The sequence below is a fragment of the Lentzea sp. NPDC042327 genome (assembly GCF_040647275.1).
Taxonomy (GTDB): Bacteria; Actinomycetota; Actinomycetes; order Mycobacteriales; family Pseudonocardiaceae; genus Lentzea.
Genome location: NZ_JBEZBX010000004.1, coordinates 402,965 through 633,650, shown reverse-complemented (window position 1 = coordinate 633,650; position 230,686 = coordinate 402,965). Strand labels below are relative to the sequence as shown.

Sequence of the window (230,686 nt, the reverse complement as noted above, 5' to 3'; positions counted from 1 at the left end):
GACGAACACCGTGCGCTGGTGGAAGCCTTGCGGGCCGGGGACGTCGAGGGTGCTCTGCAGCTCTTCGCGGTGCACCGCAAGCACGCGTTCGACGTGCTGACGTCGAACTAGAGCCAGCCGTGTTCCTGCGCCAGCTGGAACGCCTCACCCCGGCCGGCCACGCCCAGCTTGGCCACCGCGGCCGACAGGTGGTTGCGGACCGTGCCCGGTGACAGCGACGTGCGGGCCGCGATCTGCGCCACCGGGGTGCCGAACCCGCTGAGCCGCACCACCTCCAGCTCGCGCTGCGTCAGCGGGCACGGGGGAGCGGCGAGCGCGTCGGCCGCGAGCGCCGGGTCGACCCAGCGGGACCCGGAGTGCACGCGGCGGATGACGTCGGCGAGCGTGCCGCCGGGGGAGCCCTTGGGCAGGAAGCCCTTCGCACCCGCCCGCAGGGCCTGCTGCAGGTGCGGCGGGCGGCCGCGGCCGGTCAGGACCACGACGGCGCACGACGGCAGCACGCGGGCGAGCTCCGCGGTGACCTCCAAGCCGTCCAGGGCGGGCATCTGGAGGTCCACCACGGCGACGTCGGGGCGGTGGGCCAGCGCCGCGTCGACGGCGGCCCGGCCGTCACCGGCGCTGGCCACCACCGACAGGTCCGGTTCGAGGTCGAGCAGCGCGGCGAGGGCGTCGCGGATGAGCTCCTCGTCGTCGGCCAGCAGCACCCTGATCACGCGAGCACCACGACCCGCAGCGTGAAGGTGCCGGCCGAGCGCTCGCCGGAGATCCGGCCGCCGTGCGCGGCCAGCCGTTCGCCCAGGCCGCGCAGGCCGTTGCCCCCGCGTTCGGGCGCGTCCGGGGCGACGCCGTCGTTCGTGACCGTCATCAGCACCTCCCCGTCCCGCTCGGCGAGGTCGATGATGCACCACGTCGCCCTGCTGTGGCGCAGCACGTTGGTGCAGGCCTCCCGCACCGCCAGCGCGAGCTGGGTGGCGCTGTCACCGGTGAGGCCGCCACTGTCGGGGACCGTGCACCGGATGCCGGCCTCCCGCAGCACGCCGCGCACCGCCGCCAGCTGCTCGGCCAGGTCGACCGCCCGGTAGCCGTCCACGGCGGCGCGCACCTCGCTCAGCGCCGAGGACGCCAGCCGCTGCGCCTCGAACGCCTCGGCCGCCGCCCGCTGCGGGTCCGTGCCGGCGAGCCGCCCGGCCAGCTCGGCCTTCAGCGCGATCACGGTCAGCCGGTGCCCGAGCAGGTCGTGCACGTCGCGGGCGAACCGCAGCCGTTCCTCGCTCACCGCCAGCGCCGCCCGCGCCTCCCGGCCCGCCCGCGCCTGCTCCAGCAGCCCGGCGTACCACGTCGGCAGCCCGGCCATCGCGATCACCGTGGCCGCGACCGAGGCGGCGATCAGCAGGTGGGTCGCGGGCATGCCACCGACGGCGAACCCCACCACCCCCGCCAGCGCCACCCCGGCGACTGCCGCCGCCCACCGCCACACGCCGGTGAGCAGCAGCGGCGCGAACCCCGCCGCGACCCCGCCGACCCACGCCCACGGGTGCAGACCGGCCGGTCCGACCGGCGCCACGAGCGGGATCGACACCAGTGCGGCCGCACCCAGGACCCAGAACGTCCCGGAGCGCACCGCCACCACGCACGCCGCCGCGAGCAGCACCAGGCCCAGCCCGCCGAGCCAGCGCGTGGCCGTCGGCTCGCGCAGCACCGCGACGAGCGGCACGACCAGCGAGCCCGCCCACAGCGAGTGCAGCGTCCAGCGCAACGCGGCCCGTGCCGGATCGGTCCGGGGCAGCTCGGTCCGGGAAAGCTCGGTCACCGCCACCACCCTAGAGCCACGCGATCATGATGGTGACCGCCACGACCAGGTCGAACACCCCGCAGAACTCCGACCACCAGCGCGGCACGACGGCGTTGCGGACGTGGTGCACGAGGTCCCAGACGGCGTGCGCGCCCCACCCGGCGGCGATCAGCACCACGCCGAGGTCGGCCGACGAGGTGGTGACCACGGCCGCGAGCGCCGCGTAGGCCCCGAACACGGCCAGCTGCACGCGCGGTGCCCGCCGGCCCCACATCAGGTAGACGGCCTGGCACACCAGCAGCGTCCACACCGGGGGCACCAGCGCCGCCTGCCAGAAGTCGAACGTCAGCGCCAGCGCGACCATCGTCGGCCAACGGTCGCCCAGGAACCGGATGGCCGGGTTGGTGGACGCGACGCCATGCTCGTGGCGGTAGCGGACCAGCACGAAGATCATCGCGGGCACCATCAGCAGGTGACCGCCTATGAGCACGGCATCGCGATCCACCGCACCCGACCAGTAGGGCACCAACAGCACGAGGTACGGCACCGCCATCGCGGCGCACATCTCCACCACGCGCCCATGACCGCGATAGCGCATCCACAGCGCCAACGGCACGGACATCGACACAGCCATCCACAGGACGGTGAGCTCGATCGAGTCCGGCGTCCACAGGGGTCCCAGCAGGGACATTCCCAGGAGCATCGCCACGAGCATCTCGACGCCGTGGCGCACCAGCGGCCGGACCGCGGAAGTTGTCGTCGTTGTCATGCACTGAGCGTCGAACCGACGCCCGGCAACATCCATCCGCGCGATGTCATGTCTTCACCGTGCGAAACGCACAGCCGAACCGTGCGCCTGAGCTCAGACGCTGATCTCCGCCCAGACGGTCTTGCCGTCGGCGGCCTCACGCGTACCCCAGCAACGAGAGAGATGGGCGACCAACACCAAGCCACGCCCGCGGGAGTCGGCGATGCGCGACTCGCCCAGCTGCGGCAGTTCGGCGGGTGTCCCGTCCTCGACCTCGACGCGAATGACCTCATTGGTGCGTGACATGCGCACCACCCGTGGAGCGGCCGCGTGCTCATAAGCGTTGCTGGCCAGTTCGGTGCACACCAGTTGCACGTCCAGCAGCACGTCCTCGGACAGGTCGGCAAGCAACGTCGAAGCCCACGAGCGCAGGTCCGCCAGATCCGGGTCGGAGTCGGGCAGGGGATATCGCGCTGAGGTGCGGAGCACCTCGGGAGCGTCCATCTCGATCCACCCCGTTCACGTTCTGGCTGCCCTGGCTGCTCAAGACGGCCGTCAGGTCGCGAAATACCACCGCGGGTGCTAACCCAAACGCATGGACGGCTTCGGGTTCGACCTTGCGCTGGTCGGAGTGCTGGTGTTGTTGAACGCTGCGTTCGCGGGCAGCGAGATGGCGTTGGTGTCGCTGCGTGAGGGGCAGCTGCGCGCGCTGGAACGGGATGGGCACCGCACGCTCGTGCGACTGGCACGGGATCCGAACAGGTTTTTCGCAACCATCCAGATCGGCATCACGCTGTCCGGGTTCCTCGCCTCCGCGACCGCGGCGGTGTCGCTCGCGCAGCCGCTGGTGCCCGCACTGGAGTTCCTCGGCAGCGCGGCGAACGGCGTGGCGATCGCGCTGGTGACGATTCTGCTGACGTTCGTCACGCTGGTGTTCGGCGAGCTCGCGCCCAAGCGGCTCGCGATGCAGTACGCGGTGCGCTGGTCGAAGATCATCGCCCGGCCGCTGGACGTGCTGTCGACCGTCTCCCGCCCGGTCGTGTGGCTGCTCAGCAAGGCGACCGACCTCGTGGTGCGCGTGTTCGGCGGTGACCCGAACGCCGACGAGGAGCAGATGTCACCCGACGAGCTGCGCGAGCTGGTGGCCGTGCAGAAGCACCTGAACGCCGAGCAGCGGGAGATCATGACCGGTGCGCTGGAGATCCACGAACGGCGGCTGCGCGAGGTGCTGGTGCCCCGTCGGCAGGTGGTTGTGCTCGACGCGAGTTTGACCATCCCCGTGGCGAGGGAAACCCTGGCCCAGTCCGGGCACTCACGGGCGCCGGTGGTGCGGGACGGCCACTTGGACGACGTGATCGGCGTCGTGCACCTGCGCGACGTGCTGGACGACACGGCGGCGTTGAAGGACGTGGCCCGGCCCGCACTGATGCTGCCGGACTCGTTGCGCGTGACCGACGCGTTGCGCCGCATGAAGGCCGAGCGCGAACAGCTCGCGCTCGTGGTGGACGAGCACGGCGCGGTCGACGGCATCGTCGCGCTGGAGGACCTGCTCGAGGAGGTCGTCGGTGAGATCTACGACGAGACGGACCGCGATGTCGCGAACGTCCGCACCGAAGCGGACGGTTCGCTGATCCTGCCGGGAACTTTTCCGGTGCACGACCTCGTTGACATCGGGGTCGAGCTGCCGGAGGCACCGGAGGGGGACTACGCGACGATCGCGGGTCTGGTCCTGGTGGTCCTCGGGAGAATCCCGGAAGGACCCGGAGACGTGGTGCACGTCTCCGGCTGGGAGATCACCGTGCAACGCGTGGAACACCACGCGATCACACGGGTGAGGCTGAGGTCACAACCGAAAACGCGGAATGACCAAGAGGTCTGAACCGTTACACCAGAGGCGGCCAGCTCGCCCGCACCACCTGCCAATCGGAAACGGGGGATCTGTCATGCCTGCAGAACTGAAGAACCGCGCGTCCGGACAGCAGGACGCGGACCTGGTCGGCCAGTACCTGCGCGACGTGGGCAGCACGCCGCTGCTCACCGCCGCGGAGGAGGTCGTGCTCGCGAAGGCGATCGAGGTCGGCCTGTACGCACAGCAGCTGCTCGACTCCGGCGACACCACGCGGGACCGGCGCACACTGCGCCGGCTGGTCGCCGAGGGCGAGCGCGCGAAGGACCACATGATCCGCGCGAACCTGCGCCTGGTCGTGTCGGTCGCGAAGAAGCACTCGTTCCGCGGCCTGCCGTTCCTGGACGTGGTGCAGGAGGGCAACCTGGGCCTGATCCGCGCGGTCGAGAAGTTCGACTACGCCAAGGGTTACAAGTTCTCCACCTACGCCATGTGGTGGATCCGCCAGGCCATCGAACGCGGTCTGGCCGACCAGACCCGCACCGTGCGCCTGCCGGTGCACGTCGTGGAAGAGGTCAACAAGCTCAACCGGATCGGGCAGAAGCTCTCCGCCGAGTTCGGTCGCGAGGCCACCGTGGAGGAGATCGCCGCGCACGCCAAGGTGTCCGCGCAGCGCGTGCATGACCTGCGCGACGCGGCCCGCACGTGCGTGTCGCTGGAAACGCCGGTCGGCGACGAGGGTGACTCGGTGCTGGGCGACCTGATCCAGGACGGTGACGGCGTGTCGGCGCCGGACCTGGTGGAGCAGCAGGAGTTCGTCGAGGGCGTGCGGTCGCTGCTGGAGGTCCTGCCCGAGCGCCAGGGGCGGATCATGCGGCTGCGCTTCGGCCTGGAGGACGGCCGGGAGCGGACGCTGCAGGAGGTCGCCGACGAGCTCGGCCTGACCCGTGAACGGATCCGCCAGCTGGAGAAGCAGTCGCTGGCCGTCCTGAAGTCCACCGGCCGCCCGGAGGAGCTCTTCGCTCTCGCCGGCTAAAACCGCCTGTGCTGTCTCACAACCGCGCACGAACGCCCCACAGGCCCATCGGCCCGCCCCCGCTGCCCAGGCATCTGCAAGTACTTGCAGATGCCTGGGCAGCGATGAGGCGGCGAGTGGTCAGCGGCGGTGTTTGTACAACGGCACGGACGCCGCCGAACCGGGCAGGTGCGGATTCGGGTTGGCCGCGCACACCGTGCCCGCCGCAGGCAGCTTCACGTCGAGCAGGTACGCGTTCATGTGGTCCGTGATGCACGCACTGACCCCATAAGCCGTGTGACCCCATCCCGCGTAGGTGAGCAACCGGCTGTTGGGCAGCTGACGGGCCACGGCCTGCGCACCGCGGTAGTCGGTCGCACCGTCGAAGTAGTTGCCCACCACCAGTACCGGTGCGGAGGTGCGGGCGTTCCACGGGCCCGTGTAGCGGTCGGGGTTCGTGGGCCAGTTCGCGCACGCGGCGTTGCCCCACCACCAGTACGGGCCGAACTCCGAACCCGCCTCGGCATAACGCCCGATGGCGCGGTAGGTCTCGAAGTTGCGCGGGTACTCGATGTCGGCGCACGCGTTGCCGTTGTAGGCGTCGAAGAAGTTGTCGTAGTCCGGTTCCGCGGCGGTCAGCACGGTGCCGGTGGAGGCGTCGGAGAGCCTGTCGAGCAGGGCGGCGATGGCGGGCCAGGCGTCAGGGGCGTAGCCGGTGCCGATGGCCGTGCCGATGATGGCGTCGTAGGTGTAGGTCTGGTCGCCCAGCTGGATCGGCTTGGCCTTCGCCGCGGCGAGCAAGGCCTTCCAGCGCTGGGCTGAGTTCGGGGCGAGGGGGCACGCCGCCTCGTCGCACAGGCGCAGGAACTCGTCGAACACCTCCTTGCCGGCGATGCGGTCCGACTCGATCTGGCGGCCGCCCGACCACAGCACGGGGTTGAGCACGCCGTCGATCGCGAGCGCGCGGACGTTGCGGGGGAACAGGTTCGCGTACGTCGTGCCGAGGAACGAGCCGTAGGAGAAGCCGAGGTAGGTGAGCTTGCGGTCACCGACGGCGCTGCGGAGCAGGTCCAGGTCGCGGGCCACGTCGGCGGTGCTCATGTGGCGGGCGATGGGCTCGCCGGAGCGGCACTTCGGGCCGAGGGTGCGGTAGCGGTCGAAGAACGGGCGCTCCTGCGCCGCCCGGTACGGGAAGCCGGGCAGGCCCTCGAAGAACTCGTCCAGGGCCTCCTCACTCGGGAAGCAGTGCAGCGGGTCGGAGCGGCCGACGCCGCGCGGGTCGAAGCCGACCACGTCGAAGCGGCCCCGCAGTGCGGCCGAGAGCTGGTCGCCGATCGAGTGGGCCAGGTCGACGCCGGACCCGCCGGGACCACCGGGGTTGAGGAACAGCGACCCGATGCGGCGGGCCTTGTCGGTGGCGGGCTTGCGGGTCAGCGCCACGGTGGTCGTGGCGCCGCGCGGGTCGTCGTGGTCGAGCGGCACGCGGACCGTGCCGCACTCGAAGCCGGGGTGCTCCGGTCCGCAGGCCTGCCAGTCGATCCTGGGCGCGCCCTGCTCGGCGTGCGCCACCGGGGTGAGCGTGACCATGAGCGCTGCGAGCGCGACGAGCGCGGTTGTTCGCATGGGCGAGTCCCCTCGTGTCAGCCAGGAGCGCTCTTCCTATCTCGCTGCGGCGGGGTGCGTGTAGCGACGAAAGTCGTCTTCGACCGACTGGGACGGCGCAGCGCTGAACGGGTTGGGGTTCGCCGGGCACACCGTGCCAGGCGCGGGCAGCGTCACGTCCAGCAGGTACGCGTAGATGTGGTCGGCCGCGCACTGGCTGCGCCGCCACGACACGTGTCCCCAGCCCGCGTACGACAGCAGCCGGCTGTTGGGCAGTTGCCGGGCCACGGCCTGTGCGCCGCGGTAGTCCGTTCCTCCGTCGAAGTAGCCACCCACCACCAGTACCGGTGCGGACGTGTGCGCGGTCCACGGGCCCGTGTAACGGTCTTCGTTTGCCGGCCAGTCGGCGCACGCTGAGTTCGTCCACCACCAGTACGGGCCGAACTCGGAACCTGCCTCCGCATAACGCCCGATGGCGCGGTAGGTCTCGAAGTTGCGCGGGAACTCGATGTCCGCGCACATGTTGCCGAGGTTGGCGTCGAACATGTTGTCGTAAGGCGGAGTCACGAGTGCGGTGACGCCAGGTTCAGCCGCGGCATCGGCGAGTTGGGCGAGCGTGGTCGCGATGACCGTCCACAGCTCCGATGCGTACCCGGTGAGTCGTGCGTGGCCCACGACCTGGTCGTAGGTCCACAGCTCGTCGCCGAGCTGGATCGGGTTGGCCCGCGCGGCGGCGAGCAGCGCGTCGTAACGCTGCCGCGAGGCGGGTGCGAGCGGGCAGGCGGCCTCGTCGCAGAGCCGGAAGAACTCGTCGAGCACTTCCTCGCCGGCGACGCGGTCCGACTCGATCTGACGGCCGCTCGAGTACCGCTCGGGGTCCAGCACGCCGTCGATTGCGAGCGCGCGGACGTTGCCGGGGAACAGGTTCGCGTACGTCGTGCCGAGGTACGAGCCGTAGGAGTGGCCGAAGTACGTGAGCTTGCGATCACCCAGCGCGCGGCGCAGCAGGTCCATGTCGCGTGCGACGTCGGCGGTGCTCATGTGCCGTGCGATCGGCTGGTCGCACTTGGCGGCGAGGGCGCGGTACCGGTCGAAGAACGGCCGTTGCATCGACGGCCGGTAGGGGAACAGCGGCAGGTCGGCCAGGTACTCGGCGCGCTCCTGCTCGGAGGCGAAGCAGCGCAACGGGTCCGACCGGCCGATGCCGCGCGGGTCGAAGCCGACCACGTCGAACCGGCCCTGCGTCCCCGCCGACATCCGGGCGCCCCACGCCCACGTGTAGTCGAGGCCGGAGGCACCGGGGCCGCCGGGGTTGAACAGCAGCGACCCGATCCGCCGCGCCGGGTCCGCGGCGGGCAGGCGGGTCAGCGCGAGCGTCGTCGTGGCGCCGCGCGGGTGGTCGTGGTCGAGCGGCACCACGAGCTGCGCGCACTCGAAGCCCGGGTGGTCGGGGCCGCACGCCTGCCAGGCGATCGGCGGCACCGCGGCCCACGCGGGTGGTGCGGGCGCGAGGGTGGACACCGCGACCGCGACCGCCGCGACCAACCTGGGCACGAACGCGCGCATGGCTCCCCTTCCAGCGGGCTGAGGAGCCATTCATAGCCGTGATCAGTCGGGCCGTCGATGCTTTTGACGAACTCCCAGCTGAGCGGCGATCTGATCGTGGATCGGCGTGCTCATGACGACCGGTCCCGCCGGTGCGGCGGGAGGTGTCGGACCAGCCTTGTCGGTTTCCTCCGGCATGCGAGGAGCGTAGGCATGGTCGTTGACCCCCCAACGACGCCGACCGGGATTTCACCTTCCTTGTACCCCAGTAGGTGATACCCGATCGAGCGATTTGCGCCCCGCGCCGAGGGCGGGCCGCGGAACAGCCGCCGATCGCGTCTTGTTGTGCCGGTACATGGACAACGAGCAGCGTGGCCGCGTGCGCGTGGAGCACTCGGCGAAGCGGGTCCGCACGTACTCCGGTGGCGAGCTGGTCGCGGACACGACCGCGCCGCGGCTGGTCTGGGAGATCCCGCACTACCCGGCGTACTACCTGCCGCTGGCGTCCGTGCGCGCCGAGCTGAGGCCGACGGGGGAGACGCGGCACTCGCCGAGCCGGGGCGAAGGCGTGCTGCACGACGTGGTCACCAGGGGCGGAGTGGCCGAAGGAGCCGCGCTCACCTACCCCGGCTCGCCGGTCGAGGAGCTGAGGAGCCTCGTGCGGTTCGAGTTCGCGGCGATGGACGAGTGGCTGGAGGAGGACGAGCCGGTCTACGTCCACCCGCGCGACCCGTACACGCGCGTGGACGTGCTGAACAGCTCGCGGCACGTGCGGGTGGCGTTGAACGGCGTCACGCTGGCCGCCTCGGCCCAGCCGCGCGTCCTCTTCGAAACCGGCTTGCCACCGAGGTACTACCTGCCGTTGAGTGATGTCCGGTTCGACCTGCTCCGCCCCTCCGCCACGCAGACGCGGTGCCCGTACAAGGGCACGGCGACGTACTGGTCGGTCGAGGTCGGAGGGGTCCTGCACGAGGACCTCGCGTGGATCTACCGCACCCCGCTGCCGGAGAGCCAGAAGGTCGCCGGGCTGGTGTGCTTCTACAGCGAGAAGGTCGACCTGCACCTGGACGGGGAGCTGCAGGAACGGCCGAAGTCGCCCTGGTCGTGACCGGCACGCGCCGACGAGATCCTTCACACACTGCAAACTTGCAGTGACTGCAAAAATATCCTGTACTGTCGACCCGTGAACCAGTCGGGGGAGAGCCTGCGCGACCGCAAGAAGCGCCGCACGCGTGCCGCGCTGGAGCGGGCGACGCTGCGCCTCTCCGCCGAGAGGGGCTTCGACCACGTCACCGTGGAGGAGATCGCCGCCGAGGCCGACGTCTCGGTGCGCACCTTCTTCAACTACTTCGCGAGCAAGGACGACGCGCTGATCGGCGCGGACCCGGAGACGGGCCCGCGCATGGCCGAGCGCGTCCTCGCCGCGGACGGGGTCACGCCCTTCGAGGCGTTCCGCGCCGCCGTGCTGGCGGAGATCGACGACGAGCTGAACAACGCGCGTGACCTGTGGCTGCTGCGCAAGGACGTGCTGATGCAACGCCCCGACCTGCTGGTCCGCGCGTTCGCGTCGAGCGCGGAGGCCGAGCAGCTGATCGGCGCGGCGGTGGCGCAGCGCAGCGGGCTGCCCGCCGACCACCTGTACCCGCGGCTGCTGGTGGCCGCGGGCACCGTCGCGTTCCGCTGCGCGGTCACCCGCTGGGCGCTCGACGACGAGGTCGCGCTGGGCGACCTGATCTCCGAGGCGCTCGACCTGCTCGGTGCCGGACTGGCTCACGCACCGCACCACCACGAAGGGGGACCCTCATGAGCACCGGAACCGAAGCGCCAAGACCCGCCCACAGCAGACGCGACGTCCTGCAGGCCATGTCCGGCCTGATGATGGGCATGTTCGTGTCCATCCTGGCGAGCACCATCGTCTCGAACGCCCTGCCGCGCATCGTCGCCGACCTCAAGGGCTCGCAGTCGATCTTCGCCTGGATCGTCACCGTCGAGCTGCTCGCGATGACCGCGACCGTGCCGCTGTGGGGCAAGCTCGCCGACCTCTACAGCCGCAAGCTGCTGATCCAGGCCTCGCTGAGCCTGTTCGTCGTCGGCTCGCTGATCGCGGGCTTCTCGCAGAACATCGAGATGCTGATCGTCAGCCGCGTCGTGCAGGGCCTCGGCGCCGGTGGTGTCACCGCGCTCGCCACGATCGTGATGGCGGCGATGATCCCGCCGCGCGAGCTCGGCCGCTACTCCGGTCTGTTCGGCGCCGTGTTCGGCGTCGGCACTGTGGCCGGCCCGCTGATCGGCGGCCTGCTGGTCGACACCTCCTGGCTGGGCTGGCGCTGGTGCTTCTTCATCGGCGTCCCGTTCACGCTGGCCGCGATCTGGCTGCTGCAGCGCACCCTGCACCTCCCGATCGTGCGCAACGAGAACACGAAGATCGACTTCCTGGGCGCGTTCCTCATCGTGTCCGGTGTGTCGACGCTGCTGGTGTGGTCCTCGCTGGCCGGCCAGAAGTTCGAGTGGGCCTCCGGCTGGACCGCGCTGCTCGTGTCGCTCGGCGTGGTGCTGCTCGTCGCCGCGGTGTGGGTCGAGTCCCGCGCCCACGACCCGATCATCCCGCTGTCGATCTTCCGCAACCGCACGGTCTCGCTGGCCACCCTCGCGAGCGCGCTCGTCGGCGTGGCGATGTTCGGCGGCACGGTCTTCCTGTCGCAGTACTTCCAGCTCTCGCTCGGCAAGACCCCGACCCAGGCCGGTCTGCTCGGCCTGCCGCTGATCTTCGGCCTGCTGGTGTCGTCCACCGTCGCGGGCCAGCTGATCACGAAGTACGGCCGGTGGAAGGCGTTCCTGGTCGCCGGTGGCGTCGTCATGGTCGCGGGCATGCTGCTGCTGTCCACGATCACCGCGCAGACCACGGTGTTCATGGTGGGCGTCGACATGTTCGTGCTCGGCGTGGGCGTCGGCATGCTGATGCAGAACCTCGTGCTGGCGGCGCAGAACGACGTGCCCGCCCGCGACCTCGGCGCCACGACCTCGACGCTGACGTTCTTCCGCTCGCTGGGCGGCGCGATCGGCGTCTCGGCGCTGGGCGCGGTGCTGGCCAGCAAGGTCTCGTCGCTGACCGAGGAGAAGTTCGGCCCGATCGCGACCGCCGGCGGCGAGAACGCGGTACCGGACATCACGAAGCTGCCGCCGGAGGTCAAGGCCGTCATCGCCGACATCTACGCCACGGCGACGGCGGAGATCTTCCTGGTGGGGGCGCCGTTCGCGGTGCTCGCGTTCCTCGCGGTGGTGTTCATCAAGGAGAAGCCGCTCAAGGAGCAGAGCGGGGACGAGCGACTGGCGGCGGAGATGGCCGCGGGGCACTGATCCTCGTAGTTCGGCACCGGCGCGGACCCCTGACTTTCGTCGGGGGTCCGCCCCGTCTTCCGGGTCGGGTGCCGCGGGCCCGCGCTCCCTACGGTCACGACCATGAACAGCATCTGGGCGATCGGCCTGGTCGCCGCACTGGTCTCCCCACCCGATCTGTCCGCAGTGGACGGTCACGTGGCCGCGTACCTCGCAGAGGCCTCCTACCCCGGAGTCGCGGTCGCGATCACGAAGGGGGACAGGGTGATCGCGACCAAGGGCTACGGCCGCGACTCGACCGGCGCGCCGCTCACCGAGCACTCGAAGATGGCGATCGCCTCGGTCAGCAAGTCGTTCACCGCCTTGGCCGTCCGCCAGCTCGCCGACGCGGGCAAGCTCGACCTGGACCGGCCGGTGCGCACCTACCTGCCCGAGTTCGAGGTCGCCGACCCGCGGGGCGGGCGGATCACCGTGCGGCACCTGCTGGAGCACACCTCGGGCATCACCGACCGGACGTTTGCGGAGAAGAGCCTGCCGCAGCCGGACACCCTCGACGGGGCGGTCCGGCGGGCGAAGCAGGCGACGCTCGCCGCCGATCCCGGTGCCGAACACCGGTACACCAACACGAACTACCACCTCGCCGCGCGGGTGGTGGAGGTCGTGTCGGGTGAGAACTTCGACGACCACCTCAGGAAGCACGTCTTCGAGCCGTTGGACATGCGCGAAACGGTCGCGATCGACGTGACGCCGCGCGACCTGCCGGCCGGCTACCGCACGGGACACGGGTACGCGTACGGGTTCTCGGTCGCGGTGACCGAGCCGCACCGGTTCGTCGCCGGGTCCGACGGGGTGGTCACCACCGCCGCGGACATGGGCAAGTGGCTGGCGGCGCAGGGGCGGCTGCGGCCGCAGGAGGGGCTGGGCTGGGTGCGCGACGGGCGCGGCCTGCGGCACAACGGCATCTGGTTCACGGCGACGGCCGGGCAGTTGCTGACGTCGTCCGGGTACGGCGTCGCGGTCATGGCCAACAGCGGTGTGGGACTGGGCAACGAGGGCACCTCGCAGCTGGAGGACGGGATCGCGGACCTCCTCGACGGGAAGGTGCCCGCGCAGCCGTCGTCGTTCCGGTTGCTCACGGACCTCGTGCTGGCGGCGCTGACCCTGCTGTCGGTGGCGCTCGGCGTGCGGGCGCTGCGGCGGCCGCGGCGGTGGCCCAGGCCGTGGCAGGTGCTGCGGTTCGTGCCGGTGGGGCTGCTGGTGGCGGCGCCGTGGTTGCTGGGGCTCCTGTACGGCGGCGGGCGCGACATCACGTTCTTCCAACTGGCGCACTATTCGCTGCCGCTCGTGGTGTGGTTGGGCGTGTCCAGCGTGATGAACATCAGCGTCGCGGTCGTGCGGTGGCGGCGGTGAAGGCGGCGGCGCTCGCGGCGTGCGTCGCGGTGGCGGCGGCCGTGTCGTTCGCGATCGACGACTCCGTGCCGCCGTGGACGGCTGCGGTGTGCGTGCCGTTGTTCGCGGTGTCCTTCCTGCTCGGGCGGCGCACGGCGGTGCTGTGGCCGGCCGTGCTGTTCCCGCTGGGGGCGCTCGCGGGAGGCGTAGCGGCCGGGATCGTGGCGGTCGCGGTGGCGCTGCCGTGGTTCCTCGGCCGGGTGGTCCACCAGCAGGCCGCACTGGCCGCCGCTGCCGTCGAGGCCGCGCACCTGCGGGAACGCACCCGGATCGCGCACGAGGTGCACGACAGCCTCGGCCACGAGCTGAGCCTGCTGGCGCTGCAGGCCGGGGCGCTGGAGATGAAGCTGCCGCCGGAGCACCGCGAGTCCGCCGCACAGCTGCGGCGCACGGCGGCCGGTGCCACGGAACGGCTGGCGGACCTGGTGTTCCTGCTGCGCGATGGTGAGCCGGTTGCGGTCGAGGGCGTGCGGGACCTCGTGGACCGGGCCGTGCGGGCGGGCCTGGACGTCCGGTTCACCGCGGATGGACCTGTGCCGTCCACAGTGGAGCCGACCGTGCGCAGGGTCGTGCAGGAGGCGCTGACGAACGCCGCGAAGCACGCGCCGCACTCGGTGCTGCACCTGACCGTCACGACCGCCGACGCCACGACCGTCGTGGAGGCGAGCAACGCGCTGGGCGGACGGCGGGCCGCCGGGTCGCGGCTCGGCCTGGTGGCGTTGCGCGAACGGGTGCGGCTGGCCGGCGGTACGCTGCGGACCACTCGTGGCGACGGCAGGTTCGAGCTGGTCGCGACGCTGCCACAGCCGGGGGACCAGTGATCCGCGTACTGCTCGCCGACGACGAGGCCATGGTGCGGGCCGGCGTGCGCGCCATCCTGAGCGCCGACCCGGCTGTCGAGGTCGTCGCCGAGGCCGCCGACGGTCACGAGGCCGTCGACCTCGCGTTGAGGCACCGCCCCGACGTCGTGCTGCTGGACGTCCGCATGCCCCGCCTGGACGGCCTGCGGGCGGCGGAGGAACTGGCGCGCCACGGGTTCGGCGTCGCGATGCTGACGACGTTCAACGACGACGGCTACCTCGAACAGGCCCTCGACGGCGGCGCGCGCGGGTTCCTGCTCAAGTCGGGCGACCCGCGCGAGCTGATCGCGGGCGTCCACGCGCTGGCCGCCGGCGGCGCCTACCTCGCCCCGAAGGTCGCCGCCCGGATGATCACCCGGTTCCGCGGCACCCGGACCGGCGCCGCCCGCGCGCGGGTCGAGGAGCTGACCGCCCGCGAACGCGACGTGCTCGCGTTGCTCGGCGAGGGCCTGTCGAACGCGCAGATCGCCCGGCGGCTGGACCTGGTCGAGGGCACGGTGAAGGGGCACGTGAGCGCCATCTTGACCCGGCTGGGGGTGCAGAACCGGGTGCAGGCGGCCATCGTGGCCCACGAGGCCGGTCTGCCCCCTCACACCTAGCCACCCTGCCTCTGCCGGCATCTGCAAGTACCACCAACTCAACATCAACAAGCACTTTTCCACTACCAACAGCGCCTGCGGCTGACCTGCGCACGCAGCCTGGTTCGGCGAGTGGCGACCATGTTGGTGGTGGTCAGCGGCGATTCGATCATGGGTTGGCAGTACTTGCAGATGCCGGCAGCAGCAAGGGGGAGGTCAGTACGGGAAGTGGCCGTGGGAACCGGCGACGGTGACCCAGCGGGTCGCGGAGAACGCCTCCACGCCCCACCGGCCGCCGAACCGGCCGTAGCCGCTCGACTTCACCCCGCCGAACGGTGCCTGCGGCTCGTCGGCCACGGTCTGGTTGCCGACGTGCACGATGCCGGTGCGGATGCGGCGGGCCAGCGCGAGGCCGCGGCGGGTGTCCTCGGTGAGGATGCCCGCGGTGAGGCCGTGCTCGGTGTCGTTGGCGATGGCGACGGCCTCGTCGTCGTCGGCGACCGGCACGATGACGACGGCCGGGCCGAAGATCTCCTGGCGGAAGATCCGCATGTCCGGGGTGACCCGGTCGAGCACGATCGGTCCGGTGCCCTCGGTGCGCCGTCGGGCGCCCGCGGAGACCGCCTCCTCGACCAGCGCGGACACCCGGTCCGCGGAACGCCGGTTGATCACCGGGCCGAAGACGGTGCCGGGGTCGCCCGGGTCGCCGTGGGGGAGCGCGGCGAGCTTGGCGACGAAGCGGGTGGTGAACTCCTCGGCGATCGAGCGGTGCACGAGGACGCGGTCGGTCGACATGCAGATCTGCCCGGAGTTGTGGAACGAGCCGAACACGGCCGCGTTCACGGCGTGGTCGAGGTCGGCGTCCTCCAGCACCAGCAGGGCGTTCTTGCCGCCGAGTTCCAGCACCGCCGGCTTGAGGTGCTGGGCGGCCAGGGTGCCGACGGTGCGGCCGACCTCGGTGGAGCCGGTGAAGTTCACGGCGCGCACCCGCGGGTCGGTGATCAGCGCGGCGGCCACGTCGGCGGCGTCGGCGGGGTCGTTGGTGACGACGTTCAGCGCACCGGCGGGCAGCCCCGCCTCGTGCAGCACCTCGGCGATGAGCAGACCGGCGGTGATCGGGGCGTCCTCGCTGGGCTTGAGCACCACGGTGTTGCCGGCGGCGAGCGGGGCGGCGACGGCGCGGGTGCTGAGGATGACCGGCGCGTTCCACGGTGCGAAAGCGGCGACGACGCCGAGCGGTTCGCGCACCGCGAGCGACAGCTGGCCCGCGGTCTCGGTCGTGAGGACCTCGCCGACGGGCTGGGTGACGGCGGCCGCAGACTCGCGCAGCACGTTCGTCGCGAGCGCCACGTTGAAGCCGGCCCACCCGGCGACACCGCCGACCTCGGCGGCCATGACCCGCACGACGTCCGGTGCCCTGGCCTCCAGCAGGTCGGCCGCGCGCAGCAGGATCGCGCGCCGCGTGGCCGGGGAGGTCGCCGACCACTGCTCGAACGCCGCCTGGGCCGCGTCCACGGCACGGGTCACGTCGGCGGTGCCAGCCGCGGCCACCACGGCGAAGACGTCGCCGGTGTAGGGGTTGAGGTCCTCGGTCGTGCGGCCGTCCAGTGCCGGAACGTTCTCGCCGCCGATGAAGAGTTCACGCTTTTCGCTCGCCACAGCGCAGAGTAGAGCCGCAGGCGAGCTGATCATCCAACCCCGCTTTCCGGTGGGTGGAAACCGGACTCCATCGTCCGGGCGATGCCGCGGGCCGCGACCTGCAACGCCGCCACCAGCCGCCCCCGCACGCTGCGCAGATCCGGCACCACGATCCCGAGCGCGGCCACGACCCCGCCGCGCACCTCGACCGGCACCCCCACCGAGCACGCGCCGAGCGTCATCTCCTCGAACGTCTGCGCGTACCCGTCCCGCCGGATGCGGTGCAGCTGCGCGCGCAACCGGGCCGGATCGACGATCGTGAACGCCGTGCACCGCGTCAGCCGATGCGCCAGCACCTCCTCCTGCACCTCCGCCGGCGCGTGCGCGAGCAACACCTTCCCGACGCCCGTGGCGTGCAACGGCAACCTGCTGCCCGTCGTGCTCACGATCGGCACCGACGCGTGCCCGGACACCCGGTCCAGGTACAGCACCTCCGCACCCTCGCGCACCGCCAGGTGCACCACGGCCCGCGTGGCCGCGTGGATGTCGTGCAGGAACGGCTCCGCGACCCGGCTCAGGTCCACCTCGCCCGCCGCCAGCAGGCCGAGCCGCCAGATCCGGCGCCCGATGACGTACTCCCCGGACGCGAGCCGCCGGACCGCGCCCCAGCCCTCCAGCTCGGCGAGCAGGCGGTGGGTGGTGCTGACCGGCAGGCCGCTGCGGCGCGCGATGCCGCTGAGGGTCTGGGCGCGGTGGCGGGTGTCGAAGGTGCCGAGCAGCGAGAGCAGCTTGGCGGAGACGGTGGCGCTCACGCCGGAATTCTGCCCCCTCCCCGCGACGGGCGCTCCGGGCTCAGGCGCCCACGCTCACCCGCACCGTGAACCCGTCGTCACCGCGTCCCATCGACACGTAGTTGCACGTCCGATGCAGGATCCACAGCCCCAGGCCCGCCGTCTGCGTGGCCTCCGTCGGCATCAGCCCCACGAGCGGGTCGGACGGCCCCGTACCGTGGTCGGTCGTCGCGACCACCACCCGTGCCGCGTCCGCCCACAGCCGGAACCGGACCGGGCCGACGCCGTGGGTCAGTCCGTTCGTGATGATCTCACTGGCCGCGTAGACCGCGTCGTGCGCGCTGTCCTCGTCGAGCCGGACGCCGGCGATGGCCGCGAGGACGGCACCGCGCACGGCGGACGGGGTCGGGTCGACGAGCTCGACCAGCGGCGGCGCCTGTTCGAGGACGTCGGGGCGTGGTGCGCTCAGCGGAGCGCCGTAGTGCGGGTTCGGCGTGCCCTGACCGGCGACGTTGGGGTGGGTGCTGGCGACGTCGGCCAGCACGTAGTCCGGGGTGGTCCTGGTGTCGTAGGGGCACAGGCCGTGGAGCGGGAACTCGGCGTAGGCCCGGTTGACGGCGGCCTCGTAGCGGGCCCACCAGTCCCAGGGGGCGCCGACGCCGGGGTGGGGGACGTCGCCGACCACGTGGATGCCGGTGGCACCGGCGGACACGAGCTTCGCGCAGATCTCGCGGTAGCTCGCTATCGCGTCCGCGGGACGGGCGTACTGGTCGGCGGCGGGGAGGTAGGTCACGGCGTCGTCGCGGCCCAGTGCTCCGCGCAGCAGGGCCGTGTTGTCCTCCGCGCAGGCGACGAAGGTCGGGTGGCCCGCCCGCAGCCCGTCCTCCACGAACGGCACGGCGAGCGCCAGGAAGGTGTCTTCCGAGTCGTAGAGCGCGCACTCGTGGAAGAACCCCGCCGTCATCGGACGCACTCCACGTCTTCCAGCCCGAGGATGGACACCAGGCGTGCGAGGGCGGACTTCTCCGAGCGCAGCACGAGCGTCGCGGCGTGGGAGCGCGCGCAGTCGTGCAGGGCCAGCAGGCCGTGGTGGTCGATGAAGCGCAAGCCGGTCGCGTCGACGCGGAGCTCGCTGCGGTCCACCGGCGGTTCCGCGCGCAGCAGGGCCAGCGGCAGCAGCTCGCGGCTCGCGCGGTCGATCTCGCCGACGAGGGCCAGGCCGTCGGCGGTGGCGTGCAGGCGGAACGGGGCGCCGCGGGCGTTGCTGACCGGGTGCATCGACGCGAGCTGCTCGACGGTGCCGTCGGCGAGCTCCGGGCGGTGGTAGGCGCACATCGCGGAGAACGGCGAGCCGGTCATGTACCGGTCGATGAGGTGCTCGTAGCGGCAGAACGCGTCGAGCGAGGCCGGTGAGCTCACCAGCGCGGTGGCGTCCGCGGCCACCCGCAGGCCGGTGAAGCCGTCGGCCAGTGCGGCGCTGGTGGCCTCCGCATAGGCGGCGACCTGGTCGTTCGGTGACACCGTGGCACCGGAGCGGTACCGCGACTCGAGCGGGATCACCTCGGCGGAACCGTCGCGCAACGCGGCGGCCAGCACGGGGGACGACGCGAGGTGCCCGGCCAGCTCGCGGGCGTCGCCGCGGGCCACGTAGCAGGCGCGCTGGCCCCTGACGAGGCCGTCCACGAGGAACTCGGCCGCCCGTGCGCGGAAGTCGGTGAAGTCGTCGAACGACCAGCAGAGGTGGTCGCTCGTGCTCATCCCGACGACGACGTCGGTAACACCGGACGTGCGCATGGCGCCTGATCCTACGCGCAGCACGATCCTCCACCCTGGCGATCCTCCGGCCGGCCGGTCCGTGCGTGACGGCGCGCGCGGACCGGTCCTGCGCTACCGTCGTGAACCGGGTCCAGCAGACAGGCCGCGCTGCCCATCTGGAGGTTGCCACGTGCACACCGACGACCAAGCCCCCTGCAGCATCACGAGCGAGAGCGTGGGAGCCGCGGTCGTCGTGCACGTCGCGGGCGAGGTCGACCAGGTCACCGCCGACGACCTCTCCGACCGGCTGGGCGAGGTGGTGCGGCCGTCCGCGCCGGTGGTGCTCGACCTGACGGGGCTGCACTTCCTCGGGGCGTGCGGGATCAGGGTGCTGCTGGAACAGCACGAGCGGTGCGTGCGCGACGGCGGCTCGTTCGCCGTGGTCGCGACCAGTGCCGTGGTGCTGCGGCCGTTGCGGGTGCTGGAGCTGGAGGACGTGCTGAACGTGCGGCCCTCCGTGCCGGAGGCGTTGCGCCGCCAGGAAGTCCCGCTGGCCTGACAACGTCCACCGAGGAGGGTGCGGTGCCAGGCCCGGCGTGCGCGATGCCGCGGCGATGAGCCCTACAACATGGGCGGCATCAGCCGGTAGGACTCGGAGTAGTACTCGCCGCTGCGCCTGCGGTGGTCCTCGGGGTCGGCGTCCGCGTCGTACTCCGGCGCGTCCTTGATCTGCTGCCTGGTGCGGTCGACCCACACCTTGCGCTCGTCGTGGTCGACGCGCCGGACCGTGCCGACGGGCAGCACGACCTTGTGCCCGAAGATCCACGGCCCGGTGTCGACGAGCAGGCAGTCGCCGGGCACCTCCGCGTTGTCGTCGTGGACCTTGCCGATGCTGCCGTCGGTCGCCTCGACCTCGTAGCCGATCAGGCCGGTGTCCGGGCGGTGGGCCAGGTCGGTCGCGTCGTCGTCCTGCCCGAACCAGGACTGGTCGCGCCACACGAACGGGACGAACGGAATCGGTTGCATGTGGACCCTCCATCTCGTTGACGGGCTTCGGGTACCCGTTCGTGCTTAGGTGGTGAACATGACCGATGAGAACGTGCTGGGCCGCATCGACGAGCTGGTCGAGGAAGAGCACCGGCTGCGGGAGGCGCTGGCGGCCGGCGAGATCTCCTCCGAGGAGGAGCGCGCCCGGCTGCGCGCGCTGGAGGAGTCGCTCGACCAGTGCTGGGACCTGCTGCGCCGGCGCCGGACCGCGCGGTCGGCCGGTGGTGACCCCGACGACGTGCGGGCGCGGTCGGTGGGCGAGGTCGAGGGCTACCTGCAGTAGTCCCCGCGCTCACGGTGCGCGGTCGAGGACCGCCGCACCATCGCGACCTGCTCGACGCGGGACCCGGGGGTGCGGCGCGCCCCACGCGGCGCGCGGGGAGATCACTAGGCTCGGGAGCGTGCCGGACCGCCCCAGACCAGAGCAGGTGCAGACGCTCGACGAGCTGATCGCCGCGTTGCGCCTGTTGAAGGTGTGGGCGGGCAACCCGTCGCTGCGCCAGGTCGAGAAGCTGTCCGGGCTGGCGCGCAGCACGCTCGCGGACGCGTTGAGCCCCAAACGGAGGACAGCGCCCGCCGTCGACGTCTTCCGCGGCCTGCTCAGGGCGTTCGGCGTCACGGACACCGAGGGCTGGCTGGCCGCGTGGCGCCGGGTGCAGACCGGACCGGCCCCGCAACCGGTGGCCCGGGCCGTGGTGCCGCGGCAGCTGCCCGCGGTGGTGCCGGGGTTCACCGGGCGCGCCAAGGCGTTGAAGGAGCTGTCGGCGCTGCTGGAGGACGGCAGCCGGCTCGCGGTCGTGTGCGGCATCCCCGGCGTGGGCAAGACGGCGCTGGCCGTGCAGTGGGCGCACCAGGTGGCGAACCGCTTCCCGGACGGCCAGGTGCACCTGGACCTGCGCGGGTACTCGTCCGGGCCGCCGGTGACGCCGGACCAGGCGCTGGCGCTCGCGATCCGCGCGTTCGGCGTGCCCGGTGAGGACATCCCGTTGCAGCAGGACGCGATGGTCGGCATGTACCGGTCCATCACGTCCGACAAGCGCGCTCTGCTCGTCGTGGACAACGCGCCGAGTGCCGCGCACGTGCGTCCGCTGGTGCCGGGCGGGTCCGGGTGCATGACGCTCGTGACGAGCCGGGACCGGATGGCCGGGCTCGTGGCGCGGGAGGGCGCGCACCGGCTGGAGCTGGGCGTGCTCACACCCGAGGAGGCCCCGGCGGTCGTGATCGGCGTGCTGGGCCCGGAACGGGTGCTGCGCGAGGAGGACGCGGTCGAGGAGCTGGTCCGGTTGTGCGGGCACCTGCCGCTCGCGTTGCGGATCGCGGCGGCGAACCTGGCCGACCGTCCACACCAGACGATCGCGGACCACGTCGCCGAGCTGCTGGCCGGTGACCGGCTCGGCGCGTTCGAGATCGAGGGCGACACGGACGCGGCGGTGCGCACGGCGTTCGGGCACTCGTACGCGGCGCTGGACCCGCTCGCCAGGACGTTGTTCCGCCGCGCGGGTTTCGTGCCCGGCCCCGAGCTGTCCACGCGGGCGTGCTCGGTGCTGCTCGACCGGTCGGAGGCGGAGACGGCGCCCGTGCTGCGTGCGCTCGTCGGCGCGCACCTGGTGGAGGCCAGGACAGCGGACCGGTACGGGTTGCACGACCTGCTGCGGTTGTACGGCCGTGACCGGTGCGCCGCCGAGGAGACCGCGGACGCCACCGCGGCGGCGGTCGAGCGGTTCTACGCGCACCTGCTGGACGCGGCGGTCGCGGCCGCCCGCGCGGTGCGGCCGGACTTCCTGGTGCTGTCCGACGTGGAGCCGCGGCAGGCGTTCGCCACGGCGGCCGACGCGCTGCGCTGGTTCGACGCCGAACGCGCCACGCTCGTGACCGCCGTCGAGAAGGCCGTCGAGCTCGGGCAGGCGCCGATGGCGTGGTTGCTCACCGACGCGCTGCGCGGCTGCTACTGGCTGCGCCGGCACACCGCGGAGTGGCTGGCCGTGGCACGGGCCGGGTTCGCCGCCGCCGACCGGCTCGGCGACGCGCAGGCGACCGCGGCGATGCAGCTGTCGCTCGGCACCGCCCAGTGGAGCGCGGGCGAGCTGCGCGTGGCCGCGGAGCACTTCGAGCGGGCCGTCGCGGCGAGCCGGGTGGCGGGCGACCGGTACCGCGAGCTCAGCACGCTCGGCAACCTCGGCGGCGTGCACTCCGAGCTGGGCGCGCTCACCGAGGCGGCCGACTGCTACACCCGCGAGCTGGCCTTCTACACCGAGATCGGCGACTCGGCCCGGCGGGCCCGCGCGCTGGGCAACCTGGGCCTCGCCCAGCTGCGCCTGGGCGCGCTCGCCGACGCGGCCGCCCACCTGCGCGCGGCCGTGGAGCTGCGCGAGTCGATCGGCGAGACCCGGTCGGCGGCGAACTCGCTGGGAGCGCTCGGCATCGTGCACCGGTACCTGGGCGAGACCGGCCAGGCCGCGGTCCACCTGTGCCGTGCCCGGCAGCTCAACCACGACCACCAGGACCGCGTCGGCGAGGCGGCGGCCCTCGACGACCTGGCCCGCGTGCACCGCGACGCCGGCCGTCCCGAGGAAGCCCTGCGGTGCGCGGAACAGGCGCTCTCGCTGGCGTCGGGCCGGGTGGAGATCGACGCGCGGATCACCGTCGCCGCCATCCGCGGCCGCCGCGACGACCTGCTGCGCGCGTCCCGGCAGGCGGCGGCCGCCGGCCACGGCATGGCGGACGCACTCGTCGAGCTGGCCTGGCTGGAGCTCGCGGCCGGTGACCGCCCGGCCGCCGCGACCGCCGCCGCGCAGGCCCGCGACCACGCCGCCGCGACCGGCCAGCGAATCCTGGAGGGGCTGGCGCTGACCGCGGTGTGCGCGGCGGAGGGGTCGGTCGAGGCCGGCGAGGCCGCCGTGGCGGTGCTGGAGGGCGCCGGGTACCGGCTGGGCCTGGCGCGAGCACTGCTGCACCTGGGACTCGCATCGGACGACGGCGTGGCGGCGTGGCAGCGCGCGTTGGACATCTTCGAGTCCGTCGGCAGCGACGAAGCCGCACGCGTGCGATCACTGCTCGGTGTCCGGGATCGTCCGAACGGCTTGTGAGCGCGGCACGGCGCTTGGTAGATCAACACGCACAAGGGGGAACCATGATGAAGCTGAGTGTGTCCGTGGCCGCCGCGGTGGTGGCCGGACTGTGCTCCACAGCGCCCGCGCAGGCCGGTTGCGATCCCGTGCACGACCCGGGAACCGGTTGTTCGACCACGTTCCAGATCGACCTGTACCACGTCCTGCCCGGCGCCAGCGCCGTGGCGAAGGGCACGTTCATCGACAAGACGCCGCACATCAAGGCGCCGTCGTACATCGAGGACACCGCGGACGACGGCATGGCCGCCCACCTGTGGGTCCGGTACTTCAAGATCGTTCCGGGTGGCACGCAGGAGGTGGTGAAGTCGATCGCGAGCGCGTCGGGCATGGGCACCTCCACCACCGTCGAGTGGCTCTCGGCCGACCAGATGCACCGGTTCTGGTTGCGGGTCTGCGTCGGCGAGGGCGAGGCCGGCTGCACGCCCTGGTACCTGTGACGGTTGTCCGGATCCGTCCGGTGTCGTCCGCGGCCCTTCCGGGGTGAGGGCGCCGGGCGAGGATCGGGGAGCACGACCTGGTGCCGGTCGCCGCTGGGGGTGGCGACCGGCGCCTCGACGGGCGACCGGCGCTTCGACCGGTGCGGTTCGCCGCCCGTGGCATCGCGCCCAAGCCTCTGCCGGCATCTGCGAGTACCACCAACTCAAGGTCAACAGGCACTTTTCCACTACCAACAGCGCCTCCGGCCACCTGTGCGCCCGAGGTCTGGTTCGTGGGACGGCGAACAGGTTGGTGGTAGTGAGCGGCGGTTTGATCAAGGGTTGGTGGTACTTGCAGATGCCATGGCAGCAGCAAGGGGAGAGGGTTAGCGGGGGCGGAAGATGAGCCACCGCATGGCGCTGTACATGAACGCTGCTTCGCAGATCCCGGCGACGATTCGGGAGAGGTGGTACTGGACGCCGAGAGCGGTCAGCGCGGTGCCGGCGCCGAGGATGAACGCCAGGTAGTTGACGAGGACCGCCACCGCGTAGAGACCGGCCTGCGGGCCGACCGAGGCGTGCGAGCGGAAGTTCAGCGCTCGGTTGAGCACGAAGCTCAGGCCGAACGCGATGACGTAGGCGACGGTGAACGCCACCGGTACCGGCCAGCCCAGGCCGGAGCGGAACAGGGTGAGCAGCAGCAGGTCGACGCCGAACGTGCAGCCGTTGATGAGCGCGAACCCGAGGAGGCTGGGCGGGACGAGCCGGGACAGGCCGAACGGCAGGTGGCGGACCACCGCGGCCGTCCAGGCGTGGAACCGCTGTCCCGGGTCGGTGCGCTGGTCGTTCAGGATGTGCCCGCCGGTCATGGCACGACGGTGCCACGACCGGGAGCGCGGAGACCGGCGAAACGCCGGTGTGTTCAGCCGGTGTTCGGGCGATCTTCACGTGACCGATCGCGTGAGAGCGACCCCAGGTCCATTGTCGATGATGAGAACGCGGCTGTGTCGGCCCAACCGTTTCCGAGTTCGACGGCACACCGCAGGCGAACATCGCGCACTGTCAAGGACCTCGGTCCGCCCGCGCCCATTCTTCCTTGCGCTCCAACGATCCTGACCAGCATCGACAGCGGTCCCACCGATCAGCGGCCGTGGTCCGCGCCGCCGCGCCCGCTATCCGCAGTGGACCCGGATGTGCATGATGGGAACCATGGTTGAGCTGCTCGAAGGAGGTACGCCTGTCCTGACGACAGGACAACGGCTGCGCGACGTGCAGCGCGCGATGTTCGACTGCCTGGCGGAGCGGGGCATCGACGGTCTGCTGGCCCTCTTCACCGGGGCGACCGGCGAACCCTGTGCCCTCATCAGGCTTCCCGACCAGGTGATCGCGAGCTCGCCACCGGGGTTCCGGTGGCCACCCGACGACGCGGACGGCGCACAACTGCTGCCCATCAACGCCGACGTGCCGCACGCGTTGTTCGCCACCGGCCGCACGTCGTTCGCCGACGACCTCGCGGGCCACGTCGCCGGACTGGTCCGGCTCGAGCTCGCCCGCGTGCAGGCGCTGCGGGCCGGCCGGCGCGAGCTGACCGGGCAGGTGATCGAGGACCTGGTGCGGTCCGCCATCTCCTCCAGCGAGGCGGCGCGCAGGCTCACCGCGGCGGGCGTCGACCCGGCCGCGACGCACAGCGTGCTGCTGGTGACCGACGCACCGGTCGAGCTCGACGACCTCACCGACGTCGTGGTCGCCCGCGTCGGACCGTACGAAGCCGTTGTGCTGGAAGGGAACCGGTCACCGCACGAGCTCACCCGGCTGCTGGCCAAGAGCGCCACGTCGGTCGGTGTCGGCGGGCCCTACCGCGGTGTGCACGGGCTGCGCTGGGCGTTCCTGGAGGCGCAGGAGGCCGTCAGCAGGGGACCGGGCGTGCACGAGGGTCGGGTGATCGACATGCCGCGCCTGCTCATGTCGAACCCCGACCTCCCCGTGCGCGAGGTGGCCCGCAAGGTGCTCCAGCCGCTGCTCGCGTTCGACGCCGACCACGGCGGGCAGCTGATGCGGACCCTGGAGGTGTTCCTCACCACCGGCGGCTCACCGCAGCTGGCCGCCAAGGAGTTGTTCGTGCACCGCAACACCGTGCGCTACCGGCTGGAGCAGATCGAGCGCGTCACGGGCCTCTCCCTCAGCTCGGTCGAGGCCCGTGTCAACCTCTGGCTCGCGATGCGCGCTGTCACCTGACGGGCGTCACCGGCGGCTCAGCGGCCGCATGTCGGTCCACAGCTCGTCGATGCGCGCGAGGCACTCGGCCCGCGTGCCCGGCTCACCGACCACGCGCCACCCGGCGGGCGGCTGGGCGGTGGCAGGCCACACCGAGTACTGCTCCTCGGCGTTCACCACAACGGTCGTGTCCATTGCGCAATCCCTTCTCAGACCAAGACACCCAGCTCGTCCGACACCGCCGTCAGCACGTCGCGCCACCCGTCGTCGGAGAACAGGTGCGCGCCCTGGACCTGCCGCAGCAGGAACGGACCCGTCGTGCCGACGGCCCACTGCGCCATGTCCTCGGCGCTGACCATCGGGTCCCGCCGGCCGTGGAACGCCGTCAGCGGGCACGTGAGCGGCTCGCCGTCGCGGTCCAGGTAGCCGTCCGCGATGCGCAGGTCGGCGCGCACCAACGGGAGCAGCATCTCCATCAGGTCCTCGTCGGCCATGACCTCCTCCGCGAGCCCGAGGTCGGCGAGCGTCGCCCGCAGCGCAGGCTCGTCCAGCGTGCCCAGCACCGGCATCGGCACGTCCGGCAGCGGCGGGTTGCAGCTCGCCGCGAACACGTGCACCGGCTCCGTCCCGAGCTCGCGCCGCATCCGCCGCGCCAGCTCGAACGCGAGCACCGCGCCCATGCTGTGCCCGAAGAACGCGAACGGCCGGTCCGCGACCGCCTTCACCGGTTCGGTCAGCGCGTCCACGAGCAGGTCGAGTGACGTGAAGGGCTCCTCACGCCACCGTTCCGCGCGGCCGGGGAGCCGGGCCGCCAGCACCTCGACCCCCGGCGGCACCGACCGTTCCCAGCCGCGGAACACCGACGCCGACCCGCCCGCGTACGGGAAGCAGATCAGCCGGACCGCGCCGTCTCCTGGTTCCGGGAACCAGGTCACGACGCCCAGACCTCGAGCGGGAGGTGCCGGATGCCGAGGGCGAAGTTGGAGTGCAGCTTCTCGACCTCGCCTGCGAGCCGGAACCGCAGGCCCCGCTTGACCATCTCGCCCAGCAGCAGCTCCATCTCCAGCCTGGCCACCACGGCGCCGATGCAGTGGTGCCGGCCGAGACCGAACGTGAGGTGCTTGTTGGGGTTGCGGGTGATGTCGAAGACGTCGCCGTCGGGGAAGACGTCCTCGTCGCGGTTGGCCGAGGAGTTCCACAGCGTGACCGCGTCGCCCTCCTTGACCTCCTGGCCGCGGATCACGATGTCCCGTGTGATGTGCCGCTGCACGTACGTGTTCGTCGCGGTCCAGCGGAACAGCTCCTCCATCGCCGTCGGCAGCAGCTCCGGGTGCGCGAGCAGCTGCTCGTAGGCGTCGGGGTGCTCCAGGAACGTCATGACGCTGTACGACGAGGTGTGCGCGGTGGTCTCGTTGCCGCCGACCGCGACGTTCATGCAGTTGTAGAGGATCTCCGACTCGCTCATCGGCTCGCCGTTGACCTCCGCCTGCGTGAGCAGGCTGATGAGGTCCTCGCCCGGGTTCTCCCTGCGTTCCTCGATCAGGTCGTAGAAGAACTCGAAGATGTCGACCTGCGCGCGGATCAGCGTCTGCGCGGCGGTCGCGTCACCGCGGTACTCGCTGTCGCGGAACCCGATCATCGTGCGGGTCAGGCGCTGCAGCATGGACGCCTTGTCCAGCGGCAGCTCCATCGTGCCCAGCAGCACGCCGGTGGGCAGCGCCAGCGAGATCTCGGTGGCCCAGTCGCCACCGCCGTCCGCGACCATCTTGTCCAGCGCGGCGTTGACCGTCGCCGTGACGCCCTCGCGGGCCTTGTCCATCTTCAACGGGTTGAAGCCCGCGTTGTGCACGGACCGGCGCAGGTGCTGGTGGCGCGGCGGGTCGGTGGCGATCAGCATCTGCCCGCTGGCCGTGTCGGTCTGGCTGCGGTACGAGCCGCCGAGCATGGTGCCCTTGGACGAGCTGTAGACCTCGGTGTTCAGGTAGGCCTCTGCCACGTCGTCGTACTTCGTCAGCGCCCAGAAACCGCCGTCGGCCGTCGGGTTCCAGTAGACGGGTGCGTTGTGCCGCAACCACTTGTACGCCTCGATCGGGTCACCGTCGGCGAACAGCTCGGTGCCGCCGAGGTCGATCTGGGTCGTCGTCACTTGGCCTCCTCGATCACGCGGGCCAGGCCGCGCAGGGTGCTGTGCTCGAACAGGACGCCGGCGTCGACCTTGATGCCGTACTCGCGCGAGATGGCGCTGCGTGCGCGGAACGCGAGCAGCGAGTGGCCGCCCAGGTCGAAGAAGTCGTCCTCCGCACCCACGTCCTCGATGTTGAGCAGGCGTTCCCACAACGCGACCAGCCACCGCTCGGTGTCGGTCTCCGGCTCGACGCGGCGCGCGAGGCGTTGCACGGCCTTGCCGCGCAGCTCGGCCAGTGCGTCCCGGTCGCGCTTGCCGTTCGACGTCAGCGGCATCTGCTGGATCACCGTGAACGACGCCGGGACCATGTGCGGCGGGAGCTTGGCGGTGACGAACTCCTTAAGCTCCACCGTGGACAGGTCGTCGCTGGCCGGGACCACGAACGCGGCCAGCCTGCGGTCGCCGTCGAACTCCTCGACCAGCACGGCGGCCTGCCGCACCTGCGGGTGCGCGAAGATCCCCTGCTCCACCTCGGCCGGCTCGACCCGGTGGCCGCGGATCTTGTGCTGCCCGTCGAGGCGGCCCAGGAACTCCAGCTGCCCCTGCTCGTTCTCCCTGACCCGGTCGCCGGTCGTGTAGACGCGGGTGCCGGCGGCGCCGAACGGGTTGGGCACGAACCGCTCCGCGGTCAGCCGCGGCGGCCCGAAGTAGCCCCTGGCCACGCCGACGCCGCCGACGAGCAGCTCGCCCGCCTCACCGCGCTGGACCGGCTGCCTGTTCTCGTCGACCACGTAGGTCTCGTAGCCGTCGATCGCGGTGCCGATCGGGATGGAACCGGTGTCGTCGGGGACCTCGGTGATCCGGAACGCCGTCGCCGCCGTCGTGATCTCGCTGGGCCCGTAGAGGTTGTAGAAGTCGCCCTTGAACTTGCCGCCCAGGATCGCCCGGCAGGTCGCGGGCAGGATCACGTCGCCGCCGCTGCACAGGTGCTTGAGCGAGGCGAACGTGTTGCGGTCGACCCGGCAGACCTCGTTCAGCACGGTCGCCGGCACCAGCATCATGGACACCTTGCGGCGCTTGAGCTCCCGCTGCAGGTCCGTGGGCAGCAGCGAGCCCATCCGCGGCAGCACGACGACCTCGGCGCCGACCGCGAGCGCGGACCACACCTCCAGCGTGATGCCGTCGAAGGACACGCTGGAGATCTGCCCGACCTTGTCGTCCTGGGTGAGCTTGGGCAGGCTGGGGTTGACCGCGAGCGCCGCGATGTTGCGGTGCTCGAACACGATCCCCTTCGGCTCGCCCGTCGACCCGGACGTGTACAGCACGCACGCCGCGTCCTCGGGGATGAGCCGGGTGCCGGTCGGTTCCGCGTCGCCGGTCCGGTCGATGCTCCACTCGACGGCCTCGACGCCGTCGGGGAGCCGGGTGCCGGACTGGGTGATGACGAGCTTCACGCCGCCGTCGCGCAGCATGACGTCCCGCCGCTGCGCCGGGTAGTTGGAGTCGATCGACAGGTACGCGCCGCCCGCCTTCGCGACCGCCAGCATGGCGACGACGACCAGCGCGCCCCTGTCGAGCAGGATGCCGACGTTGTCGCCGACCTGGACCCCTTTGCCGGCCAACACGTCCGCCAGCAGGTCCGAGCGCGCGTCCAGTTCGGCGTAGGTGAGGGTGGTGTCGTCGTCGCTCACCGCGGGCCGGTCGCCGTGGCGGGCGCGGCTGGCCGCGAAGAGCTCGGGGAGAGTGAGGGTGGAGTCCATCGCATCCTTCCAAGCCTGTTCGTCCAAACAGGACAGCTGGTGGTGCTGGTCCTACCCTCTCGACGCTATTGGGGCCCGTGGCGGCGGGCCATGGACGTTCGCACAACGATCGACCCGGGTTTCTGTGCGTTCACCCGGTTTCCCGCACGGTCAGACGAGCGCCCTCGTCACCGCCGTCGCCGCGACCGCGACCAGCACGACGACCAGCAGCGGTGCCTTGAGCAGCAGGGCGACCAGCGCGGCACCCAGTCCCGCGGCCCGTTCGTCGAGCTGGAAGTGCTGCCCGCTCGTGAACACCTGCACGGCGATCAGCGCCGACAGCACGACCGGTGACACGAGTGCCAGCACCCGTTTCGCCTTGTCCGAGGGCGTCCAGTTGCCCAGTGCGACCGGCCCGGCCGCCTTGATCACGACGGTGATCACACCCAGGACGACCACGACCCACCACACCGCGCTCATTTGACGAGTCCCATCAGGCAGACGAGGCTGGCGACCGCGATCGGCACGCCGGCCGGGGTGAACGGAACGAGCACCAGGGCCACCGCGACCGCCGTGAGCGCGGCGACGCGCGTGCGCGGTGAGTCGAGCTGGTTCCACAGCAGTGCGAAGAAGATCGCGGGACTGACCATGTCGAGCCCCCAGGCCTCGACGCTGACGTCCTTGAACGCCACGACCCCGATCGCCGTGCCCGCGAGCCACACGACGAAGACCGTCGCACCGGCCTGCAACAGCAACCGCGCGTCGTGCCCGCCGTCGGGCGTCCGGCTCAGCGCCCACGTCTCGTCGCCGAGGAGCTGCGCCTGCGCGGCCCGCGAGTACCAGGGGCCCCGGTAGGCCGTGGACGCCGTGACGCCCATCGGCAGGTACCGCAGGTTGAGCAGGACACCCGCGAGGATGGCGCTGAGCGCCCCACCCCCCGCCGCGAGCACCGCCGCGCTCCCGACCTGCGCCGCACCGCCGAACGTCGTCGCCGACATGACCAGCGCGGACTCGATGCCGAACCCGGCCGTCGTCGCCACGGCGCCGAAGGAGATCCCGAACAGGAACGCGGCCGTGGCCACCGGCGCGATGGCCTGCAGTCTGATCGTCCGCGCGCTCGTGTAATTAGCATCAGCCATAATGACTACTTACGCTAGGATGGCCGGGGAAAGGGGTCAAGATGCGCTTCGGTGATTACGCGGATCCGGTGGTGACGCTGGCCGAGGACGTCGTGAACTCCTACCGCCACAGCGTCGGCGTGGACGACCTCTCACCTGCTGTTTTGACTTCTCTCGCGCGTGCTCGCGGCTGGACCGGCGCTGACGCTTCTCCTGCGGACGTTGTGGCTGTCCGGTCGCTGCGGTCGCCGCTGCGGGCGGTGTTCGAGGCGCACTCGGTGGCCGCGGCGAACGAGCTGGTGGCGTCGTCGGGGCTGGTGCCGGAGCTGGTGGAGCACGACGGGCTGTCGTGGCACCTGCACCTGACGGGGGCCGTGGCGTTGCCGGCCTGGGTTGCCGGGCAGGCGGCGTTCGCGTTGCTGGCCGTGGTCGAGCAGGGCGGGGTGTCGCGGTTGCACCGGTGTGCGGGGCCGGACTGCCACGCGGTGTTCGTGGACCTGTCGCGGAACCAGTCGCGGGTGTTCTGCAGTCCGGCGGTGTGCGGGAACCGGGTGCACGTGAAGGCTCACCGGGCGCGGAAGGTCGTCAGCCCGCGTAGTCGGGGTTCGGCCTGAGCTCCAGCTTGATGTGGGTGAAGTCGACTCCGGCTTTATGGGCCACTGACGAGTAGTAAGCGGGATCGGAGAGCCGTCCGAAGTCGACGATCACCATCGCAGGCTTGCCGTGCGGCGTGTTGCCCTCACGCGCCACTGCGTCCAGCAGGGTGTTGAAGTCACCCTCATCACCCCAACACACGTATCGGGTGCTCGTGCCATTGGTGGCGACGCAGTGCCCTGATATGTCACCGCGCGTTGTGCCGGGCTCCGGGTACCAGCCTGGTCCGCAAGCGGTAATGACTATGTCGTCGATCGTCTGATAGCGGACTGGGACCAGATCGGCGAAAGGCCCCCGCCCGTAGAGCGCGTGCAGGGTGTGCTCGGATCGCCTGGCGTCGATCCACTTCCAGGCGTCCTCTGCGGTCATGTAGTTCAACAGCAGCCCGCCGATCGCCGGGTCCTCGATCCACTCGCTGATCACACGGTGCTTGTTCGACGAAACGAGCATCGAGTCGTGCTGCTCCGCGATCCTTCGATAGATGTCGGCGACCAGACTTCTCACCACTTCCGGTGGCATGAGCTCCGCGGTGGTGTTCTCGACGCGTTCGATCTCTTCGGCCGACTCCGGATTCACGTGCACGTCCGTCAGCGAGTCAGCCCGTCTGATCAGCTCTGACGCCGTGATCATGAACAGTCGGTGCCCAGTCGACCGCCGGAACTCCGCCATCAACTCCCACCGCGGCCCGCGCAGTTGCCCCTTGGCACGTCGCCACCAGTCGTCCTTCCCGTCACTGGTCACCAGCAGCACGTCACGGGGTCGTTGCGCAGCCTCCACCAGGATCTGTTTCCAGACCAGGTAGTCGCCCGCCCGTCCCTCCGCGTCGGGCTTGTCCTTGTCCAGGTACCCCGGCGGTTCCTTCGCCGCGATCCGGCGTTCGGCCTCCGCCACCGCGGCGTCGTGGTCGTCGACAGGCAGTGCGGCACCTGTCCGGCCCGCGACGATCGGTTCCAGCGTCGACACGATCGAATCGGCGTTCGTGTCGTGCGGGTGCGCGTTGGTCGCCGCCTGCTCGCTGATCGCGTGCCGGACCGCCTGGAAAGCGCCGTTCAACCGCGTGAGCAGCCCGTCCCGCTCGCCCTCCGGCAGGTAGATCCGGTTGCTCCACGCCCGCACTGCCTCCTCGGCGTCTTGGCGGGCCTTGTCCAACCTGGTGAGCGACTCCTTGGGCGTCTCGCCAAGCTGGTCGATGACGGACTCGCGGTTGCGCCAGAACTCGCGCATGACCTGGTGCGGGACCCAAAGGCTGTCACCGAGGGACTGCATGACCTTGATGAGGTCGGCGCGCGTGGTGCTGTTGAAGCGGTAGAGGTTCAAGAGCACGTTGGCGTCGAACACCACCAGGCCGCCGGTCAGCGTCCGACGGTAGTCGTCCTCGGTAGCGGTCCGGTAGTCCTCGAAACCGTTGAAGATCCCACCCGTCACGGCCGGGAAGCGTACCGAAACGGAGCTTCCCGCATAGTGGATCAACGAGCGGGCTCACCCGATTGGCCTCTACGCTCCGTGCATGCGACACGTGCTCAAGGGCGCGGTGCTGTTCCTCCTGCTGGTGGCGACCGGGGCCGCGCCGGCGAGCGCGAGCCAGGAGCAGACCGTGGTCCGCGTCGGTACCGAGGGGACGTATCCGCCGTTCTCCTTCCACGACCTGGGCTCGCAGGAGCTCACCGGCTACGACATCGAGGTCGTCGAGGCGGTCGCGGCGAAGGCCGGGTGGCGGGTCGAGTTCGTGGAGACGCAGTGGGACGCGATCTTCCCCGCGCTCGACGCCGGCCGCATCGACGTCATCGCCAACCAGGTGTCGCGCAACGCCGAGCGGGACGCCAGGTACGGGTTGTCCGACACCTACACGTACTCGCGCGGGGTGGTCGTGCGCCGCAAGGGCGACGACCGGATCAAGTCGCTCGCGGACGTCAAGGGCAGGACGACCGCGCAGTCGAGCACCAGCAACTGGGCGAAGGTCGCCAAGGACGCCGGGGCGAACGTCGAGGCCGTCGAGGGGTTCGCGCAGGCCGCCGCGCTGCTCGTGCAGGGGCGGGTCGACGCGATCGTCAACGACAACATCGCGGTGCTCGACTACCTGGCGTCGACCGGGTCCAGTGACATCGAGATCGCCGGCGACGCCGGGGACGCGGGCAGCGAGCAGGTGCTCGCCTTCCGCAAGGCCGACGAGCAGCTCAGGGCGCAGGCGAACCAGGCGGTCCAGGCGTTGAAGGCCGACGGCACGCTCGGCACGATCTCGCAGAAGTACTTCAGGGCCAACGTGTCCGTGCCCGACGGCGGCGAGGCCGACCTCAGCCAGAACCGCGGGCCGCGCAGCACCTGGGAGGTCGTCCGGAGCACGGCGTGGCCGATGTTCGTGGGGCTGATGAAGGTCACGGTGCCGTTGACGGCGCTGAGCTTCGCGATCGGCCTCGCGCTCGCCCTGCTCGTCGCGCTCGCCCGGATCTCCGGCTACCGGGTGCTGAGCGGGCTGGCGCGGGCGTTCATCTCGGTCATCCGCGGGACGCCGTTGCTGCTGCAGCTGTTCATCGTGTTCTACGGGCTGCCGCAGGTGGGGCTGAAGTTCCCGCCGTTCACCGCGGCGGTGATCGCGTTCAGCCTGAACGTCGCCGGCTACGCGGCCGAGGTGATCAGGTCGGCGATCCTGGCGGTGCCCAAGGGGCAGTTCGAGGCGGCGCAGACGATCGGGCTGGACTACCCGCAGACGTTGCGGCGCATCGTCCTGCCGCAGGCGGCGCGGACCGCGGTGCCGCCGCTGTCGAACACGTTGCTGTCGCTGCTGAAGGACACGTCGCTGGGGTCCGTGGTGCTGTTGACGGAGCTGTTCCGCGAGTCGCAGCTGGCCGCGGCGGAGAGCAACGAGTTCCTGGTGCTGTACTCGTTCGCCGGCCTCTACTACTGGGTGGTGTGCGTGGCGCTGTCCGGTGCCCAGAAACGTCTCGAAACCCGACTGAGCAGGTACGTGATCGCATGACCGAGCCCCGCATCCGAGTGCACGGCCTGGAGAAGTCCTTCGGCGACAACCAGGTGCTGCGCGGCGTCGACCTCACCGCGGAGCAGGGCACCGCGACCGTGCTCATCGGACCGTCCGGCTCCGGCAAGACGACGGTCCTGCGTTCGCTCAACGCGCTGGAGACCCCGGAACGCGGCGTCGTCGGCATCGACGACGTGGAGGTCGACTTCGCCGCCCTGCCCGCGGGCAAGGCCGGCCGTGTGCAGAAGGAGCGGCTGCGCGCGCAGAGCGGCATGGTGTTCCAGTCGCACAACCTGTTCCCGCACCGCACGGTCCTCGAGAACATCATCGAGGGCCCTGTCGTCGCCCAGCGCCGCCCGCGCGAGGAGGCCGTGGCCGACGCTCGCCGGCTCCTGGACCAGGTCGGCCTCGCCGACCGCGCGGACGCCTACCCGTCCCAGCTCTCCGGTGGTCAGCAGCAACGCGTCGGCATCGCGCGGGCACTGGCGCTCAAGCCGCGGGTCGTGCTGTTCGACGAACCGACCTCGGCACTGGACCCCGAGCTGGTGGGGGAGGTGCTCGCGGTCATCAGGGACCTGGCCGCGCAGGGCTGGACGCTGGTGGTCGTCACGCACGAGATCCGGTTCGCCGAGCACGTCGCGGACCAGGTGCTGTTCCTCGACGGCGGGCTGATCGTGGAGCACGGGCCCAGCGCGCAGGTCATCGGCGACCCGCGGGAGGAGCGGACGCGGCGGTTCCTCAAACGGGTCCTCGACCCGGGCTGACGTCCAACCGGCACGGCGGCGCCGGCGGACCTCAGCGCCTGATCCCGGACAGCACGCTCGCCACCATCGCCATCACCACCGCGCTGATGATCGCCGCCACCCCGCCGACCACCGGTTTCGGCATCGGCTGCACGTCCGCGACCGGCTCCGGCGCGGCCGGGACCGGCTCGGCGGGCGCCGGCTGGGCCACCGGCGGCTGGGGCGCGGGTGGCTGGACCGCAGGCGGCTGGACCACCGGCGCCGGCACGGGCTCGGACAGGGAGGCGACCCGCACGTCCGCCGAGGCGCTGATCGCCGTCCCGGTGGCGGCGCTGGACACGAGCAGCCGGGTGTTCAGCGGTGCGGCGGCGACGCAGGTGTAGGTGAGGCGTTCGCCGGGTGCGAGGACGGGGATGTTCCGGCGACAGGACACCGGTTCGCCGGTGACGCGCACGTCGGTGATGGGCATCGCCGACGGGTTGCCGACGGTCACGGTGATCGTCACCAGTTCGCCCTCGCGTGCGCTGTCGGTGGACCAGACGGCGGTGATGGTCAGCCTCGGGTAGACCACGGTGTACTTCGCCGACGCCTCGGTGCGGACCGTGCCGCCCAGCTGGTCCGCGGCCGTCACGGTCACCACCGCGCTGCCGCTCTCCTCGCCCGCGACGACCGTGCACTCCACGGTGGACGAAGCGCCGGGGTCGAGCCGCGGGACCGTGCCGCAGTCCGCGGAGGCCCGTGCCGAGACGCTGGACAGCACCGCGTCACCGGTGTTGGTGACGACGGTCGTGAGCGTCAGCTGCCCACCGGGCAACACCGTCGAGGGTGATGCCGTGGCCGACGCCTTCAGCGCCGGGTGCAGCACGTCCACCGGGGTCGTGGCGCGGGCGGTCAGCGGGTCGCCGGCGAGCGACCGGCCGGACACGTCGGTGACCGCGGTGAAGTCGTCCTGCCCGGCCTTCGACACGCAGGTCCGCGACACCGAGGCGTGCGGTGCCAGCTCTCCCGCGTCCTGACCGCACACCACGACCGCCGCGGCGGGCGCGTCACCGGCGTTGGTCACCACGGCGGTCCGGCTGACCTCGCCGCCGGGGTACGCGGCCAGCGCGCCGGGGGTGACGGTCACGGTCAGGGCCGGCAGCGGGAACGACCACGCCAGGCTCTGCACCAGGAACGCGTCCTCGTCGCGGGCGAGGGTCAGCTCGGCGGTGCGCGCACCCGGTGGGAGCTGCTCGCTCGACACGGACAGGGTGCGCGCGTCGACGCTCATGTTGTTCAGCGCGGCCGGTGCCACCGCGCCGTCCGCCGCCGAGACGAAGAAGTTGTCGCGGTCGCCCAGCGCGGAGCCGTTGACCAGCAGGCGGTCGCCGCCGGTGCCCCAGTCGCCCTCGTAGCCGACGACGCCGAACCGGGTCACGCCACCGGCCGCGCGGGTGGGGGAGACCTGGGTGCGGATGGTGTTCACGGCGGTGGTGAGGCGGACGTGACCGCCGTGCACCACGACCCGGCGCTGCGCCGGAGCCGCGGGGACAGCGGTGGCGAAGCGCCACACGACCGTCACCGACCAGCCGCCGAAGCAGTCGGGGCCCTGCGGTGTCCAGATGTTGCCGGCGGTGAGCTCGGCGCTGCCGTGGACGGCGGCGAAGCGGGCCGTCACGTCGGCCTCCGCGCTGTAGAACCGGTTGTCGGTGTGCTCGATCGAGCCGGGGTCGTCGACCACCGCGGTGAACCGGTCGACCACGCCCGAGGTCCCGTTCACCACCAGGGTGACCGGCTGGGTGCGCGGGTCACCGGGCGGCGCCTCGCCGTTCAGGCAGCGGGCGTTGCCCGCCCAGCCGAGCTTGGCGTAGGCGACCTCGGCGCCGTCCGGGATCGTCACGCGGGCACGCGAGGAGTTGAACGTGGCCGGGTCGGCGTCGACGTCGGCCCACACCATCCGGTGGTTGTTGTTGAGGGTGCCGCGGCCCTGGCCGACCCGGCGCTGCGCGTCCACGCAGGCCTGCGGCGGGTACCTGGGGTGCGGCCCCGCCTGCTCGGGCGTCGGGCACGTCACCACCGCGTTGCCGACGACCGCCATGTCGCCGTAGACCGCCGCGTCGAACTGCGTGTGCCAGGTCTCCGCCGCTCTGGAGGGCGGCGCCGGCGCGAACAGGGCGAGGAACACCCCGATTGCGGACAGGACGACGACAACGCGCACGCGACCACTCCTCACCGGACGGGCGCGGGCCAGGATGGCACATCCGCCGGGAACGCGAGCACCGCGAACCTCACCGTCCGTAGAGGACTGAACGGCCTCGGTTCCCTGGTTCAGGTGGACAACCGCGTGCCGTCGCCCAGACGGTTGACCCCGGAAGGCACCCAAACCGGCTCCCACCACTCGACCGGGTCGCAACCACCACCGCAAAGCGTGATTCGCGGGCCCCGTCCTGGCGGGCCGCCACCGGACTGTGCCCATGATGGACACCGCACTCCCGACAGCGAAGGACCCGGCCGCATGCTGATGATCCTCGCCATCACCGGCGTGGCGGTGGTGGTCACCGTGGTCGTGACCGTCCTGGTCGGACGGTCGAGGGACCACGAGCAGGCCGACGACCGCGACGCCGACTCGCGCGGCTTCCTCGGCGCGGTGCTGAGCGGGCTCTTCATCGTCGCCCTCGCCTTCTACACGGTGATCGTGTGGGAGGACGCGTCGTCGGTCGAGGACACCTCGTCCGCGGAGGCCGCCGCCGTCGTCGACTCCTACTGGCAGACCGCGGTTCTCCCGCAGCCGCAGCGCGACCGCGTCCGCACACTGCTGCGCGACTACGCCAAGTCCGTTGTGGACAACGAGTGGCCGCGGCTGGCCGAGGGAGCCACCGACGAGCGCACCGACCGCGTGCTCGACGCGCTGCACCTGGAGGTCGTCAGCCTCCCCGCGACGCCGGAGCAGGTGAAGAGCGCCAGGGACAGGATGGTCGAACGCGTCCGCGACATCCGCGACCAGCGCCGCGAACGGGTCGACGCCGCCCAGGGCCTGAGCACGACCGGACAGATCATGCTCGCCGCCACCCTGGTCGGTGCCGTCGCCATGATCGTGTTCCCGCTGCTCATGGGTTTCACGGCGCGGGCACGGCACGTCGTGCAGATCGCGATCACCGCGGGTGTCCTCGCCGCGGTGTGCGCGGTGTGCGTCGGCATGTCGCACCCGTACAAGGGGTGGCTGCAGGTCGGACCGGACGCGTTCGTGAGCGTCTTCGAAGAGCTGGACAAGATCCCGGCCGACAAGAACCCCTGAGCACCGGCGTAAATGCGTCGACAGCGCCCACGGTGCTCGGCAGAGTGGTTGCCCGTGACGAGCAGCGAACTGTGGAGCCGGGCCACCGCCGACCGCTACGACGCCGAGGAGACCGAAGCGTTCTCGGCTGCCGTCCTCGGGCCGACGCTCGACTTCCTCGCCGGCCTCGCCGGGGACGGCCGGGCACTGGAGTTCGCCATCGGCACCGGACGGGTGGGCGTCCCGCTGCGGGAACGCGGCGTGCCGGTCGCGGGCATCGAGCTGTCCGAGCACATGGCGGCGGTGCTGCGGCGCAAGGTCGACGAGGACGTGCTCCCGGTGGTCATCGGGGACATGGCCACCACCGTCGTCCCCGGTGAGTTCAGCCTGGTCTACCTGGTCTACAACACCATCACGAACCTGCTCACCCAGGACGAGCAGGTCGAGTGCTTCCGCAACGCCGCACGGCACCTGGGGCCCGGCGGCCGGTTCGTCATCGAGCTGGGGGTGCCGCCGCTGCGCTTCCTGCCGCCCGGTCAGGTCGCGGTGCCGTTCGACGTCTCCGAGCAGCACCTCGGCTTCGACACCTTCGACCTGGTCGAGCAGGTCCTCGTCTCGCACCACCTCACCCGCGACGGCGACGACGGCCGCTACCGCCGCGGCAGCTCCCGGCACCGGTACGCCTGGCCGGCGGAGCTCGACCTGATGGCCCGGATCGCCGGCCTCGAGCTGGAACGCCGGGTCGCGGACTGGGACGGGACCCCGTTCACCCAGGACTCCGCGAAGCACATCTCCGTGTGGCGCAAGCCGGTCTGAGACCGCGACAGCACCCTCCCGGGGGTGCTCAGAACGTCAGGCGCGACACGATCCGGTACCGGTCGCCCCGGTAGATCGAGTGCACGTACTCGACGTTCCGGCTCTGGGCGTCCGTCGTCAGGCGTTCGAACAGCAGCGCGGGCGCCAGCACCGGCACGGCCAGCAGCGCGGCCTCGGTGTCGTTCGTGACGGTCGGCTCGATCGACTGCACGGCCTCGGTCACGTGCACGTCGTGCTCGCGCAGCCGTTCGTAGAAGTCACCGGACTCCATGTCGTGCAACGTCAGGCCCGGTGCGACCGCGACCGGCACGTGCAGGTGCTCGATCGCCATGGGCTCGCCGTCGACCAGCCGCAGCCGGGCGATGTAGTGGATCTCGGCGGCCGGGGAGACGTGCAGCCGGCGGCCGACGCGGGCGCCGGCGGGGATCTTGGCGTGCTCCAGCACGCGGCTCGACCACGTGCCGGAGGCGGCGGGCGCGGTCATGGCGTGCGAGTCGGACACCAGCTCCTGGGTGATCTTGGCGCGGGCCACGAACGTGCCGCGGCCGTGCTGGCGGACCAGCAGGCCGAGGTTGACGAGCTCCTCGACGGCGCTGCGGACCGTCGGCCGCGACACCGAGAGCTGCTGGCACAGCACGCGTTCGGCCGGGATCGGGGCGCCGGTCGGGTGCGTCTCGATGAGCTCCAGCAGGTGGTCGCGGACCCGCTCGCGCTTGAGGATCGGCTCTCCCATGGCACCTCCGCTGGCTGGGCGGCCAGTATTGCATACCACTGGTAAGTACCTGGTCCGTCGAAGATCGAGAGCGCTCTCACGCGTCTAACCAGGCTATTGACGTGCGAAGTGGTCTATGCCACTTTCTACCTCACCCATCGGACCTGACCAATTGGTCACATCACTCCGGAGAGGTGAGCCGTGCCGCGTCGCTCTGCCGCCCTGCTCGTGCTGGCTCTCGCGCTGTCCGCCTGCGGAACCTCCGGCGGGGGAGGTGGGGGCAGGGAGGAGATCACCGTCTGGCTGATGAGGGACACCGCGACCGACGAGTTCGTGCAGCGGTTCGAGACCGAGTTCGAACGCGAGCACACCGGGTTCGACGTCAAGGTCCAGATCCAGGAGTGGAACGGCATCACGCAGAAGGTGACCAGCGCGCTGGCCAGCACCGACCCGCCCGACGTGATCGAGGTCGGCAACACCCAGGTCGCGCAGTACGTGGCCAGCAAGGGCGTCACCGACCTGAGCGACAAGAAGGCCGAGCTGGGCGGTGACGACTGGGTCCCGGGTCTCGCCGAACCCGGCGCGGTGGACGGCAAGCAGTTCGGCGTCCCGTTCTACGCGGCCAACCGGGTGGTGATCTACCGCAAGGACCTCTTCGCCGCCGCGAACGTCACGCCGCCCACGACCCGCGCGGAGTGGCTGGAGACCACGCGCAAGCTCGACCAGGGCGACCAGCAGGGCATCTACCTGCCCGGCCAGAACTGGTACACCCTCGCCGGCTTCGTCTGGGACGAGGGCGGCGACCTCGCGCAGGAGTCGGGCGGCAGCTGGAAGGGCGCGCTCAACACCCCGCAGGCGTTGGCGGGCATGGACTTCTACAAGCAGCTCCAAGCACTCGGCGACGGTCCCAGGGACTCCGACGAGGCCAAGCCGCAGCAGACCGACGTCGTCGCCACCGGCAAGGTCGCCCAGTACATCGCGGCGCCCGGCTCGGCGAAGCTCGTCGCCAAGGCCAACCCGGCGCTCGCCGACCAGCTCGGCTTCTTCCCGGTCCCCGGCAAGACCGCCGACCGGCCGGGCGCGGTGTTCACCGGCGGCTCCGACCTGATCATCCCGCTCGCGTCGAGCCGGCAGAGCGGTGCCTACGAGGTCGTCAAGGCGCTCGCGGGCGAGCAGTGGCAGGTCGAGCTCGCCAAGACGATGAACTACGTGCCGAACCGCAGGTCGCTCGCCACGAAGATCGGTGACGACCCCGGCACGACCGCCATGGCCAAGGGTGCGGCCAACGGGCACGCCACCCCCAACTCACCGAACTGGGCCGCCGTCGAGGCGCGCAACCCGATCAAGGAGTTCCAGACCGCCGTGCTGACCGGCACCGACCCGGCCACCGCCGCGGCGCGGGCCGACACGGTGATCACCCAAGCCCTCAACTCGGGCAAGTAGTGGCGACGCTCGTGGCGGAACGGCCGGTGACAGCGGCCGCTCCACCCTCCCCGAAGCGCCGCAAGCGCGTGGTGCTGCCGTACCTGCTGATCGCGCCGACCGTGCTCACCACCGCGTACCTGCTGGTGTACCCGTTGGTGCGCAACGTGGTCATCTCGTTCCAGCGGTTCGGGCTGCCCGAGCTGGTGCGCGGCGACGCGCAGTTCGTCGGGTTCGCCAACTACGCCGAGGTGCTGGCCGACCCGGAGTTCTGGGCCGTGGTGCGCAGGACGCTGTGGTTCACCGCGGTCAACGTCGTGCTGATCATGGTGCTGTCCACGCTGGTCGCGCTGCTGCTGATGCGGCTGGGGAGGTGGTTGCGGCTGCTGGTGATGGGCGGGCTGGTGCTCACCTGGGCCACGCCGGTCATCGCGGCCACCACGGTGTTCCAGTGGCTCTTCCAGTCCCGGCTGGGCGTGGTCAACTGGCTGCTCGTCGCGCTCGGGTTCGAGCAGTACCGCGACTACACGTGGTTCGCCGACGGCGAGGCCACGTTCGGCATCCTCGTCGGCCTGGTCGTCTGGCAGTCCGTGCCGTTCGCCGCCTTGTCGTTGTACGCCGCGATGGTCACAGTGCCGACTGAACTGTACGAGTCGGCGCGGATCGACGGCGCCGGCGCGTGGCGGGTGTTCACCACGATCACCTTCCCGCTGCTGAGGGCGATGTTCGGCCTGGTCACGTGCCTGGAGGTGATCTGGGTGGCCAAGGCGTTCGTGCAGATCTGGGTGGTCAGCCAGGGCGGGCCCGGCCAGTCGACGACGACGCTGCCGGTGTACGCCTTCCAGGTCGCGCAGTCGTTGCAGCGCTACGACCTCGGCGCCGCGGTGTCGATGCTCATGGTGCTGCTGCTGGTGATCGCGCTGCTCGCGTACTTCCGCGTGCTCTACCGGCAGGAGCGGGAAGCATGACCGGGCGGGTGCTCAGGACGGTCGCGGCGCTCGTCGTGTTCGCCGTGGCGGTGTTCCCGGTGTACTGGATGGTGCTGACCGCGATCAAGCCGACGCGGGACATCCAGAGCGCGACACCGACGTTCCTGCCGGTGTCGGTCACGTTCGAGCACTTCGGCACCGCGGTCTCGGCGCAGGGCTTCTCCTCGTTCTGGCGCAACAGCCTGCTCGTGGCGGGCGGCGCGGTGCTGCTGGCGCTGCTGGTGGCCCTGCTCGCGGCCTACGCCGTGGCGCGGCTGCGGTGGCGGGGGCGGCGGGCGTTCGTTCTGATGGTGTTCATCGCGCAGATGACGCCGTGGGAGGCGTTGCTGATCCCGATCTACGTGATCGCGCGCGACACCGGCATGCTCGACACGCTCTGGATGCTCACGCTGGTCTACTTCATGATCACGCTGCCGTTCACGATCGTCACGCTGCGCGGGTTCCTCGCGGCCATCCCGCCGGACCTGGAGGAGGCGGCGCTGGTCGACGGCTGCTCGCGCGGGCAGGCGTTCCGGCGGGTGGTCTTCCCGCTGCTCGCACCGGGGTTGCTGGCGACCTCGCTGTTCGGGTTCATCACGGCCTGGAACGAGTTCGCGTTCGCCAACGTGCTGATCATCAAGGACCAGGACGACCGCACGCTGCCGGTGTGGCTGTCGTCGTTCCAGAACACCTTCGGCACCGACTGGGGCGCCACGATGGCCGCCTCGACGCTGTTCATGCTGCCGGTGCTGCTGATCTTCGTCGTGCTGCAGGGCCGGGTCACGACCGGCATCGTCGGGGGAGCGGTGAAGGGATGACACCAGTGCTCGTGCCACAGCCCATGCGCGTGGTCGCCAGGGGCAAGGGGTTCACGCTCACCGCGGAGACCGGGATCAGGCCCGCCCCCGGTGCGGAGGGCGCCGCGCGGCTGCTGCGCGCGGTGCTGCGACCGGCCACCGGGCTGCCGCTGCCCTCGACCGCCGACGGGCGGATCGTCGTGGCGCTGGACGAACGGCTCGTCGGGCTCGGCGCAGAGGGCTACGCGCTGACCGTCAACGAGCACGGCGTCCTGCTGCGCGCCGGCACGACCGCCGGCCTGGGGCACGGCGTCCAGACGATCCGGCAGCTGCTGCCACCGCAGGTCTACCGGTCCACGCGGGTGTCCGATGTGGACTGGGTGCTGCCGGGTGTGGACGTGCGGGACGTGCCGCGGCTGCCGTGGCGCGGGCTGATGCTCGACGTCGCACGGCACTTCCAGCCGGTGCACGTGCTGCGCCGGTTCGTCGACCTGATGGCCGTGCACAAGCTGAACGTCCTGCACCTGCACCTGACCGACGACCAGGGCTGGCGGCTGCCGGTGCCCGGCTACCCGCGGCTGACCGAGGTCGGCGGGTGGCGGCCGGAGACGAACGGCGACGGCGTCCCGCACGGCGGCAGCTACACGCGCGCCGAGCTGGAGGGGCTGGTGGCGCACGCGGCCGACCGCGGGGTGCGGATCGTGCCGGAGGTCGAGATGCCCGGTCACGCCCGTGCTGCCATCGCCGCCTACCCCGAGCTGGGTGACGGGCGGAACCTGCCGGTCTGGACGGGCTGGGGCATCAGCGACTCGGCGTTCAACCGGGACGCGGTGCGGTTCTGCCGGGACGTGCTCGCCGAGGTCGTTGACATCTTCCCCGGTCAGCACGTCCACATCGGCGGTGACGAGTGCCCGCTGCCGGAGGAGGAACGGGGCTGGTTCCTCCGCCAGGCCGTGGAGTTCCTGCTGGACAACGGCCGCACACCGGTCGCGTGGGAACCGACCGGCGACCCGCGGTCGGTCGTGATGCCGTGGCGCGACGCCGACCAGGCCGTGGCGGCGCTGCGGCGCGGCCAGGACGTCGTGATGGCGCCGCACACCTCGACCTACCTGGACTACCCGCAGTCCGACTCGCCCGGCGAACCACCGGGCCAGCCCGGTTTCGTGGTGACCGCGCAGGACGTCTACCACGTGCCGCTGCCCGAGGGCGTGCTCGGCGCCCAGTGCCAGCTCTGGACCGAGCACGTCCGCACCCGCCACCACCTGGAACACCAGGCCTTCCCCCGCCTGGCCGCCCTCGCCGACACGCTCTGGGCCGCCACACCGTCGTGGGAGGGCTTCGTGACCCGCATGCGGCCGCACAACGCCCGGCTCGCCGAGCTGGGCCTCCGTCCACTCCAGACCAGAGAGGAGCTCGTCTCCCGGTCCACCCCTGCCGTACCCAGGAGAGACTCGTGAAGAAACGCACCCTGACCGCACTCACCGCAGCCGCGCTGACGGTCGCGGGCCTCGCGACCGAGCCGTCGGCGTTCGCCGCCGACGCCCTCACCGCGCACCACCGCACCAGCGCCGCCGCCGCGTCCGTCGACCAGGTCGAACCGTGGCTGAAGGTCGTCAACACCGGCACCACCACCGTTCCGCTGTCCGAGGTGAAGGTCCGCTACTACTTCCAGTCCGACATCCCGGACGTCGGCTACCGGTTCGCCTGCTCGTGGGCCGTGCGCGGCTGCGGCAACGTCACCGGCCAGTTCGGCACCCTGTCCGGCGGCCCCGCCGACCGCTACCTGGAGGTCGGCTTCACCGCGGGCGCCGGCACGCTGAGCCCCGGCACCGACACCGGTGACCTGCAACTGCGGTTCTACCGCAGCAACTGGAGCCGGATCGTCCAGAGCGACGACTACTCCTACCGCGCCGACTCGACCTACTCGGCGTGGAACCGGGTGACCGTGCACCGCGGCGGCACCCTGCTGTGGGGCACCCCGCCCGGCGGCACCGGCCCGACGACGAGCACGACGACCACCACGCCGTCCAACCCCGGCAGCGGTCCCGCGCTCTTCGACGACTTCAACTACGCGAGCTCCGGCGACAGCCGCATCGCCCAGCGCGGCTGGACCGTGCGCTCCGGCGGTGGCGGTCCCGGCGTGCCGGGTGCCACCTGGGACCCGTCGCGGGTCACGTTCCCGACCGTGGGCGGCCAGAAGGTCATGCGCCTGGACTCGTGGAACAACGGCTCGGCCGCCGCGCAGACCGAGGTGTTCCACCAGCGCAAGTTCTTCGAGGGCACCTACGCCGCGCGCGTGAAGTTCTCCGACGCCCCCGTGTTCGGCCCGGACGGCGACCACGTGGTGCAGACGTTCTTCACCATCACGCCGCTGAACGCGCCGATGGACCCGAACTACGGCGAGCTCGACTTCGAGTACCTGCCCAACGGCGGCTGGGGCGAACCGGCCAACATCATGTACGAGACGACCTGGGAGACCTACCAGAACGAGCCGTGGGTGGCCGACAACGTCCACACCGAGCAGCGGCAGAGCTGGGCGGGCTGGCACGACCTCGTGATCCAGGTCGGCGGCGGCCGGGTGAAGTACTTCATCGACGGCACGCAGGTCGCCGACCACGGTGACAGGTACTACCCGGAGACGCCGATGTCGATCAACTTCAACCTGTGGTTCATCTCCGGCGGCCTGGTCGGCAGCGGTGCGGAGCGGGCCTACCAGCAGGAGGTCGACTGGGTGTACTTCGCGAAGGACCGCGTTCTCTCGCCCGCGCAGGTGACGTCCGCGGTGAACGGCTACCGCGGCTCCGGCGTGGACCACGTCGACAACGTGTGAGTGCCACCGGGCCCGGAGATCCGCGCTGTCAGCGCGGGCTCCGGGCCCTTCGCCGTCTCCACGTCGGCTTGCAGCGCGCGCAGCTGCGGGGTGATGTCGTCGGGGTGTTCGACGTGGAAGTGCCGCAGCTCCAGGCCTTGCGGAGCGGTGGTCGCGGGGGACGGGGTGGTGCCCCAGCTGATCAGGAACGGGATCACACCGCCCCGCAGCGCGTTCGTGGTGAGGCGCCAGGTGACCAGGCCGCCCTCCGGAGTGCGCCGCTGGCCGTCGATGACGGGTCCGGGGTCGTGGCCGTTCGCCGCCGCGTGGTCCCGCGCCGCGTCGATGTCGTCGGTGGCGAGGGCCCAGCCGACGAGACCGGGCCCGGTCATGCCGTCCACGCCGAACGGCCGGGGCAGGGCCGGCTCGGGTTGCGCCGGGTCGGGGGCGATGAGCTCCAGGTAGGTGTGCGGGCCGAGGGCGAGCAACCGGTTGTGGGTGCCCATGCCGACGTGCTGTCCGCCGCCGGCGGCGCGGACGCCGAAGAGCCGCTCGAACTCGTCGACCCCGGCCTCCAGGTCCGGGACCGCGTACACCAGGTGGTCGATCCGCACGAGCGCCTCCTTCAGTCCGTCTTGGCGAGGTATACCCACGCGGGGCCGGAACCGAGCGCCACGAGCACGCGCCGGTAGTCGTCGACCTCGTACACGTCCGCCGCGGCCAGCTCTTCGGCGGTGACGGTCAGGACGGTGCCCTTGGTGGTGTCGGCGGGGTCGCCGGTGCGGCGGACGATCGGGTGCCGGTCGGTGCCGCTGATCGCGACCACGTCCGGGTCGGTGATCGTGACCCAGTCCTGCCGGTGGCCGGGCAGCAGGTCCGGCTCGCCCGCGAGCACGCGGCCGAAGCGTTCGCGTTGCACCGCCTCCAGCTGCAGGGTGCCGTAGGAGAACAGCCGGGCGGTGGCGCCGGCCGGGCCGCCGATGCGGCGCAGCACGGGGTGCGCGACGTCGTCGTTGCCGACCACGACGGTGGCCCTGCCGACGGGGTTCGCCTCGGCGAGGTACCGGCGGCTCGCGGCGTGGTAGCGGTGCTCGAACGTGTGCGCCGCCTCCGCCGCGCCGCCCAGCAGTTCGGCGTCCCGCCGGGTGCCGCGGGTCTTGGCGACCTCGAACGCCGTGTCGACGAAGACGACCTCGTCCCAGGTCAGGTCGCGTTGCAGGAAGCTGCCGTCCACGACGAGGACGAGGTCGTCGGCGGCGGTCAGCGGCGGTTCGTCGACCGGGGTGTCGGCGCGCAGGTCGAGGATGCGCTCGCGGTAGCGGCGGTCACCACCGGGACCGAGCGGGCCGAGGACCTCGCGGGCGACCGCGGCGAAGTCGTAGGCGTCGGCGTAGTAGCCGTCCGCGGAGTCGCGGCCCCGCCGGTGGCGGTGGGCGCGCGGGTGGTGGAAGCCGTCCATGGACAGGTGGGCGGCGGGACGGCCCCGCTCGGCGACGGCGGCGGTGAGCTCGCGGGCCAGGGTGGTCTTGCCGGCCGCGGTGACGCCGTCGACGGCGACGCGCAGCGGGTGTCCGGGGTCCCGGCTCGCGAGGTGGTCGGCGATCCGGGCCACGACCCTGGCCCGCGCCGTGGAAGTGATCATGGGATCAGGGTACGGGCGGGGGGGTGAGCGGGACGCGGGGTGCCAGGGGTGCGCCTGGGAGCGGGACGCGGGCGCGCTGGGGCGGGCGGGATTGCGGGACGCGGGCGCGCTGGGGGTGTGCGGGGGTGCGGGCGCGCTGGGCTGAGCGAGACGCGGGGTGCGCGGGGTGCGGGCGCGCTGGGGCGCGCGGGATTGCGGGACGCGGGTGCACCGGCACGCGGGTGCGGTGGCTGGCGGGGGCAGGACGCGCGGTGGTGCGCCGGACGGGCGAGCACCCGGCGGTGTGTTCCGCAGAAGCCGCAATCGGATGGCTCTTGTGTCCGCAGGCGCGGGACATAGGATGCGCATCATGCCGAATCTGCGGATCACCGAGGCCGCCGCCCTCCTGGGTGTCAGCGACGACACCGTGCGCCGGTGGGTCGACCAGGGGCGGCTCGCGGCCACCGTGGCCGAGAACGGGCGCAAGGCGATCGACGGCAAGGAGCTCGCGGCGTTCGCGCAGCGGGTGGCCGAGGGCACCGAGGCGGGGACGACGGTGGCGGCGTCGGCGCGCAACCGGATGCGGGGAATCGTGACGCGCGTGCTCAAGGACGGTGTGATGGCGCAGGTCGAGATGCAGGCGGGGCCGTTCCGGGTCGTGTCGCTCATGAGCAGGGAGGCCGCGGACGAGCTCGGCCTCGAGGCCGGGAGCGTCGCGGTCGCGTCGATCAAGTCCACCCACGTCGTCGTCGAGATCCCGGAGGCCTGACCGTGCGTCGTCCGCTCGTGGCACTCATCGCACTGGGGCTCGCGGGGTGCGGGTCCGCCGAGCCGGCGGCCGGGGGGATCGGCGGGGACGTCACGGTGTTCGCCGCCGCGTCGCTCACCGAGACGTTCACGGCGCTGGGCAGGGACTTCGAGGCCGCCCACCCCGGCACGAGGGTCAGGTTCAACTTCGGCGGCAGCTCGGCGCTCGCCCAGCAGCTCACCAACGGCGCGCCCGCCGACGTGTTCGCCAGCGCCGCGCCCGCGAACCTCCAGCAGGTCGCCGACACCGGGGCGATCACCGAGGCGCCGCGCACGTTCGCGAGGAACAGGCTGCGGATCGTGGTGCCCAAGGGCAACCCGGGGAAGGTCACCGGGCTGGCCGACTTCGCCGATCGGGACCGCAAGATCGCCCTGTGCGCGGAGCAGGTGCCGTGCGGTGCCGCCGCCAAGAAGGTCTTCGGCCTCGCCGGGGTGACCCCGCAGCCGGACACGCTGGAGCAGGACGTCAAGGCGGTGCTCACCAAGGTCTCGCTCGGTGAGGTCGACGCGGCCCTGGTCTACAAGACCGACGTCCAGGCCGCGGGGGACAGGGTCGAGGGCATCGCTTTCAGCGAAGCCGACCAGGCCGTCAACGACTACCCGATCGCGCCGCTCGCCAAGGCCCCCAACGCCGCCGCTGCCCGTGCCTTCGTCGAGCTCGTGCTGTCGGAGAAGGGCCGGTCCGCGCTGAGCGCCGCCGGGTTCGACGGGCCGTGACCAGGCGTCACCGGCTGCCGGTCGTCCTCCTGCTGCCCGCGCTGCTCGGGCTGGCGTTCCTGCTGGTGCCGCTGGCCGGGTTGCTGGTGAAGGCGCCGTGGACCGAGCTGCCGGGGCTGCTCAGCGCCGAGGTCGGGGAGGCGTTGCGGCTCAGCCTGGTCTGCGCGTCGCTGGCCACCGCGCTGTGCCTGGTGCTCGGCATCCCGCTGGCCTGGCTGCTCGCGCGCTCGGGGCTGCCGGGGCGGGGGTTCCTGCGTGCGCTCGTCACCGTGCCGCTGGTGCTGCCGCCGGTGGTGGGCGGTGTGGCGTTGCTGCTGGTGCTGGGGCGGCGCGGGCTGGTCGGGCAGCACCTGGACGCGTGGTTCGGGATCTCGCTGCCGTTCACGACGGCCGGGGTGGTGCTCGCGGAGGCGTTCGTGGCGATGCCGTTCCTCGTGATCTCCGTCGAGGGGGCGCTGCGGGCCGCCGACCCGCGGTTCGAGGAGGCCGCCGCCACGCTCGGGGCGTCGCGGTGGCTCACGTTCCGGCGGGTCACCCTGCCGTCGGTGCTGCCCGGTGTGGTCGCGGGCGCGGTGCTGTGCTGGGCGCGGGCGCTGGGCGAGTTCGGTGCCACGATCACGTTCGCGGGCAACTTCCCCGGCGAGACCACGACCATGCCGCTGGCCGTCTACCTCGCCCTGGAGACGGACCCGGACGCCGCTGTCGTGCTGAGCGTGGTGCTGCTGGTGGTGTCCGTGGGCGTGCTGGCCGGTCTGCGCGACCGGTGGATCAGCGGGCCGTCATGACCCTGACCGCTTCTCTGCGGGTCACCCGCGCGCACTTCGACCTGGACCTCGACCTCACCATCGCCCCCGGCGAGGTGGTGGCGCTGCTCGGCCCGAACGGCGCGGGCAAGACGACCGCGTTGCGCGCACTGGCCGGGCTGCAGCAGCTGACCGGCGGGCGGATCGCGGTGGGGGAGTCGGTCTGGGACGGTCCCGGCCGGTACCTGCCGGCCGAGGAACGCCCGATCGGCGTGGTGTTCCAGGACTACCTGCTCTTCGCGCACATGTCGGCGCTGGAGAACGTCGCGTTCGGCCTGCGCGCACGGGGCACCCGCAGGGCCGAGGCCCGTGCGGTGGCCGCGACCTGGCTCGACCGCGTCGGCCTCGCGGGCCACGCCGGGGCGAAGCCGCGCGCGTTGTCCGGCGGCCAGGCCCAGCGGGTGGCGCTGGCCCGTGCCCTCGCCACCGGCCCGAGCCTGCTCCTGCTCGACGAACCGCTGGCCGCCCTCGACGCGAGCACCCGCCTCCAGGTGCGTGCCGAGCTCGGCCGGGTGCTCACCGGCTTCACCGGTCACACCCTGCTCGTCACGCACGACCCGCTCGACGCCATGGTGCTGGCCGACCGCCTGGTGATCCTGGAGGACGGCCGCGCCGTCCAGGAGGGACCGCCCGCGGAGGTCGCCCGCCGCCCGCGCACCGACTACGTGGCGAACCTCGTCGGCCTCAACCTCTACCGCGGCACCGCCGACGGCACCGCGGTGGCGCTGGACGAGGGCGGCACCCTGGTCGTCGCCACGCCCGCGCACGGCGCGGTGCACGTGGCGTTCCCGCCCACCGCCGTGGGCCTGCACCTCGACCGGCCCACCGGCAGCCCGCGCAACACGTGGCCGGTGACCGTGGCCGCCGTCGAACAGCACGCCCACACCACGCGGGTGCGGCTGGACGGGGCGCCGTCGGTGCTCGCCGACATCACGACGGCGACCCTCGCCGAGCTGCGGCTGCGGCCGGGGGACGAGGTGTGGGCGGCGGTGAAGGCGACCGAGACGCACACGTACCCGGTCTGACCCCCACCGCCGTCACGACCTCCCCGCCGCTCAGCGGTGGTCGTGCCCGCACAGCAGCGCCGACCCGAGCGCCGTCCGCCGGTGCAGCACGGACAGTCCCCGCCGGACCGTCGTGAGCAGACCCGCCTCCCGCAGCACGGTCGTGTGCCGGCTGACCGCGGACGGCGACGCCCCGAGCCGCGACGCCAGCTCCGTGGTCGTCGCGCCCGTGCCCACCGCCGCCAGCACCGACGAGCGGGTGGTGCCCAGCAGCGCGGCCAGCGCGCCCTCCGGCCGGCTGCCGGAGGAGAGCTGGCGGCGCCACGTCCAGTCGTGGTGCACCGGGTAGACGAGCGTGGGCGGCAGACCGGGGTCGGCCAGCGCGACCGGTGTGCGGCGGCAGAAGTACGACGGCACCAGCCGCAGGCCGCGGCCGCCGAGGTGCAGGTCGCGGTCGTAGGAGTACTGCACCTCCAGCACGGGTGGGCGCCAGTTCATCAACGGCCACATGCCGCGCAGCAGGCCCTCGACACCGTCGAAGCCCGCGCGGTGCACGCGGTCGGTCTCCACCGCGTCCTCGACCAGGTCGGTGTACGGCTCGATCACGGCGCAGTGGTAGCGGGCGAGGGTGCCGGTGAGGTCCTCCAGTGCCGCGCCGTCGCCCTCCACGAGCGGACGCGTCCACTCCGGAGTCGGGCGGATCGCGGCCAGCAGCGAGAACTCCGCGCGCAGGCGGGCGCGCGGAGTCGACCTGATCGCGGCGAGCGCGCTGGACAGCCCGTGCGCACCCTCGGGCGGTGTGAGGAAGTCCGGGAAGTAGGGGCCCAGCGGTGCCAGCACGGACAGCACGCCCACGCCGGCGCGGACCGCCTCCCGCGCGGGGCCGCGCCGGACCGCGCGCAACCACGGCTCGAACAGCAGGCCGCTGTCCCGCTCGGTCAGCCGCAACCAGCTGAACACCATCTCCCACAACGGATCGACGTGATCCGCGACCTGCGTCCGCTCCAGATCTCCTGCCGAGAAATGGATACGCAGCAAAAGCAACCTCCCCCTGAACAGGTCACCGCCAGCAACCGTACCGGGGGAGTCAATCCCTTGTGCCGCACTCGTCTGCGGGTCGTGGTCTCCCGGCGCCGCACCGGCGCTCAGGCGCTCAGGCGCCGAACCAGCGGGGCAGCACCTCCTCCAGGTCGTCCTGGTCGTCACCGGCCCACGCGACGTGCCCGTCCGGCCGCAGCAGCACGGCGGGCACGTCCAGCTCCTCGCTCACGTCGACCACGTGGTCGACCCGGTCAGCCCAGCCCCGCGCCGAGAGCCTGCCGGTCTGGTCGAGCAGCAGGCCGCGGGCGGTGCGTTGCAGCTCGAACAGGCGGCCGTCCTTGAGCCGCACGTCCTTCAGCCGCCGCCCGACCAGCGGGTGGTCGCTGCCGAAGTCGTAGCGGATGCCGACCGCGGTGATCTTCTCGATCAGGTGGCGGGTGACGCCCTCCAGGTCCATCAGCTCGCCGAGCAGCCTGCGCACCGCCTGCGGACCCGGTTCCGGTGTCATCAGCTGCACCTGCGCGCGGGTGTTGTCCAGCACGGCGGCGCCCACCGGGTGCCGTTCGGCGTGGTAGCTGTCGAGCAGGTCGGCGGGCGCCCAGCCGCGGACCGCCGCGGCGAGCTTCCAGCCGAGGTTCACCGCGTCCTGCACACCGAGGTTGAGGCCCTGGCCACCGGCCGGCGGGTGGACGTGGGCCGCGTCGCCCGCCAGGAACGCCCGGCCGGACCGGTAGCGCTCGGCCTGCCGGGTCGCGTCGCTGAACCGGGACGTCCAGCGCGGCGAGTGCACGCCGAAGTCCGTGCCCGCGACGGCGACCAGGCGGCGCCGGAAGTCGTCCAGGGTCGGCGGCGTGCGGTCCTGCCGGACGTCATCGGCCGAGACGACAACGCGGAACGTGTCGCCCATCGGGCCCACGCCGAACCACGGGTTGGTCCTGCGGATCTCCGCCACCCGCGCCGTGAGCTCGTCGAGCGGCATCGTCACCTGCATCTCGCCCAGCAACGTCTCCAGCCGGGCGGGTTCGCCGGGGAAGCCGATGCCGAGCAGCTTGCGGACCGCGCTGCGGCCGCCGTCGCAGCCCACCAGGTAGCGGCCGCGCACCGTGCTCCCGTCGGCCAGCGCGGCCGTCACGCCCTCGTCGTCCTGCGTCAGGCCCACGACCTCGCTGCCGCGCCGGACCTCGGCGCCCAGCCCGACGGCGTGCTCGGTGAGCAGCCGGTCGGTCAGCGGCTGCGGGATGCCGAGGATGTAGCCGTGCGCGGTGTCCATGTCCGCGGGCCACGGCTTGAGGATGCCGGCGAAGAACCCGCCCGCCTCGTGCTTCGTCCCCAGCTCCAGGAACTTCTCCAGCAACCCCCGCTGGTCCATCAGCTCGATGCTGCGCACGTGCAGGCCGAGCGCCCGCACCACCGGCGTCGGCTGCTGCTCCCGTTCCAGCACGACCACGCGCACACCGTGCAGGCGCAGCTCCCCGGCCAGCATGAAGCCGGTGGGCCCGCCGCCGACGATGATCACGTCATACATGTGTTGCTCCCCCGTTCACCAAGCAATGCGCGGTGAAGTGTGGGGCAGGCACGGGGTCTTGTGGCAAGGCCCCCTGTGCGCTATATGTTGAAGTGGGAGGAAGCGCGCTTCCTCCCTTTGTCGTGTGTGGACCCGCTCAGCCGGCGTCGTCCGTGCGGATCGTCTGGATGTGCACCGAGCGTGTGCCGGTGTGCGCGTCGCGGCCGTGCCAGCAGCGGTAGTTGTCGAGCACCAGCACGTCGCCCTCGTCGAGCCGGAACCTCGGCAGTGCCGGCTGCACGCGGGCCACCTCCTCGTCGAGGCGCCGCAGCATCGCCGTGACGTGGTCGCTCCGGGGGTCGCGGTGCAGGGGAGCGGCACCGTCGGTGCGGCGGGTGATGCGCCGCCCGGTGCGCGTGTGCTCGACGTGCCGCGCGACCCGCGGTGTGGCGGGCAGGCCGCGGACGCCGGCCCACCGCCCGTACAGGTCGACGTCGACGTCGGTGAGGAACGCCCGCAGGTCCGCCGGCAGCGAGTCGGTGAACGCGTGCGCGTCGACGACGAACGACTCACCGCCCGACGGCGCCTGCTCGACCAGTTGCAGGAGCACGAAGTCCTCGTCGGGGTGCCGCCGCCGCACCTGCCTGCCGCCGACGTCCACGACGACGTCGAAGCTGTCGGCGTGCAACGGCAGCGGGCCGCCGTCCACGGACCTGCGCGTGCGGTGCGGGTACAGCTCGCGCACCCCGCTGCCGAACAACACCGCCGCCGCCACCGCGAGCGAGCCGGGCTCGACCGGCAGCCCGGTGAGGACCACCGCGCCGGTGCCGGTCAGCGCGGCACGGGCCTGGGGCGAGGTGGCCGACAGCCGGGCCGGGATCACGACCTGGCCCGGAAGTCGCGCGCCGACGGGACCAGCGCGGCCACCGCGGGAGCGGCGAAGCAGACCACGGCGCACCCGGCGAGCACCGCGGTGGCACCGAAGTGCGCGATGGCGGGGGCGATCAGCGCCAGGCCGACGGGCGCGAGGCCGTACGACATCAGGAAGTCCAAAGAGGACACGCGGGCGAGCTTGGACGGTTCGACCTCGCGCTGGGTGGCGGTGAACCACGGCACGTTGAACAGCTCGATGCCGACACCGGCCACCGCGTAGGCGGCGAGCACGACCGCCGGGTGCACCGGCAGCAGCAGGCTCAGCGGCGCGAACCCGTACAGCGCCAGGCCCGCGAACGCCGTCCAGCCCGCGTGCTTCGGCCGCCAGCGCGCGATCAGCAGGGCGCCGGCGAGCGCGCCGAGCGTGTAGGCGGTGAGGGCGCCGGCGAGCACGGCCTCCGTGCCGTAGCGGTCGCGGCTGACCAGCGGCAGCACCACGCCGGTCGCGGAGTAGCCGGTGGCGATCACAGCCGTCAGCGCGCCCAGGCCGGCCAGGAACCACGGGTGCCGGCGGGCCTCCCGCACGCCCTCGGCGAACTCGGCGAAGAACCGCGGCCTGCCCGCCGTGCCCGCGAAGTCGTTGCCGCGCGGCGGAACCAGCGCCGCCACCAGCCACAGCGCGCCGATGCCGAGCAGCAGCGCCTCGGTGGTCGCGACGAGCGCGAGCAACGCGGTGAGGCCGGGTGCGACGAGCGTCGTGACGCGGACCGAGAGCGTCATCGCGGCGTTGGCCCGCTGGCGCTGGTCCTCGTGCACCACCTCGGCGGTCAGCGCCTGGAACGCCGGGCGGCACGCGCCCTGGCCCGCGCCCATCGCCACCGCGGCAACCGCCATGAGCGGCAGGGAGCTCCCGACGAAGAACGCGAGCACCGGTGCCGCGACGGCCGCCGTGAGCCCCGACCAGAGCACCACGCGGCGACGGGCGTAGCGGTCGGCCAGCACGCCGCTGATCGGCACCGCGGCGAGGAACCCGGCGGTGCGTGCGGCCAGCAGCACGCCCAGCTCCACCGCGGTGAGGGTGCGGTCGAGCACGGCCAGGCCGAGCACGAACGGCAGCGCCCAGGTGGCGATGCCGGACGCGGTGGTCGCCGTCCAGAGCCGCAGGAACGCCACGTTCCTGAGCACGGGGGCGGGTGGGGGCAGTGTGTCGTGAACCACGCGGCCGACCTTCCGGATTGGGGCTTGTGTTGAAAATGGTTGTCGTTACAGTAACGGACACCGCTGTCGTCTCGCACTGGAGGATCCGATGTCACACGCCGCCCGGCTCGGCCTGGCGCTCACCGCCGCGGCGTTCGTCGCCGGCTGCGCCGCACCGGGAGGAGGGGCCGCGCCGACGTCGTCGGTCGTGGTCGACAGCTGCGGCAAGCAGCTGACCTTCACCGGCACGCCGCAGCGGGTCGTCACGCTGGACCAGAACTCCACGGAAACCCTGCTGGCACTGGGGGTCGCCGACCGCATGGCGGGCACGGCCAACCTCAAGACCAAGGTGTCGCCCAGGTTCGCCGAGGCCTACGCGAAGATCCCGGTGCTCTCACCGAAGGTGCTGACCTCCGAACCGTTGCGCGCGGCGAACCCGGACGTCGTGGTGTCGTCGTTCGAGGAGCACTTCACCACCGACCGCGCCGGCACCCGCGACGAGCTCGCGGAGCTGGGCGTGCCGAGCTACGTCAGCGCGGTGAACTGCCCGGACGGCACCACGCCGCCGTTCGAACGGCTGTTCCGCGACTACGAGAACTTCGGCAAGTTCCTCGGGGTGGCCGACAAGGCGAACGCGCTTGCCGCCGAACAACGCGCCGCGGTGGCCGAAGTGCAGGCCGCGGGCGCGAAACGACCCAGGGCGCCCAAGGTCGTGTGGATCTACTCGGTGTTCAAGGACGTGCCGTACGTGGCCGGCCGCGACGGCATGCCGAGCCAGATGAGCAAGATCGCGGGCGCGGTCAACGTGTTCGACGACGTCGCGCAGGAGTGGCCGGAGGTGTCGTGGGAGGAGATCGCGCGGCGCAACCCCGACGTGATCGTGGTCGGTGACCTGTCCGAACGCGGCAACCCCGGTGACAAGGCGAGCGAGAAGCTCGCAATGATGCGCGAGCACCCGGCGGTCGCGCAGCTGGACGCGCTGAAGGGCGGCAGGGTCATCGAGCTGCCCGGCATCGAGATGGACCCGTCGGTGCGCACGGTCGACGCGCTGCGCGCGTTCAGCAAGGGCCTCGACGAGGTCGCGGGTGGCTGACACCGCTGTGCTCGCTGAACCACCCGCACCACCGGAACCGGTCAGGCGCACGCTGACCACGGTGCTGTGCCTCGCTTTCCTGGTCCTCTCGCTCGTGCTCGCCGTCCGCATCGGCGCAGGCACGGGCTGGGCGGAGATCGGCAGGGCCGTCGGTGGGCGCCTCGGGGTGCCGGTCGTGCCGCTGTCCCGGTTGCAGGACTCGCTGATCTGGGACCTGAGGGTGCCGCGGGTGCTGCTCGCCGCGCTGGTGGGCGCCGCGCTCGCCGTGTGCGGTGCCGCGCTGCAGAGCGTCACCCGCAACTCGCTCGCCGACCCCTACCTGCTCGGGGTGTCCTCGGGTGCCTCGACCGGCGCCGTCGTCGTGGTGGTGCTCGGGTTCGGCGGGTCGCGGCTCGGGGTCACGGGAGGTGCGCTGATCGGTGCGCTCGTCGCGTTCTCCGTGCTGATGCTGCTGTTGCGGCGCACCGGGTTGGACTCGGTGCGGGTCGTGCTCACCGGTGTCGTGGTCGGGCAGTTGTTCGCGGCGCTGACGTCGTTGATCCTGCTGTCCTCCGGTGACGCCGACAGCATCCGCGCGGTGACCCACTGGCTGCTCGGGTCGCTGGCGTCGGCGCGCTGGTCATCGGTCGCCGTGTGCGCGGTCGTGCTCGCACTGGGGTTGCTGGTCGTGTGGCTGTGCTCGGCGGCGCTGGACGGGTTCGCGTTCGGCACCGACACCGCCGCCTCGCTCGGTGTGGACGTGCGGACCACCCGGATCGTGCTGCTGGTGACGACGTCGGTGCTGACCGCCGTCGCCGTGGCGGCCGTCGGGGCGGTCGGGTTCGTCGGGCTGATCGTGCCGCACGGCGTGCGGTTCCTGGTCGGGCCGCTGCACCGGCGGCTGCTGCCGTTGTCGGCGGTGGTCGGCGCGGTGTTCCTGGTGTGGACCGACGCGGTGACGCGCGTGGTGTTCGCGCCGCTGGAGGTGCCGGTCGGCGTGTTCACCGCGCTGCTGGGCGTGCCGCTGTTCCTGCTGGTGCTGCGCAGGAGGGGAGAGCTGTGAGGATCTCCGCGGAGCACCTGGACTGGGGCGTGCCGGGCAAGGCGATCGTGCGGGACGTCGAGCTGGTCGTCGAGCCCGGTGAGACGGTGGGGCTGATCGGCCCCAACGGGTCCGGCAAGTCGTCGCTGCTGCGGTGCCTGGCCGGACTGCGCACACCGGTCGCCGGAGCCGTGCGCTGGGACGGTGCGGACGCGGCGTCGCTGGGTCCCCGCGACCGCGCGCTGCGGCTGGCCTTCGTCGAGCAGACCGCCGACACCGACAGCGACCTGCGCGTCGCCGAGGTCGTGATGCTCGGCCGCACCGCGCACCGGTCGCGCTGGCGCGGACCGGACGCGCACGACCGGGAGGTGGTCGCGGCCGCGCTGGACCGGCTCGACCTGGCCGACCTCGCGGACCGGCCGTGGAAGCAGCTCTCCGGTGGCGAACGCCAGCGCACGCACCTGGCGCGCGCGCTCGCCCAGGAGACGCGGGCGTTGCTGCTGGACGAGCCGACCAACCACCTGGACGTGCGGCACCAGCTGGAGCTGATGGAGCTCGTCAGCGGCACACCGCAGACCGTCGTGGTGGCGCTGCACGACCTCGCGCAGGCCGCCCGCTACTGCGACCGGCTGGTCCTGCTGCACCGCGGTGCCCTGGTGGCGCAGGGCGGCGCCACCGAGGTGCTGACGGCGCCGTTGTTGCGTGAAGTGTTCGAAGTGGACGCCGAGATCGGTCGCGACGGCCTGGGCCACCTGGCCGTCGGCTACCGCGAACCGGCTCGTTGAAGGGGGAGTTGTGACCACAGTGGATGGTTTGGTCGCCGAGGTGCTCGCGAACAGGCACGGGCCTGATCCGGGAGCCGTGGTGGCGACCAGTGTGTTCTGGGTGCACCACGGCACCCGGCTGGCCGGCGGTGACACCACCTACCGCAACCAGTACGTGCTCGTGCGGATCGGGTCGGCGTTCGGCGCCTGCGCGTTCGCCGAGGGCGAGACCGACCCGGCGGTGTGCGCGGACTACAGCGGCGCGCCGGTCTCCGCGCTGCTGACCGAGGCGCCGGCGCCGGTGCGGGTCGCGGCGCTGGACGCGTACCTCGCCTCGGTCCGTCCACACCGGACCTCGGGCGCCGAACGGGTCGTGCTCCCCGTTGGCACGCCGGAGGAACGGGCTCGTGCCCGTGACGCGGCGGTCGCGGGGCTGCTGGACGTCGAGCCGGGTGCCAAGGTCGCGTTGATCGGTGTGGTGAACCCGTTGGTGGCGGCGATCAGGGACCGCGGGGCCGAGTGCCTGCCGTGCGACCTGTCGTTGCGCACCACCCAGTGGGGCGACCCGGTGACACCGGACATGAGGGACGTCCTCGGTGTCGCCGACGCGGTCGTGGCCACCGGCATGACGATCGGCAACGGCACGTTCGACGAGATCCTGCGCACCTGCCGGTCGCGAGACATACCGCTGGTCGTCTACGCGCAGACCGCCAGTGCCGTCGCCCGGCAGTTCCTGGGCAACGGGGTGACCGCGCTGTCCGCGGAACCGTTCCCGTTCTCCCAGTTCAGCGCCGACGAGACAGTCCTGCACCGCTACCGGACCCGGACGTGAGCCCCGTCGTGGACCACCACATCGCCGACACCCTCAGCCGACCCGCCCTGGTGCGCCTCGACGACCGCACCACCTGCCTGCGGTTCGAGACCATGAAGGTCGCCTCCGCGCTGGCCGCCGTGCGCCACCTGCTGGAGTGCGGCACGGTCTGCGCGGGCGACACGCTCGTGGACAGCTCCAGCGGCATCTACGCCCACGCACTGGCGCTGGCCTGCCACCGGCACGGCCTGCACTGCCACATCGTCGCCTCCACCACCGTGGACAAGACGTTGCGGGCACAGCTGGAGATCCTGGGCGCGACGGTCGAACCCATGCCCGCCACCGCGAGCCTGAAGCTCGACCAGAGCCGCCGGGTCGCGCGGGTGCACGAGATCCTGCGCGACAACCCGCGCCACCACTGGATGCGCCAGTACCACGACGACGTGCACTACCTCGGCTACCGCCCGATCGCCGACGTCGTCCGCGCGGAGCTCGGCCCGGTGCCGCTGACCGTCGTCGGCGGCGTGGGCACGGGCGCGTCGACCGGTGCGCTGGCGAAGTTCCTGCGGGAGTCCGATCCGAGCGTGGAACTGGTCGGCGTGCAACCGTTCGACAGCGTCACGTTCGGCAGCGAGCACGTGCACGACCCGGAGATCATCATCGCCGGTATCGGCAGCTCGATCCCGTTCGCCAACGTCGACCACACCCTGTACGACACCGTGCACTGGGTCGGTTTCGACGCGGCGCTGGCGGGCGCGGTGGCGTTGCTGCGCGAGCACGCGATCTTCGCCGGGCTCTCCGCCGGCGCGGCCTACCTCGCGGCGCGGTGGGAACAGCAGCTCGACCCGGACCGGCACGTCGTGCTGCTGGCACCGGACACCGGTCACCGCTACGTGGACGCGGCCTACTCGCGCCACTCCGAGGCGTTGCCGTTGACGGAGCTGGAGCCGCACGACATCACGGCACTGGCCGACATGGACCTGCCGTGGTCGCGGATGCACTGGAACCGCGCCGAGGCACCACCCGCGGCCTCGGCCCGGCAGCCCATCCCCGTCGCATCCTGAGGGGCTCCTTGCTGCCAAGGCGTCTGCAAGTACCACCAACACATGATCGAATCGCCGCTGACCACCACCAACACGTTCGCCGCTCGCCGAAGCAGGCTCCCCTGTCCCCGGGGAACGGGGGAGCTGTTGGTAGTAGGAAGGTGCGTGTTGATGTTGAGTTGGTGGTACTTGCAGATGCTGGGGAGGTGGTCAGTTCAGGTCGAACGTCGGTGTGAACACCCGGTCGAAACCGACCTCGCGGCGCGGACCGGTCATCGTCAGGCCGATCGCCGTGTCGATGTCACCGCTCGACCGGCCCACCCGCAGCTCGACGGCACCGGGGTCGACCTGGCGCCGACCGGCACGGCCGGTGTAGGAGGTCTGGTCGGCGTGCACCACCGCGGTGACGGTGCGGGTCTCGCCCGGTTCGAGGTCGACCTTCACCGCACCGACGAGTGCCTGCACGGGACGGGCGACCTCGGCGACCGGGTCGTGCAGGTACAGCTGCACGACCTCGGTGGTGGGCAGCTCGGTGTCGTTGCGCAGGGTGGTGACCACGCGGCACGTGCCGTCGGTCGGCCACTCCGCCGCGTCGGCCGTCACGGACACCCAGGTGACCGGGGCGTAGGTGAGGCCGTGGCCGAACGGGAACAGCGGGGTCGGGTCGACCGTGCTCACGTCGCTGCGCGCGCCCAGGGGTGCGGTCAGGTAGGTCGACGGCTGGGTGGCACCGGCGCCGGGGAAGCTGACCGGGAGGCGCCCGGACGGGTTCACCCGTCCGCTGAGGACCGCGGCCAGTGCCGCCGCGCCCTCCTCGCCGGGGTAGAAGCCGCACACGGCGGCGGCGAGGCGGTCGATCTGGCGGGACAGCTCGTACGGGCGGCCCGAGAGCAGCACCAGGACGACCGGGGTGCCGGTGGCGATGAGGGCTTCGAGGAGCTCCTCCTGCCGGCCGGGCAGGCGCAGGTCGCTCGCGTCGCAGCCCTCGCCGGAGGACCCGCCGCCGAACAGGCCCGCCTCGTCGCCGAGGACCGCGACGCAGACCTCCGCGCCGGCCGCCGCCTCGACGGCCGCGCGCAGGTCGGCGTCGGTGCCGCCGAACACGGTGCAGCCGGCGGCGTGCACCACGTCGTGGTCGTCGCCGAGCGCGTCCAGGACGGTCGGCACGTCGATGCCCATCGGCACCTCGGGGTGGTGCTTGCCGACGTGCAGCGGGAACGAGTAGCAGCCCAGCATCGCGCCGGGGTCGTTCGCCCGCGGGCCCACCACGGCGACGCGGCGGCGGGAGGTCAGCGGGAGCACGCCCTCGTTGCGCAGCAGCACGATCGAGCGCTCGGCGAGCTGACGGGCGACGGCACGGGAGTCGGCGTCGTCGAGGTCGATGCCCGCGGCACCGTTGTCGGGCTCGGGGGAGAAGTCCGGGTCGAGCAGGCCGAGCTCGCACTTCTGCGCCAGCACGCGGGTCAGCGCCCGGTCCACCAGCGCCTCGTCGACCCGGCCCTCCTGCACGGCGGTCAGCAGCGGGTCGCCGTAGCAGTCCACAGTGGGCAGTTCGACGTCGATGCCGGCGGCGAGCGCCTGTGCCGCGGCGTCCTCCCTGTCGGTCGCCACGGCGTGCAGGCGGTAGAGGAACGGCACGGCGAAGTAGTCGGCCACCACGGTGCCGGTGAAGCCGTAGCCGTCGCGCAGCAGGTCGGTGAGCATCGCGGGGTCGGCCGCGACCGGCACGCCGTCGTTGTCGGTGTAGGAGTTCATCACCGACCGGGCACCCGCGTGCAGGGCCATCTCGAACGGCGGCAGGAGCACGTCGGCCAGCTCGCGCGGGCCGATCGACACCGGCGCGAGGTTGCGGCCGCCCCTAGAGGCCGAGTAACCGGCGAAGTGCTTGAGCGTGGCCACGATCCCCGCGGACTCCAGGCCCGCCACGTAGGCGGCGCCGATGGTGCCGACCAGGTGCGGGTCCTCGGCGATGGTCTCCTCGACCCGGCCCCACCGCAGGTCGCGCGCCACGTCCAGCACCGGCGCGAGACCCTGGTGCACGCCGAGGCGGCGCATCGAGCCGCCGATCAGGGACGTCATGCGGCGCACCAGGTCCGGCTCGAACGAGGCGCCCCAGCACAGCGGTGACGGGAAGGCGGTCGCCTGCCACGCGGCCAGGCCGGTGAGGCACTCCTCGTGCACCATCGCGGGAATCCCGAACCGGGTGCTCGCGATGATCTGCCGCTGGCTGCGGGCGAGGCTGTGCGCGCCCACCTCCGGCGCGATCGGCCGGGTGCCGAACACGCGGGTGAGCTGGCCGATGCCGTGGCGGGTCAGCTCGTCGAAGTCCGGCGGCTCCACGATCAGGTCGTGCTGGTGCGGCGCCATCTCGCCCGCCGAGTCGATGCCGACCCAGATGCCCTGCAGCTGCGCGATCTTCTCGGGCAGGGTCATCCTGGCCATCAGGTCGCGGACGCGGTCCGCCGCGGCGGCGTGCGGGTCGCGCCAGAGTTCTGCCGAGGTGGTGGCTTCGGTCGTCACATGATCTCCAGGGGTCAGGAGGACAGCGCTCGGGTCGAGTGCCGGGCGATCAGCTCGGTTCCGAGCGTGATGTGAGTGCCGTCCGGCGTCTCTCCGTTGATGAGCCGGACGAGCAACGAGACCGCGCGGCGCCCCATCTCGCGGATGGGCTGCTCCACGGTCGTCAGCGCGGGGGCGCACAGCGCCGACTCGGGGATGTTGTCGAAGCCGACCACCGACAGGTCCTCCGGCACGCGCAACCCCATTGCCACAGCGGTTTCGATGGCCGCGATGCCGGTGACGTCGTTCGCGGCGAAGATGGCGGTCGGCCGGTCGGGCAGGCTGAGCAGCTCCCGCGCGGACGCGGCCGCCACGTCGCGGTCGTAGTCACCCGGCCGGACCAGGTCCTCGTCCACCTCGACGCCCGCACCCGCGAGCGCCCTGCGGTACCCGGTTTCGCGCTGCTGGGCGGACTTCAGGTCCGCGCGGCCGGTGAGCAGCGCGATCCTGCGGTGGCCCAGTGCCAGCAGGTGCTCGGTGGCGATCCGGCCACCGGTCAGGTTGTCGGAGTCGACGGTCGGCAGCGCCGCCCGCCCGGTGTGCGGGTCGACCGCCACGACCGGGGTGCCCGGCACCTCCTCCAGGTCCACGGCGGGCGTGACGAGCACGGCGCCGTCGACCAGGGTGCCGCTCAACCGGCTCAGGTACCGGCGTTCCCAGCCCTGCGGGTCACCGGTCCGGCCGCCCGCCGAGTAGACGACGAGCTCGAAACCGGTGCCGCGGATGGCATCCGCCGCTCCCTTGAGCAGTTCGGTGCTGAACGGCTCGATGTCGGCGACCAGGATGCCGATGACGTTCGTGCGGTGGTTGCGCAGGCTCTGCGCGACCAGGCTCGCCTCGTAGCCGAGTTCCTTGATCACCGCCGTCACCCGCGCGAACGTGTCGGCGGAGACGCCGTAGCGCTGGTTGAGGACCTTGGACACGGTGGCCACCGAGACGCCGGCCTGAGCGGCGACGTCACGGATGGTGACACGAGAGCGAGGGGGCACGGGGCTGAGACTAGCCGTGTAAAACGTTATCGACAACGATTGACACAGCGACTTCGAAGCGGAATTCTCTCTAGCCACCGCAGGGCATGTGTTCGATCCCGCCCCGTCCTACTCGGCCGAAGTCGTCAGGAGTGGACCCCAATGCGTTCTGTGCACAAGTTGTCCGTCGCTCTCGCCGCAGCCGCGACGCTCGTGCTTGCCGCGTGCAGCGGCTCCAGCGGTGGCGACGCCTCCGCTGACGGTCCGGTCACGCTCACCTGGTGGCACAACCGGACCACTGAACCGATGAAGTCGATCTGGCAGCAGATCGCGGACGACTTCCACAAGACCCACCAGGACGTCTCGTTCACGATCGAGCCGATCCAGAACGAGCAGTTCCAGACCAAGGTGCCCCTGGCCCTGCAGGGCAACACCCCGCCGGACATCTTCCAGCAGTGGGGCGGTGGCGGGCTCGCCTCACAGCTCAGCTCCGGCAAGATCGCGGACATCACGCAGGGCGCCTCCGGTTGGATCGGCCCGCTGGGCCAGGCGGCGCAGGGCTGGCAGGTCAAGGGCAAGCAGTACGGTGTGCCGTACCAGATGCACGCCGTGGGCTTCTGGTACCGCAAGGACCTCTTCGCCACCGCGGGCGTCACCGCGCCACCGTCCACTCTGGACGAGCTGAACGCCGCGGTCGCGAAGCTGAAGACCGCGGGCCTGGTGCCGATCGCGGTCGGCGGCAAGGACCGCTGGCCGGACGCCTTCTACTACAACTACTTCGCGATCCGGCAGTGCTCGGTCGACGCGCTGAAGAAGGCCGTGGAGAAGACCGAGTTCGCCGACCCGTGCTTCACCAAGGCGGGCGAGAACCTCAAGGCGTTCATCGACACCAAGCCGTTCCAGGACGGCTTCGTCGGCACCCCGGCCCAGCAGGGCGCCGGCAGCTCGGCCGGCATGCTCGCCAACGGCAAGGCCGCCATGGAGCTGCAGGGCGACTGGAACCCGGACGTGATGCAGGCCCTGTCGGAGGACAAGGAGCTGGACTCGAAGATCGGCTGGTTCCCGTTCCCGTCGGTGCCCGGCGGCGAGGGTGCCCCGGACGCCGTGCTCGGCGGCGGTGACGGCTTCTCGTGCACCTCGCGTGCGGCCAAGGCCTGCACGGACTTCCTGGGCTACCTGGTGGGCGAAGAGGTGCAGAAGAAGCTCGCGGCGACCGGTTCCGGCCTGCCCGTGCACCCGGCTGCCGTGGCGTCGCTGAAGACCGAGACGCACAAGCAGATCTCCGAGTACGTCACGAAGGCACCGCACCTGCAGTTCTACTTCGACATCGCCTTCCCGACCAACGTCGGCCAGGCGCTGAACGACTCGATCGCCAACTTCTTCGCCGGCCAGGGCGGTCCCGACACGATCGTCCAGTCGGTCTCCAAGGCAGCCGCCGGGAACAAGTGATGAGCACCGCGACCAGTTCGCGGCCGTTGACCGCCCCCAGCTCGCCCGCGCCAGCGGCTGGGGGCACCCGGCGGCGGCGGTCCCGCACCCGCACACGTCTCGAGCTCGCCCTCCTGCTCACACCGGCCCTGGTGCTGTTCGCCGGGTTCGTGCTGGTGCCGATCGGGGTGGCCGCGGTCTACAGCCTGTACTCCTGGAACGGGTTCGGCCCGCTGACCGACTTCGTCGGCCTGAAGAACTACGTCGACGCCTTCTCCGGTGACGTCTTCCAGGGCGCCATCGGGCACAACCTGATCATCGCGTCGTTGTCGATCGTCGTGCAGCTCCCGCTCAGCATCGGCCTCGCGCTGCTGCTCAACCGGAAGCTGCGCGGGCGGACGTTCCTGCGCATGGTGGTCTTCGCGCCGTACGTGCTGTCGGAGGCCGTCACCGCCGTCATCTGGCTGCTGATGCTGCAACCGGGCGGGTTCGTCGACGAGGTCCTGCGGTCGGCGGGCCTCGGCTCGCTGGTCCAGCAGTGGCTGGCCGACCCGTCGATCGTGCTCTACACGCTGTTCGTCGTGATCACGTGGAAGTACATCGGGTTCGGCGTGATCCTGCTGCTGGCCGGGCTCCAGGGAGTGCCGCCCGAGCTGCGGGAGGCCGCCGCCCTCGACGGGGCGACCGCGTGGCAGACCACCCGGCACGTCGTGCTCCCGTTGCTGGGGCCCACGATCCGCGTGTGGATCTTCCTGTCGGTGATCGGCTCGCTGCAGCTGTTCGACCTCGTGTGGATCATGACGCTCGGCGGTCCCGCCAACGCGTCCTCGACCATGGCGACCTACCTGATTGACCACGGCTTCAAGCGCTACGAGTTCGGCTTCGGCAGCGCCGTCGCGGTGATCCTCTTCATCATCTGCTTCACGTTCGCGTTGTTCTACCAGCGGTTCGCGCTGCGCAGGGACACCGAGGGCGCCTTGACCAGGGCGGTGGGCTGAGTTGTCACGTCGCAACACCGCGGGCTACCTCGCCGCGTTCGCCGTCGTGGGCGTCACGGTGGTGCCGCTGCTCTTCGTGCTGCTGGGCGGGTTCCGCACTACGGCGCAGATCAACTCCGCACCGGCGGGCCTCCCCGGCCCGTGGGTGTGGGAGAACTACGCCGAGGTCGCGACCTCACCGGTGTTCTGGCGGTTGCTGGGCAACAGCGCGCTGATCGCCGTGATCGCGACGACCCTGGCGGTCGTGCTGGGGGCGATGGCGGCGTTCGCGTTGTCCCGCTACGCCTTCCGCGGCAGGGAGGCGTTCTACACGCTGTTCACGCTCGGCCTGCTGTTCCCGCTGGGAGTGGCGACCCTGCCGCTGTACCTGTGGCTGCGCCAGCTCGGTCTGCTGGAGAACCCGCTCGGTGTCGCGATCCCGGAGGCGGCGTTCTCGCTGCCGATCACGATCGTGATCCTGCGGCCGTTCATGCACGCCATCCCGGCCGAGCTGGAGGACGCCGCGCTGCTCGACGGCGCGGCCAAGCTCGGGTTCTTCTGGCGGATCCTGCTGCCGCTGTCGGGGCCCGCGCTGTCGACCGTGTCCGTGCTCGCGTTCGTCAGCAGCTGGAACTTCTTCCTGCTGCCGTTGCTCGTGTTCAACGACTCCAGCAACTTCACCCTGCCGCTGGGCGTTGCCATGTTCCAGTCGGAGCACACCCAGGACACCGCGAAGGTGCTCGCCTTCACCGCGTTGTCCATGATCCCGGCGCTCACGTTCTTCGTGCTCGCCGAACGACGGATGGTCGGTGGCCTGACCGGTTCGGTGAAGGGCTGACACCTCGGAGGAGCTCGACGATGAACTCGTCCTTCGCCCGGCGTCACTTCCTGCAACTGCTCGCCGCGCTCACGGCGACCGCGAGCGCGACCGGAACCGCTGCTGCCGCCGAGCTCGTCTCGGCGCAGGGCGGGTCCGGCCGGTTCCCGCTCGTGTCCAGGGGGAGGTCGGCGGTGCTGGTCGTCAGCACCGCCGACCACCCCGGCGTCGTCCGGGTCGCCGGTGACCTGCAGGCCGACGTGGAACGGGTCACCGGCGTCAAGCCGGCGCTCGTGCACTCCCTGCCCGACAAGGGCGACGTCGTGCTCATCGGCACGGTCGGCAGCCCGCTCGTCGACCGGCTCGTGGCGGCGGGCGCGCTCGACGTCACCGGCATCGCCGGCAGGTGGGAGACCTCGCTGACGCAGGAGGTCCGCACCGGCGGACGGCGCGTGCTGGTGATCACGGGCAGCGACCAGCGCGGCACCGTCTACGGCACCTACGACCTCTCCCGCGCCATCGGCGTCTCGCCCTGGTACTGGTGGGACGACGTGCCCGTCGAGCACCGCGACGAGCTGCACGTGCGCTCCGAGCGGCACAGCCCCGGCCCGCCGTTCGTGAAGTACCGCGGCATCTTCATCAACGACGAGAACCCGGCGCTGGGCACCTGGGCGCCGCGCTACTTCGGCCCCGGTCACGCACCCGGTCACCCCGGCGGCTTCAACCACCTGTTCTGGGAGAAGGTCTTCGAGACCCTCCTGCGGCTGAAGGGCAACTACGTCTGGCCCGCGGTGTGGGGACGGGCGTTCGCCGAGGACGACCCGCTCAACCACGCCACCGCCACGCGCTACGGCATCGTCATGGGCACCTCGCACGAGGCGCCGATGATGCGCGGCATCGAGGAGTGGAACCGCCACGCCGTGCCCGCGGTGCGCGACGCGAACGGCGTCATCACCAAGCCGGGTCACGACCCGTACGGCGGCACGGGGGAGTGGAGCTTCCGCCGCAACGCCGACGCGATCAAGGCGTACTGGACCGACGGCATCCGCCGCATGGTGGACGAGGACATCGAGGGCGTCGTCACCGTCGGCATGCGCGGCAACGGCGACACCCAGCTGCCCGACGGCGACAGCATCGAGCTCATGCAGTCGATCATCGCGGCCGAGCAGGAGGTCCTCGCCCAGGTCACCGGGCGCGACCCGGCGCAGTTCCCACAGGTGTGGACCCTCTACAAGGAGGTCCTGCGGTACTGGGACAAGGGCCTGCGCCCGCCCGACCACGTCACCGTCGTCTTCCCCGACGACAACTGGGGCAACCTGTGCAAGCTGCCGGACCGCTCGCTGCCGGACCGCGCCGGCGGGTACGGCCTCTACTACCACTTCGACTACGTCGGCGTGGGGCGCAACTACAAGTGGGTCGACACCTGCGCGATCGCGAACCTGTGGGAGCAGCTGCACCAGGCGGCCGAGTACGGCATCTCCCGGCTGTGGGTCGCGAACGTCGGCGACTTCAAGGGCAACGAGCTGCCCACGCAGTTCTTCCTCGACTACGCCTGGAACCCGCAGGCGCTGCCGCTGGAACGGCTGTCCACCTGGGAGCGCGAGTACGCCGAGCAGAACTTCGGCAGGCGCGAGGCCGCGGCCATCGCCGAGGTGCTGAACGAGTACGGCCGGCTGCAGGCGCGGCGCAAGCCCGAGCTGCTCAACCGCCGCATCACCGTCGAGGGCACCACGATCGTCAACGACGACAGGGCCACGCCGTTCAGCCTGGTCAACTACCGCGAGCTCGACCGCGTCACCGAGGAGTGGAAGCGGCTGGGCCAGAAGGCCGAGCAGGTCGGCGCACGTCTGCCCGCCGCCTACCGCGACGCCTACTTCGAACTGGTGCTGTACCAGGTGAAGGCCACCGCGAACCTCTACGAGCTGCGGCACGCGGAGTTCACGAACCTCTTCTACGCCGCGCAGGGCCGGGCGCTGGCCAACGACCTCGCCGCGACCACCGAGGCGCGGTTCGCCGACGACCTGGCGCTCGCGGACCGGTTCAACAACGTCGTCGCGGGCGGCAAGTGGCGTGGTTTCCAGACGCAGCCGCACATCGGGTACGGCGACGTCGAACGCTACGGGCCGAACGCGCCGTGGCAGCAGCCGGAGAAGGACAACGTGGCGCTGCCCGACGAGGTCTTCCCGCCGGTGCGCCGGATCACCCCGGCCGGTCCGGCCGAGATGGGTGTCGCGATCGACGGGTCCGAGCAGTGGTGGCCGTCCTCGCAGGAGCCGCCGGTGCTGCCGGAGCTCAGCCCGTTCCAGAGCGCGCCCGCGCCGTTCGTCGACGTCTTCAACCGCGGCACCGAGCCGTTCGACTGCACGATCACCTCCGGTGCGCCGTGGCTGGTCGTGCGGCCGGCGTCGGGCCGGGTGGACAAGCAGCTGCGCGCCACCCTCTCCGTGGACTGGTCACGGGCACCGAAGGGCACGACCAGCGTGCCGGTCGTGGTGTCCGGTGCGGGGCGCACGGTGACCGTGCGGGCCCCGATCGGCAACCCGGCGCTGCCGCACTCGTGGCGCGAGGGGTTCGTGGAGGCCGGCGGGTGCGTGTCGATCGAGGCCGAGCACCACAGCGCGAACGTCGCCGCCGGTGGCGTGCGGTGGCGGCGCATCCCCGGTCTCGGCCGCACGGGTGCGGGCATGAAGCCGTTCCCGGTCACCGCACCGAGCCAGGAACCCGGTCGCGGACCGCGGCTGGAGTACCGGCTCACGCTCCTCGCCCCCGGTGAGGTCACGGTGTGGGCGCACCTCTCGCCCCGCGCCGGGGTGCTGCCCACACCGGGCCTGCGCTACGCGGTGTCGTTCGACGACGAGGTGCCCCAGGTCGTGGACGCGATCAAGGTGCACGGCGCGGACCACTCGCTGATGAACCGGCCGTGGGAGCGCATGACCTCCGACAACGTCAACCGCACCGCCACCAGGCACACGATCACCAGGCCCGGCCCGCACGTGCTCCGGTTCTGGATGGTCGACCCCACGCTCGTGGTGCAGAAGCTGGTCGTGGACACCGGCGGCCTGCGCGCGAGCTACCTCGGACCGCCGGAGAGCAAGCGCATGTAGTCAATCCAAGGGAGCGACGATGAAGTTGCACTCAACCAGGACCACGCGGTTACTCGCGATCACGGCGGCGGCGGCCGCGATCGCGGCGGGCCAGGTGGTCCCGGCATCGGCCGCGGGGCCGTTGAAGGACATCACGAACAGGTGGGTCGGCAGCGCTGTGGCGGCGGGGCCGCTGGGCAGCCAGGCCGACTACCGCTCGGTGCTGACCCGCGAGTTCGACAGCGTGACGCCCGAGAACGAGATGAAGTGGGCGGTGGTCGAGCCCAACCGCGGCCAGTTCAACTGGTCCGGTGCGGACGCGATCGTCAACTACGCGCAGCAGAACGGCAAGACCGTGCGCGGGCACACCCTGGTGTGGCACAGCCAGTACCCCGGCTGGCTCAACAACCTCGGTGGCTCCGAGCTGCGCAGCGTGACCCAGCAGCACATCAACACCGAGATGGGCCGGTACCGCGGCAAGATCCGCGCGTGGGACGTCGTCAACGAGATCTTCGAGGAGAACGGCTCGCGCAGGCAGTCGATCTTCCAGACGCGCATGGGTGACGGGTTCGTCGCCGACGCGTTCCGCTGGGCGCGTGCCGCCGACCCGTCGGCCAAGCTCTACATCAACGACTACAACACCGAGGGGATCAACGCCAAGAGCGACGCCGTCTACAACCTGGTCCGCACGCTGAAGCAGCAGGGCGTGCCGATCGACGGCGTCGGCATCCAAACGCACCTCGCCACCCGGTACGGCTTCCCGTCGAGCTTCCGGCAGAACATCGAACGGCTGGCCGCGCTCGGCGTCGACATCGCGATCACCGAGGCCGACGTCCGCGTCCAGCTGCCGGTCGACTCGAACAAGCTGAACCAGCAGGCCAACTACTACAAGCAGATCTGGGACGCCTGCCACGCCGTCTCGCGGTGCGTGGAGTTCACGACGTGGGGGTACACGGACCGCCACTCGTGGGTGCCGGGGACGTTCCCCGGTGAGGGTGCTGCCTGCCTCTTCGACTCGAACCTGAGGCCGAAACCCGCCTACACCCGGATCAACCCGTAACGACCGACCCCCCGTCGGCCACGTCCTGCCCGGCACCCGAGCGGTGCCGGGCAGGACCGGCGGACCGCACCCAGAACCACGTCAAGGAGAGAGCGACGATGATGTTGCGCTTACCCCGGGTCCTCGTGATCACCGCGGCGGCGGCCGTGCTGGTGGCGAGCCAGGCGGTGCCCGCGTCGGCGGCGGGACCGCTGAAGAACAGCACGAACAGGTGGGTCGGCAGTGCCGTGGCCGCCGGCCCGCTGGCCGATGAGGCTGACTACCGCGCGGTGCTGACCCGCGAGTTCGACAGCGTCACCCCGGAGAACGAGATGAAGTGGGGCGTCGTCGAGGCCACCCGCGGCCAGTACGACTGGTCCGGCGCCGACGCGATCGTGAGCTACGCCAAGCGGACCGGCAAGTCCGTGCGCGGGCACACCCTGGTGTGGCACAGCCAGCTGCCCGACTGGGTCGCCGGGCTGGAGGCACCCGAGCTGCGCAAGGTGGTCAAGGAGCACATCAAGACCACCGCAGGGCGGTTCAAGGGCAAGATCCGCGCGTGGGACGTCGTGAACGAGGCGTTCAACGAGGACGGCACCCGCCGGCCGACGGTGTTCCAGGAGAAACTCGGCGACGGCTACATCGCCGAGGCGTTCCGGCACGCGCACGCCGCGGACCCGAAGGCCGAGCTGTACATCAACGACTACAACATCGAGGGCCTCAACCCCAAGAGCGACGCGGTGTACGAGCTGGTGCGCAAGCTGAAGAGGCAGGGCGTGCCGATCGAGGGCGTCGGCATCCAGACGCACCTCGCGCTGCAGTACGGCTTCCCGACGACGATGAAGCAGAACATCGAGCGGTTCGCGAAGCTCGGCGTCGACGTCGCCATCACCGAGGCCGACGTGCGCATCCCGCAGCCGACCGACGCGGCGAAGCTGGAGGCCCAGGCCGACTTCTTCGAACAGGCCTGGGACGCCTGCCACGCCGTCAAGCGGTGTGTGGAGTTCACGACGTGGGGCTTCACCGACCGGCACTCGTGGGTGCCCGGTGTGTTCCCCGGCGAGGACGACGCGTGCCTGTTCGACGACGACCTGCGGCCCAAGCCCGCCTACCAGCGCATCAACCCCTAGCGGGAGCCCCCACTTGGCACAGTTCTCGAACCCGGTCCTGCCCGGCTCGCACCCCGACCCGTCGGTGTGCCGGGTGGGACCGGACCACTACCTGGTGACCTCGACCTTCGAGTACTTCCCCGGCCTGCCGGTCTACCACAGCCTGGACCTCGTGCACTGGCGGCTGCTCGGCCACGTGCTCGACCGGCCGTCGCAGCTGCCGCTGCAGGGCGTGCCGGCCTCCGGTGGCCTGTACGCGCCGACGATCCGGCACCACGACGGCGTGTTCTACGTGGTCTGCACGCTGGTGCACGGCAAGAGCGAGTCCGGCAACTTCGTCGTGACCGCGACCGACCCGGCCGGTCCGTGGTCGGAACCGAAGTGGCTGCCGGAGGCCGACGGCTTCGACCCGTCGCTGTTCTTCGACGACGACGGCCGGGCGTGGTGGACCGCGACCCGGCTGGTGCGCCCGCCCGGTGAGACCGAGGTCTGGCTGCGCGAGTTCGACCCGGCCACCCTCGACCTGGTCGGGGACGAGCACGTGGTGTGGCGCGGCGCGATGAGGGACGCGGTCTGGCCCGAAGCACCGCACGTGTACAAGGTGGACGGCCGGTACGTGCTGCTGACCGCGGAGGGCGGCACGGACTTCGAGCACTCGGTCGTCGTGGCGACGGCGGACCACGTCACCGGCCCGTACCGCGGGTCGCTGCTCAACCCGGTGCTGACCCACCGCCACCTCGGCCGCGACCACCCGATCGCGGCGGCCGGGCACGCGGACCTGGTGTGCACGCAGAACGGCCAGTGGTACGCCGTGCTGCTCGCGACCAGGCCGTACGGCGGCTACTACTACAACCTCGGCCGCGAGACGTTCCTCGTGCCGGTGAGGTGGGAGGCGGGTGGCCCGGTGTTCAGCCCCGGCACCGGCAGGGTCGAGGCGTCCTACGACGTGCCCGACCTGCCGCCGCACCCGTGGCCGGAACCGGACAGGACCGACGACTTCGACGGGCCGGGGCTCGACCCGGTGTGGATGTTCCTGCGCACGCCGGAGGAGCCGTTCTGGTCGCTGGCTGACCGGCCGGGGCACCTGCGGCTGCGGGTCCGGCCGGAGTCGGTCACCGAGGCGGTCACGCCGAGCATCGTGCTGCGGCGCCAGCAGCACGCCAGCTTCCACGCGTCCTGCGTGCTCGACTTCGCCCCGGCGGGACCGTCAGAGGTGGCGGGGCTGGTGCTGCTGCAGAACGACGAGCACCACGTGCGGCTGCTGCTCGGCGCCGACCGGGAGGTCGTCCTCGTGCGCCGCTTCGGCGGCAAGGACGAGGAGCTCGCGCGGACGGCGGTCGGCGAGGGCGCGGTGCGGCTGTGCCTGGAGGCGGTCGGCCAGGACGTGCAGGCGCTGGTCGCCGCGGGCACCGAGGGCTGGCAGCTGCTCGGCGACCCGTTCGACGGGCGGGTGCTGAGCACCCCGGTCGCCGGCGGGTTCACCGGGGTCCACATCGGACTGTACGCGTCCTCCGAGGGCGTGCCGAGCGAGTCGTGGGCCGACTTCGACAGCTTCACCTACCGCGGCCTGGAGTAGCCGGTGCCCTCGCGGCACCGGCTGTCCGGAGGAGCTGATCAGTGGAACAGGCGCAGGGGGACCGCCTCCGCCAGAGCCCGGTACCCGGCCGGGTTCAGGTGCAGGTGGTCTCCCACGTCGAACGCGGTCAGCAGCTGCCGCGGTGCGGCCGGGTCGCGCACGGCGGCGTCGAGGTCGACCACGGCGTCGAAACGGCGGCTGGTGCGGATCCACCGGTTCACCGCCTGCCGCGCCGTCTCGCGGAACCCGCCCGCGTCGTCGTAGAAGCTGCCGCCGAACGGCAGCAGCGTCGCGCCGTACACGGCCAGGTCGTGCGCATGGGCCCGGTCGAGGACCTGCTGGTAGCCCGCGATGAGGCGCTCGGCGACCCGCTGCTGCGACGCCTGGTCCGCGGCGGCCGTGCCGATGTCGTTGATCCCCTCGAACAGCAGCAGCCACTCGACCCGGCTCTGCGCCAGCAGGTCGCGGTCGAGCCGCGCCAGCACGCTCGGGCCCAGGCCGTTGTCCAGCACCCGGTTGCCGCCCGCGGCCTGGTTCAGCACCGCCACCCCGGCGGTGCGTCGGTCCGCGCGCAACCGGTCGGCGAGCCGGTCGGGCCAGCGGTCGTTGCCGTTGGTGGTCGAACCGCGGCCGTCGGTCAGCGAGTCGCCGATCACGACGAGGGCCGACGTGCCCGCACCCGCGACCACCTCGACACCGCTGAGGAAGTACCAGTGGTCGGTGGGGGTCGCGCCGGGCAGGTCGGCCGCCTCGACGTGGTTGCCCGCCAGGAGGTGGGACGTGGTGCGCGAACCGGGGTGCGAGGTGATGTCGTTCGACGCCTGCCCGGTGGCGAGGTACGTGGTGACGGTGAGGATCGAGCCCGCGGCCAGCGGGAAGTCCAGCGGGTCGGACACCACGAGCATGCCGGGCGTGAGGTCCGCCGACGGCGAGCCGTTGAACGTCACCCGGCGCGTGCTGCCGGGTTCGACGGCGCTCACACCGGCCCGGCCGCCCGCGGGGAGTGCGACGGTGACCGCGGTGATCGGCAGCGTCGCGCCACCGAACGCGTTCGAGAACCGCAACCGCAGCCGCCGCCCGCCGATCGTGACCCGGACGGTCTGCCGCAGGGTCGCGTCGGCCAGCACGAGCCCGTCCTGGGTGAACGGCGCCGGCGGCATGTTGTGCGGCTCGGTCAGCTGGGGCATCGACGCCCACGTGCCGACCCAGCGTTCCCGGCCCCGCGGTGGCGTGGCGGCCACCGCGGTGGTGGTGGATCCGGCGACGACCGTGGCGGCCGCGGCGCCGAGGAAGGAGCGTCTGCGCATTGTCCCAACCCTTCGGGAGGAAGGCGTCCGTGATCGAACCTAGGAGGGCCGCGGCAACGCCGTCAATGAAGTGACACAAGGGAAATCGGCAGAACACCTGTGCGCCGGGCGGGGGCCGGAGGTGTGCCTCGCGCTGCCCTGCGCACGCCGCGGGAATGGCCTGCACCTGCCACCTCGGCCGGTTGACCGCGGGTGTCGGCGGTCCTACCGTGGGAGCTGTTCTGCCGAAGACCGATGTAGTCCTTTGTGGACACAACTCTCCGGGTGCCACCGGCGCCCTCGCCGTGGAACCGCCGTGTCCGCAGTCGCTGACGACGAGGAGTGCGCATGGCACGAGTGCTGATGCTGGTGGGTGACGCCGCGGAGGAGCTCGACTCGATGTACCCGCTGTTCCGCCTGCGGGAGGACGACCACGAGGTGGTGGTCGCCGCACCGACCACCCGCCCGGTGCAGCTGGTGGTGCACGACTTCGAGCCGGGCTGCGACGCCTACACGGAGAAACCCGGCCGGCGGCTGCCGGTGGACCTGGCGTTCGCCGACGTGCGGCCGGAGGAGTTCGACGCGCTGGTGATCCCGGGCGGCCGGGCACCGGAGTACATCCGCGTCGACCCGGACGTGGCGCGCATCGTCGAGCACTTCTTCACCCACGACCGCCCGGTCGGGACGATCTGCCACGGACCGCAGGTCCCGGCGGCGCTCGGGCTGCTGCGCGGCCGGACCACGGCGGCCTACCCGCCGCTGCGCGCCGACGTGGAGCAGGCCGGCGGGACGTTCGCCGACGGACCGGACGTGGTGGACGGCGTGATGGTCTCCTGCCGCGGCTGGCCGGACCTGCCGGAGTGGTCGCGCGCGTTCCTGCGGGTGCTGGCGAAGACGAACGGCAGCTGATCCTCCACAGTGGAAGACCGCACGTCCGGCGCGGGCCGGGACGACTCCCGGCCCGCGTCGCCATCGCTCCCGAACGGCCCCTGGTCAAGGGAAAAATTGGCCGATATGTGCCACCTCCACCACCTTGTCCCCGGGCTCGGCCGAACCTAGGTTGACGGTTCACAAGGCCGGATTTCCCTGCTGGCACAGCGGTTGCCGGGGCTCGGAGGACTTCGATGGTGGGCTCACCCGTGCGCGGTCGCGCGCCTGGTCGGCTGTGGACGGGAGTGACCGGATGACGGTCCCGGCGGCGGCACTGCTGTCGGTCAGGGGCCTGGTCAAGCGGTTCCCCGGCGTGACGGCCCTGGGCGGGGTGGACTTCGACGTCCGCGCGGGGGAGGTGCACTGCCTGCTCGGGCAGAACGGGGCCGGCAAGTCGACGCTGATCAAGGTGCTGTCCGGTGCGCACCGCCCCGACGAGGGCGAGATCCGCTGGCGCGGCGAGGTCGTGTCGTTCGGCCACCCCACCGCCGCGATGCGCAGCGGGGTGGCCGCCATCTACCAGGAGCTGGACCTCGTCGCGGGCCTCTCGGTGGCCGACAACGTCTTCCTCGGGCACGAACTGTCCACTGCGGGCTTCAGCCGGCGCGCGGAGGCGCACCGCAGGACCCGTGCGCTGCTCGACCGGCTGGGCCACCCCGACATCGCGCCGGACCGGGATGTCGGCCGGTTGTCCGTGGCCCACCAGCAGGTCGTCAGCATGGCGCGGGCGCTGTCGCTGGACGGACAGCTGCTCATCATGGACGAGCCGTCGGCCGTGCTGGACCCGGACGAGGTGCGGGTGCTGTTCGACGTCATCCGCGAGCTGACCGCCCAGGGCGTGGCCGTCATCTACATCTCGCACCGGCTGGCCGAGATCAGGGAGATCGGCGACCGGGTGACCGTGCTCAAGGACGGCCGCACCGTCGCGACGGGCCTGTCCGCGCGCGAGGTGCGGACCGCGGACCTGATCGCGTTGATGACCGGGCGCGACCTCGACAACGTCTACCCCGACCGGCCGCCGCTCGACCCGGCCGCGCCGGAGGTGCTGGTGGTGCGCGGGCTGACCGACGGCGACCGCTTCCGCGACGTGGACCTGACCGTCCGCGCCGGTGAGGTGGTCGGGCTCGCCGGTCTGGTCGGGTCGGGCCGCTCGGAGATCCTGGAGACCGTCTACGGCGCACGCAAACGGGCCGGTGGCACGGTCGAGGTGGACGGCAGGCCGTTGCGGCGCGGTGGTGTCGGGGCGGCGGTGCGCGCGGGCATGGGGCTGTGCCCGGAGGAGCGCAAGAGCCAGGGGCTGCTGCTGGACCAGGCCGTCTACCGCAACATCACCGTGTCGTCGATGTCGGCCTTCGCCCGGTTCGGGTTCCTCGACGACCGCGCCGAACGCGCCCGCTCGACCGCGCTGACCGAGGCGCTGGACGTGCGCCCGGCCGGGGTCGACCGCGTGGTGCGCGGCCTGTCCGGCGGCAACCAGCAGAAGGTGGTGCTCGCGCGGTGGCTGCTGCGGGAGTGCCGGGTGCTGCTGCTCGACGAACCCACGCGCGGGGTCGACGTGGGCGCGCGCAACGAGATCTACGAGCTGATCCGCGACCTGGCGGCCAGGGGGGTGGCCGTCGTCGTCGTGTCGAGCGACGTGGAGGAGGTCCTCGGGCTGGCCGACCGGGTGCTGGTCGTGCGCGAGGGCCGGGTGGTCCACGACGGGCCGGCCGGCGAGATCGACGAGTCCCGGGTCCTCGACCTGGTCATGGAAGGACACGCCGCATGAGCGAGGACACCGCCGTGCCCGCGCGAACACAGGGCAGAGCGCCCGCAGCCAAGGAGACCGGCATCGCGGGCCTGCTGGGCTCCGCCGCCGGGCGCAACACCGGACTCGTGGTCGCACTGGTCCTGCTGTGCGCAGGTGGTGTGGTCACCGCCGGGGACCGGTTCGCCGACATCGACAACGTGCTCACGATCCTGCGGCTCGCGGCCGTGATCGGCGTGGTGAGCATCGGCATGACGTTCGTGATCACCGGCGGCGGCATCGACCTGTCCGTGGGCGCGATCGTCGCGCTGTCGTCGGTGTGGGCGACCACGCTGGCCACGCAGGGCCTGGCCGGCGACACCCACTGGATCGTCATGGTGTTCACGGCCCTGCTGGTGGGCGGGGCCTGCGGGCTGGTCAACGGGGTGCTGATCGCGTACGGCCGGGTCGTGGCGTTCATCGCGACCCTGGCGAGCCTGGCCGCCGCACGCGGCCTGGCCGAGATCATCTCCAACCGCAAGACGCAGATCGTGAATGTACCGGGCTTCGCCGCGTTCTTCGACGCGTCGGTGCTGGGCGTCCCGGTGCTGGTGGTGATCTTCGCGCTGGTCGCGGTCGGCGGGTGGGTGCTGCTCAACCGCACGACGTTCGGGCGCAGGACGTTCGCCGTCGGCGGCAACCCGGAGGCGGCCCGGCTCGCCGGCATCGACGTGCGGCGGCACACCGTGATGCTGTACTCGCTGCTGGGCCTGTGCTGCGGGCTGGCCGCGGTCATGCTCATCGCCCGCACCACCACCGGCAGCGCCACCCACGGCGGCCTGTACGAGCTCGACGCCATCGCCGCGGTCGTCATCGGCGGCACGCTGCTCTCCGGCGGCCGCGGCACGATCGCGGGCACCGTCTTCGGCGTCCTGATCTTCACGACGCTGTCGAACGTCTTCACCCTCAACAACCTCTCCATCTCCGCCCAGGCCGTCGCGAAGGGCGCGATCATCGTGGTCGCCGTCCTCCTGCAGCAGCGGCTCGCCCGACGCAGCGGCGCTTGACGCCGCCCCTCCAGACCGCTGCCACCCGAGGAGACAAGAAAGTCATGCCGCACAAGAGAACCACCCGCATCGCCGCAGCGGCGGCGACACTCGCGCTCGGAGCCGCGCTGACCGCGTGCACCGGCAACTCGCCGCAGGACACCGGAGGTGGCGGCAACCAGGGCGGGGTGCGGGTCGCCAACGACGAGCCGGGCAAGAAGGTCGTCATCGGCTTCTCGGCACCGGCCGCCGACCACGGCTGGATGGCCGCGATCACCGACGCCGCGAAGAAGGAGGCCGGCAAGTACTCCGACGTCGAGCTGCGCGTCGTCGAGGGCACCAACGACCCCAACCTCCAGATCAGCCAGGTCGAGACGTTCATCAACGACAAGGTCGACGCGATCGTCCTGCTGCCGTTCGACGGCGCCGCGCTCACCCCGGTCGCGCTCAAGGCCATGAAGGCCGGCATCACCGTGATCAACGTCGACCGCCGGTTCGACAGCCCGTTCGCGGCGCGGTCCACGGTGCTGGGCGACAACTACGGCATGGGCGTGTCCGCGGGCACCTACGTCTGCGAGCGGCTCAAGGGCAAGGGCGACGCCGTGGTCGCTGAGATCGCCGGCATCGACTCGCTGCCGCTGACCCAGGACCGCAGCAAGGGCTTCGCCGAGGCGCTCGCGGGCTGCGGCCTGAAGGTGACCAACCGGGTGGCCGCCGAGTTCACCGTCGAGAGCGGTGAGCGGGCAGCGGCGAACCTGCTGCAGGCCGCGCGCAAGATCGACGCCATCTGGAACCACGACGACGACCAGGGCGTCGGCGTCGCGGCCGCGGTCAAGAACTCCGGCCGCGGCGAGTTCTTCATGGTCGGCGGCGCGGGCTCGGCGAACGTGATGCGCGAGATCAAGGCCGACAACGGGCCGCACAAGGCGACGGTCGTCTACCCGTCGACCCAGGGTGCGGACGGCATCCGGCTGGCCCGGCTCGCGGTGCAGGGCAAGAGCCTCGGCGACCTGGTCGAGGTGGAGGTCCCCCGCGAGGTCCAGCTGTACGCGCCGGTCGTGACGAAGGACAACGTCGACCGCTACCTGCCGACCGCCTTCGAGTCCTGAGAGGGAACGCACTGTGACGACGCTGGGCATCGCAATGGTCGGCCACGCGTTCATGGGAGCCGCTCACTCCCAGGCGTGGCGGGTCGCCCCCCGCTTCTTCGACCTGCCGGTGCGGCCGGTGATGGCGGTGCTGTGCGGCCGGGACCCCGGCCGCACGCGCGCCGCCGCCGACCGGCTCGGCTGGGCCGACGCCGCGACCGACTGGAAGTCCGTGCTGGACCGCGACGACGTGCACGTGGTGGACATCTGCACACCGGGTGACACGCACGCCGAGATCGCGGTCGCCGCCCTGGAGGCGGGCAAGCACGTGCTGTGCGAGAAGCCGCTGGCCAACAGCGTCGCCGAGGCGGTCGCCATGGCGGAAGCGGCCGCACGCGCCGCCGAACGCGGGGTGCGGGCGATGGTGGGCTTCAGCTACCGGCGGGTGCCCGCGCTCGCCCTGGCCCGCGACCTCGTCGCGCAGGGCAGGCTCGGCCGCGTCCACCACGTGCGCGCCCAGTACCTGCAGGACTGGATCGTCGACCCGGCCGCACCGCTGTCGTGGCGGCTGGACAAGGAGAAGGCCGGTTCCGGCGCGCTCGGCGACATCGGCGCGCACATCGTGGACGCCACCCAGTTCATCCTCGGCGACACCGTCGCCGAGGTGACCGGGACCATGGAGACGTTCGTGCCGGAGCGGCCCGTCGCGGCCGCCCACTCCGGGCTGTCGGGCACCGCCGCGGGCAGTGAGACCGGCCCGGTCACCGTGGACGACGCCGCGCTGTTCCTGGCCCGCTTCACCGGCGGCGCGCTCGCCTCGTTCGAGGCGACCCGCTTCGCCAACGGCCGCAAGAACGCGCTGCGCATCGAGGTCAACGGCTCGGCGGGCAGCCTGGCGTTCGACTTCGAGGACATGAACGTCCTGCAGTTCTTCGACGGCACCGAGGACGCGTCCGTCGCCGGGTTCCGCCGGATCGTGGTCACCGAGCCGGAGCACCCGTACGTGTCCGCGTGGTGGCCTGCCGGGCACGGCCTCGGCTACGAGCACGCGTTCACCCACCAGGCCGTGGACTTCGTGCGGGCCGTGGCCGCGGGCACCGACCCGGCGCCGTCGTTCGCCGACGGCCTCCAGGTGCAGCGGGTGCTCGCGGCGGTCGAGACGAGCGCCGAGTCCCGCACGTGGCAACAGGTCTGAGGAGGCAGAACAGATGGCACGCCCGATCACGTTGTTCACCGGCCAGTGGGCCGACCTGCCGTTCGAGGAGGTCTGCCGGCTGGCCTCCGGCTGGGGCTACGACGGCCTGGAGATCGCCTGCTGGGGCGACCACCTCGACCCGTGGCGGGCCGCGGAGGACGACGACTACGTCGCCGACCGGCTGGAGGTCCTCGCCAAGCACGACCTGAAGGTGTGGACGATCTCCAACCACCTCACCGGCCAGGCCGTCTGCGACGACCCGATCGACGAGCGGCACCAGGGCATCCTGTCCGCCCGCAACTGGGGCGACGGCGACCCCGAGGGCGTGCGGCAGCGCGCGGCCGAGGAGATGAAGATGACCGCGCGGGCCGCGGCCAAGCTCGGCGTCGACACCGTCGTGGGCTTCACCGGCTCGTCGATCTGGAAGACCGTCGCGATGTTCCCGCCGGCACCGCAGTCGATGATCGACGCCGGGTACCAGGACTTCGCCGACCGCTGGAACCCGATCCTCGACGTGTTCGACGAGGTCGGCGTCCGGTTCGCGCACGAGGTCCACCCGTCCGAGATCGCCTACGACTACTGGACGACCGTCCGGGCGCTGGAGGCGATCGGGCACCGGCCCGCGTTCGGCCTCAACTGGGACCCGTCGCACTTCGTGTGGCAGGACCTGGACCCGGTCGGGTTCCTGTGGGACTTCCGCGACCGGATCTACCACGTCGACTGCAAGGACGCCCGGCGCCAGGTCGGCAACGGCCGCAACGGCCGGATGGGCTCGCACCTGGCGTGGGCGGACCCGCGGCGCGGCTGGGACTTCGTCTCGACCGGACGCGGCGACGTGCCGTGGGAGCAGTCGTTCCGGATGCTCAACACCATCGGGTACTCCGGTCCGATCAGCGTCGAGTGGGAGGACGCCGGCATGGACCGCCTCGTCGGCGCGCCCGAGGCGCTGGAGTTCATCCGCCGCAACGCCTTCGACCCGCCGTCGGCTTCCTTCGACGCCGCGTTCAGCTCGGGCGGGTGACGCGCGGGCGAGGGCCCGCTGACGAGAGGAGACGGTCGTGACCGAACGAATCGGCCTGTGGCTGAACGGTGCCAGGGGGTCGGTGGCGACGACAGCGGTCAGCGGGCTGCTCGCCCTGCGCGAGGGGCTCGTGCCGCCCACGGGCTGCGCCTCGGAACTGCTGGACGCCGACCTGCCGCCGTGGGAGGCGTTCGTGGTCGGCGGGCACGACGTCGTGGACACCCCGCTGGTCAAGCGGGTGGAGGGCCTCGTGCGCGACGGGGTGCTGCCGCACGACCTGGCGGGGTGGGTGGCGGACGGGCTGGACGCCGTGGACGCGGAGATCCGGCCCGGCCACGACCCCGCCGCGTTCGCCGGCAGCCAGGCCGAGGCCGCCCGGCGGCTGGCGGCCGACATCACCGGCTTCCGCGAACGGCACGGGCTCGCCCGCGTCGTCGTGGTGAACGTGGCGTCGACCGAACCGCCCGTGCACGTGCCGCACGAGTCGCTGGCGGAGCTGGAGGAAGCGCTCGCCGTGCCGGGGAACGCCGTGCTGCCGCCGAGCTCCCTCGTCGCCTACGCGGCGTTCCAGGCCGGGTGCGCCTTCGTGGACTTCACCCCGTCCACCGGTGTGGCGCTGCCCGCGCTGGACGAGCTGGCGCGGGCGCGGTCGCTGCCCTACGCCGGCCGTGACGGCAAGACGGGGGAGACGTTGCTGCGCGCGGCGATCGCGCCGATGTTCACCTCGCGGGCGCTGAAGGTCCTGTCCTGGACCGGCACCAACCTGCTCGGCGGCGGTGACGGTGCGACGCTGGAGGACCCGGCGCACGCCGACAGCAAGCTCGCGTCCAAGGCCAGGGGACTGGCCGCCCTGCTCGGCGCGGAGGTCACCGCGCCGTTGCACATTGACCACGTGCCCGACCTCGGTGAACGCAAGACCGCGTGGGACCACGTGTCCTTCGAGGGGTTCCTGGGCGCGCGGATGTCGTTGCAGCTCACCTGGAGCGGCCTGGACTCGTCCCTGGCCGCCCCGCTCGTGCTCGACCTCGCCCGCCTGCTCGCCGCCGCCCACGCGGCCGGCCGCAGCGGTGCGCAGGGCGCGCTCGCGTTCTTCTTCAAGGACCCGCTGGGCAGCGACGAGCACCGGCTCGCCGAACAGGCCCGCGAACTGCACGAGTGGGCGCGGGGACTGGATGACCCGCGCTCGCGCCAGACCGACTGACCCACCGACCGTTCCGGTTCGCTTCCGCTGCGCGACCCTTTCCCTGCGAAGGAGCCAAGCGTGAACAGAACGTCATGGCGGCGCGTCCGCCCCCGAGGAGTCGTCCCGCTCTCCGGCACCTCCTCGGCCCGCGCGTAACCCCTCCCGGCCCGCGTTCCCCCGGCGGTGAACAGGGCCGTTCCGGCCGCCCTCTTCTGGGAGCGCTCCCAGAAGAGGGCTTCCCCTGGCGAACGCGCCCGCACACCGACCGACTCGACGCGCCGACGCCCTGACCGTCCACAGCGGACCGCGCGCTGCCCGCGCGCGAACGAGATCGAAGGTTGTCACCTGTCATGAGAAAACGATTCTCCGCGGCGTTCTCCGCCGCACTGCTGACCGTGGCCGGAGCGGTGGCCGTCACGGCCGCCTCGGTCGCCACCGCCCCACCGGCCGCCGCGCATGTCGTCAACCCGGCGGACTTCCAGCAGGTGGAACTCGCCAAGGGCGTCGCCGAGATGGGCGAGCCGATGTCGATGGCCGTGCTGCCGGACCGCTCCGTCCTGCACACCTCCCGCAACGGCACGCTGCGCCGCACCACGGCGACCGGCACCACGAGCGTGATCGCGAACATCCCCGTCTACACCCACGACGAGGAGGGGTTGCAGGGCGTCGCGGCGGACCCGAACTTCGCCACCAACCGGCAGATCTTCCTCTTCTACGCGCCACCGCTGTCGACACCGTCCGGTGACGCTCCGGCCACCGGCACGAACTTCTCGGCGTGGAACGGCGTGAACCGGCTGTCCCGCTTCACCCTCAACACCGACTTCACGGTCAACATGGCGAGCCAGGTGACCGTGCTCGACGTGCCGACCAGCCGGGGCATGTGCTGCCACGTCGGCGGTGACATGGACTTCGACGCGGCCGGCAACCTGTACCTGTCCACCGGTGACGACACCAACCCGTTCGACTCGGGCGGCTACACCCCGATCGACGAGCGCTCCGGCCGCAACCCCGTCTACGACGCGCAGCGCAGCGCCGGCAACACCAACGACCTGCGCGGCAAGGTCCTGCGGATCAAGGTGAACGCCGACGGGTCGTACTCGATCCCGGCCGGCAACCTGTTCGCGCCGGGAACGGCCCGCACCCGCCCGGAGATCTACGCGATGGGCCTGCGCAACCCGTTCCGCTTCAACGTGGACAAGGCCACCGGCACGATCTACCTCGGCGACTACGGCCCGGACGCCGGGTCGACGACGTCCACCCGCGGTCCCGCCGGTCAGGTCGAGTTCAACCGGATCACCTCAGCGGGCAACTACGGCTGGCCGTACTGCACCGGCGGCAACACCACCAACGAGACCTATGTGGACTACACGTTCCCGTCGGGTCCGTCGGGCAGCCGGTTCAACTGCGCGGCACCGGTGAACAACTCGCCCAACAACACCGGACTGACGAACCTGCCGCCCGCGCGCGCGGCGTGGATCAAGTACGACAACTGCTCGTTCGCCGCGTTCGGCTGCGGCTCGGAGTCGCCGATGGCGGCGCCGGTGTACCGCTACGACTCGACGAACCCGTCGACGGTCAAGTTCCCGGCCTCCTTGGACGGGCACGTGTTCGCCACCGAGTTCGGCCGCCGCTGGATCAAGACGATCGACGTCAACTCCGACGGCACGCCCGGCACGGTCGGCGACTTCCCGTGGCGCGGCACGCAGGTCATGGACGCCGCGTTCGGCCCGGACGGCGCGCTCTACGTGCTCGACTACGGCACGGGCTGGGGCAGCGGTGACGCGAGCTCCGCGCTCTACCGCATCGAGTACGTGCCGTCGGGCAACCGGGCGCCGGTCGCGAAGGCGAGCGCGGATCGCTCGTCCGGTGCCGCTCCGCTGACCGTGAACTTCTCGTCCGCGGGCTCCTCCGACCCGGAGAACGGCGCGCTGACCTACTCGTGGAACTTCGGCAACGGCGCCACCTCCACGGCGGCCAACCCGAGCTACACCTTCACCGCCAACGGCCAGTACACGGTCACGCTGACGGTGACGGACCCCGCCGGGGCGACGGCCAACACCAGCGTGGTGGTCACAGTGGGCAACACCGCACCGGTCGTCACTCTGAACGCACCGCTGAACGGCAGCCTGTTCAGCTACGGCGACACCATCCCGTACACGATCACGGTCACCGACGCCGAGGACGGCACGATCGACTGCACGCGGGTCAAGCTGTCCTACATCCTCGGCCACGACAGCCACGGCCACCCGATCACGTCGAACACCGGCTGTTCGGGCACCCTGACGATCCCGGTCGACGGTGAGCACGACACGGCGGCGAACATCTACGCGGTCTTCGACGCCGAGTACACCGACAACGGCGCGAACGGCGTCCCGGCGGCGACCACGCACACCCAGCACGTGCTGCAGCCGCGCCACCGCCAGGCCGAGCACTACGCGGCGCAGTCGGGTGTCGCCCTGTACGACAAGACCCCGGCCGAGGGCGGCCGGACCGTCGGCGACGTCCACAACGGCGACTGGATCGCGTTCGACAACTACAACCTCACCGGCGCCAACCGGTTCACCGCACGGGTGTCCTCGGCCGGCGCGGGTGGCACGATCACGGTGCGCGCCGGTTCCCCGACCGGCACGGCCATCGCCACGCTGACGGCGCCGGTGACGGGCGGCTGGGAGACCTTCACCGAGGTCTCGACCGCTCTCAGCTCGGTGCCCGCGACCACCGGCAGGCTGTACCTGACCTTCACCGGCAGCGGCACGGGCTACCTGTTCGACCTGGACGCCTTCACGTTCGACACCTCCACCGGCGGCGGTGGCCGCACCGGGCCGATCACCGGCCCCGCGAGCAAGTGCGCCGACGTGACCGGCGGCAGCACCGCCGACGGCACCCGCATCCAGCTCTACACCTGCAACAACGGCACGAACCAGCGGTGGACCGTCCAGGGCACGACGCTGCGGGCGTTGTCGAAGTGCATGGACACCGCCGGTGGCGCGACCGCCGACGGCACGGCCGTGCAGCTGACGACCTGCAACGGTGCCACGAGCCAGAACTGGTCCGCCGGCGCCAACGGTTCCGTGGTGAACACGAAGTCGGGCAAGTGCCTGGACGCCAACGGGGCGAGCACGGCCGACGGCACCGCGCTGATCATCTGGAACTGCCACGGCGGCACGAACCAGCGCTGGACCCTGCCGTGACGACTCCGCCGCCTGCTTCACCATCAAGGAGGATGAGATGAGGTACCAGGCACTCCGGCGGGCGCTCAGCGCGACCGCCGCGGCACTGGTCGCCGGGGCGGTCGTCACCGCGCCACCGGCGGCGGCTGCCGACGCACCGTACGACGTGCTGGTGTTCTCCAAGACCGCGGGCTTCCGGCACGACGCCATCCCCACCGGCATCCAGCTGGTCCGCGACCTGGGCGCCGGCAACAACTTCACCGTGACCGCCACCGAGGACTCCGCGGTGTTCACGACCTCGAACCTCGCGCAGTACGAGGCCGTGGTCTTCCTCAACACCACCGGGGACGTGCTCAACGCGACCCAGCAGACCGCGTTCGAGTCCTACGTCCGCGGCGGGGGCGGCTACGTCGGCGTCCACTCCGCGGCCGACACCGAGTACGACTGGCCGTTCTACGGCGAGCTGGTGGGCGCGTACTTCTCCTCGCACCCGGCGATCCAGCAGGCCGCGGTCCGCACGGAGAACCGGGCGCACGCGGCCACCGCGCACCTGAGCCCGGCCTGGTCGCGCACCGACGAGTGGTACAACTACCGCAGCAACCCCCGCTCCACGGCCCGCGTCCTGTCCACTTTGGACGAGTCGACCTACTCCGGCGGGTCGATGGGCGGCGACCACCCGATCACCTGGTGCAAGAACCTGAGCAGCGGCCGGTCGTTCTACACCGGCACCGGCCACACCAGGGAGAGCTACGCCGACCCGGCGTTCCGCTCGATGATCCTCGGCGGCATCCGCTACGCGGCGAACCGGACGAAGGCCGACTGCCGGCCCGAGACCGGGTACACCACCCTCTACAACGGCTCGACGAGCGGGTGGACGCAGGCGGGCCCCGGCGGTTTCACCAACACCAACGGCACGCTCACGTCGTACGACGGCATGGGCATGCTCTGGTACAGCGCGAAGGAGCTGCGGTCCTACTCGCTGAAGCTGGACTGGCAGGTGCCCGGTGACGACAACTCCGGTGTCGTGCTCGGGTTCCCGGCCGGCAGCACCCCGGACTCGGCGCTGACCAGCGGTTACGAAGTCCAGATCGACGCCACCGACACCGCGGACAAGACCACGGGCGCGATCTACGGGGTCAAGGGCGCGGACATCGCGGCCAGGGACGCGGCGCTGAACCCGCCGGGCGAGTGGAACACCTACGAGCTGCTCGTCGAGGGCGAACGGCTGCAGGTGTTCCTGAACGGCGTGAAGATCAACGACTTCACCAACGCCGACCCGGCCCGCTCGCTCACGTCGGGGTACATCGGCCTGCAGAACCACGGCACGGGCGACGACGTGTCGTTCCGCAACGTCCGGATCAAGGAGCTCGGCGGGACGACGCCGCGCACCGGCCGGATCACCGGTGGTTCCGGCAAGTGCGTGGACGTGGCGGGCGGCAGCAGCGCCGACGGCACCCGCATCCAGCTCTACACCTGCAACTCCAACGCCGCCCAGCAGTGGACGGTCAACGGGAACACGTTGCGCGCGTTCAACAAGTGCATGACCACCGCCGGCGGCAACGGTGCGCAGGTGCAGCTGCAGACGTGCAACGGCAGCGGCACGCAGAACTGGGCGCCGGGCGCGAACGGGTCGCTGGTGCACCAGCAGTCCGGCCGGTGCCTGGACGCCAACGGCGGCAGCTCGGCCGACGGCACGTCGCTGATCGTCTGGACCTGCCACGGCGGGACCAACCAGCGCTGGACCCTGCCGTGAGGCGGGTGAGCGCCGCGGTGGCGGCACTCGTCGTGGCCGGGACGGTGGTCGCGGCTGGCCCACCGGCGTCGGCGGCGACCATCGACACCACCGCCTGGTACGTCCTCGTCGACCGCAACAGCGGCAAGGCGCTGGACGTGTCCGGTGCCTCGGCCGCCGACGGCACGCGGATCATCCAGTGGAGCCGCACGGACGCGGCGAACCAGCAGTGGCAGTTCGTCGACTCCGGCGGCGGCTACTACCGGATCAGGTCCCGCAGCTCGGGCAAGGTCCTCGACGTGTCCGGCGCGTCGGCGGCCGACGGTGCCGCGGTCGTGCAGTGGTCCGACAACAACGGGTCCAACCAGCAGTTCCGGGCCGCGGACTCGGACGGCGGCCACGTGCGGCTGATCGCCAGGCACAGCGCCAAGGCGGTGGACGTGCGCGGCGGGTCGACCGCCGACAACGCCGACGTCGTGCAGAACACCGACACCGGTGCCGCGAGCCAGCAGTGGCAGCTCGTCAAGCTGTCCGGTGGCGGTGATCCGGGAACCGGTGGCGGCTGCGGCAAGGCACCGACCCTGCGCAACGGCACGCACACGATCCAGAGCGGCGGCAAGACCCGCAGCTTCATCCTCCGCATCCCCGACAACTACAACAACACCAACCGCTACAAGCTGATCATCGGTCTGCACTGGCGCGGCGGCACGGCCAACGACGTCGCGTCCGGTGGCAGCAGCGGTGCCGCCTGGGCCTACTACGGCCAGCAGGAGCAGTCGAACAACACCGCCGTCCTCGTCGCACCGCAGGGCCAGGGCAACGGGTGGGCGAACTCCGGCGGTGAGGACGTCACGTTCATCGACGATCTCGTCAAACGCGTCGAGGGCGACCTGTGCGTCAACCCGGCGCAGCGGTTCGCCCTCGGGTTCAGCTGGGGCGGTGGCATGAGCTACGCGCTGGCCTGCGCGCGGCCGACCGCGATCCGCGCGGTCGCCGTGATCTCCGGTGGCGAGATCAGCGGGTGCAGCGGCGGCACGCAGCCCGTCGCGTACTTCGGTCTGCACGGCGTCAGCGACAACGTGCTGGGCATCGGCCAGGGCCGGTCGTTGCGCGACCGGTTCGTGCGCAACAACGGCTGTGCCGCGCAAAGCCCGCGGGAACCGGCGGTGGGCAGCCGGACGCACGTCACGACCACCTACTCGTGCCGGGCCGGGTACCCGGTGCAGTGGGCCGCCTACGACGGGGGCCACGCGCCCGCGCCGGTGGAGGGCTGCGGCTGTGACGACGGTGCACGGACGTGGACGAAGGCCGAGATCTGGAGGTTCTTCGCGCAGTTCCAGTGACAGTTCCGGTGACAGTTCCGGTTGACAGTCGAACTGTCGAACAACGCGGTGCCAGTCGTGCCTTCCGTGGTACGACTGGCACCGTTCCACACGCCGCGCACAGCCATGACCACCCATCACTGACGAAGGAGTCGTGTGATGCGCACCTCCGTGGACCGCGAGCGCGGCCGGCACGACACGAGCCCGGCCGTGTCCAGGACCGACGGCTTCCGCACCGACAACGACGAGTGCGGCGCCCTGCTGTACGGGATGCCCGCGATGGAGAAGGTCGTCTTCGACCACCCCGGCTGCGACCCGGCCTACGAGTTCCGCATCTCCAGCCCCGGCATGACCGCCGTCGACGGCTACGGCCGGATCACCGACTACCGCACCGGCGAGGTCATCTCGACGTGGATCGACAGGTACGGCATCTGGGCCCGCCGGGCGTTCGCGTCCAGGGTGGACCGGGTGATCGTGCACGAGCTGCTGCCCGCGCCCGGCCGCACGGTCGACACCACGCTGAGCGTCGACACCGCGCTCGACGGCCTTCCCGGTGGCCTGAGCTTCACCACCAGGGCCACGGTCAGCGGCGGCTCCGGCTACCTCAACCTGCGCGGCTCGGCCCCGGTCCGCGACGGCGTCCCCGGCTGCGAGGGCGTCACGCGCGTGGTCGCGTTCGACGGCACGATCTCCGCCAGCGGCGCCACGCTGGTCGTCATCGGCGCGACCCGGCTGCTGCTGCTCACCAAGCTCGACCGGTACGCGTCGCCGACGGCGTGGGTGACCCAGGCGCTGCGCACGGCGCTGGCCGGACTGGAGGCGGACTACACGGCGTTGTTCGCGCGCCACCGCGACGCCACCGGTTCGGGCGGCGGTGACACGCGGCCGTGACAGCTGCACCCCGTACTTTCGGTGGCGATGTGACAATTGGCTGATGGAGAGCACCCAGGGCATCGAGGCGGGTTCGCCGGCCGCTGTGCTGCGCATGCTGATGGACGGCAGGCCGCGCACCCGAGCGGAGATCGTGGCGGCGACCGGCCTGGCCCGTTCCACGGTGCGGGCGCGGCTGGACCTGCTCGTGGCCGCGGGACTGGTGACCGGCAACGGCACGGGTGAGTCCACCGGCGGGCGCCCGGCGAGCCGGTTCGGGTTCAACCCCGGTGCGCACCTCGTGCTGGCGGCGGAGGTGGGGGCCACGCACGCCACCGTGGCCGTGGCGGACCTGGCGTGCCGGCTGCTGGCCGTCGAGCAGGTGGGCCTCGACGTCGCCGACGGGCCCGCGGTGATCCTGCCGCTGCTCGTGGCGACCTGGCGGGAGCTCCTGCGGACGGTGGACCCCGCCGAGATCGCCGGTGTCGGCATCGGGCTGCCCGGACCGGTCGAGCACTCCACCGGGCGCCCGAACAACCCGCCGATCATGCCCGGCTGGGACGGCTACGACGTGCCCGCGGCGATCGAGGCGGAGTTCGGTGCCCCGGTGCTCGTCGACAACGAGGTCAACCTGATGGCGCTGGGCGAGCACGCGGCGTCCCACCCGGACGTGCAGCACATGATCGTGGTGAAGGCGGCGACCGGCATCGGTGCCGGGCTGATCAGCAACGGCGTGCTGCACCGGGGTGCGGCGGGCGCGGCGGGGGACCTCGGGCACATCCGGGTGCCGCAGGGCGGCGAGGTGCTGTGCCGGTGCGGCAACACCGAGTGCCTGGAGGCGGTCGCCGGTGGGCCCGCGCTGGCGGCGAAGCTGCGGGGACTGGGCCTGCCCGCGCACTCCACCGCCGACGTGGTGCACCTGGTGCGGTCGGGCAACCTCGAGGCCGGCCGGGTCGTGCGGCAGGCCGGCCGCGACATCGGCGAGGTGCTCGCCGGGTGCGTGAGCATGTTCAACCCCGCGCTCGTGGTGATCGGCGGGCTGCTCGCCGAGGCGGGGGAGATGCTGCTGGCCGGGGTGCGCGAGTCGATCTACCGGCGTTCGCTGCCGCTGGCCACGGAGAACCTGCGGATCGTCGCGTCGGGTGCCGGGGTGACCGCGGGTGCGCTGGGCGCGGCGGCGATGGTCGTGCGGCACGTGCTGTCGCCGGAGGTGCTGGACGCGCGGCTGGGTGCCGTCGCGGCGGGGGTCGCCGGGGTGGCCACCGCGGAGGTCCACGGCACTTTTGGCGGATAGTCGTCATAAGTTACGCCAGAAGCGACGCTCTTCTGCATTGACCCGATCATATGTCCGGGCCTACGTTCAGGCTCATGTGGGACATTGGCGTCAGCACATGGGTTTGGACGTCGCCGCTCACCGACGACGGGTTGGCCGCCCTCGCACCGAAGGTCCGCGAGCAGGGCTTCGACGTCATCGAGCTGCCGGTCGAGCAGCCGGGTGACTGGGACCCGCACCGCGCGGCCGACCTGCTCGCCGCACTCGGCCTGCGCGCCACCGTCTGCCTGGTCATGCCACCGGGCCGCGAGCTGGTCGCCGCGGACACCGTGCGGGAGACGCAGGACTACCTGCGGCACGTGGTCGACGTGGCGGCGGTCGTGGGCAGCCCGGTCATCGCCGGTCCCGCCTACAGCTCCGTCGGCCGCACCTGGCGGATCGACGACCGGCCGCGGGTGTACGCGGAGCTGCGCGCGAACCTGGCCCCGGTCGTCGAGCACGCCGCCGCACGTGGCGTCCGCGTCGCCGTGGAACCGCTGAACCGCTACGAGACCAGCCTGCTCAACACCGTGGACCAGGCGCTGGAGGCGCTGGCCGGGCTCCCGGACGAGGGCTGCGGACTGGCGCTCGACACCTACCACCTCAACATCGAGGAAGCGGCACCGGTGAAGGCGGTCCACGCCGCCGGGTCGCGGATCGCGCACGTCCAGGTGTGCGCCAACGACCGCGGCACACCGGGCCGCGACCACCAGGACTGGCCGGCCCTGCTGGGCGCCCTCTCCGGGGCCGGCTACCGGGGACCGCTGTGCATCGAGTCGTTCACCCCGGACAACGCCGCCATCGCGACCGCCGCCTCGATCTGGCGGCCGCTCGCCGACTCACCCGACGCCCTCGCCGCCGAGGGGCTCGCCTTCCTGCGTTCCGCCGCCGCCGCTCTGACCTGACCGCCGACCGCCTCACCACCACGGAGGAGTGGCAATGCAACGCAGACTCACGCGATTACTGTCAGTGCTGGCCGGTGTCCTGGTGGTGATGGGGCTCGTCGTTCCGGTCACCCCCGCCCAGGCGCACGGCCTGCACGTCCTGCTGTTCTCCAAGACCGCCTCGGGCGCCTACCGGCACGACTCCATCCCCGCGGGCATCACGATGTTCGAGCAGCTGGCCGCCGAACGCGGCTGGGAGCTCACCAAGAGCGAGGACGCGTCGGTCTTCAACGACACCACGCTCGCCACGTTCAACGTCGTCGTCATGCTGCAAACGTCGGGCATGGTGTGGGACACCGCGGCGCAGCGCACCGCGATGCAGAACTACATGCGCAGGGGCGGTGGTGTGGTCGCGATCCACAACGCCACCGACATGAACATCGAGGCGCAGTTCCCGTGGTGGGACCAGATGCTCGGCATGACGATGACGCAGCACTCGGCGGTCGTGTCCGGCACCGCGAAGGTCGCCGACCGCAAGCACCCGTCCGGCGCGGGTCTGCCGGACCGCTGGACGCGCACCGAGGAGTGGTACAACTTCAACCGCTCCGCGCGCGGTGACGTGCACGTCCTGGTCACCGCCGACGAGTCGACCTACGACGCGGGCTCGTCGAAGATGGGCGTCGACCACCCGATCTCCTGGTGCCGCAACTACGAGGGCGGCCGGCTGTGGGCCACCGGCATGGGCCACCAGGCGTCGAGCTACTCCGAACCCCTGTTCCGCCAGCACATCACCGGCGGCGTGGAGTCCGCGGGCGGCGTCGTCTCCGCCGACTGCGGGGCCACGGTGTGGAGCAGCTTCCAGAAGGTGCAGCTCGACAGCTCCACGATCGCGCCGAGCACCCTCGACGTCGCACCGGACGGCCGGGTGTTCTTCACCGAGTACAACGGCAACCTCAAGATCTACAAGCCGGACACCAGGACCACGGTCGTCGCGGGCACGCTCAGCGTCTACGGCGGCGGGCAGACCTCGGAGGACGGTCTCGTCGGCCTCGCGCTCGACCCGGCGTTCGCCACGAACCGGTGGGTGTACCTGAACTACTCGCCGACCGGGTCGCAGGAGATCGCGCGCATCTCCCGGTTCACGATGAACGGCGACCGGCTCGACACCTCGACCGAGAAGGTCCTGCTCACCCTGCCCGCGTCGCGGCGGGAGGAACCGGGCCACACCGGCGGCCAGCTCGCGTTCGGGCCGAACGGCAACCTCTACATCAGCGTCGGCGACGACACGAACCCCAACGGCGACTCGGCCGGCTACGCGCCGATCGACGAGCGCTCCGGCCGTTCGCTCTACGACGCGCAGGGCACCGCGGCCAACACCAACGACCTGCGCGGCAAGATCCTGCGCATCCACCCGGAGGCCGACGGCACCTACACCGTCCCGGCGGGCAACATGTTCGCGCCCGGCACGGCCAAGACCCGGCCCGAGATCTACGCGATGGGCTTCCGCAACGCGTTCCGCTTCAGCGTGCACCCCACCACGGGCGTGGTCTACGCGGCCGACTACGGCCCGGACGCGGGCTCGGACAACCCCAACCGCGGACCGGCAGGCCTGGTGGAGTGGAACGTCATCAAGTCGCCCGGCAACTACGGCTGGCCGTACTGCGTGGCGAACAACATCGCCTACAACGACTGGAACTTCGCCAACAACACCTCCGGCGCGAAGTTCAACTGCGCCGCACCGGTGAACAACTCGCCCAACAACACCGGTCTCACCACGCTGCCCGCCGCCCGTGCCGCGGACATGTGGTACGGCAACGGGGCCAACGGCAACGTGTGGCCGGAGATGGGCACCGGCGGCGAGGCGCCGATGGCGTTCCCCGCCTACCAGTACAACGCGAACAACCCGTCCACCACGAAGTTCCCGGCCTACTTCGACCAGACGCCGTTCTTCGGCGAGTGGTCGCGCAACCGGATGTGGGAGTTCCGGCTCGACTCGTCCGGAAACCTGTTGAAAATCAACAACTTCCTGTCGAACATGTCCTTCGCCTCGCCGATGGACGCGAAGTTCGGGCCGGACGGGTCGATGTACCTGCTGACCTGGGGCACCGGCTGGGACGACAACAAACCGCTGCCGGGCGCGGGTCTGTGGCGCATCGACTACACCGCCTCCGGTGAGCAGAGCCCGGTCGCCCAGGCCTCCGGCACCCCGCTGTCGGGCGGCTCGCCGCTGACGGTGCGCTTCTCCAGCGCCGGATCGGCCGACCCCGGTGGTTCCGCGCTGACCTACCGCTGGGTGTTCGGCGACGGCAGCACCTCCACCGAGGCGAACCCGACGCACACCTACACCGGCCGCGGCCGGTTCACCGCCCAGCTCACCGTGACCAACGCGAAGGGCAAGACGGGCACCGCGAACGTGACCGTGACGGCGGGCAACACCGAACCGGTCGTGCGCTTCACCGGCCCCGCCGACGGCGGCATGGTCAACTTCGGTGACACCGTCCCGTACACCGTGTCGGTGACCGACGCGGAGGACGGCACGATCGACTGCTCCAGGGTGACCGTGCAGTCGAACATGGGCCACGACACGCACAAGCACCCGATCGGCTCACCGGCGACCGGCTGCACGGGAACGCTGCAGACGGGCATCGACTCCGGGCACCAGGGCCTCAACGTGCACGTCATCGGGTCCGCCGAGTACACCGACGGCGGCGCGAGCGGGGTGCCGGCGCTGACCGGTGGCGCCCAGGTCGTGTTGCAGCCCAAGCAGAAGCAGGCCGAGTTCTTCACCGGCTCGTCCGGTGTGCGGGTGGTGTCGCAGTCCGGTGCCGAGTCCGGTGCGCGGATCGGTGACATCGGCAACGGCGACTGGATCTCGTTCAAACCGGTCAACTTCACCGGCATCAACCAGGTGTCGTTCCGGGTGTCCGCGCCCTCCGGCGGTGGCGGGACCATCGAGCTGCGGTCGGGTTCCCCGACGGGTTCCCTGGTCGCGTCGGCGGCGGTGTCGAGCACCGGCGGCTGGGACAACTACGTGAACCTGCCCGCGGTGAACGTGACCGCGCCGTCCGGTTCCGTTGAGCTGTTCGCGGTGTTCCGCACGTCCTCGTCGACCAGCTTCGACCTCGACTCGATCACCTATGTCGGGCCGGGTGTCGGGACGGGCGGCGGTGGCGGTGGCGCGAAGGAGATCGTCGGCGCCTCCGGCAAGTGCGTCGACGTGAACGGCGCCAGCTCGACCGACGGTGCCAAGGTGCAGCTGTGGACGTGCAACGGCGGCGCCAACCAGAAGTGGACGCAGAACGGCACCACGTTGCGCGCGCTGGACAAGTGCCTGGAGGTCACCGGCAACAGCCAGACCGACGGCACCGCTGTGCGGCTGTGGTCGTGCAACGGCGGGTCGGGCCAGAACTGGACCGCGCAGTCCGACGGCACGATCCGCAACGGCTCGAAGTGCCTGGACGCCAACGGGGCCGGCTCGGCGGACGGGACCCAGCTGATCATCTGGACCTGTCACGGCGGGACCAACCAGAGGTGGACCTTCCGCTAGCGGGAGGGCGGCCGGCGGCTCGCCGCCGGCCGCCCTTGTTCCCGGAGGAGGACTCGATGGTCAAAACCGTGCGGAGCCGTGCGGTCAAACCGGCCGCGCGGCCCGTTCCCGCCGCACGGCCGTTCTGGGCGGGGCTCGTGACCGCGTTCCTGCTCGGCCTGGCGGTGGCGTTCCTGGTGGGGTCGTGGACCGGCCCGGACGCGACCGAGCAGCGGATCGCGGAGCTCGAACGCGAGGAGGCCGACCGCGACGCCGCCCAGCTCGGCCCGCTGTCCGACCAGGCCCGGCAGACCCGCGACCGGCTGGCCCCGGTGCTCGCGGCGATGGCCCAGGCCCCCACCGCGGAGGCGGTGAACGGCTGGCGGGACGTCGTGGCGGAGGTGGCCGCGACGTACGAGCAGTCGCCGTCGGCGGGCAACGGGATCAACATCGCGCGCACCGGCATGCGCACGGCGGTGCAGCAGCTGGCGGCAGCGGTGAAGACCTGCGAGCTGGCGTTCGGCGGGGCCGAGGCGGACCGGGCCGCGCTGCTGGCACTGGCGCAGGAGCAGCGGATGCTGGCGGTCCGCACGTGGTCGGTGGCGGCGGTGCAGCTCGACGTCCTCAACATCGAGGCCGGGCGCGGGCACGTGCACGTGCAGCTGTCCGGCGACGGGGACACCGGCGGGCTCACGGTCGACGGTGCGCCGGAGGGGCGGTGACGGCTGACCCGGTGCGGCTGCTGGACGAGGCACGGGCGGCGGTCGAGCCGGTGCGGCGGGCGGCGGTCGACGGGCTGGGACCCGCGTTGCGACGGGTCGCCGGCTACCACATCGGGTGGTGGGACGCGGACGGCCGACCCGCGCGGGCCACGGGGAAGGCGCTGCGTCCGGCGCTGGCACTGGCGAGCGCTCGTGCGGCCGGCGGTGAGGTCTCGTCCGGGGTGGTCGCGGTGGCCACGGCGGTCGAGCTGCTGCACGACTTCTCGCTGCTGCACGACGACGTGATGGACGGCGACGAGACCCGGCGGCACCGGCCGTCGGCGTGGATGGCATTCGGGACCACGGCCGCGATCCTCGCCGGTGACGCGTTGATCGGGCTCGCGGTGCGCCAGGTGCCGCCCGCGCTGGCCCCGGTGCTGGCCGACGTGCTGGTCGAGCTGTGCGAGGGGCAGTCGGTGGACGTCGCGGCGGAGCCGATGTCCGTGCATCAGTGCCTCACGACGGCGGAACGCAAGACGGGTGCGTTGCTCGGTGCCGCCTGCCGGCTCGGTGCCGTGGCGGCCGGTGCCGACGAGACCACGGCCGAGCACTACCGCGGGTTCGGCGTGCACCTGGGTGTCGCGTTCCAGGCCGTCGACGACCTGCTCGGCATCTGGGGCGACCCCGCCAAGACCGGCAAACCGGCCCACGCCGACCTCCGCGCACGCCGCCGGTCCCTGCCCGTTGTGGCGGCGCTGACCACGGACACCCCGGCGGCCCGGCGGTTGGCGCGGTGCTACGAGAACGCCGTGCGGCCGAGTGGTCCCGAGGAGATCGCGCACCTCGTCGCCGAGGCGGGTGGCCGGGCCTGGACCGAGGCCGAGGCGGACCGGCGGGTGCGGCTCGCGTTCGACTGCCTGCGGCAGGCCTGCCCGACCTCCGCCGGCGCGGCGGAGCTGCGCGCGTTGGCGGGGCTCGTCGTGGCCAGGGACCGGTGAGGCCACCCGCCGCAAGCGTCAGCCCAGCTGCTGGTCCACGACGGCGGGGGACAGGACGTGGTGGATGACCATGGCCGCCGCCCCGAGCACACCGGCCACCTCGCCGGCCCGTGACGGCACGATCCGCAGGTTCTCCGTGGCCAGCGGCAGCGAGCGCCGGTAGACCGCCTCCCGCACCCCGGCCAGCAGCATCTCACCGGCCGCGGCGAGGTCTCCGCCGACCACGATGAGCGAGGGGTTGACCATGCTGACGCACGCGGCGAGCACCTCGCCGATGGTGCGGCCGGCCTGCCGGATCGCCTGGCCCGCCTCGACGTTGCCCGCGCGGACCAGCGCGACCACGTCGGCGCTCGTGTGCGCCTCGACGCCCCTGGAGCGCAGCCGGGCCGCGACCGCGGAGCCGCTCGCGACGGCCTCCAGGCAGCCGGAGTTGCCGCAGCCGCAGTCGGCGCCGTCGCCGTCGGGCACCCGGATGTGGCCGAGGTCCCCCGCCGCGCCGGCCGCGCCGCGGTGCAGGACGCCGTTGCTGATGAAGCCGGAGCCGATGCCGGTCGCGACCTTCACGACGATCATGTGGTCGGTGCCGGGGAACGAGTGCGCGTGCTCGCCCAGCGCCATCAGGTTGACCTCGTTGTCCACCAGCACCGGCACGCCGAACTCGGCGCGCAGGTGGCCGGGCACGTCGAAGCCGTTCCAGGCCGGCATGATCGGCGGGTGGTTCGGGCGGCCGGACGAGTGCTCGACCGGGCCGGGCAGGCCGATGCCGACACCGGCCAGCGACACCGCGGACAGCCCCGCGTCGCGCACCATCTCCCGCCACGTCCCGGCCAGCGCCGCCAGGACGCGCTCTGGGCCGGTCGCGACGTCCAGGGCGAGGCGCCGGGAGGCCAGCAGCCCGCCCACGAGGTCGGTGACGGCGATCGTGGCGTGGCTGGCACCGACGTCGGCGGCCAGCACCGTGCGCGCGCCCGCGTTGAACGCGAACCGCCCGGCCGGACGGCCGCCGGTCGCCACCGTGATCACGCGGTCGGTGAGGAACCCCGCTCCCTGCAGGGCGTCGAGCCGGGTCCGGACCGCGGCGCGGGTCAGGCCCGTCTGGGTGGCCAGCTCGGCGCGGGTGCGTGGCACTCCGTCGAGCAGCAGCCGCAGCAGCTGTCCAGGCGATGCTGCGGGGGCCCAAGGTACGTCCGGCACCGGATCAGTGAACCAAATAGACCGAGTAATGGCGATATTCATCCCGAAGACATGTGTCCTTTGGCAGAGAAGCGCCAACTTTTGATTGACAGTCGCCAATAGTCCACTCTACGTTCGCCTCATGACTGTGACCCGCGTAACACCGGGGGTGGCGGCGTGACGGACGTCGTCCGGTTGGAGGGGATCGGCAAGGCCTTCCTGGGCGTGCCGGTGCTGCGCGGCGTCGACCTCGCACTGCGGGGCGGCGAGGTCCACGCGCTGGTGGGCGAGAACGGCGCGGGCAAGTCCACCCTGCTCAAGGTGCTGGCGGGCGTGCACCGGCCGGACACGGGCCGGGTCGTCGTGCGCGGCGAGGAGGTCTCGTTCGCCGCGCCGCGGGACGCGCAGGCGGCGGGCATCGCGATCATCCACCAGGAGCTCACGCTGCTGGAGCACCGCACGGTGGCCGAGAACGTCTTCCTGGGCCGCGAACCCGTGCGCCGCGGCCAGGTCGACCGGCGGGCGATGGAGGCGGAGACCCGGCGGCTGCTCGGCTCGCTCGGCGAGGACGGGATCGACCCCGGCACCGAGGTGGCGCGGCTCTCCGTGGCGCGCAAGCAGGTCGTGGAGATCGTCAAGGCGCTGTCGGCCGACGCGACCGTCCTCGCGATGGACGAGCCGACCGCCGCGCTCGCCGACGGCGAGGTCGAGCTGCTGTACCGGCTGGTGCGCAGGCTGCGCGACCGCGGCATCGCGATCCTCTACGTGTCGCACCGGATGCGCGAGGTGTTCGACCTCAGCACCCGCATCACGGTGCTCAAGGACGGCGCGTTCGTCACCTCCGCGCCCACCGCCGAGCTGACCACCGAACAGGTCGTGCGGCACATGGTCGGCCGTCCACTCGACACGCTCTACCCCGAGCGCGCCACCGCGCCCGGCGAGGTGCGGCTGGCGCTGCGCGGCGCGGGGAACGACCGGGTGCGGGACCTGACGTTCGAGGTGCGGTCGGGCGAGGTCGTCGGCGTCGCAGGGCTGCAGGGCTCCGGCCGGTCCGCGCTCCTGCGGGCGATCTGGGGCGTCGAGCCGTTCACCACCGGGACGCTGGAGCTCGACGGGACCCCGGCCCGCGTCACCGGTCCGCGCACGGCGGTGCGCAAGGGCATCGGGTACGTCACCGAGGACCGCAAGGGCGAAGGGCTCGCGTTGCGGCAGTCGGTGCGCGACAACACCCTGCTCGTCCGCCGGGCGACCTCGCGCGGTGCGCGCGCCCGCCGCGAGACCGACCTGCGGGAGCTGCTGGCCTCGGTCGCCGTCGTCGCACGCGGCCCGCACCAGGAGGTGCGCTATCTCTCCGGCGGCAACCAGCAGAAGGTCGTGCTGGCCAGGTGGCTCGCCGTGCGGCCGCGCGTGCTGCTCGTGGACGAACCGACCCGCGGTGTCGACGTCGGCGCCAAGCAGGCGCTGTACCGGCTGCTGCGCGACCTGGCGGCCGACGGCCTCGCGATCCTGCTGGTCTCCTCCGAGCTGCCGGAGCTGATCGGGCTGAGCGACCGGGTCCTCGTGCTGCGCGAGGGCACCCTCGCGGGCGAGCTGCCCGCCGGTGCCGACGAGGAGACCGTGATGGGCCTGGCCACCGGACACCTGGTCGGAGAACCCGCGTGAGCGCCGTGGGCGTGGCGGCCGGCCGGCTGCCCGCGCGGCACCGCGCGGTCGCGTTCACCCCGGTCGTGGTCGTCTACCTGGCACTGGCGGCGTTGCTCGTCGTCGGCAGCGTGCTGGTGGCGCTCGACGGCGGCGTGCTCCTCGACCACGGCGGCGTCCTCAACATCCTGACCCGCAGCACGGTGCTCGGCCTCGTCGCGATCGGGCAGACGCTGGTGATCGTCACCGGCTCGCTCGACCTGTCCGTGGCCTACCTCGCCGGGCTGTGCTCGCTGATCGCCGCCGAGACCATGGCGGGCAGCACCGCCATGGTCGTGCCGGGCGTGCTGGCGGCGCTGGCCGTCGCCGCGGTCGTGGGGCTGGTCAACGGCCTGGTGATCACCGTGCTGAAGGCCAACGCGTTCATCGCCACGCTGGGCGTCGCGCTCGTCCTGCGCGGCTACCTGGAGCACAGCTACACCGGACCGGCCGGCAGCGTGCCGCGCGCGTTCCAGCACCTCGGCTACGACCGCATCGGCCCGGTGCCGGTGTCCGCGCTGCTGATGCTGGCGCTCGCCGCGGCGGCGTGGTGGTACCTGCGCCGCACCCGCACCGGCTACCACATGTACGCCGTCGGCGGCGACGTCGACGTGGCGCGGCTGTCCGGGGTGCGCACCGGGCGGACGATCGTCACCGCGCACGTCGTGTGCGCCGTCATGGCGGGGCTCGCCGGGGTGTTCCTGGCCTCGCGGCTGGGGTCCGGCGCACCGTACGTCGGCACCGACGCCGGGTACGACCTGGAGTCCATCGCGGCGGTCGTGCTGGGCGGTACGGCGCTGGCGGGTGGTCGCGGCGGAGTGGCCGGGACCATCGGCGGGGTGCTGATCCTGGCCACCCTGGACACGATCTTCGACGACCTCGGCGTGAACTCGTTCTTCAAGGACGTCGTCCGCGGTGTCGTGCTCGTCGTGGCGGTGGCGCTGTACGCGCGCCGCCGGCACACGGGGAGGTCGTCGTGACCCGGCTGCGGCTCGCCGACGGCACGGCACCCGTGCTGGTCGTGCTCGTGGTCCTGCTGGTGGCACTGGCGTTCGCCGGTCCCGCCTACTCCGAACCCAGCGGCTACCTCGCGCTGCTCAAGCGGGCGGCGCCGCTCGTGGTGCTCGCGGTGGGGCAGTACTTCGTGGTCGTGTCCGGCGGGTTCGACCTCTCGGTCGGCTCGCTGGTGACCGCCGAGGTGGTGATCGCGGCCCGGCTGGTGGACGGCGACGACGCCGACACCGCGTGGGTCGTCGCGCTGCTGCTCGGCTTCGGGCTGCTGGTCGGCCTGGTCAACGGGCTGGTCACGACGAAGCTGCTGGTGCCGTCGTTCATCGTGACGCTGGGGATGCTGCTGGTCCTCGACGGCGCGGTGTTCCTGTGGACCGGTGGCGCACCGCGCGGTGCGCTGTCGCCGTCGTTCCGCGTGGCCGGCCGGGGCGGTGCGGACGTGCCGCTGCTCGGGCAGGTGCCGTGGTCGGTGGTGGTCCTGCTGGTCGTGGTCGGCGCGGCGGTGTGGTTCATGCGCGGCCCGACCGGACGCCTGCTGGTCGCGGTGGGCGACAACGAGAAGGCCGTCCACCTCGCCGGTGGCCGGGTGGACCGGTTGCGGCTGCTCGCGTTCGTGCTGTCGGCGCTGCTCGCCACGGTCGCCGCGATCCTGCTCGCCGGGTTCGCCGGGGTCTCCGCCCAGGTCGGCCAGGGCCTGGAGTTCCGCGCCATCACCGCGGTGGTGCTCGGCGGGGTCCTGCTCGGCGGCGGCCGGGGTTCGGTGGTCGCCGCCGCCGCCGGTGCCGTGACGCTCGAAGCGCTCTTCTCCCTGCTGAACCTGCTCGGCGTCTCCGGTGCGCTGGAGTCCGCCGTGCAGGGCGTGATCATCATCGCCGCCGTGGCCTACGCCGCCCGCGGCACCGCGCTGCGCCACCTGCTGCCGCACCGCAAGACCACTGTGGACAGCACGTGACCGCACCGCCGCACCACCTCTCCTGACCACACCGCCTGAGCCCCCGCCGAAGAAGCCGAGGAGCAAGCACATGCACAGGAATTGGTCCGTCGTGGCCCTGGCCGGCGCGCTGGTGGTGGCCGGGTGCTCCAGCGACCTGCCCGCCACCTCGGGCGCCGACGGCACCTCCGGACCGGCGAAGGCCACCGCGAAGTCGGAGTTCTACGACCAGGCGGAGCTCGCGCGCCAGCTGCGGTTCCGCACCGCGAAGGCGACCGGGCTCGACGGCCAGGACGGCACGGCGGGGCCCTGGGAGCAGGCGCTCGATCCGGAGCTGACCGACACGGCCAAGTACGCCAAGCCCGGTGGCGGCTACCACCTCTGCTTCTCCAACGCCTCGGTGGACAACCCGTGGCGGCAGGTCGGGTTCAAGACCATGCAGCAGGAGGTGAAGCTGCACCCGGAGATCACCAAGTTCACCGTCCTGGACGCCGAGGCCAAGGACGACAAGCAGATCAGCGACATCCAGTCGCTCGCCTCCCAGGGGTGCAGCGCGCTGGTCGTCTCGCCCAACACCACCGCCACGCTCACTCCGGCGGTCGAGGCCGCGTGCGCGACCGGCGTCCCGGTGATCGTGTTCGACCGCGGTGTGAAGACGAGCTGCCCGGTCACGTTCATCCACCCGATCGGCGGGTTCGCCTTCGGTGCCGACGGCGCCGAGTTCCTCAAGGAGAAGGTGGCGCCCGGAGGCAAGGTCCTCGCCCTGCGCATCCTGCCCGGTGTCGACGTGCTGGAGCAGCGCTGGGCCGCGGCCGACGAGGTGTTCGCGGGCAGCCAGGTGAAGGTCGTGGGCGTCGAGTTCACCGACGGCGACGCCGCCAAGACCAAGAGCATCGTCAACGAGTACATCCAGCGCGAGGGCAAGATCGACGGCGTCTGGATGGACGCCGGTGCCACCGCAGTGGCCGCGGTCGAGGCGTTCCAGGACGCCGGGGTGGCCATCCCGCCGTTCGTGGGCGAGGACCAGCAGGACTTCCTGCGCATCTGGGCCGACGAGAAGATGACCGCAGTCGCCCCCACCTACCCGACCTACCAGTGGCGCACGCCGGTGATCGCAGCGCTGCGCGTGCTCGGCGGCAAGCAGGTGCCGCGCGAGTGGGTGCTGCCGCAGCCCAAGGTCACCCAGGACACGCTGAAGGACTTCATCAAGCAGGACATGCCGCCGCTGCACTACGCGATGTGCGGCTGCGAGCAGATGCCCGGCTACCCCGCGCCGTGGAAGTGACCCGGTGATGAAGGCGTACGTGGAGCTGGTGCGCGCACCGGCCGCGCTCACCGTGCTGGGGGACACCCTGGTCGGCGCGCGAAAACCGTTGCGCGGCAGGGGACTGCTGCTGCCGCTGGCATCGGTGTCGCTGTACTGGGCGGGCATGGCGCTCAACGACTGGGCCGACCGGGACCTGGACGCGGCCGAACGGCCGGAGCGCCCGATCCCGTCCGGCCGGGTCGCACCGGACGCGGCGCTGGCGACGGCGGCGGGCCTGACCGCGCTCGGCGTCGGGCTCGCTGCGGCCGCCGGGCGCAACGCACTGCCGCTCGCCGCCGCCGTGTGGGCCTACGACACCGCGTTGAAGGCCACGCCCGCCGGGCCGTTCGCGATGGCCGCGTGCCGTGCGCTGGACGTCCTGCTGGGCGGCCGGGCCGTGCTGCCCGCGGGCCTGATGGCCGCGCACACCCTGGGCGTCACGGCGTTGTCGCGTGGCGAGGTGCACGGCACGTCGCCCGCCACGGCGAAGGCGGTGCTGGCGGGCACGGTCCTCACCGCCGTCGCCACGGCCGTGTCGTCCCGGCGCATCTCCGGGATCGCGGGGGCGCTGGGCTACGCGGTCACGGTCGGGCGCGCGCAGTGGAACGTGGTCCAGGACCCGAACGCGCGGAACGTCCGCACCGCCACGAAGGAAGGCATCCACGGCATGGTGCTGCTGCAGTCCGCGCTCGCCGAGCACGGTGCCGCACTGCCGGTCGTGCTGCCGCTGGCGCAGGCGCTGAGCAGGAAGGTGAGCCCGACATGACGTTCCACCTGGGCTACGGCACCAACGGTTTCAGCAACCACCGCCTCGGCGACGCGCTCGCCGTGATCGCCGACCTCGGCTACACCGCCGTGGCGCTGACCCTCGACCACCACCACCTCGACCCGTTCGCCGACGACGTCGCCCGGCAGACCGACCGGCTCGCCGCCCGCCTGCACGAGCTGGGCCTGCGGGCCGTGGTGGAGACCGGCGCGCGGTACCTGCTCGACCCGCGTCGCAAGCACCACCCGACCCTGGTCAGCTCCGACCAGGACCGCCGGGTCGACTTCCTGGTGCGCGCCAAGCGGATCGCGGCCGACCTCGGCGCGGACTGCGTGTCGTTCTGGTCGGGCGTCGGCTCGCCGGACGACTGGGACCACCTGCGCTCGGGGGTGGCCGCCGTGCTGGAGAACGGCCCGTCCGTCCCCATCGGACTCGAACCTGAACCGGGCATGGTCGTGCAGTGGCTGGAGCAGGCGCTGCGGCTGCGCACCGAGCTCGGCGACCCCGAACAGCTGCGGATCACCCTCGACGTCGGGCACTGCGTCGCCGTCGAGCCGCAGGACGCGGCCGCGTGCATCCGGCAGGCCGGTGAGCTGCTGGTCAACGTGCAGCTCGACGACATGCTGCCGGGCGTGCACGAGCACCTGGAGTTCGGTGACGGGCACCTGGACCTGCCCGCCACCCTCGCCGCGCTGACCGACATCGGCTACACCGGTGTCGCCGCGGTCGAGCTGCCCCGGCACAGCCACGCGGCACCGGACGTGGCGGCACGGGCGCTGCGGGCGTTGCGCGCGGCCCGGTGGCTGGCCGACGCCGAACGGGCGGTGCGGACCGACCCGAACGCGATCGACACCCTGTTCCCGGCCGTGGGCAGAGCGGTCGGAACGGGTGAGGACGCCGCCAGGGTCCGGCTGCTCACCGCGTTCGCCGACGCGACCGGCGACCCGGTCGACGGCCTCACCCGGCTCTACCGGTACGGCACCTCCGCGGAACGGCGCGGCGTCCTGCGCGGCCTCGCCGAGCTGGGCGACCGGGCTCCCGCCGCCGGTGTCGCGCTGGTCGAGGACGCGTTGCGCAGCAACGAGACCGGCCTCGTGGCGGCGGCGCTCGGCCCGTTCGCCACCCGGCACCTGGGCCGGCACGCGTGGCGCCACGGCGTGCTCAAGTGCCTGTTCATGGGCATCCCGCTGACCGCGGTCGACGGCCTGGACCGGCACTCGGACCCGGAGCTGCTGCGCATGGTGGCCGCGTTCGCGGAGGAACGCCGTGCCGCCGGCCGTCCCGTGCCCGCCGACGCCCTCGCCCTGCTCGGAAAGGCTTCGTGATGCGCATCTTCGACCCGCACATCCACATGACGTCCCGCACGACCGACGACTACGAGGCCATGCGCGACGCCGGGGTGGAGGCGCTCGTCGAGCCCGCGTTCTGGCTCGGGCAGCCGCGCACGAGCGTCGGGTCGTTCGTCGACTACTTCGACGCCCTGCTCGGGTGGGAGCGCTTCCGCGCCGCCCAGTTCGGCATCGCCCACCACTGCGCGCTCGCGCTGAACCCCAAGGAGGCCAACGACCCGCGCTGCGCCGAGGTGCTCGACGTGCTGCCGCGCTACCTCGCCAAGGACGGCGTGGTCGCGGTCGGCGAGGTCGGCTACGACTCGATGACGCCCGAGGAGGACGACGCGTTCGCCCGCCAGCTGGAACTGGCGCAGCGGCACGACCTCCCGGTCCTCGTGCACACCCCGCACCGCGACAAGCAGGCCGGTACCCGGCGCACGCTTGACGTCGTCCGCGAGTCCGGGCTGGCACCGGAACGGGTGCTGGTCGACCACCTCAACGAGACCACCGTGCGGATGGTCGCGGACGCGGGCTGCTGGATGGGGTTCTCCGTCTACCCGGACACCAAGATGGACGAGAAGCGGACGGTCGCGCTGCTCACCGAGCACGGCACGGACCGGATGCTGGTCAACTCCGCCGCCGACTGGGGCCGCTCCGACCCGTTGAAGACGTACAAGACCGGGCAGGCCATGCTGGACGCCGGGTTCTCCGCCGAGGACGTCGAGAAGGTGTTGTGGCACAACCCGGTCGAGTTCTACGGCCAGAGCGGCCGGCTCGTGCTCGACCCGGTGGCGGCGGGTGCGGTCGACGCGGCCACCGGCAGCTCGGTGCTGCGGGGTGAGCGGTGATCGCCTACTGCACCAACGTCCATCCGGCACCCGACCTGCCCGGCGTCCTCGCCCAGCTCGACCGGCACGCCGTGCGCGTGCGGGAGGCGCTGGGCGCGGACACGCTCCCGCTGGGGCTGTGGCTGCCCGCACCGGTCGCCCACGGCCTCGCCGAGGACGTGTCCGCGCGGCGGGCGTTCGGGGCGGAGCTGGCGGCGCGCGGCCTGACGGTGTCGACGCTGAACGCGTTCCCGTACGGCGACTTCCACGAGGAGGTCGTCAAGCACAAGGTGTACTTCCCGACGTGGACCGACCCGCGGCGGCTCGAGTACACGAAGGACTGCGCGACCGTACTGGCCGACCTGCTGCCCGACTCCGCCGCGTACGGCAGCATCTCCACCCTGCCGCTGGCGTGGCGGGAGCCGTGGACGTTGATGGACGACGGCGCCGCGACGGCCGCGCTCGCCGAGCTCACCCGGTTCCTGCGCGAGCTGCCCGGCCGGCCGGTCAAGCTCGCCGTCGAACCGGAACCGGGCTGCGTGCTCGACACCGTCGCCGACGCGGTCGGCTGGCTCGCCGGCCGGGCCGACCCCGAGCTCGTCGGGCTGTGCCTGGACACCTGCCACCTCGCGGTGTCGTTCGCCGACCCGGTGGCGGCGGTCGAGTCGATCCGGCGGGCGGGGCTGTCGATCGTCAAGGTGCAGGCGTCGGCGGCGCTCGAAGTCGCGGAACCCGGCACCGAGGAGGGCAGGCTGGCGGTCGCGGCCTACGGCGAACCCCGGTACCTGCACCAGGTCCGGGAGAACGCGCCGGGCGGCGTGCTGGCCGCGGACGACCTGCCGGAGGCGTTCCACACCCTGCCCGCCGAGCACCCGTGGCGGGTGCACTTCCACGTGCCGCTGCACGCCGTGCCACCCGCACCGCTCACGTCCACCACCGACGTGCTCGTGGCCGCGGTCGCCGCGGTGGACCCCGGTACCCACGTCGAGGTCGAGACCTACACCTGGACGGTGCTGCCGGGGGCGGGCGACCTGGCCGACGGCATCGCGGCGGAGCTGCGGTGGGCGCACCAGCACCTGGCGGCGGGGGTGGCGGCGTGAAACCACTGGTGGTGCTGAACGTCGTCGGCATGACCCCGGCGCTGCTGGCCCACATGCCGAACCTCGCGCGGCTGGGCTGGCAGGCGGAGCTGGGCACGGTGCTGCCGGCCGTGACGTGCAGCGCACAGGCCACGCTGCTCACCGGCCTCACCCCGGCACGGCACGGGATCGTCGGCAACGGCTGGTACTTCCGCGACCTCGGCGAGGTCCACCTGTGGCGCCAGCACAACCGGCTCGTCGGCGGCGAGAAGCTGTGGGAGACCGCCCGCCGCGCCCACCCCGGTTACACCGCCGCCAACATCTGCTGGTGGTACGCGATGGGCGCGTCCACCGACATCACCGTCACGCCCCGGCCGATCTACCACGCGGACGGCCGCAAGTCGCCGGACTGCTACGTCCGCCCACCCGGCCTGCACGACGAGCTGGTGGGTGCACTGGGGGAGTTCCCGCTGTTCCAGTACTGGGGTCCCACGGCGGCGCTGGCGTCCAGCGAGTGGATCATCGGCGCTGCCAGGAAGGTGTTCACCGAGCAGCGGCCCGACCTGCTGCTGGTCTACGTGCCGCACCTGGACTACGACCTCCAGCGGTTCGGCCCGTCGTCCCCGCAGGCGGTGAAGGCGGCGGCGGACGTGGACCGCGCGCTGGCGCCGTTGCTGGCCGATGTCGCGGACGCCACCGTGGTCGCGTTGTCGGAGTACGGCATCACGGACGCGCGCCGGCCGGTGGACGTCAACCGCGCACTGCGCGCCGCCGGTCTGCTGGAGGTCCACACGCAGGCCGGGATGGAGTACCTGGACCCGTGGACGTCCCGGGCGTTCGCGGTGGCCGACCACCAGGTCGCGCACGTGTACGTCGCCGACCCGGCCGACGTGCCGCGCACCAGGGCCGTGCTCGCCGAACTGCCCGGCGTCGACGTGCTGTACGACCGCGAGGGGCAGGCGGCCGTCGGACTGGACCACGAACGGTCCGGCGAACTGGTCGCGGTCGCCGAGCCGGACGCGTGGTTCACCTACTACTACTGGACCGACGACAACCGTGCGCCGGACTTCGCCCGTGGCGTGGACATCCACCGCAAGCCCGGCTACGACCCGGCGGAACTTTTCTTCGACCCGGCCGACCCGCTCGCGAAGGCCAAGGCGGGGCTCAACCTGGCCCGCAAGAAGCTCGGCCTGCGGTACGCGATGAACGTCGTGCCGCTGGACCCGTCGTGCGTGCGCGGCACGCACGGCAGATCGCCCGACCGCGCGGCCGACGGCCCGGTGCTGCTCTGCTCGGACCCGGCGGTGCCGCCGTCGGTCGAGCGCACCGGGCGCGTCGCCGCGACCGAAGTACGGAACCTGTTGCTAGCGCTGCAGGGCATGCCCGCAGAGGAGTTCAGCCGATGACCAGACCGCTCACGTCACGCCCCACCCGGCGGGAAAGCCACCTGACGGCGGTCCCCGCGGTGCGCCAGGACCACACCGTGGCCGTCGGCAAGGAACCCACGGCCGCCACCCGCCGCCTGCTGCGGCTCATGGGCACCGGCGCCACCGACCGGGCGATCGCCCGCGAGCTCGACGTCAGCCTGCGCACCCTGCACCGGCGGATCGCGCGGCTGCAGTCGTTGCTCGGCGTGCAGTCCCGGTTCCAGCTCGGCGTGCTCGCCGCGGAGCTGGAGTGGCTCGTGGTGTCCCCGCCGCGGCAGGCCGTGGGCGAGTGAGAACGGGCCCGCCGGCCGCTGTGGGACGCGGCAGCGGCAGGCGGGCCTCCCTCCTGCTCGCCACGCAGATGCCGGAGAGGTGCGGAGCGAGGGGGTCAGCGGCGGTTGGCCACCGCCTCCTGCAACAACGACAGCGCCTGCTTCGCCACCACGTTGAACATGCCCATCGTCGTGTCACGCGTGCCGAGCACGACCAGCAACGTGTCGGCGTCGACACCGAACACACCGGCCTGACCGGAGTCGCCCTCGAAGAACACCGCCCGCGGGCTGCCGACACCGGCCTGCGCGGTGAACTGGTTCGCGAGACCCGCCGCCGCCGCGGCCATCGCCGCCACGCCGTCGTCCTGGACGCCGCGGGTGACGGCGCACAGCACCAGGCCGTCCCTGGTGGCGACCAGCACACCGTTGATCGCGATCGAGTCGATCGACCCGTGGACCTCCGCCAGCGCCTCGGTCATGACCTTCGCGTCGGTGCCCGGCAGGGGAGTGGTGACCGGGCCGTGGCTCGGTGTCGTCGCCCCGCGCCGGCGCGTCGGCAGGGCTTCCGGGGACGACGACGGGTGGATGAACATCTCGTTCACACCGTCAGGTCGGCTTCGATGGCCCTCAGGCTGTGCCTGGCGAGGGCCAGGTTGGCCCGCTCCCGGTCCAGCACGAGGTACAGGAAGAGCATCGACGAGCCCCGCTTGCCCGGGGAGAGCAGCCGGATCAGGTGGTACTGGCGCTGCAGGGTGATCAGGATGTCCTCGATCTCGTCGTTCAGCTTGAGCGCCGAGATGACCCGCTGCTTGGACCGCACGACCTCGGTGTTCCCGGCCGCCGCCACCTCCAGGTCGAGCCAGTCGCCACCGCCGATCGACCCCAGCGACATCCCGCTGTCGTAGTCGACGAGCGCGGCCCCCACCGCGCCGGTGATGGTCATGGCTTCTTTCAGCGCGGTATCGATGTTCATCCCGGCGATTTCCCCTCGTGCGCGAACGGTCACACGCGGCGACATCTCCCGTGGGCCGCGTGGTGGATCACCTTACGTCGCACCGGGTCGCCGGGCCATGGCCGTTTGGAGCAACGTGTGGACGGTCCGTGCTCCTATGAGGACCGCGCCCAGGACGGCCCAGATCGTCGTCTGAACCCAAACGTTCTGCGGGAGCGGTGCTAAACGTCCTGTGTGGACTTTAGCTGCCGAACGGGGTGTGGCGGTGTTCTGTCATCCCCCGGCCGCCGTCTTGACGCTCGTCCGAAACCGCTGCTCTCATGGGCCGATGAGACCTTGGAAAGCGCTTACCACATTACGCCTGTTGACCTCCGTCCTCCTCGTGGCCGGGCTGCTGACCGCGGGCACGACCGCCGCGCAGGCGTCCACCGCCGGGTTCCGGGGCGTCAACTGGGCCGACCAGCGCGACAACTTCGTGAACGGCGTGCTCTACCCCTCGGGGCTCAGCGCCTCGGACACCTACTCCTCGGCCGCCACCGTCGCCGACCGCGTCGTCGGCGGGCTCTACGCCGTCACCGGCGCGAACACCGTGCGGTTGCCGGTGAACGAGCCGACGGTGTCGACCTACTGGGGCACCTACACCGGTGCGATCGACACGGCGCTCACCAAGGGCAACGTGATCCTCGCGTACTGGGCGCACACCGGTGGCCGGCCGCAGAACCAGGCGGCGTTCCAGCAGATGTGGGACCGGGTGGTCGCCAAGTACGGCTCGCACCCCAACGCCTACTTCGAGGTCATCAACGAACCGCACGGGTACAGCACGGGCGACCTCAACAACATGTACAACGACTGGCTGAACAGGTACTCGTCCGTCCCGCGCGGCCGGGTCGTCCTCGACGGCGCCGGCCTCGCCCAGAACGTCCCCGCGGTCGGCGGCGACAGCCGGCTCAACGGCACCCTGCTCGCCGTGCACGACTACTCGTTCTTCGCCGGCTTCGAGAGCGAGACCGAGTGGGCCGACCACATCGGCAGCTACATCGGCGCCTACGCGAGCCGCACCATCGCCACCGAGTGGGGCGGCGCGATGGGCCCCGGCACCAAGAACGGCGTGTACTTCGACGCGGTTGACTACAGCGTCCCCAGCGGTTCCTACATGGCCGACTACGTCCGCGGTGTCGCCGCGAAGCTGCGCAGCCTCGGCATGGGCAGCGTCTACTGGCCCGGTCTGCGCGACGGCGACTGGTACAGCATGACCACCCGCAGCGGCACCGGCCAGAACACCGCGCTGACGCTGACGAACCCGTCCGGCCTCCAGCAGCTGCGGCACTCCTGGGGCCTCGGCGACAACGGCTCCACCACCGTCGAGATCCGCAACGTCGCGACCGGTTGGTACGTCGACGGCCTCGGCCGCAGCACCGACGCCGCGGCCGGTCAGGGCACCGGCGGCACCAGCGCCAGCCAGCGCTGGGTGGTCGAGAACACCGGTTCGTTCGTGCGCTTCCGCAACACCGTGACCGGCCTGTACCTCGACGGCGCCGGCCGCACCGGCAACGGTTCCGACACCGGCCAGCGCGCGAGCAGCACCGCCACGAGCCAGCAGTGGGCCGTGGTGACCGGCAAGGCCAGGGGCAACGACGTCCGCATCCGCAACCGCGCCACGGGGCTCTACCTCGACGGCATGGGACGCACGGCGACGGCGGCGAACCTCGGCCAGTGGGCCGACAGCAACAGCACGAACCAGCAGTGGCGGATCCTCCCGGCGGGCTGAGCCGGTCACCGCGGAATTCGCCTCGGGCCGATTCCTTGACGCTGGGGAAGGTGGCGTGGTCACCTTTCCCACGTGTATCGAAGCGCTTCGATTTCGGATTCGGCGCTGTGGTTTCGCACGCCGGCAGCGGTGTGGGAGGAAGCCCTGCCGCTGGGCACGGGCCGGCTGGGCGCTATGGCGTTCGGCGGTGTGCGCACGGAGCTGTTCCAGCTGAACGACGACCGGTTGTGGACCGGTGGGCCGGTCGCCGCGGTGGCGGGTGATCCGGCGGTGGTGGAACGGGCCCGGCGGCTCGCGCTGGCGGGGGATGCCGTCGGGGCGGAGGAACTGCTCAAGGCGGTGCAGGGCCCGGACACGGCCCGGTACCTGCCGCTCGCGGACCTGCGGTTGGAGCTGCGGGTCGGGGACGCTGCCGTGGAGGACGCGGCGGCGGAGGGGTACGAGCGGCGGCTGGACCTCGCGACCGGGGTCTACTCGGTGCGCTGCCGGGCCGGTGGCGCCGGGGTGGTGCGGGAGGCGGTGTGCCACCCCGGGTTGCACGTGCTGGCGTGGCGGGTGCGGGTGGACCGGCCGGTCGAGGTCGGGGTGCGGCTCGACAGCGCGCTGGCCGCGGAGGAGTTCGCGGACGGGGACGTGGTGGGGCTCGCCGGTGCGGTGGGCATGGCCTACGCCGCCGCAGTCCTCGTCGACCGGACCGACCACGCTGACCGGACCGACCGCGCTGACCGGACCGACCACGACGGCCCGCACATCGTCACCGTCTACGTGGCCACCGAAGCCGGCCACCGCGGTCCCGCCGCCGACCCCGAACGCGACCCCGCCGTGTGCGCCCGGCTCGCCACCGACCGCGTGCGGCGGGCCCGTGCGCTCGGCTGGTCCCGGTTGCGCGAGGAAACCGTTGCCGCGCACCGGGAGCTGTTCGACCGGGCCGAGCTCGACCTCGGGCCTGCGCCGGACCTGCCCACCGACGAACGGATCGCGGCGCCCGACCCCGCGCTGGCCGCGCTGCTGTTCCGGTTCGGCCGGTACCTGCTGATCACGAGCTCACGGCCGGGCACGCTGCCCGCCAACCTCCAGGGCGTCTGGAACCCGCACGTCGACCCGCCGTGGCGCGGCAACTACACGCTCAACATCAACCTGCAGATGAACTACTGGCCCGCCGAGGTCACCGGTCTGCCCGAGTGCCACGAGCCGTTGCTGGAGTTCGTCGAAAGGCTTGCCGTCCGGGGCGAACAGGTCGCACGTGAGCTGTACGGCCTGCCCGGCTGGACGGCGCACCACAACAGCGACCCGTGGTGCCCCGCCACGCCGGTCGGTGCGGGCACGGGGGACCCGGCGTGGGCGAACTGGCCGTTGGCCGGGGCGTGGCTCGCGCTGCACCTGTGGGAGCACTACGAGTTCGGCGGGGACGAGGGGTGGTTGCGCGAGCGGGCGTGGCCGGTGGTGCGCGGGGCCGCCGAGTTCTGCGCCGGCTGGCTCGTCGAGCACGACGGCGGGCTCACCACCGCGCCCTCGACGTCGCCGGAGAACCACTACCTCGACAGCGCTGGCCGCCCGGTCGCGGTGGGTGTCGGGTCCACAATGGACCTCACGCTCACCGCTGAGCTCCTCGCCCGTCTCGTCGAGGCCGCCGAGGTGCTCGGGGTCGAGGACGAGATCGTGCGACGGTCGAGGGAGCTCCTGCCACGGCTGCCTTCCCCGCCGATCGGCAGCCGCGGGCAGCTGCTGGAGTGGGCCACCGAGCTGCCGGACGCCGAACCGGGTCACCGGCACGTGTCGCACCTCGTCGGCCTGTACCCCGGCAACCGGATCGACCCGCACCGCACACCGGAGCTCGCGGCGGCGGCACGAGAGGCGTTGCTGGAACGCGGTGACGCGGGCACGGGGTGGTCGCTCGCCTGGAAGACGGCGCTGTGGGCCCGGCTCGGCGACGGTGACCGCGCCGGGGAGCTGCTGGCGCTCTTCCTCACCGACGTCACCGCGGAGGGCGCGCACGGCGGTGGTGTCTACCGCAACCTGTTCTGCGCCCACCCGCCGTTCCAGATCGACGGCAACCTCGGCATCACGGCCGCGATCGCCGAGATGCTGCTGCAGAGCCACACCGGCGAGCTGCGCGTGCTGCCCGCACTGCCACCGGCCTGGCGGCGCGGCTCGGTGCGCGGGCTGCGGGCCCGCGGCGGGCTCACCGTCGACATCGCCTGGGACGACGGGGAGCTGACCGGCGTGGTCGTGCGCGGTGGTGAGGCGCGGACGGTCGCGGTGCGGTACCGCGACCGCCTCTTCCACCTGGACGTGACCTGATCACACCACCGTGCAGGCGAACCCGTTGAGGCTGAACGCACGCGGCGCGGTGTTGGTGCTGCCACCGCTGGCGGTGAACCCGGCCGGCACCGTCCCGCCGCGCGGGATCGCCTGGTTGTAGGACACGGCGGTCGCGGACACGTCGGCGCCCGTCTGCCGGTGCGTCGCGTTCCACATCTCCGTCACCGTCTGGCCGTTGGCGAACTTCCACCGCAACGTCCAGCCGGTGACGTCGGTCGTGCCGGTGTTGCGGATGGTGACGTCGGTGCGGAACCCGCCGGGCCACGAGTTCGTGACGCGGTACTCGACCGAGCAGCCGGTCACCGGCTGCGGCGCGGCCGGCGTGGTCGTGGCCGGCGTCGGGACGACCGGGTCTGGGGCCGGCGGCGGGACCGGGGTGCTCGGCCGGACGCACGGCGGCCCCCACCGGCCGAGGCCCTTCGCCGACGCGGACGCCTCGGCCTCGCGCAGCACGCGGTCGTCGCCCGCCTCGCTGCGCACCATGCCGAGCTCGACGGCCAGCACCGCGTAGTCCGTGCCGTCGGCCAGCCGCAGCGACCCGGTCGACGTCGACTCGACCGGCTTCTCCAGCAGCACCGTCCGCGCGAACGCCGTGGCGGCGTCCGACCAGCACGCGTCGGGCTCGGCCAGGCCCTCGACCTCGACCTGCTCGCCGTCGGAGAGCTGCACGGTCCGCACGTCCAGGACCCGTTGCACGGTCGTGGTCAGCGCCTCCTTGCGCGGCGGCCCGATGGTGGGGACCTCGGCCTGCACCGGCTGGGCCGGTGGTGCCGGCGGCTCGTCGTCGCCGCAGGCGCTCGCCGCGCCGGCGACCAGGACGGCCACGACCAACAGCGATGCGACGGGTCTTGTCCTGACGGCGCCCAGTAGTTTTCTCATCGTCCCTCTGCGGCAAGGAGCCGTCGGCGCTCGTACCACAACCGGTTCGGCCGAACGGCTGATCTCGTCACGGCAGGCTACGTCGCACGTCCAAGGCGCGGAAGAACTTTCACGTAATTGGAATGCGCGTTGTCGTTCGACGCATTCGAGTCGAATCGCGTCGAACACGGACGGGAAATCGTTGTCAGAGAACGGCGGTGCTGCCGCGGTCGGTGAGCCGGGGTTGCAGCAGCCGCACCTCCGGCGCGTGGTCGTGCGCGAGGCGGGTCATCACCATCTCGACCGCGATGGCGCCCAGCTCCTGCGCGGGCACGGAGATCGACGTGAGCGGCACGGGCAGGTCCTGCGCGAGGTCGTCAGGGCACAGCGTGATCACCGACAGGTCGCCGGGCACGTCCAGCGAGCGGCGCCGCAGCTCGAGCAGCAGCTGGCCGAGGACCGCCTCGTTGTGCACGACCAGGCCGGTGGTGCCGCGGTCGGGGTGCAGCACCTCGTCCAGGCAGGCCGCGACCGAGTCGTAGCCGGGAGCGCAGGAGTGCACCGACGCGGGCAGGGCACGCCTGGTGGTCTCGCTCTGGAACCCGGCCAGCAGCCGGGCGGCGTAGCTGGTGCCGCGCTCGTAGACCGACGGGTGCGAGCCGATCAACGCGATCGACCGGTGGCCGCGGTCGGCCAGGTGCGCCGCCATCTGCCTGCCCGCGCTGGTGAAGTCGAGGTCGACGCAGCTCAGGCCGCTGTGGTCGTCGGGCATGCCGATCAGCACCACCGGGGCGTCGACCGCGCGCAGCTCGGGCACCCGCGGGTCCGCGCTCTCGACGTCCATCATGATGATCGCGTCCGCCATGGACCGCGCCGTGACCCGGTGGGCCTCGCCGGGACCCGCCTCCTTGGTCAGCAGCAGCACGTCGTAGTCGTGGCCGCGGGCGGACGCCACGATCGACGACACGAACTGCATGATCACCGGCATGTTCTGGTCCGACCGCAGCGGGACGACCAGGCCGAGCACCTGCGAGCGGTTCGACGCGAGTGCGCGCGCACCGGCGTTCGGGTGGTAGCCCAGCGCCACGATGCTCTGCTCGACGCGGCGCTTGGTCTCCTCCGAGATGCTCCGCTTCCCGCTGAGCACGTACGACACCGTGCTCATCGAGACGCCGGCGTGGCGGGCGACCTCTTTGATGGTGATCATGCCCGCCCTTCGGGTTCGCCACGAGTGGTGGCGATCATCGTAGTGCGCGCGAAACGGCGTCGCGCAGACGTCCGGCGGCTCCGGCGCGGCCCTCGCGGCACCACCCGGCGGTCGAACAGCGGTGGGCATTCGTCGAAATCGTCGAACGGAAGTCGTTCTCTTGACGCCCGCGTTTCGACTGTGTCACGGTACTGAACCACGTTCGAAGCGCTTCGATTTGCGGAGGTGTCGACGTGGTCACCATTGTTGACGTGGCGAGGCACGCGGGAGTCGCGCCCAGCACCGTTTCCTACGTGCTCACCGGCAACCGCCCGGTCTCGGCCGACACGAGGGTCCGGGTGCGGGAGAGCATCCAGCTGCTGGGCTACCACCCGCACGCGGGCGCACGGGCATTGGCGAGCAGCCGCTCGAACGTGATCGGCCTGGTCCTGCCGCTGCGTGAGGGCGTGCAGCTGCCGGTGGTCATGCGCTTCGTCACCTCCGTCGTCACCGCCGCCCGCCAGCACGACATGGACGTGCTGCTGGTGACCGCCGACCAGGGCGCCGCGGGACTGCGGCGGCTGGCGAACGGCGCCAGGGTCGACGGGTGCGTGGTGATGGACGTCGGCCTGGACGACGAGCGCCTCCCGGTGCTGCGCGAGCTGGGCCGCCCGGCCGTCCTGCTCGGGCACCCGGCCGCGGTCAAGGGCCTGACCTGCGTCGACCTGGACTTCGAGGCGGCGGGCGCGCGGTGCGTCGACCACCTCGCCGAGCTCGGTCACCGCAGCATCGGGTTCCTCGGCGCGCCGAGCGTGGTCTACGCGCGCAACACCGGCTTTGCCCAGCGGACGCTGGCGGGGTTCAGCTCCGCGGCCATGCGGCGCGGTGTCGCGTCCACCGCGCTGCCCGCCGAACCGCGGTACGACTCGGTGCACGCCGTCGTGGGCACGCTGCTGCGGGAGCTGCCGCGGATGACGGCGCTGGTCGTGCACAACGAGGCCGTGCTCGGCTGGGTGCTGGAGTGCCTGCGCGCTGAAGGCAGGCGGGTGCCCGACGACGTGGCCGTGGTGGCGATCTGCCCCGACGAGCTCGCCGAACGGCTGCGGCTCACCTCGGTCCAGCTGCCGGCCGAGGCGCTGGGGCGGCGGGCCGTCGAGCTGCTGGTCACCAAGCTGAACGGCCAGCAGGCGCCGCCGCTGACGCTGCTGCCGCCGAACCTGTCCGTGCGCACCGGCCCGCAGCGCCTGAGCTGATTCGCAGGTGGTTTTGCCGCAAATGCGGTCGAACGATTTCGCGCGGTTGTATTCGATCTGTTCGATGTTAGCTTCGTGGTGAACCGCTTCGACGCCGGCGGTGCGGATTCCGTTCAACGCAGCACGGAAGGAATCGGACATGTACGGGAAAGCGCGTTATCTGGTTCTCGCGGTCGTCGCCGCTTTGACGGTGTCGCTGGGCGCCGGCACCGCACTCGCCGCGACCTGGAGCTCGACCGACCGGTGGGGCACCTGGTCGAACGGCGGGTACACGGTCCGCAACAACGTGTGGGGCAACGGGTACGGCCCGCAGACCGTCTGGGCCAACTCCTACAGCAACTGGGGCGTGTGGTCGAACCAGCCCAACACCGGTGGCGTGAAGTCGTACCCGCACTCGGAGAAGATGGTGAACCGCAGGCTCAGCTCGCTGGGCAGCCTGCGCAGCAGCTTCAACGTCAGCTACCCGAACGCCGGCTCGTACACCACCGCGTACGACATCTGGGCGAACAACAACGCCTACGAGATCATGCTGTGGATGAACAAGGTCGGCAACGTCGGCCCGATCGGCTCGTGGCAGGCCTCGGCCACCGTGGGCGGTCACAGCTGGAACGTCTACCGCGGTTCCAACGGCCACAACGAGGTGTTCTCGTTCGTCCGCACGTCCAACACCGGTGCCGGGACCGTGGACGTCAAGGCGGTCATGGACTGGATCCGCGGCCGCGGCTGGTTCGGTGACGTGACGGTGGGTGCCGTGCAGTTCGGCTACGAGATCACCTCGTCCAGCGGTGGCCTCAACTTCGCCACCAACAGCTACTCGGTGTCCGTGGGCTGACCGCCCGGAAACGCGTGGCCCACCGGTGTTCCCGGTGGGCCACGCGGAGTTCGTGCGGAGAACGGGCTCACCCGGCGTCGGGCACCAGCCCGCGCTCGTGCAGCCACTCCAGCTGGACCGCGGCGTTGGAGCCGTACCCGCCGCCGTGGTCGGCGAACTGCCACACCGTCATCGTCTTGTCCGCGCCGGCGTAGCGGTTGAACGCCGCGTACACGGTGGACGGTGGGCAGACCGGGTCCATCAGCGCGACGCTGAACAACGCGGGCGCGGTGGCGCGTCGGGCGAAGTGGGCACCGTCGAAGTAGGACAGCGTCGCGAACGCCGGGTCGACGCGGTGCCGGCTGTGCAGGCGCAGGTACTCGGCCACCTCCGGGTACGGGCCGTCGGCGGTGATGTCCACCGCGCGCCGGAAGTGGCACAGGAACGGCACGTCCGGCAGCGCCGCCGCCACCCGGTCGCCCAGCAGCCCGGCCACCGCGATCGTCAGCCCACCGCCCTGGCTGCCGCCCGCGACGACCACCCGGCCGGGGTCCACCCCCGGCAGGTGCGGCAGCGCGTCCACGGCGCGGGCGCAGTCGGTCATCAGCCGCCGGTAGTAGTGGTCGTCGGGGGAGTCGATGCCGCGGGTCAGGAAACCCTTGACCCACTGGGTTCCGCCGCTCGCGTGGCGGTCAGGGGTGTCGTGGCCCTGGCCGCGGCTGTCCACGACGAGCTGGGCGCAGCCGGCGGCGGAGAACAGCAGGTGGTCGGTGGGCACGCCGCGCCCGCAGCTGTAGCCGAGGTAGGTGACGACGACGGGCAGTGGGCCGTCGGCGCCGCGCGGCAGCAGCAGCCAGGCCGCGACCGGGTCGCCGTTCCAGCCGGGGAAGCGGACGTCGTAGGCCTCGACGGTGCGCAGCCGGTACCGGTCGGTCACGCGCTCCGCGGTCACCGCGCCGTCGTGCGAGCGCGCCTCGGTCAGCGTGCGCTCCCAGAACGCGTCGAAGTCCGGTGGTGCCGGCAGGTCCGGGTGGTACGCGGTGAGCTCGTCGAGCGAGAGGTCCGTCAGCGGCATCGCAGCTCCTCACAGGGGAAGGTGGTGGCCCGTCCCCGCCGAGCGACGGGCCACCGGTCCCGGCCAGGCCGCACGGCCTGGAGAAAGGTGGTGGCCCGCCTCCGCCGGTTCGGCGGGCCACCGGTCTCAGGCGGATCCGAAGCGGAACGCGGTCAGCCGGAACGAACCGCGCAGCGTCACCCGCAGATCCTGGACTCCGGTCACGGGTGCGGACAACGCCGCCGACACCGTCGTCCACCGGTAGCGGTCACCGGTGGAGGGCACGGGGAGCTCCGCGAGCAGGTCCTCGCCGGTCCAGAACGCGACACGGGCGTCCGGTTCGTCGTTCTCCGCCGCGACCTCCGCCTCGACGCGGACAGCGCCGGAGAGGTCGGTGGAGCGGAACCACAGCGTCGCCGCACCGGCCGCGGGCGTGACCGCGTCACCGTCCACACGGGTGGCGTCCACGAGGGTGGCGCTGTCGTAGTCGTCGAAGTCCACGGCGAGCACCCGCCGGTCGACACCGGCACGCGGTGCGGGAGCCGGGCCGGCCACCGCGAGCGGGGCGGTGAGCACGACGTCCTCGGCCGACCGGGCGACGAGCAGCTCGTAGCGGCCGGGGTCGGTGGTGAACGCACCGGTCGCGACGTCCCAGTGGGCCAGCCGGTCGGTGGACAGCCGGAACGCCAGCACGCGACTTTCCCCCGGCGCCAGCACGACCTTGCGGAAGTCGGCGAGCCGCAGCCGCGGTGCCTCGTAGCGCGCGTCGAGCGCGCGGACGTAGAGCTGCACGACCTCGCTGCCGGTCCGGTCGCCGGTGTTGGCGAGCGTCACCGAGACGTCGACCGCGCTGTCCGCGGTCAGCGTGTCCGCGGACAGGAACAGGTCGCGGTGCTCGAACCGGGTGTAGGACAGGCCGTGGCCGAACGGGTACAGCGGCGCTGCCCGGTGGTACTGGTAGGTCCAGCCCGCCTTGACGACGTCGTAGTCGAGCGGGTGCGGCAGCTCGTCGTCGCCGCGGTACCAGGTCTGCGGCAAGCGCCCGGCGGGCTCGGCCTCGCCCAGCAGCACGGCGGCGACCGCGCGGCCTGTCTCCTGCCCGCCGTGGGACGTCCACACCACGGCGGGCAGGTGCTCGTCGGCCCAGTCGAGGGCGTAGGGGTAGCTGCTCATCACGACCAGCGCGGTGTCCCTGCGGACCCCGGCGACGCGGCGCAGCAGCGCTTCCTGCGACTCCGGCAGCGCGATGCCCGCGCGGTCCTGGGTCTCGCGGCCACCGATCAGCGGCTGGTTGCCCAGCACCACCACGGCGACGTCCGCCGACAACGCCGCCGCGACCGCGTCCGCGGTGCCGTCGCGCAGCACCTCGCGTTCCCAGCGCTCGGCGGTCTCCGCAGACTCCGCGGTGACGGTGACGTGGCCGTCAACCGGGTCGACGACGGCGTATCGGCCCGTGAGCACGCTCTGCAGCAGCACCGGACCATCGGCGGGCACGAGGCGGAACGTCTCGCTGACGTCCCAGCTCTTGATCTGCTCCTGGTCCGCGGCCAGCGTCCCGTCCTCGCGCCGGAGGCTCAGGTAGCGCCGGGTCTCCGCGGACCGCAGGGTCAGCACGCCGTCGCCCCAGTCGAGGATGTCGAACGCGGTCTTGCCGAGCAGGTCGCCGGTGGTGCGCGAGCGCAGCGCGACCCGGTCGGCGCCGTTCGCGACGACCACCTCGCCGCCGTAGGTCCCCAGCACCGCCGAGAACCCGTCCGCCACCGTGACCTGGTACGGGAACGTGCCGCTGTACCAGTCCTCGCACAGCGTGTCGGCGAACGGCCCGATGACGGCGACCCGCGGTGAGGCGGCCGCGTCGATGGGCAGCAACCCGGTGTTGCGCAACAACACCACCGACTCCGTCGCCGACCGCAGCGCCAGCGCGCGGTGCTCGGGGCAGTCGACCACCTCGGGCCCGATCGCGGAGTACGGGTCGAGCTCCGGGTCGAACTCGCCCAGGCGGAAGCGGAGCTCCAGCTGCCTGCGCACCGCGCGGTCCACATCGGACTGGTCGATCAGCCCGCGCCGCAGCGCCTCGCGCAACCGGCCGACCGGGACCGCGCTGTCCTGCCCGTGGTCGGTGAAGCTGTCGATGCCCGCCTTCAGCGCGGCGGCGTGGGACTCGGCGTGGTCGTCGAAGTAGTGCTCGGGGTCGACCAGGTTGGACGGTGCCTCGGCGTCGCTCACCACGAACAGCTCACGGCCGGTCGGCTCCGCCCAGCGGCGCAGCTCGGTGCCCAGCAGCGGGCTGACGTGGCACGGGCGGCCGTTGACCAGGTTGTAGCCGGCCATCGCGCCGGTGGCGGCACCGGAGGCGACCACCGGCCGGAACGCCGCCAGGTCGTACTCCTGCAGCACCCGCGGGCGCAGGCCGGACGAGGTGGTGCAGCGGTCGTCCTCGTTGTTGTAGGCCAGGAAGTGCTTGAGCACGGGGGCCGTGCGCAGGAACCGGTGGTGGTCGCCCGCGAGACCGCGGCAGAACGCCGTCCCGAGCCGCGCGGTGTGCAGCGGGTCCTCGGAGTAGCCCTCCTCGTTGCGGCCCCAGCGCGGGTCGCGCAGCAGGTTCAGCACCGGCGCCCACGCCTGGAGGCTGTTCGTGCCGGTGCCGACCGCGGTCGGGCGGTGGTAGTGGAACGCCCGCAGCTCCACCGCGGTGGCCTCGGCGACGCGGTGCACCAGCTCCTCGTCCCACGTCGCACCCAGCCCCACGGCCTGCGGGAACACCGTGGCCTGCCCCAGCCAGGCGACGCCGTGCAACGCCTCCGTCCCGGTGCGGAACGCGGCCAGGCCGAGCCGGGGTACGGCCGGCGAGTACTGGTGCAGCATCGCGAGCCGCTCGTCGGGCATGAGGCGCCCGAGCAGGTCGTCGATGCGCTTGCGCGTCGGGAGCGACGGGTCGCGGAAAGGCAGCCGATCGACGGCGGACACAGCCTCGGAAACCACGTGGTGACCCCTCCGGGTTGGCGCGTGCAGTGAAGCGTTTCGACGGTGGCACGCTTAGGTTTCTGCTGTCAACGGTCTTGTCTCGTGCGATCTGCGTCACTACTGTGCCGGGCATCTGTTTAAGCGCTTCGACACTTCGACGACGAAGGATCGGATCCGTCATGGGCATCGAGTTGAACCGCAGGAACTTCCTGAGCGCCGCCGTCTCCGCGGCCGGTCTCGTCGCGGTGGGGCCGCTGCTGTCGGCCTGCGGGGGCAGCGCGGCGCAGCGCGCGGGGGTGAACTCCGGGGCCGGGCTCCAGGCCGCGTTGCCCGCCCACGTGCCGAACACGGCGATCAAGCCGGACATCCCGTCCGTGGCGGGCGGTCCCGACGTGCTCACGAAGCCCGGGTTCCTCGGCTACCCGGCCGACCGGGTCGCGACCGTGTCCGGTGTGCCCGGCGGGGGTGGCCGGTACGCGGCGGTGACACCGCTGTGGGGCACCATCCCGCCCGCGGACAACTCCTTCTACCAGGCCATGAACAAGGCACTGGGCGTCGAGCTGCAGATGAAGCCCGCCGACGGCAACACCTACAACACCATCGTCTCGACGATGACCGCGGCGAAGAAGCTGCCGGACTGGATCCAGCTGCCCGCGTGGTGGAACGCGAACTTCAACACCGGCGGCCTGGCCGGCAGCCAGCTCGCCGACCTCACCCCGTACCTGGCCGGCGACAAGGTGAAGAAGTACCCGAACCTGGCCGCCATCCCCACCGCGGCCTGGCGGGCCGGCGCGTGGGGCGACAAGCTCTACGGCATTCCGTGCGTGTCCTCGGGGTTCGAGATCGCGGGCACCACGTACTACCGGCGTGACGTGCTGGAGGCCAAGGGCATCACCGCGGACCAGGTCAAGTCCGCCGACGACCTGATGAACCTCGGCAAGGAGCTGACCGACGCGAAAGGCGGTGTCTGGGCGTTCGGCGACGTCTGGACCTACCTCTTCACCACCTTCGGCGCACCGCTGAAGTGGAAGGTGGACGGCGGCAAGCTCGTCCACAAGTACGAGACCGAGGAGTTCTTCGCCGCCCTCGACTGGCACCACCGCCTCGCGACCGCGGGCTACGTGCACCCGGACTCGCTGGCCGGCGACTCCGCGGGCACCACCCGGTTCTACGCGGGCAAGGCGCTGATCACCGGCGACGGCATGGGCGCGTGGAACCTCGCCGACCACCAGTCCGGCCGGGCCGCGAACCCGAACTACCGGCGCGGCGCGTTCAACGTCATCGCCGCCGACGGCACGAGCAAGCCGCGCGTCGACATGGGCCCGTCCACCAGCATCCTCAGCTACCTCAACGCCTCGCTGAAGCCGGAGCAGGTCGAGGAGCTGCTGGCCGTCGCGAACTACCTGGCCGCACCGTTCGGCTCCGCCGAGTACACGATGGTCAACTTCGGCGTCGAGGGGACCCACTTCACGACGGTCGACGGCGTGCCGACGCCCACGGAGGCGGGCAAGAAGGAGGTCCAGGCGCTGACCTACCCGTTCCTGGCCTCGTCGCCGGCCGTGGTCAGCAACCCCACCGGCGACAGCGTCACCAGGGACCACACCGCGTGGCAGAACGCGAACGTGCAGACGCTCGCCAAGCCGGTGTTCTGGAGCATGAACGTCAGCATGCCGCAGGCGCAGGCCACCGCGGAGGCCGCGCAGGCCGTCGAGGACACCGTCAAGGACTGCTACCGCGGCAAGAAGAAGGTGCAGGACGTCAGGGACGCCGTCGCGACCTGGAAGACCAGCGGTGGCGGTGACCGGCTGATCGCGTGGATGGACGAGAACGTCCTGCAGAAGCACGGCACGGGGCAGTGACCACGCTCGGGGCGCGCCGGCGCGGCCGGCCGGCACGGCTGGGCTGGCGGGCCAGGTTGCTGCGGGACCGTTCGCTGGTCCTGATGACGCTGCCCGCGGTCCTGCTGTTGCTGGTGTTCAACTACGTGCCGCTGTTCGGCGTCGTCACCGCGTTCCAGGAGTACGACCCGCTCTCCGGTGTCTCCGGCAGCCCGTGGGTGAGCTTCTACCAGTTCGAACGGCTCTTCGCCGACCCGTTGTTCTGGGGCGCGGTGCGCAACACGCTCTACCTCAGCTTCGTGCAGCTGGTGCTGTTCTTCCCGGTGCCGATCGCGCTGGCGCTGCTGCTGAACTCCGTGCTGAGCGAACGGGTCCGCAACTTCATCCAGTCCGTGGTCTACCTGCCGCACTTCTTCTCGTGGGTGCTGGCGATCACGATCTTCCAGCAGATGCTCGGCGGCGCCGGCGTGCTCAACCAGTTCCTGCGCGGCAACGACCTGGCGACCTGGGACGTGATGACGAACCCGGACACCTTCGCGTTGCTCGTCACCGCGCAGGTGGTCTGGAAGGAGGCGGGCTGGGGCATCATCGTGTTCCTGGCCGCCCTCGCCGCGATCAACACCGACCTCTACGAGGCGGCCGCCGCCGACGGTGCCGGGCGGTGGCGGCGGCTGTGGCACATCACGCTGCCCGGCCTGCGCGGCGTGATCGTGCTGATGCTGGTGCTGCGCCTGGGCAACGCGCTGACCGTCGGGTTCGAGCAGTTCCTGATCCAGCGGTACGCGGTCGGCCACGACACGGCCGACGTGCTGGACACCTTCTCGTTCTACTTCGGCATCGCCACCAACGACTACAGCTACGGCGCGGCGGCGGGGTTGTTCAAGAGCGTGATCTCGCTGCTGCTCATCTGGGGTGCGAACAAGCTGGCGCACGCCTTCGGCGAAGACGGGTTGTACCGGAGATGACACTCGCGATCGAACGCACCGGCGGCGACACGGCCGCGGAACCCCTCGCACCGCAACCGGTCCGCAAGCGGCGCAGGAACGAGCGCCCGGTCTGGGAGGAGCCGCCGACCGTCGCGGGCGAGACGGCCAAGGGCATCACGCTGGGCGGGGTGCTGCTGGTCATGCTGGTCCCGCTGTGGATCGTCGTGCTCACCAGCCTGTCCACCCAGGGCGCGGTGAACCGGGCCGGTGGCCTGGTGATCTGGCCGGACGGCCTGACCCTGGAGACCTACCGGGTGATGCTCAGCGACGTGACGGTGCGCAACGCATTGGTGGTCAGCCTCGGCATCACGCTGGTCGGCACGGCCGTGTCGATGGTGGTGTCGGTGCTGTGCGCCTACGGGCTGTCCCGGTCGCGGTCGTTCGGGCACCGGTTCCTGCTGTCGCTGCTGATCGTCACGATGTTCGTCAACGGCGGCCTGATCCCGACGTTCCTCGTCGTCACCGGCCTCGGCGGGTACGGGCAGCTGTGGTCGCTGGTCCTGCCGAGCGCGGTGTCGGTGTTCAACATCCTGATCCTGCGGGCGTTCTACTCCAGCACCTCGGCCGACCTGATCGAGGCCGCGCGCATCGACGGCGCGGGGGAGTGGCGGATCCTGTGGTCCATCGTGCTGCCGACCTCGCGGGCGGTGACCGCGGTGATGGCGTTGTTCTACGGCGTCGGTTACTGGAACTCGTTCTTCAACGTGATGCTGTACATGCCGACGGACAGCGAGAAGTGGCCGTTGCAGTACGTGCTCTACACCTACGTCAGCCGCGGTAACGGGATGCCCGGCTCGGTCAACAACGGCTTCGGTGACGCGCTGTCGCAGACCGCGCCGCTGTCGCTGCAGATGGCCGTGGTCGTGCTGACGCTCGTGCCGTTGCTCGTCGTCTACCCGTTCGTGCAGAAGCACTTCCGCACGGGTGTCCTGACCGGTGCTATCAAGGGCTGAGAACTCATGGTGACCATTGCCGACGTGGCCAGGCACGCGGGCGTGTCGTCCAGCACGGTGAGCTACGTGCTGAGCGGCAAGCGCGCCATCTCCGAGGAGACCCGCAACCGGGTGCGCAGCGCCGTGCAGCAGCTCGGCTACCACCCGCACGCCGGTGCGCGGGCGCTGGCCGCGCGGCGGTCGCACATCATCGCGCTGATGGTGCCGCTGCGCACCGACGTGTACGTGCCGGTGATGATGGAGATCGCGATCGCCGTGACCGTGGCGGCCCGCCAGCACGGCTACGACGTCCTGCTGATCACCAACGACGAGGGCCCGGACGGGGTGCGCCGCATCGGTGCCAGCGGACTGGCCGACGGCGTGATCGTGATGGACGTCGAGATGGACGACGAGCGCATCCCCGTGCTGCGCGGCCAGGGCACCCAGGCCACGCTGATGGGCCTGCCGTCCGACACCCGCGGGCTGTCCTGCGTGGACCACGACTTCGTGGCCGCGGGCGCGCAGTGCGCCGACCACCTCGCGGACCTCGGTCACCGCGAGGTCGCGTTCATCGGCTACGGCTCCGGTGTCTACCACCGCCACGCCGCCTACGCCGAACGCACGCTCGCCGGGTTCCGCGACCGGGCCGAGCAGCGCGGGCTGCGGTTCCTGCACCGCTCCTGCGAGGGCACCTACGAGTCCACGGCCGGGACGCTGGCCCGCATCCTCGCCGACCGCCCGGCGACCACCGGGTTCGTCGTGCAGAACGAGGGCGCGATCGGCCCGCTGCTCACGTTGCTGCGCACCAGCGGCCGGACCGTGCCCGAGGACGCCTCGGTGATCGCGCTGTGCCAGGACCAGCTCGCCGAGCAGTTCGCGCCGCGGCTCACCGCGGTGACCGGGTCGGCGCAGGAGCTCGGCCGGGTCGCCGTCGAGCAGGTGATGCGCCGGCTGACCGCGGTGAACGACGGTGGCCGGCCGGTCGACGACATGGTGCTGCTGACGCCTGCCCTGACGGTCCGCGAGAGCACGGGACCCGCACCGCGCCCGGCCTGACGCGCCGACCGCACGCCCGACCTTCTCCGCCTCACTCACGAACGCGAGGGAGCTCCCGCATGCCCCACCACTTCCGAGACCTCGGCACCGCACTGGAATGGCGGGCCAAGGGCGAGACCGTGCGCGTCGAGGCCTGGGGCCCGGACGCCGTCCGGGTCAGGGCCACCCCGGGCGGCCCGCTGCTGGACGGCCTGCCGGGTGCGCTGCTGGACGCGCCACCGGAGGGCGGCGCGGCCGAGGTCGAGATCACCGAGCACCGGGCCACCCTCGTCAACGGCCGGATCACGGTCAGGGTGGACGCGCACACCGAGGGCCAGCTCACCCCCGAGCTGGGCGCGTCGGCCGGCTCGCTCACGTTCCTGCGCACGGAGGACGGCAGCGAGCTGCTCGCCGAACAGCCCGCCCACTTCTGGTGGCCGGGACCGCGGCTCGCGACCGCGACGGGCAACGGCTACCACCGGCTCGAACAGCGGTTCCGCGCCTACCCCGGCGAACGCCTCTACGGGCTCGGGCAGCACACCCACGGGCTGCTGGACCAGAAGGGCGCCGTCATCGACCTGGTGCAGCGCAACGCCGAGGTCACCATCCCGCTGCTGGTCTCCGACCGCGGCTACGGCCTGCTGTGGAACTCGCCCGCGATCGGCCGCGTGGAGCTGGCCGAGACTGGCACCCGCTGGGTGGCCGACAGCGCCCGCCAGATCGACTACTGGGTCACCGCGGGGCAGCCCGCCGACGTGTTGCGCGCCTACGCCGACGCCACCGGGCACGCGCCCGAGTTGCCCGAGTGGGCGGCCGGGTTCTGGCAGTGCAAGCTGCGCTACCGCGACCAGGACGAGCTGATGGCCGTGGCACGCGAGTACAAGCGGCGCGGGCTGCCGCTGTCGGTGATCGTCTGCGACTTCTTCCACTGGACGCACCTCGGCGAGTGGCGGTTCGACCCCGCAGAGTGGCCCGACCCGGCCGGGATGGTGCGCGAGCTCGGTGAGATGGGCGTCCAGCTCATGGTGTCGGTGTGGCCGTCGGTGAGCCCGGCGAGCGAGACCTACCACCCGATGCTGGACCAGGGGTTGTTCATCGGCACGGAGTTCGGGCCGATGGCGCACGCCGACTGGCCGGACAAGGGGCTCGGGGCCTACTCCGCGCAGGTCGCGTTCTACGACGCCACCAACCCGCGGGCGCGCGAGTACGTGTGGGACCGCATCCGGCAGGGCTACCACGACCTCGGGATCAAGGTGTTCTGGCTGGACGCCGGCGAACCCGAGCTCAAGCCCGGCCACCAGTACAACCTGCGCTACCACGCCGGTCCCGGCCTGGAGGTCGGCAACCTCTACCCGCGCGAGAACGCCCGCACCGTCCACGACGGACTCACAGCGGCCGGGGAGACCGAGGTCATCTCCCTCAACCGGTCGTCGTGGGCGGGCGCGCAACGCTACGGCGCCGCGCTGTGGTCCGGTGACATCGGCACGGACTTCGCCACGCTGCGCGCCCAGATCAAAGCCGGGCTGAACGTGATGCTGTCCGGCATCCCGTGGTGGACCACGGACATCGGCGGGTTCCACGGCGGCGACCCGGACGACCCCGCCTACCGCGAGGTGCTCGTCAGGTGGTTCCAGTACGGCACCTTCTGCCCGTTGTTCCGGCTGCACGGCTTCCGCGGCTCCGAGCAGGTGCTGGAACCCGCGATGACCGGTCTGGCCAACGAGGTCTGGTCCTACGGCGAACAGGCCTACGAGGTCCTCGCCGCGCACCTGCGGCTGCGGGAGCGTCTGCGGCCCTACGTGCTGGAGCAGATGCGCACGGCGACGCGGACCGGTGTCCCGCCGATGCGGCCGGTGTTCCTGGAGTTCCCGGACGACCCGGCGGCGTGGCGGGTGGAGGACGCGTTCCTGCTCGGCCCCGACCTGCTGGTGGCCCCGGTCACCGAGGCGGGTGTGCGGGAACGCGACGTGCACCTGCCCGCGGGCGCGCGGTGGACCGACGCGTGGACCGGCGAGGAGCACGAGGGCGGCCGCACGGTCACCGTCGCGGCGCCGATCGAGCGCATCCCGCTGTTCCTGCGCGACGGCGCGGTGCTGCCGGTGCGCGAGGAGGGCGCATGACGGCACGCCGGCTGACATACCGGCTCGGCGGGCTCGCGTTCGGCGGCGACTACAACCCCGAGCAGTGGGACGAGCAGGTGTGGAAGGAGGACGACGAGCTGATGCGGCAGGCCGGGGTCAACCTGGCCACGGTCGGCGTGTTCTCCTGGGCCCTGCTGGAGCCGGAGGAGGGCCGCTACGACTTCGGCTGGCTGGACGCGCACCTGGACCGCCTGCACGCAGGCGGTGTGGCGGTCGACCTGGCCACGCCGACCGCCTCGCCGCCGCCGTGGTTCACGCTCGCCCACCCGGACGCCCTGCCGATCACCCAGGACGGCACCCGGCTCGTGCACGGCAGCCGGGACACCTACTGCCTCACCGCGCCCGCCTACCGGTCCGCGGCCCGCCGGATCGCCGCCGCGCTCGCCGAACGCTACGGCGACCACCCGGCGCTGGCGCTGTGGCACGTGCACAACGAGTACATGACGTTGTGCTGGTGCGAGCACACCGCCGCCGCGTTCCGGGTGTGGCTGCGGGCCCGCCACGGCTCGCTGGAGGCGGTGAACGAGGCGTGGGGGACGGCGTTCTGGAGCCAGCGCTACGGTAGCTGGGAGCAGGTCCTGCCGCCGCGCGCCACCCAGTGGCACCGCAACCCCGGCCACACGCTCGACTTCAGCCGGTTCTTCTCCGACGAGGTGGTCGCGGCCTACACCGAGCAGCGGGACGCGATCCGCGCGCACAGCGACCGGCCGGTGACGACGAACCTGATGATGCCCGCCTACCAGAACGTCGACCTGTGGGCGCTGGGCCGTGAGGTCGACGTGGTGGCGGTCGACCACTACCCGGACCGGCCGGGTCTCGACGCGGCCGCCGACGTGGCGTTCGCCGCGGACCGCGCCCGGTCGTTCGCCGGCGGCGGGCCGTGGCTGCTGATGGAACAGGGCACCAGCACCGTCTACGACCACGGCCGGGTGCTCGCCAAGGAGCCCGGTGAGGTCCTGCGGCACTCGCTCGGGCACATCGCGCGCGGTTCCGAGGGTGCGCTGTTCTTCCAGTGGCGCCAGTCGAAGGCCGGTGCCGAGCAGTGGCACTCGGCGATGGTCCCGCACGCCGGGCCGGACAGCCGCGTGTTCACCGAGGTGGCCGAGACGGGCAGGGCCGTCGCGCGACTGGCCCCGCTCGCGGGCTCGACCGTCACCGCGCAGGTGGCGGTGCTGCACGACTCCGACGCCTGGTGGGCCCTGAACGCCGACGGCCTGCCCTCGTCCGACCTCGGCTACCACCCGGCGCTGCGGGCCGCCCACCGCGCGGTCTGGGACGCCGGGGTGGTCGCCGACTTCGCACACCCGACGGCCGACCTGGGCCGCTACCGGCTCGTGCTGGCCCCGGCGCTGTACCTGCTGTCCGACGCGGGCGCGGAGAACCTGCGGCGTTACGTCGCCCGCGGCGGCACGCTGCTGGTGCAGCACTTCAGCGGCGTCGTCGACGACCGGGCGCACGCCCGGCTCGGCGGCTACCCGGCCGCACCGCTGCGCGCGGCCCTCGGCATCCGGGTCGAGGAGTACCGGCCGCTGCGGCAGGACGAGCGCATCACCCTCTCCGACGGCTCGCACGGCACGGTGTGGAGCGAGTCGCTGCGCACGCGGGGCGCCGAGGCGGTCGTCGAGTACGCCCACGGCGCGCTCGCGGGTTCCCCGGCGCTCACCCGCTACGGCTACGGCGGGGGAGAGGGCTGGTACCTGTCCACCCGCCTCGACGACACCGCTTATCAAGCACTGATCGCCCGGCTGCTGGACGCCACCGGCGTCGGCCCCGTGCTGCCCGGCCTGCCGCCCGGCGTGGAGGCCGTGACCCGCCAGGGCGAGCACGAGCGGTGGCACGTGGTGCTCAACCACACCACCGAACGCGTGCCGCTGCCGGAGACCGCGCACGATTTGCTGACCGGTGGACCGCTGACCGCGCTGGCGCCCGGAGCGTGCGCCGTGCTGAGGGGAGGACGGCCGTGACCACGATCCGCTGGGGCCACACCGCAATCGAGCACGAGCTGCACGTCACCGAGGACGGGGTGCACCACGCCGGCAGCACGTCACCGCTGGTGGAGATCACGACGGCGGACCACGGCCGGACCTGGTCGAGCAGCCGCCTGGTCGACACCGCCATCGGGGCACGGCTGCGGTACCGCGGCCACCGCGCACTGTCCGAAGAGGACTGGCAGGGCGTCGTCGTCGAGCTGCACGACGAGGTGAGCGGCGTGACCGCGGAGGTGTCCCTCCGTTCCCCCGAGGGCATTCCCGTGGTGCGCGGGGAAGTCCTCGTGCGCAACGACGGGACCGCCCCGCTGCGGCTGGAGTCCGTCACCTCCCTCGTGCTGGGCGGCCTCGGCCCGCTGGCCACCGCCGACGTGCTGCGAGCGGAGAACGACTGGCTCGCGGAGTGCCGGTGGCGCCGGCAGCCCGCCCGCCTGACGGTGCCCGACCGCAACGGCAGGCATCCCGACTACCGCCACAAGGGAGCGGAGGTCGTCGCCGGGCGGGGTGTCTGGTCCAGCTGCGGCCACCTGCCGATGGGCGGCGTCACCGACCGGGCGACGGGCCGCTCGTGGGTGTGGCAGGTCGAGCACAACGGCGGAGGGTGGCGGTGGGAGCTCGGTGAGCAGGACGGCAGCGGCTACGTCGCGCTGTCCGGGCCCGCCGACCTCGACCACGGCTGGAACCGGGTGCTGGCACCGGGTGAGGAGTTCCGCACCGTGCCCGTCGCGCTCGCGTTCAGCGCCGGCGGTGGGCCGGACGACGCGTTCGCCGCGCTGACCCGCTACCGCCGCGTCACCCGGCGGCCGCACACCGACCACGACGACCTGCCGATCATCTTCAACGACTACATGAACTGCCTGATGGGCGACCCGACCACGGCGAAGCTGCTGCCGCTGGTCGACGCCGCCGCCGACGCCGGTGCGGAGTACTTCGTCATCGACGCGGGCTGGTACGCCGAGATCGGCGAGAGCTGGTGGGACGGCGTCGGTGCGTGGCAGCCGTCCCGCACCCGGTTCCCCGGCGGGCTGGGCGAGGTGCTCGACCGAATCCGCGACCGCGGCATGGTGCCAGGGCTGTGGCTGGAACCGGAGGTCATCGGGGTGCGCAGCCCGCTCACGCGGTCGTTGCCGGACGAGGCATTCTTCCGCCGCTCGGGCACGCGGGTCGGCGACTGCGGGCGCCACCACCTCGACCTGCGCCACCCGGCCGCCCGCGCCCACCTCGACGAGGTGGTGGACCGGCTGGTCGGCGAGTGGGGCGTCGGCTACCTCAAGCTGGACCACAACGTCGACCCCGGCTCCGGCACGAGCGCGGAGGAGGGGGAGAGTCCCGCGGACGGCCTGCTCGGCCACAACCGGGCGCACCTCGACTGGCTCGACGGCGTCCTCGACCGCCACCCGCACCTGGTGCTGGAGAACTGCGCCTCCGGCGGCATGCGCATCGACCACGCGCTGCTGTCGCGGCTGCAGCTGCAGTCCACGAGCGACCAGCAGAACCACGACCGCTACGCACCGATCGCGGCCTCCGCGCCGACCGCGATCACCCCGGAGCAGAGCGCCGTCTGGGCCTACCCGCAACCGGAGGACTCGCTCGACGAGGTCGCCTTCGGCCTGACGAGCGCACTGCTCGGCCGCATCCACCTCTCGGGCAAGCTCGCCGACCTCGCCCCGCCGGCACGAGCGCTCGTCCACGAAGCACTGGCCGTGTACAAGGCGATCCGCGCCGACCTGCCGCGGGCGGTGCCGTCCTGGCCGCTCGGCCTGCCCGGCTGGGAGGACCCGTGGCTCGCGCTCGCGCTGAGCACGTCGTCCGCCACCTACCTGGCCGTCTGGCGGCGCGGCGGCGCGGACACCGTGACGCTGCCGTTCCCCGGACTGTCCGATGTGGACGTGGAGCGGCTCTACCCCGCTGACAGCGCCGCGGAGGTGCGGTGGTCGCCCGGTGAGCTCTCCCTGATGCTGCCCGCCGCCCCCTCCGCGGTCCTCCACCGCCTCACCCCACGGGGAGCGTGACCGGTGACCGGCGCCGCCACCCCTGTTCTCGCGGGCATGTACCCCGACCCGAGCGTCTGCCGGGTCGGCGAGGACTACTACCTGGTGTGCTCCAGCTTCGAGTACTTCCCGGGAGTCCCGGTGTTCCACAGCCGGGACCTGGTGCACTGGACGCAGCTCGGCAACGCGCTGGACCGGCCGAGCCAGCTGCTGCTGACCGCGGACACGCCGTCGTCGGCCGGGATCTACGCGCCGACGCTGCGCCACCACGACGGCAAGTTCCACCTGATCGTCACGAGCGTGAGCCACGGCGGCGGGACGGTGGTGTTCACCGCCACCGACCCCGCGGGGCCGTGGTCGGACCCGATCCCGCTGCCGGACGTGCACGGCATCGACCCGGACCTGGTGTGGGACGACGACGGCACCTGCTGGTGCACGATGGCGGGCGTCCACCAGTACCGCGTCGACCTCGCCACCGGCACCGTCCTCGGCGGCCCGCAGCCGCTCTGGTCCGGCACCGACCGGGCCAAGGCACCGGAGGCACCGCACCTGTACCGGATCGGCCGCTTCTGGTACCTGCTCATCGCCGAGGGCGGCACGGAACGCGGTCACGCGGTCTCGATCGCCCGCGGTCCCGCCCCGGACGGCCCGTTCGAACCCTGCCCCGCCAACCCGGTCCTGACCCACCGCGGCACCGGCGAGCCGGTCCAGAACACCGGTCACGCCGACCTGGTGCAGGGCCCGGACGGGTCGTGGTGGATGGTGCTGCTGGGCGTGCGGCCCGGCGGTGGCACCCCCGGCTGGCACGTGCTGGGCCGGGAGACGTTCCTGGCGCCGGTGCGCTGGGTCGACGACTGGCCGGTGGCCGGCCCGCTGACCGCCACGCCGCCGTGGCCGCTGCGACCGGGACCGGTGGAGCCGGACCGGGACGACTTCGACGACAGCGCGCTGCGGCCGTCGTGGATCTCCGTGCGCGACCGCTCCGAGGAGCACTGCACGACCGAGGAACGCCCCGGCTGGCTGACCCTGCACGCCCGCGGCGCCGGTCTGGACGACCCGTCCGTCGTCTTCGTCGGCCGCCGCCAGCAGCACCGGTCGTGCCGGGTCCGCGCACTGGTCGACGTGGAGCGGGGCAGCGGCGGGCTGGCGGTGCGGCTCGACGAGGAGCACCACTACGAGGTCGAGGTCGAGGCCGGCTCCGGCGAGGTGCGCGTGCACGTCCGCATCGGTCCACTCCGGACGGTCGTGGCCGTGCAGCCGGTGCCGGCCGGGCCGGTGGTGCTCGTGGTGCGGGTGGACGAGGCGCGCGAGCTGCGCGACGCGCGGTCCGGCCCGGACACCGTCTCCTTCGCCGTCGAGGCGGCCGACGGCACCCCGACCACGCTCGCCGAGCTCGACGGCCGGTACCTCTCGACCGAGGTGGCCGGCGGTTTCACCGGACGGGTCATCGGCGCCTACGCCGCCACCGGCACCGTCCACCTCGACTGGATCGACTACGAGCCGCTCGACTGATCAACGACGATTGCGGGGCGCTTGATGTTCAACTCGACCGGTGTGAGAAGGCTGGCCGGTGCGGTGGTGGCCGTCGTGGTGTCCGCGGGACTCACCGCGGGAACGGCGACCGCCGCCGCACCACCGGGCTGCCGGGTCACCTACGAGGTCTCCGGCCAGTGGCCCGGCGGTTTCACGGCCGACGTCGCCGTCACCAACCTCGGTCCCGCCCTCGACGGGTGGCGGCTGAGCTGGGAGTGGCCGACCGGCCAGCAGGTGGGCCACGCCTGGAACGCGACGGTCACCGAGTCACCCGACGAGGTGGTCACCGCCACGAACGCCGGGCACAACGCGGAGCTGGCACCGCAGGCGACCGCGCGGTTCGGCTTCTCCGGCAGCTGGGACCACGCCAACACCGCGCCGCTGGCGTTCTCGCTCAACGGCGTCACGTGCGTGCACGGCGGCAGGCAGCTCAGCGCCGCGCAGCACACCGCGGCGATGCAGCCGGGCTGGAACCTCGGCAACACGCTCGACTCGACCGGCGCCGACGAGACGTCGTGGGGCAACCCGCGGGTCACGGAGGCGTTGCTGGACAACGTGAAGGCGCAGGGCTTCAAGAGCATCCGCGTCCCCGTCACGTGGAGCGCGCACCTCGGGCCGGACGGCACGGTCGAGGCGGCGTACCTGGCCCGTGTCGAGGAGGTCGTGCGCTGGGCCTTGGCCCGCGACCTGTACGTGATGCTCAACGTCCACCACGACTCGTGGCAGTGGATGTCGAGGATGCCCGCCGAGCACGACCAGGTGCTCGACCGGTTCACCCGGATCTGGACGCGGCTGGTGGGCGCCTTCGCCGCGTACGGGCCGAAGCTCGCGTTCGAGAGCTGGAACGAGCCGCAGTTCACCGGCAGCACCGGCAAGCCGCAGGAGATCGCGCTCAACGCCGAGCTGAACGCGGCGTTCCACGGCGTCGTCCGCCGCTCCGGTGGCAACAACGCCACCCGCCTGCTCGTCCTGCCGTCCCTGCACACCTCGTCCGAACAGCAGTACCTCGACCCGCTGGCGGAGCAGATCCGCGGCCTGGCCGACCCCAACCTGATCGCGACCGTGCACTACTACGGCTACTGGCCGTTCAGCGTGAACGTCGCCGGTGGCACCCGGTTCGACGCCACCGCCCAGAAGGACCTCACCGACTCGTTCGACCGCGTGCACGACACGCTGGTCGCGCGCGGCATCCCGGTGGTGCTGGGCGAGTACGGCCTGCTGGGCTTCGACCGGCACACCGGCACCATCGAGCAGGGCGAGAAGCTCAAGTTCTTCGAACAGCTCGGCCACTACGCCAAGGCCAAGAACATCACCACGATGCTCTGGGACAACGGCCAGCACCTGGGCCGCACGTCGTTCCAGTGGAGCGATCCCGAGCTGTACGCGCAGATCAGGTCGAGCTGGACCACGCGCTCCGGCACGGCGTTCACCGACCAGGTGTTCCTCGCGAAGTCCAGTCCCGTCACCGCGAGGACGATCGCCCTCAACCTGAACGGCACCGCGTTCACCGGCCTGCACAACGGGAACACCGCCCTGGTCCGCGGCCGGGACTACACGGTCTCCGGCGACCAGCTCACCCTCACGGCCGCCGCGCTGACCAGGCTGGGCGGGTCGCGCGGGTACGGCACGAACGCGGTGCTGACCGCCCGGTTCTCGCAGGGCGTGCCGTGGCGGTTCTACGTGATCACGCACGACACGCCGGTGCTGTCGGCCGCGACCGGCTCGACCGCGGCGTTCGACGTCCCGACCGCGTTCCGCGGCGACCAGCTCGCCACCATGGAGGCGAAGTACGACGACGGCACCTTCGCCGGCCCGCACGACTGGACGTCGTTCAAGGAGTACGACCGCGCTTTCACCCCCGGCTACTCGGAGTCCCGCACCCGCCTGACCGCGGAGTTCTTCGCGGCCGTGCGGGACGGCGCGCGGGTGACGCTGACGTTCCACTACTGGAGCGGCGCCAAGGTCACCTACCACGTCACCAGGACAGGTGACACCGCCTCCGGCTCCCCCGCCTAACCCTTACCCTCCGCACCCACCCTCCCTTGCCCGGTTCGCACGCGGGGGCCTTTCGTGCGGTCCTGGAGTACGAAGGCTCCCCGCGTGCGGTGAAATGAGGCGCGTGAGGGGCGTGTGGGTGAACGAGGCGGGGGTGTGGGTGAACGAGGCGGGGGTGGGGGTGAACGAGCCGGGGGTGGGGGTGAACGAAGCGGGAGTGGGGTGAACGAGGCGGTGGTGCGAGTGGGGAAGTTCGGCGGGGAGGTTCGGCGGGGAGCGGAATAGGAGAGAGGGGCAGGGTGTTGACGTGCAGGTCCATCGATCTTGGAAGGGCCTGTCATGAAGATCGGCATCATCGGCGCCGGCAACATCGGCGGCAACCTCACCAGGCGGCTGACCGCGCTCGGGCACGACGTCTCGGTCGCGAACTCCCGCGGCCCGCAGACGCTCACCGCACTGGCCGAAGAGACCGGAGCGACGCCCGTCGCGGTCGAGGAGGCGGCCCGCGGCGCGGAGGTCGTCGTCGTCACGATCCCGCTGAAGGCGATCCCCGACCTGCCGTCCGGCCTGTTCGCCGACGCGGCGGAGGGCTTCGCGGTGATCGACACCGGCAACTACTACCCGCAGCAGCGGGACGGGCGGATCGCCGAGATCCTCGACGAGGGGGTCACGGAGAGCCGCTGGACCGAGCGCCACCTCGGCCACCCCGTCGTCAAGGCCTTCAACGGCACCTACGCCGCCGACATCCTCGACCGGGCCCGCCCGGCCGGTGCCCCCGACCGGATGGCGCTGCCGGTGGCCGGCGACGACGAGGCGGCGAAGGCGAAGGTGCGCGCGCTGATCGACGAGCTCGGGTTCGACACGGTCGACGCGGGCGGCATCGACGAGTCCTGGCGCCAGCAGCCCGGAACCCCCGTCTACGGCCTGCGCGAGGGCGTCGACGGGGTCACCAAGGCCCTGGCCGGCGCGAGCCGGGAGCGGACGCCGGACTTCGTCCTCTGAGGTCCACTTAGGACGGAAACCGTCGAATGCCGTTCGACGCGTTCGACGGTTTCCCGTTCTTCGTTGCGGTGTTGTCACCTCCACGGTATGTGAAGTTTCTTCGCGTTGCTCTAGCCTCGCGGCGTCGTGCTCGATCGCGAGGCGGGAGTGGTGCCGTGCAGGTGTTGACCAGAACTGTCGTCGTCGCCGGCTTGGTCGCGGCGGCGCTGCTCCCGGCCACAGCCGTGGCGGCGCCGACCGGTGGGACGTTCTCGGTGCTCAGCTACAACGTCGCCGGGCTGCCGGAAGGCCTGTCCAGCGGCAACCCGAGGGTGAACACGCCGATCATCGGCCAGCGCATCCGGCCGTACGACGTCGTGCACGTCCAGGAGGACTTCAACTACCACGCGTCGTTGTACGCCAACAACACCCACCCGTTCCGCACGCCCACCAGCGGCGGCGTCCCGTTCGGCGACGGCCTCAACACCCTCGCGAACTACCCGTACTCCGACCTCGTTCGCGACAAGTGGGACCGCTGCAACGGCACGGACTGCCTGACGCCCAAGGGCTTCACGTTCTCCCGCACCAGGCTGGCCGAGGGCGTGCTGGTCGACTTCTACAACGTGCACTCCAACGCCGGCTCGACCGACGCGGACCTGGCCGCCCGCCGCGCCAACATCAGCGAGCTCTCCCGGTTCATCGCCGCGAACTCCGCCGGCAACGCCGTCGTGGTCGCCGGTGACACCAACACCCGCTACACCCGCGCCGGCGACAACATCCGCGAGCTGGTCACCGCCAACGGCCTCACCGACGCGTGGGTGCAGGAGGAACGGGGTGGCGTGCCGCCGGAGGCCGGCAGCCCGGCGCTGGTCTGCGACGACGCGAACGTCACCGACGCGTGCGAGGTCGTCGACAAGGTCCTGTTCCGCGGCAACCGGTACATCACCCTCAGCCTCACCCGCTACGCCAACGAGAACGCCGCCTTCCGCACCGCGGACGACAAGATGCTGTCCGACCACTACCCGATCGCGGCGGACTTCCGGTGGACCCTCGACCCGGCCCTGTCGCTCAGCGACCAGTGGGGCGGCCCGCACGGCACTCCGTTCACCGACGTGGCCACCGTCCCGCCGGCGCAACGGGTGACCCAGCTGACCCTGCGCACGGGCTCACGGGTCGACCAGGTGGGCCTGGCACTCGCCGACGGCACGACGTTCACCCACGGCGGCAACGGCGGCACGGCTCAGCAGCTGACCCTCGCACCGGGGGAGCACCTCACGTCGGTGACCCTCCACTCCGGACAACACGACGGGCGCACCCGGATCTTCTTCGCCCGCTTCACCACGAACACCGGCCGCACGCTGTCCGGCGGCACTGAGACACCGAACGCCGTCACCTACACGGCACCGGCCGGGTTCCAGATCGCGGGCTTCCACGGCCGCGCGGGCAGCGAGGTCGACGCGCTGGGCGTGGTCTGCACGCGCGTCGGGTGATCGACGCGTCGTCCGACCGGCCGGCAGGTCCGGCTTCGACCCGGTTCGACCGGTCGTCGTCGAACACCGCCAGGCTCGTTTTCGATCTCGTTCGACGCTACGGTCGAGGTTCCGGGAGCGTTCCCGCACAGTCCGCAGTGGACGGCCGAACGAGGAGAGCAAGTGCACCGGTTGAAGCCGACGGCAGCCGCCGTCCTCACCGCCGCGATGACAGCGGCCGTCCTCTCCGCCGGTGCGCCGGCGGCCGGTGCCGCAGCCGGGTGCCGGGTGGTCTACCAGGTGACCAACGAGTGGCAGGGCGGGTTCATCGCCTCGGCGGAGGTCACGAACCTCGGTGACGCCGTCGACGGCTGGCAGTTGACGTGGTCGTTCGGCGGCGGGCAGACCGTCACGCAGCTGTGGAACGGGACCGTGCGGCAGTCCGGTGCCCAGGTGACCGTCACCAACACCGGCTACAACGCCCGCATCGGCACCGGTGCCACCGCCGGGGTCGGCTTCGTCGCCACCGGCGCCACCACGCCCGCTCCCACCGGGTTCGCGCTCAACGGCACCGCCTGCACGGGGGACACGCCCGCGCCGGACCCGCTGACGCAGGCGCACACCGCCGGCCGGGTCACCGCCACCGGCCAGTACACCTGGCCCGGTGTCTACTTCGAGGGCCGGTTCCGCGGCACCGGCGTCGGTGTGGTGCTCAACGACGCGGTCAACGACTACGACGTGCAGGTCGACGGCACGACGGTGGCCACGCTGGTCAAGCCCGGCAGGGTCACGCACCAGGTCGGCGGGCTCAGCAACGCCGAGCACCGCGTGCGGCTCGTCAAGCGCACGGAGAGCGCGTACGCCGCGGGGCAGTTCGGCGGGTTCGTCGCGGCCAACGGCGGTGTGGTGCTCGACCGGCCGGCGGCGCGCAGCAGGCAGATCGAGTTCATCGGCGACTCGCTGACCGCCGGCTACGGCAACCTCTCGACCACGCGGGACTGCTCCGCCAACGGCGGCGTCGACCGCAACACGAACTCCGACATCAGCTTCGGTGCGCTCACGGCCCGCGCGCTGAACGCGGACTACCAGATCAACGCGTTCTCCGGGCGCGGCATGGTGCGCAACTACGCGGGCGGCCAGCCGGGCACCAGCTACCGCACCTACTACGACCGGGCGCTGCTGCACGTCGAGGGCGACGTGTGGGTCAAGCCCCCGAGCTGGCAGCCGAAGGTCGTCGTGGTGGGCCTGGGCACCAACGACTTCTCCACCGCGCTCAACCCCGGTGAGCAGTGGCCGACGCAGGAGAGCCTGGTCACCGCCTACAAGAGCGCCTACCTCGGGTTCCTCGCGAAGCTGCGGACCCGCTACGGCGCCGGCACGGAGATCGTCGTGGGCGTCCCGGAGGCGTCCGGGGTGTTCGCCGACGCCGCACGCCAGGTCGTGCAGGAGCGCACGGCCCAGGGCGACAGCCGGGTCCGCCACTGGAACTTCGCCGACCCCGCCATCGACCGGCTGGGCTGCGACTGGCACTTCTCCGCCCGCGACCACCGGTTGATCGCCACGAAGCTCGGCGACTTCCTCGCCGGGCTGGGCATCACCTGGTGACGGAGGTGGGCGGTCCCGCGACACCGGGACCGCCCGCACGTCACTTCGCTTCGAGCACGAACACCGGGATCTGCCGGTCGGTCTTGGTCTGGTACTCGGCGTAGGGCGGGTAGGCCGCGACGGCCCGCTCCCACCACTGGGCGCGTTCGTCGCCGTCTACCTCGCGCGCGACGAAGTCCTTCGTCACGGTCCCGTCCTGCAGCTTGATCTCGGGGTGCGCCTTGATGTTGTGGTACCACGCGGGGTGCTCGGGCGCGCCGCCCTTCGACGCCACCACCGCGTAGCTGCCGTCGTGCTCCACGCGCATGACGGGCGTGTAGCGCAGCTGGCCGCTCTTGGCACCACGCACGGTCAGGAGGACGATGGGCCGGTCGAAGATCAGGACGCCCTCGGTGGTCCCGGTCTCCAGGATCTGCTTGGTCTGGTTCTGCACCCAGTCCTCTGGGCTGAGCGCCACGGTGTCGTCTGCCATGCAACGATCAACATCGCGCGGGCCGCGAATGTTCCCCACGATCGGGTCAGTGGGCGCTGAACTGCGCTTCCGTCGGCTGGACCACGTCAGGCCGGACCGGTAGGGCGGGCAGCACGAGCCGTTCGCCGTAGAGGTCGGTGACCGCGACCGGCCCGCCGCAGCCGGCGCCGTTCTCAGCGAGGAAGTAGTTGTACTCGGCCCTCGGCAGCTGCCGCCACCGGCCGTTGACCTGCACTTCGAGCCTGGCCACGGGGTTGCGGTGGTCGATCACCTGGAGGCCGCACCACCACTGGCTGGAGCCGGTCTTGTAGCGGATCGACAGGGTGCGGTCCAGTGGCGGGCTCACCAGCGACCAGGTCACCGGGATCTCACCCTGCACAGGTGGCGCGAGCAGGGCGAACGCCTCCGCGCCCGGGTCCAGCTGCCCGGCCCGGCACGGCGCGGGGCACAGGTTGGTGACCCGGGCCGTGACGCTCTTCCCGTTCGCGGCCTTGACCAGCACGTACGCACCACAGGCCGCCGAGTTCTCGTAGTCGGCCCAGTTCATCGCGACGGTCAGCGGGTCGGGGCTCTTGTCGTACGAGCAGGCACCGCCGCCGTCGGAGTCGTAGAACGTCGCCACGCCCGTGCGCCTCACCCCGGGCTGGATCTTCCCGGCCAGCGGTGCCCCGACCGGCGCAGGCACGGCAGCGGTGGTGGTCGTCGGCGCGGTGGTCGTGACCACGGGCGACGACGACGAGGTGGGCACGGCCGTAGTAACCGGGGGAGGAGCACCCGACCCGGCCGCGGCGGCCGGGGTGCCCGCGATGCCGGGCGGGTCGCGGACCACGACCACGACCGCGACCAGCACCACGAGCACTACCAGCGCGTACGGGGCGGCACGCCTCACCGCCGCACCATGGTCCGCTGCACCGCGATGAACACCAGCAGCAGCACACCGATCACGATCTTCGTCCACCACGAGCTGAGCGTGCCCTGGAACGAGATCAGCGTCTGGATCGTGCCGAGCACCAGCACCCCGGCCAGCCCGCCCAGCACGTAGCCGACACCACCGGCGAGCAACGTCCCGCCGATGACCACGGCCGCGATCGCCTCCAGCTCCATGCCGACGGCGTGCAGGCCGTAGCCCGACAGCATGTACAGGCTGAACAGCAGCCCGGCCAGCGCCGAGCAGAACCCGCTGATCACGTACACGCCGACCTTCACCCGCGCGGTCGGCAGGCCCATCAGCAGCGCGGACGACTCGTTGCCGCCCACCGCGTACACCGTGCGGCCGAACCGGGTGCGGTGCAGCACGTACATGGCGGCGAGCACGACCAGCAGCGCGATCACGACGTTGTAGGTGATCGTCACGCCACCGGGCAGCGGGATGGCGGCGGTCGCGATGTCGCGCAGCGTGCGGTCCTTGATGGACACCGACTCGACGCTGATCAGGAAGCACAGGCCGCGGGCCAGGAACATGCCGGCCAGCGTGACGATGAACGGCTGGATGTCGAACTTGTGGATCACCAGCCCCATCAGCAGGCCCAGCGTCGAGCCGATCACCAGCACCGCCAGCACGACCAGCGGCACCGGCCAGCCCGCGCGCAGCCCGGCCGCGGTGACCATCGTGGACAGCGCGACCACCGACCCGACGGACAGGTCGATGCCGCCGCTGAGGATCACGAACGTCATCCCCGCCGCGAGCACGATCAGGAACGCGTTGTCGATGAACAGGTTCGCGATCACCTGGCCGGACGCGAAGCCGTCGTAGCGCACCGAGCCGATCCCGAAGGAGAGGACGAACAGCACGACGGTCGCGAGGACGGGCAGGAACCGCGACGGCACCCCGCGCACCCCGCCGACGAGCGTGGTCATGAGACGGCCACCTTCCGGAAGCTGAGCGCCGCACGGGCCTTCGGGGCCTGCACCAGGCACACGGCGATGACGACGACCGCCTTGAAGAGCAGCGTGACCTCCGGGGCGACGCCGATCGTGTAGACGGTGGTGGTGAGGGTCTGGATGATCAGGGCACCGAGCAGCGTGCCGGTGAGCGAGTAGCGCCCGCCCGCGAGCGACGTGCCGCCGATGACGACGGCGAGGATCGCGTCCATCTCGATCCACAGACCGGCGTTGTTGGCGTCGGCCGCGCTCACGTTCGAGCTGATCATCAGACCGGCGATGCCCGCGCACACGGCGGCGAACACGTAGACGGTCCAGATGATCGTGCGCGACCGCACGCCGGCCAGCCGCGAGGCCTCCGGGTTCACGCCGACCGACTCGATCAGCATGCCCAGCGCGGTGCGCCGGGTCGCGAACGCCACCAGCCCCAGCACCAGCAGGCTGATCAGGATCGAGATCGGCAGCACGACGAACCCGGCGCCGACCTGGCGGTAGGCGTCGTTGTTGACCGTCACGATCTGCCCCTCGGTGACGAGCATGGCCACACCGCGGCCCGCCGTCATCAGCACGAGGGTCGCGATGATCGGCTGGATGCCCAGCCCCGCCACGAGGAACCCGTTCCACAGCCCGAGCACCGCGCACAGCACGAGCGCGATCGCCATGCCGGCGAACGCGGTGCCCGCCGAGTCGGACGTTCCGATGTGGACGCACGTGACCGCGCCCGCGATCGCTGCCACCGCGCCGACGGAGAGGTCGATGCCGCGGGTGGCGATCACCAGGGTCATGCCCAGTGCGATCAGCAGGGTCGGCGCGCCGTTCTTGAGCACGTCGACCAGGCTGCCGTAGAGGTGGCCGTCCTGGACGCGCAACGAGAAGAACGACGGCGTGACGACGAGGTTGAGCAGCAGCAGCGCGGCCAGCGCGAGCAACGGCCACAGCAAACGGTTCTTCACGACACCACCTTCTCCGGTGCGGCTCCGCCCGCGATGAGCTCGACCACCTCGTCCACGCCGGTGACCGACCCGTCCAGCTCGGCGATCTTGCGCCGGTCGCGCAGCACCACGATCCGGTCGGCGATGCGCACGACCTCCTCCAGCTCGGCGGAGATGAACAGCACCGCGGTGCCCTCCGCGGCCAGGGTCGTGACGAGCTGCTGGATCTGGGCCTTCGCGCCGATGTCGATGCCCCTGGTCGGCTCGTCCAGGATCAGCAGCCGCGGCTCGGTGACGAGCCAGCGGGCGAGCAGGACCTTCTGCTGGTTGCCGCCGGACAGGGTGCGCACCAGCGCGTCCGGGTTGGCCGGGCGGATGTCCAGCGCCGTCAGGTACTTCTCGACGAGCTGGTCCTTGGTCTTGCGCGACAGCGGCCGGGTCCACCCGCGTGCGGCCTGCATGGCGAGCACCAGATTGTCCCGGATGGACAGGTCCGCGACCACGCCCTCGCCCTTGCGGTCCTCGGAGCTGAACGCGATGCCGGCGGCGATGGCCGACCGCGGTCCGCGCAGCCGCACGGGCTTGCCGTCGACGAGCACGCGGCCGGAGTCGGCCTTGTCCGCGCCGAACAGCAGCCGGGCGAGCTCGGTGCGGCCGGAGCCGAGCAGACCGGCCAGGCCGACCACCTCGCCCGCGCGGATCTCCAGGTCGAACGGTTCGATGGCGCCGCGGCGGCCGAGGCCCTCCGCGTGCACCAGCACCGGTCCCTCCGGGTGGCGCTGCTCGGCGGCGTCCTCGATGGCCTCCAGCGCGCCGAGGTCGCGGCCGATCATCTGGGCGATCAGCGCCCGCCGGTCGACCTCGGCGGTGAGGTGCTCACCGACGAGGGTCCCGTTGCGCAGCACCGTCATCCGGTCGGAGATCTCGTAGACCTGGTCGAGGAAGTGCGACACGAACAGGATCGCGACGCCCTCGTCGCGCAGCACCCGCATGATGCGGAACAGCTCGGCGACCTCACCGGCGTCCAGGCTGGACGTCGGCTCGTCGAGCACGAGCACCCGGCAGTCGACCGCGATCGCGCGCGCGATGGCCACGAGCTGCTGCACCGCGATCGGGTGCTCGCCGAGGCTGGAGGCCGGGTCGATGTGCACGCCGATGCGGGAGAGGACCTCGGCGGAGCGCTTGCGCATGGCCGGGAAGTCGATGCCGCCGCGCTTGCGGGGTTCGCGGCCCAGCAGGATGTTCTCCGCGACCGTGAGGTTCGCGCAGAGGTTGACCTCCTGGTAGACCGTGCTGATGCCGGCGTGCTGCGCCTCGCCGGGGGAGGAGAACGCCACGTCGGCGCCGGCCAGCACGACCTGGCCGCTGTCGGGGCGGTGCACGCCGGTCAGGGTCTTGATCAGGGTGGACTTCCCGGCGCCGTTCTCGCCCATGAGGGCGTGCACCTCGCCGGGGAACAACCGGAAGTCGACGTCCTGCAACGCCTTCACGCCGGGGAACGCGAGGGTGATGCCCCGCATCTCGACGACTGGCGGCGGTGACTCGGTCATGGCTCAGGCCTTCGTCGCTGAGGTGCGGGACCCGTCGCCACTTGGGCGGAGCGACGGGTCCCGCGGTCTGGTGGGGCGGTGGGTGGTCACGACCGCGCGACCACCCACCGCGTGTGCTGTCCTGCGGCGGGGACCGGGGTCAGTACTGGCGCTGTCAGTACTGGCGCTGCGGCAGCGCGGTCTTGGCCTGCTCCTGGGTGAACGTGCCCTCCTCGGTCACGACCCTGGCCGGCACCTCCTCGCCCTTGACGACCTTCTTCGCCAGGTCCATCAACTGCTTGCCCAGCAACGGGTTGCACTCGACGATGAAGTTGATCTCGCCGTTGGCCAGCGCGGTCATGCCGTCCTTCACCGCGTCCACGGTGATGATCTTGATGTCCTTGCCGGGCACCTTGCCGGCGGCCTTGATGGCCTCGATCGCGCCCAGGCCCATGTCGTCGTTGTGGGCGTAGACCACGTCGATCTTGGGCTGGGACTTGAGGAAGGCCTCCATGACCTGCTTGCCGCCGGAGCGGGTGAAGTCACCGGTCTGCGAGGCGACGACCTTGATGTCGGACTTGCCGGCGATCTTCTCCTCGAAGCCCTTCTTGCGGTCGATCGCGGGCGCGGCACCGGTGGTGCCCTGCAGCTCGACCACGTTGGTGGGCCCGGAGGCGTTGGCCACCAGCCAGTCACCGGCCTTGCGGCCCTCCTCGACGAAGTCCGACCCGAGGAACGTCTTGTAGAGCGAGGTGTCGTCGGAGTCGATCGAGCGGTCGGTGAGGATGACCGGGATGTTGGCGCGCTTGGCCTCCAGCAGCACGGTGTCCCAGCCGGTCTCGACGACCGGGCTGAACGCGATCACCGACACCTTCTGCTGGATGTAGGACCGGATCGCCTTGATCTGGTTCTCCTGCTTCTGCTGCGCGTCGGAGAACTTCAGGTCGATGCCGGCGGTCTTGGCCTCGTCCTGGATCGACTTCGTGTTGGCGGTGCGCCAGCCGCTCTCGGCGCCCACCTGGGCGAAGCCCATGGTGATCTTGTCGCCGGACTGGCCGGAGGCGGCATCGCCGCCGCCGCTCGAGCCGCCGCACGCTGTCAACGCGAACAGCGCGACCACGCTGGCGGCTGTCGTGATCTTCTTCAGCACTGGGATTCCTCCGGGGTGACGACGGTGTCGCGGAGCTCGACCGCGTGTCCGCGGTTGTCAGGTGGACAACAGTGAACGTTCACATCTGCCGCGTCAAGTCCTTGCCCGTAACGAGTTCGCAGCCCTATGTTAACGCTCACTTCCGAGCAGGGGAGGCAAATCCGTGCCCCGCAAGTCCGTGCCCCGCAAGCACGTGTTGTTGTCCGCCGCTCTCGCCGCCGGTCTGCTGGTCGGCGTGCCGGGTTCGGGCGCCGCCGCGGAGACCGACTACGCGCTCAAGGTCGACGCCACGGCGAAGGGCCCGTCCATCGACGACTCGATGTACGGCGTGTTCTTCGAGGACATCAACCGCGCCGCCGACGGCGGCCTGTACGCCGAGCTCGTGCAGAACCGCTCGTTCGAGTACGACCCCGCCGACAACGCGGGCTACACCGGGCTCACCGCGTGGGCACCGCACAGCGGCACCCTGGACGTGGCCGACGACGCCGGACGCCTCAACGAGCGCAACCGCCGCTACCTGAAGCTCGGCCTGCCCGCCGGTGTGATCAACTCCGGTTACAACTCCGGCATCGCCGTGCGGGAGGGCCAGCGCTACGACTTCTCCGTCTGGGCCCGCACCGACCAGGCCAGGACCGCGCTGACCGCCACCGTGACCGATCCAGCCGGTGCCCCGCTCGGTGACCCGGTACGGGTCGAGGTCCGCGGTGACGGCTGGGCGAAGTACACCGGCACCGTCCGCGCCCGCAGGTCCACGACGACCGGCCGGCTGCTCGTCACCGGCGAGGGCACCGGGACGCTGCGGCTCGACATGGTCTCGCTGCTGCCGCAGGACACCTTCAAGGGCCACGGCCTGCGTCGCGACCTGGCCGAGAAGGTCGCCGCGCTGAAGCCCGGCTTCGTGCGCTTCCCCGGCGGCTGCCTGGTCAACACCGGCAGCCACCAGGGCTACGACGCGCCGGGCTACGAGCGCCGCCGTTCGTACCAGTGGAAGGACACCATCGGCCCGGTCGAGCAGCGCGCCACGAACTGGAACTTCTGGGGCTACAACCAGTCCTACGGCCTGGGCTACTACGAGTACTTCCAGTTCGCCGAGGACATCGGCGCCATGCCGCTGCCCGTCGTGCCCGCCCTGGTCACCGGCTGCGGCCAGAACCGCGCCACGGACGACCCCGCGCTGCTGCGCCGGCACGTCCAGGACACGCTGGACCTGATCGAGTTCGCCAACGGCCCCGCCGACTCCACCTGGGGCCGCAAGCGCGCCGAGATGGGCCACCCGAAGCCGTTCGGGCTCACGCACCTCGGCGTCGGCAACGAGGAGAACCTGCCCGACGAGTTCTTCGCCCGCTTCACCGAGTTCCGCACCGCGATCAACGCGAGGTACCCGGACATCACGGTCGTCAGCAACTCCGGCCCCGACGACACCGGTGGCGTGTTCGACCGCCTCTGGCAGCTCAACCGGCAGGCCGGCGTGAAGATGGTCGACGAGCACTACTACAACAGCCCGAGCTGGTTCCTGGAGAACAACGCCCGCTACGACTCCTACGACCGCAACGGTCCCAAGGTGTTCCTAGGCGAGTACGCCTCCCAGGACAACAAGTTCTTCAACGCGCTGAGCGAGGCCGCGTTCATGACCGGCCTGGAACGCAACGCCGACGTCGTGAAGCTCGCGTCGTACGCGCCGCTGCTGGCCAACGAGGACTACGTGCAGTGGAAGCCGGACATGATCTGGTTCAACAACCACGCGTCGTGGGGCTCGGCGAGCTACGAGGTGCAGAAGCTGTTCATGACCAACGTGGGCGACCACGTCGTGCCCAGCACCGCGACCGCCACCCCGGCCACCCAGACCCCGATCACCGGCGCCATCGGCCTGTCCACCTGGGCCACCGCCGCGAGCTACGACGACGTGCGGGTCACCGGCGCGTCCGGTGAGGCGTTGTTCGGCGACGACTTCTCCGGCACCGACGCGCAGTGGACGAAGACCGGCCGCGGCGCGTGGAACGTCGTCAACGGCGCCTACGTCCAGTCCGACGCGGCCGCCGAGGACACGCTCGTCACCGCCGGCGACAGGAGCTGGCACGACTACACGCTGAACCTCAAGGCCACCAAGCAGTCCGGCCGCGAGGGCTTCCTCGTCGCGTTCGGCGTCAAGGACACCGGCAACTACTACTGGTGGAACCTCGGCGGCTGGAACAACACCCAGTCCGCTGTGGAGAAGGCCGCCGGCGGCGGCAAGAGCACCCTGCTGACCGACGGCACCCGCATCGAGACCGGCCGCACCTACGACGTGCGGGTCGAGGTGCGCGGCCGGAAGGTCGCGCTGTTCCTCGACGGGCGGAAGTGGGGCGAGTTCACCGACCAGGTCGCCGAACCGTTCCGCCAGGTCGTCACCCGCGACCGCGCCACCGGCGAGCTGGTCGTCAAGGTCGTCAACGCCCAGGACAACGCCGCCCGCACCCGCGTCGACCTCGGTGTCCCGGTGTCGTCCACGGCGCGTGCGACCGTGCTGCAGGGCCGTCCCGACGACGTGAACACCGAGTTCGCCCAGCCGATCAAGCCCCGCTCCGAGCAGGTGCGGGTGGCGAGCAGCTTCACGCACACGTTCCCGCCGAACTCCGTCACCTTCCTCCGGATCAGGAGCCGCTCGTGATCGACCGCCGATCCCTGCTGCGCACGGGCGGCGTGCTCGCCGCGACCGGGGCGCTCGCCTCCGCCGCACCCGCGGCCACCGCCGTCGCCGCCGAACCCGCGGCCGGGCTGCCCACCCGCAACCCGCTCGTCGAACAGCGCGCCGACCCGTTCGTCACACCGCCCACCGACGGCATGTACTACCTCACCGGGTCCGTGCCCGAGTACGACCGGATCGTCGTGCGCGGAGCGTCCACCCTGGACGGCCTGACCGCCGCCCGCGAGCGCACCATCTGGCGCCGTCCGGCCACCGGGAAGATGGGCGGCTACATCTGGGCGCCGGAGCTGCACCGCATCGACGGCAGGTGGTACGTCTACTTCGCTGCCGGTGACAAGGACGACCCGTTCCGCATCCGCACCTATGTGCTGGAGTCCCCGAACGCCGACCCGCGGCTGGACGGCTGGGTGCTGCGCGGCCAGATCACGACACACCTGGACACGTTCACGCTCGACGCGACGACGTTCGCGCACCGCGGCAAGCGCTACTTCCTGTGGGCGCAGAACGAGCCCGCCGTCGGCTCCGGCACCAACCTCTACATCGCCGAGATGGCCTCCCCGCTCGCGTTGCGGACGGCGCCGGTGCGGATCGCCACGCCGACGGCGTCGTGGGAGGTGCAGGGGTTCCGGGTGAACGAGGGGCCGGCGGTGCTCATCCGCAACGGCCGCGTGTTCGTGACGTTCTCCGCGAGCGCCACCGACGCCCGGTACTGCATGGGCCTGCTGACCGCCGACGAGAACGCGAACCTGCTCGACGCGCGGTCGTGGACGAAGTCGCCGAACCCGGTGTTCGCCACGCACGTGCCGACCTCGCAGTACGGGCCGGGGCACAACTCGTTCACCACGGTCGGCGACGTGGACGTGCTCATCTACCACTCCCGCGACTACCGCGACATCAGCGGCGACCCGCTGTTCGACCCGAACCGGCACACCCGTGTGCAGCGGCTGCACTGGAACGCCGACGGCACCCCGTCGTTCGGCGTCCCGGTGGGGGAGGGCGGGCCGATCACGCGGCTGTCGCCGTTGGACTCCCCTGCGCTGACCGTGCGGCACTACGAGTACCGGCTGCGGGTCGACGGCAACGTCCGCGAGCTGGCCGACTCGCAGTTCCGGTTCGTGCCGGGCTTCTCGGGCTCCGGGACGGTCGCGCTGCAGTCGGTGAACTTCCCGGACCGGTACGTGCGCGTCGACGGTGACGTGGTGCGGATCGACCCGTACGAGGACACGGACGCCTACGGCCGTGCGGCGAGCTTCGTCCGGGTTGCCGGACTCGCTGACAGCACGGCGATTTCGTTGAATGTTGGAGCAGATTCTTATCTCATCCACGACCGGGGGAGACTGGTGACCGGCAAACCCGGAAACGACCGCGACGCGCGCCGACGTGCGACGTTTCGGCTCGAATAGCGGTCACAATGGGTGAGCTGTACCAGGACTGACCGGTGTTATCGCTAACATCATCGGTCTAGACCAAGGATCGGAGACCGTTCGTGGACCAGAAGATTTCGCGCGACCCCGCGATGACCGACGTCGCACGACTCGCCGGGGTGTCCCACCAGACGGTCTCGCGCGTTCTCAACAACCACCCCAACGTCCGCGAGCAGACCCGGCTGCGGGTGCAGGCCGCGATCAAGGAGCTCGACTACCGGCCCAACCGCGCGGCCCGCGCGCTGGTCACCGGCAAGACGCAGCTCATCGGCGTGGTGGCGCAGAACTCGACGCTGTACGGCCCGGCCTCGCTGCTGTCCGCCTTCGAGGAGGCGGCGGGCCAGGCCGGGTTCGCGGTGAGCGTCGGCCGGGTCAAGGTGCTCGACCGCGAGTCCATCTCCGCGGCCGTCGAACGCCACCGCGACCAGCGCGTGGCCGGCATCGTGGTGATCGCGCCGAACTCCGGTGCCGCCGACGCGCTGGCGGACGTGCCCGCCGGCGTGCCGCTGGTGACGGTGGACGGCGACCCCGACCGCGCGACGCCGCTGGTCACGGTCGACCAGGCGGCCGGTGCGTTCGAGGCCACCACCCACCTGCTGCAGGCGGGCCACAGCACGGTGTGGCACGTGTCCGGTCCCGCCGACTGGTTCGACGCGGCCGGTCGCGTGCAGGGCTGGCGGCGTGCGCTGGAGTCGGTGGACGCCGAGGTGCCGCCGGTGGTGACGGCCGACTGGAGCGCGGCGTCGGGGTACCGCGCGGGTCAGATGCTCGCGCGGATGCCCGAGGTGACGGCGGTGTTCTGCTCCAACGACCACTTGGCCCTCGGCCTGCTGCGGGCGCTGAGCGAACGGGGCCGGCGGGTGCCGCACGACGTGAGCGTGGTCGGGTTCGACGACGTGCCGGAAGCGGCCTACTTCATCCCGCCGCTCACGACCGTCCGCCCGGACTTCGCCGCGGTGGCACGGGAAACCCTCGGTCTGCTGCTGGAGCAGGTGAGCGACGGCGAGACCGCCCGCCCGCGCCGCACGGTGGCCCCGTTCCTGGTGACCAGGGACAGCGTGTCCCCACCCGCCTGACCCCCGCTGCTTCCCGCACGCGGGGACCTTTCGTTCACCAGGAGAGTACGAAAGCTCCCCGCGTGCGGTGGACAGCGCGTGTGACGAGATGTGAGGACCGCCCGCCGGTGGCACACCGGTGGGCGTTTTGTCGTGCGCTCACGGCGGTGGACATCGGTGTTCTTGCTGGGAAATCACGATGTTCGCGGCGCATCTTGACGGCGTGATTGTTAGCGATAACACTCAGGCCGTGACTGACATGACGATCGACCGCGACGCGTGCGTGGTGGGTGTCGACTTCGGCACGCTGTCCGGCCGCGCCGTGGTCGTGCGCGTCCATGACGGCGCCGAGCTCGGCACCGCCGTCCACGAGTACCGCCACGGGGTCGTGGACCAGGTCCTGCCCGCGACCGGCCGTCCGCTGCCGCCGGAGTGGGCCCTGCAGGTCCCGGCCGACTACCTCGACGTGCTGCGCACCGCCGTCCCGCAGGCGGTCGAGGCGGCCGGGATCTCGCCGTCCCAGGTGGTCGGGATCGGCACCGACTTCACGGCCTGCACGATGGTGCCGGTCACCGCGGACGGCACACCGCTGTGCGACCTGCCGGAGTTCGCCGGGAACCCGCACGCCTACGTGAAGCTGTGGCGCCACCACGCCGCCCAGGGCCAGGCCGACCGGATCAACGAGCTGGCCCGCACCCGCGGCGAGGCGTGGCTGCCGCGCTACGGCGGCCTGATCTCCTCGGAGTGGGAGTTCGCCAAGGGCCTGCAGGTGCTGGAGGAGGCACCCGAGGTCTACGCGGCGATGGAGCACTGGGTCGAGGCCGCCGACTGGATCACCTGGCAGCTCTGCGGCACCTACACGCGCAACGCTTGCACCGCCGGGTACAAGGGCATCCTCCAGGACGGCGCCTACCCCGGCGAGGACTTCCTCGCCGAGCTCAACCCCGACTTCGCCGGGTTCGTCGCCGACAAGCTCGACCACCCGCTCTCGGCGCTCGGCGACCGCGCGGGCGGGCTCAGCGCCAGGGCCGCGGAGTGGACCGGGCTGCCCGAGGGCATCGCCGTCGCGGTCGGCAACGTCGACGCGCACGTCACCGCACCGGCCGCCCAGGCCGTCGAGCCCGGCCAGATGGTCGCGATCATGGGCACCTCCACCTGCCACGTCATGAGCGGCGCCGTGCTGCGCGACGTGCCGGGCATGTGCGGTGTGGTCGACGGCGGCATCATTCCGGGGCTGTGGGGCTACGAGGCCGGGCAGAGCGGTGTCGGCGACATCTTCGCGTGGTTCCTGCGCAGCAGCGTCCCGCCGGCCTACCACGAGCAGGCCGCCGAACGCGGCATCACCGTGCACGAGCTGCTGACCGAGCTGGCCGCCGGCCAGGCGGTGGGGGAGCACGGGCTCATCGCGCTCGACTGGCACAGCGGCAACCGGTCCGTGCTCGTCGACCACGAGCTGTCCGGCGTGATCATCGGCCAGACCCTCGCCACCAGGGCCGAGGACGCCTACCGCGCGCTGCTGGAGGCGACCGCGTTCGGCACGCGGGTCATCATCGACGCCTTCACCGACTCCGGTGTGCCGGTGACCGAGCTCGTGATCGCGGGCGGACTGGTCAAGAACGAGCTGCTGATGCAGATCTACGCCGATGTCGTGAACCTGCCGCTGTCGGTGATCGGCTCGGCACAGGGCCCCGCGCTCGGCTCCGCGATGCACGCCGCCGTCGCCGCGGGCGCCCACCCGGACATCCGCAAGGCCGCCGCCGCGATGGGTTCCGTGCGGCGCAACGTCTTCACGCCCGTACCGGAGAACGTCGAGGCGTACGAACGGCTCTTCCTCGACTACCTGGAGCTGCACGACTACTTCGGTCGCGGTGCCAACGATGTCATGCACCGGCTGCGCCAGTACCGCCGCGACGCACTGGAGGGGAAGAGCTGATGTCCGCCACGGCAGAGCTGCGCCGCACGGTCGCCGAGCTGCACCGCGAGCTGACCCGCTACGGGCTGGTGAGCTGGACGGCCGGAAACATCTCGGCCCGCGTGCCCGACCAGGACCTGATGGTCATCAAGCCGTCCGGGGTGTCCTACGACGACCTGGGCCCGCACGCGATGGTCGTGACCGACCTGCACGGCACCCTCGTCCAGGGCGAGCTCGCACCGTCCTCCGACACCGCCGCGCACGCCTACGTGTACCGGCACATGCCGCACGTCGGCGGTGTCGTGCACACGCATTCCCCTTACGCGACGGCGTGGGCGGCGCGCGGGGAGCCCATCCCGTGCGTGCTCACGATGATCGCCGACGAGTTCGGCGGCGACATCCCGGTCGGGCCGTTCGCGCTGATCGGCGACGACTCCATCGGCCAGGGCATCGTGGAGACCCTGAGCGCCAGCCGGTCGAAGGCCGTGCTGATGCGCAACCACGGCCCGTTCACGATCGGCGAGACGGCACGCGCCGCGGTGAAGGCCGCCGTGCTGCTGGAGGACGTCGCCCGCACCGTCCACTTCGCACTCCAGCTCGGCAAGCCCGACGTGATCGAGCAGGAACACGTCGACCGGCTCTACGAGCGCTACCAGAACGTCTACGGCCAGTGAGCCCAGAAGGAGAGCACATGCCGGACAAGCCCCAGATCTGGTTCCTCACCGGCAGCCAGCACCTCTACGGCCCCGAGACGCTCGACCAGGTGGCCGCGCAGTCGCAGCAGATCCAGCGGATGCTGAGCGACTCCGGCAAGATCAGCGCGGAGATCGTGTGGAAGCCGGTGCTCACCGACTCCGGTGCGATCCGCGCGGTCATGCAGGAGGCGAACAACGACCCGTCGTGCGTCGGGATCATCGCCTGGATGCACACCTTCTCGCCGGCGAAGATGTGGATCACCGGCCTGGACCTGCTGCGCAAGCCGTTGCTGCACCTGCACACGCAGCTCAACGAGGCGTTGCCGTGGTCCACCATCGACATGGACTTCATGAACCTCAACCAGGCAGCGCACGGCGACCGCGAGTTCGCCTACGTGCAGACCAGGATCGGGGTGGCCCGCAAGACCGTGGCCGGGCACGCGAGCGATCCCGTTGTCGCACAGCGGATCGACGGCTGGGCACGGGCGGCGGCCGGTAGCGCGCACATGCGCAACCTGCGGCTGGCGCGGTTCGGCGACAACATGCGCGACGTCGCCGTGACCGAGGGCGACAAGGTCGAGGCGGAGCTGCGGTTCGGCGTCTCGGTCAACACCTACGGCGTCAACGACCTCGTCGCCGTGGTCGACGCGGTGGCCGACGCCGACGTCGACCTGCTCGTCACCGACTACGCCGAGGCGTACCGGCTGGCACCGGAGCTGGCGCGCGGGGGAGAGCGGCACGACTCGCTGCGCTACGCCGCCCGCATCGAGATCGGCCTGCGGTCCTTCCTCGACGACGGCGGGTTCGGCGCGTTCACCACGAACTTCCAGGACCTGGGCGGGCTGCGGCAGCTGCCGGGGCTCGCGGTGCAGCGGCTGATGGCCGACGGCTACGGCTTCGGCGGCGAGGGCGACTGGAAGACCTCGGCCCTGCTCGCCGCCGTGAAGGCGATGGGCACCGGCACCGGGCGCGGCACGTCGTTCATGGAGGACTACACCTACCACTTCGGGCCGGGCACGCCGAAGATCCTCGGCGCGCACATGCTGGAGGTCTGCCCGACGATCGCCACCGCGCAGCCGTCGTGCGAGATCCACCCGCTGGGCATCGGCGACCGGGAGGACCCGGTGCGGCTGGTGTTCGACGCGGCGACCGGGCCCGCCGTCGTGGTCGGCCTGGCCGACCTCGGCGACCGCTTCCGCCTGGTGGCCAACGAGGTCACCGTCGTGGAGCCGGACGAGCCGCTGCCGAAGCTGCCGGTGGCGCGCGCGGTGTGGCAGCCGGCGCCGTCGCTGTCGACGTCGGCGGAGTGCTGGCTCACCGCCGGCGGGCCGCACCACACCGTGATGACCCAGGCGGTCGGAGCGGAGGTGCTGCGGGACTTCGCCCAGATGGCGGCCACCGAGCTGGTGCTGATCGACGCGGACACCACGCCCGCCTCGTTCGTCGACCGGCTGCGCTGGAACCAGGCCTACCACCGCCTGGCCATGGGAATGAGCTGACGGGCGAGGAACTCCGCCAGCTGACGCCACATCGCGACGGGGTTGGAGTACATCGGCAGGTGCCCGCTGTGCGGGACCTCGGCGAGCTCCACCCCGTTCGCGTCCAGCCTCTGCAGGTAGGACAGGCCGGCGCACTGCTCGCCGTACAGGTACATCCGCGGGCAGGGCAGGGCCAGGAACTTCGCGATCAGGTCGCCGTGGTCGGCGAGTTCGACCATCGAGCGGAACACCCCGGCCACGGCACCGCGGCGGATCTTGTGCGGCAGACCCGCGGCGTACAGGCCGCTGCCGTAGTGCGGCGCGTTGCGAGTGCGTTCGGCGAACCGGAAGAAGTGCTCGGCCGGGTCCGGTGCCATCAGCGCCTGTCGGCTCAGCAGGCAGTCCTCCGGCGCGAGCACGCCCTTGATGTTCACGAAGCTCAGCACCCGCCGCGGTAGCCGGTGTGCGAGCAGCAACCCGGTGAGCCCGCCGGTGGAGTGCCCCACCAGGTGGAACCGGTCGATGCCCGCGTGGTCGAGCACCGCGTGCGCGGCGTCCACCAGGAACGGGATGTCGACGGCGGCGAGGTCGGCGCACTCGGTGGCGCCGCTGCCCGGTGCGTCGTAGGCGAGGAACGCGCGCCCGGCGAAGTCGTGCCGCTGGGTGATGTCGAGGTAGTCCTCCTTGCTCGTGCCGAAGCCGTGCAGGAAGACGATCGGCGCGTCAACCCCTTCGCGGCGCACGGACGCCACCGCCAGGTCCACCCCGCGAACGCGCAGCGGGAGCTGTTCGTGCACGACGTTGTCTGCCGGCGGCATGGCGGTTCCCCGATCGTCGCAGGTGCGGTCTGCGCAACGAGCAGTGAGCATGCCATTGCACTGTGAACGCTCACAAGTGGTTGAACCCTTCACGACGGTGATCCGTATTCCGCTGTGCCGGCAGAAGAGCAGTCCACCACAGTCGTGAGGTTCGAATATGTCGAGAGCACATGCACGACCGGAACGGGGCAAGCGCCGGCTGATCGCGGGCATCGCGGTGGCGGGCACGCTGACGGCGGTCACGGCCGCCGTCGCCTTCGCGGCCACCGGGTCCGGTGACGGCAGCCAGTCGATCGCCTGCCCGCAGCCGGTCGTCCCGGCGGTCCCCGCACAGGCGCAGGCCGAGGTGCAGCGCGAGCTGGTCAACCTGGACACGCAGATCGCCGAGGCGAACGAACGACTCCGCACCTCCGCGGGCCAGGGCGGCCCGAATTTCGTGCAGAACGCGATCCTCGGCCCCTTGGCGAGCAAGCGCGTCGCCGCGCTCAACCGGATCGAGACGGCGATCGGCCGCGTCGCCGACAAACCGGAGGGCCTGGAGCGGTTCGCGAGCTGCGGACTCGGCCAGGCACCCGCGGTCGGCCCGGCGCCCGTCACGACCACGCGGGCGAACGCGGGCAACGGCAACAACAACGGCGGCAACAACAACGGCGGCAACAACAACGGCGGCGGGAACAACGCGGTCGCCGGTGCGATCGCGTGCCCGGCACCGGCCGTGCCCGACGTACCTGCCGCGGCACGGGCCGAAGTGGACCGCGAGCTCGCGAACCTCGACAGGCAGATCGCCGAGGCGAACGAGCGGTTGCGCACCTCGGTGGGCCAGGGCGGTCCTAACTTCGTGCAGAACGCGATCCTGGGTCCGTTGGCGGACAAGCGGGTCGCGGCTCTCAACCGGATCGAGACGGCGATCGGCCGCGTGGCCGTGAAGCCGGAGGGCCTGGAGCGCTTCGCCACCTGTTCGCTCAGGTGACACCTCTCCTCGGGGGTGTGCGTCTCCGGGGGTCCTGTCGAACGGGTGCGGTCCCGTTCGACAGGACCTTGACGTCCCGTGAGCGGCCTCGGTGGTTGTTAGCGTGAACATCGCGCGTTCAACGCAGAACCGATGACCAGAACGCTCGCTCTGCTGGCCGCGTCCGCGGTCAGTCTGTCCACTGTGGCCGGTGCTGCTACCGCACCCGTTCCGCGCAGGTAGTCCACTCCGAACGGTCGATTGAACCGGCGGGGCGAACCCCTGGGGTTGTCGATGGTTGAACGACAACAGGGGTTGTGGTGACGCGCAGGAGTTTGCTCGTGGTCTTGGTACTGCTCACCGGAGCGTGCACGGCGGAACCGCCCACAGCACCACCGCCCTCGCTCGTCAACGAGGAGACGATCTCCCGGGGCGTGCTGCACCACGTGCGGGACGTGCTCGACCCCAGGGCGGTCGAGCTGGCCGACGGCACGACGGTGCGTGTGGCCCAGCTGGCGCCACCGGCGGACTGCTGGGCGGAGGCGGCGCTCGCGTTCGCGCGGACGACGCTGCTGGCCGGCGCGGTGCGGGTCGACTTCCTCAGCGGCGGCGTCAAGATCGTGCCGGCGGACGGTGCCGACTACGCGCAGCTCGCGGTGCGGCAGGGTGTGCTGCGGGCCCAGGACGTGGACGGCGGCCCGCTGCCGGCCGCCGAGTCCCAGGCCGCAGCCGCAGACCTCGGCCTGTGGGGCGAGCCGTGCAACGGGCTCGACCTCGTCCCCGGCCCCGGACCGGTACCGGTGCCGCCTCTCCCGGCGCCGGTACCGCCCCCTCCGCCCGCGCCGGGCGCCACGGCACCGGCACCCACCGCGGTCGTGCCGCCGCGTCCGGCCCCGGCACCGACGACGACGGTCCCGCCGCGACCACCTGCCCGGGTCTGCGCCGTCGCCTACCGGGTCACCGGCCAGTGGCCCGGCGGGTTCCAGGCCGGCGTGACCGTGCGCAACACCGGCACCCGGCCGGTCAACGGCTGGACGCTGCGGTGGACGTTCGGCAGCGGGGAGTCCGTGACGGGCATGTGGAACGCGACCGCGCGCCAGTCCGGTTCCACCGTGCACGCCGCCAACGCGAGCTACAACGCGCAGCTCCCGGCCGGCGGCACGGTCGTCATCGGCTTCACCGGCTCCACCCGCGGCGGTACCCCCGTTCCCGGCACTTTCACGCTGAACGGCGAGAACTGCACCGCGGAGTAGGCCGTCAGGCGCTCTCGCGCACCACCAGGGTGGAGGGGTAGAAAGTGGCGGTGCCCGTGTCGTGGCGGTCGAGCACGGCCTGTGCCGCTGCCGCCGCGATCTGCTCCACCGGGTGCGTCGAGGTGGTGAGCGCCGGGCGGCTCAGGCACGCGAAGGCGATGTCGTCGAACCCGGCGACCGCCACGTCGCCCGGCACCCGGACGCCGAGCGCGTGCAGTCCGTCGAGGACACCCAGCGCGGTGAGGTCGCTGAGCGCGAACACCGCGTCGGTGTCCGGCCAGCGCGCCATGATCTCGACGGCCGCCTCGGCACCGCGGGCGGCGGTGAAGTCGCCGGGGACGACCCTGGGTTCGCCGCCGCAGGCGTGCACCACCCGCCGGTAGGCCGCCACGGCCCGGTCCCCGCACGGCAGCCACGACGGACCGGTGACCATCGCGATCCGCTGCCGGCCGGTGTTCGCCAGGTGCCGCACGACGCCCTCGGTGCCGGTGCGGTTGTCGACGTCGAACGACGGCACGTGCCGCGTGCCGACCCCGATCGCGGCGACCCGGCCGCGCAGGGACCGCGGCACCGCGTCGAGCGCGGACTGCGTCGGGTTCACCACGAGCAGCCCGCCCAGCCCGCGGGTCTCGGCGAGCCGCGCGAGCGACGCCGGGTCGTGCAGGGGCAACCAGTGCAGGGACACGCCGACCTCGCGTTCGGCGGCGGTGTGCGCGGCGGTGGTGAGGACCCGGCCGACGTACGGGTCGTCGAGCACGGCGGCGGTGTGGCCGATGACCGCGATGGCGAGCCGGGTCCCGCTGCGGCTGGCCAGTGCGCGGGCGGCGGCGTCGGGCACGTAGCCCAGCATCGCCACGGCGGCGGCCACCCGGTCGCGCGCCTGCCGGGAGGCGGCGCCCTGCCCGGTGACCACGCGGGAGGCGGTGGCCCTGGACACGCCGGCGGCGCGGGCCACGTCGTCCAGTGTCGGGGTGTGTTGTCCCGTCATCTCCGCAGTATTGCGGTGGAAGCGCTTCCACGTGTGGGGTGTGGCTTTGTGGATCGAGAAAGGAGAACCGGATGACGCTCACGGTGACACGCGGGCAGGTCCGCGCGGCCGCAGCGGGGGTCGCGGTGACGTTCGGGCTCAACGGCGTGGCCGTGGCGACCTGGTTCGCCCGCGTGCCCGTCGCCCGCGAGGCGCTCGGGCTGACCGCGGGTGCGCTGGGACTGCTGCTGTTGTCGATGTCGGCGGGCGCGTTCCTCGCGATGCTCACGGCGGGGGAGGTGACCCACCGGCTCGGCCCGCGGCGGACCGTGGTGCTGTCGGCGGCCGTGGTGAGCACCGGCCTCGCGGTGGCGGGTGCGGGAATCGGGGCGGTCCCGTCGGTCGCGCTGACGGCGATCGGGATCTTCGTGCTCGGCTACGGCTCGGGCACCTGCGACGTCGCGATGAACGTCGAGGCCGCCGAGGTGGAACGCGCGCTGGGCAAGACGGTGATGCCCCGGTTCCACGCGATGTGGAGCCTTGGCACCGTGGCCGCGGCCGGTCTCGCGTCCCTGGTGGCGTGGCTGCTGCTGCCGGTGACCGCGCACCTGCTCGTGGTGGCGGCGGTCGTCGCGGCCGGCACCCTGCTGGCAGCGCGGACCTACCGCTTCGCGGGTGAGCCAGAGCACGGCACCGGTAGCGGCGTCCTGGCCGCGTGGCGCGAACCCCGCACGCTGCTGGTCGGCGCACTGGTGCTGGTGCTCGCGTTCACCGAGGGCACGGCCAACGACTGGGTCGCGGTGGCGTTCGTCGACGGCTACGACTTCGACACCGGCACCGGCGCGCTGGTGTTCGGCGTGTTCGTGACGACCATGACCGCGGGCCGGATCGCCGGCACCGTCGCGCTCGACCGGTGGGGCCGCGTGCCGGTGCTCGTCGTGACGATGCTGCTCGCCGCGGCCGGCGTGACCCTGGCGGTGTTCGCCGGCTCACCCGGGTTGGCCATCGCCGGTGTCGCGGTGTGGGGGCTGGGCACCGCGCTCGGGTTCCCGGTCGGCATGAGCGCCGCGGCCGACGACCCGGCGCACGCGGCGGCCAGGGTCAGCGTGGTCGCGGTGATCGGCTACACGGCGTTCCTCGCGGGTCCGCCGCTCGTCGGGTTCCTCGGCGACCACGTCGGGGTGCTGCGCGGGTTGCTGGTCGTGCCGCTGTTGCTGCTGCCCGCGCTGGCTTTCGTGCCCGCGCTGCGACCGCTGCCGCAGTCAGTCCCGGAGGAGGTCAGCCGCTAAACCCTGGCCAGAAGTCTCGCCCGCCCCCTTCCCCTCCTTGCAGACGCCAGTAGAGCAAGGTCGGGAATGCGGGGCGCTGAAGGCACAACAGCTGGCAACCTGCTTGGACGAGCAACCGCACCGAGCCCGTTCCGCCGCTGCCTGGCACCGGTGGGACGGGCTCCTTGCTGCGCGGCACATTCCTCCGGGGCAAATGCGGTTCGACGGCATTCGATTCGAAGGAACGTCGAACGCCCCACCTCTTCGTCGAATGAATTCACTTCGTTGACGTGCGCCGGAAACGAGCGCAATACTCGCTTCACGCTTGTGTACGTCGTTCAAGAATGTGAATCAGTCGATCGAGAGGGCATTCCCCGATGCGGCTTTTCGTTGGTGCGGTGGTTGTGGCGTGCCTGGGTACCGGGGTGGTGGGCGTGCCCGCGCAGGCCGGCCACGACCCGGCCCGGCAGGTGTTGCCCGCCGGTGACGGCTGGGCGTCCAGCGGGCCCGGCACGACCGGTGGTGCCGCGGCACCCGCCGGTCACGTGCACGAGGTGCGCACGCGGGCGGAGCTCGTCGCGGCGCTCGCGGCACCCGCGCCGCGGATCGTCAAGGTCAGGGGCGTGATCGACGCGAACACCGGTGCGGACGGAAAACCGTTGCGCTGCACCGATTACGAGACCGGCGGCTACACGCGGGCCGGGTACCTCGCCGCCTACGACCCGGCGGTGTGGGGCTGGGAGCGCGAGCCGGAGGGACCGCTGGAGGACGCGCGGGTCGCGTCGGCCAAGCGGCAGGAGGCGGCCATCGCGCTCGACGTCGGCTCCGACACCACGATCATCGGCGTCGGGCGCGGCGCCGGGATCACCGGTGGCAGCCTGCGGATCCACGGGGTGCGCAACGTGGTCGTGCGCAACCTGACCTTCCGCGACACCCACGACTGCTTCCCGCAGTGGGACCCGACCGACACCAGCCCCGGCGCGTCCCCCGGCAACTGGAACTCGCTCTACGACTCGGTGTCGCTGCAGCGGTCCGAGCACGTGTGGGTGGACCACAACACGTTCACCGACGAGCCGAACCTCGACAGCGCCGCTCCGCTCCACTTCGGACGGCCCTACCAGGTGCACGACGGGCAGCTCGACATCACCACCGGCAGCGACCTGGTCACGGTGTCCCGCAACGTGTTCGCCGACCACGGCAAGACGATGCTGATCGGCTCGTCGAACACCTCCACCACCGATCCCGGCAAGCTGCGCGTCTCGGTGCACCACAACGTGTTCCGCAACGTCCAGGAACGCGCGCCCCGCGTCCGGTTCGGGCAGGTGCACGTCTACAACAACCTCTACGAGGGCGAGCAGGTCTACAGCTGGGGCGTGGGCGTGCGGTCACAGCTGTACGCGCAGAACAACTTCATCCGCGGCATCGCGCCGGAGGAGGTCGTTCACAACTGGGGCGGCACCGCGCTCACCGACACCGGCAACCTGGTCGACGGCCGGCCCGTCAGCCTGGTGGCCGCGCACAACGCCGCGTTCCCGGACAAGCAGCTCGGCACCGACGCCGGCTGGACCCCGGCGCTGAACCGCGGCCTCGAACCCGCGCACCGGGTCCGGCACCTCAGGGCCGGCGCCCAGCCCGCGGGGCACCACCTCGTCGTCGGCCAGGGCTTCGCGACCGTGCAGGCCGCGATCGACGCGGCACCGGCGGGCGGTGTGGTCACCCTGCCCCAGGGCGTCTACCGCGAGGTCGTCAAGGTTCCCGCCACCAAGCGCGGCCTGACCCTGCGCGGCGCCACCGGACGTGCCCAGGACGTGGTGGTCGACTTCGACAACGCCAGCGGCACCAAGAAACCCGACGGCACCACCTACGGCACGACCGGCAGCGCCACCGCCACCATCGCCGCCGACGACTTCACCGCGCGCGACCTCACCTTCAGCAACTCCTTCGACCGCGCGAAGCACCCGGAGATCACGGCCACCCAGGCCGTGGCGGTCAAGGCCACCGGCGACCGGATGCTGTTCGACCGCGTCCACTTCCTGGGCCACCAGGACACGCTCTACGCCGACACCGCCGCCGTGGGCACGAAGGCGCGGCAGTACTACCGGGACTGCGCGATCACCGGCGACGTCGACTTCCTGTTCGGCCGCGCCACCGCGGTCTTCGAACGCGCCACCATCACCGCGCTGAACCGCGGCGGGGACCCGAACGGCTACGTCACCGCCGCCAGCACCCGCCGCGACAACCCGTACGGCTTCCTCGTGGTCGACTCGAAGATCCGCAGCGACGCCCCGGCCGGCACCTACTACCTCGGCCGCCCGTGGCACCCCAGCGGCGACCCGGACGCGATCGCCCAGGTCGTCATCCGCAACACCGAGCTGCCCGCCGCGATCAAGCGCACGCCGTGGACGGACATGTCCGGCTTCCCGTGGCGCGGCGCGCGGTTCGCCGAGTACCGCAACACCGGCCCCGGCGCGGGCACCGGTGCCGACCGGCCGCAGCTCACCGACGACCAGGCGCGGCAGTACACGAAGAGCGCCTACCTCGGCGGGTGGAACCCCGCGTGAGGACCCGCACCTGGGCGCCCTACGCCCTGATCGCCCCGACGCTCGTGCTGATGCTCGTGTTCCTGGTCTACCCGATCGCGAGCGTCGGGTGGTTCAGCCTGCGCCAGCACACCGTCACCCAGCCGTGGAAGAACGGCTTCATCGGCTTCGAGAACTTCCGCCGCATGCTGTTCGAGGACCAGCTGTTCTGGCAGAGCCTCGCCTTCAGCGCGAAGTGGGTGTTCGTCGAGGTCGGCCTGCAGCTGGTGCTGGGGCTGGTCCTCGCGCTGATCGTGAACGAGACGTTCGTCGGCCGCGCGCTGGCCCGGTCACTGGTGTTCTCGCCGTGGGCGGTGTCCGGTGTGCTCACCACCGGCATCTGGATCCTGCTCTACAACCCCTCGACGGGCATCTTCCAGCAGCTCGCCCAGTGGGGCATCGGCGATCCCGGCACGTCCGTGCTCGGCGACCCGGCGACCGTGTTCCCCGCGACCGTCGTCACCGAGCTGTGGCGCGGGGTGCCGTTCTTCGCGATCCTGCTGCTCGCCGACCTGCAGACCATCCCGAACGACCTCTACGAGGCCGCCTCGGTCGACGGTGCCGGGCGGTGGCGGCGGTTCGTGAGCGTCACCCTGCCGCACCTGCGCGACGCGATCGTGCTCTCGACACTGCTGCGCGCGGTGTGGGAGTTCAACAACGTCGACCTGATCTACACGCTCACCGGTGGTGGCCCGGCGAACCAGACCACCACGCTGCCGCTGTACGTGGCGCGCAAGGCCGTCGACTCGCACGACTTCGGCTACGGCTCCGCGCTCACGATGGCCGGCTTCGTGATCCTGCTGTTCTTCTCCATCCTCTACCTGAGGCTGTCCAAGTTCGGGAGCCGGGCATGACCCAGACCCTCGTCCGCCCGGAGGTGGCCCTCGACCCGCCGCCACCACCGCCCAGGCGCCGCAGGCAGCGCGACCCGAGCCGCTACTTCCGGCTGCACCTCCCGCTGGTGCTCTACCTGCTGTTCACGCTGATCCCGTTCTACTGGATGCTCGTCTTCGCGTTCCGGCCCGCGGGGGAGACCGCGCTGGTGCCGTGGCCGATCACGTTCGAGCACTTCGACACGGTGTGGAACGGCATCGGGTTCGGGTTGTTCTTCCAGAACAGCCTGATCATCGCCGTCGGCACCCTGGTCGTCGTCACGGTGTTCGCGCTCATGGGCGGCTACGCGCTGGCGCGGTTCAGGTTCCGCGGCCAGCGGGTGTTCCTGCTGGCACTGCTGTGCACGCAGTTCATCCCCGGCGCGATGCTGCTGATCCCGCTGTTCGTGATCTTCAAGGGCGCCGGCCTGCTCAACAGCCTCACCGGTCTGGTCATCGCCGACACGGCGTTCCAGCTGCCGCTCGCCCTGATCCTGATGAGCGGTTTCGTGCGCAACGTGCCGGTGGAGCTCGAAGAGGCCGCGATGGTCGACGGCTGCACCCGGCTGCGCGCGTTCTTCGCGGTGACCCTGCCGCAGCTGCGCCCCGCACTCGTGGCCGTCGGGTCGTTCGCGTTCATCGGCGCCTGGAACAACTTCCTGTTCGCGCTGATGTTCGCGAGCAAGCAGGACAAGTTCACGCTGCCGGTCGGGCTGAGCTACGCGCTCGGCGAGTTCAACACCGACTTCGGTGCGCTCGCGGCGGGTGGCGTCGTCGCCGCGGTGCCGGTCGTTCTGGTCTTCGCCGTGGTGCAGCGGTTCCTGGTGCAGGGACTGAGTGCCGGCGCAGTGAAGGGATAGAGGAGAGAGATGAGAGCACTGCTGGTCGCGCTGGCACTCCTGCTCGGCGCGTGTGCCGGAGCCCAGGACGACAAGACGACGATCACCTTCTGGGACAACAACGGCGGTCCCGGCCGCACCCCCATCTACCAGGAGCTGATCAAGCGCTTCGAGGCCGCGAACCCGGACGTCGAGGTCGAGTACGTCGGCATCCCCAGCTCGTCGGTGCAGCAGAAGTACGACACGGCCATCGCCGGCGGCTCCACACCGGACGTCGGCGGTGTCACCACGTCCTACCTCGCGCACCTCGCGGGGCAGGACGCACTGGAGCAGGTCGACGAGCGGCTGGAGGGCAGCTCGCTCAAGGGCAAGCTGATCCCGGGGCTGCTGGAGACCGTGCGGCAGACGTCGTCGGACGGCAAGCTCTACGCCGTTCCCGCGTCGGGCAACATGGACGTCGTCTGGTACCGGTCGGACCGGTTCGAGGAGAAGGGGATCACCGAGCCGGTCACCTGGGACGAGCTCGTGCAGGCCGCCACCGAGCTCACCGACCCGGCGGCCAACCAGTACGGGTTCACCATCCGCGGCGGCGCGGGGTCCGTCTTCCAGCTGCTGTCCGAGGCCTACTCCTACTCCGGTGTCGAGAAGTTCTACGACGGCGGGAAGAGCACGGTGGCCGACCCGCGCAACGCCGAGCTCGTGCGCAAGGTCGCCGACCTCTACAAGAAGGCGACGCCCGAGGCCGACGTCAACAACAACTACACCCAGATGGTCGCCCAGTTCACCGGTGGCACGGTCGCGATGATGCACCACAACCTCGGGTCGACCGCGGACGTCATGAAGACGCTCGGACCGGAGCGGGTCGCCGCGATGCCGCTGCCGAAGGGGCCGTCGGGCAAGCGGACGGTGGTGCCGAACCCGACCGACGGGTTCGCGGTGTTCAAGGGCGGCAAGAACACCGACGCCGCGTGGCGGTTCGTCGAGTTCCTGGTGTCCGCGGAGAGCAACGGCTACTGGAACGAGAAGGTCGGGCAGATCCCGGCGAACACCGACGTGCGCGGCGCCGAGTGGATTCAGAAGAACCCGGCCGTGAAGATGGCGCTCGGCGTGCTGGAGGACCCGGCGACCGTGCTCGTGCCGGCACCGGTGCACCTGCCGGAGTACTCCTCGATCACCAAGACCGACACCGAGCCGCTGTACCAGAAGGTGCTGCTCGGCCAGATGCCCGCGCAGGAGTTCCTCGACCAGCTCGCCACCAAGCTGACGACCGCCCAGCAGGACTGGGAGAAGCGCAAATGATCGACCGGGTCGCGGTGCGGACGTTCACGACGACCGCGTGCACGTCCGTCGACGCGGAGGGGCACCGGCACCCGGCGCCCGAGCACGAGGTGACCGAGGCGCTGCTGGAGATCACCGACACCGACGGCGTGACCGGGTACTGCCAGGTGCAGCCGGACCAGCTGCGCCCGGCGGTGCTCGACAAGCACGTGCGGCCGGTGCTGCTCGGGCAGGACCCGTGGGACCGCGAGAAGCTGTGGCGGTTGCTGGCCCGGCGGCAACGCGGCGCGCACGGCGGGTTCACCGACCGGGCGCTCGGGTTCGTCGACCAGGCGCTGTGGGACCTGGTGGCACGGCGGGCGGAGCTGCCGGCGTGGCGGCTGGCCGGTGGCGCCCGCGACCGGGTGCCCGCCTACGCCAGCACGATGTGCGGTGACACCGGCGGCCTCGCGACGCCGGGCGACTACGCCGACTTCGCAAAACAGCTCGTGGCGACCGGGTACCGGGCGATCAAGCTGCACACGTGGATGCCGCCGGTACCGGGTGCGCCGAGCGTCGCGCGGGACGTCGAGGCGTGCCGGGCGGTGCGGGAGGCCGTGGGACCGGACGTCGAGCTGATGCTCGACGCGAGCCACTGGTACTCGCGCACCGAGGCGCTCAAGCTCGGCAGGGCGTTGGAGGAGCTGGACTTCTACTGGTTCGAGGAACCGATGGAGGAGGCCTCGATCAGCTCCTACCGCTGGCTCTCAGAGCAGCTGGCGATCCCGGTGATCGGCCCGGAGGTCGCCTGGGGTAAGCACCTCACCCGCGCCGAGTGGATCACGGCCGGCGCGTGCGACGTGCTGCGCGCGGGCCCGGCCGGGTCCGGTGGCATCACCCCAGTGCTCAAGACCGTGCACCTGGCAGAGGCGTTCAACATGGACTGCGAGGTGCACGGCAACGGCAGCGCGAGCCTGACCGTGCTCGGTGCCACCGACGCGGGCCGGTGGTACGAACGCGGCCTGCTGCACCCGCACGTGGACTTCGACCGGGTGCCACCGCACCGCAACTCCATTCCCGACCCACTCGACGAGGACGGCACGGTCGCGTTGTCCGCGTTACCGGGAATCGGTGACGACTGGAATTCGGAGTACATCGGAGTTCACACCCTTGAAGTGTGGTGAGAAATCGGGGCCCCGGCATTTCGCCGGGGCCCCGATCCGTTAGCGGTAGGTCAGGTCGGATGCGGAGAAGAAGCAGTTCTTCCCGTCCGCGCCCGTACCGATCTTCTTCGGCTCACCGCTCGTCACGCCCTGGTACTTGTCGCAGATCGCGATCTTGCGGCTGCTGTCGCCGACGATCGTGATCCGGGAGAACCGGGCCGTGTCACCGTAGTTGGTGTTGATGCCGACGAGGGCCTTGCCTGGCGAGAACGCGGTGATGTTCTCCAGCACCACGTTCCGCTTGTGCTGCGTCTTGCAGTTGCCGCAGGACCGGTAGAGCTTGCCGAAGTCGTCCACCTGGAAGTTGCGGATGATCATCGTGCCCGGTCCGTTGTGCTGGAACACCTTGTCCGACGCCTTGCGCGCGCCGCCGCCGGTGATGGTCATGGTCTGCCCAGACGACGTGCCCTTGAACGTGGCAGCGTCCTCGCCGACGTCCTCCCACCACACGTTGGAGAGCGTGCAGGTGCCCAGGCAGTGGACCCCGTCCGCCGCCGGCGCGCCGAGCACGACGTTGCGCAGGGTCGCGCCGTCGGCCAGCTGGAAGATCGGGTCCTGACCCTCGCCCTGGCCACCGGAACCGAGGTTCCCGGTGCCGTAGAACCGCTGCATGCCACCGTCGTAGCCGCTGGACGAGACCTTGATCGTGGCACCCACGGCCTTCTGGCCCACCGGGGTGGGGAAAGTGCTGCCCGCTGCCTGTGCCTGAGGTGCGAGGAACGCGGCCAGTGCCGCGGCCAACACCATTGTTGCCAGTTTCTTCATGTGCGCTCCGCTTGAAGTGGATGCGCGGCGGTATTTTATATCGTAGAGCGGTGCTGTTTTCTGTCAACCGCATTCGAACGTTCGATTCGAACAACGTCGAAGAGGTTGACCGGACCGGGTACGACGCGGGAGTCCCGCGCAGCCCGTGGGGATCATAGGACAGTTGTCAACGTTGCCGAAGTGCGACAATCGATTGTCGTATCGAAGATCATCGGGGCGAATGGCTCGACTGTGCGGCGTTCCACGCTGTGGAACCCGATCTTGTGCAGATGACGGATGCTTCGTTAGATGGAGCTAATCGTACTGCGGACAGGCGTCGAGTTCGAATTCCCCGTGCTTGGAGCATCAGCGTGGATCGAAATGTCATGTCGATGGAAGATGTCCTCGAAAGGTCGGGAATGTCGTGTCCACTGATCGTGGTGGACACGCAAGTTCTCGACGTGAGCGAGTTCCTGCGCTGGCATCCAGGTGGCGAAGCGGTGTTGCTCGCAAATCTGGGACGAGACGCGTCCGTGGATTTTCACCACGTGTCGGCGCACGCACGTCCCGGCGTTCGGCACAAGGTGCGGCAGCTCGCCGTCGCCGAGGTCGACGACGTTCCGCCGCCCACCGCGTGGGCGCCCCTCGGTGAGCTGCTCGACCACATCAGGCTGGTGCGCAACTCCTTCGCCGTCCAGCACAGCGCGGGGAGGAACCCCGTTCACGACCTGATCTACCTCGGTCAGTCCTACCGCCACCTCCTGGACGACCACCTCCGAACCTTCGTCCAAGGGTTCTCCGCGCTGCTCGGGCGGACTGCGGATCCCGCGATGCTGCGGCGACTGGATGAGCTCTCAGCCGATGCCCAAGCCCGTGTGGAGGAATCGTTGGCGAAGGCCGACACAACCGCCACCGCGTCGTTGGCGCAATGGATTCAGCAACACTGCGTCGTCCTGTTGGACGATTTGATCGTTCGCACTTCCGTGGCCGTGCGTGCGCTCCGCACGTCTTGCACCGAATCAGCGGACCGCGTCGGGGAAGTCATGTCGGTGATCGAGGATTGGGTCTACAACGATGACGAGGTGGAACTCGATGATGCCTGAACCGGATTCGCTCGCCCAGCACATCGCCACCTGTTCCGCGGGTTCGGCCAGGAACCTGGACGGCGACATCACCGTCGACCACGGGTTCATGCCCCGGACGGTGGCCAGTTCGCCGTTGACCGGTCCGCATGCGGCTTGGGAACAGGTGGCCGCGCGGCTGCCGGAGCTCGCCTTCGCCCAGGACGCCCAAGCGATCATCGCGGACCTCCCGCTGCTGGCCGCAGGTCCGGACGATCTTCCTGACGACCAGGTCAAGCGGGCGGCGACCGTGCTGGGCCTGGTGGCTCACTCCTACTGGCGGTTCGGCGTCGCGCGCATGTACGTGTCCCGCAACCGCGACATCCCGGATCAGCTGCCCCCGGCGATCACACAGCCGTGGCAGCAGGTGTGCCACCGGCTCGGTCGGGACGGTGCGGGGCTCACCCTGGAGGACTGGGTGTTCAACAACGTCACCTTCAGCGATCCCGGCCTGGTGGGACCCTCGGGGGAGTACCGGATCGAGGACGCGGTCATCGAGAACCTGCGTCCCTCGCTCCCGGTGTACGACAATCGCGCCGAGCAGGTGTTCACCTCGGCCTTCTTCGAGATCAACGCCGCGGCGACGCCGATGGTGGGGGAACTGTGCCGCTTGGAGCAGGTGGTGCGCGAGCACGGCCCGGACGCGCACGACGAGGTCTGCCGGGTCCTGCTGGTCGCGGCCGAGTGCGCCCGGCGGGCGACGAAGTCCTTCCGCCGGGTCAGCCCGCGCAGTGACAGCACGACCTTCTGCGACCCGGTCGACTGGGCCAAGACCCTCGTCACCTGGACGGTTCCGCCGCCCGGCTACCCCACCGGACCGAGCGGCTCCGCCACACCCCTGGTGCACCTGTTCGACGCGTTGATCGGCCGCACGCAGTACGACTCGACGCTCGGTGTGTTCGCCCAGGAGCTGCGCGGCAGCCAACTGCCGCGGAAACACCGGTCGTTCTTCGACCTGGTCCGCGACCTCGGCCTGCGCGGGTACGTGGCAGGCCTGGCGGAGGTCGCGCCGGCACGGCACACCACGGCCGTGGAAGCGTTCAACGACGCCGTCTCCGCCTTCGCGGGCGACTCCGGCTTCCTGGGAGTGCACAAGGGAAAAGTGGTCAACTACCTCGGTGTGGGAACGATCGTGGGGCGAAACCAGTCGACCGCGCACGACCAGACCTTCATCGCGGACGCGACGTGGACCGAGATGGCCGGCAAACTGCAACACGCGCGGGACGAGCGCACAGGGCTCGCGATCTGACCCCGCCGGCAACGTCTCGCTGACCGCGCTCAGAAGAGGAACCGGTGACACACCGGCCTGCCCACCACACCTGGCGTGTGCCGTCCGTCCATGCTCAGCGACCACGGGTGATCAAGCAGGTGGTGGTGAGTCCTGCCCCGGTGCTGACGTGCAGGTGGTGCTCGTCCTTCTGCGGACCCGGGTGCTCGGCCAGGTTGGCCAGCATGTCGCCTGAACCGAGGTGCCCGGTCGCGTATCCCGTCCGGACGACTCGATCGGCCACACCAGCGGGCAGTCCGGTGCGGGCCAGGTGGCTCACCAACGTCTTGCCGAGCCGGGGGAGCAGCACGGAGCTGATGTCGTTCCAGTCCAGCCCGGCGTCCTCCAGCGCCTGCTCGGCGGCGTCGCGCACGTGGGCGGCGAACGCGTGCAGCGCCTGCCTGCTGGGTGAGCCGGCCGTGCGGGCGGCACCCGGTTCGAAGGGATCGGAGGTGGGGAAGTGCAGTTCCATCCCGGCATCGCCCGCTGTCGTGATGGATTCGACCACCTGCGGGCCGGGGCCTCTGGTCAGCACGACGGCGGTGGCACCGTCGCCGAGCGGTGGCACCGAAAGCCACCTGTCGTAGGGCAGGCTGCTGAAGTTGTCCGCTGTGGTCACGAGTGCGGAGGCTGCGCGAGGCTCCGCGAGGAGATGGGCGATGGCGGTCTGCATCGCGGCCGCACCACCGTTGGACATCTGTCGTATGCCGATCGCGGCGCAGCGGCGCGCGCCCAGCTCCCGTGCGACACGATGCGGGGGAGTCCACGTCTGCGGGCCCTGGTCGAACACCCAGGCGTGCACCAGCAGCCCTACTTCCGCTGCCGTCACCCCCGCGTGCTCCAGTGCGCGTTGTGCGGCGAGCCGGGCCATCCGGGGTGGTGCGATGTCCGCCACCGGGAGCCGGCCGATGAGCTCGCCTTCGGAATCCGCCGCCGTCACCGAGCCCGCCGTCTGCGCTTCGGACGCCGAGTAGACCTCGTCGGGAAGCCACAGGGCGGTTCCCGCGATCGTGATCGCTCCCGCGACCCTCACCGCGCTGCGCCGTTCAGCAGGACGGGTACGCGCTCAGGGACCCGCGGACCGATACCACCGACCCACACCCACTCCTCGAACGGCAGCTCGAGCCGCAGATCGGGGAACCGGCTGAACAACCCGCGCAGAGCCGCGACCGCCTCGATGCGCGCGAGGTGACCGCCGGGACAGCGGTGCACTCCGCCGCCGAAGGAGAGGTGCCCCTGCCGGTTCCCGGCGTCCACCGCGCGGTTCGCGGCTGGGATCAGCACCAGGACCGCATCGCCTGGTGCGACGGAGTGGCCGTCGAGGTCCATCGGCTCGGTGGCGAACCGCCAGCCGGTGAAGGGGATGGGCGGTTGTTCGCGGAGCAGTGACTCGACCACGGCGTCAGCGTCGCCGTGCAGCAGTTCGGCACGCGCGTGGCTGTCGGCCTGGACCAGTGCGACGCCGCGGGAGATGAGCGCGATCACCGGGTCGGCGGCGGCGATCATCAGCAGCGCGAGGTTCGACATGGTCTCCCGCTTGCGCAGCCTGCCATCCCGCTGGGCGGCGAGCAGATCTCCCAGCAGGTCGTCGCGGCCTTCTTTCGACATGCCCTCGGCCAGTGCCCCGTTCAACGCCTGGACGAGCAGGGGATAAGCCGCCAGCATGTCCGGATCTGCCGGGTGTTGCGGCCCGAACAGCTTGCTGCCGTGGGTGACGATGGCTCGGGTGAAGTCCTCGCGCACCCCGAAGAGCTGTCCGATCACGTCCGTGACCAGGGGGACCGCGAAGTCCTCGACCAGTTCCGCCGTGCCGGCTCCGGCGATGGTGTCGAGCCGGTGGTGCACCAGCGTCTCGACCATCGGCCGTGCGGTGGTCAGCGCGGCACCGGACAGCCGCCTGCCGATGACGCGCCGGATGCGCACGTGGTCGTCGCCGTCGAGGTTCATGATCGTGCGACCACCCACGGAGGCGAAGTCGTCCGGCACGCGGCGGGAGCCGACGGGCTGGCCGTACCGCGCCACCCGCATCGGGTCCTTCACCAGCCGCGGGTCGCGCAGGGTCCGTTCGGCGAGGTCGCGTTCGGTGATCAACCACGCCGGCACCTCGCCGGGGAGCGAGATGCGGTGCACGGGGCCGCTGTCGGCGAGCTCGTCGAAGACCGCGGGATGAGGAGAGGTGGTGTAGTCGCTCGTGTGCAGCGGACAACGCACAGCTCGCGCTGTCATCGGGCGGACTCCTCGTCCTGCTCCGCGATCGCGGCTGCCAGTTCGCCGATGGTGCGCACGGTGACCAGTCGGTCGTCCGCCAGCTCGAAGCCCAGCACACCTTCGACGTGGATCAGACCGCGCAGCATCGCGAGAGAGCTCATGTTCGGCATCCCGACGAGCTCGACGTCCTCACCGAGGTCGGTGTCCTCGCGTTCGACTTCCAGCGCGTGCGTCAACGCGCTGCGGACGAGCTCCAGGTAGTCGGTTTCAGTGCGAGCCGTGTCGGCCATGGTTGAACTCCTTCGCAGGAAAGACTGGTTCCGCCTTGAGCGGACCGTCAGGATCCGGTCAGCTGGCGGAACAACCGCGAGGTGAGCCTGCGTTGCCACTTGCCACTGGTCGTGCGCGGCAACGTGTTGCGCGGCACCGCGTACACGTCGACCGAGCCGAGGTCCAGACGTGCTGACACAAGTCCTCGAACCTTGTCGCCCAGTTCGGCGCCGGCTGCCGGATCGGACGTCTCGAGCACCACGACGACGCGTTCTTCGTCGGTGTCGGCGAACGCGACACAGCGACCGAGCTCCGGTGGCAGCAGTGTGCGCGCGACGTCTTCGACGTCCTCGGCGTAGAAGTTGCGGCCCGCAACGATGATCATGTCCTTGCGCCTGCCGGTCACGTAGAGCTCACCGGCGATCCGCACGCCCAGGTCACCGGTCTGCAACCAGCCGTCGCGGATCGCCGTCGCGGTCGCGACGGGGTCGTCCCAGTACCCGGTCATCACCGAGGGCCCGCGCAGCACGATCTCGCCCACGGAGCCGTCCGCGACCTCCGTTCCGTCGTCGGCGAGCAGCTTCAGCTCCATGCCGGGCACGGGCCGGCCGACCGACACGAGTCCGATCCCGTCCGAGGAACCGTCCGGCACGCGAACGGCGACCCGTCGATCTCCGAGCGACGCGCGGTCGAGCCACAACGCCCGAGCGGGCGTACCCGGCTCCGGGCAGGCGACCGACAACGTCGCCTCCGCCATGCCGTACACGGGGAACAACACGCCGGGGGCGAGCCCGGCGGGGCCCAGCGCGGCCGAGAAGCGCTCGACCGTGCCGGGTTTCACGGGTTCGCCACCGTTGAGCGCCAGTCGCCACCTGCTCAGGTCGAGCCCGTCGAGCAGACCGTCGTCGTAGGCCGTGGCGATGCGGTCGTAGGCGAAGTTGGGACCACCGAACGCAGTGGCACCAGCGGCACTCATGTGTTCGATGACCTTGCGCGGCCTGCGGATGAAGTGCCACGGCGAGAACAGGTGCAGCTCGTAGCCCGACCACAGTCCGAAGAGGATCGTGATGAGACCGAAGTCGTGGAACACAGGTACCCACGACACGAAGATGTCCCCCGCGGCGACGCCGCTCGCGGACGCCGTCGACGCGAAGCAGGCGAGCACGGCCGAATGGGACAGCACGACGCCCTTCGGCCGGGAGGTGCTGCCCGACGTGAACTGGACGACGGCGGGGGACTCGGGTCGCGCGGAAGACGCGATCCTCGGCTTCGGCGCGCAGTCGCTGACCCGCACCACGCGCAACTCCGGATGGCGCGCGGCGAGTTGTTCGGCCACACCGATCTGGCTGTCCGTGACGACGACGTGGGTCAGCAGGCCCGCCACGGGACCGAGCGCGGCGGCGACGGACTCGGGAGGCGTCGGCATCGGTGGCACCGGCAGCACGGTGATCGCTCCGCCGGCGGCCCAGACACCGAACACGGCAGGCAGAAAACCTGGCTCGGTGCCGGACAGGACTCCGACGACGGAGCCCTCCTCGACACCGGCCCGCAGGAGCTCATCGGCCACGCCCCATGCCAGCGCGGGCACGTCCGCATGGCACTGCTGTTCACCGGTGACGGGAAACCGGACGAGCACGCCACCGTGTTCGTCGTCGAGGTGGTCGATCAGTTCGGCGAGGGTGGTCGCGGCGGCACGGCCGTCATTGGGCATGCGGGGTTCCTGATCTGCGCGATGTTCGGAGGGTGGTGGTCCGGGTGGTGACATCGCCCGGCGTTCTGTTCAGCTGCGCAACCGGACGGGGACGCGTCCTGGCCCCCGGGGCCCGAAACCACCTCGCCAGATCAGCTCGGTGCCGGGGACCTGCAACTGGACGGAGGGGAACGCGCGGAAGAGGGCGGGCAGTGCCGTCGCGGCCAACCGTCGTGCGAGCGACTGGCCGGGGCAGCGGTGCCGGCCGCCGCCGAACGCGAGGTTCCTCTCGGGCCGCCGCTCCGCCGGAGCACGTTCACCTGGAGCCGCAGGAGCGCCGGAAGGGCAGGCCGGTGGAGCGGGCTCGCTGTTCGCCGTGGCGATGAGGACCATCACGGCGTCGCCCGCGCGCACCTGTTGCCCGGCGATCTCCATCGTCTCCGTGGCGAACCGCCAGCTCGTGAACGGAATGGGAGGCTGCTGGTAGAGCAGGTCCTCGACGACCGCCATCGGGTCGCCGCTGAGCATCGCGTCGCGCAGGAGCGGGTCGTCGTGCAGCGCGACCGCGGAATGAGCCAGCATCTTCACCGGACCGCCGGTCGCCGCGATCATCACCATGGCCAGGTTGGACGCCGCCTCCCGCCTGCTCACGAGCCCGTCGCGCACCGCGCACGCGAGCCCTCCCAGGAGGTCGTCCGCGCCCTCCGCGGTGGAACCCTCCGCAACAGCGCGGCCTGCGGCAGCGGTGACCTGCCGGTACGCGTCGATCATCGCCGGTGCGGTCGGGTCGTCCGGGCCGAACAACAACGCCCCTCCGGTCATGATGATCTCGTTCAGTTCCGGTGGGACACCGATGATCCGGCCGATGACGTCGTTGACGAGGGGTACGGCGAAGTCCGCGACGAGGTCAGCGGTCTCCTCGGCGGCGAGGGCGTCGACGTGGTGCCGGACCGTCTCGGTCAGCACGGTCTGCTTGCGGGCGACGGCGCTGTCGACGAGGTACCTGGTGATCACCCGCCGGATCCGCGCGTGGTCGGCTCCGTCGAGGTTCATCAACTGCCGTCCGCTCACCGCGGTGAAGTCCTCCGGCACGCGTCGGCGGCCGACGGCCTGTCCGTAGCGCGCGACCTCCAGCGGGTCCTTCGTCAGCCTCGGGTCGCGCAGCGCTGCCTCGGCCTCGGCCCGCCGCGTCACGAGCCAGGCAGGAGCCTCACCGGGGAGCACGACGTGGTGGATGGGACCTCGCGCGGCCAGCTCGGCGAAGACAGCAGGGGCTGCCGCGCGCCGGTAGTCCTCCGAGTCGAGGGGCCGGAACGAGGTTTCCGCCGGCGTGACCGAGGTGCTGGAGGAGTGGGCAAGACAACTGGGGGTGGACATGGTGTGCCTTTCGCGGCAGGAGCGTCGGGCTCGCACAGTCTCTACTCCGGGCGAACCGTAGGTCGGCTCCTCCTCAGGCGACAACGGCGTGTGCCGCAGGGTGGAACATCGGCTGCACGGCAGCCGGTCCGGTGCACGTCCACGACAACTGTTGCGGCGGTGTGACCGGCTACGGCGTCGCGTCCACCACGGAGGCCGGTGTGCTCGTCGCAGGCAACTGCTTCGAGAACATCCAGGACCCGTTCCACCGCGGCGAGGGCAGCTCGCTGGTCGCGCGCGACGACCACTTCGGGAACGGGCGACCGGGGCGGTTCGGTGAAGACGCTGCCCTGCTCGTACCCGCTCGACGGCGCGAGCAGCGGCAAGAGCGTGGTCACGGCCGGTGCGAGAACCGGGCGTGGCTGAGGGGCCCAGAGGAGTCTTCACCGTGAGGCGGGCATCCCCGCCCTCATCTGGGACCGCTCCCAGAATTCCACTCGAAGAGAGCAGTAAGAGTAACCGGTGGACGAACCGGTGCTGTGTCAAGTGGCGCAACGACAACGCCTTTCCGGTTCAACAGCCGCTGCACCGGCGGCCAGTTGGTCGATGTGGCCCGCGTTACAGTGCCGTGAACTCTGGGAGCGCTCCCAGTTGTCGAGAGGGCGGCGGCATGACTCGGCGAACAACGGCGTTGACAGTTGCGGCGGTGGTGGTCATGGGCGGGGTACCCGCCGTGGCGGCACCGCTCGCGGTTGCTTGCACCGTGACGTATTCGGTAACCAATGAATGGAACAACGGCTTCGGCGCCAGCGTGGCGATCCGCAACGACGGTGAGGCGCTGAACGGCTGGAAGCTCACCTGGACGTTCCCCGACGGGCAACGCGTCCAGCAGGGCTGGAACGGGACCTTCGCCCAGAGCGGCGCGGTCGTCACCGTGACCAACCCGGACTGGGCCCGCACGATCCCGTCCGGCGGCAGCGCCTCGGTCGGGTTCAACGGCAGCAAGGGCTCGACCAACCAGCCACCGACGGACTTCGCGGTGAACGGGGTGTCCTGCACCGGCCCGAACCAGGCGCCGTCCGTGGCGCTGACGTCCCCGGCCAACGGCAGCAGCTACACCGTGCCCGCGTCGATCCCGCTCGCGGCCACCGCGGCGGACTCCGACGGCACGGTCGCCAAGGTCGACTTCTACGCGGGCGACCAGCTGATCGCGACCGACACCAGCGCGCCGTTCACCGGCACCTGGTCCGGGGTCGCGGCCGGTGACCACAGCATCGCCGCGCGGGCGACCGACAACCGCGGCGCCACCACGACGTCCACGCCGGTGGCCGTCAAGGTGCTGGCCGGACCCGCGGTGGTGGCCTCGCCGAGCGCGGTCTCGGTGAAGCAGGGGCAGACGGCCACGTTCGACGTCTCCCTCGCCACGGCACCCACCTCACCGGTCACGGTCACGCTCGCCCGCAGCGGCAGCGCGGACCTGACCGCCACGCCGACGACGTTCACGTTGTCCGGCACCGCGAAGCAGAAGGTGACGGTGACGTCGGCGGCCAACGGCGGTGACCTCGCGACCGCGACGTTCACCGCGTCGGCGAGCGGGCACACCCCGGCGACGGTGACGGTCAAGGAGCTCGACCCGAGCACGTCGGACTTCAACAAGGCGTTCCTCGACCAGTACAACAAGATCAAGGACCCGGCGAGCGGCTACTTCCGCAAGTTCGGCGACCTGCTCGTGCCGTACCACTCGGTCGAGACGCTGATGGTTGAGGCACCCGACCACGGCCACCAGACGACGTCGGAGGCCTACAGCTACTACCTGTGGCTGGAGGCGAGCTACGGCCGCGTCACCGGTGACTGGGCGCCGTTCAAGTCCGCGTTCGCGTCGATGGAGAAGTACATCATCCCCGCGAAGGCCGACCAGCCGACCAACGACAAGTACGACCCGTCGAAGCCGGCGACCTACGCGCCCGAGCACCCGCGGATGGACCAGTACCCGTCGGTGCTCAGCAGCACCGCGCCGGTGGGCACCGACCCGATCGCGAACGAGCTGAAGTCCGCGTACGGCAGCTCGGACGTCTACGGCATGCACTGGCTGATCGACGTCGACAACACCTACGGCTTCGGCCGCTGCGGTGACGGCACGACGGCGCCCGCGTACATCAACACCTACCAGCGCGGCTCGTCGGAGTCGGTGTGGGAGACGATCCCGCAGCCCTCGTGCGACACGTTCAAGCACGGTGGCCCCAACGGGTTCCTCGACCTGTTCACCAAGGACTCCTCCTACGCCAAGCAGTGGAAGTACACCAACGCACCGGACGCGGACGCCCGCGTGGTGCAGGTGGCGCTGCTCGCCCAGCAGTGGGCCACGGCGCAGGGCAAGGCCGGCGACATCGCGAGCGAGATCGGCAAGTCGGCCAAGATGGGCGACTACCTGCGGTACGCCATGTTCGACAAGTACTTCAAGCGCATCGGCAACTGCACCAGCCCGACGACGTGTCCCGGAGCGACCGGCAAGAACAGCGCGCACTACCTGATGTCCTGGTACTACGCGTGGGGTGGCGCGACCGACACGTCCGCCGGCTGGGCGTGGCGCATCGGTGACGGTGCCTCGCACCAGGGCTACCAGAACCCGCTGGCCGCGTACGCGCTGTCGAACGTGCCCGCGCTCAAGCCGCTGTCCGCGACCGGGCAGCAGGACTGGGCGACCTCGCTCGACCGGCAGCTCGAGATGCTGCAGTGGCTGCAGTCGGCCGACGGCGGTCTTGCCGGCGGTGTGACGAACAGCTGGGAGGGCCAGTACGCCTCGCCCCCGGCGGGCACGCCGACCTTCTACGGCATGTACTACGACGCCCACCCGGTGTGGCGCGACCCGCCGAGCAACCGGTGGTTCGGCTTCCAGGTGTGGGGCATCGAGCGCACGGCCGCGCTGTACCGGCTGACCGGTGACGCGCGCGCCAAGAAGATCCTCGACAAGTGGGTGCCGTGGGCCATCGCGAACACGACCACCGGCACGAACTTCCAGATCCCCGCGGACCTGGAGTGGTCGGGAGCGCCCGACACGTGGAACGCCACCAACCCCGGTGCGAACGCGAACCTGCGGGTGCGGGTGCTGAACCACAACCAGGACGTCGGCGTGGCCGCGTCGTACGCGAAGGTGCTGCTGAACTACGCGTCGAGGTCGGGCGACGCCGCGGCCAAGACCACGGGTGAGGCACTGCTGACCGGGCTGCTCTCGCACCAGGACAGCCTCGGCATCGCGACGCCGGAGACCCGGTCCGACTACAACCGGTTCGACGACGTCTACAACACCAGCACGCTCGAGGGCCCGTACGTGCCGCCGGGCTGGACCGGGAAGATGCCGAACGGCGACGACATCAAGCAGGGTTCGTCGTTCCTGTCGATGCGGTCGATGTTCCGCAACGACCCGCAGTGGCCGAAGGTCCAGGCCTACCTGGACGGTGGCCCGGCACCCACGTTCACCTACCACCGCTTCTGGGCGCAGACCGAGATCGCCACGGCGTTCTCGCTGCACGCAGAGCTCTACGGGTGAGAGGAGTAGCGAGATGAGAAAACGCATGGCAACGGCGCTTGCGCTCGTTGCTGCCACGACCGGTGCCCTGCTCGTGCAGACCGGCGGCACCGCGGTCGCGCACGGCTCGATGGTCTGGCCCGGCAGCCGCACCTACCTCTGCTACGAGGACGGCCGGACCGGCGGCGGTGGCGGTGACCTGCAGCCCACCAACCCGGCCTGCCAGGCCGCGGTGGCCCAGGGCGGCAAGCAGCCGCTGTGGGACTGGTTCGGCAACCTGATCAGCAACGCGGGCGGCCGCCACCGGGAGATCGTGCCCGACGGCAGCCTGTGCGGTCCCACCACGAAGTTCGCCGCCTACAACCTCGCCCGCGCCGACTGGCCGGTGACGCAGGTGCAGGCGAACGCCTCGGTCACGTTCCGGTACAACGCGTGGGCACCGCACCCCGGCACCTGGGAGCAGTACGTCACCAAGGACGGCTTCGACGTGACGAAGCCGCTCAAGTGGTCGGACCTCGAGTCCGTGCCGTTCGACAAGGTGACGAACCCGCCGCTCGTGAACGGCGAGTACGCGTGGCAGGCCCGGCTCCCCAACAAGACCGGCCGGCACATCATCTACTCGCTGTGGCAGCGCTCGGACAGCCCGGAGGCGTTCTACAGCTGCTCGGACGTCCAGTTCGGCGGTGGCACCGGCACGCCGGACACCACCGCCCCGTCGACGCCCGGCACGCCGGTCGCGTCGGGTGTCACCAGCAGCTCGGTGAAGCTGGACTGGAGCGCGGCGACGGACGACGTCGGCGTGACCGGCTACCGGGTCTACCGCGGTGACCAGGTGGTCGCCACCACGTCGACGACCTCGGCGACGGTGACCGGGTTGAGCGCGGACACGCAGTACTCGTTCACGGTGGTCGCGACCGACTCGGCGGGCAACGCCTCGCCGGCGTCGCCGAGCGTCACGGTCAGGACGTCCACGGGTGGCGGCGGACCCACCGGCTCCTGCACGGTCGCGTACGCGCGGCCGAGCTCCTGGAACGGCGGCTTCACCGCGAACGTGACGGTGACCAACAGCGGCACCAGCGCGATCAGCGCCTGGCAGCTGGTGTGGGACGTGCCGTCCGGCCAGCAGCTGCAGCAGGCGTGGTCGGCCACCGTCACGGTCGCGAACGGGAAGGCGACGGCGAAGGGCGCGAACTACAACGCGGACATCGCACCCGGTGGAACGGCGTCGTTCGGCTTCAACGCGACGACGACGTCCACGCCGGTCGACCCGACGGCGTTCACCCTCAACGGGTCGGCGTGCGCCGTCCGCTGACGAGGGCACTGCTCGCCCTCCTGGTGGTGGGTTCGGTCGCGTTCGCCCTCCTCGTCGGGCGCGCCGAACCCACCCCTGACCTCAGCAAGGGGGTCGACGGCATCGCCGCCTGGCTCAACCGGCTGACCGACGAGTGCACGACCGTCCGGCGCGAGGCGGACTTCGCGGAGTTCGCGGGTCCGGTGCGCGCCAAGGTCTACGCGCCGTTCATCGCGGAGTGGGGGACCTGCAGCAAGGAGCCGTACGAACGGCTCGGGCTGCTGGTCCTGCGGCCAGGGCTGGAAGAGGCCTGGCGAGCGGCGCTCGCGAACGGCGAGGTCCGGGGCGACCCGGACCTCGCCTTCGGCGACGGCTTCGCGCTGACCGGCTCGGAGGGCATGGAGTACCTGGGACTCAACAGACTCGAGTGCACGCCCACCGCGTGTTCGCTCGTCCCGATCAAACACCACTGAGAGAGACAGGAGATCCGGAGCAATGACGCTCAACGGACAAAGGCGGTGGGCCGCGGCGGGTGTCGTGGTCGCCACCGCCGTGGCGACGTTCGGGGTGGCGCTCAGCGCACCCGCGGGCGCCGCACCCGGTTGCCGGGTGGACTACAAGGCGAACAGCTGGGGCGGCGGTGGGTTCGGCGCCTCGGTGAAGATCACCAACCTCGGTGACGCCGTGTCGGGCGGCTGGACGCTCAAGTTCACCCTCCCCGGCAACCAGCGCGTGGCACAGGGGTGGAACGCGACCTGGGCGCAGTCGGGTGCCGACGTGACCGCGACGAGCCTGTCGTGGAACGGCAACCTCGGCACCGGCGCGTCCACCGAGCTCGGCTTCAACGGCAGCGGTGCGGGCGCCAACGACGCCAGCCCGGCGACGTTCACGCTGAACGGCACGCAGTGCACCGGTGAGGTCGGGCCCACCACCACGACGACGACCACGACGACGTCGAACGGCCCCGGTCCCGACCCGGGCAACGGCAAGGTCGACAACCCGTACGTCGGTGCGAAGCAGTACGTCAACCCGGACTGGGCGGCCAAGGCCTCGGCGGAGCCGGGCGGCAGCCGGATCGCGAACCAGCCCACCGCCGTGTGGCTCGACCGCATCGCGGCGATCACCGGCACCGTGGACTCGCGCGGACTGGTCGGACACCTGGACGAGGCGGTGCGCCAGGCGGCGGGCTCACCACTCGTCATCCAGCTGGTGATCTACAACCTGCCCGGTCGCGACTGCTCGGCGCTCGCGTCGAACGGTGAGCTCAAGCCCGACGAGATCGGTCGCTACAAGACCGAGTACATCGACCCGATCGCGGCGATCCTCGCCCGGCCCGCGTACAAGGACCTGCGGATCGTCACCACGGTCGAGATCGACTCGCTGCCGAACCTGATCACGAACGTGACGCCGCGGCCCACCGCGGTGGCGAACTGCGACGTGATGAAGGCCAACGGAAACTACATCACCGGTGTCGGCTACGCGCTCGCGAAGCTGGGTGCCGTGCCGAACGTCTACAACTACCTGGACATCGGCCACCACGGCTGGATCGGCTGGGACGACAACTTCGGCGCGACGGCCGAGCTGCTGTTCCAGGCGGCGAACGCGTCCGGCAGCACGAAGGCGAACGTGCAGGGCTTCATCGCCAACACCGCGAACTACGGTGCGTTGAAGGAGCCGTACTTCAAGATCGAGGACTCGGTGAACGGCACCTCGGTCCGCCAGTCGAAGTGGGTGGACTGGAACCGCTACGTCGACGAGCTGTCCTACGCGCAGGCGTTCCGCAACCGGGCCGTGCAGGCGGGCTTCGACGCGAACGTCGGCATGCTGATCGACACCAGCCGCAACGGCTGGGGCGGCAGCGCCCGTCCGACGGGTCCCGGCCCGCAGACGACCGTGGACGCCTACGTCAACGGCGGCAAGCTGGACCGCCGCATCCACCTCGGCAACTGGTGCAACCAGTCCGGTGCCGGCCTCGGTGAGCGCCCGAAGGCGGCGCCGGAGCCGGGCATCGACGCCTACGTGTGGGTGAAGCCGCCGGGTGAGTCCGACGGTGCGAGCAAGGAGATCCCGAACAACGAGGGCAAGGGCGCGGACAAGATGTGCGACCCGACCTACACCGGCAACATCCGCAACGGCAACAACCTGTCGGGTGCGCTGCCGGACGCCCCGCTGTCGGGCAAGTGGTTCTCCGCGCAGTTCCAGGAGCTCATGCGCAACGCCTACCCGGCGCTGTGACCGGAGCACCGCACCACAGCACCACCGGCACCACCGCGGTACCGCTGTGAAACGGCTCCTGCGCGACTTCCGCTCGCGCAGGAGCCCCGCCGCCGCCGCACCCGCGGCGGCGGCGCGCGGCGGCACCCCGTGCGTTCGACGTGGTTCGAAGGCAGCAGCCGATCCCGGGCCGACCTCGTGTCCGGCCCGGGTCGGCACCACGCTGCGGATGGCCCGGCCCCTGCGAAAGGTCATGCGCGATGCCAGAACTCCCGCGCCACGGCGTGCTGTCCGCCGGCACGCCGGTCACGCACCCGCGCACCGGCCAGGCCCGCCAGGACTTCGGCGTGGCCGCGGAGGCGTTCCCCCTCGGCGCGGTGGCGCTGCTGCCGGGACCGTTCCTGGACAACACCTCCCGCACCCACGCCTACCTGAGGTTCCTCGACCCCGACCGGTTGCTGCACACGTTCCGCCGCAACGTCGGGCTGCCCTCGGGCGTCATCCCGTGCCGCGGCTGGGAGGCGCAGGACAGCGGGCTGCGCGGCCACTCGACCGGCCACGTGCTGTCCGCTCTCGCGCAGGCGTTCGCGAGCACCGGCGACCCCGCGTTCACCGCCGGGGCCGACCACCTGGTCGAGCAGCTGGCGCTGTGCCAGGACCGGGCCAGGACCGCCGGCTACAGCACCGGGTACCTCGCGGCGTTCCCGGAGGGCTTCTTCGGCAGGGTCGAGGCGGGGGAGCCGGTCCAGGCGCCCTACTACACCCTGCACAAGATCATGGCGGGACTGCTCGACGTGCACGTGCTGATGGGCAGCGCACGGGCGCTGCGGGTGCTGACCGGGATGGCGGCCTGGGTGAGGTGGCGGGCCGGCCGGCTGACCGAGGCGCACCGCCAGGAGGTGCTGCGCACCGAGTTCGGCGGCATGAACGAGGTCCTGGTGAACCTCTACCAGGTCACCGGCGACCCGGCGCACCTGGCCGCCGCGCGGTTCTTCGAGCACTCCGCGGTGTTCGACCCGCTCGCACTGGGCACCGACGAGCTCAACGGCCTGCACGCCGGCACCCAGGTCCCCAAGGTGCTCGGGGCGATCAGGGCCTACCACGCCACCGGCACCACCCGCTACCGCGACATCGCCGTCAACTTCTGGCGGATCGTGACCGGCGCGCACACCTACGCCATCGGCGGCACGTCCAACGACGGGCACTTCAAGCCACCGCACCGGATCGCCACCGAGCTGTCCGACCACACCTGCGAGAGCTGCACCACCCACACGATGCTCAAGCTGACCCGGCAGCTCTTCCGCACCGACCCCGGTCAGCCGGGGTACTTCGACTTCTACGAGAAGGCGCTCCACAACCACCTGCTCGGCGCGCAGGACCCCACCTCCCGGCACGGCCACCACAGCACCTTCACGCCGTTGCGCGCGGGCGGCATCCGCACCTACAGCAGCGACTACGACGACTTCACCTGCTGCCACGGCACCGGCCTGGAGACCGACACCGGGCACGGCGGCAGCATCTACTTCCACGCAGGCCGCACGCTGTACGTCACCCTGTTCATCCCGTCCGTGCTCACCTGGGCGGCCAGGGGCGTGGTGGTGCGGCAGGAGACGTCCTTCCCGGACGAGGGCGCGACCCGGCTCACCGTCACCGGTACCGGCCGGTTCGAGCTGCGCGTGCGCATCCCGTCCTGGGCGCGGGGCGCGCTGCTGCACGTCAACGGCGTCGACGCGGAGCCCGTCACGCCCGGTACCTACGCGCGGGTGGACCGCGACTGGCGCAGCGGGGACGTGGTCGAGGTGACCCTGCCGATGCACCTGCACCTGCGGCGGGCACCGGACGACAAGCGGGTGCGGACGGTCGAGGTGGGGCCGATCGTGCTCGCGGGCGCGTACGGCACGAACGACCTCGCCCACCTGCCCACGCTGCGCACCGCGACCCTGCGGCCCACCGCGAACCCGTTGCGCTACACCGCGATGGCCAGCACGGGCCCGGTCACGCTGCTGCCGTTCTTCCGGCTGCACGGTCAGCGCTACACCGTCTACTGGCGGGTGGGCGACACCCCGGCGCCACCGCCGTTCATCGCGCACTTCCGGTTCGGCGAGGGCCGCGGCTCGACCGCCGCGGACGCCACCGGTGGCGAGCGGGCGACGCTGGCGGGTGGCGCGGGCTGGAGCACCGGGCGCACCGGGGCCGCGCTGTCGCTCGACGGTGCGGGCGCGCACGTGGTGCTGCCACCGGGCCTGCTCACCGGAGCGCGCGAGTTCAGCCTGGCCGTGTGGGTGCGGCCGCGGTCGGCGGTCGCGGGAGCGCGGCTCGCCGACTTCGGCAGCGGCGTGAACTCCTACCTGTTCCTCACGCCGCACGGACCCCGGGGCGGGGTGCGGTACGCGATCACGACCGGTGGCGCGGGTGCCGAACGGCACCTCGACGGGGGACCGGTCGCGGTGGACGAGTGGACGCACCTCGTCGTCACGCAGGCCGGTGGACTCGCCGTGCTGTACGTGAACGGCGCGGAGGTCGCACGCGACGCGGAGTTCCCGGTGAGCCCGGCGGTGCTCGGCAGCACCACCCAGAACTGGCTCGGGCGGTCGCAGCACGCGGGCGACGCCCACCTCGACGCGGCCGTCGAGGACCTGCGGGTCTACGGCCGCGCACTGGCACCCGGCGAGGTCGCCGCCCTCTGCGCCGATCCTTGACCGGGTTTGTGAGCGTGCCCAACCGAAAACTTTCCATACGGTACGGAATTCGTCTGGACCACTAGAAATGACCAATGTTAACGCGAACATCACTCTTGTAACGGACTGAACCGGATCTCTATGGTGTCGGAACGCTACAGCGGGTGAACGCGGGAAGGAGGCGGTGTGGTCACCATCGCGGACGTCGCTCGGCACGCTGGAGTCGCGCCGAGCACCGTCTCCTACGTGCTGACGGGCAAGCGGTCGATCTCCGCCGACACGAAGTCGCGGGTCAGGGAGAGCATCAGGGCGCTGGGGTACCAGCCGCACGTGACCGACAGGGGCCTGTCCTCGAGCCGGACCAACGTGATCGGGCTGGTGCTGCCGCTGCGCGCGGGGATGCACCTGTCGGGCATGATGCGGTTCGTCACCGCCGCGGTGACCACCGCGCGCCGGTACGACATGGACCTGCTGCTGATGACGGCGGACGACGGCGCCTCCGGGCTGCGCAGAGCGGCCAACAGCGCCCAGGTCGACGGCTTCCTCGTGATGGACGTGGAGATGGACGACGACCGGGTGCCGTTGCTGCGGCAGCTGTCCAAGCCGTCCGTCCTCATCGGACACCCGGCCACCGCGCGCGGGCTCACCTGCGTCGACCTCGACTTCGAGGCGGCCGGGGCCAAGTGCGTCGACCACCTGGCCGACCTCGGGCACCGGTCCATCGGCTTCCTCGGCGCACCGAGCGCGGTCTACCGGCGCAGCACCGGGTCCGCGCACCGCACGATGAACGGCTTCAGCGCCGCGGCGATGCGCAGGGGAGTGGCGGCGACCGCGCTCGCGGTCGAGGACGACCACGACTCGGTGCTCAGGGCCACCAAGGCGCTGGTCCGCGCGCACCCGTCGATGACGGCGCTGGTGGTGCACAACGAGGCGGCGCTGGGCTGGATCACGTCGTGCCTGCGGGCGGCCGGGCGGCAGGTGCCCGGTGACGTCGCCGTGGTCGCGATCTGCCCCGACGAGCTCGCCGAGCAGCTGTCGCCGCCGTTCACCTCGGTGCGGCTGCCGGCGGAGGAGCTCGGCCGGCACGCGGTCGACCTGCTCGCGGCCAAGCTCGACGGCAAGCAGCCACCGCCGTTGATGCTGCTGCCACCGCGGCTCTCGCGGCGGGCGAGCACCCCGGACCCGGCGGTGCCGCACCAGCACCGCAGAACGGGGTCGTCGGGCTGATCCGGCGACCGGACCCGGCCTCGCGGCCGGGAACGCGGACCGGGCGGTCGGGTGGTGGTGCCGCGCGTGCGGAATGCGGCCCGCACGGGTGGACCTCCACCACTCGGACACCGTCCTGGAGGAGTGCGCGGCGCTCGGCGGAGAGAGTCGCGCACTCCTCTTTTTCCGGTTCTGGCAGGACGTCAGGCCTTGGCCCAGCGCTGGTTGGCACCGCCCTGGCAGGTCGCGACCGTCACGGCCGCGCCGTTGCCCGTGCCGGCGGAGGTGAGGCAGAGCCCGGTCTGGACGCTGGTCACCGTGCCGCTGCCGGTGAGCTGCCAGGCCTGGTTCGCACCGCCGTGGCAGTCCCAGATCTGCACCCGTGCGCCGGAGGCGGCGTTGTTGGGGGCGTCCAGGCACTTGCCGGTCACCTGCAGCGCCTGGCCGTTCTGGGTGAACTGCTGGTTCGCGTTGGTGTGACAGTCCCAGGTGATCATCTGCGCGCCGTTGGCCGTGCTCGCGCCGTTGACGTCGAGGCAGCGGCCGGCCGCCTCACCGCGCAGCCGGAACGTGGTCGGCGCCGGCGGCGTCTCGCCGGTGAAGAACTTCCAGACCTCCTCCTTCACCCAGCTGCGGGCACCGCTCTCGCAGCCCGCGCACCCGTCGACCGGTCCCTGCTGGTGGCCGCCGTCGAACGGCGCCCACACCACCGGGTAGCCGGCGCGGCAGTTCGCGTACTGCGTGATGATGTGCGTGCGGCTGCCCGCGGCCGGTTCCGGCGCGTTCTGCGGCGTGCAGCCGTTGTTGCGCACCCACCGGTCCCGCTGGCCGCGGCCGGAGCCGATGTTGTCGCTGACGCCGTGGATGCCCATGTACGCCACCGGTGCGGTGCCACCGGCGCAGCCGCTGATCTCGCCGGGGGAGGCGATGGCGGCGATGGCGCGGAACACGGTCGGGCGCGAGCACGCGAGGGAGATGCTCATCGCGCCGCCGTAGCTGAAGCCGAGCGAGAACCGCTGCGTGGTGTCGACGCAGAGGTCGTTCTCGATGCGGCTCATCATGTCGTCGACGAACCGGACGTCCTCGCCGCCGCTGTTGCCCCAGCCGTTGTTGAGGCCCTGTGGTGCGACGAAGATCGTCGAGTTGTTCGCCAGCCTGCGCAGACCGTAGTAGGCGTAGACGTCGCCGTCGCTGCCGCCGCCCGCCACCTGCTGCGCGGTGCCGCCCAGCCAGTGCAGCCCGAAGACGAGCTTGTACTGGCGGGTGTTGTCGTAGTTGTCCGGGATGCTCAGGATGAACGACCGGGTCTTGCCGCTGCTCTGGATCGTCTGGTTGCCGCTGCGCAGCGTCGGTGCCTTGCCGCAGCCGGGGGTGGCCGCGAGCGGGGCGGGCTCGGCCGGTGCCTGCGCCTGGGCGACGCTGCTGCCGGAGAACGCCAGCGCGGCGGCCGCGAGCAGCCACCCCGTCCGGCGGAGGAGGTGCCTGGTACGCATCAGGGTGTTCGCGCTCTCTGTCGTGGCGGTCATGCGGAGGTGCACGTCTTGCCGTTGAGGGTGAACTGCGCCGGTGCCGCGGTGTTGCCGGTGTGCGTGGCCTGGAAGCCGATGCTGGTCGACGTGCCCGGTGCGAGGTCGCCGTTGTAGGAGACGTTGGTCGCGCCCACCCGTCCGGTCGGCGAGTCGTAGGTGGCGTTCCACCCGCCGGTGATGGTCTGCCCGCTGCCCAGCGTGAAGCCCAGCAACCAGCCGCTGATCGCGGCCGTGCCGGTGTTCGTGATGGTGATGGTCGAGGTCAGCCCGTTGTTCCAGGCGTTGACCTCCGCGCCGACCCTGCACTCGCCCTGGGGCAGCGGAGTCGTGGACGTGGGTCCGTCGCTGGTGGTCGTGGTGGTCGTCGTCGTGGTGATCGGCGGACCCGCGAACTGGGTGATGAACTTCCACGCCTCGCCGGAGGTCCAGGTGCGCCAGCCGTCACCGCCGGAGTCGATCGGGCCGGGGGTGTGCCCGCCGTCGAACGCCGCCCACACCACCGGGTACCCGGCGCGGCAGCCGCTGTAGGCGGTGATGATGTGGGTGCGGCTGCCCGCGGCGGGCTCGCGCGGGTTCTGCGCCGTGCAGCCGTTGTTGCGCACGAACTTGTCGCGCAGCGCGCGGCCCTGCGAGATGTTCAGGACGTTGTCGCTGACACCGTGGAAGCCCAGGTACGCGATGGGCTGCGTGCCGCCGTTGCAGCCGCTGAGCTGAGCGCCCGCGTAGACGACGACAGCGCGGAACACGGTGGCACGGGCGCACGCGACGGCATACGACATCGCGCCGCCGTAGCTGAACCCGCCCGCGTAGCGCTGGGTCGTGTCGACGCACAGCGCGTTCTCGAGCTGCCGCAGCATGTCGTCGACGAACGTCAGGTCCTGGCCACCGGGGTTGGCCCAGCCGTTGTTGTTGCCCTGCGGCGCGACGAAGATCGTGCCGTTGTTCTCGGCGTCGGCGAGCTTGCGCAGCCCGTAGTAGGACCAGTTGTAGCCGTCGGACCCGCCGGTGTCGACGTCGTTCGCGGTGCCGTTGAGCCAGTGGAACCCGACGAACAACCGGTACTGCCGGTTGGGGTCGTAGTTGGCGGGCAGCCGCAGGATGTACTGGCGGTTCTGGCCGCCGCTGCTGATGGTCTGCCGTCCGCTCGACAGCGAGGGGGCCTTGCCGCACCCCGCCGTCGCCGCCGCCGCGCCCACGCCGCCGGTGGTCGTGGTCGTGCCGCCGAGCGCGATGCCCGCCGCGCCCAGCAGCACCACGGCACTCGCGACGGCCATCGCCAGCACCGTCCTAGGCCCTGCCACGGCAGCGCTCCTCGTGTTGGTGGAACATCGTCGTCCCTTCGGTTGTCAGACTTGCTGGAGTTGGAACCGCTGGTTGTCGGCCGCGCTCTGGTTCCACTGGGACACGCGGGTGCCGTCGGTGGTCGCCGCGTTCCAGACGTCCATGGCGAGACCGCTCTGCCGGTTGACCAGGCTGATGACGCCGCCGCCCTGGTCGACGACCCGCCACTGCTGGGTGGCCGCACCGGTGTCGGGCTGCTGGGTGATGTCGGCGCCGGTGCCCGAGCCCGCGACCTGCATGACCAGGCCGCTGTGCCGGGCGCGCAGCCGGTAGTACCCGCCGCCGGAGTCGAGGAAGTCGAACTGCTGGTTGAGCCCGCTCGTCGGCGACCACTGCTGCAGCAGCGCGCCCGCCGCCGTCGAGACACCGCTGATGTCGAGGTACTTCCCGCTGTGCCGGGCGACGAGGCGGTAGTTGACGCCCGGCCGCACCACCGCCGGAGCCGAGCCCTGGCCGGTCGCGCGGTAGACGTGCCCGGCCTGTCCGGGGAACTCGGCGACGCCGCTCTCGGGCTGGGCCGGCTGGACCACCGCACCGGTCGTGGTGTCGCGCAGCTCGAAGGTGCCGCCGAAGATCCGGTTGCGCACGCGGACGGTGCCGTCGCGGTCGGGGGTGACGGTCAGCGTCACGGTGCCGTCGGCGGCCCAGGTCGCGCCGACGGTGTACCCGCCGCGCCCGCGCAGGCCGGTGACGCTGCCCGCGGGCCAGGCCGGTGGCAGGGCGGGCAGCACGTGCAGCTCGCCGTTGTGGCTGTGCAGCAGCATCTCCGCGACACCGGACGTGGCACCGAAGTTGCCGTCGATCTGGAACGGCGGGTGCAGGTCGAACATGTTGGGCGCCAAGCGGTCCGTGGTCACCAGCGAGCGCAGCAGGTCGTGTGCCCGCGACCCCTCCTCCAGCCGGGCCCAGAAGTTGATCTTCCACGCGAGCGACCACCCGGTGCCGGCGTCCCCGCGCAGCTCCAGCGTCCTGCGGGCCGCGGCGTGCAGCTGCGGCGTGCCGCGCTTGGTGATCTGGTTGCTCGGGTGCAGCCCGTACAGGTGCGAGACGTGCCGGTGGTTCGGCTCGGTCTCGACCCAGTCGTACTGCCACTCCATGACGTTGCCGCGCGAACCGACCCTGGTGGGCGCGAGCCGTTGCCGGGCCGCCCGCACCTGGGTGCGGAAGTCGGTGTCGACACCCAGCACCTCGGACGCGGCGGCGCAGCCGTCGAACAGGTCGCGCAGGATCTGCATGTCCATCGTCGGACCCGCGCAGACGCTGACGCCGGAGTGGTGGTTGAGCTCCGGCGAGTTCGACGGGTTCGTGACGAGGTGGCCCAGGCTCGGCTCGGTGACGAGGGTGTCGAGGAAGAACTGCGCGCACCCCTTGAGCGCCGGGTAGTACGTGCGCAGGAACGCCACGTCGCCGGTGAACCGGTAGTGCTCCCAGATCAACGTCGACAGCCACGCGCCGCCGGTCTGCCACATGCCGGCCGCGGCGAAGTCGACGACCGAGGAGCCGCGCCACGCGTCGGTGTTGTGGTGGGTGACCCAGCCGCGGGCGCCGTACTGCACCTGGGCGGTGCGGGCGCCGGTGGTGGTCAGGTCGTTGATCATCCGGAACACCGGTTCGAAGCACTCGGCGAGGTTCGTGGTGTCGGCCGGCCAGTAGTTCATCGGCAGGTTCGCGTTGATCGTGTACTTCGAGTCCCACGCCGGGGCGAGCTGGTCGTTCCAGATGCCCTGGAGGTTCGCCGGCTGAGTGCCGGGGCGTGACGAGGAGATCAGCAGGTACCGGCCGTACTGGAACAGCAGGGTGGAGAACTGCGGGTCGCTGGTGCTGCCGTGCCGGGAGATGCGGACGTCGGTCGGCTGGTCGGCGGCGGACGTGCGGCCCAGGTCGAGCGTGACGCGGTTGAACAGCGCCTGGTAGTCGGAGACGTGCCGGGACCGCAGCGTGGCGTAGGCGGTGCCCTGGGCCGCGTTCAGGTGGGTCCTGGCACGGCCCTGGTAGTCGCCGTTGACGGTTCGGTGGTCGACGTAGCTGGTGCCGGTGGAGATCAGGACCGTGACCGCGTTGGCGCCGGTGACCCGCAGCGTGCCGCCGGAGCTGCTGACCGAACCGCCCTCGGCCACGACCCTGGCCAGTGCGAGGAACCGCACCGTGCCCGCGATGTTGCGCTGGGTGCCGGAGATGCCGTCGAGCGCGATCGTCGTCGCGTCCGGGCTGGAGGCCGTGACACGCTGCGGCGAGGTGAAGGCCGCGGTGAACGTGACCGAGTTCGCCGTCTCCGCGGTCAGCCTGATGACGATCACCTGGTCCGGTGCGCTCGCGAACACCTCACGCCGGTGGCGCACGTTGTTCGCCGTGTAGGTGACCTCGGTGGTCGCCGTGGTGAGGTCGAGCGACCGCTGGTAGTTCGTGGCGGTGGCCGACGGGAAGGTCAGCCGGAGGTCGCCGACCGGCTGGTAGGCGAGTTGACCGGCCGGGCTGCCCAGCATGGTCTGGTCGATCAGGGTCTGCGCCTGCGACCACTGGTTCGAGAAGACGAGCTGGCGGATCTGCGCGAGCGCGCCCGCACCGCGCGGGTTGCTGTAGTCGTGCGGCCCGCCGGCCCAGACGGTGTCCTCGTTGAGCTGCAGGCGTTCGGTGTCGGTGTTGCCGAACACCATCGCGCCGAGCCTGCCGTTGCCCACCGGCAGCGCGCGCAGCCAGTCGGACCCGGCTGCCCGGTCGTACCAGAGCGAGAGGTCACCGGCCGCCCGCGCCCGAGGTGGGTCGGCGGCCGCGGTCGCCGTCCACCCCGCCTGCGTCAGCACAGCTCCCGCGCCGAGCACCATGAGCTGCCGCCGGTTCAGGTCGGACATGCCAGTCCTCCAAAGGGTGTGCGCGATCGCGGAACTCCCCTTGGTGGCTCGCCACGAGGAGCGGGGTGGTGGGGGTGCGGGCCGCCGGCGGGCACGCGGTGGTGCCCGCCGGCGCCTGGGGACAGCGGTGGGCTCAGGCCGTGGAGCACCGCGCGCCGTTGAGGGTGAAGCCGGACGCGGCCGCGCTGTCACCGGTGTGCGTGGCCTGCAGGCCGATCGAGATCGAGCTGTTCGGCGGGATCTGGCCGTTGTAGCCGACGTTGCTCGCCGTCACGGCGCCGCTGGCCGGCGCGTAGCTCGCGCTCCAGCCGCCGGTGATGGTCTGCCCGCCGGGCAGCGTGAAGCCGAGCTGCCAGCCGTTGATGGCGGTGGCCGACGTGTTGGTGATGGTGATCGTCTCGGTCAGGCCGTTGTTCCAGGCGTTGACCGAGACCGTGACCGCGCATCCGTCCGTGGGAACGGGCGTGGTCGTGGTCGTGGTGGTGGTGGTCGTCGTCGTGGTTGTAGTGGTCGTGGTCGTCGTCGGTGGCGCGTCCAGACCGAGGAACGAGATCGCGTACGCGAGCATCCCCGACTGCGGCAGGTCGTGCCCGACGCCCTGGATGCTCACGCCCTCGACGGTCGCGGCGGTGCCGGTCGCGCCGTACCGGGTGCGGGTCCAGTTCTGCCGCGGCTGGTCGGTGAACGCCGGGGTGCGGCTCAGCCCGTGGAGGTTGGTCCACTGGTCGAGCTCCTCGCCGAAGTTCGGGTACGCCAGCGTGGTGTCGTTCGTGCCGTGCCACAGCTGCATCCGCGGGTAGCGCCCGGTGTAGCCGGGGTACATCGCCCTGGCCTGGTCACCCCACTGCTGCGGGGTCTTCAGCAGGGTGCCGCCGGAGCACTGGCTGTTCCACAGCGACCCGTTGGTCGTGGCGAAGCAGCCGGCCGGCACGCCGGAGAACGCCGACCCCGCGCTGAACACGTCCGGGTACTCGGCGGCCAGCACGTTGGTCATCATCGCGCCGGAGGAGAAGCCGGCGACGACGATGCGCGCCGGGTCGACGTTGTAGGCCTGCCGCGCGTGCGCGACCATCGACATGATGCCGGTGGAGTCGCTGCCCCCGTTGCGGCGCAACGCACCGGCGGTCGCCACGTCGAAGCAGCGGCCCTCCCGGGTGGCCTCCGGGTAGACGATGACGTACCCGAGCCGGTCCGCCGCGGTGACGAAGTCGCGCCCGTTGCCGTTGTGCACGGCGCTGGCCGAACCGGTGCAGAAGTGCACCATCACGAGCAGCGCGGGTTTGGGGGCGACCCGGTCCGGGACGTACACGTACATGTTCAGGCCGGTCGGGTTGGCGCCGAAGTTCGTGACGCGGACCAGTGAGGCGGCCTGCGCGGGCTGGGGCACCAGGGAGACCGCGAGAGCGGCCAGCATCAGCAGCAGCACGGGCACGAGCGCGATGAGCCCGTACCTCCTCGAGTGCGCGCGAGCGGTCATGACGCACCGCACGTCAGGTCACTCGCCTTGGTGGCGGCGACGGTCTGGATCGTCGAGCACATGGTGTCCTCCGTGATCGGTTCTCGGACGGCGGAGCTCGTGCCGGCGGGACCGAACTGCCACCAGTTGAGGTTGAGCAGGTAGCCGCTGCCGCCGCTGAACCTCAGGTACAGGTCGCGGGTGCCGGTCAGGCCGCTCACCGGGCAGGTGACGGTGGTCCACGCCTGCCAGCCGCCCGTGTTGGGCACCGAGCACCGGCCGGCCAGGGCGCCCGTGGCGCTGCCGGAGCGGACCTCGATCGAGCTGCCCGCCACGGTGGAGGCCACCCGTGCGGTGAAGGTGGCGGCGCCGTTGCCGAACGCCACGTTCTTCAGCTTCACGTAGTCGCCGTTGTTGGTGTGGCTGAGGTTCAGCCCGCCCTCCGTGGTGACCTCGGTCTCGACACCGCTGCCCCACGCGACCGTCTCGCCCTCCTGGCGCACGTACGGGTTCAGCGTGTCCGCGGCCGGTGGCCCGGTGGTGCTCATGGAGAGCTGCGGGATGGTGCCGTCGGCGTTGTAGCTGAACTTCTCCACGGCCACGGACCGGGTGAAACCGCCGCCGCCCGGCAGCGCGCCGTTGTGGTAGAAGAAGTACGAGCCGCCCTTGAAGTCCACGATGCCGGGGTGGTTGGTGAACGCGCTGCCCTGCGTGGGCATCAGGGTGCCGCGGTACGTCCACGGACCGGTGGGGCCCGGCGCGGTCGAGTACCCGATGAACTCCGAGCAGCACTTCGCCGCGAAGACGTTGTAGTACTGGCCGTTGCGCTGGTACACCCAGGGCGCTTCCTCGTAGAGGGTCGGCCGCTTGGGGTCACCGGTGCGGGTGCCGAACCCGGCGGTGGTGAGCGGGATCTGGCTGACGCCGCCGGAGTAGGAGGTCATGTCGGCGTTCAGGCGGACGTACCAGAGGTTGGGGTTGCCCCAGTACAGGTAGGCCTGGCCGCTGCTGTCGATCATGACCGACGGGTCGATCTCGCCGTTCTCGACCAGCGGGCGGCCGAGCGCGTCGCGGAACGGGCCGGTGGGGCTGTCGGAGACGCCGACGCCGATCGCCATCCGGTTGGTGGCGCGGTTGACCACGGGGACGTACCAGTAGAACTTGCCGTTGCGCTCCACGGCCTGGCCGGCCCACGCGTCCTGCTTGGCCCAGCTGAACGTGCCGAGGTTCATGGGCGAGCCGTGGTCGGTCCAGTTGACCATGTCGGCCGACGAGAAGACCCGCCACTCCTTCATGGTGAACCAGGTCGAGCCGTCCTCGTCGTGTCCGGTGTAGAGGTAGACCCGTCCGTTGTGGACGAGCGGGGCCGGGTCGGCCGTGTAGATGTGCTGCACGATCGGGTTGTCCGCCCTCGCGGGGGCGGACACCGCCAGGAGCATGCCCGCCACCAGGGCGAGGTGCGTCCAGAACCTGCGTGTCGTGACCATTCTCGTCTCCCGAGGGCAGGGGAGGTCCCGCGGACCGGACTGCGCTTCCGGTCCGCGGAACCGTCCTCGGCTGCTGCGTGGTGCGGTGTCAGCTCGCGGCGCAGGCCGGGTTCAGACCCGAAGCGCTGCCGGTGCCCTGGAAACCGAACGTGGTCGACTGGCCGGCCGCGATGCTGCCGTTGTAGTCGACGTTGGTCCAGTTGACGGTTCCGCTGGTGCCGCTGCGGTTGGCGCTCCACGAACCGGTGATCGTGGCACCGTTGAGCGTCGTCGTGACACGCCAGCCGTTGAGGGCCGAGGAGCCCGCGGTGACCTTCACGTTGGCGACGAACCCGCCGTCCCACTGGTTGAGCTCCACCGAGGCGGTGCAGTCACCGACGGGATCGGGGCCGTTGCTGGTGGTCGTCGTCGTGGTGGTGGTCGTGGTCGTCACGCCGGGGCCACCCGAGTTCAGCGCGTCCAGCACCGAGTTGTACGCGGGCTTCTTCGCACCCGAGCCGGTGAACAGCAACGGGTTCTCGCCACCGCGCCACGAGTCGGTGTCGCGGATGCCCCACACCGTGATGCCGGTGCAGCGCGCGACGGCCATGCAGGCCCTGGTCACGGCACCGTAGGCGTTGGCCTGGTTGGAGCCCGCGATGTCCAGCTCGGTGATCTGGACGTCGACACCCAGGTCCGCGAAGCGCTTGATGTTGGCCTGGTAGTCCGACGGCGCGTTGTTCGTCAGGTGCGACTGGAGGCCGACGCAGTCGATCGGCACACCGCGGGCCTTGAAGTCGCGGACCATGTTGTAGATGCCCGTGGACTTCGCGTTGATGCCGTCGGTGTTGTAGTCGTTGTAGCAGAGCTTCGCGGCCGGGTCGGCCGCACGGGCCGCGCGGAACGCCGCCTCGATCCAGTCGTTGCCGGTGCGCTGCAGGTTGGAGTCGCGCCGGCCACCGCTGCCGCCGTCGGCGAACGCCTCGTTCACGACGTCCCAGGCGTAGATCTTGCCCTTGTAGTGGGTGGCGACCTGGGTGACGTGGTTGATGGCCGCCTGGCGCAGGTCCGAACCGCTGAGGTTCTGGGCCCAGCGCGGCTGCTGCTGGTGCCACAGCAGCGCGTGGCCGCGGACCCGCTTGCCGTTGCTGATGGCGTGGTTGAGGATGCGGTCGCCGCCGGAGTAGTTGAACTGACCGCGGTTGGGCTCGGTCGCGTCCCACTTCATCTCGTTCTCGGCGGTGACCATGTTGAACTCGGTGTTCAGGATGTTCACGTAGGTCGAGTCGCCGAGCTTCTGCGCCGCGACGGCGGTGCCGAAATAACGCCCGCTCTGAGCGGCGGCGGCACCGAGAGTGGTGGCCGCGTTCGCGGTGGCGGTGACGATCAGTGTCGCGCCGAGTGCCGCCGCGGCGACTGTCGAAACGATTGGCACAAGTGACACTGACCTCGATGTCAGTTTCATCGTCCACACTTTCGAAACTTGCCCGAATGCCGGGCGTGATGGGCAGGGCAGACAGTTCGCACGGGCGGAGCTCCGGTGCGCCAGTGCCGGGCTCGGTGCTGCGTGCGTCGGTGGTGTTGCCTTTGCTGTCAAGGAGTGTGGCAGTTGCATGTTCACGCTCACAAGAAGACGGCCGCAGTTTCCCGGCGAGATTGAGCTGAACGGGCTACAAAATGCAGGGAGCGCTCCCAGTCTGCTCATCGAATCTGTCGAACACGAATTGTTGAAGGGCTGTCGAACGCAAAGCGCTAAAGTTAACGCTCACATTTTTAGCGTTTGACCGGCCCTCGGCGGCGTGCCTACGGTGGTTCGAGTTCGGACGCACCTGCCGAGCGGAAATCACCCTTCGGTGGTTTGTGAGAGCGCTCTCACAATTGTTCGGCCCCATATCGCAACAGCAACGACGCTGCGAGGACCCCTGAATGAGAGCAACAGATCCCGCGCGCGCCGGCACGCCGGCCCGTGACCAGTCCCGCTCGTCCGGCACGCGGAGGCGCGCGGCGGGCGCCTGCGCGGCCGCGAGCGCACTCGTGGCCGGCACCGTCGCACTGGCGGTGAGCGGCGGCGCGTCCGTCAGCGCCGCGGAGTCGGCGTACTACGTCGACCCGTCGAGCTCCAGCGCCCGCTGGGTGGCGGCGAACCCCGGTGACTCGAAGGCGGCGGTGATCCGCGACCGGATCGCCTCCGTGCCCCAGGCGCGCTGGTACACCACCACGAACACCTCGACGGTCCGGTCGGAGGTCAGCTCCTTCGTGGGCGCGGCCGCCGCGGCCGGCAAGATCCCGATCCTGGTGGTCTACAACATCCCCAACCGCGACTGCGGCGGCGCCAGCGGCGGCGGGGCGCCCTCGCACCAGGCGTACCGGGCGTGGGTGGACGAGGTGGCGGCGGGCCTGGGCGGACGCCCGGCCGCGATCGTGCTGGAACCCGACGTCCTGCCGATCATGACGAGCTGCCAGAGCGCCGACCAGCAGAACCAGACCAAGGCCTCCATGGCCTACGCGGGCAAGAAGCTGAAGTCCGGTTCCTCCCAGGCCAAGGTGTACTTCGACATCGGCCACAGCGCGTGGCTGAACCCGTCGGAGGCCGCGAACCGCCTGCGCGCCGCGGACATCTCCAACAGCGCCGACGGCATCTCGACCAACGTGTCCAACTACCGCTCCACCTCCGACGAGGTGAACTTCGCCAAGAACGTGCTGAACGCGGTGGGCGACAGCAGGTTGAAGGCCGTCATCGACACCAGCCGCAACGGCAACGGCCCCGCGGGCAGCGAGTGGTGCGACCCCGCCGGGCGCGCCATCGGCACCCCCAGCACGGCCGCCACCGGCGACGGCAAGATCGACGCGTTCCTGTGGATCAAGCTGCCCGGCGAGTCCGACGGCTGCATCGCCCCGGCCGGCCAGTTCGTGCCGCAGCGCGCCTACGACCTGGCGATGGCGGCGGGCCCGATCACCACGACCACCACGACGACCACGACCACGACGACGACCACCGGCGGCAACCCCGGCGGCGGCTGCCGTGCCACCCACCGCCTGCTCAGCTCGTGGCAGGGCGGCTACAGCGCCGAGGTCGTGGTCGAGAACCGCGGTGCCGCGGTCAACGGCTGGACCTTCACCTTCTCCGCACCCGGCGTCACCGTGACGCAGGGCTGGAGCGGCCAGTGGAGCGACGGCGGCGACGTGGTCACCGTGACCAACGCGTCGTGGAACGGCTCCATCCCGTCCGGCGGCCAGGCCGTCATCGGGTACAACGCGAACCACACGGGGTCCACGCCGCCGTTCCAGGCGCCGGCGCTGAACGGAGCTGCCTGCTCCTCCTGACGTTCCTCGGGCAGGGAACCGGTTCCCCGTCACGGCCCACACCCCGGCCGTGGCGGGGACTGCCGTCTCCCGCGCGAGCACGCCAGCTGGGCAGGACTGGGCGTCACGCACGATCTTCCTCTCCCGGCTCGATGCGGGGACCGGACGGCGCCGGCCCCCGCACCCACCGCGCGGCCCCTCAGTCGCGCAGCGTCCACTTCTGGTTCGTGCCGCCGTGGCACGTCCAGAGCTGCACCAGCGTCCCGTTCGCCGTGCCGTTGGCGCTGGCGTCCAGGCACAGCCCGGACTGCGCACCGGCGATGCTGCCGTCGGCGTTGACGTTCCACTGCTGGTTCAGGCCGCCGGTGCAGTCCCACAGGATCACCGCGGTGCCGTTCACCGTGCCCTGGCCGGAGGCGTCGAGGCACTTGCCGCCGAGCGTGAGCTGCCGGCCCGTGGTGTGGTTCCAGCGCTGGTTCGTGCTGCCGGTGCAGTCCCAGAGCCGGGCCCTGGTGTTGTTGCTGACCGCGGCGACGTCCAAGCAGCGGCCCGACTGGGTGCCGACGACCGTCACGTTCTGCCGGCCGCCGCCACCGGTGCCGGTCGGACCGGCGTTCGCGATCACCGCCTGAGCACCGGCCGGCCAGTTGCCGTTCGAGACGACCACGTTGCCGGAGACGGTGTTGCCGCGGTCGCCGTTGGTGATGTTGGTGCTGTTGTTGGTGGACCAGTTGTTGCTCACGGTCCAGTTGCCCATGTTCTCGCCGCCCCAGTAGTTGGCGGTGGCCCACGTGCCGGTGTTGGAGAAGACGTTGCCGGTGGCGCGGTAGTACTTCGAGCCCTCGTCGAAGTACAGGCCGAACCAGCCGTTGGTGCGCAGGCAGTGGTTGCCGCTGATCTCGGCGTTCGGGTTCCACCCGAGCGTGTAGATGCACCCGCCGTCGGTCATCTGCTGCATCACGTCGTGCACGTAGTTGTTGAGCAGCCGGTTGTTCGCCGCGGTGGTGGGCGTCGAGTAGCGCGGCTGGTAGTTGTACAGGCCGCGGTTGGCGTAGTGGTTGCTGCCGCCCGCGTCGTTGGCGCCCCAGCCGTAGCCCAGGGACAGGCCCGAGTACGGCAGGTTGTAGATCTCGTTGTTCGCCACGGTCGCGCCGTTGACGTAGGTGTTGAGCACCGACACGTTGCCGCGGTACTCGACGGCGATGTCGTGGATGCGGTTGTGGCTCACCGTGATGTCCCGGTTGACCATCCGCTGGTCACCGGGGTGGTGGGCATCCGCCCGCACGCCGCCGACGACCACGCCGCCCGCCGAGGTCCTGGCGATCTCCGAACGGGTCACGGTGATGCCGGACGCGCCCAGGCCGACGCCGCTCGCGTGGGCGTTGGCGTCGTTGCCGATGCCGATCGCGGTCTGGCCGAGGTTGAAGAACCTCGAGTCGGTGAACGTGATGCCGCTGGCCGCCGACACCTGCACCGCCGCGGGCATCTGCGCCCAGTTCGGCCGCGCCGCCTCGAACTGCGCGCAACCCTGCTGGCAGGAGTTGATCCGGTCGGCGGGCCAGTTCTGGTTGCCCGTCATGAACGCGCCGGTCTGCTGGTCGGCGAAGCCCTGGTTGCTGCTCGGGCCGAGCCACGACGTGCCGGTGAACGTGATGCCGGCGAACGTGATGTTCCGCGCGGGCGCGTCGTAGGTGCCACCGACGTTGACCAGCGACTGCAGGGCCGGCAGTTCGACGCTGGTGCTGCTCATGCTCTGGCCGGACAGCGGGATGTAGTAGAGCGTGCCGGTGCCGGTGTTGAGGTACCACTCGCCCGGCGAGTCGAGGAGCTCGTAGGCGTTGGCCAGGTACAGCGGGCCCGCCCGGTGCGGCTTGCTGAGCGTGTCGTAGCCGAAGGTGTTGTTGTTCCACGCGGGCTGCTGCATCGTCAGGAAGTTGCCGCTGATGCTCTGCACCGGCGAGTACCGGTCGGTGAACGAGTTGACGCTCTCCACTTCGACCCGGCTCTGGTTCGCGAGGGTGTTGAGGTAGTTCAGCGCGCTGTTGGAGAAGCGCATGCCCGTGTCGGTGAACGTGAAGTCCGCGCGGTTGAGCTGCGTGCGCGCGCGGGTGGCGATCGCGCCGTTGACGTAGAGCTGGCGGGCGTCGAGGCCCGTGCCGACGTCGGCCCGCCAGATGTTCTTTCCGGAGTCGGCGACGGTCCAGCCGGTCACGGCCCTCGACCCGCTGATCACCGGCCGCGCGGACGCCGCGGCCTGCCACAGCACCCGGTAGCCGTTCGTGCCGGAGTCGGCCGCGGTGAAGCGCAACGGCTGGGAGAGCCGGTACGTGCCGTCGGCGAGCTCCACGACGATGTCGCCGGTCATCGAGCCGGTGCGGGACCGCACCGCCGCCTGGGCCGCCGGCAGCGCGCACGGCTCGGTCGCGGTGCAGCTGGTGCCGGTGCCCGTGGGGGAGGCGTGGAGCGTGGTGGTCGCCGCGGTGGCAGGGGGAGCGGTGACGAGCGCGGCGACCACTGCCGCCGTGAGCGCGACCGCGCTCCGCCGGCGCGCTGTGGGGGACGTGGACAAGGGACCTCCTCGTGCAGGGGCGTGGCCTGGTCACCCTCCCGTTGCGGCGACGGGCGGAGTGATGTCCGGTGTGGACGGAGACGTGGCTGAGACGTGGAACGACCCGGCGGGTGGCCGCGGCCCCGGCTGGCGCACCAGGGGCCACGGACGTGGTGTCAACACCCGCGTCCGGAAACAGATCGGAACGTAACTCGTATGACGTGTGACGTCAATGGTGTTACGTATACTGTCGGATCGCCGTCAACGACGTCGTGGAGCGCAACGGAGGCCAGATGTCAGCGACACGTTCGCAGCCGGAGCCGGTCACCACCGCGCCTCCCGGCTGGACGCGGCGACCGGCGAACCTGGCCGCGGCGGTGACCGCCGAGCTGGTGCAGCGGGTCGTGCGCGGCAGCTACCCGCCGGGGACGACGCTGCCCCCGGAACCGGTGCTGTGCGAGACGTTCTCGGTGAGCCGGACGGTGATCCGCGAGGCGGTCAAGATCCTCCAGGAGAAGGGGCTGGTCCGGGTCCGCCAGGGCGCGGGCACCACGGTCACCCAGCAGGCGCAGTGGAACATGCTCGACGAGCTGGTCCTCGCCGCCACCATCGCCGAGGACGAGACGCTCGCGATCCTCGACGACGTCGTCGTGACCCGGCGGCTGCTGGAGTCCGACATGGCCCAGGTCGCCGCGCTCACGGCCGGGCAGGACGTGCTGGACCGGTTGCGGGAGCTGGTCGACCGGATGGACGAGCTGGTCGACGACACCGCGACCTACGAGCAGCACGACCGGCAGTTCCACGACACGATCATGCAGGCCTCCGGCAACCGCATCGCCCGCGGTGTCGTGCGTTCGCTGGAGGGGCAGGTCATCAACTCGTCCGGCTACCAGGGCAAGAGCGGCCGGGACATGTGCAAGGCCTCCAACCGCGGCCACCGCCGCATCTACGAGCGCATCGCCGCCCACGACGCACCCGGCGCCGCGGCGGCGATGTTCACCCACATCACCGAGGCGTGGCTGGTGCGCCGCGGTGCCGCCGGCGACCCCGGCCGGCTGAAGCGCTAGGCGGGCGCCCGCCGCCGGTCCCTCCGCCAGGACCGGTCGGCGAACGCCCGGTGTGAAGACGTGTGACCACGAGCATTTCGTGCAACCTCCCGACCGGGCCAACGCGGTCGGGGCCCGTACTGCGACGGGAGGCGGATCCGGAGTGGGACGAACGCGCGTGACACTGGCCGACGTGGCGGCGGCGAGCGGGGTGTCGGTCACCACCGCCTCGCTCGTCCTGACCGGCAGAGCACGGGAGCTGCGCATCTCCGAGGCCGCCGAGCGCAGGGTGCGCTCCACGGCGCAGGAGCTGGGCTACCGGCGCGGCAGCACCCTCGCGGCGGGCCAGCGCACCGGCCGGTCGCAGACGATCGGCTTCGTGTCCGACGCGGTGGCCTCCTCCGGCCTCGCGGGCGACATGGTGCGCGGTGCCGCGGACGCGGCCTACCAGAACGGTTTCATGCTGTTCGTCGGCGAGTCCGGCGGTGACCCGGTGGTGGAGCGGTCGCTGGTCGAGGCGATGCGCGACCGGCGTGCGGACGGCGTCATCTTCGCCGCCATGCACACCAGGGCCATCGTGGTGCCCGACAGCGTGCACGACGGCCCCGCCGTGCTGCTCAACGCCACGGCGTGGACCAGGACGCGGGCGCCGTCGGTGGTGCCCGACGAGCTGCAGGCCGGTCGCTCGGCGGCGCTGGTGCTGGTCGAGGCCGGGCACGACCGGGGCGTGCACCTGATCGGCGCCGGACCCGGTGCCTACGACGTGCCGCCGAACAGCATCGCGGCGGTGGAACGGCTCCTCGGGCTGCGCGACGTGTTCACCGCGGCCGGGGTCGAGGTGGCCGGCGCCCACCGCTGTCCGAAGTGGACACCGGAGTACGGCTACGAGGCCACCCGCGCCCTGCTGCGCAGGCACTGCCCGAAGGCGCTGGTGTGCTTCAACGACCGGCTGGCGTTCGGCGCCTACCAGGCGCTCGCCGAGGCCGGGCTCTCGGTGCCCGGCGACGTCTCGGTGATCGGCTTCGACGACCACCCGGTCGCCTCGTGGATGCGGCCCCGGCTGACCACGGTCGCGCTGCCGCACCACGAGCTCGGCGCGAAGGCGGTCGCGGTGCTGGTGGACGTGGTGGAACGGCGGGGTCGCGACGCCCGCGCGCCGATGGTCCACCGGGTGCCGATGCCGGTGCGCGAGGGGGGATCGGTGGCCGCTCCGCGTCGTTGACGGAGGGCTCAACGGTCGATGTGTGCGTTAACAGTGCTTGGCTCGATCGAATGAAATTCGACGGCTTCTCGTGGGTGAAGCTAAAGGTTAACGCTCACAACTTTAGCTTTGACCGGCTGTGACGGCCTGGTTACATTGGCCGGAGTCGGACCCCTGCCGCGGACCGCTCGTCAGCGACGACGCAGGGAGACCACGGGCCTGCCACCCCGGTCTCCCGGGAAGGCCCACCCATGCCGAGCCCGCTCACCGCCCTGTGCGCAGCCGCGCTCGCCGTCCTGCTGGCGGCACCGCCTGCGGCGGCCGAGGAGTCCACGTCGCCTGGCCAGTCCACTGTGGACGTCGCGGCGGACCCGGTGCGGGTCATGCCGCTCGGTGACTCCATCACCCAGGGCGGTTCGATCGGCGGCTACCGGCTCGACCTGGGGGCGAAGCTGCGGGCCGACGAGCGGTCCGTCGACTTCGTCGGGTCACTGGCCGACGGCCCGTCCTCGATGCCCGACCGCAACCACGAGGGCCACCCCGGCTGGACCATCGCGCAGGTCGACGCGAACGTCGTGAACTGGCTGCGCACCTACACACCGCGCACGGTTCTGCTGCACATCGGCACCAACGACATGTACGGCAGCGATCCGGGCGGTGCGCCGCGGCGGCTGTCCGCGCTGGTCGACAAGATCATCGCGCAGGCGCCGAACGCGGAGGTGTTCGTCTCGACGATCATCCCGATCCGGTTCGCCGACGCCACCGTGCGCGGCTACAACGCGGCGATCGTGCCGTTGCTGCGCGCGAAGGCGGCGGCGGGCAAGCGGGTGCACGTCGTGGACATGTACCCGTCGGTCCCGATCTCGGACCTGCCCGACGGCATCCACCCGAACGCCGCCGGCTACGCCAAGATGGCGGCCACCTGGTTCACCGCGCTGCGCTCGGTGCCGGGCAGCGTCGGCGACCCGCAGCAACCGCAGCCCGGCGGATCGTGCACGGCCACCGCCCAGGTCACCGGCACCTGGAACGGCGGCTTCCAGGCCGAGGTGACCGTCGCCAACCCCACCGCCACCGCGCTGACCGGGTGGACCGTCCGGTTCACGCTCCCCGGCGGCCACACCATCTCCCAGCTCTGGGGCGGTACCGCCAGCGGCGTGGTGAACGTCACCAACGCCCCCTACAACGGCGCGCTCGCCCCCGGCGCCACCACCACGTTCGGCTTCCTCGCCTCCGGGTCCGGTGCGCCCTCGGTCGGCACCGCCACCTGCGCGTGACCCGGCCGGTCCCTCCCTCCGACGTCGAAGGGTGATCATGTTCCTCGTACGACGACTGTTCTCCTCCCGCAGAGCCCGGCTCACCGCGCTCACCGCGGTGCCGCTGCTGGCGGTGACCGCGCTGACCGCGGTCGCGCTGCCGCCCGCCTCGGCCGCCCCCGGCTGCTCGGTCACCTACTCCGCACCGTCGCAGTGGGACGGCGGGTTCACCGCGAACGTCAGCGTCACCAACCTCGGTGACGCGGTCGACGGCTGGACGCTGACCTGGAGCTACGACGCGGGGCAGAAGGTGTCGCAGGCCTGGAACGCCCAGGTGACCCAGTCCGGCGCCGACGTCACCGCGCGCAACGTCGCCTACAACGCGCAGATCGGCACCGGCGGCAAGGTCGAGTTCGGGTTCAACGGGACCGCGTCCGGCACGAACTCCCCGAACCCCACCGCGTTCACCCTCAACGGCACGCTGTGCACCGGTGACGTCGGCCCCACGACCACCACGACGACGACGACCACCACGTCGGACAACCCGCCGGTCGGGAACCTGCCGTCGAGCTTCCGCTGGTCCTCCGGCGGTGCGCTGATCTCGCCGAAGCCGGACTCCGCGCACCCGAGGGTGTACTCGGTCAAGGACCCGAGCATCGTCTACCACAACGGCAAGTACCACGTGTTCGCGTCGGTCTACACGACCGGCTACAACATCATGTACACGAGCTTCACGGACTTCTCGCAGGCGTCCTCGGCACCGCACTACTACCTGGACCGCACGGCTGTGGGCACCGGGTACAAGGCCGCGCCGCACGTGTTCTACTTCGCGCCCCAGCGCCTGTGGTACCTCGTGTACCAGACGGGCTCGAACGCGTCGTACTCCACGACCACGGACATCTCGAACCCGTCCTCGTGGTCGGCGCCGAAGAACTTCTACGCGGGCGGCATGCCGCAGATCATCCGCGACAACATCGGCAACGGCTACTGGGTCGACTTCTGGGTCGTCTGCGACACCGCCAAGTGCTACCTGTTCTCCTCCGACGACAACGGCCACCTGTACCGCTCGGAGACGACGCTCGCCCAGTACCCCAACGGGTTCACCAACACCGTGATCGCGATGCAGGACTCCAACCGCAACCGGTTGTTCGAGGCGTCCAACGTCTACAAGATCGCGGGCAAGAACCAGTACCTGCTGGTGCACGAGGCGATCGGCTCGGACGGCCGGCGCTGGTTCCGCACCTGGACCGCACCGGCGATCACCGGCCCGTGGACCCCGCTGGCCGCGGAGGAGTCGAACCCGTTCGCCCGCGCGAGCAACGTGACGTTCCCCGGTGGGCAGTGGACGCGTGACATCAGCCACGGCGAGATGATCCGCTCCGGTGTGGACCAGACGATGGAGATCAGCCCGTGCCAGCTGAAGTTCCTCTACCAGGGCATGGACCCCAACGCGGGTGGTGACTACAACCAGCTGCCCTGGAAGCTCGGCCTGCTGACGCAGACCAACTCGACCTGCTGACCGCCCCCCAGCCGGACGCCGCCGGACACCCGCCCCGGCGGCGTCCTCCCACTGCCGCAGAACCGCCCACACCCTCCCTGTCCGAGAGAAGGCAACGATGCCCACCCGGTCGAGAAGACTGGCGCACCTCGCCGCCGCCCTGCTGACCGCGGTCGCCGCCGTCACGGCGAGCCAGGTCACCGCGTCCCCCGTCGTCGCCGCGCCCGGCAGCCCGGCGCTCACCCCGCCGCTGGGCTGGAACAGCTGGAACAGCTTCGGCTGCGGCATCACCGAGGGCCAGGTCCGCCAGGCCGCGGACGCGATGGTGTCCTCCGGCATGCGCGACGCCGGCTACCAGTACGTGGTCGTGGACGACTGCTGGTTCGACCCGCAACGCGACTCCGCGGGCAACCTGCGGGCGCACCCGTCGAAGTTCCCCAGCGGGATGAAGGCGCTGGGCGACTACATCCACTCGCGCGGCCTGAAGTTCGGCATCTACCAGGCGCCGAACGAGAAGACGTGCGCGCAGGGCGTCGGCACGCACCCCGGTTCGACCGGCAGCAAGGGCCACGAGGCCCAGGACGCCCGCTCGTTCGCGTCCTGGGGCGTGGACTACCTGAAGTACGACTGGTGCTCGGGCAGCGGCACCCGCGACGAGCAGATCGCCCGCTTCACGATCATGCGCGACGCGCTGCGCGCCACCGGCCGCCCGATCGTCTACAGCATCAACTCCAACAGCTTCCACGCCCCTACCGGTGACAAGTACAACTGGGGCGAGATCGCCGACCTCTGGCGCACGACCGAGGACCTGCTGGACATCTGGCAGAACGGCAACGTCAACAGCTACCCCATGGGCGTGGGCAACGTCCTCGACGTCACCGCCCCGCTGGCAGCGCAGGCCGGTCCCGGCCACTGGAACGACCCCGACATGCTGGTCGTCGGCCGGCCGGGCCTCACGCTGACCGAGTCCCGCGCGCACTTCGCGCTGTGGGCGTTGATGGCCGCTCCGCTGATGGCGGGCAACGACATCCGCACCATGTCCGCGGACGTGAGCGCGGTGCTGCGCAACACCAGGCTGATCGCGGTCAACCAGGACGCGCTGGGCGCCGGTGGCCGACGGGTGCGCGACGACGGCAACACCGAGGTGTTCGCCAAGCCGCTGTCGGACGGCTCGGTCGCCGTGGGCCTGTTCAACCGGGGCGGCGGCACCGCGACGGTGTCCACCACGGCCGCCCAGATCGGCTTGTCCGGCAGCAGCTTCACGCTGACCGACCTGTGGACCGGTGGCACGTCGTCGACCTCCGGCGCGGTCTCCGCGTCCGTCCCGGCGCACGGCGTGGCCGCGTTCCGGGTGAGCGGCGGCAGCCCGGTGCAGTCGACCACCGCACGACTGCGCGGTGCGGGCTCGAACCGGTGCCTCGACGTGGAGAACAGCTCGACCGCGGCGGGCGCGAACGCCACGATCCAGGACTGCGCCACCGCCGCCAGCCAGCAGTGGACCAGCTGGGCGGGCGGTGAGGTGCGGGTGTTCGGCGACAAGTGCCTCGACGCCTACAACCAGGGCACCGCCAACGGCACGCGGGTCATCATCTGGCAGTGCAACGGCCAGGCCAACCAGCGCTGGACCGCGGAGGCCGACGGGTCGCTGCGCAACACCCAGGCCGGTCTGTGCCTGGACGTCGAACGGGCGGCGACCGCGAACGGCTCCCGGCTCGTGCTGTGGACCTGCAACGGCCAGTCGAACCAGAAGTGGAGCCGGTCATGAGGCGCGCACCGTACGCGGCCGCACTCGCCGCGGTCACCCTGGTGGCGGGCGGGCTCGCCGCGAGCACCGCGGCCCAGGCCGCACCCGGCTGTTCGGTGACCTACACCAAGACCTCCGAGTGGCAGGGCGGCTTCGGCGCGTCCGTGGCGATCACCAACACCGGTGACGCGATCAACGGCTGGACCCTCGAATGGACCTACGCCTCCGGTCAGCAGGTCGGGCAGCACTGGAACGCCGTGATCACGCAGAGCGGCGACCAGGTGAGTGCCCGCAACGCGTCGTACAACGGCTCCGTCCCCACCGGCGGCAAGGTGGACTTCGGCTTCAACGCGACGACGAGCTCGGCCAACCAGGACCCGGTGTCGTTCCGCCTCAACGGTACGACGTGCAACGACACCGGCACGACCACGACCACCACGACGACCACCACGACGACCACGACGACCACGCCCCGGCCGTCGTCGTTCACCAACCCGGTGCTGTGGCAGGACTTCGCGGACATCGACATCATCCGCGTGGACGACGCGTACTACTACTCGGCCTCCACGATGCACTACTCGCCGGGCGCGCCCGTGCTGCGCTCCTACGACCTGGTGAACTGGGAGTTCGCCGGCCACTCCGTGCCCAGGCTGGACTTCGGCAACAAGTACGACATGAACGGTGGCCGCGGCTACGTGCGGGGCATCTGGGCGTCGTTCCTGCAGCACCGCAAGAGCAACAAGACGTTCTACTGGGGCGGGTGCATCGACTTCGCCCAGACCCACATCTACACGGCCACCGCGGTCGACGGGCAGTGGGCCAAGCACGCCACCATTCCGAAGTGCTACTACGACGCGGGCATGCTCGTGGACGACAACGACACGATGTACGTCGCCTACGGCAACACCACGATCAGCGTCGCGCAGCTCTCGGCGGACGGGAAGTCCGAGGTCCGCTCGCAGCAGGTGTTCCAGACGCCGTCGAACATCGGCACGCTGGAGGGCGCCCGCTTCTACAAGCGCGGCGGCAACTACTACATCTGGCTGACCAGGCCCGCGAACGGCCAGTACGTGCTCAAGGCCTCCAGCCCGTGGGGCCCCTACACCGTCCAGCAGGTGCTGCTGAACATGCCGACCCCGATCCAGGGCGGCGGCGTGCCGCACCAGGGCGGCATGGTGCAGACGCAGAACGGTGACTGGTACTACATGGCCTTCGTGGACGCCTACCCCGGCGGCCGGGTGCCGGTGCTCGCCCCGATCACCTGGACCTCCGACGGCTGGCCGCGCATCACCACCGTCAACGGCGGCTGGGGCGTGAACTACCCGATGCCGAACCTGCCGGCACCACCGCGCCAGGTGAAACCGATGATCGGCGTGGACACGTTCCAGGGCACGAAGCTCGGCCCGCAGTGGGAGTGGAACCACAACCCCGACACCACGAAGTACAGCGTCGACAACGGCCTGCGGCTGTCCACCGCGACCGTCACCAACGACCTGTACAGCGCCCGCAACACCCTCACCCACCGCGTGCAGGGCCCGACCTCCACGGCCACCGTGGCGTTGGACGTGAGCGCGATGCGCGACGGCGACCGCAGCGGCCTGGCGATGCTGCGCGACTCCTCGGCGTGGATCGGCGTCAAGCGCGACGGCGGCCGCAACCGGGTGGTGATGGTCAACGGCCTGACCATGGACAGCAACTGGAACACCACCGGCACCGGCACGGAGGTCGCGAGCGCGGCGTTGTCCGGGACCCGGATCTGGTTGCGCGCCAACGCCGACATCAGACCCGGCAGCGGCAGGCAGGCCCGGTTCTCCTACAGCACCGACGGGGTGAACTTCACCTCGCTGGGCAGCGGGTTCACGTTGAAGAACGAGTGGCAGTTCTTCATGGGCTACCGGTTCGGCATCTTCAACCACGCGACCCAGGCACTGGGCGGGTCGGTGGGCGTGTCGAAGTTCGAGCTCACCACCCCCTGACCGGTCCGCCGCCCCCCGCACCCGTCCTGGCTCTGCTGCACCGACCAGCAGCTGCGAGGCGGGTGCGAGGGGCGCGGTGGTCAGGTGAGCTTCTCGAAGAAGAACTCGGGCGGTGGCCATGTCGCCGCCGGCTGAGGGCCCGCGCGTCACCCGTACGGCTGATCAACGACGCCGCGGCTGTCCGACGTGCATCCACGCGGCGTGCGCGCACGCCGCGTGGATGCACGCCCGGTCAGTCCACCGTGGACAGCCGGTAGACCGTCTCCTGGTGGTACACCTCGCCCGGCCGCAGCACGGTGCTGGGGAAGTCCGGCCGGTTCGGCGAGTCGGGGAAGTGCTGGGCCTCCAGCGCGAACCCGGCGCCGCGGTGGTAGGGCCGGCCGCCGGTGCCGACCAGCTCCGCGGTGAGGAAGTTGCCCGAGTAGAACTGCACGCCCGGCTCGGTGGTCCACATGGTCAGCCGCCGCCCGGACACCGGGTCGTCGGCCTGCGCGGCCAGGGCCGGCGGGTTGCCCGGCGCCCAGTCGTCGAGCACCCAGTTGTGGTCGTAGCCCCCGCCGAGGACGAGCTGCGGGTCGGGGCCGTCGACGCGGGCACCGATCGGCGTCGCCTCGCGGAAGTCGAACGGCGTCCCCTCGACCGGCACCGGGTCGCCCTGCGGGATCAGCGTGTCGTCGACCGGGCAGAACCGGCTCGCGTTGAGCCGCAGCGCGTGCCCGTACACGTCGCCGTTGCCCTCACCGGCCAGGTTCCAGTAGGTGTGGTTGGTCAGGTTCAGCACGGTGGGCGCGTTCGCGGTGGCCCCGTAGGTGATGGAGAGCCGGTTGTCGCGGCTCAGCCGGTAGGTGACCTCGGCGGACACCGTCGCCGGGAAGCCCTGGTCGCCCGCCGGGCTCACCAGCTCGAGCCGCAGTCCCACGCTGTCCGGTTCGTGCAGCTCGGTCGCGGACCACACCCTGGTGTCGAAGCCCGCCGGACCGCCGTGCAGCGTGTTCGGGCCGTTGTTGACGGGCAGGTGGTAGGTCGTGCCGTCGAGCGTGAACCTCCCGCCCGCGATCCGGTTCGCGTACCGGCCGACCAGCGCGCCCAGGAACACCCTGGACGCGCCCGGCCGGTTGTTCGCGGCATACTCGTCGAGCGAGGAGAACCCGAGCACGACGTTGCCGGGGACACCCCGGCGGTCCGGTGCCTCCACCGACTGGACCACGCCACCGAGGTCGAGCACCCGCACGGTCAGGCCACCCGGCCAGGCCAGGACGTACCGGTGCACGTCGGCGTCACCGAGCCGGCCGAACAGCTCACGGCCGAGCCCGGGCTCCCGCTGCGACATCGAACTCCTCTGGATCAGTTGAACAGGGCCCGGCAGTGCTGCTGCCGGATCCGCTGTGGTGCGACGCTCTCCGGGGTCGGCACGACCGGCTTGGTCGTGCCGACCCCGTCGAAGGTCATCTTGTCGGTCGTCGCCTCCCGGCGCACGCCGTCCCCGCCGGGGAGCGCCCGGTGCCCTCGATCCCAAGGAGGGTCAGGCGCGGCCGCGGCGCTTGGTCCACACGTCGTAGGCGACCGCCAGGAGCAGGACCAGGCCCTTCACGAGCATCACGCGCTCGCTGGGCGAGCCGATCAGCGACATGCCGTTGTTGATCACGCCCATGATCAGGCCGCCGGTGATGGCGCCGACCACCTTGCCGACACCGCCCTGCACCGCCGCGCCGCCGATGAACGCCGCCGCGATGGCGTCGAGCTCGAAGGACGCGCCCGCGGTCGGGCCCGCCTGGTTGAGCCGGCCCGCGAAGATCACACCGGCGAGCGCGGCCAGCGCGCCCATGTTGACGAACACCCAGAACGTGACGGCCTTGACCTTCACACCGGACAGCGTGGCGGCCTGCAGGTTGCCGCCGATCGAGTAGATGTGCCGTCCGAACACCGAGTTGCCGGCCATCAGCGAGTAGCCGAGCGTGAGCGCCGCGAGCAGCACCAGCACCCACGGCAGGTTGCGGAACCGGGCGAGCTGCACGACGACCGCCATCACGACGACGCCCACGCCCACGATCTTCAGCACGAACACCGGCATCGGGTCGACGGTCTGGCCGTACCCGAGGCGGGCGGACCGCTTGCGCCACTGCGACAACGCGAACCCGGCCACGCAGGCGAGCCCGGCGAGCAGGCTCACGAGGTCGGCGCCGCCCAGCGGGCCGAGGCCGATGTTGCCGAGGTAGCCGCCGGTGAACCCGTTGGACAGCGCCCGGATCTCGTCGGGGAACGGGCCGATGCCCTGGTTGCCCAGCGTGGACATGGTGAGCGCGCGGAACACGAGCATGCCCGCCAGCGTCACGATGAACGCGGGGATGCCGAAGTAGGCGATCCAGTAGCCCTGCGCCGCACCGATGAGCGCGCCGGCGAGCAGCGTCACCAGCACCGCGACCGGCCACGGCAGTCCCCACTGGACGGTCAGCACCGCGCAGATCGCTCCGGTCAGCGCCACCGTGGAGCCGACCGAGAGGTCGATGTGCCCACCGATGATCACCAGGATCATGCCGATCGCGAGGATCAGCACGTAGGAGTTCTGCACGATGATGTTCGAGATGTTCTGCGGCTGCAGCAGGTCGCCGCCGGTCAGCACGGTGAACAGCACGACGATCAACGCGAACGCGACGTAGATGCCCGACTGCCGCAGGTTGATCGAGAACCGCCGGGGCTGTGCTGCGGGCGCGGTGGCCGGAGCGGGCGCGGTCTTCGTGGTCATGAACCTTGTCCTCGCGTCATGTATTGCATCAGGCGTTCCTGCGTGGCCTCTTCGCGGCTCACCTCGCCGGTGATGCGGCCCTCCGACAGCGCGTACACGCGGTCGCACAGGCCGAGCAGCTCCGGCAGCTCCGAGGAGATCACCAGCACCGCGCGGCCCTGCGCTGCCAGGTCGTTGATGATCGAGTAGATCTCGTACTTGGCGCCGACGTCGATGCCGCGCGTCGGTTCGTCCAGGATCAGCACATCCGGGTCGGTGAACATCCACTTCGCCAGCACGACCTTCTGCTGGTTGCCGCCCGACAGCGTGCCGGTCGGCGTCGACACGGACGCGGTCCGGATGCCCATCGACCGCCGGAACCGCTCGGCGACCGAGTTCTCCTCGTTCTCGTTCACCCAGCCGCGGCGCGCGAGCTTGCCCAACGCGGCGGCGGAGACGTTGCGCTGCACGTTGTCGATCAGGTTGAGCCCGTAGCGCTTGCGGTCCTCGCTCACGTACGCGAGCCCGTGGTCGATCGCGGCGCGCACGGTGCGCGTGTCGATCTCCCGGCCTTCCTTGACCACGCGCCCGGAGATGCCCACGCCGTAGGAACGGCCGAACACGCTCATGGCGAGCTCCGTGCGACCGGCGCCCATCAGGCCGGCGAGACCGACGATCTCCCCGCGCCGCAACGACAGGGTGGCCCTGTCGACGACCACCCGGTCCGGCTGGGCGGGGCTGTGCACCGTCCAGTCCTCGATGCGCAGCACCTCCTCGCCGATGTCCGGCGTGCGCGGCGGGAACCGGTGCTCCAGGTCGCGCCCGACCATGCCCGCGATGATCCGGTCCTCGCTGAGGCCCTTCGCCGGCAACGTCTCGATCGTCTTCCCGTCGCGCAGCACGGTGACCGTGTCGGCGACCCTGGTGACCTCGCCCAGCTTGTGGGAGATGATCACCGAGGTGATGCCCTCGTCCCGCAGGCCGTCGAGCAGGTCGAGCAGGTGCTGCGAGTCGTCGTCGTTGAGCGCGGCGGTCGGCTCGTCCAGGATCAGGAGCTTGACCTCCTTGGACAGCGCCTTGGCGATCTCGACGAGCTGCTGCTTGCCGACACCGAGGTCGTCGACCCTGGTGGTCGGGTTCTCCCGCAGCCCCACCCGGTCGAGCAGCACCTGGGCCTCGTGGTTGGTGCGGTTCCAGTCGATGAGCCCGCGCCGCGCCCTCTCGTTGCCCAGGAACAGGTTCTCGGCGACGGAGAGCTGACCGCACAGCGCCAGCTCCTGGTGGATGATCACGATGCCGCGGCGCTCGCTGTCGCGCACCCCGTCGAACGCGCACGGCTCGCCCTCGAAGAGGATCTCCCCGTCGTACGTGCCGTGCGGGTGCACCCCGGACAGCACCTTCATCAGCGTGGACTTGCCCGCGCCGTTCTCCCCGCAGATCGCGTGGATCTCACCGCGCCGCACGGTCAGCGAGACCTCGTGCAGCGCGGTGACACCCGCGAACCTCTTGGTGATGCCGCGCATCACCAGGACGTCGTCGTTCACCGGGACCTACTTGAGCTGGTCGGCGGTGTAGTAGCCGGACTCGACCAGTTCCTTCTGGTAGTTCGCCTTGTCCACCGGGACCGGCTGGAGCAGGAACGCCGGCACGACCTTGACGCCGTTGTTGTAGTCCGTGGTGTTGTTGACCTCCGGCTTGCCGCCCTTGAGCAGCGAGTCGGCCATCTTCGCGGCCACGTCGGTGAGCTGGCGCAGGTCCTTGAAGATCGTGGAGTACTGCTCGCCCTTGATGATCGACTTCACCGAGGCGACCTGGGCGTCCTGCCCGGTCACGATCGGCAGCGCCTGGCCGCCGGTGCCGTAGCCGTTGCTGCCGAGCGCGGAGATGATGCCGATCGAGATGCCGTCGAAGGGCGACAGCACGCCGTCGACCTTGGCGCTGCCGTAGGTCGAGGTGAGCAGGTCCTCCATGCGCCGCTGCGCGGTGGCCGCGTCCCAGCGCAGGATCGCGACGGTGTTGAAGTCCTTCTGGCCCGACTTCACGACGAGCTTGCCCTGGTCGATCAGCGGCTGGAGGACGGACATCGCGCCGTTGAAGAAGAACGTCGCGTTGTTGTCGTCGGACGACCCGGCGAACAGCTCGATGTTGAACGGCCCCTCGCCCCTGGTCTTCAGCCCGGCCAGCAGCGAGTTCGCCTGCTGCACGCCGACCTTGTAGTTGTCGAACGTCGCGTAGTAGTCGACGTTCGGGGTGTTGAGCAGGAGCCGGTCGTAGGAGATGACCGGGATCTTCGCGTCGGCGGCCTGCTGCAGCTGCGAGCTGAGCGACTTGCCGTCGATCGACGCGATGATCAGCAGCTTGGCCTTCTGGGTGATCTGGTTCTCGATCTGGTTGGCCTGCGTGGGGATGCTGTCCTCGGCGTACTGCAGGTCGACCTTGTACCCCTTGGCCTCCAGCGACTTCTTGAGGCTGTCGCCGTCGCGGACCCACCGCTCCGACGACCGGGTGGGCATCGTGATGCCGACGAGTGCGCCTTCCCCCGAGCCGGTCTGCTGATCGACTGTCTTCTCCGTTGAACCGCAGGCCGCGAGGGAGACGGCGAGTGCGGTGGTGACCGCGATCCGGACAAGCCTCATTGGTTCTCCTCGATGTCACCGACAGGCAACAGTGCTGTAGGCGGCGAGTGTTATCGCTAACAATGGACCAGTCAAGTGACAGGTTGATAACCGCAGGTAGTGGCTGTTAGCGCTCACAGGACGGTTGTCCGGGTATCTCGATTGGTGGTCCACGCCGTCCCTCCGGCACGAAAGCGCGCCCACCACCGCGGTTGCGGTAGCGGGCGCGCTTCGTCCTGCCGGCCCCCTCGGGGGTCAGCCGGTCTTGCAGCCCTTGCCGTTGATCGTGAAGGCCGCCGGGTCGGCTCCACCGCCGGAGGCGTTGAACCCGATGTAGACCGACTTGCCCGGTTCGACCCGGTTGTTCCACGACATGTTCGTCGCGGCCACGTCCTTGCCGGTCTGGGTCCAGTTCGCCGACCAGCCGGCGGTGACCTTCTGGTCGCCGGGGAACGCGAACCCGAGCTTCCACTCCGTCCACGCGGCCGTGCCGGTGTTCTTCAGCGCCACCTGCGCGGACAGGCCGCCCTGCCACTTGTTCGCGGTGTAGGTGACCTCGCAGTCCGAGACGGGGACCGGCGGCTTGCCGGACTTCTCGGCCGCCCAGCCGGACACCCAGGCCAGCGCCGAGTTCCAGTTCACCGCGACCTCGTTGACCGAGTAGGCGCCGATGTCGTCGACCCAGCACTTCTGCTGCGGGCACCCGGTGAGCAGGCGCTGGACGATCGGGTCCTGCAGGCCGCTGTTCGGGCCGCCGGACAGGGAGCCCGGCGGTGCGATCGGCAGGGTCGGGTCGTTCTGCTTGGCCCAGAAGCGGTGGTGCACGTTCTGCACGGCCTGGTCGCCGTAGCCCGCCACGTACGAGGTGCTCAGCGGGTTGCGGCCGAGGAGGTAGTGCAGGGCCTCGAAGACGCCGTCGCGGTACTTGTCCGCTCCGGTGAAGTCGTGGGCCAGCGCGATCACCTGGGCGTTGTTCAGCACTGCGGAGTTCGAGCCCCAGACGTAGCCGTCGACGCTGTTGTCGTACGGCGTCGCGTAGCCCATCTGGGCCATGGCGGCCAGGTGCTGGTCGGCCACGGTGGCGAACGCCGACTTGATCGCCGCGACCTCCGCGGCGGGCAGGCCGGTGGGCACCAGGGCGAGGGTGATGTCGCCCAGGGGCGCCGTGCCGCCCCAGAAGAAGCCGGCCCTGGTCAGGCTGGCCCCCTTGTAGTGCGTGGAGCCGGTCACGTCGGTGCGGTAGGCGGCCTCGCCGGTCGTCGCGTACAGCTCGGCAGCGGCCCAGTAGAACTCGTCGGTCAGGGTGCTGTCGCTGTAGGCGCCGCCGCCGGTGCCGTCGTTCGGGTCCGCGATCTTGTTCGGGTTGGCCTTCGCCGCCGTGTACGCCTTGCGGGCCGCGGTGAGCAGCTTCGCCGAGTACGTGGCGTCGATCGACTTCCAGAGGCGGGACGCCTGCGCCGCCACGGCCGCCAGGTTCAGCGTCGCCGCCGTGCTGGTCGCCGACAGCCTGCGCGGCTGGTCGTCGAGCTCGGGGCGGGTCGGCAGGGCCGTCCAGTTGGCGTCGTGGACCTTGTGGTGCGCCATGCCGTCCGGTGCCTGCATCTTCAGCAGGAAGTCGACCTCCCAGCGGGCCTCGTCGAGCAGGTCGGGCACGCCGTTGGACTTCTCCGGGATGGCGAGCGTGCCGTCGCGGAACGCCGAGGCGTCACCGATGCGGGACGCGCGCTCGTAGGAGTTGAGCAGCTGCCAGACCGAGATGCCGCCGTTGACCACGTACTTGCCGTGGTCGCCCGCGTCGTACCAGCCGCCGCGCACGTCGAGCGTGTAGCCGCAGGCGAGGTCCGCGCGGCACGGCACGTTGTTGTCGCCCTGGTTCGGCGCGACGTTCACGTGACCGGCCGGGCGCGCGTACTGCTCGCCCACGTACTGCGCGTCGATCGGCGTGCCGCTGCGCTGGTGGTAGAAGAACGCCAGCGAGTCGTAGCGCAGCCGCTTCACCGCGTCGGCCGAGATGTCGAACGGGAAGCTGGCGTCCGACCCGACCACCAGCGTGTACCCGGTGCCCGCCGTGTCGTACGACGAGAAGTCGATCTGGTGCACCGAGTCGCCGGACGTCACGTCCGCACCCTTGGGCACGGTCTGGCCGGTGGCCACGGCCGCACCCGCGGAGTTCTTCAGCGTCCACGTCTGCGGCGTGGTCGCGGTGGACACGAGCGTCGCCCGCTTCGGCAGGCCCGGCACGTAGCCGACCTGGTCGACCTGCACCTTCCTGGTCGGGTTGGGGTTGACGCCACCGGGCGGCTTCACGCCGCCGACGAGCGACACGTTGTCGACGCAGACGGTGTTGTCGGCCGCCTGGCCGCCCAGTTGGAAGGCGACCTGGCCGTTGCCCGCGTCCGGGAAGTCCAGGGCGGACGTGAACGTGAAGCTGAACCGCTGCTTCGTCGGCGTCACCGCGAACTCCTGCCGGGCGATGCCCCGGTACGGGCTCACGGCCTCACCGGCCGCCGCGGCCACCGTCTGCGCGGTGGTGGCGTGCGCGTCGAACGACAGGGTGTACGGCTGGTCGGCCTCGAACGGCACACCGTTCTGGCCGACCAGCGCGTCCCAGGGGTTCGTGGTGCCACCGGTGACCGCGGCGCACAGCTCGCCGCCGGTCACCCGGTTCGTCACACCGGCGCTGCTCCACCACGGGTCGGCGGAACCGCTGTCGAACTTCCCGTTGAGCACGCGCTCGTACTCCGCAGCCTCGGCGGTGCCCGCTGCCGGCAGCGCGGTCGCGGTGAGCGCCGTGAGCAGGGCGGCAACGAACAGGCGTGGGGGTTGCGATCTCATCTCGTGAGGTTCTCCGTCCTCGTCGACGGGGCTTCTGGGAGCGCTCCCAGGAGACCGTAGGGTGGTCCCGTCGTCATCGGCAAGCCCCGTTCAGCCCTGACCTGGCGGCGTCACCCGGACGGCCGCTCCTGCTCCACCTGCAGCAACCGGGCTGCGTCAGCCGAACGTCCACTGCTGGTTGGCGCCGCCGTGGCAGGTCCACAGGACGACCCTGGTGCCGTTGGCGGTCGCGGCGCCGTTGACGTCCAGGCAGAGTCCGGAACCACCGGTGATCGTGCCGTTGGCGTTGACCGTCCAGCGCTGGTTCGCACTGCCGTCACAGGTCGCGGTCACCACCGCCGTGCCCGCCGCCGACTGGTTGTTCTGCGGTGCCGCGCAGCGGAGCGTCGATCCGCTGTAGACGGTGAGCTGGCCGGACGCGGTGCGCGTCCACGTCTGGTTCGCCCCCGCGTGGCAGTCCCAGATCTGCACCGCCGCACCGACGGCGGTGCTCGCACCGTTGACGTCGAGGCACCGGCCGGCGGCCAGCGCGCGCACCGGTCCGGTGGAACCGCCGCCACCGCCGGTGCCGTACCCGGCCGCGATGATGTTGGCCTGCACGGCGTTCTCGGTCGTGTCGGAGGGGTATCCGGCCACCATGGCGCCCTCGTAGAACGTGCCGGCGCTGAGGTTCGCGCCGCCGTCGGGCTTGCAGCAGTCACCACCGCTGCCGAGGATGATGGCGCCCTGCTTCTTCATCGGGCTGTAGCCCGGTGGCAGCGAGCCGTCCCACAACGTCGTCATGGTGCCGTTCTGCGCGTTGCCGCCCTTGAGCGCGAACCGCGTGGTGCCGTTGTTCTTGAGCATGGCGGTGACGAACCTGGTGGGGAACGCCCGCTGGTTCGGGTTCCACGACTGGCTGCCGCCGGGGAAGAGGCCCCACTCGAGGTCGGCCTGCACCCACGGACCGGTGCCCTGGCAGCCGCCGAACCAGCACTGCGTGCTGAAGTTGATGGCGTCCATCGCCCCGGCCGCGTCGGCCTTGCGGGTGGTCTCGCTGTTGCCGTAGTCGAAGCAGCAGCCGCCGTTGACGTGCGTGCCGCTGGTGACCATGTACATGCCCTCCGGCGCGCTGCCGGTGGGGACGCCGGTCAGGTGGCCATCGCGCCAGTAGCTGTTGCCGGGGTTGATGTAGAGCGAGTAGGCCTTGTCGCCGCCGACGGTCAGCGCCTCGGACGTCGCGACGGCCGGCCTGCTCTGCGGCGAGCCGGGCACGACGCTGGACCCCTGGTACCACAGGTCGTTGCCGCGGCCGGACTGGTCGTAGACCACCGTGACCACGCACGTGGTGCCCGCGCAGAACGCGTCCTGCGTGGCCGCGTTCGCGTTGCCGCCCGCGGTCAGCACGGCGATGTCGCGCGTCGTGCTGTCCGACGAACGCCGGACCTGGTAGAGGTTTCCGCCGTAGGAGCCGTAAAGCGCTCGCACCGTGCTGTGCGCGGCGATGCAGGGCGTGCCACCGGACGCGTAGATGTCGCACGTCCCGGTGGCCGCTGCCGCCACCGGTGCCGGTGCCGCCGCGGGAGTTGACGCCGCTGAGCCGACCGGGAGGACGGCCAGCGCGAGGGACAGGCCCAGTGCCGCGTGCAGAACGCGCCTCGGGCTGGTTCGGGTCGTTGTCATGAGCCGCTCCACTGCGTTGTGGGGGATCGGAGACCGGCGGGGACCGTCACCGGCCCCAGAGCCGCCAGGTCTGGTTGAGCTGGCTGTTCTGGTTCACGGCCTTGCACGTCCACTGGATGGTCCGGGCGCCCGCCGCGGTCGAGACGCCGTTCACGTCCACGCACTTGCCGCTGGCACGCGCCACGAGCTGGTGGTCGTGCGGGTCGTTGCCGCTGTAGGTGACCCTGCGCACCGTGAACTGCTGGGCGGTCGACCCCGGCGCGCAGGTCTGCTGCACGACCGGGGCACCGTCCGCGGCCGAGGAGACGTCCAGGCACTTGCCCGACTGCTGGTTGGCGACGGTGAAGGTGTCGGCCACGCCCGCGACCGGCGTGAAGTTCCACAGCTGCTGGTCACCGCCCTCGCAGGGGAACTGCTGCTGCTGGTTGCCGTCGGCGGTGCTCAGGTTCGTGTTGTCCAGGCACTGCTGGGAGTGCTGCGCCGCGGCCACGGTCTGGAACCCGGCCGAGCCGGGCGGCAGCAGCGTGATCGTGGACGTCTCGTTGACGTCGTTGTGCGGCACGGTGACCGTGACGGCGTTGCCGGACAACGACACCACGGAGTTCTGCACGGTGACCGGACCTTGCACTGCACCGCCGTTGTTGTGCGGGATGCGCTGCACGAGAACGCGGACCTGGTTGTTCTGCACGATCCCGGTCGTGGTGTCCAGGCGCTGCAACGTGACCGCGACGTTGCCGGTCGTGCTGCCGCCGCCGATGAGGACCTTCGCGACACCGTTGGCCTTGGTGGCGAACGAGTCGTAGGACTGGCTCGGCGTGGTGGCGGTGCTCTGGCCGGTCTGCCCGGCGTAGAACCGGTAGACCCACCACTCGCCCTTGGGCTGGTGCTGCCCGGCCGCGTTGCGCACCAGCAGGTTGCCGAGGTCGTTGTGCAGGTTGCCCGCACTGGCCCAGTTGGCGCGCAGCCCGTCGACACCGGCGCGTTCCAGCCGCGCGATGTACCACGCCCCGTCGCCGGGGTTCTGCTCGTTCGACGCGCCGTACTCGTTGATCTGGTACGGCCGCGGGTGCGGGATGCCCCGCGCGTCGAGCGTCGCGTTCGCCGTGGCGACGTTGGCGACCGGGTCGCCGGGCAGCGCGTGCCAGCTGAAGACGTCGGGCACGACGTTGTTGGCGCGCACGAAGTCCAGGTACTGCACCCACCAGCCGCCGGTGGACGGCACGCCCGCGTGGCTCGGCCCGACGATCAGGTGCGCGGGGAACGCCGCCCGGACGCGCTGGTACGTGCGGCGCCACAGCTCGAAGTACTGCGCCTGCGACCGGTTCCAGAACGTCGTGATGTTGGCTTCGTTCCACAGGTCCCACTGCACCGGCACGCCGGTCGCCCGGACGTCGTCGATCACGCGGGTGAGGAAGTTGTCGTAGTCGGTCCAGTTGCCGTTGTCGCCGGGGAAGCGCGAGATCGGGTAGCCGTCCGCGCCCCACAGGTCGTGGGGCAGCAGCACGAACTCACCGCCCAGTGCGCGCGTCCGCAACAACTGCGCCCTGGTCGCGTTCCAGCGGCGCTCGTACTTGCCCGAAACCCAGCCGCCGGGGCTGTCGAGCTGCGCGCCGCCCGCGCGCATGTACCGGAACTTGACGTCGCGGAAGAAGTGGTCGGCGGGCCCCGCGGCGTTCTCCGTCATGCCGTAGATCCAGCCGGAGGCGCGCTGGGCGGGGGTGCCGGTGGTCGTGGCGAAGTCGACGCTGATGGCCTCGTTCGCAGCCTGGGCAGGGGTGGTGAACGCGAAGGCTGACACGAGTACCGCCAAGAGGGCTGTGCGGGTTCGTCGGTGAACCATGGGTGGGCTCCGTAACGGGTCAGGGGCGACGGAGACTCGAACCGGTTCGATCGAGGAGTGAAAGTACGCGCACAGCGGAGTTCCGGGCAAGAGGCTCGTGGGTCGAACCGGTTCGGATGCAGCGCGGCGAGCCGCGCCGTTCGTCTCGCGCAGAGGAGCCCTGGCCGGACCGCCCGTTCCGCGCGCCGACGGCAGGTCGAGGCTCAGCCGCTGCGGCGCGCCCCGGTGCTCGACCGCAGCGTGATCGACGGCGCCAGCAGCGCGTGCCGCGGCGTGGCCGCCGGGTCGGCGATCTGCTCCAGCAGCAGGTCGACCGCGAGCCGTGCCATCTGCCCCGCGGGCACGTCGGCGGCGGTCAGCGGCGGGTGGAAGTCCTCGGCGAGCCGGTCGGCGATCACGCCGGTGAGCGAGAAGTCGCGGGGCACGTCGAGGCGGGCCGCGTGCAACGCGCGCTGCACGCCGGGCAGTGCGGCCTCGTTGATCGTCACGGCCGCCGTCACCTCCGGCCAGTCCGCCCGGATCTGCTCGAAGCACGCCACGCCGGCGGCCGGGTCGTCGGAGCAGCACACGTCGTGGGCGATCAGGCCGCACTCCGCGGCGGTCCGCAGGAACGCGGCCGTCGCGCGCACCGCCGGGCCGTAGCCGGACGCGACCAGCTCGGCGGAGCGGTTGACCAGCACGATGTCGCGGTGCCCGAGGTCGGCGAGGTGCCGCACGCAGCGGCTGATCAGGCCGCCGTAGTCGACGTCGACCCACCAGGAGGCGGCCGGGTCCGCGACGTGGCCGATCGTCACGAACGGCAGGCCGGTGCTGGTCAGGCGCTCGACGCGCGGGTCGTGCAGCAGGATCTCCATCAAGATCACCCCGTCGACCCTGCGGCCGGTCACCACGCGGTCGAACGAGCGGTCGTGGTCGCCGCCGCTGGGGGAGAGCAGCACGTCGTGGTCGTGCGCGGCGGCCGCCTCGACGACGCTCGCGACGAAGCTCAGCTGCACGTCGGTCAGCCGGGTGCTCGCGGGCGGGATCACCAGGCCGAGCGTCCTGGTGCGGCCTTCGGCGAGGGCGCGAGCGCTGGCGTTGGGCCGGAAGCCGAGCTCGGCGATGACGTCGTTGATCCGCCGGACGGTCGCCGCGGACACCGGCCGCTTGCCGCTCAGCGCGTACGACACGGTGCTGCGGGAGACCCCGGCCCGCCGGGCGATCTCGCCGATGTTCATGCCGCTTCCCCTCGTCGAAGGAACCGATTCGACAGTCGACACTGTAGGCCACCGCCTCTTGCACGCGGTCAGCCGAGACGGCTACGTTGGCGCGGCTGCTCGAAAATCGAACCGGTTCGATGATTGCCGGCGACGGGGCCGGCAGGGAGGACCACCTCATGCGACGCGCAGCCCTGACCCTCCTCGCGGCCGGCCTGGCCGTGACCGCGTGCACCTCGGCGCCGAGCGCGGGCGCGCCGGACGTGTTCTCCGTCTGGGACCCCTACCCGCAGTTCACCGCCGGCTCCGAGTGGGCGCGCACCGTCGACCGGTGCGGTTCCGAGGCCGGCGTCGAGGTGCGGCGGCAGTCCTTCGACACCACCGACCTGACCGGCAAGGTGCTGCTCGCCGCACAGCAGCGCACGGCGCCGCACGTCCTGGTCGTCGACAACCCCGTGGTGTCGACGCTCGCCGAGGGCGGCGTGCTGCGGCCCAACTCCGAGGTCGGCCTCGACGCGTCCGCGGCGGCGCCCAACCTCTTGTCGGCCGGTGCGCTCGACGGGCAGACCTACGGCGTTCCCATCGGTGCCAACACTTTGGCGCTCTACTACAACAGGTCCGTGCTCGCCGCCGCCGGTGTCGACCCCGCGGCGATCACGGACTGGGCGGCCCTCACCACCGCGCTGGCCAAGGTGAAGGCGGCGGGCAAGAAGGGCATCACGTTCTCCGCGATCGGCACCGAGGAGGGCACCTTCCAGTTCCTGCCGTGGTTCTGGGGTTCGGGCGCCGCGCTCACCGACCTCGGCTCCACCCAGGCCGTCAGCGCGCTGACGCTGTGGAAGTCGTGGCTGGACCAGGGTTTCGCGCCCAACTCGGTCATCGGCAACACCCAGACCACCAGCTGGCAGGAGTTCGCCACCGGCGAGTACGCCTTCGCCGAGAACGGCACCTGGCAGCTGCAGAACGCGAAGAAGACCGGCTTCGAGTACGGCGTCATCGCGATCCCGGGTCGCACCGGCGGCACCGCGCCCGCGCCGACGGGAGGCGAGTTCGTGACCGTGCCCGTGCAGGACGACAAGGCCACCGAGACCAAGGCCGGGCAGATCGCCGCCTGCCTCACGAGCCCGGAACGCGTGCTCGCCGCCGACACCGCCCTGACCTACGTCTCCGCCGTGCGGTCGGTGCAGGAGCAGCAGGTGGCCGCCCTGCCCGAGCTGGCGGTGTGGGTGGCCGCGGTGAACGCCGCCAAGGGGCGCACCGGCGACAACCTCGGCACCCGCTACCCGCGCATCTCGCAACCGCTGTGGGGTGCGGTGCAGGCCGCGCTCACCGGCGCCAAGACACCGGAGGCCGCGTTGAAGGACGCCCAGGCCACCGCGGCCGCCGCGAAGTAGCCGTGCGCGCACGGCTCGCAGCCTGGGCGTTCGCGGCCCCGCTCAGCGCGTACCTGCTGATCTCCTACGCGTACCCCCTGTACACCACGGTGGAGCTGAGCCTGCGCGGCTACACCGTGCGGACGTTCGTCCGCGGTGGCGCGCCGTTCGTCGGGCTCGACAACTACGTGGCGGTGTTCGCCGACCCGGCGTTCCGCACGGCGGTGCTGAACACGGTGCTGTTCACGGTCGTGTCGCTGGGCTTCCAGTACACGATCGGCCTGGCGCTGGCGGTGTTCTTCGCCCGCGACTTCCCGCTGTCGGCGACGTTGCGCGCGTTGTTCCTCGTGCCGTGGCTGCTGCCGCTGATCGTGTCGGCGTCGACCTGGGCGTGGCTGCTCAACAGCGAGTCGGGTCTGGTCAACGCGGCACTGGCGGCGGTCGGCCTCGACCCGGTGAACTGGCTGACCTCCCCGTCGTGGTCGCTGGTGTCGGTGACCATCGCCAACATCTGGATCGGCGTGCCGTTCAACCTCGTGGTGCTCTACAGCGGCCTGCGCACGATCCCGCCCGAGGTGCACGAAGCGTCCGCTTTGGACGGTGCGGGCGGCTGGCAGACGTTCCGGCACGTCACGTTCCCCATGCTGCGGCCGGTCTCCGCGATCACGCTGCTGCTCGGGCTGGTCTACACGCTCAAGGTGTTCGACCTGATCTGGGTCATGACCAGGGGCGGGCCGAGCGGCTCGTCGACGACGCTCGCGACCTGGTCCTACGAGCTCGGCTTCGGTGGCGCGCTGCCGCGGTTCGGTCCCAGCGCCGCCGTGGGGACCGTGCTGATCCTCGTCTCGCTGGTGGCCGGGCTCTGCTACGCGCGAGTGCAGGAGCGCAGATGAGGGCCCGGTCGTGGCGCACGTGGGCCGGCCTGGGGCTGACCGCGGTGATGCTGTTCCCGGTCTACTGGATGGTCGCGGTCTCCCTGACCCCGGCGGGGGAGATGCGGAAGTCGCCGCCGAACCTGTTCCCGGCCTCACCCACGCTGGAGGGCTACCGGCTGGTGCTGCACGAACAGCTGCCGTACTTCGGCACCAGCCTGCTGGTCGCGCTGGGCACCGTCGTGCTCACCCTGCTGCTGGCCGCGCCGGCCGCGTACGCGCTGGCGAAGCTGTGGCCGGCCGGGCGGCGCGTGCTCGGGTTCGTGCTGCTGGTCGCGCAGATGGTCCCCGGGATCATCATGGCGCTCGGCTTCTATGGGCTCTACGTGCGGCTGGGCATCACGAACACGGTGTGGGGCCTCGTCTTCGCCGACTCGACGGTGGCGGTGCCGTTCGCGGTGCTGGTCCTGACGTCGTTCATCGCGGCGGTGCCGGACGAGCTGCTGCAGGCCGCCCGCATCGACGGCGCGGGACCGTGGCGCACGTTCGTCTCGGTGGTGCTGCCCGCGAGCCGCAACGGCCTGGTGACCGCGGCGCTGTTCGCGTTCCTGTGGGCGTGGTCGGACTTCGTGTTCGCCGCGACCCTCGACTCCGGTGGCGCCTGGCAGCCGTTGACGCTCGGCATCTACCGCTACATCGGCAACAACAACCAGGAGTGGAACGCGATCATGGCCACCGCCGTGGTCGCGTCGGTGCCGGCCGCCGTGCTGCTCGTGCTGGCCCAGCGCTACGTGGCCGCCGGGGTCACCTCCGGCGCCGTGAAGGACTGAGTTCGAAGGACCGAGAGGAACGCCGTGGCAACCGAGTTCTCCGTGCGCGAGATCCCCTTCAGCCGGTCCGGCGCCTGGTTCGGCCTCTCCCCGGTGGTGGGACTGGCCACCTACGCCGACGACGTGCACCTCGTCTCGCACCGCAACGGCATGCACCCGTTGCTGCGCCTGGTTCCCGTGCCGACGCCGGCCGAGGTGGCCGCCGATCCCGCGACCCTCACCTGGAGCACCGGGCAGGGCCGGGTCACCGCGGTGTTCTCGGCACCGGACGTCCTGCGGATCTCGGGCACCGGCACCGGACTGGAGCTCAGCGCCGCCGAACCGGCGCTGACCCCGTTCACCGGCACGTACTTCTTCGCCGACCCGGCCGGTGGACTGGTCTTCACCTCCTACGAGACCGGCCACCGGCTGCGCCTGACCGTCCTGTCCGGACGGTGGGACCAGGCGGGCGACCAGGCGCTCGGCTCGGCGCGGCGGGCGGTGGTGCTGAGCGCGGAGGAACCGTGGGAGCTGCTGGTCGAGGAGATCGGCACGGCCCGCGCGCCGTTCTCACCCGCCACGACCTTCGCCGAGGACGTGACGGCCGTGCACGAGGAGTTCACCCGGTTCGCCGACGCCGTGGCACCGTGGCGCGACGACCACGTCCCGGCCGCCGAGCTGGCCGCCTACGTGCTCTGGTCGGCCACCGTGCGCCCGGCCGGGTTCGTGCGTCGCCCGGCCGTGCTGATGTCGAAGCACTGGATGGACAAGGTGTGGAGCTGGGACCACTGCTTCACCGCGCTGGCGCTGGCCGGTGGCGCGCCGGAGCTCGCGTGGCAGCAGTTCCAGGTGGTGTTCGACCACCAGGACGCCGAGGGCGCGCTGCCCGACTCCGTCACGCACTCCGAGGTGCTGCGCAACTTCGTCAAGCCGCCGATCCACGGCTGGGCGCTCTCCCTGCTGCGCCACCGCCTCCCCGGCGGGCTGCCGGACGTGGGAACCGCCTACCGCCAGCTGTCCGCGTGGACCTCGTTCTGGCTCGACCACCGCCGCGCACCCGGCAGCCGCCTGCCGCACTACGAGCACGGCAACGACAGCGGCTGGGACAACTCGACGGTGTTCCGCGAGGAACGCCTGGTCCGCTCACCCGACCTGGCCGCGTTCCTGGTGCTGCAGTGCCGGGAGCTCGCCGTCCTCGCCGCCGAGACCGGCGAGAACTCCGCCCGTTGGTCCGAGCAGGCCGACGAGCTGCTGACGGCCCTGCTCGACGAGCTGTGGCACGGCGACCACTTCGTGAGCCAGGGCGTCGCGAGCGGCACGAAACGGCGCAGCGCGAGCCTGCTCGACCTGATGCCCGTCGTGCTGGGCGAACACCTGCCGCGCGAGGTGTTCGAGCACCTCTGCGCCGGGGTGGCCGCGCACCTCACGTCCGTCGGGCCGGCCACCGAACGGCCGGACTCGCCCTGGTACGAACCCGACGGCTACTGGCGCGGACCGGTGTGGGCGCCCGCCACCGTGCTCGTCGAGGACGGCCTGCGCCGCGGCGGCGCGGTGGAGCTGGCCGACCTGGTGAGCGCCCGGTTCCTGGCCACGTGCGAGAAGTCGGGGTTCGCCGAGAACTTCGACGCGTTGACGGGGGAGGGGCTGCGCGACCGCGCCTACACCTGGACCGCGGCCGCCTACCTGCTGCTCGCGGAGGCGGCGGACCGGCCCTGATGGCGGTGAGGGCGGATGACGACGTGAAGACTCTCGCCCTCTTCGAGATGACGACGTCGCAGATGGGGAAGAGCGCGTCACGAGGCGTCAGAGCAATCGAGTCATCGCACTCAGCCGCCAACGCGGTGCAGGTCATCTCGTCGGCTTCACGCCGCCACGACTGCAGGGCCCGGCTCACCGCGCGGCGGTCGAGGTTCGCCTGGTAGTGGGGAAAGGCGCACATCGTCTCGGAAACCTGCGTTCTGCGTGGACAACACTGACGGCAGCTGCGGCAACGGGCTCATGCGAGGCGACGCAATCCGGCGAGCACACGCGTGAGCAGCGCGGGGTTGCGCTGGACGAAGAACCGTTCGTCCGGAGGAACAACCGAGCCGGGCGTCCGCTGCGCCAGGTCCGGCCGTGCGTGGCTGGTGGGCCTGCCTGGCGGAGGGGCATCGGCGATGCCCGGCCGGTACACGCGGACCTGGCGCTTCAGCAGCTCGCCCACACCGATCGCCCCGCCCTGATGCCCGTGGTGAGCGCTCATCAGGTGAGCTCCTCGAACGGCACGACGGTGCAGTCCCGAAACTCGCGAATCAAGGCAGACGCCACCACCCAGCGGACGTCCGGGTCGTCGTAAGCCAGGTTCACCTCTTCGACGGCCGCGGGGCCGAACGTGCCCCTCCGGTACAGCGCCCCGTGGACCCCCGCCACCGCGAACTGCCGGACGCGGACAGCCACGGCTCCCCGCCTGAGCGCCGGGCACAACCGCAGGGACACCGCGACGCACCGCACGCAAACAGGCGGCTCTGTGCACGCCATCCCGTCCGGCCAACCCGGCCAGTCGTCCTCGTGGTCGCGGAGCAACCACAAGACGCCGTCGTCGTTCCGGTCGGCCGGCTCTGCGCAGACCTGGCACAGCAGCTTGCGCATGGCACGACGCTGCCTGAGCGGGTGCACCTTGCCGAACTCCGGCTTGCCCACGCCGAGTCGCACGCCGGGCCGCTGCCACAGCACACCACGCGCGTCCCGATCGCCGAAGGTCTCGTTGGCGTAGCCGACACCGAACCCGGGACGCTCAACGACCTTGGAGGGAACCTCCAGCTCAGCACTCCAACTGGTGATGTACGGCGCGGTCGTCCGGCTCACCGCTCGTCCTCTCTGATCCCGATCTCGTCCGGCGTGTTCACACGGATGTGGCCGTGAACCGTTCGAGCCGGGCCGGGTACTGGCTCGTTCGTCGCTGTGGACGCGGGCATCACTCAACTGCTCCCAGAAGTCGCCGTCGTGGGGTACCCGGCGTCAAGGCTTCGCGCAGCGGGCGGAGGCATCACCGCTGCCGGTGTCCCTGACGCCGGGCACCGTCCACTGTGGCTGCTTTCCGCCTTCCGCAGAAGTGACGGAGGTTCAGAGCGAACCCGAACGAGCGAAGGGACTGGGACGGCGCGTCCTAGTCCCTTGAAATCTGCGGTGCCGCTGTCACAGCGCGCCCGCCTCGCGAGGCCCTACAGCTCGATGTTCAACCGATCAGCCAGGCGCAGAAGCGGTGTTTGCCTGCGTCGTGCGCGTTCAGCCAGTTCGTGGACCGTCTGCCGGCTGAGGGTGTGGTACCGCATCCACTCCGGCGCAACACGTTCTGCGGCGAGGAGCTGCGCGGTGGCGGCCTCGTCCTGGTCGAGCTCGCTGTGGGCGATGGCGACGTCGAGGAGGTGGCGGGCGCGGAACGTGGGCGACACCCAGCCGTTGACGGGCACCGACTTGGCCAGCTCCAGCGCGTACTCGAAACGTTCGCTCTCCACTGCCGCGTTCACGGCAGCGATGCTCGCGTTGGTCGGCCCGAACGGCGTGGC

General features: G+C 71.3%; 185 protein-coding genes (2 of these 185 cut by a window edge). 116 read left to right on the top strand and 69 right to left on the bottom strand.

What is annotated here, in order from left to right:
- Positions 1 to 111: the 3' end of a GntR family transcriptional regulator gene (locus tag AB0A63_RS13665; protein WP_360389789.1), read on the top strand. The gene continues 531 nt to the left of window position 1, outside the view; only the last 111 of its 642 coding nucleotides appear in the window; its start codon lies off the left edge, out of view; it ends in the stop codon at positions 109 to 111.
- Here the strand turns inward: AB0A63_RS13665 and AB0A63_RS13660 are convergent.
- The 4 genes from AB0A63_RS13660 to AB0A63_RS13645 form a co-directional block, all read right to left on the bottom strand.
- Positions 108 to 713: a response regulator transcription factor gene (locus tag AB0A63_RS13660; RefSeq protein WP_360389786.1), complete on the bottom strand. Its 606-nt coding sequence runs from the start codon at positions 711 to 713 to the stop codon at positions 108 to 110. The two genes, AB0A63_RS13665 and AB0A63_RS13660, sit on opposite strands and share 4 nt — an antisense overlap.
- Positions 710 to 1,810, bottom strand: a complete 1,101-nt coding sequence (locus AB0A63_RS13655) for a histidine kinase (protein WP_360389783.1) — start codon at positions 1,808 to 1,810, stop codon at positions 710 to 712. The genes AB0A63_RS13660 and AB0A63_RS13655 overlap by 4 nt, the downstream gene beginning before the upstream one ends.
- A 10-nt stretch (positions 1,811 to 1,820) precedes the next feature.
- On the bottom strand, positions 1,821 to 2,561 hold the full coding sequence (locus tag AB0A63_RS13650; RefSeq protein WP_360389781.1) for a hypothetical protein: 741 nt from the start codon (positions 2,559 to 2,561) through the stop codon (positions 1,821 to 1,823).
- A 93-nt stretch (positions 2,562 to 2,654) separates the two neighbouring features.
- Positions 2,655 to 3,044, bottom strand: coding sequence for an ATP-binding protein (locus AB0A63_RS13645; protein WP_360389778.1), 390 nt, complete (start codon positions 3,042 to 3,044; stop codon positions 2,655 to 2,657).
- Between the two features lie 91 nt (positions 3,045 to 3,135).
- Here AB0A63_RS13645 and AB0A63_RS13640 point away from each other — a divergent pair, with 91 nt between their 5' ends.
- Both AB0A63_RS13640 and AB0A63_RS13635 read left to right on the top strand, forming a co-directional pair.
- Positions 3,136 to 4,419 (top strand): hemolysin family protein, encoded by a 1,284-nt coding sequence (locus AB0A63_RS13640; protein ID WP_360389775.1) that lies wholly within the window; start codon positions 3,136 to 3,138, stop codon positions 4,417 to 4,419.
- 64 nt (positions 4,420 to 4,483) lie between these two features.
- Entirely contained in the window at positions 4,484 to 5,422 is a 939-nt protein-coding gene (locus AB0A63_RS13635) for a sigma-70 family RNA polymerase sigma factor (RefSeq protein ID WP_360389772.1), read from the top strand.
- A 120-nt stretch (positions 5,423 to 5,542) separates the two neighbouring features.
- On the opposite strand, the gene AB0A63_RS13630 is transcribed toward AB0A63_RS13635, so the two are convergent.
- Together AB0A63_RS13630 and AB0A63_RS13625 are read right to left on the bottom strand one after the other, a co-directional pair.
- Complete coding sequence (locus AB0A63_RS13630) at positions 5,543 to 7,024, bottom strand: alpha/beta hydrolase (protein WP_360389769.1); 1,482 nt, start codon at positions 7,022 to 7,024, stop codon at positions 5,543 to 5,545.
- 36 nt (positions 7,025 to 7,060) lie between these two features.
- Entirely contained in the window at positions 7,061 to 8,569 is a 1,509-nt protein-coding gene (locus tag AB0A63_RS13625; protein ID WP_360389766.1) for an alpha/beta fold hydrolase, read from the bottom strand.
- Between the two features lie 334 nt (positions 8,570 to 8,903).
- On the opposite strand from AB0A63_RS13625, the gene AB0A63_RS13620 reads away from it, so the two are divergent.
- The 6 genes from AB0A63_RS13620 (at position 8,904) to AB0A63_RS13595 (ending at position 14,792) form a co-directional block, all read left to right on the top strand.
- Positions 8,904 to 9,656 carry a DUF427 domain-containing protein gene (locus AB0A63_RS13620; protein WP_360389763.1) on the top strand — a complete coding sequence of 251 codons (753 nt, stop codon included), beginning with the start codon at positions 8,904 to 8,906 and terminating at the stop codon, positions 9,654 to 9,656.
- Positions 9,657 to 9,731: 75 nt separating this feature from the next.
- Positions 9,732 to 10,355 carry a TetR family transcriptional regulator gene (locus AB0A63_RS13615; protein WP_360389760.1) on the top strand — a complete coding sequence of 208 codons (624 nt, stop codon included), beginning with the start codon at positions 9,732 to 9,734 and terminating at the stop codon, positions 10,353 to 10,355.
- Complete coding sequence (locus AB0A63_RS13610) at positions 10,352 to 11,905, top strand: MDR family MFS transporter (protein ID WP_360389757.1); 1,554 nt, start codon at positions 10,352 to 10,354, stop codon at positions 11,903 to 11,905. Before AB0A63_RS13615 ends, AB0A63_RS13610 begins: the two co-directional genes overlap by 4 nt.
- Before the next feature lie 102 nt (positions 11,906 to 12,007).
- Complete coding sequence (locus AB0A63_RS13605) at positions 12,008 to 13,294, top strand: serine hydrolase domain-containing protein (protein ID WP_360389754.1); 1,287 nt, start codon at positions 12,008 to 12,010, stop codon at positions 13,292 to 13,294.
- Complete coding sequence (locus AB0A63_RS13600; protein ID WP_360389751.1) at positions 13,282 to 14,154, top strand: histidine kinase; 873 nt, start codon at positions 13,282 to 13,284, stop codon at positions 14,152 to 14,154. The genes AB0A63_RS13605 and AB0A63_RS13600 overlap by 13 nt, the downstream gene beginning before the upstream one ends.
- Entirely contained in the window at positions 14,151 to 14,792 is a 642-nt protein-coding gene (locus AB0A63_RS13595; protein WP_360389749.1) for a response regulator transcription factor, read from the top strand. Before AB0A63_RS13600 ends, AB0A63_RS13595 begins: the two co-directional genes overlap by 4 nt.
- 195 nt (positions 14,793 to 14,987) lie before the next feature.
- On the opposite strand, the gene AB0A63_RS13590 is transcribed toward AB0A63_RS13595, so the two are convergent.
- From AB0A63_RS13590 to AB0A63_RS13575, 4 genes are read right to left on the bottom strand one after another with little or no spacing between them, the layout of a single operon-like run.
- On the bottom strand, positions 14,988 to 16,430 hold the full coding sequence (locus tag AB0A63_RS13590; RefSeq protein WP_360389746.1) for an aldehyde dehydrogenase family protein: 1,443 nt from the start codon (positions 16,428 to 16,430) through the stop codon (positions 14,988 to 14,990).
- A gap of 29 nt (positions 16,431 to 16,459) precedes the next feature.
- Positions 16,460 to 17,221, bottom strand: a complete 762-nt coding sequence (locus AB0A63_RS13585) for an IclR family transcriptional regulator (RefSeq protein ID WP_360389743.1) — start codon at positions 17,219 to 17,221, stop codon at positions 16,460 to 16,462.
- Between the two features lie 40 nt (positions 17,222 to 17,261).
- On the bottom strand, positions 17,262 to 18,164 hold the full coding sequence (locus AB0A63_RS13580; RefSeq protein WP_360389740.1) for a sensor histidine kinase: 903 nt from the start codon (positions 18,162 to 18,164) through the stop codon (positions 17,262 to 17,264).
- On the bottom strand, positions 18,161 to 19,018 hold the full coding sequence (locus AB0A63_RS13575) for an MEDS domain-containing protein (RefSeq protein WP_360389737.1): 858 nt from the start codon (positions 19,016 to 19,018) through the stop codon (positions 18,161 to 18,163). The genes AB0A63_RS13580 and AB0A63_RS13575 overlap by 4 nt, the downstream gene beginning before the upstream one ends.
- A 127-nt stretch (positions 19,019 to 19,145) precedes the next feature.
- Between AB0A63_RS13575 and AB0A63_RS13570 the strand changes: the two genes are divergently transcribed.
- Positions 19,146 to 19,514 (top strand): STAS domain-containing protein, encoded by a 369-nt coding sequence (locus AB0A63_RS13570; protein ID WP_360389734.1) that lies wholly within the window; start codon positions 19,146 to 19,148, stop codon positions 19,512 to 19,514.
- Between the two features lie 62 nt (positions 19,515 to 19,576).
- Here AB0A63_RS13570 and AB0A63_RS13565 read toward each other — a convergent pair whose 3' ends face one another.
- Positions 19,577 to 19,981: a PRC-barrel domain containing protein gene (locus AB0A63_RS13565; protein WP_360389731.1), complete on the bottom strand. Its 405-nt coding sequence runs from the start codon at positions 19,979 to 19,981 to the stop codon at positions 19,577 to 19,579.
- Positions 19,982 to 20,039: 58 nt separating this feature from the next.
- Between AB0A63_RS13565 and AB0A63_RS13560 the strand changes: the two genes are divergently transcribed.
- From AB0A63_RS13560 to AB0A63_RS13550, 3 genes are all read left to right on the top strand, one after another.
- Positions 20,040 to 20,285, top strand: a complete 246-nt coding sequence (locus AB0A63_RS13560; protein ID WP_360389728.1) for a DUF2630 family protein — start codon at positions 20,040 to 20,042, stop codon at positions 20,283 to 20,285.
- Positions 20,286 to 20,403: 118 nt separating this feature from the next.
- On the top strand, positions 20,404 to 23,088 hold the full coding sequence (locus AB0A63_RS13555; RefSeq protein WP_360389725.1) for a tetratricopeptide repeat protein: 2,685 nt from the start codon (positions 20,404 to 20,406) through the stop codon (positions 23,086 to 23,088).
- Between the two features lie 44 nt (positions 23,089 to 23,132).
- The gene (locus tag AB0A63_RS13550) at positions 23,133 to 23,567 is read left to right on the top strand and encodes a hypothetical protein (RefSeq protein WP_360389722.1); all 435 of its coding nucleotides are present in this window, start codon (positions 23,133 to 23,135) and stop codon (positions 23,565 to 23,567) included.
- A 365-nt stretch (positions 23,568 to 23,932) separates the two neighbouring features.
- Here the strand turns inward: AB0A63_RS13550 and AB0A63_RS13545 are convergent, their stop codons facing one another.
- Positions 23,933 to 24,415: a GtrA family protein gene (locus tag AB0A63_RS13545; protein WP_360389720.1), complete on the bottom strand. Its 483-nt coding sequence runs from the start codon at positions 24,413 to 24,415 to the stop codon at positions 23,933 to 23,935.
- A 340-nt stretch (positions 24,416 to 24,755) separates the two neighbouring features.
- Between AB0A63_RS13545 and AB0A63_RS13540 the strand changes: the two genes are divergently transcribed.
- Entirely contained in the window at positions 24,756 to 25,781 is a 1,026-nt protein-coding gene (locus tag AB0A63_RS13540) for a helix-turn-helix domain-containing protein (protein WP_360389717.1), read from the top strand.
- A gap of 6 nt (positions 25,782 to 25,787) precedes the next feature.
- Here AB0A63_RS13540 and AB0A63_RS13535 read toward each other — a convergent pair whose 3' ends face one another.
- From AB0A63_RS13535 to AB0A63_RS13510, 6 genes are all read right to left on the bottom strand, one after another.
- Complete coding sequence (locus AB0A63_RS13535) at positions 25,788 to 25,955, bottom strand: MbtH family protein (protein WP_063798670.1); 168 nt, start codon at positions 25,953 to 25,955, stop codon at positions 25,788 to 25,790.
- Between the two features lie 14 nt (positions 25,956 to 25,969).
- Complete coding sequence (locus tag AB0A63_RS13530) at positions 25,970 to 26,695, bottom strand: alpha/beta fold hydrolase (RefSeq protein WP_360389713.1); 726 nt, start codon at positions 26,693 to 26,695, stop codon at positions 25,970 to 25,972.
- The gene (locus tag AB0A63_RS13525) at positions 26,692 to 27,906 is read right to left on the bottom strand and encodes a cytochrome P450 (protein WP_360389711.1); all 1,215 of its coding nucleotides are present in this window, start codon (positions 27,904 to 27,906) and stop codon (positions 26,692 to 26,694) included. The genes AB0A63_RS13530 and AB0A63_RS13525 overlap by 4 nt, the downstream gene beginning before the upstream one ends.
- Positions 27,903 to 29,645 carry a non-ribosomal peptide synthetase gene (locus AB0A63_RS13520; protein ID WP_360389708.1) on the bottom strand — a complete coding sequence of 581 codons (1,743 nt, stop codon included), beginning with the start codon at positions 29,643 to 29,645 and terminating at the stop codon, positions 27,903 to 27,905. The genes AB0A63_RS13525 and AB0A63_RS13520 overlap by 4 nt, the downstream gene beginning before the upstream one ends.
- Before the next feature lie 150 nt (positions 29,646 to 29,795).
- Entirely contained in the window at positions 29,796 to 30,104 is a 309-nt protein-coding gene (locus tag AB0A63_RS13515) for an AzlD domain-containing protein (protein WP_360389705.1), read from the bottom strand.
- Positions 30,101 to 30,763, bottom strand: a complete 663-nt coding sequence (locus tag AB0A63_RS13510) for an AzlC family ABC transporter permease (RefSeq protein WP_360389702.1) — start codon at positions 30,761 to 30,763, stop codon at positions 30,101 to 30,103. Before AB0A63_RS13510 ends, AB0A63_RS13515 begins: the two co-directional genes overlap by 4 nt.
- Before the next feature lie 41 nt (positions 30,764 to 30,804).
- On the opposite strand from AB0A63_RS13510, the gene AB0A63_RS13505 reads away from it, so the two are divergent.
- Positions 30,805 to 31,356, top strand: a complete 552-nt coding sequence (locus AB0A63_RS13505) for a CGNR zinc finger domain-containing protein (RefSeq protein WP_360389699.1) — start codon at positions 30,805 to 30,807, stop codon at positions 31,354 to 31,356.
- On the opposite strand, the gene AB0A63_RS13500 is transcribed toward AB0A63_RS13505, so the two are convergent.
- Positions 31,328 to 32,821: a PIN-like domain-containing protein gene (locus tag AB0A63_RS13500; RefSeq protein ID WP_360389697.1), complete on the bottom strand. Its 1,494-nt coding sequence runs from the start codon at positions 32,819 to 32,821 to the stop codon at positions 31,328 to 31,330. The genes AB0A63_RS13505 and AB0A63_RS13500 overlap by 29 nt on opposite strands.
- Before the next feature lie 82 nt (positions 32,822 to 32,903).
- On the opposite strand from AB0A63_RS13500, the gene AB0A63_RS13495 reads away from it, so the two are divergent.
- Positions 32,904 to 34,370, top strand: a complete 1,467-nt coding sequence (locus AB0A63_RS13495; RefSeq protein ID WP_360389694.1) for an ABC transporter substrate-binding protein/permease — start codon at positions 32,904 to 32,906, stop codon at positions 34,368 to 34,370.
- Complete coding sequence (locus AB0A63_RS13490) at positions 34,367 to 35,134, top strand: amino acid ABC transporter ATP-binding protein (protein WP_360389691.1); 768 nt, start codon at positions 34,367 to 34,369, stop codon at positions 35,132 to 35,134. Before AB0A63_RS13495 ends, AB0A63_RS13490 begins: the two co-directional genes overlap by 4 nt.
- A gap of 31 nt (positions 35,135 to 35,165) precedes the next feature.
- Here AB0A63_RS13490 and AB0A63_RS13485 read toward each other — a convergent pair whose 3' ends face one another.
- Positions 35,166 to 37,310, bottom strand: a complete 2,145-nt coding sequence (locus tag AB0A63_RS13485; protein ID WP_360389688.1) for a hypothetical protein — start codon at positions 37,308 to 37,310, stop codon at positions 35,166 to 35,168.
- 297 nt (positions 37,311 to 37,607) lie between these two features.
- Between AB0A63_RS13485 and AB0A63_RS13480 the strand changes: the two genes are divergently transcribed.
- On the top strand, positions 37,608 to 38,387 hold the full coding sequence (locus tag AB0A63_RS13480; protein ID WP_360389685.1) for a hypothetical protein: 780 nt from the start codon (positions 37,608 to 37,610) through the stop codon (positions 38,385 to 38,387).
- Between the two features lie 54 nt (positions 38,388 to 38,441).
- On the top strand, positions 38,442 to 39,182 hold the full coding sequence (locus tag AB0A63_RS13475) for a class I SAM-dependent methyltransferase (RefSeq protein ID WP_360389682.1): 741 nt from the start codon (positions 38,442 to 38,444) through the stop codon (positions 39,180 to 39,182).
- 28 nt (positions 39,183 to 39,210) lie between these two features.
- On the opposite strand, the gene AB0A63_RS13470 is transcribed toward AB0A63_RS13475, so the two are convergent.
- A complete protein-coding gene (locus AB0A63_RS13470) occupies positions 39,211 to 39,915 on the bottom strand; it encodes a GntR family transcriptional regulator (protein ID WP_360389679.1) in 705 nt (234 codons plus the stop codon).
- Between the two features lie 180 nt (positions 39,916 to 40,095).
- Here AB0A63_RS13470 and AB0A63_RS13465 point away from each other — a divergent pair, with 180 nt between their 5' ends.
- From AB0A63_RS13465 to AB0A63_RS13445, 5 genes are read left to right on the top strand one after another with little or no spacing between them, the layout of a single operon-like run.
- Positions 40,096 to 41,337, top strand: a complete 1,242-nt coding sequence (locus AB0A63_RS13465) for an extracellular solute-binding protein (protein ID WP_360389676.1) — start codon at positions 40,096 to 40,098, stop codon at positions 41,335 to 41,337.
- Positions 41,337 to 42,284, top strand: a complete 948-nt coding sequence (locus tag AB0A63_RS13460) for a sugar ABC transporter permease (RefSeq protein WP_360389673.1) — start codon at positions 41,337 to 41,339, stop codon at positions 42,282 to 42,284. Before AB0A63_RS13465 ends, AB0A63_RS13460 begins: the two co-directional genes overlap by 1 nt.
- Positions 42,281 to 43,102: a carbohydrate ABC transporter permease gene (locus tag AB0A63_RS13455; RefSeq protein WP_360389670.1), complete on the top strand. Its 822-nt coding sequence runs from the start codon at positions 42,281 to 42,283 to the stop codon at positions 43,100 to 43,102. Before AB0A63_RS13460 ends, AB0A63_RS13455 begins: the two co-directional genes overlap by 4 nt.
- Positions 43,099 to 44,538 (top strand): beta-N-acetylhexosaminidase, encoded by a 1,440-nt coding sequence (locus AB0A63_RS13450; protein ID WP_360389667.1) that lies wholly within the window; start codon positions 43,099 to 43,101, stop codon positions 44,536 to 44,538. Before AB0A63_RS13455 ends, AB0A63_RS13450 begins: the two co-directional genes overlap by 4 nt.
- Entirely contained in the window at positions 44,535 to 45,911 is a 1,377-nt protein-coding gene (locus tag AB0A63_RS13445; protein ID WP_360389664.1) for a cellulose binding domain-containing protein, read from the top strand. Before AB0A63_RS13450 ends, AB0A63_RS13445 begins: the two co-directional genes overlap by 4 nt.
- On the opposite strand, the gene AB0A63_RS13440 is transcribed toward AB0A63_RS13445, so the two are convergent.
- A complete protein-coding gene (locus AB0A63_RS13440; RefSeq protein ID WP_360389662.1) occupies positions 45,872 to 46,504 on the bottom strand; it encodes a VOC family protein in 633 nt (210 codons plus the stop codon). The two genes, AB0A63_RS13445 and AB0A63_RS13440, sit on opposite strands and share 40 nt — an antisense overlap.
- An 11-nt stretch (positions 46,505 to 46,515) precedes the next feature.
- A complete protein-coding gene (locus tag AB0A63_RS13435; RefSeq protein ID WP_360389660.1) occupies positions 46,516 to 47,532 on the bottom strand; it encodes a gamma-glutamylcyclotransferase in 1,017 nt (338 codons plus the stop codon).
- 349 nt (positions 47,533 to 47,881) lie between these two features.
- Between AB0A63_RS13435 and AB0A63_RS13430 the strand changes: the two genes are divergently transcribed.
- From AB0A63_RS13430 to AB0A63_RS13415, 4 genes are read left to right on the top strand one after another with little or no spacing between them, the layout of a single operon-like run.
- Entirely contained in the window at positions 47,882 to 48,280 is a 399-nt protein-coding gene (locus AB0A63_RS13430) for a helix-turn-helix transcriptional regulator (RefSeq protein ID WP_360389658.1), read from the top strand.
- Between the two features lie 26 nt (positions 48,281 to 48,306).
- Positions 48,307 to 49,035, top strand: coding sequence for a molybdate ABC transporter substrate-binding protein (gene modA / locus AB0A63_RS13425; RefSeq protein ID WP_360389877.1), 729 nt, complete (start codon positions 48,307 to 48,309; stop codon positions 49,033 to 49,035).
- A complete protein-coding gene (modB, locus tag AB0A63_RS13420) occupies positions 49,032 to 49,820 on the top strand; it encodes a molybdate ABC transporter permease subunit (protein ID WP_360389656.1) in 789 nt (262 codons plus the stop codon). Before modA ends, modB begins: the two co-directional genes overlap by 4 nt.
- Positions 49,817 to 50,863, top strand: a complete 1,047-nt coding sequence (locus tag AB0A63_RS13415; RefSeq protein ID WP_360389653.1) for an ABC transporter ATP-binding protein — start codon at positions 49,817 to 49,819, stop codon at positions 50,861 to 50,863. The genes modB and AB0A63_RS13415 overlap by 4 nt, the downstream gene beginning before the upstream one ends.
- Before the next feature lie 30 nt (positions 50,864 to 50,893).
- Here AB0A63_RS13415 and AB0A63_RS13410 read toward each other — a convergent pair whose 3' ends face one another.
- The 4 genes from AB0A63_RS13410 to AB0A63_RS13395 all read right to left on the bottom strand — a co-directional run bounded on the left by AB0A63_RS13410 (position 50,894) and on the right by AB0A63_RS13395 (position 55,445).
- On the bottom strand, positions 50,894 to 51,805 hold the full coding sequence (locus tag AB0A63_RS13410; protein ID WP_360389650.1) for a helix-turn-helix domain-containing protein: 912 nt from the start codon (positions 51,803 to 51,805) through the stop codon (positions 50,894 to 50,896).
- 190 nt (positions 51,806 to 51,995) lie between these two features.
- Complete coding sequence (rox, locus tag AB0A63_RS13405) at positions 51,996 to 53,408, bottom strand: rifampin monooxygenase (RefSeq protein ID WP_360389646.1); 1,413 nt, start codon at positions 53,406 to 53,408, stop codon at positions 51,996 to 51,998.
- A 136-nt stretch (positions 53,409 to 53,544) separates the two neighbouring features.
- Positions 53,545 to 54,270, bottom strand: a complete 726-nt coding sequence (locus AB0A63_RS13400) for a TauD/TfdA family dioxygenase (protein ID WP_360389644.1) — start codon at positions 54,268 to 54,270, stop codon at positions 53,545 to 53,547.
- The gene (locus tag AB0A63_RS13395) at positions 54,267 to 55,445 is read right to left on the bottom strand and encodes an MFS transporter (RefSeq protein ID WP_360389874.1); all 1,179 of its coding nucleotides are present in this window, start codon (positions 55,443 to 55,445) and stop codon (positions 54,267 to 54,269) included. Before AB0A63_RS13395 ends, AB0A63_RS13400 begins: the two co-directional genes overlap by 4 nt.
- A gap of 121 nt (positions 55,446 to 55,566) precedes the next feature.
- Here AB0A63_RS13395 and AB0A63_RS13390 point away from each other — a divergent pair, with 121 nt between their 5' ends.
- Genes AB0A63_RS13390 through AB0A63_RS13370 form a run of 5 tightly spaced genes read left to right on the top strand, consistent with a single transcriptional unit; the run spans position 55,567 to position 60,210 of the window.
- Positions 55,567 to 56,550 carry an ABC transporter substrate-binding protein gene (locus AB0A63_RS13390; protein WP_360389641.1) on the top strand — a complete coding sequence of 328 codons (984 nt, stop codon included), beginning with the start codon at positions 55,567 to 55,569 and terminating at the stop codon, positions 56,548 to 56,550.
- Complete coding sequence (locus tag AB0A63_RS13385) at positions 56,543 to 57,592, top strand: iron chelate uptake ABC transporter family permease subunit (RefSeq protein ID WP_360389638.1); 1,050 nt, start codon at positions 56,543 to 56,545, stop codon at positions 57,590 to 57,592. Before AB0A63_RS13390 ends, AB0A63_RS13385 begins: the two co-directional genes overlap by 8 nt.
- A complete protein-coding gene (locus tag AB0A63_RS13380; protein WP_360389635.1) occupies positions 57,589 to 58,356 on the top strand; it encodes an ABC transporter ATP-binding protein in 768 nt (255 codons plus the stop codon). The genes AB0A63_RS13385 and AB0A63_RS13380 overlap by 4 nt, the downstream gene beginning before the upstream one ends.
- A gap of 10 nt (positions 58,357 to 58,366) precedes the next feature.
- Positions 58,367 to 59,167 carry a DUF364 domain-containing protein gene (locus AB0A63_RS13375; RefSeq protein ID WP_360389633.1) on the top strand — a complete coding sequence of 267 codons (801 nt, stop codon included), beginning with the start codon at positions 58,367 to 58,369 and terminating at the stop codon, positions 59,165 to 59,167.
- 8 nt (positions 59,168 to 59,175) lie between these two features.
- Positions 59,176 to 60,210 carry a pyridoxal-phosphate dependent enzyme gene (locus tag AB0A63_RS13370; protein WP_360389871.1) on the top strand — a complete coding sequence of 345 codons (1,035 nt, stop codon included), beginning with the start codon at positions 59,176 to 59,178 and terminating at the stop codon, positions 60,208 to 60,210.
- A 189-nt stretch (positions 60,211 to 60,399) separates the two neighbouring features.
- Here the strand turns inward: AB0A63_RS13370 and AB0A63_RS13365 are convergent, their stop codons facing one another.
- Both AB0A63_RS13365 and AB0A63_RS13360 read right to left on the bottom strand, forming a co-directional pair.
- Entirely contained in the window at positions 60,400 to 62,709 is a 2,310-nt protein-coding gene (locus tag AB0A63_RS13365) for a glycoside hydrolase family 3 N-terminal domain-containing protein (RefSeq protein ID WP_360389630.1), read from the bottom strand.
- A gap of 14 nt (positions 62,710 to 62,723) precedes the next feature.
- Positions 62,724 to 63,737: a LacI family DNA-binding transcriptional regulator gene (locus AB0A63_RS13360; protein ID WP_360389627.1), complete on the bottom strand. Its 1,014-nt coding sequence runs from the start codon at positions 63,735 to 63,737 to the stop codon at positions 62,724 to 62,726.
- Between the two features lie 141 nt (positions 63,738 to 63,878).
- Here AB0A63_RS13360 and AB0A63_RS13355 point away from each other — a divergent pair, with 141 nt between their 5' ends.
- From AB0A63_RS13355 to AB0A63_RS13325, 7 genes are all read left to right on the top strand, one after another.
- A complete protein-coding gene (locus tag AB0A63_RS13355; RefSeq protein WP_360389625.1) occupies positions 63,879 to 65,165 on the top strand; it encodes an extracellular solute-binding protein in 1,287 nt (428 codons plus the stop codon).
- The gene (locus tag AB0A63_RS13350; RefSeq protein ID WP_360389622.1) at positions 65,165 to 66,142 is read left to right on the top strand and encodes a sugar ABC transporter permease; all 978 of its coding nucleotides are present in this window, start codon (positions 65,165 to 65,167) and stop codon (positions 66,140 to 66,142) included. Before AB0A63_RS13355 ends, AB0A63_RS13350 begins: the two co-directional genes overlap by 1 nt.
- 1 nt (position 66,143) lies before the next feature.
- On the top strand, positions 66,144 to 66,959 hold the full coding sequence (locus AB0A63_RS13345) for a carbohydrate ABC transporter permease (RefSeq protein WP_360389620.1): 816 nt from the start codon (positions 66,144 to 66,146) through the stop codon (positions 66,957 to 66,959).
- Between the two features lie 20 nt (positions 66,960 to 66,979).
- On the top strand, positions 66,980 to 70,042 hold the full coding sequence (locus tag AB0A63_RS13340) for a glycosyl hydrolase 115 family protein (protein ID WP_360389618.1): 3,063 nt from the start codon (positions 66,980 to 66,982) through the stop codon (positions 70,040 to 70,042).
- A 19-nt stretch (positions 70,043 to 70,061) separates the two neighbouring features.
- Positions 70,062 to 71,081, top strand: coding sequence for an endo-1,4-beta-xylanase (locus AB0A63_RS13335; protein WP_360389615.1), 1,020 nt, complete (start codon positions 70,062 to 70,064; stop codon positions 71,079 to 71,081).
- A 98-nt stretch (positions 71,082 to 71,179) separates the two neighbouring features.
- Positions 71,180 to 72,190 (top strand): endo-1,4-beta-xylanase, encoded by a 1,011-nt coding sequence (locus tag AB0A63_RS13330; protein WP_360389613.1) that lies wholly within the window; start codon positions 71,180 to 71,182, stop codon positions 72,188 to 72,190.
- 13 nt (positions 72,191 to 72,203) lie between these two features.
- Entirely contained in the window at positions 72,204 to 73,745 is a 1,542-nt protein-coding gene (locus tag AB0A63_RS13325) for a glycoside hydrolase family 43 protein (RefSeq protein WP_360389610.1), read from the top strand.
- Positions 73,746 to 73,783: 38 nt separating this feature from the next.
- Here the strand turns inward: AB0A63_RS13325 and AB0A63_RS13320 are convergent, their stop codons facing one another.
- Positions 73,784 to 75,052, bottom strand: a complete 1,269-nt coding sequence (locus AB0A63_RS13320; protein ID WP_360389608.1) for an SGNH/GDSL hydrolase family protein — start codon at positions 75,050 to 75,052, stop codon at positions 73,784 to 73,786.
- Positions 75,053 to 75,379: 327 nt separating this feature from the next.
- Between AB0A63_RS13320 and AB0A63_RS13315 the strand changes: the two genes are divergently transcribed.
- The 16 genes from AB0A63_RS13315 (at position 75,380) to AB0A63_RS13240 (ending at position 97,735) form a co-directional block, all read left to right on the top strand.
- Positions 75,380 to 75,940: a DJ-1/PfpI family protein gene (locus AB0A63_RS13315; RefSeq protein WP_360389605.1), complete on the top strand. Its 561-nt coding sequence runs from the start codon at positions 75,380 to 75,382 to the stop codon at positions 75,938 to 75,940.
- A 274-nt stretch (positions 75,941 to 76,214) separates the two neighbouring features.
- Positions 76,215 to 77,729: a sugar ABC transporter ATP-binding protein gene (locus AB0A63_RS13310; RefSeq protein WP_360389602.1), complete on the top strand. Its 1,515-nt coding sequence runs from the start codon at positions 76,215 to 76,217 to the stop codon at positions 77,727 to 77,729.
- A complete protein-coding gene (locus tag AB0A63_RS13305) occupies positions 77,726 to 78,754 on the top strand; it encodes an ABC transporter permease (RefSeq protein ID WP_360389599.1) in 1,029 nt (342 codons plus the stop codon). Before AB0A63_RS13310 ends, AB0A63_RS13305 begins: the two co-directional genes overlap by 4 nt.
- A gap of 44 nt (positions 78,755 to 78,798) precedes the next feature.
- Positions 78,799 to 79,842, top strand: a complete 1,044-nt coding sequence (locus tag AB0A63_RS13300) for a substrate-binding domain-containing protein (protein WP_360389596.1) — start codon at positions 78,799 to 78,801, stop codon at positions 79,840 to 79,842.
- A 34-nt stretch (positions 79,843 to 79,876) separates the two neighbouring features.
- On the top strand, positions 79,877 to 81,016 hold the full coding sequence (locus AB0A63_RS13295; protein ID WP_360389868.1) for a Gfo/Idh/MocA family oxidoreductase: 1,140 nt from the start codon (positions 79,877 to 79,879) through the stop codon (positions 81,014 to 81,016).
- Between the two features lie 13 nt (positions 81,017 to 81,029).
- The gene (locus AB0A63_RS13290; protein WP_360389594.1) at positions 81,030 to 82,037 is read left to right on the top strand and encodes a sugar phosphate isomerase/epimerase family protein; all 1,008 of its coding nucleotides are present in this window, start codon (positions 81,030 to 81,032) and stop codon (positions 82,035 to 82,037) included.
- Positions 82,038 to 82,074: 37 nt separating this feature from the next.
- Positions 82,075 to 83,238 carry an inositol-3-phosphate synthase gene (locus AB0A63_RS13285; RefSeq protein WP_360389591.1) on the top strand — a complete coding sequence of 388 codons (1,164 nt, stop codon included), beginning with the start codon at positions 82,075 to 82,077 and terminating at the stop codon, positions 83,236 to 83,238.
- Between the two features lie 332 nt (positions 83,239 to 83,570).
- The gene (locus AB0A63_RS13280; protein WP_360389589.1) at positions 83,571 to 86,411 is read left to right on the top strand and encodes a PQQ-dependent sugar dehydrogenase; all 2,841 of its coding nucleotides are present in this window, start codon (positions 83,571 to 83,573) and stop codon (positions 86,409 to 86,411) included.
- Positions 86,412 to 86,448: 37 nt separating this feature from the next.
- Positions 86,449 to 88,143, top strand: a complete 1,695-nt coding sequence (locus tag AB0A63_RS13275) for a ThuA domain-containing protein (RefSeq protein WP_360389587.1) — start codon at positions 86,449 to 86,451, stop codon at positions 88,141 to 88,143.
- Positions 88,144 to 88,148: 5 nt separating this feature from the next.
- A complete protein-coding gene (locus tag AB0A63_RS13270; protein WP_360389585.1) occupies positions 88,149 to 89,465 on the top strand; it encodes an RICIN domain-containing protein in 1,317 nt (438 codons plus the stop codon).
- Positions 89,466 to 89,603: 138 nt separating this feature from the next.
- Positions 89,604 to 90,335: a glycoside hydrolase N-terminal domain-containing protein gene (locus tag AB0A63_RS13265; RefSeq protein ID WP_360389582.1), complete on the top strand. Its 732-nt coding sequence runs from the start codon at positions 89,604 to 89,606 to the stop codon at positions 90,333 to 90,335.
- Between the two features lie 43 nt (positions 90,336 to 90,378).
- Complete coding sequence (locus AB0A63_RS13260) at positions 90,379 to 91,608, top strand: ROK family transcriptional regulator (RefSeq protein WP_360389579.1); 1,230 nt, start codon at positions 90,379 to 90,381, stop codon at positions 91,606 to 91,608.
- A gap of 74 nt (positions 91,609 to 91,682) precedes the next feature.
- Positions 91,683 to 92,531: a sugar phosphate isomerase/epimerase family protein gene (locus tag AB0A63_RS13255; RefSeq protein WP_360389577.1), complete on the top strand. Its 849-nt coding sequence runs from the start codon at positions 91,683 to 91,685 to the stop codon at positions 92,529 to 92,531.
- An 88-nt stretch (positions 92,532 to 92,619) separates the two neighbouring features.
- A complete protein-coding gene (locus tag AB0A63_RS13250) occupies positions 92,620 to 96,057 on the top strand; it encodes a ThuA domain-containing protein (protein ID WP_360389574.1) in 3,438 nt (1,145 codons plus the stop codon).
- Between the two features lie 56 nt (positions 96,058 to 96,113).
- The gene (locus AB0A63_RS13245; RefSeq protein ID WP_360389571.1) at positions 96,114 to 96,758 is read left to right on the top strand and encodes a hypothetical protein; all 645 of its coding nucleotides are present in this window, start codon (positions 96,114 to 96,116) and stop codon (positions 96,756 to 96,758) included.
- Positions 96,755 to 97,735 carry a polyprenyl synthetase family protein gene (locus AB0A63_RS13240; protein WP_360389568.1) on the top strand — a complete coding sequence of 327 codons (981 nt, stop codon included), beginning with the start codon at positions 96,755 to 96,757 and terminating at the stop codon, positions 97,733 to 97,735. Before AB0A63_RS13245 ends, AB0A63_RS13240 begins: the two co-directional genes overlap by 4 nt.
- A gap of 18 nt (positions 97,736 to 97,753) precedes the next feature.
- Here the strand turns inward: AB0A63_RS13240 and AB0A63_RS13235 are convergent, their stop codons facing one another.
- Positions 97,754 to 98,929 (bottom strand): ROK family transcriptional regulator, encoded by a 1,176-nt coding sequence (locus tag AB0A63_RS13235; RefSeq protein ID WP_360389565.1) that lies wholly within the window; start codon positions 98,927 to 98,929, stop codon positions 97,754 to 97,756.
- Between the two features lie 156 nt (positions 98,930 to 99,085).
- Between AB0A63_RS13235 and AB0A63_RS13230 the strand changes: the two genes are divergently transcribed.
- The 10 genes from AB0A63_RS13230 (at position 99,086) to AB0A63_RS13185 (ending at position 109,559) form a co-directional block, all read left to right on the top strand.
- A complete protein-coding gene (locus AB0A63_RS13230; protein ID WP_360389562.1) occupies positions 99,086 to 100,570 on the top strand; it encodes a sugar ABC transporter ATP-binding protein in 1,485 nt (494 codons plus the stop codon).
- A complete protein-coding gene (locus AB0A63_RS13225; protein ID WP_360389560.1) occupies positions 100,567 to 101,568 on the top strand; it encodes an ABC transporter permease in 1,002 nt (333 codons plus the stop codon). Before AB0A63_RS13230 ends, AB0A63_RS13225 begins: the two co-directional genes overlap by 4 nt.
- Complete coding sequence (locus AB0A63_RS13220) at positions 101,565 to 102,551, top strand: ABC transporter permease (RefSeq protein WP_360389557.1); 987 nt, start codon at positions 101,565 to 101,567, stop codon at positions 102,549 to 102,551. Before AB0A63_RS13225 ends, AB0A63_RS13220 begins: the two co-directional genes overlap by 4 nt.
- 70 nt (positions 102,552 to 102,621) lie before the next feature.
- Positions 102,622 to 103,815, top strand: a complete 1,194-nt coding sequence (locus tag AB0A63_RS13215; protein ID WP_360389554.1) for a substrate-binding domain-containing protein — start codon at positions 102,622 to 102,624, stop codon at positions 103,813 to 103,815.
- 7 nt (positions 103,816 to 103,822) lie between these two features.
- A complete protein-coding gene (locus AB0A63_RS13210; RefSeq protein ID WP_360389551.1) occupies positions 103,823 to 104,602 on the top strand; it encodes an SCO3242 family prenyltransferase in 780 nt (259 codons plus the stop codon).
- Entirely contained in the window at positions 104,599 to 105,927 is a 1,329-nt protein-coding gene (locus AB0A63_RS13205; RefSeq protein ID WP_360389548.1) for an EboA domain-containing protein, read from the top strand. Before AB0A63_RS13210 ends, AB0A63_RS13205 begins: the two co-directional genes overlap by 4 nt.
- Positions 105,927 to 106,781 carry a TatD family hydrolase gene (locus tag AB0A63_RS13200; protein WP_360389865.1) on the top strand — a complete coding sequence of 285 codons (855 nt, stop codon included), beginning with the start codon at positions 105,927 to 105,929 and terminating at the stop codon, positions 106,779 to 106,781. Before AB0A63_RS13205 ends, AB0A63_RS13200 begins: the two co-directional genes overlap by 1 nt.
- Entirely contained in the window at positions 106,778 to 107,860 is a 1,083-nt protein-coding gene (eboE, locus tag AB0A63_RS13195) for a metabolite traffic protein EboE (RefSeq protein WP_360389545.1), read from the top strand. The genes AB0A63_RS13200 and eboE overlap by 4 nt, the downstream gene beginning before the upstream one ends.
- Complete coding sequence (locus AB0A63_RS13190; RefSeq protein WP_360389542.1) at positions 107,857 to 109,245, top strand: nucleotide pyrophosphatase/phosphodiesterase family protein; 1,389 nt, start codon at positions 107,857 to 107,859, stop codon at positions 109,243 to 109,245. Before eboE ends, AB0A63_RS13190 begins: the two co-directional genes overlap by 4 nt.
- Entirely contained in the window at positions 109,242 to 109,559 is a 318-nt protein-coding gene (locus AB0A63_RS13185; protein ID WP_360389539.1) for a LuxR C-terminal-related transcriptional regulator, read from the top strand. The genes AB0A63_RS13190 and AB0A63_RS13185 overlap by 4 nt, the downstream gene beginning before the upstream one ends.
- A 95-nt stretch (positions 109,560 to 109,654) precedes the next feature.
- On the opposite strand, the gene AB0A63_RS13180 is transcribed toward AB0A63_RS13185, so the two are convergent.
- On the bottom strand, positions 109,655 to 110,131 hold the full coding sequence (locus AB0A63_RS13180; RefSeq protein ID WP_360389862.1) for a roadblock/LC7 domain-containing protein: 477 nt from the start codon (positions 110,129 to 110,131) through the stop codon (positions 109,655 to 109,657).
- A 5-nt stretch (positions 110,132 to 110,136) separates the two neighbouring features.
- Complete coding sequence (locus AB0A63_RS13175; RefSeq protein ID WP_360389536.1) at positions 110,137 to 110,511, bottom strand: hypothetical protein; 375 nt, start codon at positions 110,509 to 110,511, stop codon at positions 110,137 to 110,139.
- Between the two features lie 343 nt (positions 110,512 to 110,854).
- Here AB0A63_RS13175 and AB0A63_RS13170 point away from each other — a divergent pair, with 343 nt between their 5' ends.
- Positions 110,855 to 112,258, top strand: coding sequence for an RICIN domain-containing protein (locus AB0A63_RS13170; RefSeq protein WP_360389533.1), 1,404 nt, complete (start codon positions 110,855 to 110,857; stop codon positions 112,256 to 112,258).
- A 72-nt stretch (positions 112,259 to 112,330) separates the two neighbouring features.
- A complete protein-coding gene (locus AB0A63_RS13165) occupies positions 112,331 to 114,559 on the top strand; it encodes a glycoside hydrolase N-terminal domain-containing protein (protein ID WP_360389530.1) in 2,229 nt (742 codons plus the stop codon).
- Here AB0A63_RS13165 and AB0A63_RS13160 read toward each other — a convergent pair whose 3' ends face one another.
- Both AB0A63_RS13160 and AB0A63_RS13155 read right to left on the bottom strand, forming a co-directional pair.
- Positions 114,560 to 115,405, bottom strand: coding sequence for a cellulose binding domain-containing protein (locus tag AB0A63_RS13160; RefSeq protein WP_360389528.1), 846 nt, complete (start codon positions 115,403 to 115,405; stop codon positions 114,560 to 114,562). It abuts the gene before it with no gap.
- A gap of 238 nt (positions 115,406 to 115,643) precedes the next feature.
- Positions 115,644 to 116,645, bottom strand: a complete 1,002-nt coding sequence (locus AB0A63_RS13155) for a LacI family DNA-binding transcriptional regulator (RefSeq protein ID WP_360389525.1) — start codon at positions 116,643 to 116,645, stop codon at positions 115,644 to 115,646.
- A 233-nt stretch (positions 116,646 to 116,878) separates the two neighbouring features.
- On the opposite strand from AB0A63_RS13155, the gene AB0A63_RS13150 reads away from it, so the two are divergent.
- Entirely contained in the window at positions 116,879 to 117,877 is a 999-nt protein-coding gene (locus tag AB0A63_RS13150) for a LacI family DNA-binding transcriptional regulator (RefSeq protein WP_360389522.1), read from the top strand.
- Positions 117,878 to 118,016: 139 nt separating this feature from the next.
- Complete coding sequence (locus AB0A63_RS13145) at positions 118,017 to 118,709, top strand: hypothetical protein (protein ID WP_360389519.1); 693 nt, start codon at positions 118,017 to 118,019, stop codon at positions 118,707 to 118,709.
- 67 nt (positions 118,710 to 118,776) lie between these two features.
- On the opposite strand, the gene AB0A63_RS13140 is transcribed toward AB0A63_RS13145, so the two are convergent.
- Together AB0A63_RS13140 and AB0A63_RS13135 are read right to left on the bottom strand one after the other, a co-directional pair.
- On the bottom strand, positions 118,777 to 119,763 hold the full coding sequence (locus AB0A63_RS13140) for an acetylxylan esterase (protein WP_360389516.1): 987 nt from the start codon (positions 119,761 to 119,763) through the stop codon (positions 118,777 to 118,779).
- 126 nt (positions 119,764 to 119,889) lie between these two features.
- Entirely contained in the window at positions 119,890 to 122,709 is a 2,820-nt protein-coding gene (locus AB0A63_RS13135) for a glycoside hydrolase family 3 C-terminal domain-containing protein (RefSeq protein ID WP_360389514.1), read from the bottom strand.
- 176 nt (positions 122,710 to 122,885) lie between these two features.
- On the opposite strand from AB0A63_RS13135, the gene AB0A63_RS13130 reads away from it, so the two are divergent.
- The 12 genes from AB0A63_RS13130 (at position 122,886) to AB0A63_RS13075 (ending at position 141,200) form a co-directional block, all read left to right on the top strand.
- A complete protein-coding gene (locus tag AB0A63_RS13130) occupies positions 122,886 to 124,565 on the top strand; it encodes a hypothetical protein (protein WP_360389512.1) in 1,680 nt (559 codons plus the stop codon).
- On the top strand, positions 124,562 to 125,509 hold the full coding sequence (locus tag AB0A63_RS13125) for an ABC transporter permease subunit (RefSeq protein ID WP_360389509.1): 948 nt from the start codon (positions 124,562 to 124,564) through the stop codon (positions 125,507 to 125,509). The genes AB0A63_RS13130 and AB0A63_RS13125 overlap by 4 nt, the downstream gene beginning before the upstream one ends.
- Entirely contained in the window at positions 125,506 to 126,483 is a 978-nt protein-coding gene (locus tag AB0A63_RS13120; RefSeq protein ID WP_360389506.1) for a carbohydrate ABC transporter permease, read from the top strand. The genes AB0A63_RS13125 and AB0A63_RS13120 overlap by 4 nt, the downstream gene beginning before the upstream one ends.
- A gap of 6 nt (positions 126,484 to 126,489) precedes the next feature.
- On the top strand, positions 126,490 to 127,518 hold the full coding sequence (locus AB0A63_RS13115) for a LacI family DNA-binding transcriptional regulator (protein ID WP_360389504.1): 1,029 nt from the start codon (positions 126,490 to 126,492) through the stop codon (positions 127,516 to 127,518).
- Positions 127,519 to 127,577: 59 nt separating this feature from the next.
- Positions 127,578 to 129,617, top strand: coding sequence for a glycoside hydrolase family 31 protein (locus AB0A63_RS13110; protein WP_360389501.1), 2,040 nt, complete (start codon positions 127,578 to 127,580; stop codon positions 129,615 to 129,617).
- Entirely contained in the window at positions 129,614 to 131,602 is a 1,989-nt protein-coding gene (locus AB0A63_RS13105) for a beta-galactosidase (protein ID WP_360389499.1), read from the top strand. The genes AB0A63_RS13110 and AB0A63_RS13105 overlap by 4 nt, the downstream gene beginning before the upstream one ends.
- Positions 131,599 to 133,638: an alpha-galactosidase gene (locus AB0A63_RS13100; protein WP_360389496.1), complete on the top strand. Its 2,040-nt coding sequence runs from the start codon at positions 131,599 to 131,601 to the stop codon at positions 133,636 to 133,638. Before AB0A63_RS13105 ends, AB0A63_RS13100 begins: the two co-directional genes overlap by 4 nt.
- Before the next feature lie 3 nt (positions 133,639 to 133,641).
- A complete protein-coding gene (locus tag AB0A63_RS13095; protein WP_360389494.1) occupies positions 133,642 to 135,129 on the top strand; it encodes a glycoside hydrolase family 43 protein in 1,488 nt (495 codons plus the stop codon).
- A 24-nt stretch (positions 135,130 to 135,153) separates the two neighbouring features.
- On the top strand, positions 135,154 to 137,166 hold the full coding sequence (locus AB0A63_RS13090; protein ID WP_360389491.1) for a cellulase family glycosylhydrolase: 2,013 nt from the start codon (positions 135,154 to 135,156) through the stop codon (positions 137,164 to 137,166).
- A gap of 318 nt (positions 137,167 to 137,484) precedes the next feature.
- Positions 137,485 to 138,147 carry an NAD(P)-binding domain-containing protein gene (locus AB0A63_RS13085; protein ID WP_360389488.1) on the top strand — a complete coding sequence of 221 codons (663 nt, stop codon included), beginning with the start codon at positions 137,485 to 137,487 and terminating at the stop codon, positions 138,145 to 138,147.
- 161 nt (positions 138,148 to 138,308) lie between these two features.
- Positions 138,309 to 139,616: a jacalin-like lectin gene (locus tag AB0A63_RS13080; protein ID WP_360389485.1), complete on the top strand. Its 1,308-nt coding sequence runs from the start codon at positions 138,309 to 138,311 to the stop codon at positions 139,614 to 139,616.
- Positions 139,617 to 139,778: 162 nt separating this feature from the next.
- Entirely contained in the window at positions 139,779 to 141,200 is a 1,422-nt protein-coding gene (locus tag AB0A63_RS13075; protein ID WP_360389483.1) for a cellulose binding domain-containing protein, read from the top strand.
- 40 nt (positions 141,201 to 141,240) lie between these two features.
- Here the strand turns inward: AB0A63_RS13075 and AB0A63_RS13070 are convergent, their stop codons facing one another.
- The 6 genes from AB0A63_RS13070 to AB0A63_RS13045 all read right to left on the bottom strand — a co-directional run bounded on the left by AB0A63_RS13070 (position 141,241) and on the right by AB0A63_RS13045 (position 147,164).
- Positions 141,241 to 141,672 (bottom strand): nitroreductase family deazaflavin-dependent oxidoreductase, encoded by a 432-nt coding sequence (locus AB0A63_RS13070; RefSeq protein ID WP_360389480.1) that lies wholly within the window; start codon positions 141,670 to 141,672, stop codon positions 141,241 to 141,243.
- A 46-nt stretch (positions 141,673 to 141,718) separates the two neighbouring features.
- Positions 141,719 to 142,561 carry an expansin EXLX1 family cellulose-binding protein gene (locus AB0A63_RS13065; protein WP_360389477.1) on the bottom strand — a complete coding sequence of 281 codons (843 nt, stop codon included), beginning with the start codon at positions 142,559 to 142,561 and terminating at the stop codon, positions 141,719 to 141,721.
- The gene (gene yjfF / locus AB0A63_RS13060) at positions 142,558 to 143,529 is read right to left on the bottom strand and encodes a galactofuranose ABC transporter, permease protein YjfF (RefSeq protein ID WP_360389474.1); all 972 of its coding nucleotides are present in this window, start codon (positions 143,527 to 143,529) and stop codon (positions 142,558 to 142,560) included. The genes AB0A63_RS13065 and yjfF overlap by 4 nt, the downstream gene beginning before the upstream one ends.
- Positions 143,526 to 144,506, bottom strand: a complete 981-nt coding sequence (locus tag AB0A63_RS13055; RefSeq protein WP_360389471.1) for an ABC transporter permease — start codon at positions 144,504 to 144,506, stop codon at positions 143,526 to 143,528. The genes yjfF and AB0A63_RS13055 overlap by 4 nt, the downstream gene beginning before the upstream one ends.
- On the bottom strand, positions 144,503 to 146,035 hold the full coding sequence (locus AB0A63_RS13050; RefSeq protein WP_360389468.1) for a sugar ABC transporter ATP-binding protein: 1,533 nt from the start codon (positions 146,033 to 146,035) through the stop codon (positions 144,503 to 144,505). The genes AB0A63_RS13055 and AB0A63_RS13050 overlap by 4 nt, the downstream gene beginning before the upstream one ends.
- 154 nt (positions 146,036 to 146,189) lie before the next feature.
- Positions 146,190 to 147,164: an ABC transporter substrate-binding protein gene (locus AB0A63_RS13045; protein ID WP_360389466.1), complete on the bottom strand. Its 975-nt coding sequence runs from the start codon at positions 147,162 to 147,164 to the stop codon at positions 146,190 to 146,192.
- A gap of 163 nt (positions 147,165 to 147,327) precedes the next feature.
- On the opposite strand from AB0A63_RS13045, the gene AB0A63_RS13040 reads away from it, so the two are divergent.
- The 6 genes from AB0A63_RS13040 to araA all read left to right on the top strand — a co-directional run bounded on the left by AB0A63_RS13040 (position 147,328) and on the right by araA (position 156,432).
- Positions 147,328 to 149,811, top strand: coding sequence for an alpha-L-arabinofuranosidase C-terminal domain-containing protein (locus tag AB0A63_RS13040; RefSeq protein WP_360389463.1), 2,484 nt, complete (start codon positions 147,328 to 147,330; stop codon positions 149,809 to 149,811).
- Positions 149,808 to 151,250 carry a family 43 glycosylhydrolase gene (locus AB0A63_RS13035; protein WP_360389460.1) on the top strand — a complete coding sequence of 481 codons (1,443 nt, stop codon included), beginning with the start codon at positions 149,808 to 149,810 and terminating at the stop codon, positions 151,248 to 151,250. Before AB0A63_RS13040 ends, AB0A63_RS13035 begins: the two co-directional genes overlap by 4 nt.
- An 83-nt stretch (positions 151,251 to 151,333) precedes the next feature.
- Positions 151,334 to 152,347, top strand: coding sequence for a LacI family DNA-binding transcriptional regulator (locus tag AB0A63_RS13030; RefSeq protein WP_360389457.1), 1,014 nt, complete (start codon positions 151,334 to 151,336; stop codon positions 152,345 to 152,347).
- A 238-nt stretch (positions 152,348 to 152,585) separates the two neighbouring features.
- Entirely contained in the window at positions 152,586 to 154,259 is a 1,674-nt protein-coding gene (gene araB / locus AB0A63_RS13025) for a ribulokinase (RefSeq protein ID WP_360389859.1), read from the top strand.
- Entirely contained in the window at positions 154,259 to 154,912 is a 654-nt protein-coding gene (locus tag AB0A63_RS13020) for an L-ribulose-5-phosphate 4-epimerase (protein WP_360389454.1), read from the top strand. The genes araB and AB0A63_RS13020 overlap by 1 nt, the downstream gene beginning before the upstream one ends.
- Positions 154,913 to 154,929: 17 nt before the next feature.
- Complete coding sequence (gene araA / locus AB0A63_RS13015; protein ID WP_360389452.1) at positions 154,930 to 156,432, top strand: L-arabinose isomerase; 1,503 nt, start codon at positions 154,930 to 154,932, stop codon at positions 156,430 to 156,432.
- Here the strand turns inward: araA and AB0A63_RS13010 are convergent.
- A complete protein-coding gene (locus AB0A63_RS13010; RefSeq protein WP_360389449.1) occupies positions 156,402 to 157,229 on the bottom strand; it encodes an alpha/beta hydrolase in 828 nt (275 codons plus the stop codon). The two genes, araA and AB0A63_RS13010, sit on opposite strands and share 31 nt — an antisense overlap.
- Before the next feature lie 157 nt (positions 157,230 to 157,386).
- Between AB0A63_RS13010 and AB0A63_RS13005 the strand changes: the two genes are divergently transcribed.
- Entirely contained in the window at positions 157,387 to 158,199 is an 813-nt protein-coding gene (locus AB0A63_RS13005) for a hypothetical protein (RefSeq protein WP_360389447.1), read from the top strand.
- A 320-nt stretch (positions 158,200 to 158,519) separates the two neighbouring features.
- Positions 158,520 to 159,431, top strand: a complete 912-nt coding sequence (locus AB0A63_RS13000; RefSeq protein ID WP_360389444.1) for a cellulose-binding domain-containing protein — start codon at positions 158,520 to 158,522, stop codon at positions 159,429 to 159,431.
- 4 nt (positions 159,432 to 159,435) lie between these two features.
- Here AB0A63_RS13000 and AB0A63_RS12995 read toward each other — a convergent pair whose 3' ends face one another.
- A complete protein-coding gene (locus AB0A63_RS12995) occupies positions 159,436 to 160,419 on the bottom strand; it encodes a LacI family DNA-binding transcriptional regulator (RefSeq protein ID WP_360389441.1) in 984 nt (327 codons plus the stop codon).
- 71 nt (positions 160,420 to 160,490) lie between these two features.
- Between AB0A63_RS12995 and AB0A63_RS12990 the strand changes: the two genes are divergently transcribed.
- The 6 genes from AB0A63_RS12990 to AB0A63_RS12965 all read left to right on the top strand — a co-directional run bounded on the left by AB0A63_RS12990 (position 160,491) and on the right by AB0A63_RS12965 (position 168,397).
- On the top strand, positions 160,491 to 161,687 hold the full coding sequence (locus tag AB0A63_RS12990) for an MFS transporter (RefSeq protein ID WP_360389438.1): 1,197 nt from the start codon (positions 160,491 to 160,493) through the stop codon (positions 161,685 to 161,687).
- 356 nt (positions 161,688 to 162,043) lie between these two features.
- Positions 162,044 to 164,227 carry a pectinesterase family protein gene (locus AB0A63_RS12985; protein WP_360389435.1) on the top strand — a complete coding sequence of 728 codons (2,184 nt, stop codon included), beginning with the start codon at positions 162,044 to 162,046 and terminating at the stop codon, positions 164,225 to 164,227.
- Positions 164,224 to 165,099 (top strand): sugar ABC transporter permease, encoded by an 876-nt coding sequence (locus AB0A63_RS12980; protein ID WP_360389432.1) that lies wholly within the window; start codon positions 164,224 to 164,226, stop codon positions 165,097 to 165,099. The genes AB0A63_RS12985 and AB0A63_RS12980 overlap by 4 nt, the downstream gene beginning before the upstream one ends.
- Positions 165,096 to 165,977, top strand: coding sequence for a carbohydrate ABC transporter permease (locus AB0A63_RS12975; protein WP_360389429.1), 882 nt, complete (start codon positions 165,096 to 165,098; stop codon positions 165,975 to 165,977). The genes AB0A63_RS12980 and AB0A63_RS12975 overlap by 4 nt, the downstream gene beginning before the upstream one ends.
- 9 nt (positions 165,978 to 165,986) lie before the next feature.
- Positions 165,987 to 167,255 carry a sugar ABC transporter substrate-binding protein gene (locus AB0A63_RS12970; RefSeq protein ID WP_360389426.1) on the top strand — a complete coding sequence of 423 codons (1,269 nt, stop codon included), beginning with the start codon at positions 165,987 to 165,989 and terminating at the stop codon, positions 167,253 to 167,255.
- Positions 167,252 to 168,397: an enolase C-terminal domain-like protein gene (locus AB0A63_RS12965; RefSeq protein WP_360389423.1), complete on the top strand. Its 1,146-nt coding sequence runs from the start codon at positions 167,252 to 167,254 to the stop codon at positions 168,395 to 168,397. The genes AB0A63_RS12970 and AB0A63_RS12965 overlap by 4 nt, the downstream gene beginning before the upstream one ends.
- 39 nt (positions 168,398 to 168,436) lie before the next feature.
- Here the strand turns inward: AB0A63_RS12965 and AB0A63_RS12960 are convergent, their stop codons facing one another.
- Positions 168,437 to 169,201 (bottom strand): pectate lyase, encoded by a 765-nt coding sequence (locus tag AB0A63_RS12960; RefSeq protein ID WP_360389420.1) that lies wholly within the window; start codon positions 169,199 to 169,201, stop codon positions 168,437 to 168,439.
- A 371-nt stretch (positions 169,202 to 169,572) separates the two neighbouring features.
- Between AB0A63_RS12960 and AB0A63_RS12955 the strand changes: the two genes are divergently transcribed.
- Together AB0A63_RS12955 and AB0A63_RS12950 are read left to right on the top strand one after the other, a co-directional pair.
- Positions 169,573 to 170,283, top strand: a complete 711-nt coding sequence (locus AB0A63_RS12955) for a cytochrome b5-like heme/steroid binding domain-containing protein (protein ID WP_360389417.1) — start codon at positions 169,573 to 169,575, stop codon at positions 170,281 to 170,283.
- Positions 170,273 to 171,550 (top strand): hypothetical protein, encoded by a 1,278-nt coding sequence (locus AB0A63_RS12950; protein ID WP_360389414.1) that lies wholly within the window; start codon positions 170,273 to 170,275, stop codon positions 171,548 to 171,550. Before AB0A63_RS12955 ends, AB0A63_RS12950 begins: the two co-directional genes overlap by 11 nt.
- A 94-nt stretch (positions 171,551 to 171,644) precedes the next feature.
- Here AB0A63_RS12950 and AB0A63_RS12945 read toward each other — a convergent pair whose 3' ends face one another.
- The 5 genes from AB0A63_RS12945 to AB0A63_RS12925 form a co-directional block, all read right to left on the bottom strand.
- Positions 171,645 to 172,601: a ketoacyl-ACP synthase III family protein gene (locus AB0A63_RS12945; RefSeq protein WP_360389411.1), complete on the bottom strand. Its 957-nt coding sequence runs from the start codon at positions 172,599 to 172,601 to the stop codon at positions 171,645 to 171,647.
- Positions 172,598 to 173,794 carry a hypothetical protein gene (locus tag AB0A63_RS12940; RefSeq protein WP_360389408.1) on the bottom strand — a complete coding sequence of 399 codons (1,197 nt, stop codon included), beginning with the start codon at positions 173,792 to 173,794 and terminating at the stop codon, positions 172,598 to 172,600. Before AB0A63_RS12940 ends, AB0A63_RS12945 begins: the two co-directional genes overlap by 4 nt.
- Positions 173,791 to 174,066 (bottom strand): hypothetical protein, encoded by a 276-nt coding sequence (locus tag AB0A63_RS12935; RefSeq protein WP_360389405.1) that lies wholly within the window; start codon positions 174,064 to 174,066, stop codon positions 173,791 to 173,793. Before AB0A63_RS12935 ends, AB0A63_RS12940 begins: the two co-directional genes overlap by 4 nt.
- Positions 174,067 to 174,113: 47 nt before the next feature.
- Positions 174,114 to 175,757 carry an AMP-binding protein gene (locus AB0A63_RS12930; RefSeq protein ID WP_360389402.1) on the bottom strand — a complete coding sequence of 548 codons (1,644 nt, stop codon included), beginning with the start codon at positions 175,755 to 175,757 and terminating at the stop codon, positions 174,114 to 174,116.
- Between the two features lie 69 nt (positions 175,758 to 175,826).
- Positions 175,827 to 177,113, bottom strand: coding sequence for a cytochrome P450 (locus tag AB0A63_RS12925; protein WP_360389399.1), 1,287 nt, complete (start codon positions 177,111 to 177,113; stop codon positions 175,827 to 175,829).
- Between the two features lie 161 nt (positions 177,114 to 177,274).
- Here AB0A63_RS12925 and AB0A63_RS12920 point away from each other — a divergent pair, with 161 nt between their 5' ends.
- From AB0A63_RS12920 to AB0A63_RS12890, 7 genes are all read left to right on the top strand, one after another.
- A complete protein-coding gene (locus AB0A63_RS12920; protein ID WP_360389396.1) occupies positions 177,275 to 177,544 on the top strand; it encodes a hypothetical protein in 270 nt (89 codons plus the stop codon).
- Between the two features lie 311 nt (positions 177,545 to 177,855).
- On the top strand, positions 177,856 to 180,639 hold the full coding sequence (locus AB0A63_RS12915) for a glycoside hydrolase family 48 protein (RefSeq protein WP_360389393.1): 2,784 nt from the start codon (positions 177,856 to 177,858) through the stop codon (positions 180,637 to 180,639).
- 25 nt (positions 180,640 to 180,664) lie between these two features.
- Complete coding sequence (locus AB0A63_RS12910) at positions 180,665 to 181,930, top strand: lytic polysaccharide monooxygenase (protein WP_360389390.1); 1,266 nt, start codon at positions 180,665 to 180,667, stop codon at positions 181,928 to 181,930.
- A complete protein-coding gene (locus tag AB0A63_RS12905; protein ID WP_360389387.1) occupies positions 181,915 to 182,382 on the top strand; it encodes a hypothetical protein in 468 nt (155 codons plus the stop codon). Before AB0A63_RS12910 ends, AB0A63_RS12905 begins: the two co-directional genes overlap by 16 nt.
- Positions 182,383 to 182,404: 22 nt before the next feature.
- Positions 182,405 to 184,144, top strand: coding sequence for a glycoside hydrolase family 6 protein (locus tag AB0A63_RS12900; protein ID WP_360389384.1), 1,740 nt, complete (start codon positions 182,405 to 182,407; stop codon positions 184,142 to 184,144).
- A gap of 239 nt (positions 184,145 to 184,383) precedes the next feature.
- Complete coding sequence (locus AB0A63_RS12895) at positions 184,384 to 186,822, top strand: beta-L-arabinofuranosidase domain-containing protein (protein WP_360389381.1); 2,439 nt, start codon at positions 184,384 to 184,386, stop codon at positions 186,820 to 186,822.
- 165 nt (positions 186,823 to 186,987) lie between these two features.
- Positions 186,988 to 188,028 carry a LacI family DNA-binding transcriptional regulator gene (locus AB0A63_RS12890; RefSeq protein WP_360389378.1) on the top strand — a complete coding sequence of 347 codons (1,041 nt, stop codon included), beginning with the start codon at positions 186,988 to 186,990 and terminating at the stop codon, positions 188,026 to 188,028.
- 182 nt (positions 188,029 to 188,210) lie between these two features.
- Here the strand turns inward: AB0A63_RS12890 and AB0A63_RS12885 are convergent, their stop codons facing one another.
- From AB0A63_RS12885 to AB0A63_RS12860, 6 genes are all read right to left on the bottom strand, one after another.
- Complete coding sequence (locus AB0A63_RS12885; RefSeq protein WP_360389375.1) at positions 188,211 to 189,533, bottom strand: ricin-type beta-trefoil lectin domain protein; 1,323 nt, start codon at positions 189,531 to 189,533, stop codon at positions 188,211 to 188,213.
- Complete coding sequence (locus tag AB0A63_RS12880) at positions 189,530 to 190,837, bottom strand: cellulose binding domain-containing protein (RefSeq protein ID WP_360389372.1); 1,308 nt, start codon at positions 190,835 to 190,837, stop codon at positions 189,530 to 189,532. The genes AB0A63_RS12885 and AB0A63_RS12880 overlap by 4 nt, the downstream gene beginning before the upstream one ends.
- Positions 190,838 to 190,882: 45 nt before the next feature.
- On the bottom strand, positions 190,883 to 193,726 hold the full coding sequence (locus AB0A63_RS12875) for a glycoside hydrolase N-terminal domain-containing protein (RefSeq protein ID WP_360389370.1): 2,844 nt from the start codon (positions 193,724 to 193,726) through the stop codon (positions 190,883 to 190,885).
- A 133-nt stretch (positions 193,727 to 193,859) separates the two neighbouring features.
- The gene (locus AB0A63_RS12870; RefSeq protein ID WP_360389368.1) at positions 193,860 to 195,203 is read right to left on the bottom strand and encodes a PHB depolymerase family esterase; all 1,344 of its coding nucleotides are present in this window, start codon (positions 195,201 to 195,203) and stop codon (positions 193,860 to 193,862) included.
- Positions 195,200 to 196,669: a glycoside hydrolase family 43 protein gene (locus AB0A63_RS12865; protein WP_360389365.1), complete on the bottom strand. Its 1,470-nt coding sequence runs from the start codon at positions 196,667 to 196,669 to the stop codon at positions 195,200 to 195,202. Before AB0A63_RS12865 ends, AB0A63_RS12870 begins: the two co-directional genes overlap by 4 nt.
- Before the next feature lie 88 nt (positions 196,670 to 196,757).
- Positions 196,758 to 198,113 carry an endo-1,4-beta-xylanase gene (locus tag AB0A63_RS12860; protein ID WP_360389362.1) on the bottom strand — a complete coding sequence of 452 codons (1,356 nt, stop codon included), beginning with the start codon at positions 198,111 to 198,113 and terminating at the stop codon, positions 196,758 to 196,760.
- Positions 198,114 to 198,574: 461 nt separating this feature from the next.
- On the opposite strand from AB0A63_RS12860, the gene AB0A63_RS12855 reads away from it, so the two are divergent.
- Positions 198,575 to 199,972 (top strand): glycoside hydrolase family 6 protein, encoded by a 1,398-nt coding sequence (locus AB0A63_RS12855; protein ID WP_360389359.1) that lies wholly within the window; start codon positions 198,575 to 198,577, stop codon positions 199,970 to 199,972.
- Between the two features lie 178 nt (positions 199,973 to 200,150).
- On the opposite strand, the gene AB0A63_RS12850 is transcribed toward AB0A63_RS12855, so the two are convergent.
- Entirely contained in the window at positions 200,151 to 202,520 is a 2,370-nt protein-coding gene (locus AB0A63_RS12850; RefSeq protein ID WP_360389357.1) for an RICIN domain-containing protein, read from the bottom strand.
- 272 nt (positions 202,521 to 202,792) lie between these two features.
- Between AB0A63_RS12850 and AB0A63_RS12845 the strand changes: the two genes are divergently transcribed.
- From AB0A63_RS12845 to AB0A63_RS12820, 6 genes are all read left to right on the top strand, one after another.
- Positions 202,793 to 203,566 (top strand): FadR/GntR family transcriptional regulator, encoded by a 774-nt coding sequence (locus AB0A63_RS12845; protein ID WP_360389354.1) that lies wholly within the window; start codon positions 202,793 to 202,795, stop codon positions 203,564 to 203,566.
- Between the two features lie 157 nt (positions 203,567 to 203,723).
- Positions 203,724 to 204,767 carry a LacI family DNA-binding transcriptional regulator gene (locus AB0A63_RS12840; protein ID WP_360389352.1) on the top strand — a complete coding sequence of 348 codons (1,044 nt, stop codon included), beginning with the start codon at positions 203,724 to 203,726 and terminating at the stop codon, positions 204,765 to 204,767.
- 230 nt (positions 204,768 to 204,997) lie between these two features.
- On the top strand, positions 204,998 to 206,020 hold the full coding sequence (locus AB0A63_RS12835; RefSeq protein WP_360389349.1) for a GDSL-type esterase/lipase family protein: 1,023 nt from the start codon (positions 204,998 to 205,000) through the stop codon (positions 206,018 to 206,020).
- A 37-nt stretch (positions 206,021 to 206,057) separates the two neighbouring features.
- Positions 206,058 to 207,518: a non-reducing end alpha-L-arabinofuranosidase family hydrolase gene (locus AB0A63_RS12830; RefSeq protein ID WP_360389346.1), complete on the top strand. Its 1,461-nt coding sequence runs from the start codon at positions 206,058 to 206,060 to the stop codon at positions 207,516 to 207,518.
- A 97-nt stretch (positions 207,519 to 207,615) separates the two neighbouring features.
- Positions 207,616 to 209,262, top strand: a complete 1,647-nt coding sequence (locus AB0A63_RS12825; RefSeq protein ID WP_360389344.1) for a ricin-type beta-trefoil lectin domain protein — start codon at positions 207,616 to 207,618, stop codon at positions 209,260 to 209,262.
- Positions 209,259 to 211,217: a family 43 glycosylhydrolase gene (locus AB0A63_RS12820; protein WP_360389341.1), complete on the top strand. Its 1,959-nt coding sequence runs from the start codon at positions 209,259 to 209,261 to the stop codon at positions 211,215 to 211,217. Before AB0A63_RS12825 ends, AB0A63_RS12820 begins: the two co-directional genes overlap by 4 nt.
- Before the next feature lie 232 nt (positions 211,218 to 211,449).
- Here the strand turns inward: AB0A63_RS12820 and AB0A63_RS12815 are convergent, their stop codons facing one another.
- The 8 genes from AB0A63_RS12815 to AB0A63_RS12780 form a co-directional block, all read right to left on the bottom strand.
- Positions 211,450 to 212,547: an aldose epimerase family protein gene (locus tag AB0A63_RS12815; protein ID WP_360389338.1), complete on the bottom strand. Its 1,098-nt coding sequence runs from the start codon at positions 212,545 to 212,547 to the stop codon at positions 211,450 to 211,452.
- A 192-nt stretch (positions 212,548 to 212,739) separates the two neighbouring features.
- A complete protein-coding gene (mmsB, locus tag AB0A63_RS12810) occupies positions 212,740 to 213,960 on the bottom strand; it encodes a multiple monosaccharide ABC transporter permease (protein ID WP_360389336.1) in 1,221 nt (406 codons plus the stop codon).
- The gene (gene mmsA, locus AB0A63_RS12805) at positions 213,957 to 215,462 is read right to left on the bottom strand and encodes a multiple monosaccharide ABC transporter ATP-binding protein (RefSeq protein ID WP_360389857.1); all 1,506 of its coding nucleotides are present in this window, start codon (positions 215,460 to 215,462) and stop codon (positions 213,957 to 213,959) included. The genes mmsB and mmsA overlap by 4 nt, the downstream gene beginning before the upstream one ends.
- A gap of 27 nt (positions 215,463 to 215,489) precedes the next feature.
- The gene (gene chvE / locus AB0A63_RS12800; RefSeq protein WP_360389333.1) at positions 215,490 to 216,575 is read right to left on the bottom strand and encodes a multiple monosaccharide ABC transporter substrate-binding protein; all 1,086 of its coding nucleotides are present in this window, start codon (positions 216,573 to 216,575) and stop codon (positions 215,490 to 215,492) included.
- A gap of 234 nt (positions 216,576 to 216,809) precedes the next feature.
- Positions 216,810 to 219,389 (bottom strand): glycoside hydrolase family 9 protein, encoded by a 2,580-nt coding sequence (locus AB0A63_RS12795; protein ID WP_360389331.1) that lies wholly within the window; start codon positions 219,387 to 219,389, stop codon positions 216,810 to 216,812.
- Positions 219,390 to 219,545: 156 nt separating this feature from the next.
- On the bottom strand, positions 219,546 to 221,051 hold the full coding sequence (locus AB0A63_RS12790) for an arabinofuranosidase catalytic domain-containing protein (RefSeq protein WP_360389328.1): 1,506 nt from the start codon (positions 221,049 to 221,051) through the stop codon (positions 219,546 to 219,548).
- A 46-nt stretch (positions 221,052 to 221,097) separates the two neighbouring features.
- Positions 221,098 to 222,849, bottom strand: a complete 1,752-nt coding sequence (locus AB0A63_RS12785; protein WP_360389326.1) for an RICIN domain-containing protein — start codon at positions 222,847 to 222,849, stop codon at positions 221,098 to 221,100.
- 245 nt (positions 222,850 to 223,094) lie between these two features.
- Positions 223,095 to 224,108: a LacI family DNA-binding transcriptional regulator gene (locus AB0A63_RS12780; RefSeq protein WP_360389323.1), complete on the bottom strand. Its 1,014-nt coding sequence runs from the start codon at positions 224,106 to 224,108 to the stop codon at positions 223,095 to 223,097.
- Between the two features lie 158 nt (positions 224,109 to 224,266).
- Between AB0A63_RS12780 and AB0A63_RS12775 the strand changes: the two genes are divergently transcribed.
- Genes AB0A63_RS12775 through AB0A63_RS12760 form a run of 4 tightly spaced genes read left to right on the top strand, consistent with a single transcriptional unit; the run spans position 224,267 to position 228,857 of the window.
- Positions 224,267 to 225,481 (top strand): extracellular solute-binding protein, encoded by a 1,215-nt coding sequence (locus tag AB0A63_RS12775; RefSeq protein ID WP_360389320.1) that lies wholly within the window; start codon positions 224,267 to 224,269, stop codon positions 225,479 to 225,481.
- A 2-nt stretch (positions 225,482 to 225,483) separates the two neighbouring features.
- Positions 225,484 to 226,353, top strand: coding sequence for a sugar ABC transporter permease (locus tag AB0A63_RS12770; protein WP_360389317.1), 870 nt, complete (start codon positions 225,484 to 225,486; stop codon positions 226,351 to 226,353).
- A complete protein-coding gene (locus AB0A63_RS12765; protein WP_360389314.1) occupies positions 226,350 to 227,162 on the top strand; it encodes a carbohydrate ABC transporter permease in 813 nt (270 codons plus the stop codon). The genes AB0A63_RS12770 and AB0A63_RS12765 overlap by 4 nt, the downstream gene beginning before the upstream one ends.
- A 24-nt stretch (positions 227,163 to 227,186) precedes the next feature.
- The gene (locus AB0A63_RS12760) at positions 227,187 to 228,857 is read left to right on the top strand and encodes a trehalase family glycosidase (RefSeq protein WP_360389312.1); all 1,671 of its coding nucleotides are present in this window, start codon (positions 227,187 to 227,189) and stop codon (positions 228,855 to 228,857) included.
- A gap of 280 nt (positions 228,858 to 229,137) precedes the next feature.
- Here the strand turns inward: AB0A63_RS12760 and AB0A63_RS12755 are convergent, their stop codons facing one another.
- The 3 genes from AB0A63_RS12755 to AB0A63_RS12745 all read right to left on the bottom strand — a co-directional run.
- Positions 229,138 to 229,383, bottom strand: a complete 246-nt coding sequence (locus AB0A63_RS12755) for a hypothetical protein (protein WP_360389309.1) — start codon at positions 229,381 to 229,383, stop codon at positions 229,138 to 229,140.
- Positions 229,383 to 229,985 (bottom strand): hypothetical protein, encoded by a 603-nt coding sequence (locus tag AB0A63_RS12750; protein ID WP_360389307.1) that lies wholly within the window; start codon positions 229,983 to 229,985, stop codon positions 229,383 to 229,385. Before AB0A63_RS12750 ends, AB0A63_RS12755 begins: the two co-directional genes overlap by 1 nt.
- Positions 229,986 to 230,341: 356 nt before the next feature.
- A protein-coding gene (locus tag AB0A63_RS12745; protein WP_360389304.1) for a helix-turn-helix transcriptional regulator crosses the window boundary here: on the bottom strand, positions 230,342 to 230,686 show its end. Its footprint extends 1,005 nt past the window's final position; 345 of the gene's 1,350 nt are visible here — the last part of the coding sequence; its start codon lies off the right edge, out of view — the gene reads right to left on this strand; its stop codon occupies positions 230,342 to 230,344.

Coding starts and splice junctions, on each gene's coding strand:
- AB0A63_RS12970 (WP_360389426.1), top strand. CDS start 165,987: ATGAGAGCACTGCTGGTCGCGCTGGCACTCCTGCTCGGCGCGTGTGCC.
- AB0A63_RS12925 (WP_360389399.1), bottom strand. CDS start 177,113: ATGTCCACCCCCAGTTGTCTTGCCCACTCCTCCAGCACCTCGGTCACG.
- AB0A63_RS12865 (WP_360389365.1), bottom strand. CDS start 196,669: ATGGTCACGACACGCAGGTTCTGGACGCACCTCGCCCTGGTGGCGGGC.
- AB0A63_RS13560 (WP_360389728.1), top strand. CDS start 20,040: ATGACCGATGAGAACGTGCTGGGCCGCATCGACGAGCTGGTCGAGGAA.
- AB0A63_RS13605 (WP_360389754.1), top strand. CDS start 12,008: ATGAACAGCATCTGGGCGATCGGCCTGGTCGCCGCACTGGTCTCCCCA.
- AB0A63_RS12825 (WP_360389344.1), top strand. CDS start 207,616: ATGCCCACCCGGTCGAGAAGACTGGCGCACCTCGCCGCCGCCCTGCTG.
- AB0A63_RS12895 (WP_360389381.1), top strand. CDS start 184,384: ATGCCAGAACTCCCGCGCCACGGCGTGCTGTCCGCCGGCACGCCGGTC.
- AB0A63_RS13580 (WP_360389740.1), bottom strand. CDS start 18,164: ATGACGGCGGGGTTCTTCCACGAGTGCGCGCTCTACGACTCGGAAGAC.
- AB0A63_RS13275 (WP_360389587.1), top strand. CDS start 86,449: ATGAGGTACCAGGCACTCCGGCGGGCGCTCAGCGCGACCGCCGCGGCA.
- AB0A63_RS13610 (WP_360389757.1), top strand. CDS start 10,352: ATGAGCACCGGAACCGAAGCGCCAAGACCCGCCCACAGCAGACGCGAC.
- AB0A63_RS13455 (WP_360389670.1), top strand. CDS start 42,281: ATGACCGGGCGGGTGCTCAGGACGGTCGCGGCGCTCGTCGTGTTCGCC.
- AB0A63_RS13070 (WP_360389480.1), bottom strand. CDS start 141,672: ATGGCAGACGACACCGTGGCGCTCAGCCCAGAGGACTGGGTGCAGAAC.
- AB0A63_RS12990 (WP_360389438.1), top strand. CDS start 160,491: ATGACGCTCACGGTGACACGCGGGCAGGTCCGCGCGGCCGCAGCGGGG.
- AB0A63_RS13090 (WP_360389491.1), top strand. CDS start 135,154: ATGTTCAACTCGACCGGTGTGAGAAGGCTGGCCGGTGCGGTGGTGGCC.
- AB0A63_RS13505 (WP_360389699.1), top strand. CDS start 30,805: ATGCGCTTCGGTGATTACGCGGATCCGGTGGTGACGCTGGCCGAGGAC.
- AB0A63_RS12765 (WP_360389314.1), top strand. CDS start 226,350: ATGAGGGCCCGGTCGTGGCGCACGTGGGCCGGCCTGGGGCTGACCGCG.
- AB0A63_RS13020 (WP_360389454.1), top strand. CDS start 154,259: ATGTCCGCCACGGCAGAGCTGCGCCGCACGGTCGCCGAGCTGCACCGC.
- AB0A63_RS12780 (WP_360389323.1), bottom strand. CDS start 224,108: ATGAACATCGGCGAGATCGCCCGGCGGGCCGGGGTCTCCCGCAGCACC.
- AB0A63_RS13550 (WP_360389722.1), top strand. CDS start 23,133: ATGATGAAGCTGAGTGTGTCCGTGGCCGCCGCGGTGGTGGCCGGACTG.
- AB0A63_RS13210 (WP_360389551.1), top strand. CDS start 103,823: ATGAAGGCGTACGTGGAGCTGGTGCGCGCACCGGCCGCGCTCACCGTG.
- AB0A63_RS13010 (WP_360389449.1), bottom strand. CDS start 157,229: ATGCCGCCGGCAGACAACGTCGTGCACGAACAGCTCCCGCTGCGCGTT.
- AB0A63_RS13390 (WP_360389641.1), top strand. CDS start 55,567: ATGTCACACGCCGCCCGGCTCGGCCTGGCGCTCACCGCCGCGGCGTTC.
- AB0A63_RS13185 (WP_360389539.1), top strand. CDS start 109,242: ATGACCAGACCGCTCACGTCACGCCCCACCCGGCGGGAAAGCCACCTG.
- AB0A63_RS12965 (WP_360389423.1), top strand. CDS start 167,252: ATGATCGACCGGGTCGCGGTGCGGACGTTCACGACGACCGCGTGCACG.
- AB0A63_RS13110 (WP_360389501.1), top strand. CDS start 127,578: ATGCCCCACCACTTCCGAGACCTCGGCACCGCACTGGAATGGCGGGCC.
- AB0A63_RS13515 (WP_360389705.1), bottom strand. CDS start 30,104: ATGAGCGCGGTGTGGTGGGTCGTGGTCGTCCTGGGTGTGATCACCGTC.
- AB0A63_RS12900 (WP_360389384.1), top strand. CDS start 182,405: ATGACGCTCAACGGACAAAGGCGGTGGGCCGCGGCGGGTGTCGTGGTC.
- AB0A63_RS12830 (WP_360389346.1), top strand. CDS start 206,058: ATGTTCCTCGTACGACGACTGTTCTCCTCCCGCAGAGCCCGGCTCACC.
- AB0A63_RS12855 (WP_360389359.1), top strand. CDS start 198,575: ATGAGAGCAACAGATCCCGCGCGCGCCGGCACGCCGGCCCGTGACCAG.
- AB0A63_RS13470 (WP_360389679.1), bottom strand. CDS start 39,915: ATGGGAGAGCCGATCCTCAAGCGCGAGCGGGTCCGCGACCACCTGCTG.
- AB0A63_RS13540 (WP_360389717.1), top strand. CDS start 24,756: ATGGTTGAGCTGCTCGAAGGAGGTACGCCTGTCCTGACGACAGGACAA.
- AB0A63_RS13350 (WP_360389622.1), top strand. CDS start 65,165: ATGAGCACCGCGACCAGTTCGCGGCCGTTGACCGCCCCCAGCTCGCCC.
- araB (WP_360389859.1), top strand. CDS start 152,586: ATGACGATCGACCGCGACGCGTGCGTGGTGGGTGTCGACTTCGGCACG.
- AB0A63_RS13290 (WP_360389594.1), top strand. CDS start 81,030: ATGGCACGCCCGATCACGTTGTTCACCGGCCAGTGGGCCGACCTGCCG.
- AB0A63_RS13545 (WP_360389720.1), bottom strand. CDS start 24,415: ATGACCGGCGGGCACATCCTGAACGACCAGCGCACCGACCCGGGACAG.
- chvE (WP_360389333.1), bottom strand. CDS start 216,575: ATGAGGCTTGTCCGGATCGCGGTCACCACCGCACTCGCCGTCTCCCTC.
- AB0A63_RS13050 (WP_360389468.1), bottom strand. CDS start 146,035: ATGACCGAGTCACCGCCGCCAGTCGTCGAGATGCGGGGCATCACCCTC.
- AB0A63_RS12935 (WP_360389405.1), bottom strand. CDS start 174,066: ATGGCCGACACGGCTCGCACTGAAACCGACTACCTGGAGCTCGTCCGC.
- AB0A63_RS13155 (WP_360389525.1), bottom strand. CDS start 116,645: ATGATCACCATCAAAGAGGTCGCCCGCCACGCCGGCGTCTCGATGAGC.
- AB0A63_RS13280 (WP_360389589.1), top strand. CDS start 83,571: ATGAGAAAACGATTCTCCGCGGCGTTCTCCGCCGCACTGCTGACCGTG.
- AB0A63_RS13310 (WP_360389602.1), top strand. CDS start 76,215: ATGACGGTCCCGGCGGCGGCACTGCTGTCGGTCAGGGGCCTGGTCAAG.
- AB0A63_RS12870 (WP_360389368.1), bottom strand. CDS start 195,203: ATGACCGCTCGCGCGCACTCGAGGAGGTACGGGCTCATCGCGCTCGTG.
- AB0A63_RS13320 (WP_360389608.1), bottom strand. CDS start 75,052: ATGCGCAGACGCTCCTTCCTCGGCGCCGCGGCCGCCACGGTCGTCGCC.
- araA (WP_360389452.1), top strand. CDS start 154,930: ATGCCGGACAAGCCCCAGATCTGGTTCCTCACCGGCAGCCAGCACCTC.
- AB0A63_RS13255 (WP_360389577.1), top strand. CDS start 91,683: ATGTGGGACATTGGCGTCAGCACATGGGTTTGGACGTCGCCGCTCACC.
- AB0A63_RS13635 (WP_360389772.1), top strand. CDS start 4,484: ATGCCTGCAGAACTGAAGAACCGCGCGTCCGGACAGCAGGACGCGGAC.
- AB0A63_RS12775 (WP_360389320.1), top strand. CDS start 224,267: ATGCGACGCGCAGCCCTGACCCTCCTCGCGGCCGGCCTGGCCGTGACC.
- AB0A63_RS12995 (WP_360389441.1), bottom strand. CDS start 160,419: ATGACGGGACAACACACCCCGACACTGGACGACGTGGCCCGCGCCGCC.
- AB0A63_RS13250 (WP_360389574.1), top strand. CDS start 92,620: ATGGGGCTCGTCGTTCCGGTCACCCCCGCCCAGGCGCACGGCCTGCAC.
- AB0A63_RS12955 (WP_360389417.1), top strand. CDS start 169,573: ATGGAAGATGTCCTCGAAAGGTCGGGAATGTCGTGTCCACTGATCGTG.
- AB0A63_RS13130 (WP_360389512.1), top strand. CDS start 122,886: ATGGGCATCGAGTTGAACCGCAGGAACTTCCTGAGCGCCGCCGTCTCC.
- mmsA (WP_360389857.1), bottom strand. CDS start 215,462: ATGCGCGGCATCACCAAGAGGTTCGCGGGTGTCACCGCGCTGCACGAG.
- AB0A63_RS12835 (WP_360389349.1), top strand. CDS start 204,998: ATGCCGAGCCCGCTCACCGCCCTGTGCGCAGCCGCGCTCGCCGTCCTG.
- AB0A63_RS12950 (WP_360389414.1), top strand. CDS start 170,273: ATGATGCCTGAACCGGATTCGCTCGCCCAGCACATCGCCACCTGTTCC.
- AB0A63_RS12910 (WP_360389390.1), top strand. CDS start 180,665: ATGGCAACGGCGCTTGCGCTCGTTGCTGCCACGACCGGTGCCCTGCTC.
- AB0A63_RS13450 (WP_360389667.1), top strand. CDS start 43,099: ATGACACCAGTGCTCGTGCCACAGCCCATGCGCGTGGTCGCCAGGGGC.
- AB0A63_RS13215 (WP_360389554.1), top strand. CDS start 102,622: ATGCACAGGAATTGGTCCGTCGTGGCCCTGGCCGGCGCGCTGGTGGTG.
- AB0A63_RS13495 (WP_360389694.1), top strand. CDS start 32,904: ATGCGACACGTGCTCAAGGGCGCGGTGCTGTTCCTCCTGCTGGTGGCG.
- AB0A63_RS13105 (WP_360389499.1), top strand. CDS start 129,614: ATGACGGCACGCCGGCTGACATACCGGCTCGGCGGGCTCGCGTTCGGC.
- AB0A63_RS12885 (WP_360389375.1), bottom strand. CDS start 189,533: ATGACCGCCACGACAGAGAGCGCGAACACCCTGATGCGTACCAGGCAC.
- AB0A63_RS12875 (WP_360389370.1), bottom strand. CDS start 193,726: ATGTCCGACCTGAACCGGCGGCAGCTCATGGTGCTCGGCGCGGGAGCT.
- AB0A63_RS13330 (WP_360389613.1), top strand. CDS start 71,180: ATGATGTTGCGCTTACCCCGGGTCCTCGTGATCACCGCGGCGGCGGCC.
- AB0A63_RS13535 (WP_063798670.1), bottom strand. CDS start 25,955: ATGGACACGACCGTTGTGGTGAACGCCGAGGAGCAGTACTCGGTGTGG.
- AB0A63_RS13200 (WP_360389865.1), top strand. CDS start 105,927: ATGCGCATCTTCGACCCGCACATCCACATGACGTCCCGCACGACCGAC.
- AB0A63_RS13085 (WP_360389488.1), top strand. CDS start 137,485: ATGAAGATCGGCATCATCGGCGCCGGCAACATCGGCGGCAACCTCACC.
- AB0A63_RS13645 (WP_360389778.1), bottom strand. CDS start 3,044: ATGGACGCTCCCGAGGTGCTCCGCACCTCAGCGCGATATCCCCTGCCC.
- AB0A63_RS13305 (WP_360389599.1), top strand. CDS start 77,726: ATGAGCGAGGACACCGCCGTGCCCGCGCGAACACAGGGCAGAGCGCCC.
- AB0A63_RS13300 (WP_360389596.1), top strand. CDS start 78,799: ATGCCGCACAAGAGAACCACCCGCATCGCCGCAGCGGCGGCGACACTC.
- AB0A63_RS12975 (WP_360389429.1), top strand. CDS start 165,096: ATGACCCAGACCCTCGTCCGCCCGGAGGTGGCCCTCGACCCGCCGCCA.
- AB0A63_RS12940 (WP_360389408.1), bottom strand. CDS start 173,794: ATGACAGCGCGAGCTGTGCGTTGTCCGCTGCACACGAGCGACTACACC.
- AB0A63_RS12795 (WP_360389331.1), bottom strand. CDS start 219,389: ATGAGATCGCAACCCCCACGCCTGTTCGTTGCCGCCCTGCTCACGGCG.
- AB0A63_RS13415 (WP_360389653.1), top strand. CDS start 49,817: ATGACCCTGACCGCTTCTCTGCGGGTCACCCGCGCGCACTTCGACCTG.
- AB0A63_RS12845 (WP_360389354.1), top strand. CDS start 202,793: ATGTCAGCGACACGTTCGCAGCCGGAGCCGGTCACCACCGCGCCTCCC.
- mmsB (WP_360389336.1), bottom strand. CDS start 213,960: ATGACCACGAAGACCGCGCCCGCTCCGGCCACCGCGCCCGCAGCACAG.
- AB0A63_RS12860 (WP_360389362.1), bottom strand. CDS start 198,113: ATGAAACTGACATCGAGGTCAGTGTCACTTGTGCCAATCGTTTCGACA.
- AB0A63_RS13620 (WP_360389763.1), top strand. CDS start 8,904: ATGGACAACGAGCAGCGTGGCCGCGTGCGCGTGGAGCACTCGGCGAAG.
- AB0A63_RS13625 (WP_360389766.1), bottom strand. CDS start 8,569: ATGCGCGCGTTCGTGCCCAGGTTGGTCGCGGCGGTCGCGGTCGCGGTG.
- AB0A63_RS12985 (WP_360389435.1), top strand. CDS start 162,044: ATGCGGCTTTTCGTTGGTGCGGTGGTTGTGGCGTGCCTGGGTACCGGG.
- AB0A63_RS12755 (WP_360389309.1), bottom strand. CDS start 229,383: ATGAGCGCTCACCACGGGCATCAGGGCGGGGCGATCGGTGTGGGCGAG.
- AB0A63_RS13410 (WP_360389650.1), bottom strand. CDS start 51,805: ATGGTGTTCAGCTGGTTGCGGCTGACCGAGCGGGACAGCGGCCTGCTG.
- AB0A63_RS13175 (WP_360389536.1), bottom strand. CDS start 110,511: ATGAACATCGATACCGCGCTGAAAGAAGCCATGACCATCACCGGCGCG.
- AB0A63_RS13640 (WP_360389775.1), top strand. CDS start 3,136: ATGGACGGCTTCGGGTTCGACCTTGCGCTGGTCGGAGTGCTGGTGTTG.
- AB0A63_RS12790 (WP_360389328.1), bottom strand. CDS start 221,051: ATGACAACGACCCGAACCAGCCCGAGGCGCGTTCTGCACGCGGCACTG.
- rox (WP_360389646.1), bottom strand. CDS start 53,408: ATGTATGACGTGATCATCGTCGGCGGCGGGCCCACCGGCTTCATGCTG.
- AB0A63_RS13115 (WP_360389504.1), top strand. CDS start 126,490: ATGGTGACCATTGCCGACGTGGCCAGGCACGCGGGCGTGTCGTCCAGC.
- AB0A63_RS13265 (WP_360389582.1), top strand. CDS start 89,604: ATGCGCACCTCCGTGGACCGCGAGCGCGGCCGGCACGACACGAGCCCG.
- AB0A63_RS12815 (WP_360389338.1), bottom strand. CDS start 212,547: ATGTCGCAGCGGGAGCCCGGGCTCGGCCGTGAGCTGTTCGGCCGGCTC.
- AB0A63_RS13520 (WP_360389708.1), bottom strand. CDS start 29,645: ATGGACTCCACCCTCACTCTCCCCGAGCTCTTCGCGGCCAGCCGCGCC.
- AB0A63_RS13245 (WP_360389571.1), top strand. CDS start 96,114: ATGGTCAAAACCGTGCGGAGCCGTGCGGTCAAACCGGCCGCGCGGCCC.
- AB0A63_RS12960 (WP_360389420.1), bottom strand. CDS start 169,201: ATGAAGAAACTGGCAACAATGGTGTTGGCCGCGGCACTGGCCGCGTTC.
- AB0A63_RS13315 (WP_360389605.1), top strand. CDS start 75,380: ATGGCACGAGTGCTGATGCTGGTGGGTGACGCCGCGGAGGAGCTCGAC.
- AB0A63_RS13260 (WP_360389579.1), top strand. CDS start 90,379: ATGGAGAGCACCCAGGGCATCGAGGCGGGTTCGCCGGCCGCTGTGCTG.
- AB0A63_RS13140 (WP_360389516.1), bottom strand. CDS start 119,763: ATGCCGCTGACGGACCTCTCGCTCGACGAGCTCACCGCGTACCACCCG.
- AB0A63_RS13630 (WP_360389769.1), bottom strand. CDS start 7,024: ATGCGAACAACCGCGCTCGTCGCGCTCGCAGCGCTCATGGTCACGCTC.
- AB0A63_RS13340 (WP_360389618.1), top strand. CDS start 66,980: ATGAACTCGTCCTTCGCCCGGCGTCACTTCCTGCAACTGCTCGCCGCG.
- AB0A63_RS13355 (WP_360389625.1), top strand. CDS start 63,879: ATGCGTTCTGTGCACAAGTTGTCCGTCGCTCTCGCCGCAGCCGCGACG.
- AB0A63_RS13480 (WP_360389685.1), top strand. CDS start 37,608: ATGCTGATGATCCTCGCCATCACCGGCGTGGCGGTGGTGGTCACCGTG.
- yjfF (WP_360389474.1), bottom strand. CDS start 143,529: ATGACCACGCTCGTCGGCGGGGTGCGCGGGGTGCCGTCGCGGTTCCTG.
- AB0A63_RS13145 (WP_360389519.1), top strand. CDS start 118,017: ATGTACGGGAAAGCGCGTTATCTGGTTCTCGCGGTCGTCGCCGCTTTG.
- AB0A63_RS13005 (WP_360389447.1), top strand. CDS start 157,387: ATGTCGAGAGCACATGCACGACCGGAACGGGGCAAGCGCCGGCTGATC.
- AB0A63_RS13180 (WP_360389862.1), bottom strand. CDS start 110,131: ATGTTCATCCACCCGTCGTCGTCCCCGGAAGCCCTGCCGACGCGCCGG.
- AB0A63_RS13510 (WP_360389702.1), bottom strand. CDS start 30,763: ATGGCTGATGCTAATTACACGAGCGCGCGGACGATCAGACTGCAGGCC.
- AB0A63_RS13120 (WP_360389506.1), top strand. CDS start 125,506: ATGACACTCGCGATCGAACGCACCGGCGGCGACACGGCCGCGGAACCC.
- AB0A63_RS13650 (WP_360389781.1), bottom strand. CDS start 2,561: ATGACAACGACGACAACTTCCGCGGTCCGGCCGCTGGTGCGCCACGGC.
- AB0A63_RS13295 (WP_360389868.1), top strand. CDS start 79,877: ATGGTCGGCCACGCGTTCATGGGAGCCGCTCACTCCCAGGCGTGGCGG.
- AB0A63_RS13430 (WP_360389658.1), top strand. CDS start 47,882: ATGCCGAATCTGCGGATCACCGAGGCCGCCGCCCTCCTGGGTGTCAGC.
- AB0A63_RS12930 (WP_360389402.1), bottom strand. CDS start 175,757: ATGCCCAATGACGGCCGTGCCGCCGCGACCACCCTCGCCGAACTGATC.
- AB0A63_RS13335 (WP_360389615.1), top strand. CDS start 70,062: ATGAAGTTGCACTCAACCAGGACCACGCGGTTACTCGCGATCACGGCG.
- AB0A63_RS13565 (WP_360389731.1), bottom strand. CDS start 19,981: ATGCAACCGATTCCGTTCGTCCCGTTCGTGTGGCGCGACCAGTCCTGG.
- AB0A63_RS13435 (WP_360389660.1), bottom strand. CDS start 47,532: ATGATCACTTCCACGGCGCGGGCCAGGGTCGTGGCCCGGATCGCCGAC.
- AB0A63_RS13490 (WP_360389691.1), top strand. CDS start 34,367: ATGACCGAGCCCCGCATCCGAGTGCACGGCCTGGAGAAGTCCTTCGGC.
- AB0A63_RS12820 (WP_360389341.1), top strand. CDS start 209,259: ATGAGGCGCGCACCGTACGCGGCCGCACTCGCCGCGGTCACCCTGGTG.
- AB0A63_RS13205 (WP_360389548.1), top strand. CDS start 104,599: ATGACGTTCCACCTGGGCTACGGCACCAACGGTTTCAGCAACCACCGC.